The following is a 221,426-nucleotide window of genomic DNA, read 5'->3' as shown; positions in this document are numbered from 1 at the left end:
GCCGCCGCTCTTGATGTCCACGCAGACATGCCCCGGCGAATGCCCCGGCGTCAGGATCAGGCCGATCGTGTCGTCGAGGGTGAAGCTCTCATCGACCAGCATCGCCTGGCCGGCCTTCACGATGGGCTCGCAATTCATCTTCCAAACGCCGCCGGCGCCGCCGGGCTTGTCGATGCCTTCCTTCGCCAGCTTCTCCCAGGCGGCGTATTCGCCCTTGTGGAAGATGTACTTGGCGTTCGGGAAGGTCGGCACCCATTCGCCGTTCACGAGCTTCGTGTTCCAGCCGCAATGGTCGATGTGCAGATGGGTGCAGAAGACGTAGTCCACGTCCTCGACCGTCAGCCCCTCGGCGGCGAGGTTGTCGAGCCAGGGCTGCTTGGGGAAGTCCATCGGGGCCGGATAGCCCTTGTCCTCGCCCGTGCAGGTGTCGATCAGGATGACGTGCTTGGGCGTGCGCACCACGAAGGTCTGGTAGGTGATGACCATCTTGCCGGAGGACTTCTCGAAGACCTCGGGCTCCAGCTGGGCGATGTCGGCGGCCCGGGCGGCGGTGTCGTAGCCGAGGAAGAAATCCTCGGGGCGGCGCCAGGGGCCGTCGCGCTCGATGATGCTGGTGATGGCGACGTCGCCGATCTGCAGACGCTTCATGTGGTTTCCGCTCCCCTTATTCGGGAGCATCCTGGATCGGTCCGCCGCCATCGTCCAGCCGAGCATGGACGGCTTTCGCGAGGCTATCGAATTCGGCGACGGTCAGCTCCTCCGCCCGCCGCTCGCCCGCGATGCCGCATTGCGCCAGCAGCGCCTCGGCCGCGCCCAGCGACTTGAGCGAGCCGCGGAGCATCTTGCGCCGCTGGCCGAAGGCGGCGGCCGTCACGCGCTCCATCGCGCGGAACAGCGCGGGCTCCGGCTGCTCGGCATGGGGTGTCACGATCACCACGGCCGAATGCACCTTCGGCGGCGGCCGGAAGGCGCCGGGAGGCAGGCGGATGCCGATGGAGCAATGCGCCACCCACTGCGCCAGAACGGCGAGGCGGCCGTAATGCTCCGTGCGCGGCGGCGCCACGATCCGCAGCGCCACCTCCTCCTGGAACATGAGCGTCATCCGCTCCCAGGAACCGGCCTCGCGCAGCCAGCCGATGAGCAGCGGCGTGCCGACGTTATAAGGAAGGTTGGCCACGACCTGGCGCGGCGCGGGCAGCGTCGTGCCGTCGAACTTCATCGCATCCTGGCGAAGCACGGTGAGGCGCCCGGGATAGGCCTCGTCCAGCTCGGCCAGGGCGGCGAGCGCGCGCTGGTCGAGCTCGACGGCGGTCAGATGCGCGATCGGCGCGGCCAGCAAGGCGCGGGTGAGCCCGCCGGGGCCGGGGCCTACTTCGAGCACGTGCCGCCCCGCGAGATCGCCCGGCAGGCGGGCGATCCGCGCGCAGACGGTCTCGTCCAGGAGGAAGTGCTGGCCGAGCGCCTTTCGCGCGTCCAGCCCGAAGCGGCTGACGACGTCCTTGAGCGGGGTCAGCTCAGCCACGCGTCTCGATCACGGCGCGGCGACGCAGCTCGCGCTGAAGCTGGCGGGCGAGAACCTCCACGCGGTCACGCAGGATCTGCTGGCGGGCCGCATCGGCGGTGAACTCCTCCTGCTGGGCCTGTTCGCGCGAGCAGACCATCAGCAGCAGGATGCCGTCCGGCGAGATCACCGGCTGGCTGGCGCGGCCGATCGGCAGCGAGGCCAGCATCTGCCGCAGCGGCGGCGGGTTCAGCGCCTCGAGCCGGATCGGGCCGGGATCGGTCGGCCGGTCGCTGCTGCGCGGCTGTGCATCCACCTGCTCGCAACCGCGCAGCGTCTGCGACAGGCGCTGCGCCCGCTCCAGGGTCGCGCGGTGCTGATCGCTCGGCGCCTGCGGGTCGAGCCGGGTCGTGAAGGGCAGGAAGAGCTGGCGGATCGACAGCATGGTGGAGTTCTGGATCCGCCCGCCCTCGCGCTTGCCGCGCAGCGTGATGATCTGGAAGCCGCCCGCCACGCGAATGGCGTTGCTGATGGCGCCAGCGGGCATGCGCTCGGCGATCGCGGCCACCTCGGGATCGAGCTGGGCGGCGGTCACCCAGCCCAGATCGCCGCCCTGCACGGCGGTCTGCGCCTGGCTGAACTGCGTCGCCACGACCTGGAAGGGCGAGCCGCGCCGCAGCTGGCCCACCACCTCGTCCACGAAGCGGTTCACCTCAGCCTCGGTGCCGGGGTCATCGACCGGGATGAAGATCTCGCCGAGCAGGAATTCCGTCTGGCCCTGGCGCGCGCGGTGATTGGCGATGGCGCCCTGGATGTCCTGGTCGTTGATCTCGGCCAGCGGGCCGAGCGCCTGGCGCAGCAGCCGGCCCCAGCCGATCTGGGCCCGGACCTGGTCGAAGAGCACGCGCGGCTGGATGCCGGCCCCGCGCAGCTGGGCGCGCAGCGTGCCGGAGGGCATGTTGTTGCGCCGCTCGATATCGCCGATCGCCTCGGCGATGTCGGAGTCGCTGACGGCGATGCGCCGGCGCTGCACCTCCTGGATGCGCAGCTTCTCGTCGATGGCGAGGCGCAGCACCTGGGGCCGCAACCGGTCCAGCACCTCGGGCGACACCGAGACGCCGGTGTTCATGGCAAAGAGGCGGGCGCGGGAGTTGATCTCGGCCTGTGTCACCACCTCGCCATTGATCACCGCCAGGATGCGGTTGCTGCCCGGTGCGGCGGCAGCGGGCGCGGCGGCGGCAACAGGGGCGCGCTGCGCCGTCGCGGGCAGGGCCGCGAGGCACAGGACCGGGACCATCAGGGCGGCGAGGAGGGAGGTGCGGGGCATGATCCGATGTCTCATAGGGCAGATTCCCCGGGGGGCAACCGGCAGTTTGGTTCAGTTTGCATGTGCAACGCGGCCGCAGCCCCTTCAGATGGCACGGAAGAAGTAGTCGCCGACCGTCTTGAAGCCGATCCGGACCAGGAAGACGGTGTTGCCGACGAAGTCCTGGTGCGTGACCAGATCCTGCGAATAGCGCCGCATCAGGCGCCCCTCGATGATGAAGCACTCGTCCTCATAGCCAAGCAGGCCCTGGACCAGCACCGGGCGCTCCAGGTGCAGGTCGTAGCGCATGGTGGCATTGGCCCGCCAGATCGCGCCGCTCGCCGTGCGATACTCGCCCCCGCCGCCGAAGGAGACCTCGTTGCGTCCCACATCGTTGGTGAAGAGCAAGGGCTGCGGGCGCTGATACATGTAGCCGGCGCTGACATAGGTATTCTGGAGCGGCCCGACCGTGCCGAGCTGGAGGCTGGCGACCGCCTCGCTCGCGCGATGCGCGCCGCTTTCGCTGTCCAGGCGGGCGCGGCCCAGGATCTCGAGCCACGACACCGGCGAGATGGTCGCCCGGCCCACCCAGTCCGAGGCCCGCTCGTCCAGCCCCTGGCCGACCGGCAGGTTGTTGGAGCCCGCGATCCGGTAGGAGCGGCCGACGAGGGCCTCCACCCGGCCGCCATTCACGAAGTTCCAGCTGGAACGGAGCGCGGCGTCCACGCGCGTGCCACCCTCCAGCCGGTCTCGACCCGTGAAGCGGCTGAGGTTGAAGAGATTCGCGTCGGTGAACTCGAAGTCGAGGCTGTCCTCGTTCGGGAAGCGCAGCTGGTGGCCCATGTTCGGCCCGGTGACGAACTGGACTCGCGGCTCGATGAGCTGCGTGCCCCAATCGCCGGCATTGCGCATGAAGGGCATCCGCCAGTCCAGCGCCGCGCGGAAATTGCCATTGGCATGCGCGCCATTGGCCGCCGGCAGATTGGTCGGCGTGATGTCCTGGCCGCCGGCGTAATAGCCCAGGAGGTCGGCCTGGCCGCGCACGGTCCAGATTCCGCCGAAGCCGTCGTTGAACGGGCGCACCCAGCTCGTGCGGCTGGAGATACGCTGGCTGAAGGTGCCGACCTCGCGGGTCAGGCCCAGGAGGCCGATATCCGTGGTGAGCCAGCCGCCGCCGATCCGCTTGCCCGGCGCATATTCGAAGAAGGCATTGGGCGCGACATAGGGGATGCGGGTCGTGTCGTCGGTGCTGCGCAGGCCCTGATAGGCCCGGACATCCATGCGGGCATAGGCCTCGGTGCCCCAGAAGCCCTCGGCATAGACCTGGCTCGTCAGCACGCGGCGATATTCCAGGCGGAAGGTCCGCAGGTAGGAATCGCTGGACGCCCGGTTCAGGTCGAAGCCGACGCGCCAGTTCTCGTCGATATTGAAGCGCCCGCGCGCGAAGATATGCCCCGAGAGCCGCTCCGCGATCTGCTCATTGGCGCCCGCGCCGAGGCGGATGGCGGCGTCATTGTCGAAATAGCCGATCGAGGCCTGGATCTGCAGCTCGCCGCTGTTGAAGCGGCGACGGTACTCGCCGGCGATGTTGGGCAGCACCTTCTGCGCGACGACCGGCGTGATCAGCAGGTCCGACTGGTCGTCGATCGCCCAGAAATAGGGCGTCTGCGCGAAGGCGCCGAGGAAGCGCGTATAGCCGAGCGTGGGGAAGAGGAATCCCGAGGCGCGCGGCGTCTGCGGATCGGGGTGTGAGAAATAAGGCGTGTAGAGCACCGGCACGCCGCCGATGCGGATGGTGGCGTCGCGATAGGAGATGCGCTGCGTGTTGCGGTCCTGCGTGGCCACGCGCGCGCTCATCTGCCACAGCGGCGGGCGCGTCGGATCCTCGGCGCAGAGGTTGCACGAGGAATAGACCACCCGGCTGATGTCGTTGACTGTGCCGTCGGTGCGGCGCAGTCCGTTGCCCGCCATGCGCGCGTTCTGCGCGAGGCGGGCGCGGACCTCGGTCAGGATGCCGTCGCGGAAGCCTTCGCCGAGCTCGGCCTCCTCGGCATAGAAGATCTGGCCGTCGGCCTCGATGATCTGGACGTTGCCCTGCACCACGGCGATGCGGGTGTTGCGGTCATAGGTGAAGCTGTCGGCGCGCAGGAAGCGGCCGTTCTGCCAGGCCTCGACATGGCCGCGGGCGACCACGCGGGCGCGGTCGCGGTCGTATTCGACCTCGTCGGCGGTGAAGGTGACGGGCCCGTCGTCATTGGCTCCCGGCAGGCCTCCGACAGCGCCGGCGGCCGAGGCCGGGGCGCGCGCCGGCGCGGCGCCCCCCCTAGTGGAGCGCCCTGCCCCAGCACCCAGGGCGCCAGCAGGGGCGGCGCCGTCCGTCTCACCCGCCGGAACGGCCGAGGGATCGGTCGGGGATGGCGGCAGGGGCGCGAGGTCGCGCAACGTGCCACCAGACTGGGTGGGGTCGTAGAAGCCCGCGCCGCTTTGCTGCGCCTCCGAGCCCACCGGCGCCACAAGGGCGAGCAGCAGCGCGGCGACGAAGCCCGCATCCCGCCAGGCGCGGTGGTTCGGGCGCAGGCCCAGCGACATCGCCTGGCGGCGGCGGATCTGCCGGCGGGCGAAGCGGGGAAGGCTCGAGCGACGGGCAGGCGGCGGACGCAGCATGAGGTTACCCATCCTCCAGATGGAGCAACAAAGCCAGAGCCAGCAACAACCCTGCCGCCGTGGGAACCCAGGCGGCCAGCCAGACAGGCAGCGTCCCCGCCTCGCCGAACTCGCCGGTGATGCGGTCGAGCACGAAGAGTCCGAAGCCCGCCGCGACACCGGCGGCGATGCTCTGCGCCACGCCTCCGCGCCGGCTGTTGCGCATGGAGAACCCCGCGGCCAGCAGCGCCATGGTCATGGCGAGGCGCGGGCGTGCTCAGCATGGACTGGAACTGCAGCCGGTGCCGCAGCGCCGAGAAGCCCGCATGCTCCAGCACCGCGATGAAGCCCGGCAGCGCCCAGAAGGACAGGGTGTCGGGCGAGGCGAAGCTGTTCTCGATGCGGTCGGGCGTGAGATCGGTCGGCAGGTCGAGGGGTGGCGGCCGGGCGGGGCACGCGGTCGGCCCCGAAAATCACGGCGTCCTGGAGGATCCAGCGGCCGGGCGCGAGGCGCGCATGCGGCGCCTCGATCCGCCCGATGCTGACATCCTTCGCGGACAGCCGCCAGACGGTCACGTCGGTCAGAACGAATTCGGCGGTGCGATCGGTGCCCAGGAGGCGCGCCGGCCGGCCGGACAGGATGGCCACGCCATTGGCCTCGAGCCCGCGATCCGCCTGGCGCAGCCAAAGCCGCCCGCCCGCCAGCGCCGTCACCCCGCCGCCGGCGCGCAGGAAGGAGGCGTCCAGCCGCTCGGCCCGCGCCAGCATGGCCGAGGAGAGGGGCGAGACAGCCAGGATGGCCGTGGCTCCGAAGCACAGGGCCACCAGCAGCGGCCCGGCGAGGAAGCCCCAGGCCGAGATCCCGGCCGCGCGCGCCACGATCAGCTCCGAGGAGCGCGTGAGCCGCCAGAAGGCAAGGATTCCACCCAGCAGGATGGCGAAGGGCAGGATCTGCATGCCCACGAAAGGCATGCGCAGCCCGGCGATGGAGGCCACGAGGCCGAAGGTCGCGTCGGGGCGGGTGGCGGCCCGGCGCAGCAGTTCGATGAAGTCGAACATCGAGACCAGCAAGGTCAGCGCCAGCAGCATGCCCGCCGTCGCCGTGAGGAAGCGCCGGCCGATATAGAAGGAAAGGGTGCGCGCGACGATCATCGGGCATAGCCCCGGATCTGCGTCGGCACGCCGGGCATTCCCGAGATCACCCAGGCCGAGACCAGGCCGGGCAGCAGCGCATGCACCCAGATCAGCGGCAGCAGGGCCGCCGAGCGCGCCGCGACATTGCCGATACCCAGGCCGAGAGCCAGCAGGCCCACCATCATGATGCAACCCACGAAAAGATTGGCGCCGCCGCCAAAGCGGCGGAACTGGCCGGTCAGGGCCACGGCGAGGGCCAGCAGGCTGAAGCTGATCGCGGTGACCGGCCCGCTCAGGCGCTGATGCGCCTCGGCCAGGAAGCGACCGCGGTCACGGATCGAGACGCCTTCCTCCGGATGGAAGAGCTCGGAGAGGCTGCGTTCCTGGGCGTTGCGGAAGCGCTGGCCCTCGGCGCGGCTGGCGCGGGCGAGGTCCAGGCTGTTCTCCTGGAAGGAGAGCACCGAAAGCCGCAGCGCGACCGTGCCGTCGGGTTGCTGCACGCGCTCGACCTGCTGGCGCTGGCCATTGAACAGCGTCACCCGCGGCCCCTGGGGCGTGGAGGTGATGCGGCCGGTCTCGGCGATGATGGTGACGGGCGCGCCGCTCTCACGCGCGTCATGCACCAGGATGCCGCTGAGCGTGCCCTGGGAGTCGCGGTCGCGCGCATAGACGGTGAGGTCGTCGCCGACCGAGCTGAACACGCCCTCCTGCAGCAGCAGGCCCGCCATCTGGTTGCGGATCTCGAACTGCCACTCGCGGAAGGATTCGTGCGAGGCGGGGGGTGATCCAGATGTTGAGGATGAAGCAGATGCAGGTGGCCAGGCCCGCGATGCCCAAAGCAGGCTTGGCAAGCTGCCAGTTGGACAGCCCCGCCGCGCGCATCACCACCAGCTCGCGGTCCGAGGACAGGCGCACATAGTTGAACAGCGTCACCACGAAGGCGGTGATGGGCAGGATCACGCCGAAGAAGCTCGGCAGCAGCAGGCCGGTCAGCTCCAGGAAGACCCAGATCGACAATCCACGATCCAGCACCAGCTCGATGAATCGCAGCGACTGGGTGAGCCAGACCAGCGCAGCCAGCCCCACCGTCACGGCGATCAGCGACAGCCCGAGCTGGCGCATGATGTAGATGTCGATCCGCTTCATGCGGCGTGGAGGACCTTCATGGCAGCACCTTACCGGGATTCATGATGCCCTTGGGGTCCAGCGCGGCCTTGATGGCCCGCATCGCCGAGAGCTCGGCGCCACCGCGCCAGGCTTCCATCATATCGGTCTTCAGGCGCCCCACGCCATGCTCGGCGCTGAAGCTGCCGCCCAGCTCGCGCACGATCTCGTTCACGCAGTCCATGATGTCATGCCCGCGCGCCAGGAACTCGGCCGGGTCCATCCCGACCGGCTGCTCCAGGTTCATGTGGATATTGCCGTCGCCCATATGGCCGAAGGGCACCGGCCGGCTGCCCGGGATCAGCGCCACGAGATCGGCCGAGGCGCGGCGGATCAGCTCGGGCACGGAGGAGACCGGGACGGAGACATCGCTCTTCACGCTGGCCCCGGCACGCTTCTGCGCCTCGGGATGCTCCTCGCGCAGGCGCCAGATGGCGGCGCGCTGGGCCTCGGATTCGGCGAGCGCGGCGTCCAGCACCTCACCCTCTTCCAGGGCCGCCTCCAGGACCTGCTCCATCAGCCCGCGCAGCCCCGCGCCCTCGCGCGAGGCGGAGAGGTCCACCAGGACGAAATGCTCGAAGCCCGGCGCGACGGGCAGGGTCGCGCCCTCGATATTCGCCATCACCAGCCCCATGCCGATGCCGGACATGTATTCGAAGGCCCGCACCGCGCCCTCGTCGGCCGCGCGGAAGCGGCGGAACAAGGCGAGCGCGGCATCCTCGGAGGCCACGGCGCAAAGGGCAGTCGCCGTCTCCTTCGCGGCGGGGAAGAGGCGCAGCACGGCGGCGGTGATGACGCCCAGGGTGCCCTCGGCGCCCACGAAGAGGTGGCGCAGCGCGTAGCCGGTGTTGTCCTTGCGCAGGCGGCGCAGGCCGTGGATCACGCCGCCATCGGGCAGCACGACCTCCAGGCCTAGCATCAGCTCGCGCGCATTGCCGTAGCGGACCGTGGTGTTGCCGCCGGCATTCGTGGAAAGCAGCCCGCCGATCATGGCCGAGCCCTCGGCGCCCAGACTGAGCGGGAAGAGCGCACCGTGTTCGGCCGCGACCTCCTGGGCCTTGGCCAGGATCAGCCCGGCCTGGACCGTCATCGTCATGTCGGCCGTGTCGATGTCGAGCACCCGGTTCATACGGGCGAGACTCAGGATCACCTGGTTGGGCCGGGCCTCGGGGGTGGCGCCGCCGACCATGGAGGTGTTGCCGCCCTGGGGGATCACCGTGATCCCGCGCTCGGAACACAGGCGCAGGCAAGCCGAGACCTCCTCGGTGCTGGCCGGGCGCAGCATGGCCATGGCCTCGCCGCGGTACAGGCCACGCCAGTCGGCCAGGAAGGGTTCGAGGTCGGATTCCTCGGTGAGAATGCCATTGGGGCCAAGGATGGCACGGAAGGCATCGAGCAGGACGGGGGAGCGAATGTCGTCGGGCATGAGGGGGGTTATAGCCGGCCTCGCCCATCACTCCATCCTCCCCTTCCTCCGGCCCCCTCCTCGGCCTCGTGACGATTGGTGACCGGGAGGCGGATTGGGAATTGCCGCCGCCCTGGGGTCTGCTAAATGAGGTCCGTCCCAATTTTCTGGAATGAGCAACCAACATGGCATCCGGACGCATCATTGGAACGGCCGTCGTGGCCGTCGCCTTCGTCGTCGGCGGTTTCGCCCTGATGAACTGGTGGCAGAAGCCGCGCACGCCCGTCGCGGGCCAGACCAATTCCTATTATCAGTCGGCCAACGAGCCGCGGGTGATCAACCGGCTCGAGGGTTGCGAGGGCTTCAACGCCTCGATCGACGAGGCCATCGCGCTTCAGAACCGCATCGGCCATCCGCACAACGCCGACCGCCTGCGCCCGCTCAAGCGCGACTGTTCCGGCGAGCAGCAGGAACATTACCGCGCCGTCACGCGCTGATCCGGGGCACCACCTCCCGCGCAATCCAAAACCGGGTGGTTCACGAAAAACGCCTGGCGTGGTGTATGTAGCCTCCAATTTCTCGCTGGATGTCGTCATGCGCTCGGCAGCATGTCCCGCCCTGGATGACCGGGGCGTGGCTCATTGGGTTCTCGCCGGCGGACGGCGTCGCCCCTCGGCATGCCGGCATGCCTCTGACGATCTTCACCGGAAATCGGGAAATATCATTGCTTTATCAGCCATTTCCGGCGGTCTAACCCCAGAGTCGAAAGCGAAGGCACTTTGACGCTTCTCATTACGGGCGGTTTTGGCTTCATCGGCTCGGCCGTGGTGCGCCGCCTTCTGACGGCGACGGACCACGCGGTCGTGAACATCGACAAGATGACCTATGCGGCCACCCCGGCCTCGCTGGCCCCGCACGCCGCCGATCCGCGCCACATCCACATCCGCGCCGATATCTGCGACCCCGAGGCGATGCGCGCCGCCTTCGCCGCCCACCGCCCCACGGCCGTGATGCACCTCGCCGCCGAAAGCCATGTCGACCGCTCCATCGACGGCCCTGCCGAGTTCATCCGCACCAACGTCGTCGGCACCCAGGTGCTGCTCGAGGCCGCGCGCGAATTCTGGAACACCCTGCACGGCGAGGCGAAATCCGCCTTCCGCTTCCACCACGTCTCCACCGACGAGGTCTTCGGCTCGCTCTACCCCGGCGACGCGCCCTTCACCCCTCAGACGCCCTACGACCCGCGCAGCCCCTATTCCGCCTCCAAGGCCGCCTCCGACCACCTGGTCCGCGCCTGGAACCACACCTATGGATTTCCCTCCTTCGTCTCCAACACGACGAACAACTACGGCCCCTGGCAGTTCCCCGAGAAGCTGATCCCGCTCGTCACCCTCAACGCCCTGGAGGGCAAGCCGCTCCCCGTCTACGGCGAGGGCACCAATGTGCGCGACTGGCTGCATGTCGAGGACCATGCCGAGGCGCTGGTGCTCGCTTTGCTGCGCGGCCAGCCCGGCGAGACCTATTGCATCGGCCCGCGCCAGGAGCGCACCAACCTGGAGGTCGTGCACGGCATCTGCGCCGTGCTCGACCGCCTGCGCCCCGACCCCGCCGGCCCGCGCTCGCGCCTCATCACCTTCGTGCGCGACCGCCCCGGCCACGACTTCCGCTACGCCATGGACCCCTCGGGCGCCGAGGCCGCGCTTGGCTGGAAGCCGCGATACGATTTCGAGACCGGGCTGGAGCACACCATCCGCTGGTATCTCGACCACGAGGCCTGGTGGCGGCCGATCCGCGACCAGGCCTATGCCGGACAACGACTGGGGAACGGCGCATGAAGGGTATCATCCTGGCCGGCGGCTCGGGCACGCGGCTGCACCCGATGACGCTGGCGGCGAGCAAGCAGCTGCTGCCCGTCTACGACAAGCCGATGGTCTATTACCCGCTGGGCACGCTGATGCTGGCGGGCATCCGCGACATCCTGCTGATCTCCACCCCGGCCGACCTGCCCAGCTTCCAGCGCCTGCTGGGCGATGGCAGCGCCTTCGGCGTGACGCTGACCTATGCCGAGCAGCCCTCGCCCGACGGCCTGGCCCAGGCCTTCGTGATCGGCGCGGACTGGATCGGCGGGCAGGCCTGCGCGCTCGCGCTCGGCGACAACATCATCTACGGCGAGGGCCTCTCCGAGCGGCTGCTGAGTGCCGCACGCCGGGCCGAAACCGAGGGCGAGGCAACGGTCTTCGGCTATCGCGTCGCCGATCCCGAGCGCTATGGCGTGGCGGAATTCGACGCGACGGGGCGGGTGATCTCGCTGGAGGAAAAGCCGCTCAAGCCCAAATCCGACTGGGCGGTGATCGGCGTGTATTTCTACGACAAGCGCGTGACGGAACTCGCCCGGCAGGTGGTGCCATCCGCGCGCGGCGAGCTCGAGATCACCGATCTCAACGAGATCTACATGCGCGACGGCACGCTGCGCGCCGAGCAGCTCGGGCGCGGCTGCGCCTGGCTGGACGCCGGCACGCCCGCCAGCCTGCTCCAGGCCGCGACCTTCGTGCAGACCGTGCAGGAGCGGCAGGGCCTGCAGGTCGGCTGCCCCGAGGAGATCGCCTATCGGCGCGGCTTCCTCACCGCCGAGGAACTGCGCGTCCGCGGAAAGGCCCTCGGAAAGACCGCCTATGGCCAGTATCTCATCGAACTCGCCAATGGAGAGTTCGCGTGAAAATCACGCCGCAATCCATCCCGGACATCCTGCTCATCGAGCCCAAGCGCTTCGGCGATGCGCGCGGCTTCTTCTCCGAGGTCTATAAGCGCAGCGCGCTCCGCGCCGAGGGCTTCGACGTGGATTTCGTGCAGGACAACCACAGCCTCTCCAGCGAGGTCGGCGTGCTGCGCGGCCTTCACTTCCAGCGCCCGCCCTCGGCCCAAGGCAAGCTGGTGCGCGTCGTGCGCGGGCGCATTCTCGACGTCGCCGTGGATATCCGCGCCGGCAGCCCAACCTACGGGCAGCATGTCGCCTGTGAGCTCTCGGCGGAGAACTGGCAGCAGCTCTGGGTGCCGCGCGGCTTCGCGCATGGCTTCCTGACGCTCGAGCCGGACACCGAGGTCCTCTACAAGGTCGATGCCGAATACGACGCCCAGGCCGATGGCGGCATCGCCTGGGACGATCCCGCCCTCGCCATCGACTGGCCGCTGCCGGAGGGCGGCCCCGTGCTCTCCGCCAAGGATCGCGCGGCGCCCAGGCTCGCCGACATCGCCCCGCCCTTCCCGGCGGGTTCGGTCTGATGCGGCGCATCCTGGTTACCGGCCAGGGCGGCCAGCTCGCCACCGGCCTGGCCGAGAGCCTGCCGGCCAAGGGCTTCGAGCCCCTGCCCGTCGGCCAGCCGGACTTCGAATTCGACAGGCCCGAGACGGTCGTGGCCGCCTTCGCCGCGCTCAAGCCGGACGCGGTGGTGAATTGCGCCGCCTGGACCGCCGTGGACGCCGCCGAAGAGGACGAGGCCGGGGCTTTCCGCGCCAATGCCCTCGGCCCGGCCCTGATCGCGCGGCTTTGCGCCGAGGCGGCCATCCCGCTCATCCAGATCAGCACGGACTACGTCTATGACGGGCTGAAGGGCGCGCCCTATGTCGAGACCGACGCGCCCAACCCGTTGAGCGCCTATGGCCGCACCAAGCTCGCCGGCGAATGGGCCGCGCTGGCGGCCAATCCCCAGACCACAATCCTGCGCACGGCCTGGGTCTTCTCGCCGGTCGGCAAGAACTTCGTGAAGACCATGCTGGCCGTCGGCGCGACGCGGCCGGAGCTGCGCGTGGTGGCGGATCAATACGGCCACCCGACCGCCGCGCCCGATCTCGCAGATGCCATCGCCGCTGTCTTGGAGCGCCTGCGCGAGACAGGTTGGCAGCCGCAATATCGCGGCGTCTTCCACGCCATGGCGAGCGGCTCGACCAACTGGCACGGCTTTGCCGAGGCCATCTTCGCCGCGGCCCAGCCCTATGGCGGGCCGAAGCCTCTCGTTCACCCGATCGCCACGCACGAATATCCGGTGAAGGCCGTCCGCCCGTTGGATGGACGCACCGAGGGCGCGAAGCTGCGCGACACCTTCGGGGTGCAGCTGCCAAGCTGGCAGCAGGGCCTGGAGCGCGTGATGCAGGCGCTGCACGCCTGAACTGAGCTCTCAGGCGTCGCGGGGCGCCGCCGCGCGATCCAGCCGGTCGCGGATCGCCGGCCCCAGCCCGCCGCCGGGCACCGGCATGACGGCGATGCCGCGCAGGCCCGAGCCATCCAGCGCGCGCAGGCCCTGGAACAGGCGCGCGGCGGCCTCGCGCAGATCCTGTGCCGCCGAGAGCTGAAACACCGCGCCCGCTCCCTCCAGCGGCGCGCCGAAGGCCAGCAGCGCCTCGTCGGGCGCCACTACGGTCGCCTCCAGCCGCACTGGCAGCGCCGGCGCGTAATGGGACAGCATCATCCCCGGGCTGCGCAGCGCGCCCCCGGCCTCGGGCGAGGCCGGGCGTCCCACCGGGCCGATCACGGCCTCGATCGCCTCCTGCGGCACGCCGCCGGGGCGCAGCAGAACCGCCTCGGTCCCGGAGAGGTCCAGCACGGTGGATTCGACGCCGACCTCGCAATCGCCCCCCTCCAGCACGGCGGCGATGCGGCCCGACAGCTCCTCCATCACATGCGCGGAAGTGGTCGGACTCACCCGCCCGGACTGGTTGGCCGAGGGCGCGGCCACGGGGATGCCCGCCAGTCGCAGCAGCTCCCGCGCGGCGGGATGACTGGGAACGCGCACGGCCAAGGTGTCGAGCCCTGCGCCCGTCAGCAGGTCCACCCGACTGTCCGCGCGGCGCGGCAGCACGAGGGTGAGCGGGCCGGGCCAGAAGGCCGAGGCCAGGGCGCGCGCGCGCTCGTCCGGGTGGACCTCTGCCCAGGCCGATTCCGCATCGGGGAAATGGCAGATGAGCGGGTTGAAATGCGGCCGGCCCTTGGCCTCGAAGATGCCCGCCACGGCCTTGCCGTTCCGCGCATCGGCGCCGAGGCCATAGACCGTCTCGGTCGCGAAGGCGACGAGCTCGCCGGCCCGCAGCAGCGCGGCGGCCTCGGCCGCATCCTCGATCAGCCGTGTCATGCGCGCGCGCCCCAGGCGACGAAGCCCCCATTGCGATAGCCGGGCTTGCCATAGGTCAGCGGCGCGCCGTCCGCGTCCACGACACACCCGCCCGCCGCCTCCAGCAGCGCCTGCCCGGCCGCCGTGTCCCATTCCATGATGCCCGAGCTGAGCCGCGGCATGACGTCCGCGCGGCCCTCGGCCATCCAGGCGAATTTCAGCGCCGAGCCCATCCGCGTCGTGGTCGCGATGCGCAGGTCGGAACAAAAGCCCTCGGTGGCCGCGTCGTCGCGGTGGGAGCGGCTGTCGAGCAGATGCAACCCCTCGGCCGGCGGGGTGCGGGCGCGAATGGGCCGGCGGGCGCCGCCACGCTCGACCCAGGCCCCCTGCCCCACGATCCCACCATAGATCTCGCCGTTCGAGGGGACGCCGATCACGCCCAGCACCGGCCGCCGCGCCACGATCAGCGCGATGCAGGTCACGTACTCGTCCCGGCCGGCGGCGAATTCGCGCGTGCCGTCCAGGGGATCGACCAGCCAGAAGGTCTCCTCCGGCTCGGGCATGCCGCTCTCGGAGCAAGCCTCCTCGCCGACGACCAGCCAGTCCGGCACGGCCTTCAGCAGGCCCTCGGTGATGATGCCCTCGGCCAGGCGATCGGCCGCCGTGACGGGACTGGCATCGCCCTTGCGCTCGATGGCGAAGCCGGCGCGGCGCACGGCCTCGATGGCCCCGCACGCATCGCGGGCCAGGCGAGCGGCGAGGTCGAGCAGGGCGGTGTGATCCATTACAAAGGGTCTATCGCCCCCCCATGGGATGACGCAAGGCGAGGGCGACCCTATTGTCGATACCATCCAAGGAAAGCCGGGACCCCCCACATGCTCGACATCGCCTTCGCCAAGCCGGCCCTTCCGAAATCCGGCGCGCTCGTCCTCCTGATCGCCGAGGGCGCGGCCCCCGCCGGCCTCGCCGCCGAGCTCGACACCGAGATGGAAGGCGGGCTGACCCGCGCGCTGGAGGCCGCCGCCTTCAAGGGCAAGAAGGGCCAGTCCGTCACGCTCTGGGCGCCCGTCGTCAGTGTGAGCAAGCTGCTGGTCCTGGGCATGGGCCCCATCGCGGGCGTCGATGCCGAGAAGCTGGGCGGCAGCCTCTATCCGCAGGTCTCGGGCGAGGCGCATTGCACCGTCGCCGCCGACGCGCTGACGGCGAGCCAGGCCGCTGCGGTCGCCATGGGCGCGGCGCTGCGCGCCTATCGCTTCGACCGCTACCGCACGACCGAGAAGGCCGAGGACAAGCCCAAGCTCGAAAAGATCACCGTCCTGGCCGCCGATCACGGCGAGGCCAAGCACGCCTTCGCACCGATGAAGGCCGTGGCCCACGGCGTCTTCCTCGCGCGCGACCTCGTCTCCGAGCCGGCGAACGTGCTCTTCCCCATCGAATTCGCCGATCGCTGCAAGGAGCTGACCAAGCTCGGCCTGGAGGTCGAGGTGCTCGGCCCCAAAGAGATGAAGAAGCTCGGCTTCGGCGCGCTGCTGGGCGTGGCCCAGGGCAGCATCAACGAGGCGCGCATGGTGACGATGCGCTGGAACGGCCTCAGCGGCGGCAAGAAGAAGGCCGAGAAGCCCGTCTGCTTCATCGGCAAGGGCGTGACCTTCGACACGGGCGGCATCTCCATCAAGCCGGCCGGTGGCATGGAGGACATGAAGTGGGACATGGCGGGCGCGGGCACCGTCACGGGCCTGATGGCCGCGCTGGCGGGCCGCAAGGCCAAGTGCGACGTGGTCGGCATCATCGGCCTCGTGGAGAACATGCCCGGCGACAACGCCCAACGCCCCGGCGACGTGGTGACCTCCGCCTCGGGCCAGACCATCGAGGTGATCAACACGGACGCCGAAGGCCGCCTCGTGCTCGCCGACGTGATCCACTACGCCATCGAGAAGTACGACCCCAAGTTCATGGTCGATCTCGCGACCCTGACCGGGGCGATCATCGTGGCGCTCGGCCATGAGCATGCGGGCCTCTTCTCCAATGACGAGGAGCTGGCGCAGCGCATCCTGGCCGCCGGCACCGCGACGGGCGAGCTCGCCTGGCGCATGCCGCTGGGCGAGGCCTACGACAAGCAGATCAAGTCCGACATCGCCGATATGAAGAACGTCGGCGGCGGGCGGGCCGGCGGCTCGATCACGGCCGCGCAGTTCATCCAGCGCTTCGTGCAGGGCCGCCCCTGGGCGCATCTGGACATCGCCGGCACGGCCTGGAGCAGCAAGGACGCGGCGACCATCCCCAAGGGCGCGACGGCCTATGGCGTTCGCATGCTCGATCGCCTGGTGGCGGATCACTACGAGGGCTGAGCCGTTGCTCAAGCTCCGGCGCGAGGCTTCGAAGGGCGCGGTCCTGCTGCGCCCGATCATCGAGGGCGCGCTCCATGCCTCGGGCTTCTCGGGCCAGCGCGGCGAGGTGCTGGAACTCTCGCCGCAGGAACGCTGGATCGGCGCCGACCACGCCGCCACCGCGCCGGAATGGGAGGCCGTGGGCGCGGCCTGCATCGCCGCGGCCGGAGCGTCGCCGCGCGTGGCGCTGGATGCGCGCGGGCTTTCGCCGCATTTCGCGATCGCGCTGGGCATGGGCGCCGTACTGCGGGCCTGGCGCTTCGAGGTCCTGAAGTCGAAGCGTTCGCCGGGGCCGCGACGGCTCGAATTGCTGGTGGACGACCCGCTGGCGCTGGGCGCCGCCTGGGCCCGCGCCGGAGCGCAGCTCGCCGGCGTGCTGCTGGCGCGCGAGCTTGTGGCCGAACCCGCCAACCGCCTCACGCCGCGCGAATTCGCCAGGCGCCTGCGCGGGCTGGAGCGCGAGGGCATCGAGGTCGAGGAGTTCGGCCGTGCCGCGCTGAGGAAGCTCGGCGCGGGAGGAATCCTGGCGGTGGGTAGCGGCAGCGCCGTGCCGCCGCGCATCGTGATCCTGCGCTGGAAGGGCGATTTCCGCGCCCCGCCGGTGGCCTTCGTCGGCAAGGGGCTGTGCTTCGACACGGGCGGCATCTCCATCAAGGGCGCGGCCGGCATGGAGGCGATGCGCGCCGACATGGCCGGCGCCGCCGCCTGCGCCGGGGCGATGCTGGCCCTGGCGCGGCGCAACTCGCCCTGCCCGGCCGTCGCGATCCTCGCCATCGCGGAGAACATGACCAGCGGCTCCGCCTATCGCCCCGGCGATGTGCTGCGGATGATGAGCGGCCGCACGGTCGAGGTGGTGGACACCGATGCGGAGGGTCGCCTCGTCCTGGCCGATGCGCTGCACCTGGCCGCCACGCGCTTCCGCCCCCAGGCCGTGCTGGACCTGGCCACCCTCACCGGCAGCGTCATCACCGCGCTGGGCCATCACCGCGCGGGGCTGTTCCACAACGACGCGGCGCTGGGTGCCGCCACAGCCGCGGCCGGCGAGGCGGTGGGCGAGCGGCTGTGGCACCTGCCCATCGGCGAGCGGCATCGCGAGGAGCTCAACAGCGACATCGCCGATCTCAAGCAATGCGTGCCGGGCGGGACGCGCTTCGTCTCCGACGCCTCCAATGCCGCGGCCTTCCTGCGCGAATTCGTCGGCACCCTGCCCTGGGCGCATCTGGACATCGCGGGGATGGACACGGCCGAGACCGACGATGCCCTCGCCACCAAGGGCACGCCGACGGGCTTCGGCGTGCGCCTGCTGGACGCGCTGGTGGAACGCCATTTCGAGGACCCGCACCGGGTCTGATCGCGCCGTGAATCAAGCATGCAAAGGGAGAAGCCGATGAAGGCCGTCTGGTACGAAAGCAATGGCTCCGCGCGGGACGTCCTCGTCCATGGCGAGATGCCCACCCCCGAGCCCGCGGCGGGCGAAGTTCTGGTGCGCATCCATGCCTCGGGCGTGAACCCCTCGGACTGGAAGACGCGCGCCGGCTCCCGCCCCATGTCCGCGCCGCGCGTCATCCCGCATAGCGACGGCGCGGGCGTGATCGAGAAGGTCGGCGCGGGGGTGGATGCCGCGCGCATCGGCAGCCGCGTATGGATCTGGAACGGCCAGTGGAAGCGGCCCTTCGGCACGGCGGCGGAGTACATCGCGCTGCCCTCCGCCCAGGCCGTCGCGATGCCCGATTCCCTGAGCTTCGAGGCCGCCGCCTGCCTCGGCATCCCGGCGCTGACCGCGCTGCGCGCCATCACGACCGATGGCGGCGTGGCGGGCCAGACGGTGCTGGTGACCGGCGGCGCGGGCGCGGTCGGGCACTACGCGATCCAGTTCGCCAGGAGGCTGGGCGCGAGCCGGATCCTCGCCACGGTCAGCTCCGAGGCCAAGGCCGCGCATGCGCGCGCGGCCGGGGCGGATGCGACCATCGATTATCGCCGCGAGGATGTGGCGGCGCGCGTGAAGGAACTCACGGGCGGGCGCGGCGTGGACCGGGTGGTGGAGGTGGATCTCTCGGGCAATGCCGCGCTGCTTCCGCAGATCCTGGCGACGGATGGAATCTGCGTGGCTTACGGCTCGAACGAGCGCGAGGTCGCGGTGAATTTCGGACCCATGATCCTGGGCGGCCTCGCGATCCGGTTCTTCATCGTCTACGAGCTTTCGGCCGCCCCCCGCGCGGAATGCGAGACGCTACTGGCGCGCTTCTTCGCGGAGGGCGGGTTGCAGCACACCGTCGCCGTGACGATGCCGTTATCGGAATGCGCGGCGGCGCATGACCTCGTGCAGTCGGGCCAGGTCATGGGGAATGTGGTACTCACGATCCCGTGACGGATATCGGCTTCTACCACCTGACGCGCAGCACGCTGGAGCAGGCGCTCCCGCGGCTGCTCGGCCGCGTGCTGGCGATCCCGGCCCGCGCGCAGGTGCTCTGCGCGAGCGAGGAGCGGATGCAGTCGCTGGACGACACGCTCTGGACGACCGCCGAGCCGGACTGGCTGCCGCACGGCACGCGCGATCCCGCCGATCAGCCGATCTTCCTCACCTTGCAGGACGGGCCGCCGGCCAATGGCGCGGCGCATCTCTTTCTGACCGATGGGATGGAGAGCGCGCATCTGGGCGATTACGCGCGCGCTTTCGATCTGTTCGACGGCGGCGACGAGGAGGCCGTGGCGGCCGCGCGCCGGCGCTGGAAGGCCGCCAAGGAGGCGGGCCACACGCTGGCCTATTGGCAGCAGACCGAAAAGGGTTGGGAGAAGAAGGCGTAGCGACCGGGGCCGCCGCCCTCAGCTCTCCATCATGATCCCGGTGAGCGTCGCCATCTCCTGCCAGCGGCGCACTTCCGCAAGCTGGAAGACCGCGAAGTCCACCGCCCCCATCGGCGCGGCGTTCAGCCCGGCCTGCACGGCCCGCGCCGCCACCTCCGGCTGCGACATCGCGTCGAGGAAGGCCAGCGACAGCCGCGTGATCCGCCCGGGCTCCACGCCATGCGGCGCGAAGAGGCCGAACCAGGCGTCCACCGCCATGAAGGGCACGCCGGCCTGCTGCGTCGTCGGCAGGTCGGGGAAATCCGCCAGCCGCTCCGGCGCGCCGATCGAGAGCGCGCGCAGCCGGCCCTCGCGCGCCAGCGTCACCACGCCGGGCCAGGTCGAGACGTAGAAATCCACCACCCCCGCCACCGTGTCCGTCGTGGCCGGCCCGCCGCCGCGATAGGGGATATGCGTCGCATCCATCCCCGAGCGGCGCACGAAGGTCTCGGCCAGCACATGGCTCGCCGATCCCGCCTGCGACGAGGCGTAGGAGACGCGCCGCCCGCCGCGCCCCATCTCGATCAGCTCCGCCATGGTCCGCGCGGGCGAATTGGCCGGCACGACCGTCGCGTGATGCACCGTCGCCAGCCGCGCGATGGGCGCGAAGCTGTCCACCACGTGATAGGGCAGGTTGCGCGTCATCCACTGGTTGGAGGCGTGGGTCTGGTTGTGGCCGAGGATGATCGTATTGCCATCGGCCGCCGCGCGCGCCGCGGCCTCGGTGCCGATGATGCCGCCGGCGCCGCCGCGATTGTCCACGACGATAGGCTGGCGCAGCAGGACGCTCGCCCGCTCGCCCACCACGCGCGCCAGGATGTCGGTGCTGCCGCCGGGCGGCGCGGGCACGATCAGCCGCAGCGGCCCCGTGGATTGCGCGCGGGCGATGGCAGGGACGGACAGCAGTCCGGCGGTGAACAGGCGACGTTTCATGGACGCGGGATCCTCCTGCGCCTTCTATAAGCCCGATGTCCCGCCCGGCGAAGGCTCCGCGCTCAATCAGGGCCGCCGGGGAGGCCGGGCACGACCTCGAAGGCGATGCCGGCGGCGACCAGGGCCCGGGCCTCCTCGCCGCCGCGGACGAAGGGATCGCCGGCCTTGAGGCACACCACGCGCAGCCCCTCGCGCGCCAGCTCGACGAGGAGGGTGGCGGCCCCCTCCTGCGGCACGCGCCGCGCGTCGCGGCGGGCGAGGTCCAGCACCTCGGCACTGACCAGACGGTCATGGACGATCACATCGGCTTCGCCGAGCGCGCGCAGGGCGCGCAGGGTGAGGAGATCGGGCGCGCCTGGACCGGCACCCACCAGCTGGACGAAACCGCGCGGCGCGGCCTCGGCCTGCTCCAGCAGCCTCGCGAAGACGGCCTCGGCTTCGGCCTGACGTCCGCTCAAGGCGAGCGCCGCCGGCTCGCCCGTCAGAGCGCGCTCCATGAAACTGCGGCGGGCCGGCAGGCTCGGCAGGCGGGCGCGGACCGCCTGCTGGAAGCGCAGGCCCAGCGCGGCGACACGGCCGAGGAGCGGCGGCAGCACGGCCTCCACCTTCTGCCGGATCAGCCGCGCCAGCACGGGGGCCGCGCCGCCCGTCGAGATGCCGATGGTGATGTCGTCGCGCGTGACGATGGCGGGGGTGATGAAGCTGCACAGCGTCGGGCGGTCCACCACGTTCACCGGGATGCCGCGGCGCAGGCAGGCCGCGTGCAGGGCCAGGAGATCGCCCTCCGGCGCGCCCGAAGCGACGGCCAGGGCGCAGCCGTCGAGCAGGGCTTCCTCGAAGCGCGAGACCTCGCGCAACTGCGCGCCGGCGGCACGCAAGAGGGTAGCCTTCGCGACCAGCGCGTCGCCCTCTCCGAGGAGAAGCACCGGGCGGCCCGCGAGGTCCAGGAAGGAGGGGAAATGGCGCATCGGCGGCCGGCGCGCTCAGCGGTCCAGCGCGTTAAGGCCCTGGAGGCGGCGGCGAAGCGCATAGAGCTGGTCGAGCAGCGAGAGGACGATGGGCAGCGCCTCCTCGTTCACGGCCATCACCTCGCGCAGCTCGAGGATCAGGCCGATGCGCTCGGCGTCGATTTCCTGGAAGACCAGGGCGCCGTCGCTTCGATCGGCGCGGACATGGCCCTCGCCGATCCAGCGCCGGAGATCCTCCTCGCGAAGGGTGGCGAAGCGCGCATAGAGGATATCGAGGGTGATCATTCCCCGAAGGCCATGCCGGCGCGCGGATCCTCCGGATCTTCCGGAGTCCAGTCGTTGAGGAAGGCCACCAAGGCGGGGTCCGGCTTGCCGATCGTCACGCGCAGCGTGAGGAAAAGGTCGCCGGCCGGGCGCTTGCCGTGCTCGGCCACGCCCTTGCCGCGCAGGCGGATGACGCGCCCGCTGTCGCTGCCGGCGGGCAGGTTCACGCGCAGCTCGCCGAAGGGCGTCGGCACGACCACGGGCCCGCCGAGGGCGGCCTCCTTGAGCGTGACCGGCAGCTCCATGCGCAGGTCGTTGCCGTCGCGCCGGAGGAATGCGTGATCCGCCACGGTCAGCTCGATGAGGGCGTCGCCGGCGGGGCCGCCATTGCGGCCCGGCTCGCCCTGGCCACGCAGGCGCAGCGTCTGGCCGCTCTCCACCCCGGGCGGGATCTTCACGCTCAGCGCCTTGCCATCGGGCAAGGTGAGCTGGCGGGTGGCCCCGCGCACCGTGTCGAGGAAGGCGACGTTCAGGCGGTAGGTTTCGTCCGAGCCTTTGCGCGGGGCGGATTCGGCCCGGCGGCGGGCCTCGAAGATATCGGCGAAGACGTCCCCGAACATGCCCGGATCCATCCCGTCCGGCGGCTGGCCGTAGCGCGCGCCGAAGGGCTGGTCGGCCTGGCGGCGATAGCCGCCGGGGCGCGCGCCGTAGCCGGGCGGCGCCTTCTCCTGGCCCTCGGCGTCGATCTCGCCGCGGTCGAAGCGGGCGCGCCGCTCGGGGTCGGAGAGGAGGTCGTTCGCGGCCGAGGCCGCCTTGAACTTCTCCTCCGCCTCGGGCTTGCCGGGGTTCAGGTCGGGATGATGCTTGCGCGCAAGCTTGCGGTAGGCGGCCTTGATCGCCTCGGGCGAGGCGTCCCGCGGGACGCCGAGGGCCTTGTAGGGATCCTCTGCCATCAGCCGTCCGAGCGCGGGACCCAGGGCAGACGCGCGATGTCGATGCCATCGTCGCGCAGCGCCTCGGCCTCCTCGTCGCTGGCCTCGCCAAAGATGCCGCGCATCTCGGCCTCGCCGTCATGGATGCGGCGGGCCTCCTTGGCGAATTCGGGGCCGACATAGTCGCAGTTGTTCTCGACCTCCTGGCGCATGCGCTGCAGGAGGGCCATGACCTGGGCCGGCATCGGGCCAGCCGCGTGGTGCGGACCATCGGACGGCGCCTTGGCCGGCGCGGCCTTGACCTTGGCCGGCACGGCGGGCTCGGCCACCGCATCGGGACGGCCCTTCACGCCGGGCGCCTTGGCGACCGAGGGCGTCATGAGCGCCTTGGAGACACGGCAGTCCCCGCAGGTCGGGCATTCGACGAGGCCCACCGCAGCCATGCGGTCATAGGCATCGCCATCCTTGAACCAGCTCTCGAACTGGTGGTCGTTGTCGCAACGAAGTGAAAAGCGAATCATTCCCGTGAACCTCGACCGGATGTGCCCTGATGGCAACCGGTCATCTCCGCCTCACATGGGGAGTCCCGGTTCCCCTTGGCAAGATGGGCGCCCTCACGCCGCGAGGAGGGCATCCAGCTTGCCGGCGCGCTCCAGCGCCGCGAGATCGTCCGAGCCGCCGATCGACGCCCCGTCGATGAAGATCTGCGGAACGGTGGTGCTGCCGCCCGAGCGCTCGGTCGCGTCCTTGCGCGCCTGGCTGCCGCGCGGCGCGTCGAACTCCTGGAATGCGACGCCCTTCTTCTCGAGCAGGGCGCGAGCCCGGTCGCAATAGGGGCAGAAGACCTGCGTGTAGATTTCTATCTGTGCCATGCCGGTAATAAGAATGCCGGATGGCCGGAGTTTCAAGCCGCCGGGGTCGATGCCGCGACGCAGCCGCCATGCAGATCGCGCGCGTCGTCCGGTGTGGCGCATTTCCATCACTTCTCGTGGAAAATACTGAAAAGCGCGGACAGATCACGCCATCCCTCTTTCTTCACGGGTCCAGCTGGGCATTAATCGCAACCTGGAGTTGCGAATATTCTATATCATGCAATCGGAGATTGGCCCATGGTGAATATTATTTCGATTTTGAAATCGAATCCCAACTACAAGGTCTATTCCTATCTGAAGGACGTGTACTCGCCGCCGAAACCCACAATACCGGCTACCGGGCCCGTTGAGCCGGGCGACATCATGATCAAGATGAACGATAAAAGCCTGCTCAACATTGGGATCAGTCTGTTCGAATCGGCCACTTTCACCGGCGACCACGCGGCTTTCTCGCATGCAGGTCTCGCCACTTCCGGTGCCCAGATTGCCGAGATGAGCAAGAGAGGCCTTGAAAACCACAATCTGGCCGGCGAAAATTCCGCCTATACCTACGATGTCTTCCGGTGCCAGTTCCGGCAACTCGCACTCGCCGCCGCCGAGGTGAACAATGCCCTCATGAAGGCGGGACATATCAACTACACCGTCATGGGTGCAGGCCTTTCGGTCCTGCCTTCCATTGTAGCGAGCCACAACATAGGCCGCCTACAAAGCGCCATTCCCAAGATCGAGGCCGGAAAATTCGACCTATTCTGCTCCGAGCACGTTGTTTTCTGCTATATTGCGGCCCTGGAGAAAAATAATACCATCACACAGCTGGGCGATCAGGCAAAAAATCTGAAAATGCACGATTTTTTCGACAGAGAGCCCGGACATTACAGCCCGAGCTACCTCTACAGCACGCTGATGGACCACAAGTTCTTCCAATATGTCGGCCGCTCGCGGGGATCGCATTGGGTCTCATCGTGACGCTGCGGGCGGCCTGAGCCCTCAGGAGGGTCGCTCGATCCGGGGATCGGGCACCCGCGCCACGGCCAGGACGGCCACCGCGACCGCGCCGCTCCCGATAAGCACCCGCGCGCAGGCATCCGCCGTCGCGCCGCTGGTCAGCACGTCGTCGACGAGAAGCACGCGCTGGCCGGCCAGCTTCCGCGCGGATCCGGGCGCCAGGCCGAAAGCGCCCACCAGTGCCATCTCGCGCTGGCGCGCCCCCAGTTCGCCCAGCGGCTTCGTCGCGCGCACCCGTCGCAGCAGCATCGGATCGAAACGCTTGCCGGACATCCGCGACAGCTGAGAAGCCAGCAGCGCCGCCTGATTGTGCCGGCGCCGGAACAGCCGCCAGCGGTGCAGCGGGACCGGAATCAACAGATCCGCCGCGCGCAGCAGATCGGCGCCGGCGCGCGCCATGTGGCGGGCCAACGGCCGGGCCAGCTCCGTGCGGTCGTTGTGCTTGAAGGGCAGAATCAGCGCCTTGGCGCCGTCGTCGTAGCGCAGGGCGGCGCGGGCCGCCGAGAAGGCGGGCGGGGCCGCGACGCAGGCCTCGCACCAGAAGCCCTCGGGCTGGCGCGAGCCGGCGCCGTCATGCGGGAAGGGCACGCCACAGACCTCGCACAGGGGGGCGGTCACGAAGGCGAGGCGGGAGAAGCAGGCGGAGCACATGCCGCCCTGCTCGCCGACCAGGGTGTCGCAGGTCAGGCAGGTGGGCGGCAGCAGGACGTCGAGAAGCCCGACGCCCCATCTTTTGAGCAGACTGCGCGACCGATTCAGACCTTCGCGCCAGGCGGCGCTCCGGTCATCGGGCGCGGATGCGCTGCGCGGCCGATTCAGACCTTCGCGCCAGGCGGCGCTTCGGTCATCGGGCGCGGATTCTACCAGGCACCGAAGCGCGAATCGCCGTCGCGCGCCACCTCGTTGACGAGATCGATCTCCCAGGAGAGGTATTCGTGCATCGCTGCCTCGATGCCGGAATTCCGGTCATAGGGGCGGAGATACCAATCCACGCAGGCCTCGTCCGGCGGCGTCTGCCGGTCGGTCGCGAGAGGCAGGCCAGCAGCCTGCCAGGCGGCGACGCCCCCCTCCAGCACGCGCGCGCCCGGCGTCTCGGCGGCGGCGAGATGGGCCACCATCGGGTCCGGCGCCGTCACGACCACGGCGCCCTCGACCTTCGGCAGACGTCCACGCACCGCCCAGACCGAGCCGGGGATATGCCCCGCCCGGAAGTCGATGGAGCGGGCGAGGTCCACCACCGTCACGCCCGTCTCCGCCGCGAGGGCCTGGGGTGTCACGGTCGGAGCAGGCTTCATCTCCGGTGCCTCGGGCTTCCAGCGGCCGGTCGCCAGGGCGCCCTGCAGCGCGCCCTCCACGACATAGACCTCCCAGCCGCCCATCTGGCGCAGCCAGGCGCCCGACATACGGGCGCGGACCGTGTCGTCATCGGCGAGGATCACGCGAGCGCCGCGTACGGCGACCCACTGGTCCGTCGCCTGGACGAGCTGGCCGCCCGGCGCATGGCGGAAACCGGGGATATGCCCGGCCGCATATTCATCGGCCGCCCGCACGTCGAGCGCATAGGTCGTGCGGCTGTCATCGGCGAGCAGGCCCTCGGCGGCGGCACGGCTGATGACCTTCACGCCGTTCTCCGCGGCGAAGGCGGTGGCGCGCCGGAGCGCGAGTCCGGCGCTCTGCGGCGTGCCGGGCGCATAGCTGCGCGTCTGGCCGCGCTCGACGGAGAACCCGGCCAGCTCCCAGCCCATGGTCCCGTTGCGCAGGGCCACGATGCGGTTGGGCACGCCCGCGCGGCGCAGGCTCTCGGCCCCCATGATGCTGCGGGTGCGGCCGGCGCAGTTCACGACGATCGTCGTCTCCGCATCGGGGACGAGATCGCCGATGCGATAGGCCAGCTCGCCGCCGGGTACGTTCACCGCGCCGGGGATGGTCATCTTCACATATTCGTCCATCGGACGGCTATCGAGGATGACCATCGGCTTGCCGGAATCGACCAGCGCCTGAAGCTCCGGCGGATCGAGGCTCTCGGTGCCGTAATGGTGCTCGACCCACTCGCCGAAAGCCTTGGACGGCACATGCACACCAGTGAAGACGACATAGCCCGCCGCCTTCCAGGCCGGCGTGCCGCCCTTCAGCACATGGACGTCGGCATAGCCGATCGAGGTCAGGTATTCGGCCAGCTTCTCCGCATGGCCCTCGCCACCATCCACGCAGACGACGCGCGTGGCCTTGCGCGGCAGGATCGCGCGGGCGCGCAGCTCCTTCTTCGAGAGGGGGCAGGGAATGGCCCAGAAGAGATGGCCATGGCCGAACTCGCCCTCCTCGCGCGCATCGAGGATCGCGAGTTCGCCGCCGCGCGAGATCCAGGCCTTCAGATCGGCCGCCGAAATGAGACGCATCAGGCTTTGGCGCCCGAGGTCGGCTTCATAAAGCTCTTGTTGTAGTAGGAGACCACGCCGGTCTGGTCGTCGAAGGCGCGGCGGGCGTCGAGCTTCTCCAGCGCCAGCCCGTACATGTGCAGATGCCGCGTCGGCTTCGTGCCCATGGTGTGGATGGAGTGGATGTCCTCGGGCATCAGGCAGATGCCGCGGCCCGGCTCGACCATGATCTCCTCGGCCACGCGCATCTCGCAACGCTCCGGATCGGAGCCGTCGTCCATGCGCTGATAGACCTTGTTCAGCTCCTGGCCGTCCACGGCGACGACGACGGCCCAGGTGGTGTGGTCGTGCGGCTTGGTCGCATTGCCGGGGTTCAGCGCGTTCATGTAGAGGGCGAAGCGGTTGTCCTCGTCCTCCTGCAGGATGTAGCGGTTGCTGCCCTTCTCGCCATTCGGCGGTGAGGGGAATTCGGAGCTCGGGAAGAGATGCTCCTGCGCGGCCAGGGTCATCAGCTCGGCGCGGATGCGATCCAAAGCCGGGCGGGTGACGCCCATCGTCGACTCGATCTCGCGAATACGGCCGATCGTCGCGGCCACGGCGGCGGCGCGGGCCGCCTTCACATCCATCGTGTTCATCTGGGGGCTCCTCCTGATTTTCGTGACGATAGTCCCGCTTGCGCCGCCGCGCCACCGGTCGCAGATGAGGGTCGTGGAAAACTCGCCCGACATCTTCGACCGTGCCCTGGTGGCCCTTCGCCGCGAGCGCGCGGCCTCGACCGTGGCCAAGGTCGCCCCCGTCCTGGACGCGGCGGCCGTCTGCCTGCTCGACCGGCTGGACGACACGACGCATCGCTTCTCCCGCGCGCTCGACCTCGGCGGGCGCGGCGCGGTCGCCCCGATGCTGCGCCGGCGCGGCATCCCCTTCGTCGTCTCGATGGACCTCTCCCCGGCCATGGCGCGCCGCGCGGGCGGCCCGGCCGGCGACGATAAATGCCTGGCCGTCGCCGGCGACGAGGAATGGCTGCCCTTCGCGCCCGGCAGCTTCGACCTGATCGTGGCCAGCCTCAGCCTGCACTGGGTGAACGACCTGCCCGGCGCGCTGATCCAGATCCGCCGGGCCCTGGCCCCGGACGGGATGTTCCTCGGCTCCCTGCCCGGCCTCGGCACGCTCCAGGGCCTGCGCGAGGCGCTGAACACCGCCGAGGCCGAGACGCGCGGCGGCGTCTCGCCCCGCATCTCCCCCTTCCCCGAACTGCGCGACCTCGCCGGCCTGCTCCAGCGCGCCGGCTTCGCGATCCCCGTCGCGGACCAGGAAAGGCTGCCGATGATCTATCGCAGCCCCCTGGCCCTCGTCTCGGATCTGCGCGCGGCGGGGGAGAGCAATGCGGTGCGCGCAAGGGATTCCCGCATTCCGCCGCGCGAATTCTTCCCCCTCGCCTTCTCCCGGCTCGACCTGGAAATGGAGCTCCGCCTCCTGGTGATGACCGGTTGGGCGCCGCATGAGAGCCAGCAGAAGCCGGCCCGGCGGGGCAGCGCCAATGCCAGCCTGGCCGAGGCCCTGGGCAGCGTGGAGATCAAGGCCGGCGAGAAACCGGGTTGAACCGGACGGCCCCGGAGCGCATCTTCGCCCCTGTCACATTCTCTAAGCAGGCCGGGCCTTTCCATGGACAATCAGGGCGCTGAATCACGCCGCATCACGCGCCACACCCTTGAGGATTTCGAGGGCGCGCGCCGGGCCGGAGCCCTGGCCGCGGCCTGCCTCGACATGATCACCCCGCATGTCCAGCCGGGCGTGACGACCGGGCAGCTCGACCAGCTCTGCCACGATTTCATGGTGGAGCACGGCGCCGTGCCGGCGACGCTGGGCTATCGCGGCTACACCAAGTCCTCCTGCATCTCGATCAACCACGTCGTCTGCCACGGCATTCCGGGCGAGCGGGTGATCGTCGAGGGCGACGTGCTCAACATCGACGTGACCCCGCTGCTCGACGGCTGGCACGGCGATTCCAGCCGGATGTATGCGGCGGGCCCGGTCAGCACCAAGGCGCGGCTGCTCATGGACGTGACCTATGAGGCGATGATGCGCGGCATCGAGGTCGCCAAGCCGGGCAACACCTTCGGCGACATCGGCCATGCCATCCAGACCTATGCCGAGAAGCACCGCTTCACCATCGTGCGCGACTTCTGCGGCCATGGCGTCGGGCGGAAGTTCCACGAGCCGCCGAACGTGCTGCATTTCGGCCGCCCGGGCGAAGGCGCGAAGCTCGCGCCGGGGATGTTCTTCACGATCGAGCCCATGGTGAATGCCGGGCGGCCCGAGGTGAAGATCCTGGACGACGGCTGGACCGCCGTGACGCGCGACCGCAGCCTCTCGGCCCAGTTCGAGCATATGATCGGCATCACCGAGACGGGGTGCGAGATCTTCACGCTCTCGCCCGGCGGGCTTTCCAAGCCGCCCTACGCCTGAGCCTGCGCGCCTGATGCTTCTCGATTGAAGCGAGGCGGGCGCGGTGCGATCCTCGGGGCCTTCCCGAGGAGACGACGGCATGTCCGCGAAACGGGGCCTCGACGAGGCCGGGGGCCTTTTCCCGATCGAGGCGCCGGGCGCATCCCTCGGCGCCGACGGTCACCGCGCGCGGATGCGCCGCAAGCTGATCGAGGCCGGCCCCGCCGCGCTGCTCGACCACGAACTGATCGAGATGGTGCTCTTCCTCGCTCTGCCGCGCCGCGACACCAAGCCCATCGCGAAGATGCTGCTCATTCGCTTCGGCAGCTTCGCCGGCGCGCTCAGCGCGACCACGGCCGAACTCCGCGCCATCGAGGGCCTTGGCGAGGCCGGGATCGCCGCGCTGCGCACCGTGCAGGCCGCGGCACTCCGGCTGGGCGAGGCGGTGGTGAAGAGCCAGCCCTTGCTCGGCGACAGCGCCAGCCTCGCCGCCTATCTCACCGCCGCTATGGCGCGCGAGCGCACCGAGCACTTCCGCGTCCTGTTCCTCGACGTGAAGCTCCGCCTGATCGCCGATGAGGTGATGGGGCGCGGCACCGTGGACCACACCCCGGCCTATCCGCGCGAGGTGGTGAAACGCGCCCTGGAGCTGCATGCCTCTTCCGTGATCCTGGCGCACAACCATCCCTCCGGCGACCCGGCGCCGAGCCAGGCCGATATCGCGATGACGCGCGACATCAAGGCCGCCGCCGCGGCCCTGGGGATCGCCCTGCACGATCACCTGATCGTGGGCCGTGGCGCGCCCTTCTCGATGCGCGCCAGGGGCCTGCTCTGACCGGGCCTGCGGCGGACATGTCGCGGCGACCGTCGCAAGATTTTCGAGGCTTTCACGACTGGGCCGGACTAACCTCCACCGCGCAGCGAGGAGGCAGAGCGATGTTCGATCATGTCGGGCTGAAGGTGCGCGACACCGCCGCGGCCGTGAAATTCTACGCGGCCATCATGGCCACGCTCGGCCAGAGGCCGATCGCCGAGGACGGCACCGGCTACGGCTTCAAGGACGGGGGGCTCTGGCTGAGCGAGGACAAGGCCGCGCCGGGCGGCGCGCATCTCGCCTTCAAGGCGGCGAACCACGAGACGGTCCGGCGCTTCCACAAGGCCGGGCTGGCCGCTGGCGGGAGGGATAACGGCCCGCCCGGGCCGCGCCCCGATTACGGGCCGAACTACTACGCGGCCTTCCTGTTCGATCCCGACGGCAACAACGTCGAAGCCGTCTGCAAGAAGGCCGGTTGATCCGTCAGCCCGCGGCCACCGCCGGTCGCGCGCCCAGGATATGGGCGATGGCATAGGTCAGGTCGGGCCGGTTGAGCGTGTAGAAGTGGAACTCGTCCACGCCATTGGCCTGCAGGATGCGCACCTGCTCGGCCGCCACCGTCGCCGCCACCAGCCGGCGCGTGTCCACATCCTCGTCCAGCCCCTCGAAGAGCCGGCCCAGCCAGTCCGGCACCGAGGCGCCGCACATGGCCGAGAAGCGCTTCAGGCTGGCGAAGTTCGAGACCGGCATGATGCCGGGCACGATCGGCGCCGTGATCCCCGCCGCGTGGCAGCGGTCCAGGAAGCGCAGGTAGATGTCGGTGTCGAAGAAGTATTGCGTCACCGCCCGGCTCGCCCCGGCGTCGATCTTGCGCTTCAGGAAATCGAGATCGGCATCGGCCGAAAGTGCGGCCGGATGGACCTCCGGATAAGCGCCCACGCTGATGTCGAAGTCGCCGATCCGGCGCAGGCCCCGCACCAGGTCCTCCGCCTGGGCATAGCCGCCCGGATGGGGCTCGTAGGTCGCCGCGCCGGCCGGCGGATCGCCGCGCAGGGCGACGATGTGCCGTACCCCGGCCTCCCAATAGGCCTGGGCCACCTCGTCCACTTCCTCGCGGGTCGCGCCCACGCAGGTCAGATGCGCGGCCGGCGTCAGCGAGGTTTCCTTCGCGAGGCGCGCCACCGTGTCATGCGTGCGCGACCGGGTGGAGCCGCCCGCGCCATAGGTCACGGAGACGAAACGAGGCGCCAGAGGCTCCAGCCGGCGGATGCAGGTCCAGAGATCCGCCTCAAGCTTCTCGTTCTTGGGCGGGAAGAACTCGAAGGACAGCTTGGGGGCCGGAAGGCTCGACGGCGTAGGCAGGGTCCCGACCCGGGGGCCAGTCAGCCAGCGTTCCAGCGTGTTGGAGGGCGAAGCGTTCATGATGCCGACGTTTGACGGCGCGTCGACCATTGCGCAAGTGGCAACGCGCCCCAGCTAACATGCCGAGCGACTTGCTCCGGCTCATGAAAATGTGCATGTAGTTGAAGCGGCATCCCTTCGCACGAGTTTATGGTGCTCGCCCAGAAAGGTCCGATGTTGTCCATGCGGTTTGCTCCAATCCTCGCCTCCGTCATCCTGCTGGCAGGCTTGGCTGGCTGCGCTGCGCGGCCGCCGGCGAGCGACCCGGAGGCCCTGGAGGAATTCCGGGCCAATAACGACCCCGTCGAGCCCTTCAACCGCGCCATGTATTCGGTGAACAACGCCATCGACACGGTGGCGCTGCGGCCCGCGGCCCAGGCCTATCGCTTCGTCCTGCCGCAGCCCGTGCGCGACGGCGTGCGCAACGCGCTGGGCAACCTGCGCGCGCCGACCATCCTGCTGAACGACGTGCTGCAGGGCGAGCCCGACCGGGCGGCCACCACCGCGGCGCGCTTCATGATTAACTCCACGCTTGGCCTCGGCGGCCTAATCGACGTCGCCGCCTGGCAGTTCGGCCTCCCCGGCCATGGCGAGGACTTCGGCCAGACCCTGGCGGTCTGGGGCGTGGGCGAAGGCCCCTATCTGTTCCTGCCCGTGCTCGGCCCGTCCAACCCGCGCGATCTCCTCGGCTACGGCGTCGACGCGGTGGCGAGCCCCTGGTTCTGGTTCGGCCAGGGCGAGGTCGTCGAGGCGCTGCGCTGGGCCTATGCCGGCATCGGCGTCCTCGATGCGCGCGAAGGCGTGCTCGACGCGCTGGACGAGCTGAACCGCTCCTCGCTCGACCCCTATTCGACACTGCGCAGCGCCTATCGTCAGCGCCGCAATGCCGAGATCCGCAATACTGGGACCGTCGCGCCGGAAGCGGCGCGCGGCACCGGCTTCGGCGTCGGAACGGGTGTTCCCGTGCCGCGTCAGCCGAACCCGACAGCGCCCTGAGGCCCATCCCATGACCATGACCCTGAACCCGCCGCGCCCCTCGCGCCGGGCGCTTTTGGCCCTCCTGGCCGCCCTGCCCTTCGTCGCGCCGCTGGCGGCACGCGCGCAGATGGATCCGGGCCGCGCCACCACCTTCATTCACACCACGGGCGATTCGCTGGTCGCCGCGCTCAACAGCACCGGCCTCTCGGCCGCCCAGCGGCGCGAGCGCGTGGCGGGCATCCTGCGCCAGGCGGTGGATATGGAGGGCACGGGCCGCTTCATCCTCGGCCGCTGGTGGCGCGTGGCCTCGCCGGCCGAGCAGCAGGAATACCTGCGCCTCTTCGAGGAGACGCTGACCCGCAACCTCGCCAGCCGCTTCGGCGAGTACCAGGGCGTGCGCTTCTCCATGGGCCGCAGCCAGCAGCGCAGCGAGGACGACGCGATGGTGACCACCATCGTGGAGCGCCCCGGCCAGGCGGGCGTCAATCTGGACTGGCGCGTGGCCGAGGTGGGCGGACAGCCGCGCATCGTGGACCTCGTGGCGGAAGGCACTTCGCTGCGCCTGACGCAGCGCAGCGAATACAGCGCGGTGATCCAGCGCGGCGGGAACCAGGTCTCCGCCCTGCTGACGGCGATGCGCAACCAGTTGCAGCAGATGCAGCAACGCTCCTGAGGAGCCGACCAGGGGCGCGCCCCCTGGCTTACTTCATCCAGGCGATCAGCCGTTCCGGCGCCTCGGCCATCGCCGCTTCCGCCCCGCAATAGCTGAAGCGCAGGAACCGCGCGCCGCGCGTGCGGTCGAAGTCCACGCCCGGCGTGGCCGCGATCCCCGCGCCTTCCAGCATCCGCGCCGAGAACTGCGTGCTGTCATTGGTGAGCTGCGAGACGTCGCACCACAGATAGAAAGCGCCATCCGCCGCCGCGATCCGGTCGAAGCCAGCCTTGGGCAGATTCTCCAGCAGGAGCGCCCGGCTGCGGGCATAGCCGGCCTTCTTGGCCTCCAGCTCCTCGACGCAGTCCATCGCCGCCTCGGCCGCCACCTGGGCCACGTGCGGGGCCGAGATGAACATGTTCTGCGCCAGGCATTCGACCGGCCGCACCAGATCCTCGGGCAGCAGCAGCCAGCCGATGCGCCAGCCGGTCATGCACCAGTATTTGCTGAAGCTGTTGACGACCACCGCGCTCTCGCTGAAGGCCGCCGCCGTGCTCTCGGCGACCGTGCCCCAGGAAAGGCCGTGATAGATCTCGTCCGAGATCAGCCGCACGCCCCTGGCGTGGCACCAGCGCGCGATCTCGGCGAGCTCATTGGGCGTCAGCATGGTGCCGGCGGGATTGCAGGGGCTCGCGACCACCAGCCCGTCCGGCAGCGGGTCGAGCTGCTCCAGCAGGGAGATGGTCGGCTGGAATCGCGTCTCGGGGCCGCATTCCAGCAGCACCGGCTCCATGCCGAGGGCGGTCAGGATATTGGCGTAGGGCGGGTAGAAGGGCGCGGCCATGGCCACCCGGTCGCCCCGGTCGAAGGCGGCGAGGAAGGCCAGGGGAAAGGCGCCCGAGGCGCCCACCGTCACCGCAATCCGCGCGGGCGAGACGGTCACGCCGTAATGGTCGAGATAGTGTTGCGCGATCCGCGCGCGGAGGCTCGGCAGGCCGAAGGCCTCGGTATAGCCGAGCGGATGGCCGGAATGCAGCGCCGCCACGGCCGCCGCGATGGCCCCGGCGGGCGCGCCGGAGGCGGGCTGGCCCACCTCCATGCGCAGGATGCCGGGAGCCGAGGCGGGCTGGTTCGCGGCCTTGGCATTGGCGGCCGCGATCACGTCCATCACGATGAAGGGCGGGGCTTCGGCGCCCCGCCCGACCTTGAGCGTCACCGGTCGGTGGCGCCGAGCGCCACGCCGGCGCCCCGCGGATCGCTGAGCGTCGTGCAGAGCGCCTGGAAGCCGGGCAGGTAGCGTGGGCACATGCCGACCTGGGCGCGGCCGGCGGCAGGCACCGCCTGCATGACGGCCTCGGGCCCGGCATCGCGCAGCATCTGCGCGGCCATGGGGCCGGCGACGGCCATCGGCGCGCCCTCCTGGCCCGAACCGGCGGCGGCCATGCGGAAGGCGCGCAGATTGGGGTTCCAGCCGATCGCGGCCGAGAGCAGCGGCAGCTGGACGCGGCCGAGATTGGGCGCGGCGGCGCCGAGGAAGCCCATTCCCGGCATGATCCGGCCCGTGCCGAAGAGGTTGTTCATGGTGAAGGCGCAGGTCACGGCATTGCCGTTGCGGTCGAAGACCATGAGGCCGGCGCTGGCCGGCAGGGCGCTCAGGCCGCCAGCGGGGAGGTCGGTCGCGGCCAGCAGGGCCGCCGGGTCGCCCCCGCGCGCGCGGGCCGCCGCGGCCACGGCCATGGCACGGGCCTGGGCGGCATCGCCCGCCTGGCCGGCCTGGAGCGACTGGAAGGCCGCGGCGGCGGCAAGGCCGCCATCGGCCGGCGGCGGCAGGAAGGCGATGCGGTCGCCGCTGCGGCCATTCACGATGATCGGGCGCAGAAGCTGCGGCAGGGCCGCACGCAGCTCGGCGACGCTGATGGTCCCCGCACCCACCTGGCCCGAGACCTCCTCGAGCCGGCGCGCCAGCCCGCCCTGATGCAGGTCGCCCACGCCGGAGATTCGCAGCGCGGCCAGGGTGCCGCCCAGCGGCGGGTTCTGGAAGTTTTCGCCCACCGCGACCGGCTGGCCGTTGCGGCCGAAGACGGAGCGCGCCTCGGGATCGGCGAAGAGCGGCCCCTGCACGGCCGTCAGATCGTTGTGCAGCGCCCGCGACATGGGAATGCCAAAGCGCGCGGCCTGCTCGGCCGGACCGATCAGCTCCTCGAAGGGCCGGCCATTGGGCAGGCGCGTGTGGAGCGCGAAGAGGCCGCGGGCGAGGAGCGGCACGGCGGCCGGGCGATCGGCATTGGCCGGGGTGCCGCTGCGCGCGCCGGGCAGGAAGCTGACCGCCTCCACGTCGTTGCGGATGCGGTTGTAGATGAGGCAGGCGCCACCGCCGCCCAGGCCGACGCGCGAGGGCAGCGTCGCGGCCATGACGAAGCCGGCCGCCACGGCGGCATCCGCCGCATTGCCGCCGGCGGAGAGCACGTTGCGCGCGGTGGCTGCGGCCACCGGTTCCTCGGCCGCCACGCCGCCCAGGAAGCCCGAGACATAGCCCGGGGTGCCGGCGGCGATGCTGTTGCCGAGAAGGCCCGAGGTGAGGTTCCCCGCCGTTTCGCAGGCGGTGAGCGAAAGGCCGGCGACGACCAGAGCGAGGGCCCGCCCAGAGATCGGGCGGCGGGGCGTGGCAGTCCTGTCGGGCGTGTTCATGCGGGTGGCGCTCGATTCCCTCGATGGCGGCATTCCGGCCGGTCGAGGGGGATTAGACGCCTTCTTCCCACCGGGCAACCGAGATGGCTTGCGCGCAGGTCCGATGCCCGCGCACGGGAATTGCCTCGCGCGGGCGGAGGGAGGATGTTGGGCCCTTGCGAAAGGGTCGAAAGATGAACCGACGTGGACTGGCGGCGCTCGGCGCCGCCCTGATTCCGGGCACGGCGATGGCCCAGGCGCTCAGCGCCGAACAGCGGACCGAGGTGCTGCAGCTGCTGCGCCAGGCCTTGCGGGAGGATCCCAGCCTCCTGCGCGACGCTATGGCCGGGCTGGAGCAGGCCGAGCAGGCCGAGCGCGCCTCGTCGCTCGCCGCGACCATCCGCGCCCGCGCCGAGCAGCTCTTCCGCGACGCCTCCGATCCGGTGAAGGGCAATCCGCAGGGCAGCGTGACCTTCGTGGAGTTCTTCGATGCCCGCTGCGGCTATTGCAAGCAGTTGCACCCGGTCATGGAGCAGCTGCTGCAGCGCGAGCGGGACGTGCGGGTCGTGATGAAGGACCTGCCGATCCTGGGGCCGAACTCGGTGCTCGCGACGCGGGCGCTGATGGCCGCCCAGCGCCAGAATCTCTACGCGCCGCTCTACGACGCGCTGATGCGCCTGCGCGAGGAGCCGGCCGAGCCCGTGCTGCGCCGCGAGGCGGAACGGGTCCGGATCGACTGGGCGCGGCTGCGGCGGGACATGGACGACCCCACGATCCAGACGCGAATCGCCCGGAACCTGGAGCTGGCGCGCGCGCTGGACATCCAGGGCACGCCGGCGCTGATCATCGGGACGACGCTGGTGCCCGGCGCGGTGGACCTGGCCGAGCTGCGGCGGCTGACGGCGGCGGCGCGCGGTTAGCCGCCCCGCCCCATAAAAACATCCGCCCCCTCAACTGTGCGGATGGTGCGTCGGCGGCCCGGTGCCTGAGGGTACAAATATAGCGCGATAAATCAGGCCAGACGGCCCGAGTTATCGCGGCCCGCGACGGCGGTTGAGCGCGAGCTCGTCCTCGGTGAGCTGGAAGCCCACCATGATCCGGTAATCCTGCGCGCGAAGGTGCTGCCCGACCGGGAAGCTGATCTCCACCGGCTGGGAGCTCACGGCGGCGCGCGTCGTATTGGCGCCGAACTGCGCGGGCAGGACGAAGCTCTGGCGGCTGATGACGTTGTCGTTCGCGTCCAGCACCGCGAGGAACCAGGGGATCTGGACCGCGCGGGAGGGGGCGGCCGGGCCGCGATCCATCTGGAAGCGCATGGAAATCGTGGCGTCCAGGCTCCGGTCGCGGCGGCCGCGGCGGCAATTGGCGTCCACCGCCGTCACCCGGGCGTCCAGCACCACGGTCGACAGGTCGGGCGGCGAGCCGGCGCGGTAGCGCGTGAGATCGGCCAGATCCGACGGCAGGGTCAGCGCCGGGCACGAGACCAACAGGTCGTCGATCCGGGTCGGCTGGCAACCGGATACCACCATCGCCGACAAGACCAGCGGCGCAATAAAGGCCAGACGCATGCTCACCCCTCCAATCCGCGCTCCGTCTGGCACCGATCGGCCCAAAGGGATAGTCTGTGAGGCTACAGCACCTCCCCTTGGGATTCTGCACCACATGGCCGAAAAGCCCACCCTTCACGTGTTTCTCGCCGGGCCGCGCGGTTTCTGCGCCGGCGTGGACCGCGCCATCAAGATCGTCGAGGAAGCGCTCAAGCGCTACGGCGCGCCGGTCTATGTCCGGCACGAGATCGTCCACAACCGCTTCGTCGTCGAGGCGCTGGAACGCCAGGGCGCCGTCTTCGTGGAGGAGCTCACCGAGATCCCCAATGACGGCCAGCCCGTGGTGTTTTCCGCCCATGGCGTGCCGAAATCCATTCCGGCCGAGGCCGAGCGGCGCGAGATGTTCTTCCTCGACGCCACCTGCCCGCTCGTCAGCAAGGTGCATCGCGAGGCCGAGCACCACTTCTCGCGCGAGCGGCATCTGATCCTGATCGGCCATGCCCGCCACCCCGAGGTGATCGGCACCATGGGCCAGCTTCCGCCTGGCGCCGTGACTTTGGTCGAGGACGAGGAGCAGGCCCGCACGGTCGAGCCCCCGGCCGGCCGGCCGCTCGCCTTCATCACCCAGACCACGCTCTCCGTCGACGACACGGCGGAGATCGTGAACATCCTGCAGAGCCGCTTCCCGCACATCTCGGCGCCGGCGAAGGAGGACATCTGCTACGCGACCACCAACCGCCAGGCCGCGGTGAAGGAGATCGCGCCCAAGGTCGATATGATGATCGTGGTCGGCGCGCCGAACTCCTCCAACTCGGTGCGCCTGGTCGAGGTCGCTGGCCGGGCCAGCACCGCCAAGGCGGTGATGGTCCAGCGCGGGCGGGACCTGGATCTCGCGACGGTCGAGGGCGTGCGCCGCATCGGCATCACCGCCGGCGCCTCCGCGCCGGAGGTCCTCGTCGAGGAGGTGCTGGCGCGCCTGCGCGAGCGCTACACGCTCGAGATCGAAGAGATCGTGGTGGCGGAGGAGAAGGTCATCTTCAAGCTCCCCGCCGCCCTGGCCACCCCAGCGTCCGTCTAGTCCCTTGGCCGTTTACACTGAGGTTTCCGACGAGGCGCTGCGCGCGTTCCTCGCGGATTACGACATTGGCGAATTGCTGGCCTTCCGCGGCATCGCCGAGGGGGTCGAGAACTCCAACTACGCCCTGAAGACGACGGCGGGGGACTATGTCCTCACCCTCTATGAGAAGCGCGTGAACCCCGCGGAGCTGCCCTGGTTCCTGGAGCTCATGCAGCATCTGGTGGCCCGCGGGCTCTCGGCTCCCATGCCGGTTCCGGGGCGCGACGGCGCGGCCCTGCGCGAGTTGGCCGGGCGGCCGGCGGCGATCTGCACCTTCCTCGCCGGCGTCTGGCCACGACGGGTGCAGGCCGCGCATTGCGGGCCGCTGGGCGCGGCGCTGGCGGAGCTGCATCTGGCGGGCGCGGACTACACGGCGGTGCGCCCGAACGGGCTCGGCGTCGCGGCCTGGGCGCCGCTGCTCGAGGCCTGCCGCGCCGATGGCGAAGACGTGCAGCCGGGGCTGATCGCGGAGCTGGACGGACTGCTCTCGGGCATCCTGGCCGAATGGCCCGCGCCGGGCGCGCTACCGGTCGGGCAGATCCATGCGGACCTCTTCCCCGACAACGTCTTCTTCCTGGAAGACGGCGGCAAGCCGCATGTCTCCGGGCTGATCGACTTCTACTTCGCCTGCACCGAGGTGCTGGCCTATGACGTCGCCGTCTGCCTGAACGCCTGGTGCTTCGAGCCCGATCGCAGCTTCAACGTCACCAAGGCGCGCGCCTTGCTGCGCGCCTACACCGCGCGGCGGCCGCTCTCGGAGGCCGAGCGCGCGGCGCTGCCGGTGCTTTGCCGCGGCGCGGCGATCCGCTTCCTGCTGACGCGGCTCTACGACTGGGTGAACACGCCGAAGGGCGCGATGGTCACCCGCAAGGATCCGCTGGAATACCTTCACAAGCTGCGCTTCTTCGCGCTGGCCCATAGCCCGGAGGCGATCGGTGCCTGACAGCCGAGACTTCATTGAGATTTACACCGATGGCGGCTGCAAGCCCAACCCCGGACCGGGCGGCTGGGCGGCGATCCTGCGCAGCGGCTCCAGCGAAAAGGAGCTGACCGGCGCCGAGCCCGCCACGACCAACAACCGCATGGAGCTCACCGCCGCCTGCGAGGCGCTGGAGGCCCTGAAGCGCCCCTGCCGCGTGGCGCTGCACACCGACAGCGAATATGTGCGCAACGGGATGGAGCGCTGGATCAAGGGCTGGGTGCGCAACAACTGGCGCAACTCGGCCAAGGAGCCCGTGAAGAACTACGAGCTGTGGCAGCGGCTGCTGGCGGCGGCCAAGCCGCATGAGGTGGAGTGGCTCTGGGTGAAGGGCCATTCGGGCCACCCGATGAACGAGCGGGCGGATGTATTGGCGACGCAGGCGCGCGAATCGCTGCGCGCCTGATTTTGTGTAGCACCAGCCACTGAGCCAAGCCGATGCGATAAGCCTCCTCGGCCGTGATGGGGAAGCCCATGGCGGCTTTCATCGCCTGCCCTTTCCCCACCCACTTCGCCAGCCTCACGGACCCTCCGTGAGCGGGCAGAATCCCCAGGGACACCTGGGGCAGAGGGATCGCGTTGCTCCAGGCCCGGCCTTCTTCGACCAGGCCCGGAGGTCACCCTTAAATCATCAGCACGCCACCGTTGATGTCGAAGGTGGCACCGGTGATGAACCCCGCCTCGTCACCAGCCAGGAAGCTGGTCAGCGCCGCCACCTCCTCAGGTGTGCCGAAGCGGCCCACCGGAATGGTCTTGAGCACCCCAGCCAGCACCTCAGGAGGGGAGCCCGCGCTCATCGGCGTCTCGATGCGCCCGGGCGCGATGGCATTCACCGTCACGCCATCACTCGCGATCTCCTTGCCGAAGGCGCGGGTCATGCCGAGGATCCCGGTCTTGGTCGTAACGTAGTGCGCGCCAGCCACGCCGCCCGGCGAGCGGCCCGCACGCGAGGCGATATTGACGATGCGCCCCCAGCGCCGCGCCCGCATCGGCGGCAGGCACAGCTGGATCAGCCGGAACGGCGCGGTCAGGTTGATCTGAACGACCCGCTCCCACTCATCGAGCGGGATTTCCCCGGCGGGGATGCGACGGCCGTCGCGCTTGGGGGAGATGGCCGCGTTGTTCACCAGCACGGCCACCGACTCGAACCGCGCCCCGAGCCGCTGCGGCAGGGCGGCGCGCTGAGCTTCGTCACCCAGGTCGAGCGGCAGCCCGGTCGCGTCGATCCCTTCCGAACGAAGCGCTTCCGCCGCAGCCGCGACCTCGTCTGCCAGCACATCGATCAGCACGACATGATGGCCGCCCTGGCCCAGGCGGCGGGCGATGGCGAGGCCCATCCCGCGCGCCGCACCCGTCACGATGGCGGTTCGTTTGCTGTCCATGGATCGGTACTTTCCTAGCGGCGGGATCAAATCGTCGGCCAGGAGAAGACCTCGCCATAGGTCTCCAGCGGCGTGAGGCTGGGCCGGAAGGCCTGGACCAATTGCTCCTCCAGACCTTCGAGCGTCCAACCTTCGGAACGGTGCACGCTGCGGATCGGACGCGGCTGGCTGTAGAGGTAAATCTCATTGCCACGCACGCCGATGATCTGCCCCGTGATATCCCGCGCGCCATCGGTCAGCAGGAAAGCCGCCACCGGCGCGATCTGCGCGGCGGTCCCCTGAGTGGAGCGGAACTGACGGAAATCCGTGTTGGCGCCTGTCTTCGCGAATTCCGCCTGACGGAAGGCGTTCACGCGCTCCCATTGGCGGCTGCGGGCCGAGGGCGCCATGCAGTTGGAGCGCACGTTGTAGCGCTTCATGTCGAAGGCGATGAGGCGCGAGAGCCCCGCGATGCCCGCCTTGGCCGATCCGTAATTCGCGACTCCCATCGTGCCGATCAGCCCCGTGGTCGAGGACATGTGCAGATAGGCGCCGCTGTTCTGCGCCTGGAAAACGGGAGCAGCGGCGCGACTGACGTAGAAGGTACCGTTGAGATGCGTCTTGAGCACCAGGTCGAAATCCTCGGGCGGCATCTGCTCGAAGGCCGCGTGGCGCATGACGCCCGCGCTGTTCACCACGGCGTCGACGCGGCCGTAGGCGTCCATCGCGGTGGCGATGATGCGCTGCGCGGTGACCCAGGTGGAGACGTCGTCGCCATTTGCGACCGCTTCGCCACCCGCCGCGCGGATCTCGTTGACGACAGTCTCGGCCGAACTCAGATCGGCGCCCTCGCCGGAGGGCGAGGTGCCCAGGTCATTCACGACGACCTTGCCGCCATGCGCAGCGATGAAGAGCGCGAGCTCCCGCCCGATGCCGCTGCCCCCACCGGTGATGACGACGACCTTGTCTCGGAGAAGCTCCGTATGGCTCATGTGATGATCCTCGAAAGGCTTATTGGGGGAGGCGGTAGACGCGCGCGGCCGTGCCGCTGAACAGCGCGCTCCGTTCGGCCGCGGTGGCGCCCGCGGTCAGGCGCTTGAAGGCGTTCCACATCACCCGGTACGAGAACATGCCCTTGTCCACGGGGAAGTTGCTCTCGAACATGCAGCGCTCGGCGCCGAAAGCCTCGATGCAGGTGTCGACATAGGGACGGATCGCCGAGGCGAGCGTTTGGGAATCCGGAGCCGTGGATTCCTTGTGGAAATCAAAGCCCAGGAGATGCATCCCAAAGCCGCCAAGCTTCACGGTGACATTCGGGCAGGCCGCCAATGCGCGGATCGCGGCGGACCATTCCGCGAAGACGGTGTCCCGCTGGCTGCGGAAGAGACCCATCCCGAGCGGGCCACCGATGTGATCGAGGATGATGGACGTCTGCGGGAAGCTCGCCGCGAGCTGACGTACCTCGTCGAGCTGGGTGTGATAGGCCCAGACGTCGTAGGAGAGGCCGAGCGGCGCGAGGTGCGAGAAGCCGCGCTGAAACACCGGATCGAGCAGGCGCTGCGGCGGGATGCGACCGAAACTGGAGACGATCTCCGGATGCGAGGTGGTCATATTGCGGATGCCGCGCAGGCGCTGCGGGGCGGCCGCCAGATGCGCCTCCAGCACCGGGCGCACGTCATCACCCAGCACGAGGTCCGCCATGCTGACGATGCCGGCCGCGATGCGTGGACCGCCATGTGCCACGGCGGCGTCCGCCACGGCGTTCACGAACTCCGTCTCACCGACGGGGCGCAGCGCGGACGGTCCGTCTGCCCGATACATCGAGCGGCACTGGACGAAGACGGTGTCGGTGATGTTATGGCCGTCCCTCAGGTCATCCCTGAGGTCCTCGGGCGTGTAGCGCTCGTGCGGACGATGCCAGATGTGATGATGCGGATCGATAATAGGCAACTGCGCATCGAGGATAGGTTCGTGCGTGGCGTTGAGCCACTCCTGACGCACCGCAACATGAGGGGCGGGGAACTCTGCAGCCGTGGGATCGGGCGGCATCATCCTTATGATGACTTCCCGCCAGCGTCGGGCCAGTTCTCACACATTCGCATTTCCTTCCCATGGTGTCGCTTGTTGCGGCGATCGGCCTGCCATCGACCAACCGACCGATCGGTTGGTCGGGAGATTTGCAGGTATTTATCGCTCCGGCAAGGCATCGAAACGAAGCGCCGTCGCATCATTTCGCGAAGAGACTGCGTTGCAGAGCAAGACCGGTTGATGTAGCCGATAGGGCAACCGACCGATCGGTCGGTCGAATCATGCCCGAGCTCTAAGGCCCTATCAGGGTGGCCGAGAGCTAAGAGTGTTCGACGAGGAGGAAACGAGATGTTCCAACGCCCCAGCATGCGGCGCTTGTTGATGACCACGGCCGTCCTGGCGTCGGTCTTCGGACCCGGCGCGGGATCCGCGCCCGCTCAGATCTACCCCGACCGCCCCATCCGGCTCGTCGTCCCCTTCCCGCCTGGGGGCTCGACGGATGTCAGCGCCAGGCTCCTTGCGCAGGAACTCGGGCGTCGACTGGGCCAGACCGTCGTGGCCGAGAACCGGCCCGGCGCAGGGACCATGATCGGCAGTGAGGCGGTCATGCGCTCCACGGCGGACGGGCACACGCTCCTGTATGCGTCCTCCTCGATCACCATCACGCCGCACATCAACCGCAGCGTCACCTTCGATCCGCGCCGAGATCTCGTGCCCCTCTCGATGTTCACCGAGGCGCCGCTGATCCTCATCGCCAACCCGCAGGTGCCCTTCCAGGATCTCCAGGGTCTTCTCGCCTATGCGCGGGCCAATCCAGGGCGCCTCAACGTCGCCTATCCGGGAATGGGGACGACCAACCACCTCGCCGCCACCCTGTTCAATCGCAGCGCTGGGCTCGACATCGTGCTCGTGCCCTTCGCGGGCAACGCCGCGGGCCTCACCGCGCTGATGCGCAACGACGTGCAGATCGCCTTCGACTCATTGGCCTCGGCGGGTGGCTTCATCCGGGAAGGAACGGTCCGGGCGCTCGGCGTGACGGGCATGCGCCGTTCACCTTCGCTCCCCGACGTGCCTACCGTGAACGAGAGCGCGGTGCCGGGCTTCGAGACCACCTTCTGGTTTGGCCTCATGACGCCAGTGCGCACTCCCGCTCCGATCGTGGATCGCATCTCCCAGGAGGTGTCCGCGATCGTGCGGGATCCCGCTGTGATCGAACGACTACAGGGAATGGGGTTTGAGGCCAGTGCACCGGGGGCAGAGCATTTTGCTTCGCGCATTAGCGCGGACTTCAACAAGTGGGGCGCCTTGGTGCGGGATGCCCGGATCGGGGTGGACTGACACGCCGCGACATTGCTCCAGCTGCCAAGCATCCCGTGGGGAAATCTGGAGCATCCCATGGCGTGGAACACGCCTGATAGCATAAGGGGGGGCTAAGCCCCCCTCTCTGAAGGGCTCGTATACCAGCGGAGGATACCGGGCGTCTTTTCCGGCCCCGCTCCATGAGCCTCCATAGCGTACTGCTATATCCCCCCTTCATCTTCGCATTGGACGTATAGGGTCCATCCCCCAAAAATCAGGCCGACATGAGTCACGGCCGCCGATCCAGCCCGGTCTGCCGTACTCGAACCTGGTTCGACTATTAGGAAGGCAGTAGCGATGGATCTCCTCATCTCCGATGCAGTGGTGATGACCTGCGACGACGAACGTCGCATCATCGAGAACGGGGCGATCGCCATCAGGGGGAATCGCATCCTGGCCGTCGGTCCGGCCAGCGAGATCGAGCCAAGCTACCCCGATCTGGAGCGCTTTTCCGCCAAGGGCCTGGCCGTGCTTCCCGGCTTCATCAACGCGCACACGCACACCGCGCTGACGGTGCTTCGCGGCACCGTCGAGGACTGGGACGGCAATGCCGTCTACGGCTACATGTCGCCCGTCTCCTACGAGATGACGCCCGAGGAACGGTCCATAATGGTCCAGCTCGGCTGCCTGGAAGCGATCCGCGCCGGCTGCGCGACGCTGGTCGATCCGTTCCGCCATGTCCCGACCTATGTCGACGCCATGGCCGCGACCGGCCTGCGCCTGTGGGTCTCGGAGAACTGCGCCGACATCAACACGCTCAAGATCCGCCAGGGCGACTATTCGGTGGACCGCGAGTTCGGGCAGGTCTTCCTGGATCGCACGATCCAGGGGATCGAGGCTTATCACGGTACGCATAATGACCGCCTGCGCATCCAGATCGCCGCCCACGCGCCGGACAACTGCTCGCCCTGGATGCTCGATCAGCTGATGCAGCTCGCGCGCAAGCACGACCTGACCCGCACCGTGCACCTCGCCCAGAGCACCGAGGAGATCGATGCGGTCAAGGCCGCCTACGGCCTGACCCCGGCAGAATATCTGGACCGCGAAGGCTTCCTCGGCCCCGATCTGGTCGGCGCCCACTGGACCTATTGCACCCCCTCCGACGTCGAGCTCCTCGCCGCGCGTGGAACGCAGATGGTGCATTGCCCCGCGAATTCCTCGCGCCGGGGGCCGCATACGACGCCCATCGGCCTGATCCGCGACGCGGGCATCAACGTCGCGATCGGCACGGACAACATGACCGAGGACATGTTCCACGCGCTGAAGATCGGCCTGATCCTGCACCGGGGCGGCCGTGGCCGCGACAAGGAAGGCGGCGTCAATCCGCAGCCCCAGGCCCTGCTGGACGGCATCACGCGCAATGCGGCGCAGTCGGTCGGCGCCTCGGCCGAGATCGGGTCGATCGAGCCGGGCAAGAAGGCCGACCTCACCATCATCGACCTCAACGTGCCGGCGATGCGCCCGATCATCCGGCTCGTCTCGAACATCGTACATTACGGCCACCCGGGCATCGTCCATTCGGTGATGACGGACGGCAATTTCCTCATGCGCGACCGCAAGGTCCTGTGCCTGGACGAGGCGTTCCTGCTGCAGGAATCGCAGAAGGTCACCGAGCGCGTCTGGAAGCGGATGATGGCCAAGAACGCCGATATTCCGCCGCCGCCCGGCGGCATCACCTGGATGAACGTCTGAGGCGCAGCGCGGATATGTCCTCCTCCAAGATCGGCCTTGCCGCCCTCCTTTCGGCAGGGCTCTGGGCCCTGCCGGCCTCGGCCAATGACGTCACCATCGCGGTCGGCGGGGCCTTCACCTCGCTCGATCCGCACTACCACAACCTCACGCCCAACAGCGCGCTCACCCAGCATCTCTTCGACCGCCTGGTGAACCCCGACGCCAACCTGCGCCCGGAGGCCGCCCTGGCTGTCTCCTGGTCGGCCGTGGCGCCGAATGTCTGGGAGTTCCGCCTGCGGGACGACGCCCGCTTCCATGACGGTACGCCTTTCACCGCGGACGACGTGGCCTTCACCCTCGCCAGGGTCTCGGCGCTGCGAAGCGGGCCTGGTGGCTATGCCATCTACACCCGCCCCGTGCAGGAAGTGGTGGTGGTCAATCCGCAGACGGTCCGCATCGTCACCACCGCGCCCGCGCCGCTGATTCCGGCCTTCATGGCCGCCCTGCCGATGATCGGCCGGCGCCAGGGCGATGGCGCCACGACCTCCGACTACAACAGCGGCCGCGCCGCCATCGGCACTGGTCCCTATCGCCTGGTGTCCTACACGGCGGGAGATCGTGCGGTCTTCCAGCGCAATGACCAGTGGTGGGGCCCCGCGCAGCCCTGGAATCGCGTGACGGTCCGCCTCATCGCCAATGACAGCGCGCGCATCGCGGCGCTGAAGGCCGGCGACGCGGACCTGATCGACCAGGTGCCGACACGGGACACGCGCAGCATCAGCGACGACCGCCGCCTGGTGGTCTTCAGCAAGCCCGGCGTGCGGAACATCTATCTGCATCTCGATCTCCTGCGCGAGGAGACGCCCTTCGTCACCGACCATCGCGGCACCCCCCTGGCCTCGAACCCGCTGCGCGACCCGCGCGTGCGCCAGGCGCTGTCCATGGCCATCAACCGCGCCGGCATCGTCGCGCAGGTGATGGACGGCCAGGCCTCGCCTTCCGGCCAGTTCCTGCCCGACGGCGCCATGGGCAGCGATCCGTCCCTGCGGCCGGAGGCGCATGACCCGGCGGGCGCGCGCCGCCTGCTCGCGGAGGCGGGCTTCCCGGACGGCTTCAGCATCACGCTGCACGGCCCGAACGACCGCTATGTGAACGACGCCCAGATCCTGCAGGCCGTGGCCCAGATGTGGACCCGCATCGGCGTGCGGACGCGGATCGAGGCGCTGCCCTCCAGCACCTACTTCACCCGCTCGGCCCGCAACGAGTTCAGCGTCGGCCTACTCGGCTGGGGCACCGGCACGGGCGAGGCGGACAGCCCGCTCGCCAATCTCGTCGCCACGCGGGATGCAAGTCGCGGCCGTGGGGCCTCCAACCGGTCCGGCTACAGCAATGCCGCCGTGGACGGGCTGCTCGGCCAGGCCCTGGCAACGCTCGATCCCGCCGGGCGCGAGGACCTCTATCGCCAGGCTACCCGGATCGCGATCGGCGACCGCGCGATCCTGCCGCTGCATCATCAGGTCAATCTGTGGGCGTCGCGCGCGGGCCTGGTCTACGAAGGCCGCAACGACGAGCGGACGATGGCCATGTCCCTTCGGCCCGCCGCGCGCTGATGACCCCTGCCATCCTCATCCATGACGCGACCATCGTCACGGCGGATGCGGATGGCAGCGTCCACCACGGCGCGTCGATCGCGATCGAGGGCGACCGGATCGCCGCGATCGGCGCCACGGAGGAACTGAAAAGCCGCTATCCCCACGCCACGATGGTGGACGGGCGAAACAGGGCCGTGATGCCCGGCTTCGCCAATACGCACACCCACCTGCATCTGACCCTGGCGCGCGGCATTTTCGAGGACATGTCTTCGCCCAATGCCCCGCCCTTCGATGCGGTGAACCGGCTTCCGCTGCCTCGCCTCTCCGACGAGGAGCACATGGTGATGTGCCAGCTCGGCGCGCTGGAGGCGATCCGCAGCGGCACGACGGCGCTGCTGGAGGACAATATCGGGATCGCCCGCTATGCCGGGCCACTGGCCGATACCGGCCTGCGCCTGTTGCTGGCCGAGCGAGCCTGGGACAAGGCCGTCGGCAATATCGGCGGGATGGAGCCTTTCGAGGCCTCGGAGGCGCTGGCCGATGCGGGTCTCGAACGCATCTCCCGGCTGCACGAGGAGTGGAACGGCGCGCGTGGCGGCCGGGTCGCCGTCGGCCTCGCGGCCTGGGCGCCGGACATGTGCTCGCCGCGCCTGCTCAACCGCCTCTCGGGACTCAGCGAGAAACTGGACGCGCGCTGCACCATCCACCTCAACCAGCTCTGGGGTGAAGTCGAGGCGGTGCGGCGCGAGCGCAAATGCCTGCCCACCGAATACCTGCATGCCGAGGGCTTCCTCAACGACCGCCTGATCGCGGCGCATTGTCGCTGCATGGTGCCCCGCGAGGAGGAGCTGCTCGGCCGTTCCGGCGCTTCCGTCGCCTTCAATTCCTGCATGGCGGCCCGTCGCGGCCTGAGCCCGCGCATCGCCGCGCTGCAGGAGGCGGGATGCAACATTTCCATCGGCACCGACAACATGGCCGAGGACATGGTGGAGGCGACGCGGACCGCCATGTTCATGGAGCGCGTCCGCCGCAGCGACGGGCGGGAGCCCACGCCGGAGGAAGCGCTCGGCTGGGCCACGCGGAACGGCTATCGCGCGATGGGTGTCGCGGATGGCGGCACGCTCGCACCGGGCATGAAGGCCGACCTGGTCGTCCTGCGCACCGACCGCCCGCATCTCGTGCCGCGCCTGCGCCTCGTCTCCAACTTCGTGCATCAGGGCCAGGCTTCGGATGTGCAGTCGGTGATGGTGGACGGCGCCTGGATCATGCGCGACGGCGAGGTGCTGACCATGGACGAGGCTGCCATTGTCGCCGAGGCGGATCTCGTCGCGCGCCGCGCCTGGGCGCGTCTTTTCGCAGCGCGCCCCGAATTGGAAGTTCCTCCGGGCTTCAGCCCCGCGCCGTAATATTGTGGGCGTCATGCCCGCCTGACCCGATAAGGAGACCAAGGATGGCCATTGCCCGAAGAGACATCGTTCTCGGCGCCTTGATGAGCCCGGCGCTGCTGCCCGCGCGAACCTCCGCGCAGACGAGGCGCGTGATCCGCGCCGTGCCGATCGGCGACCTGCGTATCCTCGATCCGATCTGGACCACGGCCTATATCACGCGCAACCACGGCTACCTTGTTTGGGACACGCTGTTCGGCCTGGACGAGCAGGGCGTGCCGCGCCCCCAGATGGTGGACAGCTACGATGCCAGCCCCGATGGGCTGACCTGGAACTTCACCCTGCGCTCCGGAATGCTCTGGCACGACGGCGGGCCGGTGCGCGCCGCGGACTGCGTCGCCTCCATTCGCCGCTGGGGCGCGCGCGACGGCATGGGCCAGGCGCTGATGTCGGTCACCACCTCGCTCGAGGCCGTGAACGCGCTGAGCTTCCGCCTCGTGCTGAGCCGGCCGGTCGCCTTCGTGCTGGAGGCGCTGGGCAAGATCGACAGCAACGTGCCCTTCATGATGCCGGAGCGCCTGGCGCAGACTTCGCCCAACACGCAGATCCGCGAGATGATCGGCTCCGGCCCCTTCCGCTTCGTCGCCGGCGAATGGGTGCCGGGCGCGAAGATCGTCTATGAGCGCTTCGATCGCTACCTTCCGCGCTCCGAGCCGGCGAGCCGGGCCGCGGGCGGCAAGGTCGTCAAGGTCGACCGGGTGGAGATGGTCTACACGCCCGATCCCGCGACGGCCGCGAGCGGCCTGACCACGGGCGAATTCGACGTCCTCGAATCCCCGGCGCCCGATCTGCTGGGCATGCTGCGCCGCGCGCGCGGCGTGAAGATCGCCGCCAATGATCCGCTCGGCTACGGCCTCTTCGCGGTGCTGAACCATCTGCATCCTCCCTTCGACAAGGTCGAGGCCCGCCGCGCCCTGCTCATGGCGATCCGCCAGTCGGATTTCATGCAGGCGACGGTCGGCGACGAGAGCCCGTGGCGGGAATGCGCGGCGGTGTTCGGCTGCACGCCGGAAGAGGATGCGCGCCGCGCGGAGCTCGGCTGGCCGGCCTACGACCCGGACGCGGCGCGCGCGCTGTTTGCGGGCTCGGGCTATGATGGTCGCCCGGTCCTCCTTATGGATCCGGCGGACAACGCAACGCTGCATCCCAGCGCCCTGCTGCTGGCGGAGGCGCTGCGGCAAGATCGGCGCGAACGTCAATTTGCTGGCGATGGATTGGAGCGCCCCTCGTCGCGCGGCGTTCCTCGCGCGCGCCCGTCGCGCAGGGCGGGTGGAACCTCTATGCCACCAACGCCACCATGACCGGCATCTCGACGCCGCTGACGAACAACTTCGTCCGCCAACTGCGAGCAGGCGAGCTTCGGCTGGCCGTGCAACCCGCAGATCAGCACGCTCTCGGAAGCCTGGGCCTTCGAGACCGATGACGCCCGCCCGAGGCGCGCTGATGACGGAGCTGAATCGCCTGCATATCGAAAGCGTGACGACCATCCCGCTCGGGCAGTACCGCAGCTCGATCGCCTATCGCGAGCAGCTCAGGGGCTTCATTCCCGCCCCCGCCGTCTTCTACTGGAACATCGAGAAGGGCTGAGCGCTACGTGTCAGTGCGTGTCGCGCCCACCACTCCGGGACGCCGTCCCTCCGGCGGCGTCCCTCGCCGCTTCGGCCGGACGCGCTTCCGCGGGAGAGGCGGTCAGCAGCGGCTGCAGTTCTTCCTGCAGCAGCTTGAGGAGTCGTTCGCGCGCCGCGCTGGGCGCGGCCGCGGGATTCCACAGCGCATAGATGGCGTAGTCGGGCGCTGGTTCGAGCGGTCGGACGACGACGTCGGGATGGGAGCCCATGGCCGAGATGGTCATGGGACCGGCCACCCCGATGAGCCCGAAGGTCCGGACCGCCTCGTACCAGAACAGCGGCGAACCGATCGTCAGCTTCACGTTGGGGCGGATGCCATGCTGCTGGAACAGCCCCATCATCATGCTTCCCAGCGGATCGCGATCGGCGCCCATGATGCAGGGATGGTCCGCATAGTCCTCGAGCCTGACGACGTCGCGGGAGGCAAGGGGATGCGAGGCGGGAAGCACCGCCATCATTCGCGAACGGCCGAAGATCCTGGAGGCCAGGTTGGAGGGCGGTTCCGGTCCGGTCGCGATGCCGAGGTCCGCACCGCGGCTCAGCAGCGCGTTCACCTGCCCGGCCTGGCCCTTCGTGTCGAGCTCCAGCTCGAGCTCCGGAAACATCCGGTGCAGCCGCCCCATCACGCGGGGAAGCACGGTCGCGAGCATGTGAACGCAGACGACAGCCATACGCTCGGCGCCGCCACGTCCCAGCCTTCGTGCCACGGCGTTCGCCTGTTCGACGCGGAGGAATATCTGGTCCACGTCATGGATCAGGACCTGCGCTTCGTGCGTGGGCCGGATACGGCCCTCCGCGCGCTTGAACAGCGCATAGCCGATCTGCTCTTCGAGATGCCGCAGCATGCGGCTGGCCGAGGGTTGCGAGACACCCAGGCGGGTCGCTCCACCCGTGATGCTCCCGGACCAGAAGATCTCGCGAAACAGGGCCAGGGCTCGGAGATTCAAGACATTCAGCCTCTGCTGCTGGACGGCGGATTTCCTGTTTACCGGCAACAACAAGGACGTCCACGGCTTCCGGACGCGAAAACAAGAATGAGGTGGCGACCATGACACTCCTGATCCGCAATGCAACGATCGTGACGGGCGACGAGGCCGACACCATCCACTACCGGGCAGCGATCGCGATCTCCGGCAATCGCATTGCGGCCATCGGGCCCGATGCCGAGCTCGCCCAGGCGCTTTCCCCAAGCCGAGACGATCGATGCCACGGGACGCGCGATCTTCCCCGGCTTCGCCAATATCCACACCCATCTGGTGATGACGCTGGCCCGTGGCGTCTTCGAGGATCTCTCGCCGCCGCACGAGCCTCCCTTCTGTGGCGGCCTCTCGCCCCATCCCCTTGCCTTCCCTCTCCCCCGGCCGAGCAGGCGGCGATGTGGTCGGCTCGGCGCGTTGGAGGCCATCCGCTCCGGGACCCACCCGCGCTGATCGAGGACGCGGTGAATATCGAGAACTATGCGGACGACATGGTGGGAACCGGCCTGCGCCTGGTGCTCGCCGAGCGCGCCTGGGACCGCGTCGGCGGCTCGATCGGCGACCCCTCGGAGTTCCGGCGGGACGCCGCACTGGGCGCCGCCGGGGTGAAGCGCATCGAGCGCCTGCAACGAACGCTGGAACGGCGCTGGAGAGGGCCGCGTGCGCGTGGGCGTCTCGGCCTGGGCGCCGGACATGTGCTCGCCCGAGTTGCTGCGCGAGCTTCGGTCGCTGCAGGATCGGCTGGACACCATCGGCACGATCCATCTCAACCAGATCTGGGGCGAGGTCGCTGCCGTACAGGCGCATCACAACATGCTGCCGAGCCAGTTCCTGGGAGAGCATCGGCTTCCTCAATGACCGGTTGGTCGCCGCGCATTGCCGCTGCATGACCTCGGAGGAGGAGGGCATCCTGGGGCGCCATCGCGTCAATGTGGCCTTCAACTCGGCCATCGCGGCCCGCCGCGGCCTCAGCCCTCGCGTCTGCGAGCTCGTCGATGCCGGGTGCAATGTCGGCATGGGGTCCGACAACATGGCCGAGGACATGGTCGAGGTGATGCGCACCGGCCTGTTCATGGAACGCGTCCGCCGCCGCGATGGGCGCAATCCCACGCCCGAGGAGGCGCTGCGCTGGGCGACCCGCAACGGCTACCGCGCCATGGGCGTCCCGCAGGCCGGATGGCTGGCGGAGGGCAATCTGGCGGACCTGATCATGATCCGGGTGGACCGGGCGCATCTCGCCCCGTTCCTGCGGGCCGTCTCGGTCTTCGTCCACCAGGGCCAGGCCAGCGACGTCGAGGACGTCATGGTCGACGGACGCTGGATCATGCGCGAAGGCAAGGTGCTGACCCTCGACGAGGCGAAGGTGATCCGCGAGGCCGAGGAGATCGCGGATCGGGCCTGGTCACGCCTGTTCGCCGAGAACCCGCAATACGAGCGCCCGGCGGGGCTGAGGCCGTTTCCGGCGTCCTCCTAGGACCGCGGAAAGCCCGGGGTTCAATTCCCGCTGACGGTGATCTGCCCGCACCCGATTCCGTCTCAGGCCGCGACGCGCGCCTCGACCATCGCGCGCATGCGGTCGACCGCCGCATGCGGCGCCGTCAGCACCGGGACGCCGACCACCGCGCGCACCGCCTCGGCCGCGCGCGAGGTCGAGAAATGCGCGAGCATGACGGCGTCGTGCTGCCCCAGCTCCGGCGCGCGCGCGGCGACCAGGCGGTTGTGGGATTCCACATCCCCGCCCTTCAGCAGCGCGATCGCATCCGCCACGAGCACCGTGTCCAGGCTCGCCGGCTTGCCGCTGCGCGCGACGAATTCGTCGAACTCATCGGTCATGGTCCCGACGGAGGGGCCGAAGGTCGCCAGCATGCCGATGCGGCTCCCCTGGGCGATGGCGGCCTGGAACATCGCCTCGTTGGGCTTGAGCACCGGGATCGGCAGGGCGGCGATCAGGCGATCGATGGCCGGGCCGAAGGCCGAGCAGGTCACGAGGATGCCGTCCGCGCCCATGTTGTAGCCATAGGTGCCGAAGGCCACGAAGCGCTCGATCATCGCCTCGGTCAGATCGGGGTCGCGCGCGCGGTCGATCGAGAGGCCGTCATCGAGCAGGTTGACGGTTTCCGCCTCGGGCCAGCGCTCGGCGAAAGCCGACTGGATCGGCTGCATGGCGACGGGCGTTGCGTGGAGAAGCACGATGCGCGGCATGGGACACCTTCCTGGATGGACGCTTGGACTCGTCGCCGCCGTTATGCCGTCAAAGCCACGCTCCCGGAAGCGGTCCGGCTTGACCGGAACCGGCGCTTGTGGTCGTCGGAAGGCAAGCAATCCCCTCGGAGGAAACCAGGACCATGACGACATCGGCATCGGGCGTGACGCTGCGGATCCTCTCCGGCCTCGCCGTGCGCGGCGCCTTCGAGGGCGGCATCATGGCGGATTACGAAGCCCGCACCGGCAACGGCATCGACGTCGCCTGGGTGCCCACCACGCTCATCATGACGCAGGTCGCGGCCGGCGAGCAGGCGGATGTGCTGGTCCTCATCCGCGACGCGATGGACAAGCTGGTCGCGCAGGGCCTGGTCAATCCGGCGACGCGGGTGGAGGTGGCGCATTCGCGCCTCGGCGTGGCGGTCCCCCGCGGCGCGGCGCATCCGCCCGTGGGCACGGTCGAGGAATTCCGCGCGGCCCTGCTGGGCGCGCGCTCCGTCGCCTATTCGCGGGCCGGCGCCAGCGGCATCCACTTCGAGGCGGTCATCCAGAAGCTCGGCATCGCCGACGAGGTGCGCGGCCGCGCCACGGTGATCCCCGCGGGCTTCACGGCGGAGAAGCTGGTGACCGGCGAGGCGGATCTGGCCGTGCAGCAGGTGAGCGAGCTGCTGGTCGTGGACGGCATCGAGGTGGTCGGCAAATACCCCGAGGAGCTGCAGCAGGTCTCCTCCTTCTCGGCGGCGATGATGACCTCCTCGACGCAGCGCGCCGCCGCGCAGGCCTTCCTGGACGGGCTGACGGGCGAGGCCGCGAACGCCGCCTATCTGGCGAGCGGCGTCGACCCCGCGGGCTGACCCGGCGGGAAGGCCGTGACGGCCGGGGCGGAACAGGCGCCTGGGGCGCGGTCCTTGCCATTTCGGACATCGGCTCCACCTGCTGGCCTCGGGAAGCGGCTTGGGGGGTGCGGGACATCGCGCTGAGCCCGACGCCTCCCTGGTACGGCTGAACGTCCCGACTTTCCTCACGGAGCCCCAGAATGCCCACCCTCCTCGATCCCATCCGGATCGGCGCCTTCGACATGCCCAACCGCGTCGTCATGGCGCCGCTGACCCGCATGCGCGCCTTCGACCAGCGCATCCCCGGGCCGATGATTCTCGAACACTACGTCCAGCGCGCGAGCGCCGGTCTCATCCTCACCGAGGCGACGTCGGTCAGCCCGCAGGGCGTGGGCTATCCGAACACGCCGGGCCTGTGGTCCGAGCAGCACGTCCAGGGCTGGACCGAGGTGAACGCGGCCGTGCACGCGGCGGGCGGGCGCATCGTCGCGCAGCTCTGGCATGTCGGGCGGATCTCGGACCCGAGCTTCCACGACGGGCAGCCGCCGGTCGCGCCCAGCGCCATCGCGGCCGAGGGCCATGTCAGCGCGCTGCGCCCCAAGCGTCCCTTCCCCGTGCCCCGCGCGCTGGAGACGGCCGAGCTTCCCGGCATCGTCGAGGACGTCCGCAAGGGCGCGGAGAACGCCAGGCGCGCCGGCTTCGACGGCGTGGAGCTGCACGCGGCCAATGGCTATCTCTTCGACCAGTTCCTCCATGACGGATCAAACCAGCGGGGCGACAATTACGGCGGCTCGATCGAGAACCGGGCGCGCTTCCTGCTCGAGGCCATCGACGCCATCCTCACCGTCTGGCCGGCAGATCGCGTGGGCGTGCACCTGAACCTGATGTCCAGCTCCCACTCGATGTCGGACAGCGATCCGCGCGCGCTCTTCGCCTATGTCGCCGAGCAGCTCGATGCGCGGAATCTGGCCTTCATCTTCGGGCGCGAGGCTCTGGATCGTGGGGACGCCGCGCTCGGGCCCATGGTGCGCGCGAAGTTCCGCGGCGCCTATATCGTCAATGAAGGGCTGACGCGACAGACGGCCGAGGCGGCGATCGCGAGCGGCACGGCCGATGCCGCGTCCTTCGGCCGGCTGTTCATCGCCAATCCGGATCTGGTGGAGCGCTTCCGGCAGAATGCGCCGCTGAACACGGTGGTGGCCGAAACGATCTACAGCGCCGATGCGACAGGGTATAATGATTACCCGACCATGTCCCTCGCGAAGATCGCCTGACGCCCGGGCCGCCTCGCGGGCCACCCGCGAGGCGGCCGACCGGCGTCTGTATTAATCCAGCGTCTGGCGGTATCGCAGCATCGCCAGCACCGACACCGCCAGCAGAAACGCCAGCATCGGCCAGATATCCGTCCAGGCGTCCGCGATCCCGATCCCCTTCAGCATCACCCCGCGCACGACGCGCAGAAAATGCGTCAGCGGCAGCGCTTCGCCGATCACCTGCGCCCAACCCGGCATGCCCCGGAAGGGAAACATGAAGCCGGACATCAGGATCGAGGGCAGGAAGAAGAAGAAGCTCATCTGCATCGCCTGGAGCTGGTTCTTCGCGACCGTCGAGAACAGGAATCCCACCGCCAGGTTCGCGATGATGAAGACCAGCAACCCCGCCCCCAGCACCGCCGGATTGCCCATCATCGGCACGTGAAACAAGAGCCGGGCCGCCGTCAGGATCACGCCCACCTGCACCATGCCCACCGCGATGAAGGGCGTCAGCTTGCCCACCATCACCTCGATCGGCCGCACCGGCATGGCGAGCAGGTTCTCCATGGTTCCGCGCTCGCGCTCGCGCGTCATGGCCAGCGCCGTCATGATAATCATCGTCATGGTCAGGATGGTGCCCATCAACCCAGGCACGATGTTGTACTGCGTGAGCCCTTCAGGGTTGTAGCGGCGGTGGACGCGCACCTCCGCTGCCGAGGCCCCAGGCGCGAGGCCGGACAGCGTGCCGGTCAGCAGCGGCGCCAGCGCGTTGTCCACGATGAGTTGAAGCGCACCGACGGAAGGTCCCGTCGCCGCCGGATCCGTGGCATCGGCCATGATCAGCAGCGCGGGTCGTTCCCCTCGGAGAAAGTCGCGATCGAAGGTGGTGGGAATCTCGACGGCGAATTGCACCTGGCCGCGATCGAGCAGCCGGTCCACCTCGGCCACGTCGCGGGCGAGAACGGTGATACGGAAATAGGTGCTGTTCTGCAGTGCGGCGACGATGGCGCGGCTGGCCGGGCCGTTCTCGTAGCCCAGCACGGCGGTCGGCAACTGGCGCGGATCGGCGTTGATCGCGTAACCGAAGAGCATGAGCTGTATGATGGGAATGCCGACCATCATGGCGAAGGTCAGCCGGTCCCGCTTCATCTGGATGAACTCCTTCAGGATCATCGCGCCCATGCGGGCCAGCGAGACGCGCGGCACGCTCATCCCCGCTTCTCCGGCGCGAAATTATCCTGCGACTGGTCCATCAGATGGATGAAGGCATCCTCGAGCGAAGGCTCGCTCCGGCTCCATTCCAGCCCCGCCTCGTCCTTGTAGGCCGCGACGGCGGCGTCGAGTTTTCCGCCGTCCGAGCCGCTGACATGCAACGTCGCGCCGAAGGGCGCCACCATCTCCACACCCTCTTTGCCGGCGAGGTCGTGCGCCAGGGTCGCGATGCGGCGCGGCGGGCCGGAGACGTGCCAGGTGGAGAGGCCCGCGCCCTTCACCACCTCCTCCACCGTGCCGTCGGCCATGAGCTTGCCATAGGCGAGATAGGCGATGCGGTGGCAACGCTCCGCCTCGTCCATGTAGTGGGTGCTGACCAGCACGGTCATGCCGCCGGCCGCGAGCTCGTGGATCTCGTCCCAGAAGGCGCGGCGGGCCTTGGGGTCCACGCCGGCGGTGGGCTCGTCGAGCAGCAGCAGATCGGGCTCGTGCAGGATGCAGGCGGCGAGCGCGAGGCGCTGCTTCCACCCGCCCGAGAGCGAGCCCGCCAGCTGGTTCTTCCGGTCCGCGAGGCCGAGGCGTTCCAGCGCGCCGGTCACCTTCTTCCGCCGATCCGGCAGGCTGTAGAGCCGGGCCACGAAGTCCAGGTTCTCCGCGATGGTCAGGTCTTCATAGAAACTGAATCGCTGCGTCATGTAGCCGACGCGCTGCTTGATGGCCCAGCTCTCGGTGCGGATGTCGTGGCCGAGGCAGGTCCCCTCCCCCTCATCAGGCACCAGCAACCCGCAAAGCATGCGGATGGTCGTGGTCTTGCCGCTGCCATTGGGGCCGAGGAAGCCGTAGATCTGCCCACGCATCACATCGAGCGAGAAGTGGTCCACGACCGTGCGCTTGCCGTAGCGCTTGGTCAGCCCCTTCACCGAGATGACGGGCTGTTCGGCGGCGTCGTTCATGGCGCGATCCGCCCCGGCGCCGTCACGGCGCGATCCGCGCGGTGATGGGCTGGCCGGGAAGCGGGTTGCCCTCTGCCGGCTCCATCAGCGCCTCGATGCGGAAGACGAGCTTGGCTCGCGTCTCCCGGCTGAAGATGACGGGCGGCGTGAACTCCACCTCGCTGGCGACACGGCTGACGCGCGCGATGAGTCCCGGTGGGCAGCCGGTGCAGGTGACGGCGATGCGCTGCCCGGGTCGGAAATCGGCGCGACGCGGGTCGGGCACGAAGAAGACGGCGCGGATATTGGCGGGCGGCAGCAGGCTCACCACCACACCGTTCGCGGGCACCCATTCGCCGGGGCGGCGCACCACGTCGTCCACCAGCCCGGCGGCCGGGCTCGCGACCTGGCGCTGGGCGAGCCGCCATTGCGCCTGCTCCAGCGCATGGCGAGTGGACTCCACCGTCGCCTCGGCCGACTGGATGCGGTCCGGGCGGGCAGCGAGCCGCGCCGTCGCAAGCTGCGCGCGCATCTGCGCCACCTGGGCCAGCGTCTGCTGCTGCGTGGCCTGCGCCTGGTCCAGCTGGGCCTGGGGCGTGGAGCGGGTCCGGACCAGTTCCGCCTGACGCGCCAGCGAGAGGTCGGCGAGGTGGCTGTTCGCCTCGGCCTGGACGATCTGCGCCTCGATGGAGGCGATCTCTTCCGGCCGCGCGCCGAGGCGCATGTCGGCCAGGTCGCTCCGCGCCTTGGCGAGGTCGGCCTCGGCCTGGGCGACGGCGGCGCGCTCCCGCACAGGGTCCAGCGCGAAGAGCGGCGCGCCGGCCGCGATGCGCGCGCCGCGGGCCACGGCGATGGTCTGGATCCACCCGCCCTCGGGCGCGGCAATGCGGAGGTATTCGCCCTCCATATAGCCCTGGTAGCCGGCGTCCGCGTCGTCGTTGCAGGCGGCCAGCGACAGCGCGAGCAGCAGGGCCGCGAGGAGGCGCGTCATCGGGAGGCTCCTTCGGCGCGGAGGGCGCCCAGAAACAGGTCGAGGTGCAAAGCGAGCATGGGACCGGGCGGCTCCGGGGCGTCCTCGATCGGGGCGAAGCTGGTCTGCCAGAGGGCCGAGAGAATGATGGGCGCCACGAAGAGGCGGGCGGTGGCGCGGGTGTCCAACGGACGGAACGCACCGGATTCCATGCCCCGCCGGAGGATGCCCTCGATCAGCGCGAGGCCGCGCCCCACCACCTCGCGCCGGTAGAAGCGGGCCATCTCCGGGAAGTTCCCGGCTTCGGCCAGGACCAGCTTGGGCACGGCGGCCACACGCGGGTCGGCGGTGGCCTTGCCCATAAACTCCAGCAGGTGGCGGAGCTGGAGCTCGGGCGCCGCGCCGGAGGCCGCGAGCATCGCCTCGGCCGCTTCCACGCGGGGGATGATGTCGCGCCGGACCAGCGCCTCGAAAATCGCCTCCTTGGAGGGATAATAGAGGTAGATCGTGCCCTTGGAGACGCCGGCCCGCGCGGCGATGTCCTCCATGCGCGCGGCGGAGAAGCCCTTCGCGACGAAGGTATCCAGCGCGGCTTCGAGAAGCTCGCCGGGGCGGTCGGCCTTGCGACGCGCGCGGGTAGGGGGTGGTGTGGTCTTCATTTACTGACCTAACGGTCAGTCATTTAAGGCGTTGCCAGGCCCGGGACAAGAAATCCATGTCCACTCGGCCGTGGGATCCGATGCCGCCTTCGGTCCTCCGTTCTACCCGCCGAGGTACTGCGCCTCCGTCACCTGCTCCATCCACTCCACAGGCGAGGCGCCGAGCCGCTCCTGGATGGCGATGTGACTCATGGCCGTCGTCGCGGTCGCGCCGTGCCAGTGCTTCTCGCCCGGCGGAAACCAGACCACGTCGCCGGGGCGGATGGCCTCGACCGGGCCGCCCTCGCGCTGGGCCCAGCCGCTGCCGGTGGTGATGATGATCGTCTGGCCGAAGGGGTGGGTGTGCCAGGCCGTGCGCGCGCCCGGCTCGAAGGTGACCAGCGCCCCGCTCGCCCGCGCGGGATCGGGCGCGCTGAAGAGCGGATCGACGCGGACCCGCCCGGTGAACCAGGCCGGATTGCCTTGCGTGGACGGCTCGGCGCCGGCGCGTTTGATGTCCATCTGTCTCGTTCCCGTTGATGCGCGAGGAGCCTTGCCCCCGATGGTTACGCCGCGTCCGGCCGGTCCACGATGAGCGTGGATCCCTCGTGCCCGACGACGACAATCGTCGCCCCGTTCGGAATCGCCCCGCCGCGCGAGCGCGCCGCCCAGCTCCCATCCGCCACCTGCACCCGGCCGACCGGCGCGATATCGCCGAGCGCGATGCCTCGCAGCCCCCGCAGCACCGCATCCGGCCGGGACACGTCGCCGCGCTCCTGGCGGAAGCTGCGATGGAGATACCAGATGCCCAGGCTGCCCGAGCAGCCGATCAGGAACATCAGCACCTGCGCGCCCCAACCGAAGTGCAGGAAGGAGGCCAGCGAGGCCAGGGCGGCGCCCACCCCCATCCAGAGGAAGACGGTGAAGGGCAGCAGCATCTCCAGCCCCATCAGGACCAGCGCGATGACGGCGAGGACCGCCCAGCCCATGCCGTGATTCATCGGGGACCGAAGGGCCCGACCGGCACGGAGGTTGGCGGCGTGGGCGGGGCCGGCGACGCGCCGACGGCCGAGAGCGAGGCCATCACCTGCGCGATGCCGCCCGCCATCGAGGCGGATTCCATCGGGATGATCAGCGTCTTGGTCGAGGGGTTCGAGGCCAAGCCGCGCAGCGCCGCCATGTACTTGTCCGCGATGAAGTAGTTCAGCGCGGCGCCGCCGGTGCCCTCGCCGGCCCTGGCCACGACCTCGACGGCCTTCGCTTCCGCCTCGGCCAGGCGCTCACGGGCGCGGGCATCCATCTCGGCCGCCTCCATGCGGCCACGGGCCTCGAGCACCTGCGCCTCGCGCTTGCCGTCGGCCTCCATGACCACGGCGCGGCGGCGGCGCTCGGCGGTCATCTGCATGTTCATCGCCTCGATGAGATTCGCCGGCGGCTCGACCTTGCGGAGCTCCACGCGCGTCACCTTCACGCCCCAGGGATCGGTCGCAGCATCCAGCACCGCCATGAGCTGGTGCGAGATTTCCTCGCGCTTGCTCAGCGTCTCGTCGAAGGTCATGGAGCCGATGACGCTGCGCAGGTTGGTCATGGCCAGCGCCTCCAGGGCCTTGCCCAGCTGCGCCACCTGGTAGGCCGCCTTCACCACGTCCATGACGCGGTAATAGACGATGCCGTCCACCAGCACGGCGGCGTTGTCCTTGGTGATGACCGCCTGCTCGGGGATGTCGAGCACGGTCTCCTGGATGCTGATGCGATGACCGATGCGGTCGATGACCGGAATGATCAGGTTGAGGCCCGGATCCAGCGTTCGGGTGAAGCGCCCGAAGCGCTCGACGGTCCAGATATGGCCCTGCGGCACCGTGCGCACGCCCTGGAAGATGGCGATGACCGCGATGACGACGATCGCCAGTAGCACGAATTCCATACGGCGCTGCTCCACCCGGTTGATTGACTGTACATATAGTTCCGCCGGGAGCCAGGACGAGAGGCTTTTCGGGGATCGCCGGAAGCGACGGCCAGAACGATCCGTTTCGAGAGCATGGGCCACACCTGCGGCGATCATGCTCTACCCCCGGTCCCGCACCGCGAGCAAAAACGCCCCCGCCCCGAGCGCGGCGACGCCGGCGAGCAGCCAGGGCACGGCGCCGTAGCCGCCGCCCGCCTCCCAGACCAGGGCGAGGGCGAAGGGCGCGGCCGTGCGCGGCAGCACCCCGATCATCGAGAGCGCGCCGGTGACGGCGCCATAGCCCTCGCGTCCCAGGATCTCGGCCGTGCCGGCGGCGCGCACGATGGTCATCAGCCCGTCCGCCACCGCCCAGCAGAAGACGAAGGGCAACAGCCAGACCACATCCGGCGGCGCGAAGCCGAGCCAGATCATCGAGACCACCAGCAGCGGCGCGGCGATGATCCCCACCGCCCGCATCGAGGCGCGCGTCCCGGCGAAGTACAGCCCCGCGCGCGCCGCCACCTGGGTCGGCCCGTGCAGGGCCACCAACAGAAGCACACTCGCCTCCGGCAGGCCGTGCTCGCGCAGCAGCGGCACCAGATGCGTGCCCAGCCCCACCCCGATGAAGGCATGCGCCGCGAAGCAGAGCGCCAGCCCCCAGAAGGCCGGGCGGCGCAGCGCCCGCCGCAGCGCCTCGCCACCGTGGACGACCAGAGCGGGCGGGGGCGCCACCGAGCCGCGGAACTCCATCCACGCGATGGCGGCAGGGATCAGCTGGATCGCGGCCATGACGAGCAGCGCGACGCGCCATCCCTCGCGCTCCACCAGCATCGCGATCAGCGGCACGAAGAAGGTCGCCGTGAGGCCCGTGATGAAGGTGACGCCCGTGATCGCCTTGGCCGGATGCCGCGCCAGCGCGACCACCATGGCCATGGCCGGCGCCCAGAGCGCGGTGGCATGCGCGCAGCCCATCGCGATCCAGAGCAGGTAGAAGACCCAGAGCCGGTCCACCATCGCCCAGCCGACCAGCACCGCCGCGCCCAGAAGCGCGCCCAGGGTCAGCGGCAGGAATCCGCCTTGCCGGTCCACCCAATGCCCAACCGGAATGCCCAGCAGACCCGAGGCCAGCAGGCCGATGGTGAGCGCGCCGTTGAGCTCCCCGCGGCTCCAGCCCAGCTCGGCTTCCATGGGCTGGAGCACCAGCGCGAAGGGAAGAAATAGGGTCCCCCAGCCGATGAACTGGGTCAGGGCGATACCCCAGATCAGGCGGCGGTCGGAGGAAGGGTTCACAATGGCAGAAGGATGCCCCGTTCCGCGTGGAAGCGCGAGAACTCGTCCGGACTTATTCGCACGTCGCGCCGGGTTTCGTCGCTATGGCCCGAGGGATTGTGGAAGCGCAGCCGCCCCTGCTCGTCCTTGCCGAAGACGAGCACGAGATGCCCGCCCTTGTGCGGCGGATCGAGTTCCGGCGTGCGGATGCGCGGATGGACGGAAGCGAGGTAGAGCTCGCCGGGCGCCAGTTCCGGCCGAGGCTCGTCGAGCACGATGCGCGCCGCGATGCCGCGGGCGTTCAGCCATTGCACCGCGCCGGCATAGATCAGCCCGATGATGTCGTCGCCGCCCTGGTCGATATAGCCGCCCAGCGCCTGAACCTCGCGGCGCAGGGCATGAATGCTGTGCGCCTGGCCGCGCGACGCCATGGCCATCCGCAGGCAGGCCATCCCGCAGAGATGGCGCGCCCAGCGGGCGTATTCGGCCAGGTCCGCCGCGCCGCTCTCGGCCCAGAGCGGGTCGGTCGCGGCAAGGCGGCCTTCGAGGAACTCGGGCACCAATTCCGCCGAGGCCCATTGCGCGAAGTAAGGCGGCACGGCCGCCATCACCTCACCCATTCAGATGGCAAGCGCTCAGATGCCCGGGGGCGATCTCCTTCAGCACCGGCACCTCCACGCTGCAGCGCGGCATGGCGTGCGGGCAGCGCGGGTGGAAGTGGCATCCCGGCGGCGGGTTCAGCGGCGAGGGAATCTCGCCCTTCACCGTCGCGAAGGCCCGCTTCCGCGCCTCGATCCGCGGCACCGAGGCCAGCAGCGACACCGTATAGGGGTGGTTCGCCCGCGCGAAGATCTCTTCCGACGGCGCCTGCTCCACGACGCGGCCAAGATACATGATCACGACGCGGTCCGAGAGATGCTCCACCACGCCGAGATCATGGCTGATGAAGAGGTAGGTGAGGTCCAGCTCGGAGCGCAGCTGCATGAACAGGTTCAGGATCTGCGCCTGGATGGAGACGTCCAGCGCCGCCACCGATTCGTCGCAGACCAGGAATTCCGGCTGCACCGCCAGCGCCCGGGCGATGCCGATGCGCTGGCGCTGTCCGCCCGAGAACTGGTGCGGGTAGCGCTTCTTCAGCGTGGGATCGAGGCCGGCGCGGCGAAGCTGCTCGTCCACATAGCTGTCGAACTTGCCGCGCGTGGTCATGCCATGGACCAGCGGCGCCTCGCCCACGATGTCCTGCACCTTCATGCGCGGATTCAGCGAGGCATAGGGATCCTGGAAGATCATCTGCGCGCGCAGCTTGGCTTCCTTGGCCTCGGCGCCGTGCAGCGAGGCGATGTCCCGCCCACGCCACAGCACCTGGCCGTCCGAAGGCGGCATGATGCCCGCGACGACGCGGCCCAGCGTGGACTTGCCGCAGCCGGACTCGCCGACAAGACCGACCACCTCACCCTTGCGGATGGTGAGGTTCACATTGTCGACAGCGTGGACGATTTCCTCGCGGATCGGCGCACCCAGCTTCTGGGCGAGCTTGCCGATGAAATCGAGCCGCTTCTCGAAGCGCTTGCTGATGCCGATCAGCTCGATGATCGGCTTTTCCGGCTTGGCGCCGGCATCGTGCTTGTGTTCCATCGTCGCGCTCATGCCGCCACCGTCTCCATGTGCGGGTGGATGCAGCGCGCGTGACGACCGGGGATCAGTTCCATCAATTCGATGGGCGCGGCGCATTCCGCCGTGGCCCGCTCGCAGCGGCTGCGGAAGGAGCAGCCGGGCGGCAGCTTGAGCAGCGAGGGCGTCATGCCCGGGATCTGCCGCAACGGCTCGCCGCGCTTGTTCCGGCTCGGCACGGAGCCGATGAGGCCGTGCGTGTAGGGATGCAGCGGCGTGTCCAGGACCTCGGAGACCGGCCCATCCTCGACGACCTTGCCGGCATACATGACCGCGATGTCGTCGGCGAGGCCGGCCACCACCGAGAGGTCATGCGTGATCCAGATGAGGCTCGTGCCCGTATTGACCGCGAGCTTCTGCACCTCGGCCAGGATCTGGCCCTGGATGGTGACGTCGAGCGCGGTGGTCGGCTCATCGGCGATGATGAGCTCGGGCCGGTGCAGCAGCGCGATGGCGATGGCCACGCGCTGGCGCATGCCGCCCGAGAACTGGTGCGGATAGGACTTCAGCCGCTCCTCCGGAGAGGGGATGCCCACCATGCCCAGCGCGTCGCGGCAGCGCTGGCGCGCCTCGTCCTTCGAGACCTTGGTGTGCGCCAGGACGGTCTCGATCATCTGCGTGTCGACCCGGAGCACCGGGTTCAGCGTCATCATCGGATCCTGGAAGATCATGGCGATGCGGTTGCCGCGCAGCTGGCGCATCTCCTCCTCGCTGAGCCGCGCGAGGTTCTGACCGTGGAACAGGATCTCCCCGCCCACGACGCGCCCCGGCTCGTCCACAAGGCCGATGATGGAGAAACCCGTCACCGTCTTGCCCGAGCCGGACTCGCCGACCAGGCCCATGACCTTGCCGCGGCCGACGGTGAAGCTCACGCCGTCCACCGCCTTCACGACACCCGCACGGGTGAAGAAATGCGTCTGGAGATTCCGGACTTCGAGGGTCGCTACACTCACTTCTTCAACCTCGGGTTCAAAACGTCACGAAGATGGTCGCCCATCAGGTTGATGCTCACGATCGTCACCAGCAGGGCGATGCCCGGATAGAAGCTGATCCAGTACTTGCCGCTCAGCATGTACTCGTAGCCGTTCGCGATCAGCAGGCCGAGCGAGGGCTCGGTGATCGGCACGCCGAGGCCGAGGAAGGAGAGCGTCGCCTCCAGCGCGATGGCGCGGGCCACCTGGATGGTGCCGACGACGATCAGCGGGGGCAGGCAGTTCGGCAGGAGATGCCGGAACAGGATGCGCCGCGTGGGCAGCGCCAGGCACTGCGCCGCCTCGATGTATTCGCGCCGCCGCTCGACCAGGGCCGAGCCGCGCACGGTGCGCGCGTAATAGGCCCATTCCACGAAGACCAGCGCGATCACCACGTTGCCGACGCCCTTGCCCAGGAAGGCCAGGATCATCAACGCGGCGAGGATGGTCGGGAAGGACAGCTGCAGGTCGACGAGGCGCATGATCAGGCTGTCGGTGCGCCCGCCGCCATAGGCCGCGAGCAGCCCGAGCGAGGCGCCGACGAGGCTCGCGATGAAGGCCGAGCCGACGCCCACCGTCAGCGAGATGCGCAGGCCGTAGATGATGCCCGAGAGCATGTCGCGGCCCTGGTCGTCCGTGCCGAGCCAGTGGGTCATGCCCGAGCCGCCGACGCTGCCCGGCTCCAGCCTGCCGTCCATGATGTCGAGCTGCGCGAGGTCGTAGGGATTCTGCGGCGTGATCCAGGGGGCCAGGATGGCCAGGATCGCGATGATGCCAAAGACGATCAGTCCGCCGGCGGCGATCTTGCTGGCGAAGAATTCGGAGAGGAAGCGCCGGAAGGGCGTCTCCTCCTTCACCACTTTCTCGGCCACGGGGACTTCGTTTGCGGTGATGTCGCTCACGACTTGCCCTCCAGCCGGACGCGCGGATCGAGCGTCGAATAGAGCAGATCCACGGCAAGATTGATGATGATGAACATCATCACGATGATCATCAGATAGGCCACGATCACCGGGCGATCGAGCACGTTGATGCTGTCGATGATGAGCTTGCCCATCCCCGGCCAGGCGAAGACGCTCTCCGTCACGACGGAGAAGGCGATGGTGGAGCCGAGCTCGAGGCCCACCACGGTCACGACCGGAATCAGGATGTTCTTGAAGACGTGCACATAGGTCACGCGTCTTGGCGACAGACCTTTGGCGCGCGCGAATTTCACGTAGTCCATGAGCATCGTCTCCCGCACGCCCGATCGGGTGAGCCGGATCACGAGACTGATCTTGAACAGCGAGAGGTTGATCGCGGGCATCGCAAGATGCGCCAGCCCATCCCGCGTGAGGAAGGACCACCGCAGGCCGAGGAACTCCGCCGTCTCGCCGCGCCCGGTGCTGGGCAGCCAGCCCAGCTGCACCGCGAAGACCATGATGAGCATCAGCCCGACCCAGAAGGTCGGCAGCGAGAAGCCCAGGATGCTCCCCGCCATGATCGCCTTCGAGCCCGTGCTGTCCGGCTTGAGCCCGGCATAGAGGCCGAGCGGCAGACCGATCAGCAGCGCCATCACCGTCGCGCCGATGGCGAGTTCCAGCGTCGCGGGCATCTTCTGCAGGATGAGCTGCAAGGCCGGCTCGTTGAAGACGAAGCTGCGGCCGAGATCGCCCTGCAACGCCCGGAAGAGGAAGGTCAGGTATTGCTGCCACAGCGGCAGGTCGAGGCCGAGCGCCTTGATGGCGCGCTCGCGTTCCATCTGGTCGGCGTCGGGCGAGATGAGGATCTCGACCGGGTCGCCGATGGCATAGACGCCGACGAAGACGATGACGCTCATAGCGAGCATGACGAAGAAGGCCTGCAGCAGGCGCCGCAGGAGATATACGGTCATATTAACGGGCCACGGCAGGAGTGGGGGGAGACGCGGGACGAACGTCCTGCGCCCGGGTGAGCTCGTCGGCGCGCGGCGTCACCACGAAGCCGCGGCGGGTCGCCCAGATGTTGGTCTGGATGTGAAGCGGGATGAGCGCAACGTCGTCCAGCGCCATGCGCTCCAGCTCGATCAGCCGTTGCTGGCGCACCGTCTCGTCGAGGATCTGCGAGGATTCCTCCAGGCCGCGGTCCAGGGCCGGATTGCAATAGCGGCCGCGGTTGGAAGCGCCCAGTCCGGTGTCGCGATTCGGGCAGGCGATCAGGTTGCGCAGCGGGTGGCTGCCGTCGGGGTTCATGCCCCAACCCACCAGGAAGGCGGAGAGCTCGGCCCGGCTGGCGCGGCCGATGAAGGTCGTCCAGGTCTGCGCGTCGACGGAGGTGCGGATGCCCACGCGCGTCCACATCTGGCCCACGGCCTGGATGATGCGCCCGTCGTTCGGATAGCGGTCGTTCGGGCCGTGCAGCGTGATGCGGAAGCCGTTGGGGAAGCCGGCCTCGGCCAGCAGGCGGCGGGCGCCTTCGGCATCGAAGCGGGGAACGGGGAAGCCGGGGATATGGCTGGTCACGCCCTCGGCGAGGAACTGGCCGGTCGGCGTGGCCGCGCCTTCCATCACGCGCTCGACCATGCTCGCGCGGTCGATCGCCATGGAGAGCGCCTGGCGGACCCGGAGATCCTTCAGGGGATTGCGGGCGATCGGGCGACCGTCATTGTCGGTGACGAAGGGGGTCGCGTCCTCGCGCGAATGATCGAGCGAGAGGAAGATCAGCCGCAGGCCGGTCGTCTCATAGAGCGAAAGGCGGGCGTCGCGGCGCACGCGGGCGAGGTCGGCGGTGGGCACCTGGTCGATCACGTCCACGTCGCCGGCCAGAAGGGCGGCGGTGCGGGCGGCGTCGTTGGTGATCATGCGGTAGTTCACGCGCTGATAGGCGGGGCGCTCACCGAAATACTGGTCGTTGCGCTCCAGCTCGATGCGGTCGCCATTGGCGTGGCGCACCACGCGGAAGGGCCCCGTGCCGACCGCCAGCTCGCCGCTGTTGAAGCGCTCGGTCGTGGCGCCCTCATGCGTCTCGCGGTCGAGGATGAAGATGTTGGTCAGGTCCATCGGCAACAGCGGATAGGGCGTGCGCGTATGGAAGCGGATGGTCAGGGGGTCGATGATCTCGACCCTTACGATGGGGCGGACGAAGAGGGTGAAGGAGGCGGGGCTGTTGGGCACATTGGGCACGCGCGCCAGGGTGAAGGCCACGTCTTCGGCGGTGAATTCGCTGCCGTTGTGGAAGCGCACGCCCGCCCGGAGCTTGAATTCCCAGACGGTGGGCTCCACGACCCGCCAGCTCTCGGCCAGGCCAGGGATGTTGCGCGCGCGGTCGTCGGTCTCGACGAGGCGGCTGAAGATCATGCTCGCCGCCGCATTGTTGGGCGAGAGCTGATGATAATGCGGGTCGAGACTTGTAACCGGGGCGCCCACGGCCATTGTCAGGGTCTGGGCGGAGGCCCGACCAGGAGCCTGAACCGCGGCCATACAAAGAAGGCCGGCGGCGATGACGCGTAAACTTTGGCGCATGTCGTGGAAACCCTCAATTTAGGCGCGTTGGAGCGCCGGCTTGTAGCAGCAAGGTAGCAGCACAATCCAGGGCGGCCCAATATCTTCTATAAGTACCCATTCTAAAACAATATATTCCACTTCATCATTCGCCGACGACATGCGGATGGGCCGGTGATGATCGCGCGCGGCGCCTCCGTCGCGCCGCAAAATTGCCTCAGGCCGGTGAAATCCCCACACCTGCCATGCGTTCTGCAATTCGACGCCTTGTCTCATATTCTATGCTAAACGGCGGCCATGCCCATGACTGAAGGTCCCATCGAAGCTCCGGTGATCCCACCGCGGCCCCGAGCTGAACCCCCGAAGAAGCCCTCGAGGAAGGAGCGACCCGCGGCGAAGAAGCGGCCGCCCTTCCGGCTGTTCGGCGGCTTCGTCCGAACCCTGTTCATGATCGCCGTCATCGGCGTGGTGGCGACCGGGGTCGCGGGCTACGGCCTCTACCGCAAGCTCGAATCCGACCTCCCGGACTATCGCTGGCTGGCCGATTACCAGCCCCAGCAGATGAGCCGCATCTATGCCGGCGACAGCCGCCTGATGGCCGAGCTGGCCGCCGAGCGCCGGGTCTTCGTGCCCATCGAGGCGATCCCTCGCCGGCTCCAGCAGGCCTTCATCGCCGCCGAGGACCAGAATTTCGAGAGCCACCAGGGCGTGGACCCCATCGCCCTGCTGCGCGCCGTCGTCACCAATGTGGAGCAATACGGCTCCGGTCGGCGCATGGTCGGCGCCTCCACCATCACCCAGCAGGTCGCGAAGAACATGCTGGTGGGCAGCGACCGCACCATGCTGCGCAAGGCGCGCGAGGCGCTGCTGGCCATCCGGCTCGAGGACGCGCTGCCCAAGCCGCGCATCCTCGAGATCTATCTGAACGAAATCTTCCTGGGCGCGCAGGCCTATGGCGTCGCCGCCGCGGCCCAGGCCTATTTCAACAAGTCCCTGGACGAGCTTTCGGTCGCCGAGATGGCCTTCCTGGCCGCCCTGCCAAAGGCGCCCAACAACTACAACCCGCTGCGCTATCCCGAGGCCGCCCGCATCCGCCGCGACTGGGTGGTCGAGCGCATGCTGGACGACCGCGTCATCACCGCGGCCGAGGCCCTCGCCGCCAAGGCCGAGCCGATCCAGGCCCGCCCGACCCGGCGGCCCGACATGGTCGCCGTCGGCGGGCACTTCAACGAGGAGGTCCGGCGCGAGCTCATCCAGCGCTTCGGCCAGGAGCAGACCCAGGGTGGCGGCCTCGTCGTCCGCACCAGCCTGGACCCCAATCTCCAGGCGGCCACGGAAGGCGCGTTGCGCAACGGGCTGATGGCCTATGACCGCCGCCGCGGCGGCTGGCGCGGCGCGCTCGGCAAGAGCGCCTATGGCCCGACCGACTGGCTCCCCGCTCTGGAGGCCCTGCCCCGCCCGCCCGGCATGCTGAACGAATGGCGCCACGCCGTCGTGCTGGAGGTCCGTGAGCGCGACGCCCGGATCGGCTGGATCGAGCGCGCCAACGCCCGTGCGCCCTCCGAGCCCCGCACCGGCGTCGTCCTCCTGGAGGATCTGGCCTGGGCGCGCCCCGTGCTGCCCTCGCAGCCCGGCCAGCCGACGCGCCTCGGCAATGCGCCGCGCCGCGTCTCGGAGGTCCTCTCCGTCGGCGACGTCGTGATGGTCGAGCCGGAGCCCAACCGGCCCGTGGCCGCCGCCGCCCCGGCCCGCGGCGCCGCGCCCGCCGCCGGTCCGCGGCTGGAGCGCCTGGCGCTGCGCCAGATCCCCGAGGTCGAGGGCGCGGTCGTCGCGCTCGATCCGAACAACGGCCGCGTCCTGGCCACGGCCGGCGGCTGGAGCTACGACCGCAGCCAGTTCAACCGCGCCACCCAGGCCCAGCGGCAGCCGGGCTCGTCCTTCAAGCCCTATGTCTACATCACGGCGCTGGAGGCGGGCATTCCGCCCAACCAGCGCTTCCTGGATGGCCCGATCGAGGTCTCGACGGCGCAGGGCGTCTGGCGGCCGGGCAATTACGGCGGCAGCCTGAGCGGCGGCTACGTCACCATGCGCTCGGCGCTGGAGCGCAGCCTCAACCTCGTCACGGTCCGCATCGCCCAGCAGGTCGGCATCGACCGGGTGGCCGAGACGGCCGCGCGCTTCGGCGTGATCGACAACATGCCGCGCTACCTCTCCATGAGCCTCGGCGCGGGCGAGACCACGGTGCTCCGCCAGGCGGCCGGCTATGCCAGCTTCGTGAATGGCGGCCGCCGCGTGGAGCCGACCTTCATCGACAGCGTGCAGGATCAGCGCGGCCGCGTGATCTGGCGCAGCCAGGCCCGCGAATGCGCCGGCTGCGCCGCCGGACCCGAGGGCCCGCCGCCGGCCATCGCCGAGAACCGCGCGCAGATCGCCGACCCCATCGCCGCCTTCCAGATGGTCAATCTGCTGCAGGGCGCGGTGCAGCGCGGCACCGGCGCGCGGGCCGCCACCGGCCTCAACCGCCCCGTCGCCGGCAAGACGGGCACGACGGACGACTACAAGGACAACTGGTTCGTCGGCTTCACGCCCGATATCGTGATCGCCGTCTGGGTCGGCTATGACGACCCCCGCAGCCTGGGCAATGGCGAGACGGGCGGCTCCAACGCCGCGCCGATCTTCCGCGAGGTGGCCGCCGCCGCGCTGCAGGGAAGCCCGGCCGTGCCCTTCCGCGCGCCGCCCGGCGTCGCCTTGGTCCGCATCACGACGGATAACGGCCAGTCGATCCTCGAGGCTTTCCGCCCCGGCACCGAGAATTCGGCAACCGCCCCCACCGAAGGGGGAACGGGCGCCGCCGCCGCCGCACGAGTGGACAGCGGGCTCGGGGGGCTTTACTGAGCCCGCATGCGCGCAGACGCCCTACAGCTCCAAGAGCAGATCACCGCTTCGGTGTCCCTGCTAAGGAGGCATCTTTGACTGGGATGCTTCCCTCATTCGCCTCGCGGAACTGAACGCGAAGGCCGAAGACCCGACCCTATGGAATGACGCCACCGAGGCCCAGCGCCTCATGCGTGAGCGTGGCCGCCTCGTCGAGCAGGTCGAGGGCGTGCAACGGCTCGAGCAATCCGTGAAGGATGCGCTCGAACTCATCGAGATGGCCGAGGCCGAGAGCGACGCGGATACGGCCGACGCCGCCGTGGCCGACCTCGTCACCTTCGCCACCGAGGCCAAGCGCCGCGAGATCGAGAGCCTGCTTTCGGGCGAGGCCGATCACAACGACGCCTATATCGAGGTGAATGCCGGCGCCGGCGGCACCGAGGCCCAGGACTGGGCCGAGATGCTGATGCGCATGTACATGCGCTGGGCCGAGCGGCGCGGCTACAAGGTCGTGCTCACCGAGCAGTCCGAGGGCGAGGAGGCGGGCATCAAATCCGCCACGCTCCAGGTCACGGGGCCCAGCGCCTTCGGCTGGCTCAAGACCGAGACGGGCGTGCATCGCCTCGTGCGCATCAGCCCCTTCGGCGGCAACGACAAGCGCCAGACCAGCTTCGCCAGCGTCTATGTCTATCCGGTGATCGACGACAAGATCGAGATCGAGATCAACCCGGCCGACCTCAAGACCGACACGTTCCGTGCCTCGGGCGCCGGCGGCCAGCACGTGAACAAGACCGAATCGGGCGTGCGCTTCACGCACTTGCCGACCGGCGTCGTCGCGGCCTCCACGCAGGATCGCTCGCAGCACCGCAACCGCGTCATCGCGATGGATATGCTCAAGGCGCGCCTCTACGAGCTCGAGCTGCGCAAGCGCGAGGCCATCAGCGACGGCATCGAGGCCGGCAAGACCGACATCGGCTGGGGCCACCAGATCCGCAACTACGTGCTGCAGCCCTATCAGCTGGTGAAGGATCTCCGCAGCGGGCTGGAAAAGGGCAATCCGACGGCCGTGCTGGATGGCGACATCGACGACTTCATGGCGGCCGCTCTGGCCGCGCGGGTGGGCAACACGCGGTCGGATGCGAGTGCTTCCGCACGCTAGGGCCGAGCGGCCGCGCACCTCCGCCGCATGAGGTGGCTCAAGGCACCCGCGACCCTGCCCGTCGGCACGCGCGTCTATGCGATCGGCGACGTCCATGGCTGCGCCGACAAGCTCAGGGCGCTGCACGGTCTCATCCGCGCGGATCTGAAGGCCAACCCGACCTCCGGCGCTTCGGTCGTGCATCTGGGCGACTTCATTGATCGCGGGCCTGATTCGGCCGGCGCCATCGAGGCGGTGCTGGCCTTCGACGCCTGCCCCGTCGTGAACCTGCGCGGCAATCACGAGGACACGCTCCTCGCCGCCCTCGACGGCGACAGCCCCAGCGCCACCGACTGGATGTATTACGGCGGCAAGGACGCCCTCGCGAGCTGGGGCTTCGCGGCGGACGCTCCACGCGACAGCTGGGCGGCCGGCATCCCCGCCGCGCATATTTCCTTCCTGCGCGGGCTGCGGCTGCATCATCGCGTCGGGCCCTATCTCTTCGTGCATGCCGGCCTGCGCCCGGGCATCGCCTTCGAGGATCAGAAGCCCGAGGACCTGCTGCGCATCCGCGGCGCCTTCCTCGACAGCGAAGCCGATCACGGCGTGATAGTCGTGCATGGCCACACCCCCGTGCGCGAGCGCGAGGCGGATCTGCGCGAGAACCGCATCAACCTCGACACCGGCGCGGTCTTCGGCGGCCCGCTGACCTGCGGCGTGCTCGAGGAAGGTCGGATCGGTATCCTGACGGCCTGAGGAGGCACTCCCCATGATGGCCGACCTGCCCGTCTCCTATCTGATCCAGGCGCTCGACCTCGTCGGCATCTTCGTCTTCGCCCTCAGCGGCGCGGCGCTGGGCACGCGGCGCGGCATGGACGTCTTCGGCGTGCTGGTCCTGGCCTTCGTGACCGCCACCTCGGGCGGCATCCTGCGCGACCTGCTGCTCGGCGCCGTGCCTCCCGCCTCGATCGCGAGCTGGCATGCCTTGGCCATCTCCATCGCGGCGGGGCTGCTGGTCTTCTTCAGCCAGCAGACGGTCACGCGCCTCGCCTCGGCCGTGCTGTTTTTCGACGCGGTGGGGCTCGGCGTCTTCGCCGTGACGGGAACCTACAAGGCGCTGGCCTTCGGCCTCTCGCCGCCGATGGCGGCCCTGCTCGGCATGATCGGCGGCATCGGCGGCGGCATGGTGCGCGACGTGCTGACCGCGCGCGTGCCGGTCGTGCTGCAGGCCGAGATCTATGCCGTGGCGGCGCTGGCCGCGGCGCTGGTGGTGGTGGCGGGGCATTGGCTGGCACTGCCCCCCGCGATCGTCTCCGTGGTCGCCATCGGGCTATGCCTGGCGCTGCGGATGATCGCGATCTCGCGCAACTGGCGGCTGCCGGTCGCGCCGAAGACCGAGGAATAGCGCGGCGGAACGGTCGCCGCGCCGGGATAGCTGCCTCAGTCCAGCTGGATTCGGAGATCCTGGATGATCGGCGCCCAGCGCGCCCGTTCCTCCTGAATCATCCTGGCCATGTCCTGCTGCCCGCGGAACACGGCGGTCTGGCCCTGGCTGGCGAAGGTGCTCTGGATCTCAGGATCGGCCACCGCCTGGCGGAAGGCGCCTTCCAGCCGGGCGAGCACAGCCGGGGGCGTCCCTGCCGGCGCCACGAAGCCCTGCCAACCGCGGACGATCAGATTCGGGAAGCCCTGCTCGATCGCGGTCGGCACCGTGTTCAGCACCGGATTGCGCTCCTCGCCGAGGACGGCGATCGCGCGCACCAGCCCGGCATCGACCTGCGGCTTGGCCAGGCTGATCGCGTCCACCATCAGCTGGATGCGGCCGCCCAGCATGTCCTGCAGCGCCGGGGCGCTGCCGCGATAGGGGATGTGGGCGATCTGCACGCCGGTCTGGTTGCGGAAGAGCTCGAAGCCGAGATGGGTGATGCCCCCCGCGCCGCCGGAGCCGAAATTCATCGTGCCAGGCTGCCTTCGGGCGAGCTCGACGAATTCGGTCAGGTTGCGCACCGGCAGGCTCGCCGGAACCATCATGAACAGGGCGCTTTGCGTCACCGTCGCGATGGGCACCAGGTCGCGCTGCGGATCATAGGGCAGATTGCGATACATCAGCGGGTTCATCGCGATGACGCTGTTGTTCACATGGCCGAAGGTATAGCCGTCGGGGGCGCTCTTCGCGACGGCGTCCAGGCCGAGATTGCCGTTCGCGCCGCCTCGGTTCTCCACCACGATCGGCTGGCCGAGCAGAGGCTGCATCTTCAAAGCGAGGGGGCGCGCCACGAGATCGGAGCCTCCGCCGGGCGCGAAGCCGACGATGAGGCGAATCGGCCGCGTCGGATAATTCTGGGCATGGACATGCGTCATCGGATTGGCGGCCAGCGTCGTCGCGGCGGCGGCCAGAATGGTGCGGCGTTTCAAACGTTTTCTCCATCTCCCGGCCGCTTACGGGCCGGTATGATGGCAGGCTAGGTCAGGTCGCGCGGGGGTGTACAGGCGGCAGGGGCGAGCGACGCCGTCCATTCCGCCGGCGTTATCAGCCGCGCACCAGGCCGCGCAGCACATGCTTCTGGATCTTGCCCGTGCTGGTCTTGGGCAGTTCGGCGAAGACGATGCGCTTGGGCGCCTTGAAGCCCGCCATGAGCCCGCGGCAATGCGCGATGAGCTCGGCCTCGGTGGCCTCCATGCCCGGCTTGAGCTCGACGAAGGCGCAGGGCACCTCGCCCCATTTGTCATCAGGCTGCGCGACGACGGCGGCGAGCGCCACGGAAGGATGCTTGAACAAGGCATCCTCGACCTCGATGGACGAAATATTCTCACCGCCCGAGATGATGATGTCCTTCGACCGGTCGCGCAGCTGGATGTAGCCGTCCGGATATTTCACCGCGAGATCGCCCGTGTGGAACCATCCTCCGGCGAAGGCGGCATCGGTCGAGGCCTGATCCTTGAAGTAGCCCTTCATGACGCTGTTGCCCTGCATCATCACCTCGCCCATCGCGACACCGTCGGCGGGAACCGATTGCATCGTCTGCGGATCCATCACGTCGAGGCCTTCGAGCGCGACATAGCGCACGCCCTGCCGCGCCATCAGCCGCGCCTGTTCGTTGGCGGGCAGCGCATTCCATTCACGATGCCACTCATTGGTGACGGAGGGGCCGTAGCACTCCGTCAGCCCGTAGACATGCAGCACCTCGAACCCCGCCTGGCGGATCGCGGCCAGCACCGCCTCGGGCGGCGGCGCGCCGGCGACGACGAAGGTGATCGCGCCGGGCAGCGGGCGCTTCTCGGCATCCGCCGTCGCGAGCAGCGTGCCCATCACGATCGGCGCGCCGCACATATGAGTCACGCCATGCTCGGCGATGAGCGACCACATCGCGGCCCCACGCACCGCGCGCAGGCAGACATGCGTGCCCGCCATCGCGGTGATGGTCCAGGGGAAGCACCAGCCGTTGCAATGGAACATCGGCAGCGTCCAGAGATAGACCGGATGCCGCCCCATGCCCGCCGAAAGCACGTTGCCCACCGCGAGCAGCTGCGCGCCGCGATGATGATAGACCACGCCCTTGGGCTTGCCCGTCGTGCCGGAGGTGTAGTTGAGCGCGATGGCGTCCCACTCGTCGCGCGGCATCGGCCAGGCGAAATTCTCGCTGCCCTCGGCGAGCAGGGCTTCGTAATCGAGCCCGCCCAGCGTTTCCACGGATGGGGCCTCGCTGTCGTTCACCTCGATGATCTCGGGTTGGCTTTCGCACTGGGTCAGCGCCACGCGCAGCACCGGCAGGAATTCGCGATCCACGATGAGCACGCGCGCCTCGCCGTGGTCGAGGATATAGGCGATCGTCGCCGCATCGAGCCGCGTGTTGATGCTGTTCAGCACACAGCCGGCCATGGGCACGCCGTAATGGCATTCCAGCATCGCGGGCGTGTTGGGCAGCATCGCCGCCACCGTGTCGCCGCGCCCGAGACCGCGCTGCGTCAGCGCATGCGCGAGCTTCACGCTGCGCGCGCGCAGCTCCGCATAGCTGCGGCGGATCGTGCCATGCACCACGGCCAGGTGATCGGGGAACACGGCGGCGCTGCGCTCCAGGAAGAGCAGCGGCGTCAGCGGCTGATGGTTCGCGGCGACGCGCGGAAGGGCATCGTAATCGGAAGCGGACATCAGCGATCCTGCCATTGCGGGGCGCGCTTGCCGAGGAAAGCGCCGATGCCCTCCGCGGCATCGGCGGCCATCATGTTCTCGACCATCACTTCGCTCGCGGCGTCATAGGCCTCGGCGAGCGGCAGACCGGCCTGGGCGAGGAAGCCGCGCTTGCCCATGCGGATCGTGACCGCCGAGCGCGAGGCGACCTGCGAAGCAAGCTCGAAGGCGCCCGCGCGCGCATCCTCCACGATGCGGTTGACGAGGCCGAGATCCTTCGCCTCCGCCGCGCTCACCATGCGGCCGGTGAGCAACATCTCCATCGCCGCCTTGCGCGGAATGGCGCGCGAGACGGCGACGGCCGGCGTCGAGCAGAAGAGCGCGATGTCCACGCCCGGCGTGCAGAACTTCGAAGCGGACGTGGCCACCGCCATATCGCAGCTCGCGACGAGCTGGCAGCCCGCCGCCGTCGCGATGCCCTCGACTGCCGCGATCACCGGCACCGGATGATTCACCACCTGCTGCATCACGCGGCTGCACAGCGCCATGGTGCGCGCGTAGAAGCCACGCCCGCCATCGGCCTCCTCGCGCGCCGCCGTCAGCTCGCGCAGATCATGCCCCGCCGAGAAGGCCGGGCCGTTCGCGGCCAGCACCACGCAACGCGCATCCTCGGCCGCATGCAGCGCCTCGGCCAGCGCCTCCAGCATTTCGATACTCAGCGCGTTGCGCGCCTTCGGGCGATCGAGCGTGATGAGCGCGACGCCGTCATTGCGCCGTTCCTGGATGATCATTGCTGGCCTCCCGGCTCGAAGAGCGTTTGCGGCAAACGGTAGCGGCGCTGCCACTGGATCCAAACGACCTCAGTGGGGCCCACGGCGTATTCCTCCACCTTCCAGCCGCCCGCAAGGCGCCGCCACAGCACCTGCGTGGCGCCGTTGTCGAACTGCCCGTGTTCCACCCGCGCACGATAGGGCGTCGCGGTCCAATCGATCGTCCCCTCGCCGTCCGGGCGTCGCGGTTGCAGCACCCCATAGGCAAACTCGCCGAAGCGCCGCAGCTCGCGCACGGTGAAGCGGACGGGGCCGTCGGTGGCGCGCATCAGCGTGGGGCGGATCGCCTCGAGCAGGAGGCGACGATCGGGGTCGCCGCGGATGACATCCATCGCGTGCTGCTGCGCTCGCGCCGGCACGGCCAGGAAAAGCAGGGGCAGTATCGCGCGTCGCGCGATCATCTTCCGAGCACCCCGGCGATCTCCTCGAGGATCATCGGGTCGTCGATGGTCGGCGGCACGGTGTAGCGCTCGCCATCGGCGATCTTGCGGATCGTCCCGCGAAGGATTTTTCCCGAGCGCGTCTTCGGCAGCCGCGCAACGACGCGCGCCTCCTTGAAGGCTGCCACCGGCCCGATGCGCTCGCGCACCAGCGCGACCAGTTCGCGCGCCACGTCAGCATCCTCACGCCGCACGCCGGCCTTCAGCACGACAAGGCCGAGCGGCGCCTGGCCCTTCAGCGCATCGGCCATGCCGACCACCGCGCATTCCGCCACATCCGGATGCGCGGCCAGCACCTCCTCCATCGCGCCCGTGGAGAGACGATGGCCGGCGACGTTGATGATGTCGTCGGTGCGGCCCATCACCCAGGCGAAGCCCTCGTCGTCGACCATCCCGGCGTCCGAGGTGTCGTAGTAGCCGGGGAAGGTGGAGAGATAGGCTTCGCGGAAGCGCTGACCGGCGTTCCACAAGGTCGGCGCGCAGCCGGGCGGCAGCGGCAGCTTGAGTACCATCGCGCCCTGCGAGCCGCGCGGCACCTCCTGCCCTTCGGCATTGAGCACGCGCAGGTCATATCCAGGCGCGGGCTTGCCGCCGGAACCGGGGCGCGGTTCGAACAATCCGAAGCCGCGGAAGCCGGCGGTGATGGGCCAGCCCGTCTCGGTCTGCCACCAATGGTCCACCACCGGTACGCCGAGCTTCTCCGCGGACCACAGCGCCGTCGGCGGATCGCAGCGCTCGCCGGCGAGGTAGAGCGCCTCCAGCTTCGAAAGGTCGTATTTCCGCATCAGCGCGCCGTCCGGATCCTCCTTGCGGATGGCGCGGATCGCGGTGGGCGCGGTGAAGAGCACGCGCACGCCATGCTCGGCGCAGACGCGCCAGAAGGTGCCCGCATCGGGCGTGCCGACCGGCTTGCCCTCGAAGAGCACCGAGGTGCAGCCCGCCAGCAGTGGCGCATAGACGATGTAGGAATGCCCCACGACCCAGCCGACATCGGAGGCCGTCCAGAAGATATCGCCGGCTTCCAGCCCGTAGATCATCCGCATGCTGGCATGCAGCACCACCGCATGCCCGCCATGGTCGCGCACGATGCCCTTGGGCTTTCCCGTCGTGCCGCTGGTGTAGAGGATGTAGAGCGGGTCGGTCGCCGCCACGTCCACGCAGGGATGCGGCGTGCCGGCGGCTTCCGCTTCCGCGTAGTCGATGTCGCGGCCCTCGACCATGGTGCAGGGCTGCTGCTCGCGTTGCAGGATCAGGCAGAATTCGGGCTTGTGCGCCGCTATGCCGATGGCCGCATCCAGCAGCGGCTTATAGGCGACGACACGCCCCGGCTCTATCCCGCAGCTCGCGGAGATGATGGCCTTGGGCGTCGCGTCGTCGATGCGCGTCGCGACCTCCGCCGCGGCGAAACCGCCGAAGACCACGGAGTGGATCGCGCCCAGCCGCGCGCAGGCCAGCATGGCGATCGCGGCCTCCGGCACCATGGGCATGTAGAGGAGGACGCGGTCGCCCTTCACGACGCCGCGCGCGGCCAGCGCGCCGGCCAGGCGGCTCACGCGATCGAGCATCTCGGCGTAGCTGAAGTGCCGGATCGTCCCGGTCACGGGGCTGTCGTAGATGATGGCGGTCTGCTGCCCGCGTCCGGCCGCGACGTGGCGATCCAGGGCGTTATGGCAGGTGTTCAGAACGCCATCGGGAAACCAGCGGCCGTAAAGGCCTTGCGATCCATCGAAAGCCTGAGAGGGGGGGTGTGTCCAGTCCAATCCGCGCGCGGCCTCCAGCCAATAGCCTTCGGGATCGGCACGCCATTGCGCGATTGCGGCATCGTAGGCCGTCATGGATCGTTCTCCTCTAAAGGAAAATGACCCCATGGCCGTTGCTTCGCAAGCACGACCGCATCACCATCGGCCGTGATGACAACGCGCTTCGCGGCCCTGCCCGGCAATCTTCGCGGCGCGATCCTCATGTCGCTCAGCGCGCTGCTCTTCGCCACGGAGGCGCTGTTCATCCGTTGGCTGAGCCATCGCGGCGTGCCCACCTCCACGCAGCTCTTCGTGCGCTCGCTGGGTCAGCTCGTCTGGGTGGCGCCGCTGATCCTGACCGCGGGCGCCGCGGTCTTCCGGACCCGGCGCGTGGGGATGCACGTCCTGCGCGGCTTCTGCTCCGCCGCGACCTGGGGGCTCTATTTCCTCTCCTTCGCCTATCTGAACCTGGCCACGGCGACGGTCCTCTCCTTCACCAACGTGATGTTCACGACGATGCTGGCCGCCCCCCTACTGGGCGAGCGCGTGGACCGGGCGCGCTGGGCGGGCACCCTCGCCGGGCTGCTGGGCGTGGCCGTGATGCTGCGGCCGGGCGCCGACATCCCGCTGACCGGCGCGCTGATCGCCCTGGGCGCGGCCTTCTCCTGGTGCGGCATCACGCTGAGCTCGCGCAGCCTCTCGCGCACCGAGCGGACGGAGACGGTGCTTGCCTGGGTGGGGCTGATCACCACCGCCTGTACCCTGCCCTTCGCCATCGCCGGCTGGACGCCGCTGAACCTCGGCGACGTGGCCATCCTGACGGTCTTCGGCCTCTTCACGCCGGGCATCATCTGGCTGGTGACCGAGGCGCTGCGGGCCGGCGAGGCGAGCGCCGTCGCGCCCTTCCAGTATCTGCGCCTCGTCGTGATCGCCGCCGTCGGCTGGATGCTCTGGGGCGAGGTGCCGGACGGCTGGACCTGGCTGGGGGCGGGCGTGATCCTCTCGGGCGCCGTGGTCATCACCGTCAGCGAGGCGCGCAAGCGGTCATGACGCTCGCATTCCAGGCCGCCCCGCTCCTGCTGCTGCTGGCGCTGCTGGCGAGCGGGCGCGTCGGCCCCCTGCCCGCCTGCGGACTTGCCCTGGCAGCCGCGATCCCCGCCGTGCTGATGAGCCTGCCGGCTGATGCCGCGCTGGCGGATTTCCTGCTGCACGAAAGCCTGCGCGCCGCCTTCCTGGCCTTCCAGCCCATCGCGGTGGTCGCGGGCGGGCTGCTCTTCCACGCGGCGGTCGAGCGACCGGCCGGCGACGCCCATCGCGCGCCCAGCCCGGCGCGGATCTTCGCGGCCGTACTGCCGCTCGGCGCCTTCCTCGAGAGCGTGACGGGCTTCGCGGTCGGCGCCGTCTTCGCACTCTCGGCGCTGCGCGGCATGGGAATCCGCGGCGCGGTCGCGATCGCCCTGGCGGTCCAGTCGCAGGTCATGGTGCCCTGGGGCGCGCTGGGGCCGGGCTCGGCGCTGGGGGCCGCGCTGGCCGATGTCCCGGCGCAGGAGTTCGTCGGGCTGGTCGCCTGGCCCAACGCGGCCTGGATCGTCTCGCTGACGCCGCTGCTCTGGTGGCTGCAGGCGCGCGCCGGGGTGCCCGTGCCCGGTCGCGAGAAGGCGATGCAGGCGCTCATGACCGCCGTGATGGCCGCGCTGCTGGTGGCCCTGCACGCCATCCTGCCCTTCGAGACGGTGGGGCTGGTGGCAAGCGGCGTGGTGGCCGTCTGGGCGCTCTGGCGCTCCGACCCGCCACGCGATCTCGGCACGGCACTGCGTGCGAGCTGGCCCTATCTGCTGCTGACGGCATGCCTCCTCGCCGCGCGACTGGTACCGCACCCGCCCGCCTGGCGACCCTTTCCCGAATTGCCGGGCATCCCGGTCACCCATGTCGCGGTGGTGCTCTGGATCGTCGGCTTCGCTCTGCTGATGCTCCGGCCGGATGGCATGGCCCGCGCCGCTGCCGCGCTGCATCGGGCGAGGCGCCCCGCCGCCGCCATGCTGCTCTACGTGCTGCTCGGCCGCTGGCTGGCGGGGAGCGGCGTGGCGCTCGCCCTCGCCCAGGCGCTGATCGGCGGCAAGGGGGTGGCCGCTGCCTATGCCATCGTGCCGATGGGCTTCCTCAGCGGCGTCATCACCGGCAGCAATGTCGGCGGCAATGCCGCGCTCATGCCGATGCAGGCGGCGCTCGGCCAGGCGCTCGGCCTGCCGCCATTGCTGGCGCCGGCGCTGCATAATTTCGCCAGCGCGGCCGGGGCGGGCATGAGCATCGCGGCCACCGCCATGCTCTGCATGCTCCTCGCCGACGGCACGCGGCCCGTGCAAGTCTGGCGGCTTCTTCTGCCTTCCATGGCGCTGGCCCTGCTCTGCGGCACGGGCGCCCTGATTTTCCTGAGGTAACGATGGCCGATTGGCAGACCGCCGAGCGCAAGCTGCTGCGCGACAAGATCCTGCGCCCCCTGATCAAGCGGGTCGGGCCCTGCACCATGGAGCATGTGCCGCGCGAGCCCTACGAGGCGCTGGTCCGCGCCATCTCGCACCAGCAGGTGCATGCGCGCGCGGCCGAGGCGATCCTGGGCCGCTTCATCGCGCTCTATCCGCATGACTCCTTCCCGCCGCCGCGCTTCGTGCTCGATCTGCCGCCCGAGGCGCTGCGCGGCTGCGGCTTTTCCGGCTCCAAGACGGTCGCCATTCGCGACATCGCCGAGAAGACGGTGGGCGGCCTGGTGCCAAGCCTGGAGGATGCGGAAGGCATCGACGACGAGACGCTGATCCGCCGCCTCGTCGCCATCCGCGGCGTCGGTCAATGGACGGTCGAGATGGTGCTGATGTTCACCCTCGGCCGGGCCGACATCCTGCCGGTGGACGACTTCGGCGTGCGCGACGGGTGGAAGCTGCTCACGGGCGCCGAGGCGCAGCTCAAGCCGAAGGAGCTGGCCGCGATCGGCGAGGCCTGGAAGCCCTGGCGCAGCGTGGCGGCCTGGTATCTGTGGCGCGCCTCGGACGAGGGAAAGAAAGTGAAGAAGATCGCCCCCGCTCCCGGCGAGTCCTTATAGGGACTGCCGGGGCGGCCGGCCGGAATCGGCCCTCGCTATTTTCCGTAGCCATAGGACGGCGGCGGGGCATAGCCCGGGGGCGGATAGCCGTAGCCGTAGGCCGGGGGAGGCGGCGCCGGCGTGGTGGCCGCTCCGACGAGCGCACCGCCCGCACCGCCGATCAGCGCGCCCGCCGCGGCGCCACGCCCACCGCCGGCCAGGCCGCCGATGGCCGCGCCGCTCAGCGCGCCGATTCCCGCGCCGCCGAGGGCGCGCTGGCCGGGGTCATAGGGGTTCGTGCAGCCCGCGCCGAGCAGAGCCACGCCCGCAAGCAGAACAACCATCGTCTTATTCATTCTGCCCAAGCTCCATCCACTGGCATGTGAAGCGAGGCTAACACCCCGCAAAACGCCTCACAATTGGTTTCGCGGAGCTCCTCCGCGCGGCCCGGCCGGGCAGGCTGGAAAGACCCGCCCGAGGCGAGGATCAGCCCGCGTTCTGCGGTTGAATTCCCGCCGAGCGCGCTGCCGCGCCCCACTTCTCCATCTCGGCGATGGTGAAGTCGCGGCTTTGCTCCGGCGTCAGGGTCGCGACCTCCGCGCCGAGCGTGCGGTGCCGGTCCAGCACCTCCGGCCGGTTCAGCGCGGCCACGATCTCGCGATGCAGCCGCGTCACCACCGGCACCGGCATATTCGCCGGCCCGATCACCATGCCCCAGGTCGAGGCCTCGAAGCCCGGCAGGAACTCGCCCATGGTGGGCACGTCCGGCAATTGCGGGGCGCGCGCCGCGCCCGTGGTCGCCAGGGCCTTCAGCGTGCCGGCCTGGATATGGGCCAGGGCCGCCGGCACCGTGTCGAACATCACGTCCACCCGGCCGGCCATCAGGTCGGGATGGGCCTGGGTGCTGCCGCGATAGGGCACATAGGTCATCTGGATGCCGGCTTGCTGGGCGAAGAGCAGCGGCGCCAGACGCACCACCCCGGCCGTCCCGGCGAAGGTCAGCTCCCCGGCGGGCTTGGACTTCGCCAGCGCCACGAACTCCGCCGGCGTGCTCGCCGCGAAGCCGCGAGCCGCGCACATCACCAAAGGCGTGCGGGTGGTCAGCGAAAGGAAGGTGAAGTCGCGGATGGTGTCGAAGGGCAACCGGTAGAAGGCCGCGTTGACCGGATGACCGACCGAGACGAGGCCGATCGTGTGCCCATCGGTCGACTTGGCGATGGCATCCGTCCCGATCACGCCATCCGCCCCGGCGCGATTTTCCACCGGCACGGGTTGGCCGAGGGCGGCCGCCATGGGCTCGGCGATCAGCCGCGCGGTGATGTCGGAGACGCCGCCCGGGGTGTAGGGGACGATCATTCGCAAGGGTCGCGTTGGAAAACCCTGCGCTTTCAGAGCATTGGCGCCGAGGATAAGGGAAGGCGCGGCCAGCAGGGCCGCGCGGCGGTGCAGGGTCATGGGACGTTTCTCCAGCCGGGATTGGCCCCCGGTCATGGGTTCATGCTGCGACATGTCGCGCGCAGCGGGAAGGGAAAGCTGAGCGCATGACTTCCACGCTTTCGCTCGGGCCTCTTTCGCCCTATCTCCCGCGCATGACCGAGACTCCTCTGCACCTGATCCGCAACTTTTCCATCGTCGCGCATATCGACCATGGGAAGTCCACGCTCGCCGATCGTCTGATCCAGACGACGGGAACCGTGGCCCTGCGCGACATGAAGGAACAGATGCTCGACAGCATGGACATCGAGCGCGAGCGCGGCATCACCATCAAGGCGCAGACCGTCCGCATCAGCTACAATGCCAAGGACGGCCAGACCTATACGCTGAACCTCATGGACACGCCGGGCCATGTGGACTTCGCCTATGAGGTCAGCCGCTCGCTCGCCGCCTGCGAGGGCTCGCTGCTGGTGGTCGATGCCTCGCAGGGCGTCGAGGCCCAGACGCTCGCCAATGTCTACCAGGCGCTGGATGCGGGCCATGAGATCATTCCCGTGCTCAACAAGGTCGACCTTCCCGCCGCCGAGCCGGACCGGGTGAAGCAGCAGATCGAGGACGTCATCGGCCTCGACACCTCGGACGCCGTGATGATCAGCGCCAAGACCGGCCTGAACATCGAGGGCGTGCTGGAGGCCATCGTCACGCGCCTGCCGCCGCCCAAGGGCGATGCCTCCAAGACCCTGACGGCCCTGCTGGTCGACAGCTGGTACGACGCCTATCTCGGCGTGGTCGTGCTGGTGCGCGTGCGCGACGGCCATCTGCGCAAGGGCCAGCGCATCCGCATGATGTCGAACGGCGCCGTCCATACCGTGGAGCAGGTGGGCTATTTCACGCCCAAGATGGTCGCCTGCGAGAGCCTCGGCCCGGGCGAGATGGGCTTCGTCACCGCCGCCATCAAGACGGTGGCCGACACCAATGTCGGCGACACCATCACCGACGACCGCAACCCCGCGACCGAAGCGCTGCCCGGCTTCAAGCCCAGCATTCCCGTGGTGTGGTGCGGCCTCTACCCCGTCGATGCCGACGACTTCGAGAAGCTGCGCGAGAGCGTGGGCAAGCTGCGGCTGAACGACAGCAGCTTCCACTACGAGATGGAGACCTCGGCGGCGCTCGGCCTGGGCTATCGCTGCGGCTTCCTCGGCCTGCTGCATCTGGAGATCGTGCAGGAGCGCCTCTCGCGCGAGTTTGACCTCGACCTGATCGCGACCGCGCCCTCGGTCGTCTACAAGCTGAAGAAGAACAACGGCGAGGAGCTCGACCTCCACAACCCCGCCGACATGCCCGACCCCACCCTGATCGCCGAGATCCAGGAGCCTTGGATCAAGGCCACTATCATGGTGCCGGACGAATATCTCGGCCCGGTCCTCACGCTCTGCAACGAGCGCCGGGGCCGGCAGGTGGAGCTGACCTATGTCGGCACCCGCGCCATGGCGGTCTATCTGCTGCCGCTGAACGAGGTCGTCTTCGACTTCTACGACCGCCTGAAGTCGATCAGCCGCGGCTATGCCAGCTTCGACTATGCGGTGGAGGGCTATGAGGCCGGCGATCTGGTGAAGATCTCCATCCTCGTGAACGCCGAGCCGGTCGATGCGCTGTCCTTCATGGCCCACCGCAACCAGGCCGACCGCCGCGGCCGGCAGATCTGCGAGAAGCTGAAGGACCTGATTCCCCGCCAGCTCTTCAAGATCCCCATCCAGGCCGCCATCGGCGGCCGGGTGATCGCGCGCGAGACGATTTCCGCGATGTCGAAGGACGTCACCGCCAAGTGCTACGGCGGCGACATCAGCCGCAAGCGCAAGCTTCTGGACAAGCAGAAGGAAGGCAAGAAGCGCATGCGGCAGTTCGGCAAGGTCGAAATTCCGCAAAGCGCCTTCATCGCCGCCCTGAAGATGGACAGCTGACCTTGCCGGCTTGCTGAGCCGGAGCCACTCTTCCGGCCCAGCAACGAAGGCAGGGCGTCCATGAAACAGCGCAATCTCGGAACCAGCGGCCTGCTGGTCTCCACTATCGGCCTCGGCTGCAACAATTTCGGCAGCCGGCTGGACCTCGAAGGCACCCGCGCGGTGATCCACGCGGCCTTCGACCATGGCATCACCCTCTTCGACACGGCCGACATGTACGGCAACCAGGGCGGCTCCGAGACGCTCATGGGCCAGGTGCTGGGCGATCGCCGCAAGGACATCGTGCTGGCCACCAAGTTCGGCCTGCCCATGGATGGCGAGAACGGGCGGCTCCAGGGCGGGTCGCGCCGCTACATCATGTCCGCCGTCGAGGCGAGCCTGAAGCGGCTCAAAACCGACTGGATCGACCTCTACCAATACCACAAGCCCGATCCGCTCACGCCCACCGAGGAGACGCTCCGCGCGCTGGACGACCTCGTGAAGCAGGGCAAGGTTCGCTACATCGGCTGCTCCAACCTGCCGGGCTGGCAGGTGGTCGAGGCGCAATGGACCTCGAAGCATCTCGGCCTGAACAGCTTCGTCTCCTGCCAGGACGAGTATTCGCTGCTGGTCCGCAAGGCGGAGCAGGACGTGGCCCCGGTCGCCGCGCGCTACGGCATGGGACTCCTGCCCTATTTCCCGCTCGCGAGCGGCATGCTCACCGGCAAGTACCGGCGCGGCGCGGCGAATCCGGCCGGCACGCGCATGGCCGGCACGGATCGCTATTCGCGCTATCAGACGGAAGCCAGCTTCGACGTGGTGGAGAAGCTGGAGGCCTATGCCAAGGCGCGCGGGCACACCCTGGTGGAGCTCGCCTTCTCCTGGCTTCTGGCCAAGGCGCCGGTGAGCAGCGTCATCGCGGGCGCGACCAAGCCGGAGCAGATCGCCGAGAACGTGAAGGCGGGGGATTGGGTGCTGACGGCCAGCGAGATCGGCGAGATCGAGGCCATCGCCGGCTGATCAGCGCCGCGCCAGCGTCACCAGGTAGCGGCAGGGCGACGCGGTGTGGTTCTCGTATTCGCGGTCCTGCGGCACGGCGAGATCGAAGGCCAGGCAATCGCCCGGCCGCAGGACGCTCGCTACCCCGCTTTCGCGAATCGTCAGGCCGCCCGCGATCAGCCAGACGCAATGCCCGCGCATGAAGGCGTAGGACGAGGCCGGATAGGCCACGCGCCCACCCGGCGGCATCTCCACATGGATCATCTCGGGATCGGCGCCCGGCGGCGAAAGCTGCCGGCGGATATAGCCCGTCTCCGGATCGGTCCAGACCGCCTGTTCGGAGGCGCGCGCGAGGCGCCCCGCCCCGCCATCCGATTCGGCCCGCGCCAGCAGTGCCGAGACCGTCAGTCCGAAAGCCCCCGAAAGCCGGCCGAGCAGCGTCGCCGTGGGGCTGGCCTCGCCGCGCTCCACCTTGCTGATCATGGCGCGCGACACGCCCGAGGCCGTCGCCAGCTCCGCGATGGACCAGCCACGCGCCTCCCGCTCGCGCCGGATTCGGCCGGCCAGGAGGGATTGCAAAGGATCATCCAGCATGATGGACATGATGCTACTTTAGTGGAAACATCGACGCATGGCCATCGATTCCAGCAAGCCGCCCGGACTGGGCCATAACGGCGGACCGCCGCTCGACCCCGACGCCTCCTGGCGCTCCTTTTGCTGGCGCAAATCCCACAAGAAGGCCTGGAAGACCCCACCGCGGGAAATCGCCCTGCGCCGCCTCGCCCGCGCCGAGGAGCTGGGCATGACCTACAAGGAATACACGCTCGAGATCATGGAGCGCGGCAAGTACCTCTGAAGCAAAAAGAGCCGCCGCGGTCATCCCGCGGCGGCTCTTTCGATTTCGGCGTGTGCCGGAGATCAGATGTAGTGCTCGGCCAGCGGCTCGAAGCCGTTGAACTTCTGGCTGGCATAGGTCGTCACATAGGCGCCGGTCGCCAGCAGTTCCACGCGGTCGCCGGAGGTCAGCGCCATCGGCAGGCGGTAGTTGGACTTCTCGTAGAGCGTGTCCGTGCTGTCGCAGGTCGGGCCGGCGATGGTCACGGGACCCTCGGCCAAGCCGTCATGCGGCGTGCGGAACGCGTACTTGATCGCCTCGCCCTCGGTCTCGGCCAGGCCGCCGAAGCGGCCGATGTCGAGATAGACCCAGCGGACGGGATCGTTCTCGGCCTTGCGGCTCACCAGCACGACCTCGGCCTGGACCACGCCGGCATCGGCGACCAGGAAGCGGCCGGGCTCGATCACGATCTCGGGCAGGGCATTGCCGAAATGCTCGGCCATGGCGCCCATGATCGCCGAGCCGAACTCGTCGATCTGCGGCACTTCGGACTTGTAGCGGACCGGATAGCCGCCGCCGAGATTGACCATGCGCACCTTCACCCCGGCATCCACCAGATCGGTGAACAGCATGGCGACCTTGGCGATGGCCATCTCATAGGCGGCGGTGCGGACCTGCTGGCTGCCGACATGGAAGGACAGGCCGAAGGGATCGAGGCCCATCTGCCCGGCCTTAACCATGAGGTCCTTCGCCATCTCGATCTCGCAGCCGAACTTGCGCGACAGCGGCCACTCGGCGCCGTCATTGCCGACGAGGATGCGGCAATAGACGCGCGAGCCGGGCGCGGAACGGGCCAGCTTCTCCAGCTCCATCTCGCTGTCGAAGGCGAACATGCGCACGCCGCGCGCATAGGCGGCCACGATGTCGCGCTCGCGCTTGATGGTGTTGCCGTAGGAGATGGCCTCTGGCTCGGCGCCGGCATCGAGGCACATCGCCACTTCCTGGAAGCTGGCGGCGTCGAATTGCGAGCCGAGGCCGACCAGGCGCTCCAGCACGGGCGCGGCCGGATTGGCCTTCACCGCGTAATAGATGCGCGCCAGCGGCAGGGCGTGGCGCAGCCGGCGGAAGTTTTCTTCCACGCGGTCCACGTCGAGCACCAGGCACGGCGTCGCCGGCAGAGTGTCAGCCAGGAAGCGAGCGACCTTCGGGGTCATCGCATGCACCTTCCACAAACATAGTGGAACCACCCCATCGGGGCGGCCCCAGATTGACGAAACGGTCGAACGAACCAGCGACCAGAAGAAAACCGGAAGGGTGAGCCCCCGGGGTTGCCAGAACGCTTGACGTCGTTGCGTAAACCTTGCGCCGCGGTGGCGAGCCCAAGTGAGGGACTCAGCTCCGTGGGCCTGGGGCCAGAGGCACGTGCGTACTGCGTCTTGTGTGGCGGCATGTAGGACTGCCGCTTCGGCAAAGCAAGCGGCTTTACGAGGGCAAACGAAGTTTTTTCGTGCCACCCCTGGGGGAGACCGGAAACCCCTCCGAAACTCCCCCTGGGGGTCACGACGAAACGCCCGAATGGCCCCCGGGGTTGCCGGAGTGTTTCCGGCGCACGTCAGGGATGCGCCGGACGCATTGTTACAGCGTGCCGGGGTAGGAACCGCCGTCCAGGAGAATGCTCTGTCCCGAGGTGAAGCCCGCATGCGCCGAGCAGAGGAAGGCGGCGAACGCCCCGAATTCCTCGGCCGTCCCCAGGCGCCCTGCAGGAATCGCCTTCACGGCATTGCGCTCCAGCTCCTCCATGGTCGAGGTGCCGGCCGCGACGACCTGGCGCCAGTTGCCCCGGATGCGGTCCGTGTCGAAGGGGCCGGGCAGGAGGTGGTTGATGGTGACGTTGTTCGACGCCACCCGCCGCGCCAGCGAGGCCAGCGCGCCCGTGAGACCGGCCCGCGCGCCGTTGGACAGCTCCAGCCGCGCGATCGGCGCCTTCACCGAATAGCTGGTGATGTTCAGCACCCGGCCGAACTTCCGTTCGATCATCTTGGGCAGCACGGCCTTGATGAGCGCGATCGGCGTCAGCATGTTGGCCTCGACGGCCTTCCGCCAGTCGTCCAGCTCGAAGCCGGAGAACTCGCCCTGGGGCGGGCCGCCGGCATTGGTGATGAGGATGTCGGGGTCCGGGCAGGCGGCGAGCACATCGGCCCGCCCCGCCTCGGTGGTGATATCGCCCTGGACGGTCTTCACGGAAACGCCCGTCGCGTCGCGAATGGCCTTGGCCGCGGCTTCCAGCGCCTCGCCGCCGCGTGCGGTGATGATGAGTTCCACGCCTTCGCGCGCCAGAGCCTCGGCGCAACCGCGGCCGAGACCCTTGGAGCCGGCGCAGACGATGGCCCTGCGCCCCTTGATGCCGAGATCCATGATCTTGTCCCTCCCTAGTGGTGAAGGGACAATCCTGCCTCGGCGCGGAACCCCCGGCTAGCGGATGAGCCCGGACATCGGGCTCGACGCATCCGCCCGGTAGTCGCGCGGCATGCGCCCGGCCAGGAAGGCCTCGCGCCCCGCGATCACCGCATGCTTCATCGCCACGGCCATCCTCACCGGGTCCTGGGCATGGGCGATGGCCGAATTGAGCAGCACCGCGTCGCAGCCGAGCTCCATGGCGAAGGCCGCCTCGCTGGCCGTGCCGATGCCCGCATCCACCAGCACCGGAACCTTGGCGTTCTGCTTGATGGTGCGGATCATATAGGGGTTCACGACCCCCATGCCCGAGCCGATCGGCGCGCCCAGCGGCATGATGGCCACGCAGCCCATCTCTTCCAGCCGCTTCGCCGCCACCGGGTCGTCCGCGCAATAGACCATGACCTCGAAGCCGTCCGCGAGCAGGGCCGCGGCCGCCTCGAAGGTGCCGGCCATGTCGGGATAGAGGTAGGGGGGCGGGCCCAGCACCTCGAGCTTCACGAGGTTCCAGCCGCCGGCCTCGCGCGCCAGGCGCAGGGTGCGGACCGCCTCCTGCGCCGTGTGGCAGCCGGCCGTGTTGGGCAGATAGGTGAAGTCCTGCGGCGAGACGAAGTCCTGCAGCATGGGCGCCGAGGCGTCGGAGAGATTCACGCGGCGCACGGCGACGGTGACGATCTCGGCCCCGCTGGCGCGGATGCTCTCGCCGGTCTCTTCCAGGCTCTTGTAGCGACCGGTGCCCACGATGAGGCGGGACTTGAAGCGGCGCCCGGCCACCTCCCAGCTGTCGTCGGTGATGGCGGGCGGGCGGATGTCGTCGGGCATGGTTCAGCCCCCTCCGATGAAATGAACGATCTCAATCGCGTCGCCGGCGCTGAGCATCGTCGTTGAATATTGCGAACGCGGCACGATTTCCAGGTTCCGCTCGACGGCGACCTTGCGTTCCGCCAGCCCGATCTCGGCCAGCAGGCCCGTGACGCTGGTGCCGGCGGGCACGGCGCGCATCTCGCCATTGACCGACAGCGCGATCTGAAGATTTGGTGGTGCCAGGGTATCAGGCATCTCTCGCTTCATCCCAAAACAGACTCGATGGGACGGGGAGGCGCGACGCCGATATCCCATCCCTATCGCCGGCATGACCCGGATCAGGTTCAAAGAGTTGACCGCGTCCGCGCGGAATCTCAGCCCTCCGGAAAGGGCTCCCCTTGGTTCGCCCAATGCTGCGTCCTGACGCCCCAGGAAGTCAACATCGGCTATTCGGGCAGATGGCCGCCGCGCCCCTCCGCGACAAGCCCCCGAACGCCCCGCGCTTGCCCGCGCCTCGCGTCGCGTGCTAGCCCCGGCCCCTTCGAGAGGCCCCTCCGGGAATCGACATGAACCTGATCGCCGTGTTCAACGGCCCCAATCTAAACATGCTGGGCACGCGCGAGCCGGAGAAATACGGCACCGCGACGCTCGACGATGTGGAAAACCTCTGCGCCGAAGCGGCGGAAGAGCTGGGGCTCGCCATCGACTTCCGCCAGACGAATGTCGAGGGCGAGCTGGTCTCCTGGATCCAGGAGTGCCGCGGCCGCGCCGCCGGCATCGTGATCAACCCGGCGGGCTACACCACCACCTCGATCGCCATCCTGGACGCGCTTCTCGCCGTCGGGCTGCCGGTGGTCGAGGTCCACATCACAAATATCCATCGGCGCGAGGAGTTCCGGCATAACAGCCTGGTCTCCAAGGCCGCCACCGGCGTCATCGCCGGCCTGGGCGTCGCGGGCTACGCGCTCGCGCTGCAGGCCATGGCGGGACTGATCGGCGGAGATGAGGACGAAGACGCATGACCAGTGGCATCCAGTTCGACGCGGAGGCGATCCGCAAGCTCGCCGAGATCCTGCGCGAGACCGACCTCACCGAGATCGAGATCTCCGAGAAGGACTCCCGCATCCGCGTGGCGCGCATCCTGCCGGCGGTGACGGTCGCCGCGCCGGTGATGGCGGCGGCGCCCGCCGCCGTGGCTGCGCCCGCCCTGGCAGCGGCCCCGGCCGTGGACCCTTCCGCGATCGACCTCAAGAATCCCGGCCTGGTGACCTCGCCGATGGTGGGCGTGGCCTATCTCTCGCCCGAGCCCGGCACGCCGCAGTTCGTGCAGCTCGGCGCGACGGTGACGCAGGGCCAGACGCTGCTGCTCATCGAGGCGATGAAGACCTTCAACCAGATCAAGGCCCCGCGCGCCGGCACGGTGACCCGCATCCTGATCGAGACGGGCACGCCGGTGGAATACGGCGAGCCGCTGGTCCTGGTGGAATAGGCCGGGAACCGGCTCGATGATCAAAAAGGTCCTCATCGCGAATCGGGGCGAGATCGCGCTCCGCGTTCACCGCGCCTGCCAGGAAATGGGCATCCGCACCGTGGCCGTGCACAGCACGGCCGACGCCTCCGCCATGCACGTCCGCCTCGCCGACGAGAGCGTCTGCATCGGCCCGCCGGCGGCGCGCGACAGCTACCTCAACGTCGCCGCCATCCTCTCGGCCGCCACCATCACGGGCGCCGACGCCATCCATCCCGGCTACGGCTTCCTCTCGGAGAACGCCGGCTTCGCGGAGATGGTGGAGGCCCACGGCCTCATCTTCATCGGCCCGACCGCCGCGCATATCCGCATGATGGGCGACAAGATCTCGGCCAAGAACGCCATGCGCGAGCTCGGCGTGCCGCTGGTCCCCGGCTCGAAGGGCGCGCTCGACACGCTCGAGGAGGCCCGCGAGGTCGCCGAGCAGATCATGTACCCCGTGCTCATCAAGGCCGCCGCCGGCGGTGGCGGGCGCGGCATGAAGGTGGCGCATTCCGCGGACGAGCTGGAGGAGGCCTGGCGCGTCGCGCGCACGGAGTCCAAGGCGGCCTTCGGCAACGACGCCGTCTATATGGAGAAGTACCTCGACAAGCCGCGGCATATCGAGCTCCAGGTCCTGGCCGACAACCACGGCAACGTGGTCCATTTCGGCGAGCGCGACTGCTCGCTCCAGCGGCGCCACCAGAAGCTGGTCGAGGAGGCGGGCTCCCCTGCCCTCACCGGCGCCGAGCGCGACGTCCTGGGCGCCCAGGTCACCTCGGGCCTGCGCAAGCTCGGCTACCGCAATGCCGGCACGCTGGAGTTCCTCTACCAGGACGGCCAATTCGCCTTCATCGAGATGAACACCCGCCTGCAGGTCGAGCATCCGGTGACCGAGATGGTCAGCGGGATCGACCTGGTGCGCGAGCAGATCCGCATCGCCTCGGGCGAGCCGCTCGGCTACGGCCAGGAGGACGTGACCTTCTCCGGCCACGCCATCGAATGCCGCATCACCGCCGAGGACGCCGTGACCTTCGCGCCCTCGCCGGGCAAGGTGAACACCTTCCACGCCCCCGGCGGCCTGGGCGTGCGCGTCGATAGCGCGCTCTACTCGGGCTATTCAGTGCCGCCGCATTACGACAGCCTGGTGGCCAAGCTCATCGTCCATGCGCCCGACCGCGACCGGGCCATCGCCCGCATGCGCCGGGCCCTGGAGGAGATGGTGGTCGACGGCATCGAGACCACGCTGCCGCTGCACCGACGGATCATGGCCGACCCGGAATTCCAATCCGGCGAGTACACGATCCACTGGCTGGAGCGCTTCGTCGGCCGGACGGACTGAGACGCCGCGACCAGCCGCCGCTTTTTGCGCGGCGGCGAGTTACATCATGCCGCACCCTATGCCCTCGCTTGAGCCGCGCTACGCGGCCAGGGGCCTTTGGGGTGCGAAGCAACATGAAAATTCTTACGTCAAGAGGCCGTTTCGAAACGGGCGGATCGGTGTCTAAGATGACGTCGTGGAATCCCTGAAGGCAAAGACCTCGCCCTCGCGCCCCGTGCGCCCAGCCGTGACAGGCTGATCCTCGCATGTCGCGCCGCCAGATGGACATCACGCCTGAGTTGATGTTGCGGGCATATCGGATCGGCCTGTTTCCCATGGCCGAGAGCCGCGACGCGAGAACGCTCTACTGGCTCGATCCGGAGCAGCGGGGCGTGATCCCGCTCACCGACTTCCACCTGTCCCGCCGGCTGGCGCGGCGAATGCGGCAATCGCCCTATCGAGTCACGGCGAATCGGGCCTTTGAGCGGGTTATCGACGAATGCGCCGCCCCCCGGCCGAGTTCGCCCGAGAGCTGGATCAATGCGGAGATCCGCGCGCTCTTCCTCGCCTTGCATGAGCAGGGGCACGCGCATTCCATCGAGAGTTGGCAGGGCGAGACGATCGTGGGCGGGCTCTACGGCGTCGCGATCGGCGGCGCCTTCTTCGGCGAGAGCATGTTCAGCCGGGCCGACGACGCCTCCAAGATCGCGCTGGTGAACCTGGTAGCCCGGCTGCGGCTGTGCGGCTTCACCTTGCTCGACGCGCAGTTCCAGACGGCGCATCTGGCGCAGTTCGGCACGCAGGAGGTGCCGCGCGCGATCTACAAGCGGATGCTCTCGCTGGCGGTGGACGTGCCGGCGGAATTCGCGTCCGAGCTGCCGGATGACGTGCTGGCCGCGGAGGTCGCGCAGCTCAGATCGGGGCCGGATTAGCGCTACACCATCCGCAGCAGGGTGCCGTCCTTGCGGATCGCCTGATGGAAGACGACCGCGCCGATATGCGCGCAGAGCAGCACCAGAATGGTCCAGCCCAGCCAGCCATGCAGCATGAGCAGCGTGTTCCCCACGCCTTCATTGGCCTCCATGAATTTGGGGAAGTCGATCAGCCCGAGATAGGCCGTACCGCCCGCCATGGGAAAGCCGAAGGCATTGGTCGTGAAGAAGCCCAGCAGCGGCTGCAGGATCAGCGACAGATAGAGCAGGTGATGCACGCCATTGGCCGCCATCCTGATGGGCGCCGGCAGCGCGGGATCGAGCGGCACCGGGTTCCTCACCCGCCAGAAGAGCCGCAGCGCGGCGACGATGAGAAGGGTGAAGCCGGCATTCTCATGGATGGCGTAGAAGGCGCCCTTGCTCTCCTCCGCCAGGTGCCCGATCACGAAGCCGGTCGGCAAGGCGACGAGCATCAGTCCGGCGGTGATCCAGTGGAACCATTTCGCCGCAGAGCCATAGCCGTTCATGCTGAACCTCCCTTTGGGATGGTTCCGATCCTGTCATGAGAATTTTCGCAGCGCACGCGGATTGGTCGGTCTCGCCCGCAAAACGCTGGGCCTGTTCGGCCGGGGCCAACGGGGCCGGCTGGCATATGCAGGCGCCGCGCCCGGCGCCCGACCTCGCGGAGCTGGCCGCATCGCTGCGGCGCGAGGACGTGCCGGCGGTGCTCGGGCTGGACCTGCCGCTCGGCGTGCCGCGGCATTACGCGGCGCAGCGGCCCGAAGCCGGCTTCGTGGACTTCCTGCGCGGCCTTGCCGGCGATCCGCGCTTCTTCACCGTGAATGCGGTGCTGCAGACGGTCGGTCTGGCGGCGCCCTTCTATCCCATGCGCGGCCTCAAGGGGATGACGCGGGCGAGCCATGCGGCCGCCCTCGGCCTGCCGGATGCCGATGCGCTGCATCGCTGGTGCGACCGCGCGACGGCCACCCGCCCGGCCGGCGCGCCGCCCTTCTGGACGCTGGGGGCGAACCAGTCCGGCAAGGCCGGGCTCTCCGCCTGGCGCGACTGGCTGGCCCCCGCCCTCGCCGCCGATGCGCCGCTCGACCTCTGGCCCTTCGCCGGCCCGCTGCACGGCCTGCTGCGCGCCGGCCGGCTGGCGGTGGCGGAGGTCTATCCGGCCGAGGCGCTACGGCAGCTCGGGCTGAAGCTGCGCGGCAGCAAGCGCGACCGCGCGGCGCGGCTGACGCTGGCCGGACCGCTGCGCGAGGCGATGGCGCGGCTGCGCGTGACGCCCTCGCGCGATTTGCTCGACGCCCTCGCCGATGGCTTCGGCGCCGATGCCTCCGGCGAGGACCGGCTCGACTGCACCCTCGGCCTGCTCGCCACGATCGCCGTGCTGGACGGCCACCGCGCCGATTTCATCCCGAAGGACGCGGCGGTGCGCAGTTGGGAGGGCTGGGTGCTCGGGCAGCACGAACTGCCGGCCTGGCTCGGTCAGCCGGCGGGCGCCTGCGCCACGTAGCCGGCCTTGCGCCCCAGCACGAAGCCGCAGCTTTCGTAGAAGAGCCGCACGCCCGGATCGGGCCGTGCGGTCAGCAGGTAGACGTGATACGCGCCCGCCTCCCAGGCCTTGGCCAGGGCCGCCTCGACCACCGCCCGCGCATGCCCCTGCCGCCGATGCGCCGCATGCGCGACGACGTTCTCCAGCAGCGCATAGGGCCTCCCGCCCCGCATGAGGTTCGGCATCGTCCCCAGCATGCAGCTGGCGACCAGTTCGCCCCCAGCCTTTGCCAAAAAACCGACCTCCGCCACGAAGAGGTGGCAATCCGGCCGCGCGAGGATCTCGCCGAAGATGCGCGAGGCCGTCGCCGGCGACAGTTCCGGCCGCTCCGGATTCAGGTGGAGATAGAGCGCCTGGAGTGCATCGAGGTCAGAAGCGACGGCGGCCCGGACGATGCGCATGGCCTCACGCCCCGTCCGCATAGGCGCCCTTCCGCGCCAGCGCCACCATCAGCTCCAGCATCGGTGCGCGCACGCCCGCCTGCTTTGCCAACTGCAGCGGCACGGTGAAGAGCGCGTCGAATTCCAGCCCGCGCCCCTGCTCCAGGTCCTGCAGGATGGAGGGCTTATGCGCGAGCACCACCGAACGCAGGATCTGCTTCTCCGCATCGCCCTGGATCGGATGGCCCAGCGCCCTGGCGATCTCCATCGCCTCGCGCATCACGGTCATTCCGGCTTCCATGATGACCGGCTCGTCGAAGGTGCCCTTCATGTGCCGGCGCGAGAGCAGGCAGATCGGCCCGTTCACCAGGTTGTTGAGCAGCTTGGTCCAGATCTCCGTGCGGATATCCGGCGAGGCCACGCCGCCCATGCCGCCCGCATCCAGCACCTCCGCAATCGCCTTCACGCGCGGCGAAAGGCTGCCGTCGAGCTCGCCGAAGAGCACCTTGCTCGTGGCACTCGCCACCTTCACCGTTCCGGGACTCGTGACCGTGCAGGCCGACCAGACCACGCCGCCGATGGTGCGCCGCAATCCGATCTTCTCCCGGACGGAACCGGTCGGGTCGAGCACCTCCAGCCCGTCGCCCCACCACCAGGGGATGCCGTTGATGACGAAGACCACCGGCGTATCCGGCCCAAGCAGCGGCGCGATGCTGTCGGCCACGGCGCTCAGCGCGGGCGCCTTCACCGTGATGATCACCGCATCCTGCGGGCCAAGCTTCGCGGGATCCTGCTCGGCATTCACCTTCACGTTGAAGCGGCCGTCCGGCGCATCGACGGTGATGCCGCCGGCGCGGATCCCCGCGAGCTGCGGCCCGCGCGCGATCACGCTCACCTCGGCCATGCCGCCGCGCGCCATGCGGCCTGCGACATGGCTGCCGATCGCCCCCGTGCCGAATACCGTGACCTTCATGCCGCCGCCCCCTTCATGGCGGCGAGCATCGTCGTCGCGGCCTCCACGAAGCGCGCGACGATCCGCGCGCCATGTTCCGCTTTCGCGCCCGAGGGATCGGCCGAAGCCACGCCGCCGGCGGCCACTTCCTCCGCCTCGATCGGCACGCCGAAATCCACGCCCGCCGCGCGGATCGTGCCGAAACCGCTGACCGGCTGGCCAAGGAAGGGCGGCAGCGCGGCGCGCGGCTTCATCGCCGCGGGCGTGCAGAGATCGGGCCGCAGATGCAGCGCGACGGAGGCGATGGGATCGCCGCCATGGCCGAGCGCTTCCATCGATCCGCCGAACTCCTTCTGCCAGCCGCCGGCCGACTTCCACAGATGCAGAACGGGCGCGACAACGCCCTGGCCGTGACGCAGCCTGCGCTGCGCTTCCTCGATGGAGGGGATGTTCCCGCCATGGCCGTTGAGGATGAGGATGCGCTCCACCCCGCCCTCATGCAGCGCGACGAGCATGTCCGTCACGACGGCGGTGAGAGTCGCGGGACTCAGCGCCACGCCGCCGGGCACGCCGCGAAAGAAGTCCGCGCCGCCGAAGGCCAGCGTCGGCAGGACGAGCACGTCGCCGGCCGCTTGCGCGATGCGCAGCGCGATGGCCTCGGCGAGCAGATAGTCGCCCATCGGCAGCGCGGGACCGTGGGTCTCGGTGCTGCCCATCGGCAGGAGAACGGCGTGGCCGGCGGCGATGCGCCGCGCGACCTCGGGTGCGGGGAGCTCGGCGATCCTCACTTGAGCATGTCCAGCGCGATGCGCGACAGCGCCTGAACGCCGAGCGCGATGCAGCGCTCGTCGGGCTGGTAGAAGGCGTTGTGCAGCCGGTCCTCGCGCCCCTCCGCGCCCGAGCCGACGCGCAGATGAAAGGCGGGCGCGCGCGAGGCGAATTCGGAGAAATCCTCCGCGCCCATGGAGGGATCGCTGTTCTCCAACTCCTCCCCGAAATGCGCGGCGACCGAGGCGATGGCCGGATCGAGGATGCGGTCGTCATTATAAAGCGCACCGCAGAGGCGCGTATACTCGATGCTCGCCGTCATGCGCATCGCCGCCGAGGTGTTCTCGACCAGGCGGCGGATCGCCCGCTCGGCCGTCTCGCGCGCCTTGGGATGCAGGCTGCGCACCGTGCCCTTCAGCGTCACGCGCTCGGGGATGATGTTGTGCGTCGTGCCGCCCTGGAACATGCCGACCGTCACCAGGCTGGGGTGGATCGGGTTCTGCTCGCGGCTCACCACGGTCTGCAGCTGCGTGACGATATGCGCGGCGCCGATGATGGGATCGACGGCCGCATCCGGATGCGCCGCATGGCCCGACTTGCCGCGCAGCACGATGTCGAACTTATCGGCGGCCGAGAGCGAAAAGCCGCGCACATAGCCGAAGCTGCCGACGGGCATTTCGGGATGGTTGTGGAAGCCGATGGCCATGTCGATGCCCTCGGCCGCGCCGTCCGCGATCATGGCCTTCGCGCCGCCCAGAATCTCCTCGGCCGGCTGGAAGATCAGCAGGATGCGGCCCCCGAGATTGGGCGCCAGGCCCTTCAGGACTTCGGCCACGCCGAGCAGCGTGGTCGTGTGGATATCGTGGCCGCAGGCGTGCATCTTGCCTTCGTTGCGGCTCGCGAAGGGCAGGCCCGTCTCTTCCTGGATCGGCAGCGCGTCCATGTCGGCGCGGATCGCCAGCGTCGGCCCGGGACGCCCGCCCTCGATCACGCCGAGCACGCCCGTCACGCCCACGCCCGTGCGATGCTCGATGCCCATGCGCGTCAGCTCCGCCGCCACGATACCGGCGGTGCGGACCTCCTCGAAACCGAGCTCGGGATGGGCATGCAGGTCACGGCGGATCTCGATGAGGCGCGGCTCCAGCGTCGTCGCGTGCTCGCGGATTCGCGCTTCTGGGTCGTTGACGATCATTCTTGGATTTCCAGAACGTGGGATGTTGCGTTGCAGCATCCTCGGCGCGGCTTTCAGGGCTGTCCAGTCGAGCCGTTTCGAGGGCTCGCCAAGCTTGCAGCAAGCTGAACGACATGCCATAGCCAGTGCCCAAGAATGTCTACCGAACAGACAAAGTTTGGCCGTGATTGGGAGTTACGATGGACCGACAGTGGCGTCGACGCGCGATCCTGGGAAGCAGCCTCGCGCTGCCGGCCCTTGCACGCGCGCAGACCGCCGCTTGGCCCTCGCAATCCATCCGCCTCGTCGTGCCCTTCGCGCCCGGCGGCACCACCGACCTGATCGCCCGCCTCGTCGCCACGCCGCTGCAGGAGCGTCTCGGCCAGCCGATCATCGTGGAGAACCGGCCCGGTGCCGGGGCCTCGGTCGGCAGCCTCGCCGCCGCACAGGCGGCGCCGGACGGCTACACCCTCGTGCTGTCGAACATCGCGAGCCACGGCATCTCGCCGACGCTCTACGGCAATCTGCGCTACGATGCGGTGCGCGACTTCTCCCATATCGCGCTGCTGACGCAGAACCCCTCGGTCTTCGTCGCCAATCCGCGCTCCGGCATCGCCAACCTCGACGACCTCGCGCGGCTGCACCGTCAGCGCGGCCTCGACATGGCGAGCAGCGGCTCGGGCTCCTCCAACCATCTGCTGATCGTGCGGATGGGCCAGATCCTGGAGCGCGAGATCAACCACATTCCCTTCCGCGGCGCCGGACCGGCCATGACGGCCGTGATCGGCGGCCAGGTGCCGCTGATGAGCGACAGCCTGCCCTCCGCCGCCTCGCATATCCGGCAGGGCAGCGTGAAGGCGATCGCCATGAGCAGCGCCGAGCGTCACCCATCCTTCCCGGATGTGCCCACCTTCCGCGAGCAGGGATACGACATCGTGGCGACCAGCTGGTTCGGCCTGTCCGGCCCCGCCAACCTGCCCCGCCCGATCGTGGACCGCCTCGCCCGCGAGGTCGGCACCATCCTGAGCAGTGATTCAACGCGAGCGCGCTTCGCGGAGATCGGCGGTTCCGCCGGCCATTTGTCGCCGGAGGAATACGCCGCTTTCGTGGCTTCGGAGGTCGCCCGCTGGGAGCCTCTGGTTCGCGAAACTGGCGCAAGACCTGACTGAGACGAAAGATTGAGACGGATTTACGGTTGCCGCTTGGCAGTTTAGTCGAAATGCCGGAAGTTGCCGGCCCGAGGCGGGGAGTGAGGATTTTATGAAGCTGAAATTGAATGGGAAGGACTTCGCATCAGGGATATTCCTGATCGTGATCGCCTTGGCCGGACTTTACCTGAACATGGACCACAGCCTGGGAAGCGCCCGGCGCATGGGTCCCGGCTACATGCCTATGATGGTCTTCTGGCTCCAGGCCGCGCTCGGCGCCGGCGTGGTGCTCATCAGCCTGTTCAGTGGCCCCGATCCGCTCGAGAAGTGGACCGGCATGGACGTTGGAACGCTGGTCGGCGGCATCGTCCTCGGCATCATCGCCTGGCGGATCTCACCCTCCGTCTGGAGCTTCTTCGGCCAGACCTACAATGCGGTCGGCCTCGGCATCATGGTCGGCTTCATCGTCATGGCCTTCTCGGCCGGATGGAAGCTATTGGCCATCATCTGCGCCTCGATCTGCCTCTTCGGGCTCCTGCTGGAGTCCGGCGGCTTCTTCCTGGCGCTCGCGGGCCTCATCATCACGAGCTGCCTCGCCGAGCACACGCATACCAAGAAGGGTATCGTGGGCGTCACCATCTTCCTGCTGATCATGTGCTGGTGGGTGTTCATCTACGAACTCGACATCCGCGTGAATCTGTGGCCGCAGTTCTGAGAGCGGGATAGGAAAAGCGACCATGGAACTTCTCATCTCCAACCTGCTGCATGGCTTCGGGGTTGCGCTTAGCATCCAGAACCTGCTCTTCGCGCTGCTGGGTGCGCTGATCGGCACCGCCATCGGCGTGTTGCCGGGCATCGGACCGGTGGCGACGATCTCGCTGCTGCTGCCGATCACCTTCGGCCTGCCGGCCACGACCGCCATCATCATGCTCGCCGGCATTTTCTACGGCGCGCAGTACGGCGGCTCCACCACGGCCATCCTGCTGAATCTGCCGGGCGAAGTGTCGTCCGTCGTGACGACGCTCGAAGGCTATAAGATGGCCCGCAACGGCCGCGCCGGCGCGGCGCTGGCCACGGCGGCCCTCGGCTCCTTCTTCGCCGGCACGGTCGCCACCGTCCTCGTCGCGGCCTCCGGCCCGATGCTGACGCAGGTGGCGCTGAGCTTCGGCCCGGCCGACTACTTCTCGCTCATGCTCCTCGGCCTGATCATCGCCTGCGTGCTCGCGCAGGGTTCGATCGTGAAGGCCATCGGCATGGTGGTGCTCGGTGTGGCCCTCGGCCTCGTCGGCACGGACGTGCAGACCGGACAGCAGCGCTTCACCTTCGGCATCCCCGAGCTGTCCGACGGCATCGGCTTCGTGCCGATCGCCATGGGCATGTTCGGCATCGCCGAAATCGTGCTGAACCTCGAGCGTCCCGAGTCCCGCTCGGTGATGAGCACCAAGGTCGGCCAGCTCTGGCTCACCAAGGAAGAGTTCCGTCGTGCGACCCCGGCCGTGCTTCGCGGCACGATCGTGGGCAGCTTCCTCGGCATTCTGCCGGGTGGCGGCGCCTCTCTTGCGGCCTTCGGCTCCTATATGATGGAGCGGAAGATGTCGAAGGGCCGGCACCTGTTCGGCACGGGCGCCATCGAGGGCGTGGCCGGTCCGGAAGCCGCGAACAACGCCGCGGCGCAGACCAGCTTCATCCCGCTGCTCACGCTCGGCATTCCGTCCAACGCCGTCATGGCGCTGATGGTCGGCGCGCTGATCATCCAGGGCATCCAGCCCGGCCCGCGCATGGTCGAGGCCCAGCCGGACCTCTTCTGGGGTCTGATCGCCTCGATGTGGATCGGCAACGTCATGCTGCTCGTCATCAACCTGCCGATGATCGGCATGTGGGTGAAGCTGCTGCAGGTTCCCTACCGCTTCCTGTATCCGTCGATCCTCGTCTTCTGCTGCATCGGCGTGTACTCGCTGAACAACAACGTGTTCGACGTCTACATGACGGTCGCCTTCACGGTCTTCGGCTACCTCTGCAACAAGCTGAAGCTCGAGCCCGCGCCCTTGCTGATCGGCTTCGTGCTGGGGCCGATGATGGAAGAGCACCTCCGCCGCGCCATGCTGCTGTCGCGTGGTGACTGGTCGGTCTTCGTCCAGCGTCCGATTTCCGCGACCATGCTCGGCATCGCGGCCATCGCGCTGATCCTGATGGCTCTGCCGAACATCCGGAAGGGCAAGGAAAAGGCGATGGCGGAATAACAACCGCCCCATCGCTGACTTGAAGAGACGCCCCGGGGAGACCTCCCCGGGGCGTTTTTTTATGGCCGGCCGTCGCGGGCAAAAGGTGGCCATGGCTTCGCCGCGGCCTGCGTGGCAAACTCGTTTCGGAGGTGCCCCATGGCCTGGATCGTTCGTATCGCGCTTTTGGCGGGCGGTGCCGCCGCCGCCTGGTTCGTCGCGCCCGATGCCCCCAACTACTCGATCGTTCAAGGAATGATGACGGTGCTCATCATCGCCATCGCCGTCTTCGCCGCAGCTCTCATCCGCCGCCGCTGATCCCTCCCCGGCGGCCTCCAGCCAAAGGTCCAGGTGCCTCATGGAGATCGTCGAGGTCCTCCTCGCACTGATGGCCGCCTGCGTCGTGCTGGCCGTCCTCGCCCGCCTCGCCGGCGTGCCCTATGCGGTGGTGCTGATCCTGGGCGGGATCGCCCTCTGCTTCATTCCCGGCCTTCCGCGCATCACGCTCGATCCGGACATCGCGCTGACCTTCTTCCTGCCTCCGCTTTTGGTCGGCAGCGCCTATCGCACCGACTGGCGCGCCTTCCGGCGGAACCTGCAGCCGATCCTGCTGCTGGCGCTGGGCTGCGTCGCCTTCACCGCCTTCGCGATCGGCGCCCTGGCGCGCCTGCTCATCCCCGATATCCCCTGGGCGGCCGCCATCGCCCTCGGCGCCATCCTCGCCCCGCCCGACGCGGTCGCGGCCTCGGCGGTGCTGCAGCGCCTGAAGCTGCCGCCGCGCCTCGTGACCGTGCTGGAGGGCGAGAGCCTGGTGAACGACGCCTCGGCGCTGGTCATCTACCGCTTCGCCGTCGCCGCCGTGGCGGCCGGCAGCGTCTCGCCGCTGGACGCCGCGGGCAGCTTCCTCCTCGTCGGACTGGGCGGAATCGCGGTGGGTCTGGCCTCCGGCTGGGCGGCGGTCTGGCTCATCCTGCGCCTGAAGGACCCGCTGCTCGAAGTGACTCTGACCTTCCTCGCCGCCTTCGCCAGCTATCTGCTGGCCGAGGCGCTGGGCATCTCGGGCGTGCTGGCGGCGGTGACGGCGGGCATCATGGTCGGCCAGGCGCAGCACCGCTTCACCGCCCGCACGCGCCAGGAGGCGCGCTCGGTCTGGAACTTCGTCGAATTCGTCCTGACCTCGCTGATCTTCATCCTCATCGGGCTGCAGCTGAAGGACATCCTCACCCGGCTGGAGGGGCGTGGCGTCTGGGAGCTGATCGGCCTCGGCGTCCTCGTCTCGCTGGCGCTGATCGCCTCGCGCTTCGTCTGGATTTTTCCGGCCATGTGGCTGCCGCGCCAGCTCCGGAGCGTGGCGCGGCACGACCCCATGCCGCCCGCCTCCATTCCGAACATGATCGTGCTCTCCTGGGCGGGGATGCGGGGCGTGGTCTCGCTGGCGGCGGCCATCGCGCTGCCGGCGGCTTTCCCCGAGCGGGACATCATCGTGTTCCTGGCCTTCTGCGCGATCCTGGCGACGCTGGTGGTGCAGGGCACGACGCTGGAATGGGTCATCAGGCGCGTCGGGCTGAACATGCCGGCCCACGCGAACGGGATCGATATGGCGGAAGCCAAGGCCCGCCATGCCGCGGCGACGGCCGCGCTGGCCGCCGTGCAGGCCCGCGCGGCGGACGTGCTCTACGGACCGATCGCGGCCGATCTCCTGCCGGAGTTTCAGGACCGCGCCAACCACCTCCAGCGCGTGACCAAGGGCGGCGGCGCGGCGGCGGCCGAACGCGCCGCGCGGCGGGCCGTGCGGCTGGAGGCCCTGGCCGCGGCGCGCGAGGCGTTGCGCGCCTGCCAGCAGGACAAGGATCTGCCCGAGGAAATGCTCGCGCGCCTGCGCCAGGAATACGACTATGAGGAGAACCGGCTGCGTCAGGCCATGGGGTGAGGATGCGCATCCGGATGGACCATCCATCGATCACCGGGCTATTTCGTGAATCCGCCGCCAGGACGCCAATGACCCGGCGAGCGGCCGCGCCGCCATCCGGATGCACATTTCCATGACCCTCGCCGACACCCTGCAGCAGGCGCGCCGCGCCCTGATCGACCTGTCCACGCGCAACCGCCTGCTGAGCCTGCCGGCGCAGGGCCGCGCGCGCGGCGTGATCCGCATCGACGACGAGGATGCCGGCTTCGTGTGGGAGCAGCTGGCCGCCGGCAAGGCCTTCGGTTTCGAGGCCGGCACCGCGAGCGAGGCCAAGGGCCGCAAGCGCTCCGAGGGCGTGGCCACGGCCAAGCCCGAGACCACGCGCGAGGACGCCCGGCGCGACACCCAGCTGCGCGTGGCGCAGACGCCCGAGGAGCTGGCGCGCCGCCTGCGCAACCTCATGTCCGACGCCCGTGGCGCGCGCGAGGAAACCGGCGTGCCGAGCCTCTTCCTGGCCGTCGGCAGTCTGGTCTGGCGCGACCCTGCGACACCGGGGACGGAGCGCGTCGCGCCCCTGCTGCTCATCCCCGCGACGCTGGAGCGCGAGGGCGTCAGCAACCGCTTCCGGCTGCGCGGCGATCCCGAGGAGGCGGTCGAGAACCTCTCGCTGCGGGAAAAGCTCGCCACGGATTTCCGCATCACCCTGCCGGAATTCGCGGCCGAGGGCTGGGCGGCGAAGGTCACCGCCGCCATCGCCGGGCATGACGACTGGCACGTGGATCCCGACGGGCTGGCGCTCGGCCTCTTCGCCTTCGCGAAGTTCCTGATGTGGCGCGACCTGGATCCCGCCGCGCATCCCGGCCTGCTGGAGCATCCGATGCTCCGCCGGCTGCTCGACCCCGTGGCCCCACCGCCGGAACAGCCGCCCTTCGCCGACGATGCGGATGTGGATGCGGCCATCCCGGTCGAGCGGCTGGATCACGTCGTCGAAGTGGATGGCAGCCAGGCCCTCGCCGCCGAGGCGGTCCGGCGCGGCCACAGCCTCGTGATCCAGGGCCCGCCCGGCACGGGCAAGAGCCAGACCATCGTGAACATCCTCGCCCAGGCCGTGCTGGACGGGCGCAGCGTGGTCTTCGTGGCCGAGAAATCCGCCGCGCTGGAAGTGGTGAAGCGACGGCTGGAGGCGCTCGGCCTCGGCGCGGCTGTGCTGGAGCTGCATGGCGACAAGCCGACCAAGCGCAGCGTCCTGGATGAGCTGCGCGCGACCCTCGCCTTGCCGCCGCCGCCGCTGCCGCAGCGCGAGGCCGCCGTGCAGCGCCTGGGCGATCTGCGCGGCCGGCTGAACCGCCATGCCGGCGCGATGCGCGACACGGTGGGCGAGACGGGCGTCACCGTGCAGGAGGTGATCGCGCGGCTGGCCGCGCTGCGTGCCTCGGGCGCGGCGCCGCCGCCCTTCCGCATGGACGCCGCCGAATGGGATGCCGAGAGGCTGCGGGGGATGCACGCCGGCGCGCGCGAGCTCGCGGCGCATGCCGCCGGCGCGCGCAGCCCATGGCGCGGGATCTCACCGGCCCTGGATGCCATCGCGGCCAGCCGCTTCCAGGCGGAATTGCCGCGCCAGATCCGCGCCCTCGCCGCCGCGCCCGGCACCATCGCCGAGGCCCAGAACGCCCTCGCCGCCGAAGCCTTGCGCGCCGATGCGCCCCTCCGGCCCGAGGGGATCGAGGCCGCCAAAGCGCGCCTCGCCGACCTCCGCCTGGTCGCGGCCGCGCGGATCGAGCCGCGCTTCCTGCCGGGCGCGCTGGCCGCGCCGGGCCTGGCCGCCGCGCGTGGCACGCTGGCCCAATCCGGCGGGCTCTTCGGCTTCCTCGACGGCGCCCGGCGCGACGCGAAGGCCGCCATCGCCGCCGCCCTGCGCGACCCGCAGGATTCCGGCGCGCTGGAGTCCCTACTCGCCGCCCAGGCCGCGCAGACGCGCCTCGGAGACGGCCCGGACGAGGCGAAGCTCGTCGCCGGGCTCGGCTGGTTCGAGCAGCATGGCGCGGCCTTCGACACGCCCCCCGCGAGCCCGGCGCAGCGCGACGCGCTCGCCGCCTGGACGGCCATCCGCGAGACCACCGGCCTCGAAGCGCCGCCCACCTTCGCCGCTCTGGCCGAACGCCTCGCCGCCATGGCCGCCGAGCCCGAGGCCCTGGCGCCCTGGCAGGGCTGGTCGCGCGCCGTGGCGTCCGAGCCCGCGCTCGCGCCCCTCGCCGAAGCGCTGGAAACCGGCGCCATCGCGCCCGCCGATGCCGAAAGCGCGCTGGACTTCGCCGCCCTCGAGGCCCTGTTCCGCGTGGCGATGCGCGAGCACCCCGAGCTCGCGGCCTTCGACGGCACCGCCGCCGACCGCCTCGTCGCCGATTTCCGCGAGGCCGATGCCGCGCGCGTGCGCCTCGCCCGCAGCGAGGCCGCGGCCAAGCACGCCGAACGCCTCACCGCCCTGCGCCAGGGCGAGGAAGGCCCCGCGCTGGCCTTCCTGCGCGGCGAGTTCGAGCGCAAGCGCGGCAATGCCCCCATCCGCACCATCATGACCCGCGCCGCGCCGCTCATCCGCAAGGCCAAGCCGATCATGATGCTGAGCCCGCTGACGGTGGCGCAGTTCCTGGCCAATCCGCATCACGCCACCATGCCGGGCTTTCCCATCTTCGACCTGATGGTCATGGACGAGGCCAGCCAGATCGAGCCGGTGGACGCGATGGGCGCCATCGCGCGCGCCAACCAGATCGTGGTCGTCGGCGACGACAAGCAGATGCCGCCCTCGCGCTTCTTCCAGCGCATGACCGAGGACGACGAGGAGGAGGCACCCGATGAGGATGCCGTCCTGCAGGCCCGCGACGTCGAGAGCATCCTCGGCCTCGCCAATGCACGCGGCATCCCCGGCGCCATGCTGCGCTGGCACTATCGCAGCCGGCACGAGAGCCTGATCGCCACCTCCAATGCGGAGTTCTATGGCGGCCGCCTGCTGGTGCTGCCCTCGCCGCGGCCGCGCAGCCCCCAGCTCGGCCTCTCGCTGGTCCGGGTGGAGGGCAAATTCGTCGGCAGCGCCAATGCCGCCGAGGCCCAGGCCGTCGCCGAGGCGGTGATGCGCCACGCGCGCGAGACGCCCGACGACACGCTGGGCGTGGCCGCCTTCTCCGTCACCCAGCGCGACGCGATCCTGGACGCGGTCGAGACCCTGCGCCGCGCGAGCCCCGAGACCGAGGCCTTCTTCACCGCCCATCCCGCCGAGCCCTTCTTCGTGAAGAACCTCGAGAACGTGCAGGGCGACGAGCGCGACGCCATGCTGATCAGCGTCGGTTACGGACGCGACGCGAACAACCGCCTCGCCATGCGCTTCGGCCCGCTCTCCGTGGAGGGCGGCGAGCGGCGGCTGAACGTGCTCATCACCCGCGCCAAGCGGCGCTGCATCGTCTTCTCGGGCATCGGCGCCGACGAGATCGACCTGACGCGCGCCGGCGGGCGCGGGGTGGCGGCGCTCAAGGCCTTCCTCGGCTTCGCGGCGGGGAGCGAGGCGCGCGACCTGGATGCCGGCCAGGCCTCGCCCATCGGCGCGCTCATCGGCGGGCTCGTCACCGAATCGGGGCGCGTGGCCGTGCCGCATCTGGGGCTGTCCGGCCTCTTCCTCGACGTCGCCGCGCGCGGGGCGACCGGCTTTGACCTCGGCATCGAGATCGACGGGGCCGACTGGTCGGCCCTGCGATGCGCCCGCGACCGCGACCGCGGCCGGCAGGCCGCGCTGGAGGGGATGGGCTGGAAGCTCGCACGCAGCTGGTCGCTCGACTGGCTGAACCAGCCCGAATCCGCCCAGGCCCGGCTGCGCGGGCCGCTCGGGCTCGCCGCGCCGGCCGCCGCGGCCGTCACCGCCGATCCTGGCCTGGCGGCCCCCTATGCGGAGACCGCGCTGGAGAAGCCGCCGGAGAACCGGGCCGAGCTGGGCCAGCTGGTCGCCACCATCATCGCGACCGAGGCGCCGATCCACCCGGATGCCATCGCCGAGCGGCTGCGCCTGCTCCTGGGCACGGCCGCGCCGGATGCGAAGACCTTCGCGGCCACGCTGCACGAGGCAAAGCTGTTGCACGGCGCGCGCGAGGAGGCCGGCTTCTGGTTTGGCGAAGACGCCGCGCCCCTCGTCCCGCGCGACCGCCGCGCCGCCGCCGCCTTCACCCGCCGCCCGCCGATGATCCATCCGGACGAAGTGGCCGCCGCGGCCAGGCTTCTGCTCGGCCTTCAGCCGCAGGCGACGGAGGAGGAGCTGGCCGGCGGAATCACACGGCTGCTCGGCCTGGATCCGGTCGCCACCCCTGCCATGGCGGCGCGTCTGGCCATGCTCCTGGGCTCGGGACAGGTGAAGCTTGCCGCAGGCCGCTGATCGATTAAGTCAATGATAATGCCCAAAACTATTCATTGGCAAAATGCATGTTGCACCGCCATATAAAGTCCAGGGAGCGCAGGAATGCCCTCCCAGAGATGTTACTTCCGAGGAGAGACACTGCATGCTGACCGTTGGCGATAAGTTCCCCAGCTTCGATCTGAGCGCCGTCAAGGGCGGGCCCGAGGGCCTCGGTGGCCCCGGCAAGTCCTTCATCCAGGTCTCGAGCGAGAGCGACCCCGGCCAGTGGAAGGTCGTGTTCTTCTGGCCGAAGGACTTCACCTTCATCTGCCCGACCGAAATCGCCGCCTTCGGCAAGCTCTCCGGCGAGTTCGCCGACCGCGATACCGTCTGCTACGGCGTGAGCATCGACAGCGAGTTCGTGCACCTCAACTGGCGCATCCACAACGAGGACCTGAAGGATCTGCCGATCCCGATGCTCGCCGACGTGAAGCGTGAGCTGAGCACGGCCCTGGGCATCCTCGACAAGGACGCCGGCGTTCCCCTGCGCGCCACCTTCATCGTCGATCCCGCCGGCATCATCCAGCATGTGGGCATCAACGGCCTGAACGTCGGCCGCAACCCGCAGGAGACGCTGCGCATCCTCGACGCGCTGCAGACCGACGAGCTTTGCGCCTGCAACTGGACGAAGGGCGAAGACGCCCTGAAGCCGCAGGAGCTGTTCGAGAAGGCCGCCTAAGCCAGACGACCCCACGGCCGCGCGGCGTTCCACCACTCTCCTCGCTGCGCGGCACTCGAGGGGGCTCCCCCCGCCCCCTCTAGCCTCCCGTCCCATCGCCAACCGGCGATGGGACGGGACCGGCCCCTTCCGCTTTCCCCACAATTCAAGCCCTTTGGGAGCCCCGCGCCATGTCGCTGGAATCGCTGCGCAACGACCTGCCCGAATACGCCAAGGACCAGAAGCTCAACCTCGGCACCCTGTCGACCGAGCCTTCCCTGACGCAGCAGCAGCGCGCCGGTACCTTCGTGGCCTCCGCCATCGCCAGCCGGAACCCGCGCGTGATGCGCGCGATCGTCGCCGAATTCGGCCCGCAGCTGAGCTCCGAGGCGCTGAATGCCGCCAAGGCCGCGGCCTCGGTGATGGGCATGAACAACATCTACTATCGCTTCGCGCATCTGGTCGGCGGCGACTACATGACCATGCCGGCCAAGCTGCGGATGAACGTCATCGGCAAGCCGGGCGTGGAGAAGGTGGATTTCGAGCTCTGGTCGCTGGCCGTCTCGGCCATCAACGGCTGCGGCATGTGCATGGAAAGCCACGAGAAGATCGTGCTGCACGGCGGGCTGAGCAAGGAGCAGGTCCAGGCCGCGGTGCGCATCGCCTCGGTGGTCCATGCCACGGCCGTGACGATGAACGCCGAAGAGGCGCTCGCGGCCTGATCGCCGCTGCCGGCGCGGGGCGCTCCCGCGCCGGCCCCTGCTTCAGATGACGGCCTTCAGGATCGCCACCATCGCGATCGCCCAACCCATGATGATCGCGGCGGCGATCGCGAACCCGGACAGATGGGCGCGAAGGGCCTCTCGCGGCCTGAGGCGGGCTTCGCAGGTCATGGCTCAGACGCCCGCGGCAAGGTGTCGAGCAAGGGCCGCGCGAGATGCAGGATCTCGTAGACCGTGCCGGCCTCCTCCTGCTCCGTCTCCGACAGCAGGATCCGCGTGAGGCTCCAGGTGCCGACATCCACCCCGATCGATGCCGCCACGGTCCTGGGCCGTCCGGCAGTCGCGCGGTTTCGTTCGATCTCCTCGGCGAACACCGCCGTCAGATCTGCGTCGGGCGGCAGCGCCACGTCCTGCCGGTAGGCGAAGCGGGCCTCGCCGGCCTCGCCCCGGCGCGCGTCCAGGGCGATCCGCGTCTCGATGGCGGCGCGCCCGAAGGTGTCCGTCACCGTCTTGAACCGGCCCGTCACCAGGAAATCCCGGAAAGCCTCGTCGCGCCGCCAGAGGTAGAGGGAGGAGTATTCGTTCGCGAGGGCGCCAAGGCGACCGGCCTCCCGCAGGATGAAGCCCTTGAAGCAGAGCTCGGGCATGTCGTCCCAGAGCGGGCCGCGGCGCTTCGCCCGCGCACGGATATTGGCCATGTCGTAGTCGGCCGGCAGGCGATGGGCGTAGTGCGCGATGAGCATGTCGGATCCCTCGATGGTGTCCGATGAATTTGCGCTCGCTCCGGTGAGGCGAAAACGTTATGAATGCACATATCAATGATTGCATTCGGCGAATGACAGGCGTCATGAAGTCGCTCGATGTCGAAGCGGTCCAGGCCTTCCTCCTGGTCGCCGACCTGAAGAGCTTCACCCGCGCGGCGGAGGCGCTGGGCTCCACCCAGTCGGCCGTGAGCCTGAAGATCAAGCGCCTGGAGGACGGGTTGGACCGTCGCCTGCTCGAGCGCACGCCACGCATGGTCCGCCTCTCCGCCGATGGCGCCGCCTTCCTGGGCGCCGCGCGCGCGCTGGCCTTGGCCCATCAGACGGCCCTCAATGCCTTCGCCGTCGAGCAGCGGCGGCTGGTGGTCGGCCTCAGTCACCACATTGTCGGCGCCGAGCTGCCGGTTCTCCTCAGGCGCATGAACGGCTCCGAGCCGGGGCTGGCGATGGAGGTCCGGATCGCGGCCTCACGGGAGGTTCTGGCCGATTTCGACGCCGGCGCGCTGGATGCCGCCGTCGTGCTGCGTCATGACGGCGAGCGTCGGGACGGCGAGATCATCCACCGGGAATCCTTCGGATGGATGGCCGCGCCGGATTTCGAGCATCATCCCGACCGGCCGCTCAGGCTGGCCATGCAGGCCGAGCCGTGCAGCGTTCGCCGCATGGCCGTCTCCACGCTCGACATCGCGGGGATCGCCTGGTCGGAGGTCTTCACCGGCGGGGGCGTCACGACGATCGGCGCGGCGGTTTCGGCGGGCCTCGCGGTGGCGGCTCTCGGGCGGCGAGTGGCGCCGGCCGGAACCGTGGACATCGGTCCCCGGCTGGGCCTGCCGCCGCTGCCGGCCCGCGACATCGTGCTCTACTCGAATCTCGTCGATCGCCAGGCGCGCAATGCGCTCAGGGCCCTGTCCGCCGCGATCCGCGCGACGGTGAACTGAGGCAGGCCGGGCCTATTCCGCCGGCTGCATCGGCATCCGCCGCGCCAGCGACAGGCTCCGCGCCCCGCCCGCGCAGAGCAGCGACAGCACCAGCAGGATCGCCACCACCGGCAGCACCAGCCAGGTGAAGCCGTAGTCGATCAGCAGCCCCATCGGCACCGGCATCAGCGCCGAGCCCAGCGGCAGGCCCGCGCTGACGAAGCCGAAGACCTTCCCGATCTCGCCCGGCGGGCAGGCGTCCTTGAGCATCACGTCGCGCGGCGTGCGGGACGAGCCCATGCAGATGCCCGCCACCAGCGTGACCACGGGCAGCAGGAATTCCGGATAGGGCATCACGCCCAGCGAGAGCAGCAGGCCGCCCGCCACCAGCGTGAGCATGGTGACGAAGCCCATGAGGTTCCCGCCGCCCTTCTTGTCCGTGTACCAGCCGCCCATCAGCGTGCCGCAGGTGGCACCCACCATGTATCCGGTCAGCGCCAGCGAGGCGACGGCGATCGGCGTGTTCCACAGCTTGCCGAGCACCGTGATCAGGAAGGCCGAGATCCCGGCGCCCGACATGGCCGAGAGCAGGAAGAAGGCGAAGAAGGCCAGGATGGGCTTGCTCAGCAGCAGCTCGCGGCTGCTCACCTTCTGCGCGCCGCGCGCCTTGGGCTGGTCGCTCAGGATGCGCGCCTGGAAGAGGATCGCCCCCACCACCGGCACGCCGAGCAGGCCCAGCAGCAGCAGCGCATGCCGCCAGTCCATCACGAGCAGCAGCAGCGCCACGGTCGGCGGCGCGAGCGCGAAGCCGAGATTGCCGGTGAAGGTGTGCAGCGCGAAGGCGCGGCCCACGAATTCCTTGCGGATGGAGCCGGCGAGGATGGCGTAGTCGGCCGGGTGGATCACCGAATTGCCGATGCCCGAGAGCACCGCCAGCGCCAGGATCATCCGGAAGTCGGTGGCGAAGGACATGGCGCTGATCGAGAGCGCCATGATCAGCGTGCCGCCGACCAGGAAGCGCCGCGCGCCGTATTTGTCCACGAGGAAGCCGACCGGCGTCTGCAGCACGGCCGTGGTGGCGCTCATCAGCGCGACGGCCAGGCCCAGCATGGCGAAGGACACCTGGAACTCGTCGCGCCAGACGAGGAAGAGCGGCGCGAGGCACAGCATGTAGAAGTGCGAGAGGAAGTGGCCCGTGCCGATGAGGGCGCAGATCTGCGCGTCGCGCTTGGGGGTCAGGATGGCTTCGCTCATCCGGCCAAGCTGTCGGTCGCCCTGGCCGGCGTCAATATAACGAGCGTGGCGTTACCGGAACTTCATGGGTGGGCGCAATTCGTCCAGCGGCCAGCGCGGGCGCGGCGCCAGCGACACGGCATCCGCCTGGCCGGCGCGCAGGCGCTCCAGCCCGGCCCAGGCGATCATCACGGCATTGTCGGTGCACAGGCGCAGCGGCGGGGCGAGCAGCGGCAGGCGCGTGGCGGAGGCGAGCGCGGCGCGCACCCCCTGGTTGGCCGCGACCCCGCCGGCCACGACCAGGGCCGTCGCCTCGGGCAGCATCTCCAGCGCATGGCGGGCACGGTCGGCCAGCACGGCGGCGACGCTGGCCTGGAAGGAGGCGGCGATGTCCTCGGGCCGGAACTCGCTTTTGGCCACGGCATGGGCGACGGCGGTCTTGAGGCCGCTGAAGGAGAAATCGCAGCCCGGACGGCCAAACATCGGGCGTGGCAGCTTCACGGCCTTTGGGTCGCCTCCGGCTGCCAGGCGTTCCAGATGCGCGCCGCCCGGCCAGGGCAGGCCGAGCAGCTTGGCCGCCTTGTCGAAGGCCTCGCCCACCGCATCGTCCAGCGTGGTGCCGAGCCGGCGATACTCGCCTAAGCCCAGCACGGCCACGCACTGGCAATGCCCGCCCGAGACCAGCAGCAGCAGATAGGGATAGGCCGGCGCCTCCGCGAAGAGTCCGGGGAGGCGCGCCGTCAGCGCATGCGCCTCCAGGTGATTCACCCCGATGAAGGGCAGCCCCGCGCCGAGCGCCAGGCCCTTGCCGTAAGTGGCGCCCACCACCAGCCCGCCGATCAGCCCCGGCCCGGCCGTCGCGGCGATGCCGCCGAGGTCGCGGAAGCCCAGCCCCGCCTCGTCCATCACGCCCTGGACCAGCCCGCCCAGGCGCTGGAGATGCGCCCGCGCCGCGATCTCCGGCACGACGCCGCCGAAGCGGCGATGCTCGGCCAATTGGGTGAAGACCGCCTCGGCCAGGATTCGCCCCTCGCCGTCGAGCACGGCGGCCGCCGTCTCGTCGCAGCTGGATTCGATCCCCAGGATGGGAGGCATACGGGTTCCGTTCATCACCGCCGCCCTATATGACGCGGCGATGTCTTCCGCCATGCCCGGCTCGGTTTCCGCGCCCCATTCCAAGATGCGGTCCCTGCCGCTGCGCGTCGGAACGCGCGCCTCGCCGCTGGCCCTGTGGCAGACGCGGCATTTCCTCGAGATCATCCTGGGCTTCTGCCCGGTGCTGCGCGGCGTGAACGCCTTCGAGGAGCACGCGATCCGCACCACGGGCGACGCGATCCAGAATCGCCGCCTCTCGGAGATCGGCGGAAAGGGCCTCTTCGCCAAGGAAATCCACGAGGCGCTGCTCGACGGGCGCGTGGATTTCGCCGTCCACAGCCTCAAGGATCTGGAGACGGAGATGCCGCCGGGCATCGTCCTGGCCTGCACCCTCAAGCGCGAGGATGCGCGCGACGCGCTGATCCTGGGCCCCGGCTGCAGCACGCCCGATGCGGGCGATCCCTATGCCTGCCTGCCCGCCGGCGCCGTCATCGGCTCCTCCTCGCTGCGGCGGCAGTCGCAGCTGCTGGCCGCCCGGCCGGACCTCCAGGTCGTGACCCTGCGCGGCAACGTCCAGACGCGGCTCGCCGCCATTCACGCCGGCGAGGTCACCGCCAGCCTCCTCGCCCTCGCCGGCCTCCGGCGCCTGGGGCTGGAGCACGAGGCGGCGCTGGCCCTGGACCCCGAGGCCATGGTGCCCGCCGCCGGGCAGGGCATCGTCGCCATCACCTGCCGCGAGGGCGATGCCGAGCTGCTGGAGCTGCTCTCGGGCATCGAGGATCAGGAGGCCTCCGCCGTCTCCAAGGCCGAGCGCGCGCTGCTCGCCGCGCTCGACGGCTCCTGCCACACGCCGATCGGCGGCCATGCGCGCCTGCTCCCGGACGGGTCGCTGCATCTGACGGGCCTGATCGCCCGGGCCGATGGCAGCTTCCTGCTGAAGCGCACCATCCATGGCGCCGTGGCCGATGCGCGCCGGCTGGGCCGGGCCCTGGGGGAGGAGCTTCGCCTCGACAGCCCCGCGGATATCTTTGCCTAGCGGCGTCCTGATCACCCGGCCGGAACCGGGCGCCGCCGAGACCGCCTTGCGCGTCGCAGCACTCGGCTGGCGGCCGGTCCTCGCCCCCGCGCTGGTGCTGGCGCCCCGGCCGGTCCGGCCCCCTCCGGCCCAGGCCCTGCTGCTCACCAGCCGCGCCGCCGCCCGCGCGCTTTCGCCCTGGCCGATACCGGTCTTCGCCGTCGGCGAGGCGACGGCCGAGGCGGCGCGCGCCCAGGGCTTCACGGATGTCCGCGCCGCCGAGGGCGATGCCGTCGCCCTGGCCGCCCTTTGCGCCGCGCGCCTCGATCCGGCGGCGGGTCCGCTGCTGCTGGCGGTGGGCGCGGGCTATTCGCTCGACCTCGCCGCCGCCCTTCGCCGCCATGGATTCCGGGTCACCCGCCGCATCGCCTATGCCGCTGTGGAAGCGACGGATTTGTCGGTGGACGCCGTCCTCGCCCTTCGCAACCGCGAAGTCGCGCATGCGTTGTTCTTCTCGCCGCGAAGCGCGAGGTGTAGCCTCCGCGCCCTGATCGCTTCCGGCCTGTCGGAAGGCCTGCGCGGGGTCGAGGCGATCGCCATCTCCCCGCGTGTCGCCGCCGTTCTGGACGGGCTGCCCTGGCGCTCCATCCGGACCGCCCGGCGGCCCGACCAGGATCACATCTTGGAGTTGCTTGGCCCGCCATGACGCCTGACACCCAACGCAAGCTCCCCATCGATCCCGCCTGGATCGCCCTGGCCGCCGCCGCCGTGGTGCTCATCGGCGTCTCCGCCTGGCTGACGCAGTCGCGCCCCGCCTCCGAGAGGCCGGCGGAGCACCGCGCCGAGCCCGCCGTGGTCGTGCCGAATCCGCTGGAGGCCCGGATTGCCGAGCTTGCCGCCCGCCTCGCCGCCAGCGAAGCCGCCACCGAGGCCGCCCTGGCCCAGCTGCGCGCCCGCCCGACCGGCGATCCCGCCGCCGTTGCCGCGCTGAACCAGCGGATCGAGCAGGGCCGCGCCGCGGCCAGCCAGGCGCTGGACGGCCGCGTGAAGAGCCTGGAGGACGCGCTCACCCAGCGCCTCGGCGAGGGCCAGGCCGCCCTGGGCCGGCGGATCGAGGCGATGGAGCAGGCCGCCTCGCAGCGCGCCGCCGCCGATCAGGCCGAGGTCCGCCGCCTTGAGGCGCTGGAGCGGTCCGCCGCCGAACGCGCCGCCGGCGAGCTGGCCCTGGGCCGGCGCGTCGAGGCGATCGACCAGACGGCGACGCAGCGCGCGGCGCAGTTCGAGCAGACCCTCAGCCAGCGCCTCGCCGCCGTCGAGCAGAGCACGACCGAGCGCGTGGCCCCGATCCAGGACGCGCTGCGCCGCCTCGGCGCCAACGAGGCGCGCACCGAAAGGCTGACCACCCTCGGCGCGCTCCGCACGCTGCTCGATGGCGGGCAGCCGCTGGGTGCCGCCCTGCCGCGCCTCGGCGGCACGCCGCCCGAGGCCCTCGCCCGCTACGCCACCGCCGCCCCGCCGACCGAGGCCGCGCTGCGGCTCAGCTTCGAGGAGGCGGTGCGCCAGGCCCGCGCGGCCACCCAGTCCCAGGAGACGCTGACTTCCCGGCTGAACTCGCTGCTGACCGTCCGTCGCGGGGACGAGGTGATCTGGGGCGACAGCTCCGAGGTCCAGATCGAGCGCGCCCGCCGCGCTTTGGAGGCCGGCGATATCGACGGCGCCGTCGTCGCCCTGGCCCGCCTGCCCGAGGCGAACCGCGCCGCCCTGCGCGGCTGGACCGCCGAGGCCGAGGCGCTGGTCGCCGCGCGCGCCGCGCTCCGCACCCTCGCGGCCGGCTGACCGCCCATGCGCAGCGTCATCAAGTTCCTGGTCGTCCTCGCGCTTGTCTTCGCCGTGGTGCTCTGGGTCGCCGGCCTCGACGGGCAGATGGAGATCCGGCACGGCGAATGGTGGATCGGCATCTCCCTTCCGGCCGCGATCGTGCTCGCCGTCGCGCTCTTCCTGGTGCTGCACGCCTTGCTGCGCATCGTCGGCTGGCTGCGCGGATGGCCGGAGCGCCGCCGCGTGCGCGCCCGCCTGAACGACCGCGCTTTGGCCGAGATCGGCCTCACGCGCGCTCTGGTGGCCCTGGCCGCCGGACGCCCCGAGGCCGCGCGCATCGAGGTCGCCCGCGCCAAGGGCCTCGCGGGCGCAACACCGCAGCTCCTGCTGCTGGAGGCCGAGGCGGCCCGCTCGCTCGGCGATGACGAGGGCGCGGCCAAGGCCTTCGAGGAGCTCGCCGCCCGCGCCGATTCCCGCTTCCTGGGCCTGCGCGGCCTGCTGCGCCAGGCCGAGGCCCGCGAGGACTGGGACAGCGCGCGGCAGATCGCCGCCGAGGCCCAGGCCGTGGAGCCCAAGGCCGAATGGCTGCGCGCCGAGCGCTCCGAGGTCGCGCTGCGGCGCAAGGACTGGGGCGAGGCGCTGGCGCTGTCCAGTTCCGAGGCGCCGCGCGCCAGCCTCACGCTCGCCGCCGCCGAGCAGGAGCCCGAGCCGGCCAAGGCCGCCGAGCTGGAGCGCCAGGCCTTCATGGCCGATCCCGCTTTCTCGCCCGCCGTTCTGGCCCATGCGCGGCGGCTCACCGAGGCCGGCAGCCCGCGACGCGGACGCGCGGTGCTGCAGCAGGGTTGGGACGCCGCGCCGCATCCCGACATCGCCGCCGCCTTTCTGGCCCCCGAGGAAGACCGCATCCGCCGCGTGAAGATGGCCGACGACCTGACCCGCAATACCACCGCCCATCCCGAGAGCCGGCTGCTGCGCGCCCGTGTCTCGCTCGATGCCGGGCTGACCGGCCGCGCGCGGCAGGAGCTCGTGGCGCTGCGCGACAGCGGCCATGCCGACCGGCGTGGTTACGACCTGCTGGTGGAACTGGAACGCGCCGAGCACAGCCCCGACGCGGCGCGCGAGAAGGAAGCGGCCTGGCTGCGCGAGGCAGCCGAGGCCCCGGCCGAGCCGATCTGGCGCTGCGGCCATTGCGGCACCGAGCATCGCAGCTGGAAGCCGCTCTGCGACGCCTGCAACACGGCGGGCGCGATCAGCTGGAGCGGCGCGGGTCGCTAGAGCATCATCCGACCAGACGGAATCGTCTGGTCGGATAAAGATGCTTGTAAAAACAAATGGCTAGAGCCTGCGCAGTGAGCCCTTGCGAGCGGAGAAGGCTCTAGGGAAAATCCCGATCGGACGGCTTCGCCAGATCGGAAAACCGTTGGTCGTCAGCGCGTCGACCGCTGGCGCGACTGGACGCGCTGATATCCTTCGGGAAGCCCGAACCGGGCCGCGTCCTGCGCGCCATAGGTCACGCGGACCGCGTCCATGCCGCTGGGAATGCCCGCGACCGCGCCCTGGCTGCGCAGCAGCACACCGTCGGAAGTGACGCAGACGCGCCCCTCGCTTCCAAGATCCTGATAGCGCCAGATCGTGCAGCTCAGGCCGGCGATATTCTCCGTGCCTTCCCGCGTGAAGCGCGCTTCGGCCGTCGGGCCGAGCTGCCGGCGCAGCACGCCGGAGGGCATGTCCACGACGCGCTTCGCATCCTCCATGACGATGAAGCCGGTTCCGCCGGCCTGATCGGCCACCGACCATCCTACGCCGGGCGTGTCGATGCGCAACAGGCGGCGGGCGGCCATCCAGGACATGGACACTTCGACCGGAGGCGAGTCGACGCCCGTCGAGCGATAGGTGATGGCGACGTCCCGCTCGGGGAACAGGCTCGGGATGTCCTCGGCCGCAACCGCCCCCGTCAGGACCGTGAGGACCAGGGTGAGGGCAGGAAGGCTTCGCATCGTCGATTTTGTCCCAAGCAGGTGCCTGGCCTCGAATATATGAAAATGCCGTAACTTTGACCAGGGGGTGCGGAGCCCTACTCCAGGCCCACCGGTCGCCCCAGCAGCACCTTCACGGCGCCGGCCGCGTCGAGCCGGCCTTCCAGCATCTCGACCACCGTCGCGCAGATCGGCAGTTCCACCCCCGCCGCCGCGGCGCGGGCCAGCAGGGCCGGAGCGGTCGCCACGCCCTCGGTCACGCTCGCGCGGCCTGCGAGGATCTCCGCCAGGCCCCGCCCCTGGCCGAGCGCCATGCCGAGCGAGGTGTTGCGGCTGGAGGGGCCTGTCGCCGTCAGCAGCAGGTCGCCCATGCCCGACAGCCCGGCCGCCGTCTCGGCCTTGCCACCCAGCCCGACCAACGAGGCGCGACAGCTCCGCGAGCCCGCGCGTGACCAGCGCCGCGCGCGCATTCTCGCCGAGCCCCGCCCCCGTCGCGATGCCGGCCGCGATGGCCAGCACGTTCTTTGCCGCGCCGCCGAGCTGCACGCCGAGCGTGTCCTCGCTGGCGTAGAGCCGCAGCGCGCCGCCCGAGAGCAGCGCCTGGGCGCGCTCGCACAGGGCCATGTCCGTCGCCGCGACGACGCTCGCCGCGGGTAGCCCGACGGCCACCTCCATCGCGAAGTTGGGCCCGGAGAGGACGCCGCCGGTGAGGTCCGGTCGCGCCTGGGCCAGCACCTCCAGCGGCAGGCGCAGGCTGCCCGCCTCCAGCCCCTTGCAGGCCAGCAGGAGCGGCGGAAGCCCGGCCGGCAACAGGGCCAGCACCTGGCGCAAGGGCTGCACCGGCGCGGCGAGGATGGCGAGCTCCGCCCCGGCCAGATCGGCCAGGTCGCCCGTCACGCGCATCGTCGGGGGCAGGATCACGCCGGGAAGACGCGGATTGGCGCGCGTCGCCGCCATGGCCTCGGCGCGCAGCGGGTCGCGCGCCCAGAGCGTCACGCGATGGCCCAGCCGCGCCGCATGGATCGCCAGCGCCGTGCCCCAGGCCCCGGCGCCGATCACGGCAACCTCACTCATCGGCGATACGCGTCAATGTCCATCCTCCACCGGGCTCTCCCGTGGCCAGCAGATCGGCCAGCTCGGCCAGGATGGCGCGGGCGGCCTCCTCGAAGCCATAGGGCGGATTGACCACGACGAGGCCGCAGCCGTTCAGCCGCGCCGCATCGGTCGGGTCGCGCAGATGCAGCTCGGCGGCGAGAACGTCCTTCACGCCGCTCTCGGCCAGCGCGGTGTGGAAGGCGCGCACGGGCGCGCGGCCCTTGATGGGATACCAGGCCGCCTGCACCAGCCTGCGCTGGCGGCGCGAGACCTCCACGATGCCCGCGGCCAGCCGCTCGTATTCGCCAGGCTGCTCGAAGGGCGGATCCATGAGGATGAGGCCGCGATTCTCGGGGAAGGGCGTCAGCGCGCGCAGGGCCTCGAAGGCGTCGCGGCGATGCACGGCGACGCGATCGTCGCGGCGGAACAGCGCGCGCAGCGTCGCGTGGTCCTCCTCATGCAGCTCGACCAAGGCGAGGCGGTCCTGCTCGCGCATGAGCCGCGCGGCGATGGCCGGCGAGCCGGGATAGGAGCCGGCCTCCTCGTTGGCCAGGGCGACGTAATCCGCGAGCGGCCCCTCGGTGACGCCCTGGAGCTTGCGGATGCCCTCGCGCCACTCGCCCGTGCGCTGGGCCTGGTCGGCTTCGAGGTCGTAGCGCCCAATACCGGCATGGGTGTCGAGCACGCGGAAGGCGGCCGGCTTGCGGGCCAGGGCGCGCAGCAGCCAGACGAGCAGCGCGTGCTTCATGCAGTCGGCGAAATTGCCGGCGTGGAAGGCGTGGCGATAGTTCATTTCATGCCTTCAAGCGGCGGAAGGCGGCTCCGCCGCCTTGCCTTCGCGCCGCGCGCCTTGCGCGCGGTCCGTTGGAAAGGTGTCGCAAAAGCGGGCCGACGGCTCAGATCCTGAGCGTCGCGCCATGCTCGGGGCTCCCGGCCAGCAGCTTCGCGATGGCCGCGCCGACCTCCTCCGGCTGGCGGATGGAGAGCGGGTTCTCGCCCGGGAAAGCCGCCCAGCGCAGATTCGTCGCGACCGGGCCGGGATCGACCAGCGTCACGCGCATCGGCGTCTGCTCGACCTCGGCGGCCCAGCAGCGCACGAGATGCGCCTGCGCCGCCTTGGCCGCCGAATACAGCCCGAAATAGGCGGTCGGCTGCTCGGCATAGCGGTCCGTCAGTACGATCGCACGGCCGGCCGGCGCCACGCGCAGGGCGGGATCGCAGGTGCGGATCATCCGCCAGGTCGAGCTCGTATTGACCGCGAGGCTCTCCTCCCAGTCACGCGGCATGATGTGCGCGGCGGGCGTCAGCCGGGAGAGGATTCCGGCCGCATGCACCAGCACGTCCAGCCGCCCGAAGCGCTGCACGATCGACGGGCCCAGCATGTCGAGCTGATCGGCCTCGCGCACCATGTCCAGCGGGATCAGCGTCGCCGTGCCGCCAGCCGCGCGGACGAGGTCGTCAGTCTCTTCGAGGCCGCCCTGGCTGCGCGCCGTCAGCACGAGATGCGCGCCCGTTCCCGCCAGCGCCACCGCCGTGGCCCGGCCGATTCCGCGGCTCGCACCCGTGACGAGCGCGACCTGACCTTCCAGCACGGCTGAGCTCACGCGCTGGCCTTCATCAGGGTGACGCGCTCGGCCTTGTCGAGCGTGTCGGTGAGCGGAATGGCGTAGTCGCCGGTGAAGCAGGCGTCGCAGAAGGCCGGATTGGACGCGTCGCGGCCCGACTTGCCGAGAGCGCGGTACAGCCCGTCGAGCGAGATGAAGGCGAGGCTGTCCACGCCGATCAGCTTCGCCATCTCCTCGAGATCGTGCTGGGCGGCGAGCAGCTGGCTGCGCTCGGGCGTGTCGATGCCATAGAAGCAGCTATGCGTGGTCGGCGGCGAGGAGATCCTCATATGGACCTCGGCAGCGCCGGCCTGGCGGACCATCTCCACGATCTTCTTCGAGGTGGTGCCCCGCACGATCGAATCATCGACCAGGATCACGCGCCGGCCCTCCAGCACGGCGCGGTTGGCGCTGTGCTTGAGCTTCACGCCGAGGTTGCGGATCTGATCCGTCGGCTCGATGAAGGTGCGGCCCACATAATGATTGCGGATGATACCGAGCTCGAAGGGAATGCCGGATTCCACCGCGTAGCCCATGGCCGCCGGCACGCCGCTATCGGGCACGGGCACGACGACATCCGCCTCGACGCCGCTCTCGCGCGCCAGCTCGGCGCCGATGCGCTTGCGCGTGTCATAGACGGGCGTGCCCTCCATCACGGAGTCCGGCCGGGCGAAGTAGATGTATTCGAAGATGCAGAAGCGGTTCGCGGTGTTCGAGAAGGGCTTCACCGAACGGATGCCGCTGTCGTCGATGATGACGATCTCGCCCGGCTCGATGTCGCGCACGAATTCGGCGCTCACGATGTCGAGCGCGCAGGTCTCGCTGGCCAGCACCCAGCCGTCGTTCAGCCGGCCCAGCACCAGCGGGCGGACGCCCAGCGGGTCGCGCGCGCCCATCAGCGCGCCGTTGTGCAGCGCTACCAGCGAATAGGCGCCCTGGACCTGCTTCAGCGCGTCGATCAGCCGGTCCAGCACGGTGGAGTAGAGGCTGATGGCGATGAGGTGGACGAAGACCTCGCTGTCCGTCGAGGACTGGAACAGGCAGCCGCGCCGGACCAGCGCCTTCTTCAGCACGCCCGCATTGGTGAGATTGCCGTTATGGCCGACGGCGAAGCCGCCGAATTCGAAGTCGGCGAAGAGCGGCTGCACGTTGCGCAGCGCCGTCTCGCCGGTCGTGGCGTAGCGGTTGTGGCCGATGGCCGTGCTGCCGGGCAGGCTCGCCATGACCTTGGCGTCGCCGAAGATGTCGCCGACCAGGCCGAGGCCCTTATGGGTGTGGAAGGCGCCCGCATCGTCCAGCGTGACGATGCCCGAGGCCTCCTGGCCGCGATGCTGCAGGGCATGCAGGCCGAGCGCGGTCAGGGCCGCCGCGTCCTTGTGGCGCCAGACGCCGAAGACGCCGCATTCCTCGTGGAACTTGTCGTCATCCGAGAGGGGCAGGGACATGGGGGGCGGCCTCTAGGTTCTGTTACGGGCAGGCGGACGCATCAGATCCTCCTGCGTCGGCTCACGGCGCTCGGGGGGCGCGGCGATGCGGGGGCGATACTCCTCCGGCATCAGGCCTACAACCCATCTGGCGACATCAACGACCAGCGGAAGCGAGCGGGCTTCCCGGACGGCCTCGGGCCAGCGCTCGACGGAAGGCACGAAGAGCCCCGCGAGGACATAGACCAAGGCCGCGATGAAAGCGCCGCGCGCCAAGCCGAATATGGCCCCGAGCGAGCGATCCACACCCCCCAGCGGGCTGCTCTGAACGCGACCCGCCAATGCGTGAATGACAAGCTTGAGAACGACCAGCACGATCAGGAAGACCGCGCCGACCGCCACGCCATCGGCCAGCCAGTCCGGCTCGATGGTGCCGTTGAGCACGGCGACGAGGGGCTCGCGGAAGGCGAAGGCGGCAAAGGCGGCGCCGATCCAGGCCGCGACGCCCAGCACCTCGCGGACGAATCCGCGCATGAAGGACAGGATGGCGGAGGCCACCATCACGATCAGGAGTATGCCATCGGCCCAGGTCATGCGGGCTGCATATAGCGGGACGGCGTGATTCGCGTGAGTCCCCCAGAAAATCAAGGAAAGTTGCGAGGAGTTCGCAGTTATCGAGGGTCAGCCGCGGGCGGTCTTTTCCCGGAAGGCCGCGCCCTCGTGGCGCAGCAGCCAACGCTTGCGGTCCAGCCCGCCGCCATAGCCGGTCAGCGAGCCGTCGCTGCCGATCGCCCGGTGGCACGGCACCACCAGGCTGATGGGATTGGCGCCGTTGGCCGCACCCACCGCACGGACGGCGCGGGGCCGGCCCAGCTTCGCGGCCAGGGCGCCGTAGCTCAGCGTCTCGCCCGCCGGGATGGCGGTCAGCGCCGCCCATAGGGCCTGCTGGAAGGGCGTGCCTTCCGCTCGCCACGCGATGGCGGCCAGGCTCCCGAGCTCGCCCTCGAAATAGGCGGCGAGCGCCCGCCGCATTGCTTGCGGCGCGGCGCCGGGCTCCGGCGCGAAGGGGCGGTAGTTCAGGCGCAGGAGATAGGTCAGCCGGGCCTCGTGATCCGCCCAGTCGAGACCGCGGAGATAGCCCTCACCGTCCGTGATCAGGAGGGCCTCGCCGACCGGGGTGGGCAGCCGGTCCATCAGGAGGCGGAGGGGCAGAAGGCGTACAGGCGGCGTCATGCGCGCGTCTTCTCCCGCGTCAGCGTGCCCGCCGCGAAGGGCGCGACCAGATCCGCCAGATGGCCGATCTCCGTCAGCCGCAGCCCCTCGATCGGCGCGGGCGCCTTGCTGCCCCGCGCCACCCGGCGCGGCAGGACCGCGGCGGAGAAGCCGAGCTTCTGCGCCTCACGCAGGCGCTGCTCGGCCTGGGAGACCTGGCGGATCTCGCCCGAGAGGCCGACCTCGCCGAAATACACCGCGTCGGGATCGGTCGGGCGGTCGGTGATGGCCGAGACCAGCGCGGCCGCCACCGCCATATCCGCCCCCGGCTCGTTGATCCGCAGCCCGCCGGCGATGTTCAGATAGACGTCGGACTGGGCGAAGGTGAGGTTGCAGCGCGCCTCCAGCACGGCCAGCAGCATCGAGAGCCGCCCGCCCTCCCAGCCCACCACCTGGCGGCGCGGGCTGCCGCCGTTGTTGCTGGGCGAGAGCAGCGCCTGGATCTCGACCAGCACGGGCCGCGTGCCCTCCAGCCCGGCGAAGACGGCGCTGCCGGAGATATTGCCGCGCCGCTCGGCCAGGAAGAGGGCGGAGGGGTTGGTGACCTCCATCAGCCCGCCCTCGGTCATCTCGAAGACGCCGATCTCATCGGTGGCGCCGAAGCGGTTCTTGGTGGCGCGCAGGATGCGGAACTGATGGCCGCGATCGCCCTCGAAATAGAGGGTGGCGTCGACCATGTGCTCCAGCACGCGCGGGCCGGCGAGCGTGCCCTCCTTCGTGACATGCCCGACCAGCACCAGCGCGAAGCCGCGCGCCTTGGCGCAGCGGATCAGCTCGAAGGCGCAGGTGCGGACCTGGGCGACGGTGCCGGGCGCGGAATCCAGGGCGTCCAGCCACATGGTCTGGATGGAATCGATGACGACGAGGGTGGCGTCCTTCTCGGCCTCCAGGCTCGCGAGGATGTCGCGCAGCCCCGAGGCGGCCGCCAGCGCCATCGGCGCGTCCTGCAGGCCCAGGCGCCGGGCGCGCAGCCGCACCTGGGCCACCGCCTCCTCGCCCGAGATGTAGAGGACGCGCTTGCCCGCGCTCGCCATGCGCGCCGCCGCCTGCAGCAGGATCGTGGACTTGCCGATGCCGGGATCGCCGCCCACCAGCACGGCCGAGGCGGGCACGAAGCCGCCCCCCAGAACGCGGTCCAGCTCGGCGATGCCGGTGAGATGGCGCGGCGGCGGCTCGGACTCGCCGGCGAGGCCCACGAAGTCGATGCCGCGCCCGAGCGGCGCCTTGCCGGCCGGCCCCGGGCCGCGCGGCGCCGTCGATTCCTCGACCAGGGTATTCCATTCGCCGCAGCCGTCGCACCGCCCCTGCCACTTCGGGTGGTCGGCGCCGCAGGACTGACAGACGAAGCGGGAGCGATCCTTGGCCATGATACGGAACGTAAACAGAACAAACCGCCACGGCAAGGGCCGGCTCCGCGATAGGCGGACCCGATGGGCGGCAGAGGCATTCCGGATTGGGCAGCCCTCTCGCTGCCGGCCAAAATCAGGACGTGGGAAGGCTCAACCGATCCCGTCTTTCCGCGTTGAACTCTTTACAACTTGCCGTCGCGCCACACTCCCCCCTCCCCAGGCGCGACGGCTTCCCCGGCGGGGCGATACTCCCCCCCCCAAGCCCAGGTCCCGCCGGGGACCACGCGCTCCGCGAAGATGCTTCGAAAAACCGGCTCCCGTTGTGATCAGTGTTTCAAAATGGACGTAGATGTGTGTATATGCATCACATGGCCGCCAAACCTCCCCTGACCGCACAGGACGCCGTCGAGGCATGCTCCGAGATCCGGACGCAGTGCCTGGCTTTCGCGGCACGCCGCACGGCCAATCTGATTTCGCGCGTCTATGCCGCGCGGCTGGCCCCGCTGGGCCTCGAACCCTCGCAATTCGGCGTGCTGATCGTGGTCGCGACCGGCAAGGCGGATTCGGCGCGGGAACTGGCGGATAAGCTCGGCATCGAGCGGTCGACCCTCACCCGCAACCTCGCCCGGCTGCTGGAGGCCGGCCTCCTCGTCGGGACGCCCGGCAAGGGGCGGCGCATCAGCTACGCCGTCACGGAGTCCGGCCGGGCGAAGCTGGCCGAGGCGATGCCAGCCTGGCAGGCGGCACAAAGCGCGATGCAGGCCGAATTGAAGCCCGGCGTCGCGGATATCGCGCGCCAGTCGCTCGAAGAATTGCGCAGCGCGGCTCTGGAACTGATCAAGGCGGACTGAAGGCCAGCCGTCGAGACTGTTTACGATTGCGTCCTGCCGCCGGGCCGAACGCCCGGAATCCATTGTTTTACATATCTATTTTTCCCGGCATGTAATTTGCTTATCGTTAAGATTTCCTCAGATGGGAGATCTTCAAGTTGCGCAAATGGCTTTTCGGCGCGGTGGCGGGCGGCTTTCTGTTGATGGGCGGCGCCGCCTCCAGGGCCGACGTTATTTTCCAGGTCACCCAGATCGGCCCGACGATGCAAACGCCCTTCGGCGGCGGCCCGCCCTTTCCCAATCCCATCATCGGCGACGCCTCTTTCGTGGTGCGGGACGACACCTTCGCCGCAGGCATGAATTTCCATCAGGCAAACGGCGCCTTCGGCCAGCCGTTTTCGGAACTGGACGGCCTGATCGGCGTCCATGTCGGGTTGTCCAATCTGCGCGAAGCCATTTCCGCCTCGCTGGACGATTTCACGGCGGAGATTCCCTACAGCTCCTCGGCCTTCTCCCGCATCGAGCTCACGAGCGCCCCAGGCGGGCTGCCCATCGGCACGATCCTTTACAGCAGCGCGCTCTACATGACCGTTCAGTTCACCTTCGACGGCAGCCATACGGTCAGCGGCATGGCGATGGGCGATGGGTCCTGCAATTCCGGCTGCCGCTTCACGGGAGCCCTGACGGTCGCGGTGCCGGAGCCCGCTTCGGTCCTGATCTTCGGCATCGCGCTCATCGGCCTCGCCGCGGGTCTCCGCCGTCGATCGATCTGCCCCGGCGGCTAGAGCCTTCTCCATTCGCAAGGGCTCACTGCGTAGGCTCTAGCCATTTGTTTTTACGAGCATCTTTATCCGGCCAGACGATTCCGTCTGGTCGGACGATGCTCTAGTCGCCGCGCAGCGCCGCCCCCGCCGCCAGCGGCGCCAGCGGCGCGGCGAGGGCCAGCATCGCCGCCTCCAGCAGCAGGAAGGGCCGCGCCTCCAGCCCGGAGGCCGCGGCCTCGATCGCCGCCGCGCCGAAGATCATCACCGGGATGGCGAGCGGCAGCACCAGCAGCGGGAGCAGCACGCCGCCGCGCCGCGCGCCCAGCGTCAGCGCCGCGCCGGCCGCGCCCAGCAGCGACAGGATCGCCGAGCCCAGCGCCAGCGCCGCCATCGCGACGGGGATCGCCGCGACGGGCAGGTTGAGCAGCGCGGCGGCGAGCGGCGTCGCGATCACCAGGGGCAGGCCGGTCGTGATCCAATGCGCCAGCGCCTTCACCGCCGAGATGGCCGCCGGATGCAGGCCGCTCAGCAGCAGCTGGTCGAGCGAGCCGTCCTCCGCCTCGGCGCCGAAGAGCCGGTCGAGCGGCAGCAGCGCGGCGAGCAGGGCCGAGGCCAGCAGCACGCCGGGCGCGAGCCGCGCCAGCAGTTCCGGCGAGGGCCCGACGCCGAAGGGAAAGAGCGCGGCGACCAGCACGAAGAACATCACGGCGGCGAGCGTGTCGGCCGGATGGCGGATGGCCAGCCGCAATTCACGCATCAGCAGGGCGATCAAAGCCGCAGCTCCCGCGCATCGGGCAGCGGCAGCGGCAGGTGCGTCGCCGCGATCACCATGCCGCCCGCGGCGCGATGCCGCGCGAAGAGCGGGCCCAGCGTCTCGACCGAGGCCGCGTCCAGCCCGACCGAGGGCTCGTCCAGCAGCCACAGCGGCGCCCGCCCCAATGCGAGGCGCGCCAGCGCCAGCCGCCGCTTCTGCCCCGAGGACAGAACCCGCGCCGGCAGATCCGCCAGCGCGCCGAGATGAAGCGCTTCCAATGCCTCTCCCACCTCGCCGCCATGCAGCCGCGCATAGAAGGCGAGGTTCTCGGCGGCGCTCAGCGAGGGCTTCAGCGCGTCCTGATGTCCAAGGTAACGCAAGCGCGCGCCATGTGCCGGCAGGTCCGCGAGGGCATCCGCGCCGTCCCAGAGCAGTCGTCCCGCGGCGCGCGGAAGCAGTCCCGCAAGCACTCGAAGAAGCGAGGACTTGCCCGCGCCGTTCGCACCCTTGAGCAGCAGCGCATCGCCCCGGTCTATTGCGAATGAGACGCAATCAAAAGCAGGCCTTTCCGCCCGCCAGCAAGCCAATTCCTGTGCCTCGAACAGGCTCACCTCCATGGACCGTGACCCGCCGTCATGCTTTAAACCCGCAACGACAGAGTAGAGGACGAATTCAAGATGCGCATGGTCGGGCAGGACAGTCTCAAGGTCGGTCGGGAGCTCAAGGTCGACGGCAAGACGTACCACTATTTCTCCCTGCCCGAGGCGGCGAAGCAGATCGGCGATATCTCGCGTCTGCCCTTCTCCCTCAAGGTCCTTCTCGAGAATGTCCTGCGCTTCGAGGACGGCCGCAGCTACACCGTCAACGACGCCAAGGCCATCGCCGAATGGGTCCAGCAGGGCCATAGCGAGAAGGAAGTCCCCTTCAAGCCGTCGCGCATCCTGCTCCAGGACTTCACGGGCGTTCCCGCCGTCGTCGACCTCGCCGCCATGCGCGACGCGCTGCTGAGCCTGGGCGGTGACCCGCGCAAGGTGAACCCGCTCGTCCCCGTCGATCTCGTCATCGACCACTCGGTGATGGTGGACGTCTCCGGCACCGCCTCCTCGCTCCAGAAGAACGTGGACATCGAGTTCGAGCGCAACGGCGAGCGCTACGAGTTCCTCCGCTGGGGCCAGGAAGCCTTCAACAACTTCCGCGTCGTCCCGCCGGGCACGGGCATCTGCCACCAGGTGAACCTGGAATATCTCGGCCAGGTCGTCTGGACCGCCACGGATATCGGCAACACCTACGTCTACCCCGACAGCTGCTACGGCACCGACAGCCACACCACGATGATCAACGGCCTGGGCGTGCTCGGCTGGGGCGTCGGCGGCATCGAGGCCGAGGCCGCGATGCTCGGCCAGCCCATCGCCATGCTCATCCCCGACGTCATCGGCTTCAAGCTCAGCGGCAAGCTGCGCGAGGGCGTGACCGCCACCGACATGGTGCTCACCGTCACGCAGATGCTCCGCAAGAAGGGCGTGGTCGGCAAGTTCGTCGAGTTCTTCGGCCCCGGCCTCGGCGGCATGGCGCTCGCCGATCGCGCGACCATCGCGAACATGGCCCCCGAATACGGCGCGACCTGCGGCTTCTTCCCGGTCGACGAAGTCACGCTCGGCTACCTGAACCTCTCGGGCCGCGACGAGCACCGCATCAACCTCGTGCGCGAGTACTGCAAGGCGCAGGGCATGTGGCGCGACGATTCGATGCCCGACCCGGTTTTCACCGACACGCTCGAGCTCGACCTCTCCACTGTCGAGCCCTCGATGGCCGGCCCGAAGCGCCCGCAGGACCGCGTGGCGCTCGGCTCCGTCGGCACCTCCTTCGCCAAGGACCTGGCCGCCGGCACGATGGGCGTCCCCGGTGACGAGGCGAACAAGCGCGTCGACGTCCAGGGCGAGAAGTACGACCTCGGCCATGGCGACGTGGTGATCGCGGCGATCACCTCCTGCACCAACACGTCCAACCCCTATGTGCTCGTCGCCGCCGGCCTCGTGGCCCGCAAGGCGCGCGCCAAGGGCCTCAAGCCCAAGGCCTGGGTGAAGACCTCGCTGGCGCCCGGCTCGCAGGTCGTCACCGACTACCTGAACGCCTCCGGCCTTACCGAGGACCTGGACGCCCTGGGCTTCCAGACCGTGGGCTATGGCTGCACCACCTGCATCGGCAATTCCGGCCCGCTGCCGGAGCCGATGGTCGAGGCGATCGAGGACAACAAGCTGGTCGTGGCCGGCGTGCTCTCGGGCAACCGCAACTTCGAGGGCCGCGTGCACGCCAATGTGCGCGCCAACTACCTCGCCTCCCCGCCGCTGGTCGTCGCCTATGCGCTGGCCGGCAGCGTGAAGATCGACCTGCAGCATGAGCCGATCGGCACCGGCAGCGACGGCCAGCCCGTCATGCTGGCCGACATCTGGCCCACGCAGGAAGAAGTCAGCCAGACGGTCGAGTCCGTGCTGACGCGCAAGATGTTCATGTCGCGCTACTCGGACGTCTTCAAGGGCCCCGAGCAGTGGCAGGCCATCAAGGTCGACGCCGGCAGCGACACCTATCGCTGGAACGGCGGCTCCACCTACGTCCAGAACCCGCCCTACTTCGAGGGCATGACCATGGACGTGAAGCCGCTGGCCTCCATCAAGGGCGCGCGCGTCCTGGGCGTGCTGGGCGACAGCATCACGACCGACCACATCTCGCCCGCGGGCAATATCCGCAAGGTGAGCCCGGCCGGTGAATACCTGCTCGAGCATCAGGTCCGCCCGACCGACTTCAACAGCTACGGCGCCCGCCGCGGCAACCACCAGGTCATGATGCGCGGCACCTTCGCCAATATCCGCATCAAGAACGAGATGGTCCCCGGCATCGAAGGCGGCGTCAGCAAGCACTACCCCTCGGGCGACGTGGCGCCGATCTACGACGTCGCCATGCGCTACAAGGAAGAGGGCGTGCCGCTGGTCGTCTTCGGCGGCAAGGAATACGGCACCGGCTCCTCGCGCGACTGGGCGGCCAAGGGCACCTTCCTGCTGGGCGTGAAGGCGGTCATCACCGAGAGCTTCGAGCGCATCCACCGCTCGAACCTGGTCGGCATGGGCGTGCTTCCGCTGGTCTTCAAGGAAGGCGAGAGCCGCGCCACCCTGGGGCTGCGGGGCGACGAGACGGTCGAGATCCTCGGCGTCGAGAACCTCAAGCCGCGCATGCTGCTGGATGTCGTCATCACGCGCGCCGATGGCGAAGTGGTGAAGACCCAGGTCCTCTGCCGCGTCGATACGGCCGACGAGGTCGAGTACTACCGCAACGGCGGCATCCTTCAATACGTGCTCCGCGGCATGGCGAAGGCCGCCTGATGGCCGGGCGCTCCGTTGCCGGGCTGTTCGTCGCGCTGCTCCTCGCGGGCTGCGCGGCGGAGCCCGCGCGGAACGCCAACCTGCCGGTGATCGACGTCGCCTTCCAATGGACGGCGGCCGATCGCTGCTCGCCGCGGTCGCCAGCCCTCACGATCCGGGGGCTGCCGCCCGGCACCGCCCGGATCGCCTTCCGGCTGACCGACCTGAACATGCCGACCTTCGCCCAGGGCGCGGATATCTTCGTGCCGCCGGATGGCCGCGTGCCGCCCGGCACCCTGCCCAATTACGTGGGCCCCTGCCCGCCCGCCGGGGAGCGGCATTCCTTCCGCTTCGTCGTCGAGGCCAAGGACGCCGCCGGCCAGATCATCGGCGCCGGACAGGCGACCCAGCTCTTCCCGCCCGAATAGGCCCGTCAGCGGGCCGCCATGCCCGCGCGATAGGGATAGCGCGCGAAGATCGCCGCGATCGCGGCGTCGATCCGCTCCTGGGGATAGGTCCGGTCCCGCGCGGTGACCGCCGCCACCGCCACGCCCTCCCACACCATCGCATCGCGCCGGCGGTCGACGAGGTCCACGTTGATCGTGCCCTCGGTGTACTGGTCCACGAAGGGACCGCCGCCGAAGGCGTAGCCCGGCCAGGCGCCGTAGCCGCGATAGCCGTAATAGCCGATCGGCGGCGCGAAGGCCGGCCCGCCGGTGACCTGGACCCGCTCCTGGAGCCGCCCGTGGAAATTCACCAGCAGGTCCGGGTTCGGCGCGAGCACATATCCGCGCGCCGTCATCTCCCGCTCCACCGCCGCCTTCAGGCGGTCCGTCGTGAGGGTGGTGTAGCCCGAGCGATCCGTGCCCAGGGGGCTCGCCCAGCTGAAGCTTCGGTAGCGGGAGAAATCGGCGTTGCGGTCGTAATCCACGCGGACGTCGGGCGTGGCCGCGCAGGCGGCGAGAACCGCCAGGCCGGCGAAGGGAAAGAGGCGGCGCAGCATCGGCGTTTCCTTCTGATCGGGCCAGACTATGGCGACCGAGGCGCTTCCATCAACGAGAAGCCTTGCCGCCGGGTTGCGCGGCCGTCACCATCGCCGCGCATCGCGGAGTGGCCTCATGTCCCATCTCACCATCGGCAGCCTGATCTTCGACGAGCTCGATCAGGTGGATCTGACAGGACCGCATGAGGTGCTCTCGCGCCTGCCGGATTCCAGCTACGCCATCTACGGGCGTACCATGGCGCCCGCCCGCGACATGAAGGGGCTGCGCATCCTCCCCGACGCCACGCTGGACGAGGCGCCGCAGCTGGACGTGCTGCACATCCCCGGCGGCTTCGGCGTGGACGCGCAGATGGCCGATCCGGTGATCCTCGAATGGATCCGGCGGCAGGCGGAGGGCGCGCAGGTGGTCTTCACCGTCTGCACGGGCGCGCTTCTGCTGGGCGCCACGGGACTGCTGCGCGGCCGGCGCGCCACGACCCATTGGGCCAGCCACCACATCCTCCCCTCCTTCGGCGCCGTGCCCGTGCGGGCGCGGGTCGTCGAGGACGGGAAGTATGTGACGGCGGCGGGCGTGACCTCGGGCTTCGACGGCGCGCTGCACCTCGCGGGCAGGCTGCGCGGCCAGGCGGCAGCCGAGGCGATCCAGCTCTACATGCAGTACGATCCCAAGCCGCCCTTCGACGCCGGAACCCCTGAGACCGCGCCGCCGGAGATCGTGCAGGCCACGCGCACGGCGATGGCCGGCGTGATCGCGCGGCGCGAGGAGATGGTGCGGCGGATCGCCGCCGCCTTCACCTGACCAGCGGCAACAGGCTCAGGACCAGCAATGCCGCCATCGACCAGTTGAAGGCCCGCAGACGCGCGCCGTCGCCGAGGACGCGCCGCGCCTCCCGGCCCAACCAGGCCCAGAACAGAAGGCAAGGCATCGACACCAGCGCGAAGACCAGCGCGATGGTGACGGCCTGCGGCAGGAGGGGCTCGCCGGGCGTGGTGAAGGCCGGCAGGGCGGCCAGGACGATCATCCAGGCCTTCGGGTTCACCCATTGGAAGGCAGCCGCGCCCAGAAAGCCGAGCGGCGGGCTCGGCCGCGCTTCACCGGGCGGCGGGGCGGAGGCGATCTTCCAAGCCAGCCAGAGCAGCCAGGCGCCGCCCAGGATCTGCATGGCCCGGTGCAGCCAGGGATAGCTCGCCAAAGGCAGTCCCAGCCCCAGCGCGATGGCCAGGATCATCGCCGGGAAGCCCAGGCTGACGCCGAGCATATGCGGGATCACCCGGCGAACCCCGACCTGGGCGGCCGAGGCCGCGATCATCAGCACGTTCGGCCCGGGCGTGGCCGAGGTCGCGATGGCGAAGCCCATGAGGGTGAGAAGGTATTCCATGCCGGCGAGTGTCCATGGTGGAGGCGAAATGCATCAACAACCCCGACGCGATGACTGAGCCGCGCCGGACGCAGCCCACGAAAAAGGGGGCCTCGCGGCCCCCTTTCCCCGACACCAGCAGGCTGGCGAAGATCAGTCGCGCGTCGCGGCGCCCAGCTCGGCCACCAGCTCGTCCTCGAGCGTGATGTCCTCCTCGCGGGCGATTTCCTCGCCGCGAGCCTGGCGCTCGGCCTCTTCGGGGCTGCGGGCCACGTTCACGACGACGGGCAGCAGCACCTCGGGGTGCAGCTCGACGCGCACCGTGGTAAGGCCCAGCGTCTTGATCGGCGCGTCCAGCTGAACCTGCGAGCGGTTCACCGTCAGGCCGGCCTCCGTGCAGCCATCGGCGATGTCGCGCGCGGAGACGGAGCCGTAGAGGCCGCCGCTCTCGCCGGCGGAGCGGATGAGGACAACGGAGAGCCCCTCCATGCGCTCGGCCACGCGCTCGGCCTCGGCGCGGCGCTTGAGGTTCTGGGCCTCGAGCTGCACGCGGTCCTGCTCGAACTGCGCGAGGTTGGACTTGGTGGCGCGGATCGCCTTGCCGCCGGGCAGCAGGTAGTTGCGCGCGTAGCCAGGCTTGACCTTAACGAGCTCGCCCATCTGGCCGAGCTTGTCCACGCGCTGCATCAGGATGAGTTCAATCATGATTAGCCTCGGATCTCAGGTTTGGGGCGGCATCGAGGGCCGCCGAAATTGATCGAGAAGGCCCACGCCGATCATCAGCGGAGCCATGACTTGCAGGAACAGGAGCACCAGCACGTAGAAGACGGCCAGAAACGCGGTCCGCCCGCCCCGGCCGCGCAGCCGGCGATGCACGCCGACGACGCCCAGCAGGAAGACCGGCACCAGCAGGATCAGCATCGACGACAGCGCCACGGCGCCGCCGAAGGCCATCCAGGCCAGCAGGGCGATCAACACCAGCGGCAGGTACCAGCCGGGGAGGCGCAGGCCATCGCCGTTCGGCGTCCGGTGCAGCGCCAGGCCCTTGCGGGACAGCAGATGCTGCGCCGCGATGCCGTTGCCGACCATCAGCAGCGCAACCCAGAAGCCGGCCGCGGCCGCCTTCACCTGCGCGATCTGGTCCACCATGCCGTCCGGCAGCGCGACGCCCATCCGGCTCACGCCCTGCTCCACCACCACGCGCATCTCGCCCTCGAGGTCAGGGATGGCGAGCGCGAGAAGCGCGAGCACCACCACCGGCCAGAGGCCGAGCAAGGCGAGCGGCAGGGACAGGTCCATCCGGTCCGGCTGCTGCTGGGCGGTCAGCACGATCAGCGCCGCGGGGACGCCGAAGATCGCGAGATAGACCGCCAGCCCGATCGACGAGGCGCTGAACAGCACCGCCGCCGCCGCGATGGCCGCACCGATGACCGCCGCGCGCGTGCCGAAGCCGAAGCCCGCCGCGAAGATGGGCAGCGGCGAGATCCAGAGCAGCAGGCCGCCGAGCGGCATTCCACGCATGGCCCAGAGGGCGAGCAGCGCCGAACCCATCCCCGCGGCACAGGCCGCGAGGACGCCGGGATGGCCGAAAAGCCCCCCTTGGCCCGATGTCTGGCTCACCCGCCGTGCCTCCTGTTCAGTCGTTGATCACGTAGGGCAGCAGGGCCAGGAAGCGCGCGCGCTTGATGGCGTTCGCCAGCTCGCGCTGCTTCTTGCCGCTGACGGCCGTGATGCGGCTCGGCACGATCTTGCCGCGCTCGCTCAGGAAGCGGGACAGGAGGCGCACGTCCTTGTAGTCGATCTTCGGCGCGTTCGGGCCGGAGAAGGGGCAGGACTTGCGGCGACGATAGAAGGGGCGACGGGCCCCGACGGCGGCGCGGCGATTGGCGATGTTGGGTTCTGCGGTCTCGCTCATCGGATCACATCTCGTCGTTCAGGTTCATGTCCATCTCGTCGCGCGGACGAGCACGGAATTCCTCGCGGTCGTCGCGACCACCGCCGGTGCGGCCCGAGCTGAAGCGGCCAGCGGGCTTGGGCCCACGGAAGCCGCGCTCACGGTCGCGATCGTCGGCGCGCTTGGCCAGGATGGCCGATGGCGCTTCGGGATCGATGGCTTCGACGCGGATGGTCATCTCGCGCAGCACGTCCTCATTGAGGCCAAGCTGACGGACGACTTCCTGCATCGCGGCGGGGGGGGCGTCGATACCGAGGAGCATGTAATGCCCCTTGCGGTTCTTCTTCACCTTGTAGGCGAGGCCGCGCAGGCCCCAGTATTCGCGCTTCTGGACGTGACCGCCCTGCTCGGTGAGGGTCGTCGCGACGGTGTCGGCGATCGTCTCGACCTGCTGCTGAGTCACGTCGTTGCGCGCGATGAACACGCATTCGTAAAGTGGCATGGGAGCTCCCTATGGCTGCTCAACCCGGGCGGCCACCGGACATCGGAGCGCGCAAACGGGCATAGCCGCAGGCGTGCCAACGCCGGCGGCAGGGTCCGGCGCATCAACCACAGGCAGGTCCGGGGGTCAATGCGAATCTGGGAGCCCCAGCCCTGCATCACCTGCTCCGCGTCAGCGGGCCGCGCTGCGTGCCATCGCCAGAACGACCTGCCGGGCGATCACCTCGTCCGGCAGTCCGGTGGATTTCGTCTGGCGCTCCGCGCGCAGAAGCGCCGCGCCCAGCGCCTCCAGCCGGCCGGCCGACCAGCGCTGCAGCGCCCGCTCCATCGCCGCCTTGGCCTTCCAAAAGACCGGCGGCCGCAGCGAGCCGATGGCATCCGCCGGCGAGCTTCCATTCGCCACGGCCAGCGCCGCCAGATGCAGCCGCTGCACATGGCGCAGGGCCGCCCGCAGCACCTGCACCGGGTTCGCGCCCTCGGCGAAGGCCTTGGCGATGGCGCGGTCGGCCACCGACACCTCGCCCAGCGTGGCCGCCAGCAGCGCCTCGTCCAGGCCCAGCATGCTGCCCTCGCCCAGCATCTCCATGGCCTCCTCGGCCGTGATGCGCGCGCCGGGCTCGGCATGCAGCGCCAGGATCTCCAGCGAGCGGCGCATCGCCAGACGGTCCTCGCCGGCACGGTCGGCCAGCCAGTCCAGCGCGGCCGGCTCGGCCTGGGCGCCCAGCTCGCTGAGGATCCGCTGGATCGAGGAGACGAGATCGCGCCCGCGCTCGGCATAGCATTCGATCACCTGGCCGCGCGCATCCGCCGCCACCAACGCCCGAAGCTTCGACTTTCCGGTAAGCCCGGCGCCCTCGATGATCACAAGGCCCGGCCCCCGCCCGGCCAGGGCCGCGCGCACGGGCTCGGCCCAGGCGTCCCGCCCATCCCGCAGCCGGATCGCGACGCGCCCGCCCGTCAGGGGCACGGAGGCCGCCTCGCCCGCCAGCGAACCGCTGTCCTTCGCGGCCTCGCGCCCCGGCTCCACGATGCGGATCCGGTCATCGCCCGCCACGCTGCGGACGAGTTGGCCCGCCCGCTCGTTCACCAGCCCGGCATCGTCGCCGACCAGCAGCACCACGCGGCAATCCTCCGGCGGATCGGCGAGGAAGGCCGTCAGCCGGCGTGGGTCGAGCTTGGCCGCCAAGCCCGCGCTCAGGCCTGCATGCGCCGGCGCAGCGAAACCGCCACGCCCAGCACGATACGGTCACTGAGCTCCGCGATCAGGCGGCGCTCCGCCTCGTCGCGCGAGGAGTCGGAGGCGAAGAACTGCAGGTCGGGGATGTTGAAATCGTCCAGCGTCCGCACCCGGCCACGGTCCACGACCACGGGCGGAACCGCCGCCGTGGAGAGCACCCAGGTTCCGGTCGCGACATAGCGGATCCGCGTCGCCGTGCCGTCGCGGCGGTAGCCCAGGGCCTCGGCCTGCCAGTTGATACTGGCATTCAGGTCGTAGCGGGCCTGGGTTCCCGGGCGCAGCCCTTCCAGCTGGCGCTGCAAGGTGCGGCGCAGGATCTGGCCCGTGCGATCGCCGATGGGCCCGACGCGCACCGAGGCGAGCTGCTCCTGCAGCCCGGGCTCGGCCCCCGGGCTGGCGGCGATATTGCGCTCGCCGTCCGGCCCATAGACCGGCCGGAAACCGCACCCGGCGAGGCCGGCCGAGGCCAGCCCCAGCGAGGACAGAAGAAGACCGCGACGCCTGAGGCCCGAACCGTTCACTTTCGCTCACTCCTCAGGCCCGGGCGCTTGCCGCCCATGGTCATGCTCTAGACGACAAGATTAACCACCCGGCCCTTCACATGGATGCGCTTCTTGATGGGCTTGCCCGCCAAGGCGCGCTGTACATTCTCGTCCGCCTCGGCGGCCGCGAAGACCACCTCGTCCGTCGCGTCGAGCGCGACCTCGATCGTGGCGCGCAGCTTGCCGAGCACCTGCACCGCCAGCGTCGCCGTATCCGCCTGGAGCAGCGCCGGATCGGCCTCCAGCCAGGGAAGCTGGGCGACGAGACCGGCGCCGGGCCGCAGGAGGGACCACAGCTCCTCGGCGAGATGCGGCATCATGGGCGAGGACAGCCGGATCAACGCCTCCAGCGCTTCCTGACGAATGGCCCGCGGCGCGCCGGAGGCCTCGGCGATGGCATTGGCCAGCTCGTGGGTGCGCGCGACGGCGACGTTGAAGGCGAAGCTCTCCAGCGCCTCGGTCACCGCGGCGATGGCGCGATGCATGGACTGGAGCAGCTTGCGCCCCAGCTTCTCGTCGGGCGCGTCCGCCTCGCGGAGGTTCTGCGCCAGGCGCCAGACACGGCCGATAAAGCGGCTCGCCCCCGCAACGCCGGCCTCCGACCACTCCATGTCGCGCTCGGGCGGGTTGTCGCTGAGGATGAACCAGCGCGCGGTGTCGGCGCCGTAGCGCGAGATGATCGCGCCCGGATCGACCGTGTTGTTCTTCGACTTCGACATCTTCTCGCCACGGCCGACATCCACCGCGGCACCCGTCGCCTTCTCGGTGGCGTTGCCGTCCAGGTCGACCGTGATGTCCTCCGGATAGAGCCAGCGGCCATCGGCCGCCCGATAGGAGGCGTGCGTCACCATGCCCTGGGTGAAGAGGCCGGCGAAGGGCTCGGGCGTCGGCACATGGCCGAGCTTGTGCAGCGCGCGCGTGAAGAAGCGCGCATAGAGCAGGTGCAGGATCGCGTGCTCGATGCCGCCGATATACTGGTCCACCGGCAGCCAGGCGCCCGCCGCCTCGTGCGTGATCGGCTCGGCCGCATGGGGCGAGCAGAAGCGCGCGAAATACCAGGAGCTGTCGACGAAGGTGTCGAAGGTGTCGGTCTCGCGCCGCGCCGGCTTGGCGCAGCTCGGGCAGGCGACATGTTTCCACGTCGAGTGGTGGTCCAGCGGATTGCCGGGGCGCGAGAAGTCCACATCCTCGGGCAGGATGACGGGCAGCTGGTCCTGCGGGACGGGCATCGCGCCGCAATCGTCGCAATGGATGACCGGGATGGGACAGCCCCAGTAACGCTGGCGCGAGACGCCCCAGTCGCGCAGGCGCCAGTTGGTGACGCCCTGGCCGCAGCCGAGCTCCTCGATGCGCGCGATGGCCGCGCGCTTGCCCTCGGTGATGCCCAGGCCGTCCAGGAAGCCCGAGTTGAAGAGCGTGCCGTCTTCGGTGAAGGCCTCGTCGGCGATGGCGAAGGTGGCCGGGTCGGCGCCCTGGGGCAGCACCACGGGGGGAACCGGCAGGTCGTATTTGCGCGCGAAGTCGAGGTCGCGCTGGTCGCCGCTCGGGCAGCCGAAGATCGCGCCCGTGCCGTATTCCATCAGCACGAAATTGGCGATCCAGACCGGATAGGTCGCGCCCTCGAGGAAGGGATGCGCCACGCGGAAGCCGGTGTCGAAGCCGCGCTTCTCGGCCTGCTCGATGACCGCCTCGCTGGTGCCCTGGCTGCGGCACTCGGCCACGAAGGCGGCGGCGGCGGGATCGCGCGCGGCAGCGGCGGCGGCGAGCGGATGCTCGGCGGCGACGGCCAGGAAGGACATGCCGAAGAGCGTGTCGGGACGAGTCGTGAAGACCTCGACCTCGGTCGTGCCGTCCACCGGCTCGGCCATGGCGAAGCGCACGCGCGCGCCCTCGCTGCGGCCGATCCAATTGGCCTGCATCAGCCGCACGCGCTCGGGCCAGCGATCCAGTTCGCCCAGCGCATCCAGCAGGTCGGGCGCGAATTTGGTGATGGAGAGGAACCACTGGCTCAGCAGCTTCTTCTCGACCGCCGCGCCGGAGCGCCAGCCCTTGCCGTCGATCACCTGCTCATTGGCCAGGACGGTGTTGTCCACCGGATCCCAGTTGACCCAGCTCTCCTTGCGCTCGACCAGGCCGGCCTTCAGGAAATCGAGGAAGATCTTCTGCTGCTGGCCGTAATATTCGGGATCGCAGGTCGCGAATTCGCGCGCCCATTCCAGCGAGAGGCCCATGCGCTTCAGCTCGGCGCGCATATTGGCGATGTTCTGGTAGGTCCACTTGGCGGGGTGGGTGCCGCGGTCGCGCGCGGCATTCTCGGCGGGCAGGCCGAAGGCGTCCCAGCCCATGGGGTGCATCACCAGATGGCCGCGGGCGCGCTTGTAGCGGGCCACGACGTCACCAAGCGTGTAGTTGCGCACATGCCCCATGTGGATCTTGCCCGAGGGGTAGGGGAACATCTCGAGGACGTAGTACTTCTTCGCATCCGCCGGCGGCACGTCGGGGACGGAGAAGCAGGACGCGGCGTCCCAGGCTTCCTGCCAGCGCGGCTCGGCGGCGGCGAAGTCGTAACGCTCCACCGCAACGTTGGAGGAGGAGTTCTCGGCGATGTTGGGCTGGGGCGTATCTGGCATGACGACCCTGAATAGAGCCGCCCCGCCGTCACCTCAAGGAGGCATCACGCGGCATCAGGCATGCCGCGCGCGGAAAGAGCGTCAGCGACCCGCCGACTGGCTCCGCAATTCGCGGGCGCGGGCGAGGACGCGGTCCTCCATCTCGGAATTCGTGGCGGCCGAAGCGGGCGCGTCGACCCAGGCGCCGCCGCGGCTCACCTGGCGGAAGACCTGCACGCGCACGCCGTCGGAGCGCAGCTGGCGGCCGATCACATAGGCGGTCGCCTTGAAGCGCTCGCCCTCGGCGGAGGCCGGGGAATACCAATCGGTGATGATCACGCCGCCGAAGGGATCGGCGCTGGCGAGCGGCATGAAGGACAGCGTGTCGAGCGTGGCGCGCCAGAGGAAGGCGTTCACCGTCATCCCGCCGCCGCCGGCATTGGCGCCCGTGCCGCCGCCGCCCTGCGCCTCGCGCGAGCGATCGACGCCGAAGACCACGATGCCCGAGCTGGAGGAGCTGGCGCCCGTCTGGCGCAAGGCCAGCTCTCGCGCGTTGTCGGTGCCGTATTCGTCGTTGCGGACCTGGCGGCCGCCCGAGCAGGCCGCGAGGACAACGAGGCTGAAGCCCAGCGCGAGAATCGAACGGGTGGCGTGTGTCATGCAGGCGCTTCTAGGGGAGAGGCTTGCAAAAGAAAAGGGGCGGCAGGTTTCCCTGCCGCCCCGATCCGTCACGAAGAGTGACAGCCTTAGAAGGCGATACGCGTGCCGAGGAGGAACACGTCGCTGAACGCGCGGCTCTGAACGCCGGGGCGGTTCGGGTCGAGATCGCGACCCTGCTCGCGCACCGAGTAGTGAACCCACTCAGCAATCAGATCCATGCCGGGGGCGAGGCGATAGTTGCCACCCACGGACATACCCCAGCGGCGCATACCGGCGCAGCTGTTGGACACGCCAGCCGCCGTCGGACGGCAGCTGCCCTGCGTCAGCGGACCGGTCGTGCTGTCGCTGAACGTGCTGCGCGAGCCACCTTCGAAGAGGCCACTCACGAAGTTGGAGCCGATCGTGAAGGGACCAACGGTGTACTGGCCGCCAATCGTCAGCTGCTCGCCGGGACGGTCACCACGCATGGTGTTGCCCCAGAAGAAGTTGTAGTCGCCGTAGGTGTAGTTCGCGCCCAGCGTGAAGCCGTAAGCGCTCGCCTGCACGCCAGCCTGCCAGATGTTCAGGCCGTTGAACACGCGGGACTGCGTACCGGCCGTCGAGATGTCGCGAGCGGCACCCGAACCGATGTAACCGACCGTCGCGGCCAGGCCGACACCGGCCAGGTTGCCACGCCAGCGGAGGGCGGCCTGGATTTCGTTACGCTTCACAGCCTGCTCGGGACCGGCGGCATAGATGCCGAAGTTCCGCGCGCCGGAGAAGGCATAGGCGCTGTCGCAATAGCCCGAGCCGGCGTTGTTGGGGCAGCCAGTGTCCTCGCCGACGTTCGCGTTCGGCGAGAAGCTCGCGCCGAAGTCGAAGCCGAAGAACTGCGGGGACATGTAGATGATCTTGGAGCTGTCACCGATGCCGCCGGGGGCGGTCGTCGTACGGCCACCGGCCTGACGGGTAACGAAGCTCTCCCACGAACCGTGCACGCCGCCGGTGCCGAAGCCCTGGACCCAGCCGGAGTTCATCAGGCCGCCCATGACGCCGTCTTCGTCACCGAAGCGAACCTGACCGAAGCGGGGATGCGCGATGTAGGCGTACATCTCGTCCACGGCGACCGTGGTCTTGCCGGCGCTGGCGCGGCCCTGAACGAGCTGACGACCTTCGAGGCCGTTGCTGTTCAGCGAGATCTGCGCGCCGTAGGTCAGGCCGTTGGCCAGCTTACCGCTCACGATGACGTCGATGCCGGCGTCGGTCGAGATGTCGTTCTTGCTCAGACGAGCAATGTTGTTCGTGGAGGTCGTGCTGGTGCCGATGCCCGGAATGGACTCCGTGCCGCCACCGACGGTCTGCGGCAGGCCGCTCGAGGTCACCGAGTTGCGGCTGCTCTGCTGCGTGTAGCCGTAATAGGCACGGAAGAAGCCACCGATACGAACGGTCGGAGCTTCCTGGGCGGAGGCCTGGGGCGCCATAACGACGCTGCCCACGACCGCCGAGACGACTGCCGTCGTGCCCAGCAAAATCTTGCGCATGTTAAACTCTCCTCACGGGCCGGCAGAGCCGGCTTTTGTTCCCCTTGACCCTCCCCCCCCATCCCTGGGCGAGGCCATGATCCCCAGGTTTCCTGCGCGCCGGACATGGCCGATGCGCGAAAAAACCTGACGACCACTTGGGTCCGCAACAGACTATGCGTTGGGGCGTTACGGGCCGGCAACCGGCATCATCACCCGAGCGCGACTTCCCTGAGACACTGTGGCCGAAGCGCCACAGAGAGTTACCGAGCGCCTTGCCACGCCCCGATCGCCGCCCAGCCGGCGGCCCAACGCCTGGGCAGGCGCCGCAGCCGCCGCGCATCCATCCCCCCTAGCGCCACGGCGGGCCGGCCGGCCACACGCGCCAGCGCGCCCCAGCGATGGGGCCCCAGGCCGGGCGCTCCCGGATGGCTGGCGGTGGGAAAGGCGGGCGAGACCAGCGCCGCATCCGCCCTCAATCGCCGGGCCCGTGCCACCCCGCCGCGGCCGTGGAGGGCGACGGAGAGCAACCGCCCGCGTCGATTCATCAGGAAAATCAGAAGATTACGGCAATTCGCCCGGTCAGGGACGTGAAGGCCCGCGCCATAGGCGAGCGCGGCCCGGCCGTCCCCCCCGATCAGCAGGACGAGGCCACGGGCCCGGCAAAGGCGCGCCACGCGGCCCATTACCTCCGGAGTCGCGCCGCGCAGCAGCACGGCCGCCCCTCGCGGCAGGCCGGCGAGCAGTGGAGTGGGATCCGGCAACCGCGCGGGATCGCTCAACAGCCACAGAGGGGGAACTCGTCCTTTCCCGACCCTGGCGCCGCGCGGTCCTGGCCTTATTCTATGATGCATGTCCGAAGCCATCGCCCTCAGCCTTGCCCGAATCCACGCGCGAATCGAGGCCGCCGCCAGCCGCGCGGGCCGCGATCCGGCCGGGATCTCCCTCGTCGCGGTATCCAAGACGCATCCTGCGGAGGCCGTAACGGAAGCCCTCGCCGCCGGCCAGACGGTGTTCGGCGAGAACCGAGTCCAGGAGGCGGCCCAGAAATTCCCCCTGTTGCGGGAAAGCCACCCCGCGTTGCGACTCCACATCATCGGCGGGCTGCAGACCAACAAGGCGCGCGACGCCGTGCGCCTCGCCGATGTCATCGAGAGCCTGGACCGCCCCAAGCTCGCTTTGGCCATCGCCGAGGCCATGGTGAAGGAGAATCGGCGCCCGGAGCTGATGATCCAGGTGAATATCGGCGACGAGCCGCAGAAATCCGGCATGGCGCGGGCTGAGGTGGCCGGCTTCCTGCGCGCCTGCCGCGAAGAATGGGACCTGCCCGTCACCGGCCTCATGTGCATCCCGCCGGCCGAGCGCGATCCGCGCCCGCACTTCCGGGCCCTGGCCGCGATGGCGAAGGAGCTCGGCCTGGCCAAGCTCTCCATGGGTATGAGTGGCGACTTCGAAACGGCCATCGAGGAGGGCGCGACCCTCGTGCGGGTCGGCTCGGCGATCTTCGGCGCCCGCCCCTATCCCGTCGGAGCCTGATCCGGCCTCTGCATGGCCTCGGCCAGCGCCGTCGCGGTCCGGGCGGGCGTGGCCAGCTCGGCCCAGCGGCGATAGGCCCCGGCCACATCCTGGGGCGCGGCCGCCATGCGCGCGGGCGGAAGAGGATCGGGCTCGCCGTTGAGCGCGGCCCGCAGCCGCGCCGCCGGCATGGTCATCTCGATGGCCGAGGCCATGCCAGCCAGCACCATGCCGAGCGGCCCACCCAGCAGCCCCGCCCCCAGCACGCGCATCGCGGGGTGGATGTCCTCGCCGGTGATCGCCCGGTAGGCGGTGCCCACACCCGGCAGATGATGCAGCGGGTTCAGGCCCTGCAGCACCTCGTCGAAAGTGATTTCGCCGGGGATGGGTATGGCCTCGTCCGGCCCCAGCGCCGGCCCGCCATCCGGCGGCTCGGGCGCGTCGAGCCGGCCTGACGGGCGGAAGGCGAGGCGGATGGGGTCGGTCAGCATGTCCATGCTCCTGGGGCAGGGCGGCACCCCAAGGCAGCAACCGTCATGCCACCTTGCGGTCCGGGTTAAACCGGACCACATCAGCCCTGATTGAAGGGCACCAAACCATGTTCATCGAGACCGAAAGCACCCCCAACCCCGCCACGCTCAAGTTCCTGCCTGGCCGGGACGTCATGGGCGAGGCCGGAACGGCGGATTTCGTCGCGGGTGACGACGCCGCGCGCGCGCCCATGGCCGATCGCCTGCTCGCGCTCGACGGCGTGGCCCGGGTTTTCCTGGGCGCGGACTTCATCACCGTCACGAAGGCCGAGGCCACCGACTGGCAGGCCCTGCGCCCGCAGGTGCTGGGCGCGGTGATGGAGCACTTCCTCTCCGGCCAGCCGGTCATCGAAGGGGTCGGCGCGGAGGAGATCGAGGATTTCGACGCAGCCGATGCGGAGATCGTCGATCAGATCAAGGAATTGCTGGACCAGCGGGTCCGCCCGGCCGTGGCCGGCGACGGGGGCGATATCGTCTTCCGCGGCTTCCGCGACGGCACGGTCAAGCTGAAGATGCAGGGCGCCTGCAGCGGCTGCCCCTCCTCGCGCGCCACGCTCAAGCACGGCGTCGAGAACATGCTGCGCCACTACATCCCCGAGGTCGTGTCCGTGGAGCAGGTCGAGGGCTGAGGCGCCGCCTCGGCCCATTGGCCTTATGAATGACGCTCATCCCGCGGGGCGGGATGGCCGCGCCGGACGGGCGCGGCCATAGTCAGGCATCAACCTGATCGGAGCCCCCCGATGACCAAGCTCGACGACGCCGCCCTCGACGCCCTCTTCCGCACCGCGCGCACCCAGAACAAGTGGACCGACGCGCCCGTCACGGACGAGGATCTGCACGCCCTCTACGAACTTCTGAAGTTCGGCCCGACCAGCGCCAATGCCTCGCCCGCGCGCTTCGTCTTCGTGCGCTCGCCCGAGGGGAAGGCCAAGCTGAAGCAGGCCCTGTCCGCCGGCAACACCGAGAAGACGATGACCGCGCCCGTCACGGTGATCGTGGCGCATGACCCGAAGTTCTACGACCACCTGCCGCGCCTCTTCCCGCATGCCGATGCCAAGAGCTGGTTCGCCGGCAACTGGTCGCTGGCCGATACGACCGCCTTCCGCAACGGCACGCTGCAGGGCGCCTATCTGATGCTGGCGGCACGCGCGCTCGGCATCGATTCCGGCGCGATGAGCGGCTTCGACAATGCGAAGGTCGATGAGCTGTTCTTCGCCGATTCGGGCTTCAAGACCAACTTCCTGATCAATCTCGGCCATGGCGACCCGGCTGGGGTCATGGAGCGCCTGCCGCGCCTGGAATTCGACGAAGTCGCCAAGATCGTCTGAGCGAGAGCCTGAAACGCAAAACGCCGGCCACTCGCGTGGCCGGCGTTTTCGCTATGCGACAAAAGGCCGCGTCAGCGACGGGCCTCGCCCATCCAGCCTTCTGCGAAGCTGGGCTCCACCGAGGCCGTGCCGCGTGCCCGCAGCCGGGCGGCGACCCCCGCCTCATGCCGCAACTTCGCGACCCTCTGGCGTTCGGCCGCCTTGCGGCGACGATCCTGCCAGACGAAGACGAGCGGGATGCAGGACAGGGCCATCATGAACAGACCCAGCACATGCGGCGCGAGTTCTTCCAGACCGACCAGCATGATACCGAAGCTCCTGTTCCAGACTGTGGTCTTCGCTCAAGCGACAAAGCCACAGTCTCTCCTTCTTCCCTGTATAGAGAAGCTTACCTGAACATGGACTGAGCGCATGGTTCAGGCTTCGTTCAGCCCCATCAGATGAATTCGACGCATGAACCGCCGCCTCCTCCTCCTGTCTTTCCTGCCGCTCCTGCTGGCAAAGCCCGCCGCAGCCGAGCGGCGCGATCATGAGCGCGCCCGCGCCGCCCTCGAGGCCGGGCAGATCCGCCCCCTCTCCGAAATCCTGGCCGAGGTCGAACGCCGGTTTCGGGGCCGCGTGATCGAGGCGGAGCTGGAGCTGAACGATGGGCTGTGGCGCTACGAGATCACGATCCTGCCGCCCAATGGCGAGGTCTTCAAAGTCGAGATCGACGCGGCCACCAGCGCCCTGATCCGCTCCAACCGCGGCACCCCGCCCGCCTAAAACGCAAAAAGCCGGCCGCTCCCGCGGCCGGCTTTTTTTTTGCGGAGGAGCCAGGACGGCCCTAGCGGCTGCCGGCGAGCCGGGCACCGGCGGGACGCTTGATCGGTGCGCGCTTGCCGGTCTTTCGGCCCCGATCCTGCCAGACGAAGACCAGCGGAATGCAGGCCAGGGCAATCATGAACATCCCGAGCACATGCGGCGCGATTTCTTCGAGTTCGATGAGCATGGCGTTACAATCCCCTGAACGGGGTGGAGGCGTGTTGACGCCGCTCACCCATTCGCTATCCCCCTTCTAAGCTCACCTTTCTGAACCTGGGCTGAGTGGCCAATTCAGCCTTGGTTCAGCCCTCCGGGATCAATCACCGCCCGCATGCGCCGTCTTCTGTCGCTCCTGGCCGTCTTCGCCATCCTGGCCGCGCCTGTCGCGGCCCAGGAGCGGCGGGACCATGAGCGCGCCCGCGCCGCGATGGAGGCCGGGCAGATCCGCCCCCTCTCCGAGCTCCTCACCGAGGTCGAGCGGCGCTTCCGCGGCCGCGTCATCGAGGCCGAGCTAGAGCTCGAGGACGGCGTCTGGCAATATGAGATCAAGATCCTGCCCTCCAATGGCCGCCTCTTCACCATCGAGCTGGACGCCGCCACGGGGGCGCTGATCCGCTCGCGCGGTCCGGTGCAGGAGCGCAGCTCGGGCGAGGCCGTGATGCCGCGCCCCTCCGCCGCCAAGCGATAGCCCCGGGGCCATCCTCCGCGAGGCCGATGGACCGAACCGGTCGATCCCGTGCATGATCGTCCAATGCGCCTACTTATCGTCGAGGACACCCCCGAACTCCATCAGCAGCTCCGCACCGGCCTGACCGAGGCGGGCTTCGCCGTGGACGGCGCCGTGGATGGCGAGGAGGCGCTGCATCTCGGCGAGACCGAGCCCTATGACGCCGTCGTGCTCGACCTGGGCCTGCCCCGCGTGGACGGCCTCACCGTGCTGCGCCGCTGGCGCGCGGCCGAGCGCACCATGCCCGTCCTCATCCTGACCGCCCGCGATTCCTGGAGCGAGAAGGTCGAGGGGCTGAACGCCGGCGCCGACGACTATCTCGCCAAGCCCTTCGCCATGGGCGAGCTGGTGGCGCGCCTCAATGCGCTGATCCGCCGCTCCAACGGCGTCGCCAAGCCCGAGCTGGTCTTCGGCGACGTGCGGCTCGACACCGCCACGCGCGGCGTCGCGCGCGGGGGCCAGGCGGTGCGGCTGACGGCGCTGGAATACGGCCTCTTCTCCTATCTCGCGCTGCACGCCGGACGGCCCGTCTCCAAGACCGAGCTCACCGAGCATCTCTACGCCCAGGATTTCGACCGGGATTCCAACACGCTGGAGGTCATCGTCGCGCGGCTGCGGCGCAAGCTCGGTGACGGGCTGATCGAGACAGTGCGCGGCCAGGGCTACCGGTTGATGTCCGCGGGATGAAGCGCATCCGGCCCGCAATGGCCGGCCTCTGGGCCATGAATTCGGTCACGCAGCGGCTGGTGCTGCTGACCACGCTGTGGGTCTCGCTGGGCCTGGGGATGATCGCCTGGTTCGTGGTTCGCACCGACGAGCAGCAGATCCAGTCCACTGCCGATGCCCGCCTCGCCAGCCTGCTGGATGCCGTGGTGGCGGCCACCAGCTTCGACCCCTCCTCCGGCCCCATCCTGACGCGGTCTTTGGCCGATCCGGAGTTCGAGCGCCCGCTCTCGGGCCATTACTGGCAGCTCACGGGGCCAGGCGGCGTGCAGGTAACCTCGCGCTCGCTGTGGGATTCGCGCCTCAACCCACCCTTGCACGAGCCCCCCGAGGGCGTGCGCGCGCGCAACATGGAGGGCCCGCGCGGCGAGGATCTGCGCGTGCTGGAGCGCGACGTGCAGATCGACAGCCGCTTCGGCCGCGTGCCCATCTCGGTTCAGGTCGCTTTCGCGCGCGAGGGCACGGAGGACGAGATCGCCGATCTGCGCAGCAACGTCATCCTGGCCTTCGCGCTGCTGGGAACGGGGCTGGTGGCGGTGGTCGCGCTGCTGGTGGTCTGGGGGCTGCGGCCGCTGCGCCGCACCCAGCAGGAGCTGGCCGAGGTGCGCCAGGGCCGGCGGCTGCATATCGATGTCGTGGCCCCGCGCGAGATCGCGCCGCTGGTCACCGAGATCGAGGCGCTGATCGAGCAGAACCGCGCGACCGTGGAGCGCGCGCGCAACCATGTCGGCAATCTCGCCCATGCGCTGAAGACGCCGATCGCCGTATTGCGCAACGCGCTCGACGTGGGCGACGTGCCCGGCGCCAAGGCGCAGTCGGCGACGCTGGAGCGCCTCGTCCAGCACCATCTGCGTCGCGCGCGCGCCGGGGCGCTGGCCGGCACGGCGGGGGCGGAAAGCGCGCCCCTGGCGGTGGCCGAGGCCCTGGGGACGGCGCTGCGCCGGCTCACCGCCGCGCGGGGCATCCAGATCCGCGTGGTGGGCGATGCCGAGGCCCGCGTGCGCGCCGACAGCCAGGACCTGACCGAGATGCTCGGCAACCTCATGGAGAACGCCTGCAAATACGGCAGCGGACGCGTGGGGGTGCGGGTTTCGATGGTCGATGCCGGGCATGTGGCGATGACCGTGGAGGATGACGGTCCGGGGCTCGGCGAGGGCGAGGACGGCACGGCGCTGCTGCGCGGGGTGCGGCTGGACGAGGCCAAGCCAGGCTCGGGCCTCGGCCTCGCGATCGTGGGCGACCTGGCCTCGCTCTACGACGGCACGCTGACGCTCGATCGCAGCGCCCGGCTGGGCGGGCTGGCGGCCCGGCTGGAGCTGCCGGGGCGCCTGGCCAGCGAGAAGTATCTGGGCCCGGATTGAGTGGGCGATTCCGATCAAGCAGGAATGGTGCGAATGAGCGTGGACATCGGGCGTTTTGGAAGTGGCCGCGCCGTAAGGCGCATGGAGGACCGGGCCCTGCTGGCCGGCGAGGGCCGCTTCACCGGGGATTTCGCGCCTGAGGGCCAGGCGCATCTCGTCTTCCTGCGCTCGCCGCATGCCCATGCCCGTCTTGTGTCGGTCGACACCGCTCCCGCTTTGGCCATCCCCGGCGTGCTGGCGGTCCTGACCGGCGAGATGCTGCGGGCGGCCGGCGCCAGGCCCATGACCGCCTCCCTGCCCTTCAGGCGCCCGGACGGCGCGCCGCTTCAGGCCGAGGCGCAGACCCTCCTGGCCACGGGCGCGGTCCGCTTCGTGGGCGAGCCGATTGCCGCCGTGATCGCCGAGACCCTGGCCGCCGCGCGCGACGCCGCCGACGCCATCGAGGTCGAGTATGACGAGTTGCCCTCGGTCACCGTCATCACCCAGGCGATGGCGGACCCGGCCCTCGTCGTGGCGCAGACCCGCTATGGCGATGCCGCCCTGGCCCAGGCCGGCTTCGACCAGGCGACGCATGTCGTCGCGGTGGAGATCGCCAATCAGCGCCTCGCCCCCGCGCCCCTGGAGCCACGCGTCGTGCTGGCGGAGCAGGATGCGGCCACCGGGCGCCTCACCGTGCGGCTGAGCAGCCAGATGCCCTCCACGGCGCGCGACCAGCTCGTCGAGCTGCTGGGGCTGGAGCCGGGCAGCGTGCGCGTCCTGATCGGCGATGTCGGCGGCGGCTTCGGCATGAAGACGAACCTCTATCCCGAGGACGCCGTGGTCGCCTTCGCCGCGCGGCATGTCGGGCGGCCGGTGAAATGGGCCGCCACCCGCATCGAGGATTTTTTATCCGCGGTGCATGGCCGCGACGTCGAGAGCCAGGCCGAGATGGCGCTGGATGCCGAAGGAAAGGTGCTGGCGCTGCGCGTGCGTGGGCTGGCCAATGTCGGCGCCTATCCGCGCAATTCGGGCATCGCGATCCAGCTGCTGATCGGCCCCTGGGTCTCCACCAGCATCTACGACATCCAGACGATCGACTTCACCTTCACCGCGCTGATGACGAACACGGCCCCCACCGGGGCCTATCGCGGCGCGGGCCGGCCGGAGGCGATCTACATCATCGAGCGGCTGATGGATGTCGCGGCCCGCAAGATGGGCCTCGACCCCGCCGAGCTGCGCCGGCGCAACATGATCGGCCCCGCGCAGATGCCCTACAGAAACGCGATGGGCCAGACCTATGACAGCGGCGCCTTCGCCCGGATGCTGGACCAGGGGCTGGAGCTGGCCGACTGGAACGGCTTCGAGGCGCGCGCCGCGGCCACGGCGGTGAAGGGCCGGCTGCGCGGACGCGGCATCGCCACCTTCCTCGAATGGACCGGCGGCAACGCCCTGGAGGAACGCGTGACCGTCGCCGTGAAGGGCGATGGCGGCATCGAGATCTATGCCACCACCCAGGCCATGGGCCAGGGCATCGCGACCTCCTATGCGCAGCTCGCGGTCAGCGTCTTCGACGTGCCGATCGAGAAGATCACCATCGTGCTCGGCGATTCCGATCGCGGGACGGGCTTCGGCAGCGCCGGCTCGCGCTCGCTCTTCACCGCCGGCTCGGCGGTGAGCGTGGCTTCGGGCAAGGCGCTCGACGAGGGCAAGGAGCTGGCGGCCGAGGCGCTGGAAGTCGCCACCGCCGATCTCGAATACCAGGGCGGCCATTTCCGCGTCGTCGGCACCGACAAGCAGATCGGGATCTTCGAGGTTGCGGCGCGGCAACCCGAGGGGCGCATCTTCATCGACTCCACCACCAAGGTGAACGGCCCCACATGGCCGAATGGCTGCCACGTCTGCGAGGTCGAGATCGACCGCGAGACGGGCGAGATCGAGGTCGCGTCCTACGTCTCGGTCAACGATGCCGGGCGGGTGGTGAATCCGATGATCGTGGAGGGCCAGATCCAGGGCGGCGCGCTGCAGGGGCTCGGCCAGGCGATCTTCGAGCAGGTGGTCTACGATCCCGATTCCGGCCAGCCGCTCAGCGCCAGCTTCCAGGACTACTGCATGCCGCGGGCGGACACACTGAAGGCCGGCTACGTGACCGCGCTGGACCAGTCCGTGCCCTGCCTGACCAATCCGCTCGGCGTGAAGGGCGTGGGCGAGCTGGGCACCATCGGGGCCACGCCGGCGCTGGTGAACGCCGTGGCGGATGCCCTGGCGCGCCAGGGCCGGGCGGCCGGGGCGGATACGCTGCAGATGCCGCTGACGCCCCAGCGGGTGTGGTCGCTGCTGGCGGGGTGATCGACCCCGCCGGCAGCCCCGGCCTCAGCCCTCGAAGTTGCCGCGCGGGCTCGTGATCATCGAGAGGAACTCGCGCCGCGTCGCGTCGTTGTGGCGGAAGGCGCCGAGCATGCGCGAGGTGACCATCGAGACGCCCGTCTTATGGACGCCGCGCGTGGTCATGCACTGGTGCCCGGCCTCGATCACCACGGCCACGCCCTTGGGGTGCAGCACGCTCTCGATGGTGTTCGCGATCTGCGCCGTCAGCTTCTCCTGGATCTGGAGGCGCTTGGAATAGGCGTCGATCACGCGCGCGATCTTCGAGATGCCCACGACCTTCCCGTCCGGCAGATAGGCGACATGCGCCTTGCCGACGATGGGCACCATGTGGTGCTCGCAATAGCTCTCCAGGCGGATGTCGCGCAGCACGACCATCTCGTCATAGCCGTCCGTCTCCTCGAAGGAGCGGGCGAGCAGCTCGACGGGATCGGTGTCGTAGCCGGCGAAGAATTCCTCGTAGGAGCGGACGACGCGGGCGGGGGTGTCGATCAAGCCCTCGCGGTCCGGGTCGTCGCCGGCCCAGAGGAGGAGCGTGCGAACGGCGGCCTCGGCCTCCTCGCGGGTCGGCTTGACCGGGGTCTTCGCCTCTTCCGCCTTCCGATCGGGCGGCGCCTGGATGTTCATGGCGTTCGGACTTTCGTTTTTCGACTCAGAGCAAATGGTTAGGACGGGCCGCCGCGCAAGTTCAGTCGGCGACGCGCAACTCCTCATAGGAGACCATGACGTGCTCCCGGAAGGCGGGGCGCTCCGTCAGAGTCTCGTAGTAGCGCCGGAGCATGGGACGGTCCGGCCGAGGGATCGGGATATCGAAATAGCGGAACAGCACATGGCCGAACTGGATGTCGGCCAGGGTCAGCGCGTCACCGGCGAGGAAGGCGGTGCGCGCGAGTTGCGCCTCGGCGATGCCGAGCAGCGGGTCCAGCTTCGCGACCGCATCCCCGATCGCGGCCGGATCCTGGTCGGCCGGGGCCGTGCGCACGACCCGCCAGAAGATCGGCACGGTGAAGCCCAGGGTCACGTTGATCTTCGCCCATTCGGCCCATTTGTCGACATGGGCGCGGGCCTGACCCTCCTCCGGCCAGAAGGGGGGCTGGCCGTAGTGGCCGGCGAGGTAGCGGAGGATGGCGCCGGTCTCCCAGAGAGGCTCGCTTTCGCCGTCGCGCAGGACGGGTACGGTGCCGTTGGGATTCATGGCGAGGAATTCCGCCGTGTCCGTGCCCCCGTAGCGATGCCCGGCATCGTGCCGCTCGTAGGGCAGGCCGAGCTCGCCCACGCACCACATCAGCGCCTGGACGTTGGACGAGGTCTTCCGGCCCCAAATGGTCAACACCTGGTCGGCACCTCAGTGAACCCCGCCGGCCTGATGCGGGCTGTCCAGCGAGAAGGGCGGCACCTGGGCGTCGAAGGTTTCGCCCGTGCCGGGGATGATCATGTGATAGGTCCCGCGCATGAAGCCCGAGGGCGTGGGCAGCGGCGTGCCGGAGGTGTAGTCGAAGCTCTCGCCCGGCTCGAGCACCGGCTGCTCGCCCACCACCCCCTCGCCATGGACGCGCATGGTGCGGCCCTGGCCGTCGGTGATGAGCCAGGTGCGCTTGAGCAGCTGCACGGCCGCCTCGCCGTCATTCACGATCTCGATCTTATAGGCCCAGACATACTGGCCCTGATCGGGCTCGGACTGGTCCTCCAGATAGAAGGCCCGGACGGTGACGCGAACGCCCCGCGTCGTGGCGGAATAGGGCTTCATGCGCGGCGCATCGCGGCGGTGGCGATGCCGGCGCCGACCATCATGCCGCCGCCCACCCGGTTGAAGCCGCGCCGGATGCCCGGCCGCGTCACAAGGCCCGACATCCGCCCCGCCAGCAGCGCATAGATCAGCGCATTGGCCGTGCTGAGGACGACGAAGCTCGCCACCAGCGTCACGGCCTGCGGCAGGAAGGGCCGCGTGCCGTCGAGGAACTGCGGCACGAAGGCGACGAAGAAGGCAATGCTCTTGGGGTTCAGCGCCGTGACGACCAGCGCGTCGCGAAAGGCGCGCCTCGCCGAGAGCGGCGGCGCCGCGGCCTCGCCCACGGGCGAGCGCCACAGCTTCACGCCGAGCCAGACCAGATAGGCCGCGCCGCCCCATTTCAGGAGGGTGAAGGCCAGGCTCGAGGCCGCCAGCAGCGCACCCAGCCCGGCCAGCGAGAGCGTCATGGCCGTCAGGTCGCCCAGCGCCACGCCGGCGACCAGCGGCAGGGCGCGGCCGCGCCCCGCGCCGAGCGACTGGCCGATCACCAGCAGGATGGTCGGCCCCGGAATGGCAAGCAGCGCCGCCGAGGCGAGGAGAAAGGCCAGCCAGGTTTCCGGGGCCATGACGCTTTACTCCGCCGCGCGCACGGCGGCCGCGCCACCGATGGCGTCCAGCGCGTCGGCGAGATCCTCGATGAGATCCGCCACATCCTCGAGCCCGACCGACAGGCGCACGGTGCCGGCGGTGATGCCGAGGCGGGCGCGCTCCTCCTCGGGCAGGCGCATATGGGTGGTCGTCGCCGGATGCGTCGCGAGCGACCTGGAGTCGCCGAGGTTGTTGGAGATGTCCACGAGGTTCAGCGCGTTCATGAAGCGGAAGGTCTCCTCCTTGCCGCCCTTGATGTCGAAGGTCACCAGCGTGCCGCCGGCCGACATCTGCTTCACCGCCAGGGCATGCTGCGGATGGTCGGCGCGGAAGGGGTAGAGCACCTTCGCGATCTCGGCGCGCTCGGACAGGAAATCGGCCACGGCGGCCGCGTTGCGGCACATCTGGTCGACGCGCAGCTTCAGCGTCTCCAGGCCCTTCATGATCACCCAGGCGTTGAAGGGCGACATGGCGGGGCCGGTGTTGCGGATGAAGGGCATCAGCGTCTCCTCCATCCACTTCTTCGGGCCGAGCACGGCGCCGCCCAGGGTGCGGCCCTGGCCGTCCATGTGCTTGGTCGTGGAATAGACGACGATATCCGCGCCGAGCTCGAGCGGGCGCTGCAGCAGCGGCGTGGCGAAGACATTGTCCACCACCACCAGCGCGCCGGCCGCATGGGCCAGCTTCGCGACGGCGGGAATGTCCACCAGCTCGAGCATGGGGTTGGAGGGGCTCTCCAGCAGGACCATCGCGGCCGGGGTGCTGAGCGCCTTCTTCCACTGACCGAGGTCACCGCCATCCACGAACTCGGCCAGGATGCCGTAGCGCGGCAGCAGGGTGCTCACGATCCAGTGGCAGGAGCCGAAGAGGGCGCGCGAGGCGACCAGGCGGTCGCCCGTCTTGAGGTGCGAGAGCAGTGCGGAATGCACCGCCGCCATGCCGGTGGCCATCAGGCGGCAGAGGTCGGCCCCTTCCAGCAGGGCCAGCTTGTCTTCCAGCATGGTCGTGGTGGGGTTGGCGAAGCGCGAGTACTGGTAGTGCTCGATCTCGTTCTTGAAGGTGGCCTCGGCCTGCTCGGCGCTGTCGTAGACGAAGCCCGAAGTCAGGAACATCGCCTCCGACGTCTCGCCGTGATTGGAGCGATTGAGGCCGCCACGGACGAGCTGGGTAGCGGGGCGAAGCTTTCTGGACATCGATGACACCCTTCGAACACAGGCGTCCGGCACCCTGAACGGGGCGGGGTCCGTCCCTCCGAAGAGGTCCGATCCCAGGCCGTTTAGCGCGATTCTTTTCCGTCCCCCATCCATTTCTGTCAGGGAAGACGACCCGGTTGGGACCTCGCCGCAAGCTGGCCGGACAAATCGCGAGGACACATGATGGGTAATCCCGTCCGCGGGCCGGCGTCAACCATCGCCGGATGGACCCGGCATCCCAACCGCAATCCTAGCTGTTGACGGGCGTATGGTGGAATGCAAGTCATGCAGAAGCATGAGCGCCCTCGATCCCACCGTCGCCGGCCAGTTGGCCGAAGACCTGCCGCCCGACGTGTTCCGCACCATTATCGCGACCTTCGAGGAGGATATGACGCGCCTGTTGCAGGAGCTGCAGGACGCCTATGCGGCCGGCAACCAGGACGGCTACGAGCGCGCGGCCCATAGCCTCGCCGGCGCCTCCGCGGCGGTCGGCGCCCTGGGGCTGGAGCGCGAGGCGCGCATCGCCATGGACCACCGGCAGCCCGAGGCCGCCGTCACCGTCCTGCCGCGCCTGGTGGCCGAGGCAAAGGGCGCCCTCGAGGCCTTGCACGCCCTGATCCATTGAAATGCGGGCGCGCATCCTTCTCGTCGAGGATACGCCCACCCAGGCCGAGATCGCCAAGGCCATGCTCCGCGATAGCGGGCATGAGATCCGCCACGCGGAGACCGCCGGCGCCGCGCTGACCCTCGCCTTGGAGTGGCGGCCGGACGCCATCCTGATCGACCTTCTGTTGCCCGATTTCTCCGGCATCGAGCTCATGCGGCGGCTGCGGGCCGCCCAGGTCGAAGCCGCGATGATCGTGCTGACGGCCCACGGCTCGGTGAAGACGGCGGTCGAGGCCATGCAGGAGGGCGCCTCGGACTTCGTCCTCAAGCCCTATTCCGCCGCCCGCCTGCACGTGACCCTCGACAATGCGCTGGAGAAGCGGGAACTGCGCCAGCAGCTGGACGTCGCGAAATCGCAGCTGGGGCGCGGGCGGTTCCACGGCTTCATCGGGGCCTCGCCGCCGATGCAGGCCATCTACCGGACCGTCGAGAGCGTCGCCCCCTCCCGCGCCACCGTCTTCGTGACCGGCGAGAGCGGCACCGGCAAGGAGCTCGCCGCCGAGGCGCTGCACCAGGCCTCGCCGCGGGCGGGCAAGCCCTTCATCGCGCTCAATTGCGGCGCCATCCCGCGCGACCTGCTGGAGAGCGAGCTCTTCGGCCATGTGAAGGGCGCCTTCACGGGCGCGACCGACAACCGCCTCGGCGCGGCGCGCGCGGCGGACGGCGGCACGCTCTTCCTCGATGAGATCGGCGAGATGCCCGCCGAGATGCAGGTGAAGCTGCTGCGCTTCGTGCAGACCGGCGTGGTGACGCCGCTGGGCGGCACGAAGGCCGAGAAAGTGGATGTGCGCCTCGTCTGCGCCACGCATCGCGACATCCTCGCCGAGGTGCAGGCGGGCCGCTTCCGCGAGGACCTCTATTACCGCATCTACGTCGTGCCGATCGAACTGCCGCCGCTGCGCCTGCGCGGCGAGGACGTGGTGCTGGTGGCGCGCCACCTGCTCGCCCTCTACGCCCGCGAGGAGGGCAAGGCCTTCACCGGCTTCGACGCGCAGGCCGAGGGGGCGATCCGCGCCTATCCCTGGCCGGGCAATGTGCGCCAGCTGCAGAACGTGCTGCGCAATGCGGTGGTGCTGCATGACGGCCCGCAGGTCACCCGCGAGATGCTGCCGGTGCTGCTGCTGCACCAGGCCGTCGCGGAAGCCGCGCCCAACCCGCCCCAGCGCGCGACGATGGAGGCGCTGACCTCGCGCATCGAACCGCTGACGGTCACGGAGAAGCGGATGATCCTCCAGGCGCTGGAGCACACCGGGCAGGATGTGCCGCGCGCGGCGGCGCTGCTGGAGATCAATCCAAGCACGATCTATCGGAAACTGACCGCCTGGAAGCAGACGGGCTAACCGCTTCGACGGCGCCGCGCTCCCGCTTGCGGGGGCCAAAGATGCCCTCCTCGCGAAGGAGCCGGCATGTGCCCCGGCATGACCCGTATCCCTCGACCCCGGCCCGCGACGCGCGGTGACGCAGGCGCGGCCTATCACATAAAGACATGCTTATGCCTCTGGTCACGCTGGGCCGGGCATGCTAGGGCGGCGCGCACCAGGACCTGCATCAAGGATACGCGCGCATGGCTGACTACATCGTCAAGGATCTCTCGCTCGCCGATTGGGGCCGCAAGGAGATCAACATGGCCGAGGACGAGATGCCCGGCCTGATGTCCACGCGCGCGGAATACGGCACGTCGCAGCCGCTCAAGGGCGCGCGCATCGCCGGCTGCCTGCACATGACCATCCAGACCGCCGTGCTGATCGAGACGCTGAAGTCTCTCGGCGCCGATGTCCGCTGGTCGTCGTGCAACATCTTCTCGACGCAGGACCACGCCGCGGCGGCCATCGCCGCCACCGGCACGCCGGTCTTCGCCGTGAAGGGCGAGACCCTGCCGGAATACTGGTCCTACGTGCAGAAGACGCTCGAGTGGGCGGACGGCGGCGAGCCGAACATGCTGCTCGACGACGGCGGCGACATGACCCTGCTCGTCCATTACGGCCTGCGCGCCGAAAAGGGCGACGTGGCCTTCCTGGATGGCGCGACCAACGAGGAAGAGACCGTCTTCTTCGCGCTCATCAAGAAGCTGCTGACGGAGAAGCCGGGCTGGTTCGCCAAGCTCGCCGCCTCCATCAAGGGCGTGTCGGAAGAGACGACGACGGGCGTGCACCGCCTCTACGTGATGGCGAAGGAGGGCAAGCTGCTCTTCCCCGCGATCAACGTGAACGACAGCGTCACCAAGTCGAAGTTCGACAACCTCTACGGCTGCCGCGAGTCGCTGGTGGACGCCATCCGCCGCGGCACGGACGTCATGATGTCCGGCAAGGTCGCGCTGGTCGCGGGCTACGGCGACGTGGGCAAGGGCTCGGCCGCCTCGCTTCGCAACGCCGGCTGCCGCGTGATGGTGACGGAGATCGACCCGATCTGCGCGCTCCAGGCCGCGATGGAAGGCTATGAGGTCGTCACGCTCGACGACATGGCCGGCAAGGCCGACATCTTCGTCACCGCCACCGGCAACGTCGATGTCATCACCGCCGACCACATGCGCGCGATGAAGCACCGCGCCATCGTCTGCAACATCGGCCACTTCGACAGCGAGATTCAGGTCGCGTCGCTGCGCAACCTGAAGTGGGACAACGTGAAGCCCCAGGTGGACGAGATCGAGTTCCCCGACGGCAAGCGCATCATCCTGCTCTCCGAGGGCCGTCTGGTGAACCTGGGCAATGCGACGGGCCACCCGTCCTTCGTGATGTCCGCGTCCTTCACCAACCAGACGCTCGCGCAGATCGACCTCTGGACGAACCCGGGCAAGTACAAGAACGACGTGTTCGTGCTGCCGAAGCACCTCGACGAGAAGGTGGCGATGCTGCACCTCGAGAAGGTCGGCGCGAAGCTCACCAAGCTGCGTCCGGATCAGGCGAGCTACATCGGCGTGCCGACGGAAGGCCCCTTCAAGGCCGAAGCCTACCGCTACTGAGCTTTTTGGGCTGACAAGAAAGGCGCGCATCCCTGGCGGGGTGCGCGCCTTTTGCGTTTCAATGCGCGGATGCAAAACGCCCCTGCCCTCGTCGCGCTCTACGCCCTCGCCCTCCTGCTCGGAGGTATGGTGTTCTTCGCCGCCGTGACGACGCCCGTCGCCTTCCGCCGGCTGGAGAGGGAGCAGGCGCGGCACTACATCCGCGGCGTCTTCCCGATCTATTACCTGTGGGTGTTCGCGACCTCGGCCATCGCCGCTTTGGCCCTGCTGCCACGCGACGGCCAGGCGGCGGCGGTGATGGCGGCCTGCGCTTTGCTCGCGGTCTGGATGCGGCAGGGCGTGATGCTGCGCATCCGCGCGGCCGATGAGGCGGGCGACCAGGCGACGTTCAAGAGGCTGCATCGCCTCTCGGTGATCGTGAACCTCGTTCAGATGGTCATGGCCGCCGGGGTCCTGGCGGCCCTCTGATTCACTTGGTGGTGTAGCCGCCGTTCACGAGGATCGTCTGACCCGTCATCCACCAGCCCTCGGAGACGAGGAAGCGGATATGGGGGACGATGTCCTCGATATCCGTCAGCCCCGTCTTCGAGAACTTCGACAGCGCCGCCGCCGTCCTGTGATAGGCCACGGCCTCCGCGCCCTCGGCCGGGTAGAAGAAGGGCGTGTCCATCGGGCCGGGGCCGATGGCCGTCACCGAAATCCCGCGCTCGCCGAACTCCTTGGAGGCCGCGCGCGTGAAGTGCTCGACCGGTGCCTTGGTGCCGGCATAGGCCGCATAGAACGGGGTGTAGGCGCCGAGCAGCGAGGTGACGAGCGTGCAGATCTTGCCGTTGTCGTTGAGATGCCTCCCGGCCTCCTTAAGGAAGAAGAAGGCGGCCTTGGAATTGACGGCGGTCATCTCGTCGTATTCGGCCTCGGTGATCTCGACGAGGGGCTTCTTCAGCACCTTGCCGACCGTGTTGATGGCGATGTCGGGACGGCCGAAGGCGGCGATGGCCTCGGCGAAGACCTTCTCCACCGCACCCGCCGTGGTCAGGTCGGCCTGCAAGGCGATCGCCTGCGCGCCGGCCGCCTTGATCGCCGCCACTGTCTCCTCGGCTGCCGAACCGCTCGCCGCCGAGTTGTAGTGGATCGCGACCGCCTTCGCGCCATGCCGGGCCAGATCGCGCGCGATCAGCCCGCCCAGGTTCTTCGCCCCGCCCGCGACGAGAACGACTTTTCCCTTGATGCTGTGATCGGTCATGGCGGCGGCTTCCCTGAATTGCATGGCCGCGACGCGCCGCCACTCCGAAGGGAGGATATCGTCCGGCATGTTCAGATAAAGCTGGCCATTCTGCCATCACTTGTCAGAGATTTCGAACAATGGACCGGATCGATCTCTTCCGCGCCTTCGCGCGCGTCGTCGAATACGCCAGCTTCACCAAGGCGGCCGACAGCCTCGGCCTGCCGCGCTCCACCATCTCCGCCGCGATCGGCCTCCTCGAGGCGCGGCTGGGCGTCCGGCTGCTGCACCGCACGACGCGCAAGGTCGCCCCGACGCTCGACGGCGAGGTGTTCTACGAAAGCTGCCTGCGGCTGATCGCCGATGTCGAGGAGGCCGAAGGCCTGTTCCGCCAGGGTGGCGGGCGGCCGGCGGGGCGGCTTCGCATCGACGTGCCCGGCCGCATCGGCCGGCTGATCATCGCGCCGGCCCTGCCGGAGTTCCTGGCCCTCTACCCTCAGATCGACCTCGATCTCGGCGTCAGCGATCGGTCAGCGAAGCTGGCCGAGGACCGCATCGACTGCGTCCTGCGCGTCGGGCCGCTCAGCCCCTCCGCGCTGATCGCCCGCTCCATCGGCGATCTGGCGCTCATCAATGTGGCGAGCCCGGACTATCTCGCCCGGCACGGAACGCCCCGCTCGCCGGCCGATCTCGGCGCGCATCTGGCGGTCAACTATGCCTCGCCCTCCAGCGGACGCGTCGAGGACTGGGAATGGATCGAGGCAGGCGAGGTGCGGAGAGTTCCGCTCAAGGGCAGGGTCACGGTCGACAGCGCGGAGGCCTATATCGCCTGCTGCCTGGCCGGCCTCGGCCTCATCCAGATTCCCGCCTATGACGTGGCGACGCAGCTGGCGGCCGGCGCGCTCGTCGAGATCATGCCCGACCATCGCGCCGCGCCTTTGCCCATGACGCTGCTCTATCCGCACCGCCGGCATCTGTCCCGCCGGCTCCAGGTCTTTACCGACTGGCTGGAAGGCGTCCTGAAGCGCGAGATCCCGGGCTGAGCAGGCTCACGCGACCGGCTGCGCCAGGGGCTTCAGCCGCGCCAGCCACAGCGCCGCCACCAGCCCGACGACCATGCAGCCGGCCACCAGCGCGACGACGCCCGGCCAGCCATAAGCCGTCAGCAGCCAGCCGCCGATCGTGCCGATCACGCTCGAACCGCCATAGCAGGCGAAGAGATAGAGCGCGGAGGCCTGCGCCTTGGCCGTCAGGGCGCGGCGCCCCACCCAGGCGCTGGCGATGGCATGCGCGCCGAAGAACCCCAAGGTGACGATCGCCAGCCCCGCCACCGAACCCGCGACCGAGGGCAGCAGCGAGACGGCGAGGCCCAGCAGGATCACCACCATGTTGATCCAGAAGATTTTCGCCCGCCCGATCCGGTCGGCCAGCGAACCGATGAAGGTCGAGGCGACGATGCCCACCAGATAGACCGTGAAGACCATGCCCACCCAGGCCTGGCTCAGCCCGTAATCCGCCAGCAAGTGGTAGCCGATGTAGTTGTAGACGGTGACGAAGCCGCCCATCAGCATCGCGCCCATCAGGAAGAGCACCCGCAGGCCCGGTTCGCGCAGATGGACGACGAAGCTCTGCGCCAGGCTCGCGAGCTTCAGCGGGCGCGGCCGGAAGTGGCGCGAGGGGCGCAGATTCATCACGAAGACCAGGGCCGTCAGCAGGCCGAAGAGGCCCATGGCCCCCATCGCGACATGCCAGGAGCTGATGTCGCTGAGGATGCCCGTGCCGACGCGCCCAAGCATGCCGCCCATCGCATTCCCGCTGATGTAAAGGCCCACGGCGAGGCCGATCGAGCGCGGATGCACCTCCTCGGCCAGATAGGCCACGGCCGCCGCCGGCAGCCCGGCCAGGACCAGGCCCTGCAGGGTGCGCAGGACGAGGAAGCTCTCCCAGTTCGGCGCGAAGGCGGAGAGCAGGGTCAGCCCGGCCGAGCCGAAAACCGCCCCCACCATCAGCGGCTTGCGCCCGAAGCTCTCGGACAGGGAGCTGGCGACCAGCGTGCCGAAGGCCAAAGCGATGGAGGGCAGCGAGATGGAGAGGCTGGCGGCCGCCGCGCTCACCCCGAATTCGCGCGAGAAGACCGGCATCAGCGGCTGGGGGCAGTAGAGCAGGGTGAAGGTCGCGAGGCCGGCGCAGAACAGCGCGACGCTCATGCGGAAGAATTCGGCGGTGCCGCGCTCGATATGCGGCGTCGCGGCCTTCGGCGGAGCCGGCAGGGTGCGGACGTCGGCGACGGAGCTGCTCATGGCGAGACTGGTCCTTAAATAGGCTGGACGCCGGCTCCCTGGGCAGACTTGGCCATCTGTGCGACCGCATGAGCAAAATTAGGTCATGCGTGCTGACAAAGTCATTCATGTTGCGACGCAAAACAATTAGGCTGGGACGAATGATCGATGGGACTGACCTTGGAACTTCGTCACCTCCGCGCCTTCCTCACCGTCTCGGAGACGCTGCATTTCGCGCGCGCGGCGGAGATCCTGGGCATCTCGCCGCCCTCGCTGACCGAACAGGTCCAGGAGCTGGAGCGCCAGCTGGGCGCGCGGCTCTTCCAGCGCACCAAGCGGTCGGTCTCGCTGAGCGATGCGGGGCGGCTCTTTCTGGAGGAGCTGCGGCCGGCGCTGGACCAGCTGGAGCGCGCCATGCGCGTCGCGCGCCAGGCGGGGCGCGGCGACCGGGGCATCATCGAGATCGGCTTCGCCCCCAGCGCGGCCTTCTCGGGCGTCCTGGCCCAGACGGTGGCCGCCTGGCGGCGGGAGCACCCGCAGGTGGAGCTGCATCTCCATGAGATGGAATCCGGCGCGCAGATCGAGGCTCTGGCCGAGGGCCGCCTCGATATCGGCTTCGTGCGCGCCCCGGTGATCGCCCCGCCGGGCATCGTGACGGCCCGGCTGCACCGCGAGCCGCTGCTGATCGCCCTGCCCCCCGGCCACGCCCTGGCCGAGGAGGAAAGCGTCCCCGCCGCGGCCCTGGCCGGCGAGGCCTTCATCATCCCCGACCAGGGGGCCAGCACCAGCTTCCAGCACCACACTCTGGCCGTGGCCCAGCGCGGCGGCTTCGTCCCGCGCATGACCCATCGCGCGCGGGACCTGATCGCGGTGGCGACGCTGGTGGGCCTGGGCATGGGCGTCGCCGTGGTGCCGGACAGCCTGCGCCGAACGCTGAACCTGCCCGGCGTGAACTACAGGCCCCTACGCGGCGCGCCGATCCTGGCCGATATCGCGGCCGCCTTCCGCCGGGGCGAGTCGGCGCCGGCCACCCGGGCGCTGATCCGCCAGATCCGGCACGTGGAGGTGGAGGAAGGCTGAGGCAGGCCTCGCCTCAGGCGGGCTCGAGGATACCCGACCGGCTCCACACGAAGTCGGGATAGAAGCGCGCCATCATCCGATCCGTGTAGTCGGCGAGGTTGAGCATACCTTCCGCCGCCAGCCGCAACGGCGAGTCGAATTCCGGCGTCAGCAGCGCGGCGAGCTGCGCGAAGGCGATGGCATCCACGCCCGAGGGCCGGTCGCCCATCAGATAGGCCTTGTCCCCCAGGATGGCGGAGAGGCTTTGCAGCGAGCGCGTGCCGAGCCACTCGATCTCGTCCGGCTCGTGGCCCTCGAGGCCGACCGCGCGAAAATCGGCGGCGACCCGGCTCCGCAGCGCTTCGATCATCGCCGCCCGCCGCGCCTGGGGTACGCCTTCAAGGAATCGCGCCGCGCCATGGGCCAGGTTCCTGTCCAGGAAATAGCGCGGCCAGGCGGCCGTCCATCCGAAGTGGTTCTCCACCATGCGCTCGATCGCCCAGGCCTCGGCCCTCTGGCGGGCGTCCAGCGCGGCATCGAGGTCGAAGCCGTATTTCCATTCGAGGTGCAGGCGGATGAAGGTGGAGTCGGCCACCAGCTCGCCGTCGTCGTCGATGAAGGGCAGCTGGCCCTTGGGCGATTGCGCCGGAGAGGCGGGCCGGACCAGGAAATCCAGCCCCGCCATGCGCAGCTGTACGGCCGTCTTCATGCTGTAGGGGCTGGCATCCGGAAGGCCGAAGCCGGGTCCGGCGCCGTAGAGAATGATCATCGCGTCCTCCTGGGTGGAGGCGATGTGATAGGGGAAGGCTGCTGCCACCCTGCTGTCAGCAGCGATGTGCGAGACGATGCCCATGCGTAAAGCCGACCGACTCTTCCAGATCATCCAGATCCTCCGCCGCCGCCAGCGCGCGCCCATGACCGCCGAGGCCATCGCGGCCGAGCTCGAGACCTCCCGGCGGTCCGTCTATCGCGACATCGCGGTGCTGATCGGCCAGCGCGTGCCCATCCGTGGCGAGGCCGGCATCGGCTATGTGCTCGACGGCGGCTTCGACCTGCCGCCGCTCATGCTGACAGCCGACGAGGTGGAGGCGGCGGTGCTGGGCGCCAGCTGGGTGGCGAGCCGGGGCGATCCCGCCTTGGCCACGGCGGCGCGCGACCTGATGGCCAAGATCGCCGCGACGGTCCCCGAGCGGCTGCGCCCGATGGTGCTGGAGCCGGGCCTGCTGGCCACGCCCGCCTGGCGGAACGCGCAGGACCGGATCGACATGGCCGCGCTGCGCCAGGCGATCCGGGGCGGGCGCAAGGTGGATCTGCGCTATGCCGACGAGCAGGGGCGCGTCAGCGAGCGGACGGTCTGGCCCATCGCCATCGGATACCTGGACGCGACGCGACTCGTCGTCGCCTGGTGCGAATTGCGGGAAGGCTTCCGCCACTTCCGCACCGACCGGATCGAGCGGGCGACCTTCCTGGACGAACGCTATCCGGCCCGGCACGCCGCGCTGAAGGCCCAGTGGCGCAAGTCCCTGGAAAAGAGCGCCTGAGCGCTCACACCATCAGCATGCCGCCGTTCACATGGATGGTCGTGCCGGTCACCCAGGCGGCCTCGTCCGAGGCGAGGTAGGTCACGGCCGCCGCGACGTCCTGCGCCGAGCCCATGCGGTTCAACGGGATGCGCGTCATCAGCCCGGCCTTCTGCGCCTCGTTGAGCTTGTCGGTCATCGGCGTCGCCACGAAGCCCGGCGCCACGACGTTGATGGTCACGCCGCGCGGCGCGACCTCCTGGGCCAGGGCCTTGCTCATGCCGATCAGCCCGGCCTTGGCGGCGGCGTAATTCGCCTGGCCGGCATTGCCCGTGATGCCGACGATGGAGGCGATGGAGACGATGCGACCCGCCCGGCGCTTCATCATCCCGCGCAGCGCGGCGCGGGCGAGACGGAAGGGCGCGTTCAGATCGACCTCGAGCACGGCGTTCCAATCCTCGTCGGCCATGCGCAGCGCCAGCATGTCGCGCGTGAAGCCGGCATTGTTCACGAGGATGTCGAGGCGGCCGTGATCGGCCTCGATCTTCTCCACCAGCGCGGCGGGCGCGGCAGGATCATTGAGGTCGGCCGGGATCACGAAGGCGCGCTCGCCGAGCTCCTCGGCGACGGCCTTGAGCTCCGCCTCGCGCCGGCCGGTGAGCACGACCGTGGCGCCCTGCGCGTGCAGCGCCTCGGCGATGCCGATGCCGATGCCGGAGGAGGCGCCGGTGACCAGGGCAATCTTGCCGTCGAGCTTGAACATGTGTGTGGGTTCCTCAGTCAAACCGCTTCGCGAGCCAGTAGCGCGTATGCCCCGGCGGATGGTCCGGCAAGGTGCCGAAGACCGAAAAGCCGCACTTCTCGTAGAAGCCCCGGGCCTGGAAGGAGAAAGTGTCGAGCCGGATGCCGGTGCAGCCCCGCGCCCGCGCTTCTTTCTCCGTCAGTTCCATGATCTGCCGGCCCAGCCCGGTCCCGCGAAGGGATTCCGGCAACCAGAGCAGGTCGATCGCCAGCCAGCCGTAGTAGGAACTGCCAATCGCCCCGCCGATGGTGTTGCGGCCCTCGTCGCGGAGGAGGGCCGCGAAGGGCCTGAGCTCCCAGCCCGGCAGGCCCGTCGCCCGCTCGTTGAAACCGGTCAGGCCTTGCCCCAGGACGTCGAGATCCGCCTGGGTCGGCGCCTCCGTGATGAGAAGGCTGGTCTTCACAGGCTCTTCAGGAAGGCCTCGACGTCGGCCGGCGTGTTGACTGCCAGGGCCGCCGCCTCGGGCGCGTTGCGCTTCATGAGGCCCGTCAGCACCTTGCCCGCGCCGACCTCGACGAAGCGCGTGCAGCCCGACGCCACCATCGCCGCGATGCATTCGCGCCAGCGCACGGTGCCCGTCACCTGCTTCACCAGCAGCTCGCGGATCATGTCCGGATCGCTCACCGGCGCGGCGGTGACATTGGCCACCACGGGCACGGAGGGATGGGCCATCACGGCCCTCTCCAGCGCGTCGCGCATGGCATCGGCCGCCGGGGCCATCATCGCGCAATGGAAGGGGGCGGAGACGGGCAGCAGCATGGCGCGCTTCACGCCGGCGGCCTTCGCCGCCTCGATCGCGCGCTCGACCGCCGCCTTGGCGCCCGAGATCACCACCTGGCCGCCGCCATTGTCGTTCGCGACCTGGACGACCTCGCGGCCCTCCTCGCCCTTCTCAGACGCCGCGCAGATCGCCGCCGCCTGCTCGGCCTCGGCGCCCAGCAGCGCGGCCATGGCGCCCTCGCCGGGCGGCACCGCCTTCTGCATGGAGTCGCCGCGCAGCCGCAGCAGCCGGGCCGCCGTCGCCAGATCGAAGGCGCCGGCCGCCGTCAGCGCGCTGTATTCGCCGAGCGAATGCCCCGCCACCAGCGAGACCTGCCGCGACAGGTCGAACCCGCCCTCCTTGGCCAGCACCCGGCAGAGCGCGACCGAGACGGCCATCAGCGCCGGCTGGGCATTGGAGGTGAGGGTGAGTTCGGTCAGCGAGCCCTCGAACATCAGCCGGGACAGCTTCTGGCCCAGCGCGTCGTCGACCTCCTGGAAGGTCTCGCGGGCAATCGGGAAGGCTTCGGCGAGGTCACGCCCCATCCCATGGGCCTGGCTGCCCTGGCCGGGGAACACAAAAGCGAGAGACATGGCGGTTCCGTGATGGATTCTTGTCTCTCGCCCATCGCCTTGACCGGACAAAGAGTCAACTGCGGGGCTTTCGCCCCGCCATCCCTCAACGGCCCACCATGTCCAGAACGACATGGGAGAACCAGGGCACGAAGGCCACGACCAGGATGCCGATCAGCAGCATCGCCAGATAGGGCAGGATGGCCCTCGACGTGTCCTCCACCGTGCTCTTCATCACCGAGCAGGAGATGTGGAAGCCGATCCCGATGGGCGGCATGAAGATGCCCACGCCCATCGCGAGCAGCAGCACCATCGCGTAATGCACGCCGTCGATGCCGAGCTGCGTCGCGATCGGGTAGAGGATCGGCGCCAGGATGATCAGCGCCGGCAGGCCCTCCAGCAGCGAGCCGACGACGATCAGGATGAGGATGGACCCGATCAGGAAGAGGTACTTGCTGTCCCCGGCGGCATGCAGCGTGGCGACGAGGTATTGCGGCAGGTTGCCCGCCGCCATGATCCAGGCGAAAGAGCCCGCCGCCGCGATAATGAACAGCACCATCCCCGACATGACGGCGCAGGCGATCGTGATCCGCACGAATCCCGCGAATCCGATGGACCGATAGACGAAGGCCGAGATCAGGATGCCGTAGAGCACCGCGACGGTGGACACCTCCGTCGGCGTGGCCACGCCGAACTTGATGCCGATGATCAGGATGGCCGGCATGAGCAGCGGCAGGATCGCCCCGGCCGCCGCGGAGAGCCGCTCGGCGCCCGTGGCGCGCGCGACCGAGGCGACCGGATGGCGCACGGCGTTGATGTAGATCAGCGTCATCAGCAGGAAGGCCAGCACCGCCGCCGGCAGCAGCCCCGCGACGAACATGGAGCCGATGGAGATCGGCACCACCGAGCCCAGCACCAGCATGGCGATGCTCGGCGGAATGGTCTCGGACATGGCGGCGGAGGCGGCGAGCACCGCCGCGCCGTCCTTCATCTTATAGCCCTTGCGCTCTAGCTCCTCGCGCATGACGGAGCCGACCGCCACCACATCGGCGATCTTGGAGCCCGAGACGCCGGAGACGAGGTAGGTCGTGATGACGACCACCTGCAGCAGCCCGCCGCGGAAATGGCCGACCATCGTCATGGCGAAGTTCACCAGCCGCACGCTGATGCCGCCCTTCTCCATGATCATGCCGGCCCAGATGAAGAAGGGCAGCGTGAGCAGGATGAAGTGGCCCGATCCGTCGATGGTGTTCTGCGCCACCGCCACCAGCGGCGCGAGGTCCGTCAGGGTCAGGAAGAGCACCGAGCCGAAGAGCATGGCATAGGCGACCGGCAGGCCGATCAGGATCGCGCCGAAGAACAGCAGCAGCATGACGACCATGGACACGGCCTGGCTCGGCCGCACATCCGGCGTGCCGATCCACATCACGACAGCCGAGAACGCGACGAGGGCCGCAAGGCCCCGGAGCATGGCCGGCCCGGAATGGTGCCGCGCGAGCCGCTCGATCGCGAAGAGCCCGATGCAGACCATGCCGGTGGTGAAGGGAATGACGATGAGGCTGAGGTTCCACTCGGTCATCGGCATGATCGAGTAGGAGTTGATCTCCAGCAGGTCGAGCGAGGCCAGCCCGCAGATGATGGCGAGGGCCAGGACCATGAGGTCGAGCATGGCCTCGGTCGCCCGTCGCATGCCGGGCGACAGCGCGCGCAGCACGAAGGAAACGGCCGTGTGGCTCTGCGCGCGATAGGACAGCGCGCCGCCGAGGAAGGCGACGGTCAGCAGCACCAGCCGCGAGACCTCCTCGCCCCAGAGGAAGGAGTGGTCCACCAGCTGGCGCTGCGTCACCTCCACCAGGATCAGGCAGAGCTCCCCGGTGAGCAGAACCAGGAGCAGCACGCGGCAGGCCATGTCCAGCAGATCCATGGCCGTGGTGTATCCCACGGCCAGGGCGCCGGAGCGGAGCGGTGGGAGGGGCGCGTGATGCGCATCCTCGCCCGAGGGTTTGATCCCCAGGGCGAGCCTGGCCGTCTCGAACATGCTGTCTGTTCCCCGGAGCGCGCGCTCAGGCGACCTGGCTGAGGACGGCGTCCATCAGGGGCGCGCCGACGATGTTGCGGTACTCGTCATAGACGGGCTGCAGCGCCGCGCGATAGGCGGCGCGATCGACCTGCGAGATCTCCAGGCCCTTGGCGGCGAGGCGGCCCTGCGTCTCCTGCGTGGCGGTGGCGAGGGTCTGGCGCCAGTCGGGCGTCATCTCCAGGGCGGCCGCGCGGATGGCGTCCTGGTAGCGGCGGTCGAGGCTGTCGAGCTTGCGCTTGCTCGCCATCATCGCGCAGGCGTTATAGACGTGGTTCGTCAGATTGACGGTGCGCACCACCTCGTCGTGCTTGGTCGCTTCCAGCGAGATCATCGGCGTCTCGACCGCCTCGATCGCGCGCTGCGACAGCGCGAGATAGACCTCCGAGATATCCACCTGAATCGGCGTCGCCTGGAGCGTGCGGAACATGGCCGCGAAGATCGCTCCGGGCTGCACGCGGATCTTGAGGCCGCGCATCAGGTCGGGCGTCGGCATGGGGCGACCGATGGTGGAGACCACGCGCCAGCCGAAATAGCCGTAGGACAGGCCGTAGATGCCCTTGGTGGGGAACTCGGAGAGAAGCTGCTGGCCCACCGGCCCATCCAGCACCCGCTCGGCCGAGGCCGAATCCGGGAAGAGGAAGGGCAGGTCCATCACCATGAACTTGGGGAAGAGGGTGTCGATGAAGCCCGAGGTATGGGCGCAGAGGTCGATGATGCCCGTCTGCATGCCCGTGAGCATGTTCACCTGGGTGCCGAGCTGGCCCGTGGTGAAGACCTGCACCTCCACATCGCCATTGGTCTTGTTCTTCACGTTCTCCGCGAAGCGCCGGCCCACCGCCATGAAGGGATGCTGGGGCGTATCGGGATAGACCATCCGCAGCGTGTGCCGGGGCGCCGCCAGGGCGGAGCGAATGACGGCGGGCGAGGCGAGAAGCCCGGCGCCAGCCGGAATGATCGCGCGACGGGTCAAGCTCATGAGGTGTTCCTCCCGCGGAACCGCTTATTTTTCATGGACGCGGTCATTATACGCGCACCGGAACGATCCGGTGTCGTGGCGGGCGAAGGGATAACAATCGAACAGGATTGTCCAGGCAGCGTAACGACAATTCGACGTTGCGTTGCAGCATCGACGCCGCCGCGGGAAGCGGCGCCGAAGCAATGAGCACCTACGGAAGGGTGCGCTCCGCCTCGCCCAGCGAGCGCTGCATGTAGACCACGTCCACCCACTCGCCGAACTTCAGGCCAACCGCCTTCATCACGCCGACATTGCGGAAGCCCAACGAGGCATGCAGCCCGATGGAGCCCACATTGTCGCTATCGCCGATCACGGCGATCATCTGGCGGAAGCCGCGCTCCGTCGCGCGGTGCAGCAGGGCCTGGACCAGCGCCTTGCCCACGCCCATGCCGCGCACGTCGTCGCGGACATAGATGCTGTCCTCGGCGGTGAAGCGATAGGCGCTGCGGTCGCGGATCTGGGAGAAATAGCCATAGCCGACGATCTCGCCCTCGTTCTCGGCCACGAGCCAGGCGCAGCCGGCATCCTGCACCTTGGCCATGCGGGCCGCGAGCTCGGCCTGGTCCGGCGGCTCCTCCTCGAAGGTGCCGGTGCCGTGCAACACGTGGTGCGCGTAGATCGCGGTGATGGCGGGCAAGTCGCCCGCCTCGGCGTCACGGGTGATCATGAGAGTCCGATGTCCTGGGCCAGCGTCACGGCCAGTTTGAGCAAGGCCCGATCCTGCCCCGCCGCCGCGACCAGCGAAAGCCCGACCGGCGCGCCATCCACCCGCGCGACCGGAATGCTGACCTCGCAAAGCCCGCCAAGGCCGGCGATGGCGGTGACGCCCATGGTCGCCTCGCGCACGGCATTCTGGCCTTCGAGGCTGACGGTCAGCTTCGGCGAGGCGCAGGGGCTGGTGGGATAGGCCATCACCGCCCCGCCCGCGAGCATCGTCGCGATGCGCAGCCGGAAGCCCCGGCGGAAGGCCCGCCCGGCCGCGGCCTTGGCAGGATCCATCGCGCGCGCGGCGGCGAAACGCTCCGCGACGCCGGGTCCGAAGCGCGGCGTGGTGGCGGCCACCCAGCTGCCCAGGGTGGCCCAGGCCTCCTGCGCCTGCATGCAGCGGAAGTGTTCGTAGAGGACCGGCAGGCCCTCGGGCGCGACCTCGATGCGCATCGGCGCGCCGGCGATCTTCTCCAGCGCGTTCATCGCCGGGACCAAGGCGCGCGCCGTGGCGGGCTCGGCGTTGATCCAGGCCTCCTCTGCCTTGAGGATCGGGCCGAACTGCGTGCCCCCGGCTGGCAGCAGCACCACGCCGACCTTCTCCAGGACCTCGGCGGAGCGGGCGAACCAGCCGCAGGTGTCGAAGCTCGGCCCCAGGCCGCAGGCGCCGGCGAGGCTGATCGCGCCCCAGCTCGGCCGGATGCCGAAGACGCCGCAATAGCTCGCCGGAATGCGCACGCTGCCGCCCGTGTCCGAGCCGAGCGCGAAGTCGACCAGCCCGCCGGCCACCGCCGCGGCCGAGCCGCAGGAGGAACCGCCGGGGAACCGGTCGGGGGCGTTGGGATTGAGGGGGGTTTCGTACCAGACGTTCTCGCCGGTCAGCCCATAGGCGAGCTCGACGGTCTTGGTCTTGCCCGCGAGCCGGGCGCCGGCTTCCAGCAGCTCCATCACGACGGGCGCCGTGGCGGCCGCGACGGGATGGGTCCGCGCCCAGTCGGGATTGCCATAGGTGGTCGCCGCGCCCGCGACGTCGAAGAGGTCCTTCACGGCGAAGGCCAGGCCGTCGAGCGCGCCGGTCCCGAGCGGCGCGAGGGCGGCGCGCTCACCGGGCATGAAGGCCTTCACATCGTCAGTCGCCGGCATTCGGACCTCACCAGGGTTCGGAACCTTGCATGCTAGGGCGGTCCCCGTTGCACGCAAGCAACTTCACCACCGGGAGAGGGCGTGCCCCGGAATTTGGGCCGGGCGCACCCACCGTGGGACGCGCCCGGCGATCGGGTGAGCCTCAGCGCGCGCGGAGCAGTTCCGGCACGCGCAGCAGGATCAGCTCGTTGTCGTCGGCACGCGTCAGGTGGCGGCCAGCGCTGAAGGGCAGGTTGTTGTCATTGCCCACGATGATGTGGTCCGCATCCACCATGGCCACGTTCTCGATGGTGAAGAACGGGAAGGTGAAGCGGCCGGCCGGGGCATTCGCCGGCAGGTCGCCGCGCAGGCGGGCGCGGTTGTCGGGATCCTGCATCGCCATCAGGTCGATATAGCCGACCTTCCGGACGAAGCCGTTGGCGTCGATCTGGCTGAAATCCACCAGGGTAATGCGCTTCACGCGGGCCGGCTGGACGAAGCAGGCCGGCGGGCGCTGGCCCTCGCGGCACTCCAGGCCCGGATCGCCCTGGCCGTTGTCGCGCTCGATGACCAGGGCGCGCGTCGCGTCGATGAAGTTGAAGTCGCCGATGGCGGTCGCGCCCTCGGCGAGCTGGAAGCGGATATTGCGGCCGGTCCACTCGGCGCGGGCGACGTTGAACTCCATCACGCGCAGGAAATTGCCCTCGGCACGGTCGGTGCCGGCCGCGAAGAGCGGCTGTTCCAGCATCGCCCAGAGCGTCTGGCCGTCCGGCGTCAGCGCCATGCCCTCATAGCCGCCCGAGCGCCGCGCGCGGAACGCCACGGTGCCGGCCGGCGTCGCGGGGACGCCGAGGGACGGGTGGTCGGGCGAGCGGATCACCTCGTTCTCGAGCCGGGTCTCCACGATGCGCATCACGCGGCCCTCGGCATCCACCTGCATCAGATAGGGGCCGAATTCCTCGCCGATGTAGAAGGTGCCGTCCGCCAGGGGCTGGATGCTCTCGGGGTCGAAGTCGGCGCCCGTCAGGAAGCGCTCGTTGCTACCCTCGGTGGTGATGCGGAAGGGCACCACGCTGTTGGGATCGCTGAGGAAGATGGTGCGCATCACCTCGACGCCGCCGGTCGCGAAGTCGGGGCGGAGGCGGTGGAACATCAGCAGGGAGTCGGGGCTGTTGGCGCGGGCGCCGAAGCCGTTATCGGTCAGCACCCAATAGCTGCCGTCACCGACCGGCTTGATGCCGGAGAAGCCCTGGATGGGCTGGCCCTGGAAGGGAAGGGAGATCCCGGTGTCGCGGCTGCCATAGGCGGGGCCGGTATTGCCCATCACGCTGCCGGGGCGGGCCACACGGTCGGTGGTGGCGCCGGCGAAGCGACCGGAGACGGCGAAGCCGGGCGGCGCGGAGGCGGGCGGCGCGGCGAAGGTGGCGGCCGGCAGGAAGGCATGGCCGACGAGGCGCGCCTCGAAGCGCTGTTCGGCGGCGGCCGGGAGCGCGAGGCCCACGGCGGCGATGGTGGCGAGCAGGAAATGACGCATGGGCAAAGGCCCTCCGAATGGAGAGCGCGGCCTATCAGCCCGATATGACGGCGGGCTGACAGTCCGGTTGCAATCCCGTCAAACCAGTTCGAGCAGGATCGACTTCGTCACCAGGGCGGCGAGGACGCCCGCGCCCACCGCGGCGCCGACCGGCATCCATCGGTGCGACACGGCGAAGGCGCCACCGCCGATGATCAGGGCCCAGGCGAACAGATCGCCGTATTCGATGTAGCTCACGGCAAACCTCCCATTCGTGTAATATTGCCGCAATGCTACATTTATCCGACAAATGACTCCAGTTTAATTTTCACCGCGTAAGGTTTTCAGCGCGCCAGGGAGGCCTTGGGGCGGCCGTTCGAATCCCAGTTGGCATCGTCCAGCCAGGCCTCGATGGCGTCGCGCCGGGCGGGCCATTCGTCCTCCAGGATCGAGAACCAGGCGGTGTCGCGCCGCCGGCCCTTGATGGTCAGCACGGCGCGCAGCGTGCCCTCATAGGCGAAGCCGAGCCGGGCGGCGGCGCTGCGCGAGGGCGCGTTCAGCGCGTTGCACTTCCAGGTGAGGCGCCGGTAGCCCAGGTCGTCCATGGCGTGGCGCATGAGCAGGTACATGGCCTCGGTGGAGGCGCGGCTGCGCTGCATGCGCGGGCTGAACCAGATATTGCCGATCTCGATATGCGCATTGGCCGGGCTGATCTCCATGAGCGAGAGCCAGCCATCGACCGTCCCCGACCGGTGCGGCCGCACGGCCCAGACCGTGGGATCATGCGCCGTCGCGAAATTGCCCACGAAGCTGCGCATCGCCGCCTCGTCCGTGAAGGGGCCGTAGCCCATATAGGCCCAGCTTTCGGGCGCCAGATCGGCCTGGGCCGCCTGCCAGAGATCCGGCGCGTGGCGGATATGGAGCGGCTCCAGATCGACGCTGCGGCCCTTATGCGGGACGCGCGCCGGCAGGGGCCGGGGGGTGGGATCGACCAGGGGCCCGACGGGCGGGTTGGTATGCGGGTCATGCGGTGGCTGAAAATCTCTCATGCGTGCATCTTCTTCTTCTTGCGCTGCAACGTCACCCACCCCAAAACCGCAAAATGGACATCGCCGTCGACCCCATCGTTGCCGCCCCGCCCGGTTTCTTCGCGCCCGAAGTCACCTGGGTCCATCATTGGACCGACAGCCTCTTCAGCTTCAAATGCGGGCGCGATCCGTCCCTGCGCTTCATCTCCGGCCAGTTCGCGATGATCGGGCTGCTGGTCGCCGGCAAGCCGCTGGTGCGGGCCTATTCCATCGTGAGCCCCGCCTGGGAGGATCATCTCGAATTCCTCTCGATCAAGGTGCAGAACGGCCCCCTGACCTCGCGCCTCCAGCACATCCAGGTGGGCGATCGGGTGCTGATCGGCCGCAAGCCCGTGGGCACGCTGATCCCCGACAATCTGCTGCCGGGCCGGAACCTCTGGATGCTGGCCACCGGCACCGGCCTCGCCCCCTTCATGTCGCTGCTGCGCGACCCCGAGATCTACGACCGCTATGACCGCATAATCGTCTCCCACACCGTGCGCGAGGTGAAGGAGCTGGCCTATCGCGACTACATCACCGGCGAGCTGCGCGAGCATGAGCTGCTGGGCGAGATGGTCAGCGAGAAGCTGATCTACGCCCCGGCCGTCACGCGCGAGCCCTTCCCCGTCCAGGGCCGCATCACCACCCGCCTGGAATCCGGCGATGCCGAGCGCCAGGCCGGCGTCGCGCCGCTCGATCCCGCCTTCGACCGCGTGATGATCTGCGGCAGCGAGGCGATGAATGCCGACGTGAAGGCCCTGCTCGAGGCGCGCGGCTTCGTCGAGGGCAACAACCACGCTCCCGGCAGCTATGCGCTCGAAAAAGCCTTCGTCACGAAATAATCCTGATAATTCATCGAGCACGGCGCAACCCAGGCTTCCCCCAATGGTTAGGGTGGGGCCATGGAAATGTCGTTCAAAGACCCGCGCGCTCTCCCCAGCCCGCGGGAGGTCCTCACGCGCGGGGCGCTTCTCCTCGACGTTGACGGAACGCTGATCAACCTCGCGCCGCGGCCGGACGAGGTCGTGGTTCCCGGCTCGCTTCGGATCGATCTCGCGGCGCTGCTCTCCGCGATGGACGGCGCGGTGTCGCTCGTGACGGGCCGCGCGCTGGTGGATGTCGAGGCGCTGTTCGCGCCGCTCCAATTGCCCGTCTGCGCCGAACATGGCGCCGTCATGCGCGTCGTTCCTGGCGGCGTCGCCCGCCGAGCGGCCGCGCCGAGCGCGCCGGAATCCTGGCGCAAGACCGCGCTGGCCTTCGCCGCCCGGCATGAAGGCATGGTCTTCGAGGAGAAGCCGGCCGGCTTCGTGCTGCATTACCGGCTCGCCCCCGATCTCGGCGATCCCGCCTTCCAATTGCTGACCGACCTCCTGCGCGGCGCGCCGGAATTCGAGATCCTCCGCGCCTCCATGGCCTGGGAGGTCCGCCCGCGCGGCATTCACAAGGGCGTGGCCGTGCGCCAGATCATGAACGAGCCGCCCTTCTCCGGCCGCCTGCCCATCTTCATCGGCGACGATGTCACCGACGAGGACGGCATCGCCGCGGCGCGGGAACTGGGCGGTCTCGGCTTCCGCGTTCCCGAGGACTTTCCCGCTCCGGAGGCCGTCCGCAGCTGGCTGACCTCGCTGCTGGCAGGTTGCCCGGCATGACGGCCGCCCGGTTCCCTGGCGCCATGCGCCGCCCCTGCCATCGGGAGGTGAGCTCTTGGCGCGTCTGGTGATCGTCTCGAACCGTGTCGCACCGCTGAGGGAATCCGGCCCCATGGCCGGCGGCCTCACGGTTGCGCTTGAGGAGGCCGTGAAGCGGCGCGAAATGCTGTGGTTCGGCTGGTCCGGCGAAACCTCCGACCGGCAGGAGCCGCGCCTGAGCTCCTCCGGCAACCGCACCCACGCGCTGATCGATCTCACGGCGCAGGAGCATCGGCTGTACTACACGGGCTTCTGCAACGGCATGCTCTGGCCGCTGCTGCATTACCGCTTCGGCCTCGCGCAGTTCCGCCGCGCGGAGGAGGAGGGCTGGCGCCACGTGAACCACCGCTTCGCCGAACAGCTCGTCCCGCTGCTGCGCGAGGACGACACCATCTGGATTCACGACTTCCATTTGTTCCCCCTGGCCGCGGCCCTGCGCGCCTTGGGCGCGAAGCAGAAGATCGGCTTCTTCCTGCATGTCCCCTTCCCGCCGCCCGCCCTCTTCGCCGCCCTGCCGCGCGCCGCGGCGCTGCTGCGGGACCTCCAGGCCATCGATCTGATCGGCGTGCAGACGGACGAGGATGCCGCGCATCTCACCGACGCCTTGCAGCAGCAGGAGGTCAGCACACCGGTCGGCGTCTTCCCGGTCGGCATCAATGCCGAGGCCTTTGCCCGCGCGGCGGAGGCGGCGGCCGGGCGCAAGGACGCGCAGAGCTTCCGGCAAAGCCTTGCCAACCGAAAGCTGATCTTCGGCGTGGACCGGCTGGACTACAGCAAGGGCCTGCCGCAGCGCGTGCTCGGCTTCGCCGATCTGCTCAAGCGCTATCCGCAGCATCGCGGCGGCGTGACCTTCCTGCAGGTGGCGCCGGTCTCGCGCGGCGAAGTGGCGCAGTATCGCCTGCTGCGGCGCGAGATGGATGAGCTCGTGGGCCGCATCAACGGCGAATATGCCGAGGTGGACTGGGTGCCGCTGCGCTGGACCACGCGGCCGATTCCGCGGCGCACCCTCGCCGGCTATCTGCGCATCTCCAACATCGCTCTGGTGACGCCGCTGCGCGATGGGATGAATCTGGTGGCGAAGGAATTCGTCGCCGCCCAGCCGCCGGAGGATCCGGGCGTGCTCATCCTCTCCCAATTCGCCGGCGCGGCGCGCGAGATGAACGGCGCGGTGAAGGTGAACCCGAACGATCCCGACGAGATCGCCGAGGCGCTGGACTTCGCGCTCAGCATGCCCCTGGCCGAGCGGCAGGAGCGCTGGCGAATGGATTTCGACACCCTCGCCCAGGCCGGGGCCAGCGGCTGGTCGCGGCATTTCCTCGCCGGGCTGAACCAGGCGGAGTTCTCGCCCAGCGGCTGAGAGCGCTCACCTTCCCTCGGCGGCAGGGTCGCGGTAGCCTCCGCGCCGTCGAAGGGGACACGCCATGATCGTCGAAGAACGCATCTACACCATGCATCCGGGCCAGATCGGCCATTACGTGAAGGCCTATGCGGCCGAGGGCCTCGCCATCCAGAAACCCATCCTGGGCCGTCTGGTCGGCTACTACACGACCGAGTTCGGGCCGCTGAACCAAGTGATCCACATGTGGGCCTATGAAAGCCTCGCCGAGCGCGCCGAGCGCCGGACGAAGCTTTTCGCCGACCAGGCCTGGCTCGATTATCTGGGCAAGGTGCGCGGCTTCATCGCGACGCAGGAGAGCAAGCTGCTCATCCCGGCGCCGTTCCACAAGGTGAAGTGGCAGGACTGATTCTTTGATGGGCTGCGCGGCCGATCGCCGGTCGCGCAGCCCATGATGCCGGCTCAGGCCGGAACGGCTTGCGCCATGAGCCGCGCCGCCAAGGCCCGCAGATCCTGCGCGGCAGGGCCGGCGGGATGGCGCGTCAGCAGCGGCGTCTGCGCGCGGATGGAAGCCGAAATTCCGGGATCGCGGCGGATCGCGCCCAGCAGCGGCACAGCGGTTCCCAGAAAATTCCGGCAGGCCGAATCCAGCGCCGCATGGACCTTCCGCGCCTGGCCGAGTTGCGCCACCAGATTCACCACGACGCCGGCCCTCCCGAAGGGCGCATCCCGGTGGTGCAGCTTCAGCACGGCATAGGCGTCGGTAAGGCTGGTTGGCTCCTCATTGGCCACCACCACCAGCTCGTCGGCCGCCGCCGCCAGCTGCCGCTGCGCCGCACCCAGCCCGGCGCCGAGGTCCAGCACGATGGCGCGCGCCTGCTCCCGCAACAGGCGGACCAGCAGCGCCCCATTCATCGCCGCGAGCTCGACCGAGCCCGAGCGGCCCGGTAGCACGTCGAAGCCGGCAGGATGGCGGAGCACCGCCTCGCCGATGCCACACCGCCCCGCCAGGACATCGCCGAGATCGAGCCGCGGCTGCAGGCCAAGCTGCACATCCACATTGGCGAGGCCGAGATCGCCATCCACCAGCAGCGGTTTCCGTCCCGCCTCGGCCAAGGCATGGGCCAATCCGATGGCGATGCAGGTCTTGCCCACGCCGCCCTTGCCGGAGGCGATGGCGATCAGCATGCGGAGGTCTCCCTTTGAGGACCAGCGACCAGACGCCCGGCCAGCCAGATGGCGGTCAGCGGTTGCAGCCCCGCCGCGACCTGCGGGCCGATCCCCGCCTCGGTCAGCGCCAGCCCGGCAGCCGCGGCCGAGAGCACGCCGCCCAGCCGCCGCGCCATGTCGAGACGCGTGGGCAGCAAGTGCCGCGCGCCAAGGAGATGGAAGGCCCGCGCCAGCTCGGCCGATTCCTCGGCGTCCAGACCTGCCGGGAGCACCAGCACGGGCGTGGCATCCGCGGCCTGGGCCAGCCGGTGCAGGAGCTCCGCCTGGGCGGCGTCGAAGGGATCGCAGCCGAAGCCATCGATGAAGGCCGGCTGGCCGGGCCGGCGCGCCTGCAGCGCCTTGGCCAGTACCTCCGGCTGTGCGGCCACCGCCAGCGTCAGCCCAAGCAGCCGCGTGAAGGCGGCAAGCTGCTCGACGGCGCCCGCCCGCGCGCCATCGGCCGTGACGATGAGCGGCGACTGCCCTGCCATGGCGGCGCGCGCGGCGAGCTTGGCGCAGCTCAGCGTCTTGCCCGCGCCAGGCGGGCCGACGAGCAGGATCGGGCGCTCCAGCGGCAGCGGCGCGAAGTCCAGCCGGGCGGCCAGCGCCTCGGCGAGGTCCGAGCCCGCGAAGCGCAGCGCCGGTGGCAGGTTGTGCCGCGCGAGCTCGAAGCGCGGGGTCGCGACCGGAGGGATCAGCTCAGGCTCGACGGCTTCCCAGGCGACGGTGAGCTCCACCCCGCCGCCCACGCGCCGCGTGCCCAGCACGACGGCCTCCTCGCCCATGGCCTCGCGCGCCGCCGCGATGGCGAGGGAGGCATTGCGAGCCCGGAAGACGCGAAGCCGCATGCGTCAGATGCTGCCGAGCGTGCGAATCCGCGCCCGCGGATGGATTTCCGATTGCGAGAGCACGGAGGTGCTCGGCCGGAAGCGCTCGACGATGGCGCGCAGATGCGGCCGCAGCGCGCCGGAGCAGAGCAGGATCGCATGCTCGCCCTGTGCCGCCTGGGCGTCGAGCACGTCGCGCAGGCGCTGCATGAAGGCCTGTAGGCGGCCCGGATCCATGATGAGCTGGCGATCCTCGGCGGGACCTGTGAGGCATTCGCCGAAAGCCACTTCCCATTCCGGCGAGAGCGTGACCAGTGGCACATAGCCCTGCGGCCCGCGCGCACCCTCCGAGAGCTGACGGGCCAGGCGCATGCGCACGATGACGAGCATCTGCGGCACCGCGCGCAGGCTGGCCGTCGCTGCTTCCTGCAAGCCTTCCAGGATGGTCGGCAGATCGCGGATGGAGACGCGCTCGGCCAGCAGCGCCTGGAGCAGCCGCTGCAGCACGCCGACGCTCACCTGCGTCGGGATGAGGTCGGAGACGAGCTTCTGCTGTTCCTTGGGCAATTCGTCGAGGAGCTTCTGCGTCTCGCTATAGGACAGCAGCTCGCTCATGTTCTCGCGCACGACCTCGGTGAGATGCGTCGCCAGAACGCCGGCGCAATCCACCACGGTGCAGCCGCGCATGAGCGCCTCGTCACGCAGCTTCTCCTCGATCCAGAGCGCGGGCAGCCCGAAGGCGGGCTCGGTGGTTTTCTCGCCCGGGATATCGGGCGTGCCGCCTTCGGGATTGATCGCGAGATGCAGGGGTGGGCGCAGCACGCCGCGCGCGGCCTCGATTTCCTTCACGCGCAGGATGTAGGTGTCCGGCGGCAGATCCAGATTGTCCTGAATGCGGACGGAGGGCAGCACGAAGCCCATCTCCTGCGCGATGCTCCGGCGTAGGCCGCGGATCTGCTCCGTCAGCCGCGGCGCCTCGCCCGAGGCCAGCGAGAGCAGGCCATAGCCGAGCTCCAGCCGCAGCAGATCCATGCGCAAGGCTTCCGAGACGGCGGGCTCGGTCGGCACGGTGGGCGGTGTGTCGGGCTCCGGCGGCGGAACCATCGCAGCCTTGCGCTGGAACCAGGCCGCCGCGCCGGTGGCTCCGCTCGCGATCAGGAAGGGCAGCAGCGGCATGCCCGGCACCATCCCGAGGAAGAGCGAACTGGCCGCAGCGATCGCGAGCGGTTTCCAGCCCGCGAGCTCCCGCGCCATGAGCTGGTCCGCCTGCTCCTCGCGCGCCGCCTTGGTGACGATGATCGCGGCGGCCACCGAGACGAGGAGCGCGGGGATCTGGCCCACCAACCCGTCGCCCACGGTGAGGATCGAATAGGTCTCGACGGCGTCCATGAAGCCCATGCCGTGACGTCCCACGCCGATCGCGAGGCCGCCCAGCAGGTTGATGAAGGTGGAGATCAACCCGGCGACCGCATCGCCCTTCACGAACTTCGCAGCGCCGTCCATGGCGCCATGAAACCCGCTCTCCTCCTGGAGATCGCGGCGGCGCTCGCGCGCCTGGTGCTCGTCGATCGTGCCGGCATTGAGATCCGCGTCGATGGCCATCTGCTTGCCGGGCATGGCGTCGAGGTGGAAGCGCGCCGCGACCTCGGCCACGCGGCCCGCGCCCTTGGAGACGACGACATGGTTCACCACCAGCAGGATGGCGAAGACGATCATCCCCACCAGGATATCGCCGCCCATCAGGTAGCGACCGAAGGTGGCGATGACCGCGCCCGCCGCCTCCGGCCCCTCATGACCGCTCGCCAGGATGGCGCGCGTGGTGCCGACATCGAGGCCGAGGCGGAACAGCGTGGTGATCAGCAACAGTTGAGGGAAGGATTGGAAGTCGAGCGGCCGGGTCAGCAGCAGCGTCACCATCAGCATCAGCACGGAGGCGGTGATGTTGATGGCCGAGACGGCATCGAGCAGCGGGCCCGGCAGCGGCACGATGAGAATCACCAGAACCAGGACGACGCCCAGGACCAGCGCCCCCTCCGAGGAGACGCGCAGCCCCGTGAGCCAGGGCAGGAGCGCGATGGCTTTCATGCGACCTTCCATGCGTCAGGCATCTGCCCCGGCGCGGGCGGCACGGTCAGGCCCTGGCCGCGATATTCGGCCAGCTTGTTGCGCATGGTGCGGATGGAAATGCCCAGGATCTCCGCCGCGCGCGTGCGATTGCCGAGGCAGCGCCCCAGCGTCTCGAGAATAAGCTCGCGTTCCACCTCCTCCATGCGCCGGCCGACCAGCGCGGCGATGGCGGGCTGCGCCGGAAGGCCAGGGGCGGGTGCGACCGCTTCGCAGATCGGCGCATCGCCCATCGACGCCAATTCGATCGCCTCCAGGTCGATCTCCCGGCCGGAGGCCAGCAGCACCGCGCGATGCATGGCGTTCTCCAGCTCGCGCACATTGCCGGGCCAGGGATGCGCCATCAGCCGCACCGTCGCGAGCGGCGCGATGGGGCGGTCGGGCAGTCCATTCGCCGCCGAGTAGCGCGTCGCGAAATACGCGGCGAGCGGAAGGATGTCGCCGCCACGCTCGCGCAACGGCGGGATGCGGAGCTCCACCACATTAAGGCGGAAGTAGAGATCCTCGCGAAACCGGCCCGCACGCACTTCAGCTGGCAGGTCGCGGTTCGTCGCGGCCAGGATCCGGACATCGATCTTCACCGGCTGGATCCCGCCAAGCCGATCCACCTCGCGCTCCTGAATGGCACGCAGAAGCTTGGCCTGGAGGCGCGGATCCATCTCCCCGATCTCGTCCAGCAGCAGCGTGCCGCGTTCGGCCTGTTCGAATTTTCCCTTGCGGGCCGCGACCGCGCCACTGAAGGCACCCTTCTCATGGCCGAAGAGCTCGCTCTCCAACAGGTTCTCCGGCAGCGCCGCGCAGTTCAACGCGACGAAGGGACCGCGCGCGCGGCGCGAAGCGAGGTGGATATGGCGCGCCAGGACCTCCTTGCCCGTGCCGCTTTCGCCCGTGACGAGCACCGAAGCCTCAGAGCGCGCGAGCTGCTCCGCGCGGGCCAGCAGCGCGCGCATCGCCGGATCGCGGCAAACGGGCGCGCCGTCCTTTGCGGTGACGGCCTCCAGCATGGCGGCGATCAGCTCCGCATCCGGCGGCAGGGGCAGAAATTCGCGGGCGCCGGCACGAATGGCGCGCAGCACGGCCTCGGAATCGGCATCCATCCCGCAGGCGATGACCGGCGTTACAATCCGCTCTTCGGCGAGACGCTCCAGCATCCAGGGCAGGTCGTGGATCACCTCCGCCAGGACGAGGTCAGCCCCCTCCCCCCGCAGATGCCCGAGGCCCGAGACCACGCCATCCGCCTGCGCCAAGGACGCCCCGCGCGCATTCGCGATCCGCGCCGCCTGACCCAGCTCGCCGGCGAGCGAGCCGATGATGAGCAGCCGCGTCATATCCCGCGATCCGCCTTCACGATCTCGGTCATGGTGATGCCGAGGCGGTTGTCTTCCACCATCACCACCTCGCCGCGCGCGACGAGGCGGTTGTTGACGTAGATGTCCACCGCCTCCCCCAGTTTGCGGTCCAGCTCCACCACGGCGCCGCGGCCGAGCTTGAGCAGCTGGCTCACCTGCATCGTCGCGCGGCCGAGCACGGCGCTGACCTGGACGGGGATGTCGTAGACCGCCTCCAGATCACGCTGGATCTGCGGTCGCTCGATGGGCGCTGATGCGCCGGGCGGCGTCGCTTCGAAATCCATCGGATCGCTCATGTGCCGTTCCCCTTGGCGCTATTCGACAAGCTGGTCATCCTTGCCCTCCGAGAGCTGAATTTGTCCTTGAGAGGCAAGGTCCTTCGCGGCGGCGACCACCGCGGCCTGTGCCTCGTCCACATCCTTGAGCCGCACCGGCCCCAGGGCCGCGATGTCCTCGCGCAGCAGCTTGGCCGCGCGCTCGGTCATGTTGCGGAAGAACAGCTCGCGCATCTCCTCCGCCGCGCCCTTCAGCGCGAGCGTCAGCTTCTCCCTCTCGACCGCGCGCAGCAGCACCTGAAGGCCTTGCGGATCCAGGCGGCGCAGATCGTCAAAGGTGAACATGAGCGCGCGGATGCGCTCCGCCGCTTCGAGATTGCGCTCCTCCAGCGCGGCCATGATCCGGCCCTCGGCCTGGCGATCGAGGCCATTGAAGATTTCGGCCATCATCTCATGCGCGTCGCGGCGCGTGGAGCGCGCGAGGTTCGACATGAACTCCATCTTCAGCGTGCGCTCGACGCCCTCGAGCGCTTCCTTCTGCACGTTCTCCATGCGCAGCATGCGCATCACGACCTCCATCGCGAAGCCGTCCGGCAGGATCGAGAGCACGCGCGCGGCGTGGTCGGGCTTCACCTTGGTCAGCACCACGGCGACGGTCTGCGGATATTCGTTCTTCAGGTAGTTCGCGAGAACTGTCTCGTTCACATTGCCGAGCTTGTCCCACATGGTACGTCCCGCGGGACCGCGGATCTCCTCCATGATCTGCGCCACACGGTCGCGCGGCAGTGTCTTGAGCAGCAGGCGCTCGGTGCTCTCGAAGGAACCGACGAGATGGCCGGCCTTGCCGAGATGGCTCGAAAACTCGTCGCAGATATCCTCGACGGTCTGGGCCGTGATCGTGCCGAGCTGCGCCATGGCGGCGGAGAGATCGCGGATCTCGTCCTCATGCATCCGCGAAAAGAGACGCGCGGCATGCTCCTCGCCCAGCGCCAGCATCAGCACCGCCGCCTTCTGGGGTCCGCGAAGGGATCGCGTGATGCTCATCCTTCCTCCTCCGGCAGGAGCCAGCGGCGCACGACCTGCAACGCCTGGTCGGGATTCTCATCGACGAGCTGCGTGATCCGCGCGATGGACGAGGCGCGCATCCGCCCCTGCACATGGGCCAGATGGATCATGCGTTCCTCCTCCGATCCCGGCTCAACGCCGGACGGCAGCATGGCCGGCGCGTCGCCCGGAATCCCGACCGGCGCACCTTGCGCGTCGAGTGGGACGGTCCCGCCTCCAGCCCCCGCCAATGCCGGCATCGGATTCATGGAGATCGCCAGCTTCCGCGCCACCGGCCGCGCCACGAGCAGCAGCACGAGCACGATCAACAATCCGATCACCGCCGTTTCCAGCAGCCGCGCCAGCGTCGCCTGGGAGATGTCGAGGCCCAATGGCCCGGTTTCGCGCAACGCCTCCAAAGGTTCGGCGAAGCGCATGGAGACGACCTCCACGCGATCCCCCCGCTGCTCGTTGAAGCCGACGGCGTTGCGTACCAGCCCCGAGATGCGCGCCAGCTCCTCGGGCGTGCGCTCGCGCAATGTCGGCGGTCCATCGGCCCGGGGTTCGGCGATACCGTCCACCAGCACGGCCACGGTCAGACGGCGCACCACCGGATGCTCGCGCAGCACGTTGCGCGTGGAGCGGCCGATCTCGTAGTTCGTCGTCTCCTCCTGGCGGTTCTCCGTGTTGCCGGTGCCCCCGCCCGGCGTCTCCGAGCCAGGAAGGTTGTTGCCCACGCTGACGGTGGAGGGCTCCTGGCTGCGGTTATTCTCGGTCGTGGACTGGGTGCTGCGCGCCACCTGGTTGTCTGGGTCGAAACGCTCCTCGCGCGTTTCCACGCGATCGAAGTCCATCTCCATCGCCACCTCGGCCCGAACGCGACCGGGGCCGAGCACCCGCTCGAGCATCTCCTCCACGCCGCGCGCCAGTCGCGCCTCCTGCCCGCGTTGCAATTCGTCCTGCGTCTGCGCTCCGGCGGGTCCGGTCAAAGGCTGGCCGCCTCGCGCCAGGAGCTCCCCACGGCTGTCGACGATCGAGACGTTCTGCGGGCGCAAGGCGGGCACGGCCGTGACCACCAGATGCAGCACCGCCTGGATGCCCTCGCGATCCAGCCGCTGCACGCCCTGCATGGTGAGCAGCACGCTCGCCTGGGCCTCGGCACGTTCGCGGGAGAAGGCTTCGCGGCGCGGAAGGACCAGGTGCACGCGCGCCGCGCGCACGCCCTGCAGCGCACGGATGCTCCTTGCGAGCTCGCCCTCCAGCGCTCGGAGGCGGTTCATTTCCTGCTGGAAGGGCGTGGTGGTCAGGCTCTCGCCGCGATCGAAGATCTCATTGCCGATGGAGCCGCCGGCCGGCAGTCCCTCGCGCGCTAGGGATAGGCGCAGCCGCGGCACGTCCTCGGCGGAAACCAGCACCTGCGTGCCATTGCCAGCCAGCCGGTAGGACGCGCGCTGACGATCGAGCGCCGCCACCACCGCGCCGGCATCGCGCGTTTCCAGATCGCCGTAGAGCAAGGCCATGGGCGGCGTTCCCGCCCGCAACACGAGCCAGGCGATCAGCCCCAACACGCCGAGACCCACGCCCGCCAGAGCGCCCAGCTGCAAGCGCCCGAGGCCGCGCAATTGCCCGATCAGGTTCTGCACGGTCCCTCCGGGCATCGTGCATGGCAAGGCGGCATGAATTTCTCCTCGAGCGCATCCTGCGCCCTGGGCAGAACTTGCCGCCGGACCTCTTTCGGTAGGGTTAACGCGCGCAACGATTCAGAACTTCAGTTTCCCTCGACGACCCCACGCAGCTTGTCGAACGCCACCGTCAGCGATCCGAGATTCAACCGCACCTCGCCGTTGCTCCGCTGAACGCCCGTCGCCCGAGCCAGAACGCTGCCGGCCACCGTCACTTCCGCGCCGCCGGCGGTGGCGCCGAGCAGCACGTAGCGGTAGGCCCCGTCCGCCCGCTGCGCGCCCGTGGAGTCGCGCCCGTCCCAGGTCCAGTCGGTGGTGGAACGGCCCAGATTGACCTCCCCCGACCGGATGAGATTGCCCTGCGCGTCCAGCACACCGATGCCCACGCGGCTGGCATCACCGGCCGCGGGCAGGCGCAGCGTCGCCTGGCCGCCCTGCAGGGAGAGCTGGTCGCTCTCGACCTCGACCCTGCGTCCCATCAGCGGCGCCGCGCTGACCAGCTGCGAGCCCTGCTGCACGGAAATGAGGGTCTGGAGATTCGTGTTCACCCTGAGCTGCTGCTCGACGCCCGCGAACTGCACCAGCTGCTGCGTCATCTCGTTCGGATCCATCGCATTGGTGGGGTCCTGGTTCTTCAGCTGCGTCGTCAGCAGGGTGAGGAAGGTGTTGAAATCGGCCCCGAAACCCGTGGTCGGGCTGGTGCTCGCCCGGTTCGCGGCCGTGCCATTGGTACCGCTGATCGTGCCGCTCATCGCAGGCGTTCCTTTCGGTCAGATATGCAGGTCGAGCAGGCTGCGCGAAAGCCGAGGAGGAGGCGCCTCGCGCTTCACGACCGGAAAGCCGGCCGGGCCGCCGGGAGAGCCGCGGGACGCGCCACGTTGATCCCCGCCGCCGCCGGGTCCGAAGCCGTCATCGGCCCCGCCGCCGAGCGAGAACTCGATGCCGCCGGGATCCACCCGCAGCCCTGCCTCGGCGAGCCCCCGGTCGAGTTCCTGCCGGTCGCGCTGGAGCAGGGCCAGCGTCTCCGGCCGCTCCGCCGTCACGCGGACGCTATGGCTGTCGCCGTCGCGCTGCACATGGATGTCGACACGGCCGAGGTCGACGGGCTCCAGCGACAGGCGGAAGCCATTGCTGCCACCCGGCGCGAAGGCCAACGCCACCGCGACGGTCGATACCTGCCGCACGGGCGAGGGCATGGCGGCAGCCGGCGCCGGCCCCACGGCGACGACGAGGCGCTGGGGGGCCTGGAGCGCCGCGGCCTGCAACGGCACGTCGGCCGCGATCGCCGGCGGCGGCGCCTGACGTTCGCCAACACGGGCGTCGTGCGCCTCGGCTTTGGGCAGGATTGTCGAATCTGGCGGGGTCGCGCCGGGCATCGGTTCCGCCGTCGGTGGAAGCGGTGGACCCGGGCGCGCCATGCTGCCGGTTGGACTTGCTGGCGGCGAAGGTCGCTCCGATTCCGGCGCGCCGCCCGTGATCGGGACGGCCAGTCTCGCCGACGGCTGCAGCATGATGGATGCCTCGGGCGACGGGAGCTGCGGCGGAACCGGGCCAATCTGGTCGCGCTCCTCTTCGGCGGACGCGGAGGTCGCGCGCGCCTGCGCCTTGCCCGGGTGTGGCGCTGGGGCGTTGGGCGGCGGCAGGGGCGATGGCACAGGGGCCTCGCTAGCCGCCTCCGCGGGCTCCTTCCCAGTCGTGGGCTCTTCCTCGGTTTCCGGCCCATCGGCCGAAGTCTCGCCGCTCGTCGGGGCGGCCTGTGTCGCGATCGATGCCGGCACCACGATGGCCTCTTGGACGGGAGGCGCTGGAGCCGGGATCGGCGTCACGATCGGGGCGACCGTCGCGGTCGGGAGTTCCGACACCGGTCCCGGCTCCTTAACAGTGGCGAGGCTGCGGATCAGCGCGGCCGCGAAGCCGCCCTCGCCTTCCGCTTCCTCCGGCGCGGCTCCGGCCTTCGTCACGGCCGATGTCGCCAGCGGCGCGGTGATCGGGGTGGCTTCCATGGCAGATCTCTCGCGGCGCCTGGCGTCATGCCCGGCCTGCGCGCTTTCGCAAGGTCCGGGCCAGCCGCTGAAGGGCCGCGCCCGGCAGCGCAGGCCCCTCATCCGGCAATCCGCGCCGGCGCCCGGCAATCCCTGCCGGCCCAACCGCCGCGAATCCCTGGCACGCCGCATGCGTCGCCCGATCCGACCCGGAATGCCCCGGGGCGCGTTCCTGGCGATGAGGCTCTTCCCATGTCCCTGTTCGGTGCGATGACCACGGCGATCTCGGGGCTCAATGCGCAGTCGCGCGCGCTCGGCCACATCTCCGACAATCTCGCGAACAGCCAGAGCTCCGGCTACAAGCGCGTCGATACGAACTTCACCAATCTCGTCACGCAGTCGAGCCAGACCATGCATGCGCCCGGCTCCGTGATGGCGCGGCCGGACTATACGAACTCCTTCCAAGGGACGGTGGAGCAGAGCGACAACCCGCTCAGCCTCGCCATCGGTGGCCAGGGCTTCTTTTCGGTCGCGATGGCGCGCGGCTCCTCGAACGGGCTGCCGAGCTTCGATGACCGGCAATTCTACACGCGCTCCGGCGATTTCCGGATGGATCGCGACGGCTATCTCGTGAACGGGTCCAACTATTACCTGCAGGGATGGCCGGTGAATTCCGACGGCGTCGTGGACCGCACGACTCTGGATCCGGTGCGCGTCAGCCAGCAGGTCTTCAATCCGATCGCGACCTCGAACATCGAGATCTCCGCAAATCTTCCCGCGTTCGATCCGCCGGCCACACCGGGCGATGCGCGGAGCTACAGCACGCAGGCGCAGGTCTATGACCAGCTCGGCAAGCGTCACGCGCTGACGCTGACCTTCGCGCAGACGCCGGGCAGCGCGGGCCCGCCGCCCGTGGCCGGGCCGGCGAACAGCTGGCAGATGAGCATCTCGCCCGATCCCTCGACCGGACCGGTCAGCATCCCGATCACCTTCGGTCCCAACGGGACGATCCTGAGCTTAGACGGCGTGACCGGAACGGCGAACACCCCCGTGCAGCTCGGCTTCACGATGGATTTCGGCCAGGGTCCGCAGACGATGAACCTCGACATGGGGCGCTACGGCATCGCGCAGGGGATGACGCAGCAGGCGGGCAATGACTTCTCGCTGCGCACGCTGCACCAGAACGGCGTTCCGCCCGGCTCCTATTCCGGCCTTTCGATCCGCGAGAACGGCGACATCGCGGTGAATTACGACAACGGCGAATCCCGTGTGATCGCGCGCGTGCCGCTGGTCTCCTTCAGCGATCCCGACAAGCTCCAGCGGCTCGACGGCCAGGCCTTCATGCGGACCATCGAGAGTGGCGAGGCCCAGGTGACGGATGCCGCGACGAATGGCGTGGGCAAGCTCGTCGTCGGCGCATTGGAGGGATCCAACGTCGACATCGGCACCGAGTTCACGAAGCTGATCGTCGCGCAGCGCGCCTATACGGCCAATACGCGCGTCGTCACCACGGCCGACGAGATGCTGCAGGACACGATCAACATGAAGCGGTGACGACATCGCTTCCTTCACGATCCTCGATAGGGTGACCCGGTTATGAGCCTTGACCTCGCCTTCGGCATCGCGCGGAACGGGCTGCTGGCCACCCAGCGGGCGCTGGCCAATGTCGCGCAGAACATCACCAACGCCGAGACGCCGGGCTATACGCGCAAATCGGCCACCGCCGTCTCGGTGACGGCCAATGGCATGCCGCTCGGCGTCAGGCTGGGCGAGGCGCAGCGCTATGTGGATTCGGCCTTGATCGCCGAGCGCAATCTGCGCGCAAGCGAAGCCGCGGGCGCCGCCGTGCGCGAGCGACTGCTCTCCGGCATTGAGGCGGTGCACGGCACGACCGATTCCGGCGACAGTCTCGGCGACACCATCGCCGCCCTGCGCGCCCGCCTCACCAGCCTGCGCGGCGCGCCGGGCGATACGGGCCTTCAGCGCGATGCCGCGCAGTCGGCGGTGACAGTGGCCGCGCGTTTCAACGACATCGCCGGCGCCGTGGGCAATGCGCGGCAGCAGGCCCAGGACGGCGTCCTCGAAGAGGTACGGAAGATCAATGCCAGCCTCCACCAGATCTTCGAGCTCACCACGCTCATCAAGGGCGATACGGTGCGCGGCCTGCCGACCGGCGACCTCGAGGATCAGCGCGACCTGCTGCTCACGAAGCTCTCGGAGAGCCTGCCGGTGCAGGCTCTGCACCAGCCGGATGGCGGACTCGTCCTGGTCACCAAGGGCGGGCTCGGCCTGCCCTTGGACAGCACAGGCGACGCGCTCTCCACGCAGATGGCCTCGGTCGGGCCCGCCTCCTATTACGGCGCGGGCGGCTCCATTCCGGCGATCACCATGGGCGGCGTGGACATCACGCGGCAGCTCACGGGCGGCAAGCTCGGCGAATACATCAACCTGCGCGACACCACCCTGCCGCGCTATCAGGCCGAGCTCGACATCGCCGCCGCGCAGCTCGCCAGCCGCTTCGCCGCGCAGGGGCTGACGCTCTTCACCGGCAGCTCGGGCCAGGTACCGGACGTTGCGCTGGGCTATGCCGATCCCGCTGGCGGGCAGATCGGCTTCGCGAACCAGATCCGCGTCAACACCGCCGTCGTCGCCAACCCCGCCTTGCTGCGCGACGGCACGCAGGACGTGCCCGATACGCCCGGTGGCGCGACGGCCTTCACCACCAATCCGGCCAATGGACCCTCCGGCTTCGCGATCCTGCTCGACCGCATCATCGACCACAGCCTCGGCGAGACCGTGCGCGATGGCACGAACTGGGCCTCCATCCCGTCGAGCGGGCTCGGCCCCGATGGCAGCCTCAGCTCGCCCTTCATCCCGGCCCGCTCGATCGAGGCCTATGCCGGCACGCTGACCGCGGCGCAGACCGCCGATCGCGCCGCGGCCACCTCGGCCAGGACACGCGCGGAAGCGCTCAAGGCCGGCCTCGATGCGCGCTTCCAGCGGGAGTCCGGCGTGGATCCGGATGCCGAGGTGGCGAACCTCATCAAGCTGCAGAACGCCTATGCCGCCAATGCGCGCGTCATGAGCACGGCGCAGCAGATGTGGGAATCGCTCCAGGGCGTCGGACGCTAGCCATGATGCGCTCGCTTTTCCTGTCCCGGGATTCGCATCGTCCCGCTTGGGGAGCTGACCCATGACCATCGACCTTCTGGGAAGCGTCGCGCGGGAGACGGCGGTGCTGCGCACGCGCCTCGCCACGCTGACCCGGCAGAGCGCGGACGGGCTTCGCTCCCCCAATCTCGGCGACCTCGGCCCCGAGGTCTCGCGGCTGGTCGCGCTGCGCGGAGAGGTCGGCCGGCGCGAGGCCTATACCCGCTCCATGGGCCAGGCGCAGGGGCGCACGGGAATCATGCAGGGGGCGCTGGGGCGGCTGACGGAAATCGCGCGGGACTTCCATTCGACGGTGACGCAGCGGATCACCAGCGCCGATCCCAACTCCTTGAAGACGGTGCAGGCCCAGGCGCGCGCCGCGCTGACCGAGATGGCGCATCTGCTGAACACGCAGCATGCGGGCGAGTATCTCTTCGGCGGCACGGATTTCACGCGCCCGCCCATCCCCGATCCGGACAAGCTCGCGACCGGGCAGATGGCGCAGGACGTCGCGGCGGCCATCGGCAATCTGGCCGCCACGGATGCCGCCACGGTCTCAGCCGCGACGAAGGGGGTCGCGCAGAGCACGGCCGCCGGCGTCACGCCCTTCTCCGGCTTCCTCACGGCGGACGAGACGCTGCCCGCGGGCGGCCGCGAGGCCCGGCGCGGCGTTCCCTCCGGCGATGGCGAGATCATCGGCTATGGCATCAAGGCCAATGGCAATGCCGAGGCGATCAGCTCCGGCGAGACGACGGGGAGCTGGGCGCGCGACATGATGCGGAACCTGATGAGCCTCGCGGCCCTCACGCCCGACCAGATGGCCAACGACCCGCTCGAATTCGACAAGCTCGTGACCTCCATCCGCGACGGCTTCGGTTCGGCCGAGGCCGCGCTGGGCGAGGAGGCCGGCGCGCTCGGCCATGTCGAGGCGCGGATGGTCTCGGCGCAGAAGCGGCATGCCCAGCTCTCGAGCGTGCTGGAGAGCCAGCTCTCCGACATCCAGTATGTCGACATGGCTCAGACGCTGTCGCTGCTGCAGGCCACGAAGACGACGCTGGATGCGAGCTATCGGGCGATCGGCGCGCTGAGCGATCTGAACCTCGCAAACTTCCTGCGATGACCCGCCATCTTCAAGCGGCGTTAACCTCCATGCGACAGGATGCAGATGCGGCGGGAAGGACCTCGCCGCCGGAGGCACGGCACGACGCCAGGAGGGCGCTCGCCGGTCGCGGCAGCGGCACGCCGTCCGGTTCGAATTTTCAGGGGAAAAAGATGTCCACGCTCGTGTTGGAATTGCGTCAGGGCGACCTCATGGTGGTCAATGGCGCGCCGATCCGCTTCCGCAACCGGACGCGGATCGAGCTGGCGGCCAAGGCCCGCTTCCTCTTCGGCAAGCAGATCATGGCGCCCGATGGCGCGAACACGCCGGCGCGGCGGATCTATTTCGCGCTGCAGACGGCCTATATCGGCGGCGACGAGGAGCGCGAGCCGGGGCTGGCCTCTGCGCGCCGTCTGATCGCGGAATTCATGGAGGCGACCACCTCGCCCACCGTGCGCGAGATGCTGGCCCGCTCGCTGGAGGCGGCCGAGGGAGACGACTGCTACCTTGCTTTGAAGATCGCGCGGCGCGTGATGCGCCATGAGGAGGAAGTGCTGGGCCTGCCGCCCTTGCCCGTCCCGCGCCGGGAGATTCAGGAACCGGCCAGCCATGGGTGACATCGGCGGCGCTCTTGCGGCGTTGCGCCGCGCGATCCAGCCCAACGAAGAGGCGAAGGCACTCGCGCGCATCGCCTCCGAACCGATGCAGAAGCGCGCGATGGATCAGTTCCGGAAAGCGGTCGAAACGGCGCCGGACATCAAGACGGCGCTGAAGGACCCGCGCGTTCTGCAGGTTGTCACCATGGCGCTGGGCATTCCGGAAGGGGCAAGCCAGCCGGGCCTCGCCTTGCGCGCGCTGCTTTCCGATCCGACGGATCCCAAGAGCCTGGTGAACCGGCTTTCGGACACGCGATGGAAGGCGGCGGCGGAGGCGCTGCAACTCGGCGCCAAGGGCATCGTGGCGCTGCGCGATCCGAAGATCCAGGCGACGCTGAACGAAGGATTGCAGCGCGCCCGCTGGCGGAACGACCTGGAGGAAAAGCAGACGGGCCTGGGCGATGCCGTGATCTTCCGGGAACGCGCGGCGGCGGTGGATGGCAATGTCTATGCCGTGCTGGGCGACCCCATCCTGCGACGGGTCATCACCGGAGCGCTGGGCCTGCCCAAGGAGATCGCGGTGCAGTCGGTGGAGACGCAGGCGCGCGCCGTGGAATCGCGCCTCAAGCTCGACAAGCTCAACAGCCCCAAGGAGGCCCAACGATTGGCCGAGCGTTACCTGATGAAGGTGGCCATGAACGAAACCAGCCCAAGCGCCTCCGGCGCGATGGCGATGCTGGGCTGGCGAGGCTCCTACAGCGTGTGACGGCCTGGGCCACGCGGCGATGCCGGTGCAGACTGGCCGCGAAACAGGAGGGCTCGGCATGAAGGGTTGGCGCGCGCGGATCGGCTTCCTCGTACCGCCGGGAAATCCGACGGTGGAGCCCGAGATGTACGGGCTCTGCCCGCCCGGGGTCTCGATGCACTTCACGCGCCTGCATGCGGAAGGCCCGGCCGGCACCCATGTCGGGCAGGATGAGCGCAACCTCAGCCAGGTCGCGAGCCTGCCGGCCGCGGTGAAGCTGCTGGCCATGGTGTCGCCCCAGGTGATCGTCCTGGCCCATACCGCGACCAGCTACACCCTGGGTCAGGCGCGCGAAGCGGCGCTGGTGGCCGAGATGGAGGCGATGACCGGCGCGCGTTTCATCACCGCCTTCGGCAGCACGCTTGCGGCGCTGGAATTCCTCGGCTGCCGGCGGATCGCCTATGGCACGCCCTATTCCGAAGCCACCACCCTTCAGGGCAAACGGCACCTGGAAGCGCATGGCATCGAGGTGGTGAGCCATGGCGCGCTGGCCCATGTGCGCAACATCTACGAGGAGACGGAGGAGCGCGCCTATGCCATCGCGCGGGCCGTGGACCGGCCGGAGGCGCAGGCGGTGTTCCTCAGCGGCACCGGCATGCCGACGATCGAGGCAATTCAGGCCCTCGAGGATGACCTCGGCAAGCCGGTGATCTCGGCGGCCTCCGCCATGGCGTGGAACGCCCTGCGCCTGGCCGGGGTGAAGCATGCCCGCCCGGGCTATGGACGGCTCTTCTCCGGATGATTTGCCGCTCGGCAAGGACGGGGTTCGTATAGGGAATCCCCGAACGGGATCCGGCCGTTTTCCGCCGGGTTTGTTAACGCCAGATGAATCTCCGCTTAAGTTTGACGCAGTGCACAACTGCGCCGATCCTTCCTCTCCGTGACATTCCCAAGCTCCCTCGTCGTCCAGCTCGTGACGCTTCTCGCCGCCATCACCGGCGGCTTCGTCTTCTCCCTCCTGCATATCCCTCTGGCCTGGATGATCGGCGCCATGTTCGGCACGGCGCTCCTTTCCTGGACGCGCCCCGTGGAGGTGCCGCCCGTGGCCCGGCCGGTCGCACTCCTCGTCATCGGGCTGACCTTCGGACAGACCTTCTCCGGCCCCGTTCTGGCCGCGCTGCTGGGCGAGCTGCCGGTCATCATCCTGGCGGCCTTCCTCTCCATCGCGGCCGGGATCGCGACCGTGCCGATCTTCACCCGCATGGCCGGCCTCGATTCCAACACCGGCTATTTCTCCACCATCCCCGGCGGCATCGTGGTGATGGCGGTGCTGGCCCAACGCGCCGGCGCGCCGATCGCGCCCGTCACCCTCGCCCAGACCATGCGCGTGCTGGTGGTGGTGCTCATCATGCCGCCCTTGCTCACCGCCTTCGCGCCGCGCGGGGACAGCGGCGCCTTCCTCGCGCCGCACCTCGCCATCGAGCCGCTGGGGCTGATCGGCATGATGGCGGTCGGCTATGTGGCCGCGCTCGGCCTGCGGCGGCTGGGCCTGGCCAATCCCTGGATGATCGGCCCCTGCCTGCTCGCCATCGTCGCCTCCGCCTTCGATGTCCTGCCCTCGGGTGTGCCGCAATGGATGGTCAATGCCGCGCAGGTCGGCATGGGCGCGACGCTGGGCCAGCGGATGACGCTGGAATTCCTGCTGAGCTCGCGGCGGTTGATGAAGGCCGCCATCCTCTCCTCGATCGCCCTCTGCGCGGCCTGCACGGCGATGGCCGTCGCCCTCGCCTGGGCCACCGGCCTGCCCACGGGCGCGGTGATGATCGGCATGGCGCCCGGCGGCATGCCGGAAATGGGCGTGACCGCGCGCAGCCTGGGGATCGCCGTGCCGCTGGTGCTGGGCTTCCATCTCGCGCGCACCCTGCTGTGCAACTTCCTGCTGGGGCCGATCTTCAAGCTCCTCGTCCGGCTGCGTCTGTTCACGCCGGCCCCTGCGGCGTAGATTTCTGTCGTCAAGGGAGACCAACCATGCCGGATGACAGCGCCACCGCCGCCAAAGTCGTAACAACCTTGCCACTGGCCGGCCTTCGCGTGCTCGACCTGACCTTGGCCCGCGCGGGGCCCACCTGCGTGCGCCATCTCGCCGATTGGGGCGCCGACATCATCCGCATCGAGCCGCCGGGCAACAATGACGGCTTCGGTGGCGCGCGGGACGATTTCGATTCCGTGAACCTGCACCGCAACAAGCGCGGCCTGGCCATCGACCTCAAGAGCCCCGAGGGCCACGCCGCCTTCCTGCGCCTTGCCGCCACGGCGGATATCCTGGTCGAGAACATGCGGATGCAGGTGAAGCACCGCCTCAAGATTGCTTATGATGACCTGAAGGAGCTCAACCCGCGGCTGATCTACGCCAGCATCTCGGGCTTCGGGCAGACGGGCCCCTATTCCAAGCGTGGCGGCGTGGACCAGATCGCGCAGGGCCTCGGCGGCCTCATGTCCATCACGGGCGAGCAAGGTCGCGGGCCGATGCGCGTGGGCATCCCCATCAACGATCTGACGGCGGGCAACCTGCTCGCCATGGCCGTGATGATGGCGCTCTACGAGCGCGAGAAGACCGGCAAGGGCCGCTACGTTCATACCAGCCTGCTGGAGGCCGAGGTCTTCATGCTCGACTTCCAGGCCACGCGCTTCCTGCAGAAGGGCGAGGTCGCGGGCCAGGCGGGCAACGACCATCCGGTGAACACGCCGATGGGTGTTTTCCCCTCCGCCGACAAGCCGATCAACATCGCCGCCTCCTCGCCCAAGCTCTGGGAGGTCTTCTGCAAGGCGGCCGGCCAGGAGGCCTGGCTCGAGAAGCCCGAATGGAAGACGGCCGCCGGCCGCACCGCCGACCGCCCCGCGCTCAACGCGGCCATCGGCGCGGTCACGAGCCAGAAGCCGAGCGAGTACTGGATCGCGAAGCTGGAGGAGGCCGGCATTCCCTGCGGGCCGATCAACAACATCCAGGAAGTGTTCGAGGATCCGCAGGTCGAGCATCTGGGCATGGTCTGGCAGGTGCCGCATGCCAGGCTGGGCATGGCGGGCGTGGTCCGCACGCCGATCAACATCGAGGGCCACAAGCCCGGCATCCGGCGGCCGGTGCCGGGCCTGGGCGAGCATGCCGACGAGATCCTGGCGGAAGCCGGGTTTACTGCCGACGAAATTTCCGCGCTGCGCGCGTCAAAGGCTTTGGGAGCTTAGAGAATGACTGAGATGGTTTTGGCCGAAGGCAAGATCCTCGCGCGCAGCGCCGAGGGCGTGGGCACGATCGTGTTCAACCAGCCCGAGAAGCGCAACGCGATGAGCATCGCGATGTGGGACGGCATGGCCGAGGCGCTGGACCTCTTCGCGGCCGATCCCGCGATCCGCTGCGTCGTGCTGGAAGGCGCGGGCGGCAAGGCCTTCGTCTCGGGCGCCGATATCAGCCAGTTCGAGAAGAGCCGCTCGGATGCCGAGGCGCAGAAGCACTACAACGAGAAGACCAGCCTCGGCCGCCGCAAGCTGCTGGAATTCCCCAAGCCCGTGATCGCCAAGATCCAGGGCTTCTGCATGGGCGGGGGCTTGGGCATCGCCATGTCCTGCGACATGCGCATCGCGGGTGCGGGCAGCGAGTTCGGCATCCCGGCCGCCAAGCTCGGCATCGCCTATGGCTTCGACATGGTGGGCAATCTGGTCTCCCTCGTCGGCCCGGCCCAGGCGCATTTCATCCTGATGACCGGCGGGCGCATCTCGGGCGAAGAGGCCGAGCGCCTGGGCCTCATCAACAAGCTCTATCCGGCCGAGACGCTGGACGCCGAGGTGGCGAAGATCACCTCCACGATCGCCGTGAACGCCCCGCTCTCGCTGCTGGCCAACAAGCGCACGGTGCGCGCCGTCCTGGCGGATGCCGCGGACCGCGACATGGCGGCGATCGAAAGCGCGCAGAGCGCCTGCTTCGACAGCGCCGACTACCGCGAAGGCCGCCGCGCCTTCATGGAGAAGCGCAAGCCCGCCTTTACCGGCGCGTAATGCTGGTTGGGGTGGTCACGGCCACCCCATCGGGCCTAAAATCGTTATCCGTCGCGGGTTACGCGGCGGATGCGAAACATTTCTCTGGATTCATGCGTCCAGAACGCTAGCCTCCGCACGGACCGGTTCCGCTTCGGATCGGCCGATAAAGGAAAATATGGTTTGGACGGACTAGCGCATACCCCGACCGACCTGCCCGACGAGCATCTGGCGCCCATCTCGCGCATCGTGAGCGAGGTCGCGGCTCAGTTCCCCGGGGCGCGCATCACCCTCGGCGAGATGAGCGAGGCCTTTGGCGACCGCGCCTTCGGCCTGCTGATCCTGCTGCTCTGCCTGCCCTCGCTGCTGCCGGGCATGGCCTCGGTCTTCGGCATTCCCATGATGATCCTGGGCGTGCAGATGGGCATGGGCCGGCGTGAGCCGAAGCTTCCGGGTTTCATCGCGCGCCAGTCCATCAAGCGCGAGGACCTGCTGCGCCTGGCCGGCTCGTCCTCCAAGTGGCTGAAATACATCGAGCGCTTCGTGAAGCCGCGCGACGGCTTCTTCACCGGCCCCGTCGGCGACCGGCTGGTGGGCTGGCTGACCGTCTATTGCGCGGCCATGCTCATCCTCCCCGGCCCAGGCACCAATGGCCCGCCGGCCTTCGGCACCATCATCATGGCGCTGGGCGTGGTGGAGTCCGACAGCCGCGTGGTCGGCATCGGCGTGGGCCTGACGCTCGCCGGCTGCATTTTCGCGACCTGCGTCCTGGGCGCGCTGATCTGGATGGGAATCCACGCCCTGGGCTGGATCTTCTGACGACCGCTTCCGGCAGCCGGAATCACGCCTTCCGCTAGGGTGTGCCACGAGTGGACGCTTTGCTAAGTGCAGGGAGTTCATGGAGTTCCCTATGCCCAGCCGCCGCGCCCTTCTTGCCTCTGCCGTTCTGCCCTTCGCCACGCCCGCCTTCGCCCAGTCCTGGCCGGCCCGGCCCTTCCGCTTCGTTGTTCCCTTCGGCGCGGGTGCCTCCCTCGACGTGCTGGCGCGGCTGATCGCCGCGCGCTTCCCCGAGGTGACGGGCCAGAACGCCGTCACGGAGAACCGGGTGGGCGGCGGCACCATCATCGGCACGGATTCCGTCGCGAAGCTGCCCGGCGATGGCTACACGGTGCTCTTCGTCGCCAATAGCTTCACCATCAACGCCACGCTCATTCCCAACCCGCCCTTCGATGCGCGCCGCGACTTCCGCGGCATCGACTCTCTCATCGTCAGCCCGCATGTCCTCATCGCCTCGCCCGCGCTGAATGCCTCGACCATCCCCGAGCTGATCGCGGCCGCGCGGGCCCGCAACGGGCTGACCTATGCCTCCACCGGCGTGGGCACCTCACTGCATCTGGGTGGCGAGAGCCTGAAGAAGGCGACCGGCATGGACATGACCCACGTGGTCTATCGCGGGACGAGCCAGGCCATCATCGATCTCTACAGCGGCCGCGTGGACGTGATGCTGACCAATGTCGCCGATGCGGCGCCCAGCATCCGCGACGGCCGCGTGAAGGCCATCGCCGTCGCGAATTCGGCGCGCCACGCGCTGTTGCCCGACGTCCCCACCTTCGAGGAGCTGGGCGTGCGGGGCGTGGTGTCCAACTCCTGGTATGGCGTGGTCGCGCGCTCGGATGTGCCCACGCCCATCGCGGACCGGCTGCATGACGCCATCGCCCGGATCATGGCGGAACCCGACACCCTCGCCCGGCTGAACGAGATGGGCCTGTCGCCGATGCGGATGGCCCGCCCGGAGTTCGACGCCTTCCTGGCGGAGGAATTCCAGCGGAACGGCCGGATGATCCGCGAGAACGGGATCACCATCGACTAGCCGCCGGGGAGCCTGACCTTCAGGGCCGAGGGCCGGCTTCGGAAGTCTGGCATCCGAATTGCTAGGTGTCTGGAAATTCACGGAGTTTCCGATGCCAAGTGCTGTATTCCGGCGCCGCCCCCTTCTCGCGGCGTCGCTTCTGCCTCTTTCCGCGCCGGCCTTTGCCCAGTCCTGGCCGTCGCGCCAGCTTCGCTTCGTCGTCCCCTTCACCGCCGGCGGATCGCTCGACATCGTCGCGCGCATGATCGCGGCCCGCCTGCCCGAGCTGATCGGCCAGGGCGCCGTCACCGAGAACCGCGCGGGCGCGGGCACCATCATCGGCACGGATGCGGTCGCGAAGCTGCCGGGCGACGGATATACCGCGCTCTTCGTCGCCAACAGCTTCACCATCAACGCCACGCTCATCCCCAACCCGCCCTTCGACGCGCGGGCGGAATTCCGGGGCATCAGCTTCCTCGCCTACAATCCGCATGTGCTGATCGCCGCGCCGGGGCTGAACGTCTCCACTCTGGCCGAGGTCATCGCCGCGGCACGGGCGAAGGGCGGGCTGACCTATGCCTCCTCGGGCGTGGGCACCTCGCTGCATCTGGGCGGCGAGAGCCTCAAGGCGGCCACGGGCATGTCGCTCACCCATGTGCCCTATCGCGGCTCGGGCCAGGCCATCACCGACGTCTTCAGCAACCAGGTGGACCTGATGCTGGCCAATATGGCCGATGCCATCCCCTCCATCCGCGAGGGCCGGGTGAAGGCGATCGCCGTGGCCAATGACACGCGCCACCCGCTCCTGCCTGAGGTGCCGACCTTCGATGAGATCGGCGTGCGGGGCGTGGTCTCCAACTCCTGGTTCGGCATGATCGTGCGCTCGGACGTGCCCACGCCCATCGCGGACCGGCTGCACGCGGCCGTCGCGCAGATCCTGTCGGAGCCCGAGAGCATCGCGCGGCTGACGCAGGTCGGCCTCTCGACGCGCCCCATGACGCGTCAGGCCTTCGACGCTTTCCTCGCGGAGGAGTTCGAGCGGAACGGGCGGGTGATCCGCGAGAACGGCATCACCGTCGACTGAGTGATTCTGCGGCGTGGCGGAGGGGGACCTCCGCCGCGCTCAGGCCCGCCAGCGCCGGTGCATCCAGAGCCACTGCCCTGGCGTCTCGCGCACCCAGCCCTCGATGATGCGGTTCACCATCGCCGTGGCGGCCTCCACATCGATCTTGCCGGCGGCATCGCGCGGCATTTCCAAGGCCTCGGTGAAGTCCAGCCGGAAGCGGTTGTTCGGCAGGCGGATCGCGCGCATCCCATGCACGGGCGCGCCCTCGAAACGCTTCGCGAGCCGCGCGAGAAAGGGGTTCGCCGCCACCGGATGGCCGAAGAAGGGCACGCGCGGGCCGCGCCCGAAGCGCTGGTCCACCAGCATGCCCAGCGTCAGGCCCTGGTCCAGCGCCTCGGCCATGCGGATCGGCGCCATCATCCCCGCCGCGATCAGCCGCCCCATGATGGGCTCGCGCATCGCCACGATGTCCGCGGCGATATAGGGGTTGTTGGGCGTGCGGTAGAGGATCGCCGCCGGCTGGCCGAGCTTGAAGGCCGCCACCGCCGGCAGCTCCCAATTGCCCATATGCGAGGCGAAGACCAGCGCCGGCTTGCCCGAGAGGCGCAACGCCTCGAAGCGAGCGAGCGTGCCTTCATCCGCCTCGACGCGGCCGCCCTCGACGTCGAACAAACGCCTCCAGATGGGGATATTCGCAGACCGTCCGGCCCAGATTGACCCAGGCGTCATGCGCGATGGCGCGCCGTTCCGCCTCGGTCTTCTCGGGGAAGGCGAGGCGCAGGTTCTCGATCGTGTGCTGGTGGTTGCGCGTCCAGACGCCGACCTTCGGCGCCGCCCAGGCGCCCAGATTGGAGGCGCGGTCCGGCCCCAGAGCGCGCAGCGCCGCGAAGATCAGCCGGACGAGCCGCGAGACCGCCCATTGCCCAAGATTCTGCAGTCGCTTCACAGCTTGATGACGATCTTCCCGAAGACGTTGCGCGCCTCGAGACGCGCCAGGCCTTCCTGGAATCGCTCGGCATCCAGGACCGTGTCGATCACCGGGCGGATGCCCTGGGCGATCTTCGCCAGGCCCTCGCCGATATTGCGGATGGTGGAGCCGAAGCTGCCCTGGATCTTCAGCTGGCGCTGGAAGATCATCATGAGGTTCGTCTCGGCCGACATGCCGCTGGTGCTGCCGCAGGTGACCAGCCGCCCGCCCATCTTCATCGAGAGCAGCGAGCCGGCCCAGGTGGCCGCGCCCACATGCTCGAAGACCACATCCACGCCGCGCTTGCCGGTGACGCGGCGGGCGACGCTCTCGAAGCGGTCGGTGTTGTAGTTCACCACGTGATCGACGCCGAGCGCCTTGGCCTTCATCGCCTTGGCCTCGTCGCCGACGGTGCCGATCACCGTGCAGCCGATCGCCTTGGCCATCCGCACCGCGATGGTGCCGATGCCCGAGCCGGCCGCATGTACCAGCACCGTCTCGCCCGGCTCCAGCCGCGCATTGTCGAAGAGCATGTGCTGCACGGTCGAATAGGTGATGCCCGCGCAGGCCGCGTCCTCCACCGTCACGCCGGACGGCACCGGCACGACCTGGCGGGCCGGCACGTTGATGAGGCCGCGCGCGAAGCCATCGGCATGGAAACCGCGTACGCCCGAGACGTTCTCGCAGAGGTTGTCGCGCCCGGCGCGGCATTCCTTGCACACGCCGCAGGTCATGCCGCCATAGGGCACGACCATCTGGCCCTGGGCGAAGCCGGTGACGCCGGGGCCGATGGCCGCGACATCGCCCACGCCCTCGGCGCCGACGCTGATCGGCAGGGTCCGCTTGGCGAAGGCCATGCCCCGCCAGCCCCAGACGTCGATGTGGTTGAGGGCGACCGCGCGCATGGCGATCTGCACCTCGCCGGGGCCGGGAGGGGGGGGCGGGTCGATGTCCATGAGGCGGAGATCACGGTCGGCCAGAAGCTGAAGGGCGCGCATGGGCGGCGCAGTAGCAGGGATCGGGTTCAAACCCAAGCGGCGGGCCGCGGACGGCTTGCGGCGCGGCCCGCCCTGTGGGTTCATCAGGCCGTAAAAATGCACCCCGGCAGAGGCTTGGCCGAGGGATGCGACGGGGGAGCGGAATGGGGATCTACGACTTTATCGTGGTCGGCGCGGGGTCGGCCGGCGCGGCCGTCGCGAACCGGCTTTCGGCCGATCCCCGCCACAAGGTGCTGCTGCTGGAAGCCGGGCCCGCCAGCCATCCCTGGTCGCGCATTCCCGTCGGCTACGCGAAGATGATCGCCAATCCGGCGGTGAACTGGCTCTACAGCGGCGAGCCCGAGGCCAGTACCAATGGCCGCCGCCTCGCCGTTCCGCGCGGGCGGATGCTGGGAGGGTCCAGCGCCATCAACGGCCTCGCCTTCGTGCGCGGCCAGGCCCAGGACTTCGACAGCTGGGCCCAGATGGGCAATGCCGGCTGGAGCTATGCCGACGTCCTGCCCCACTTCAAGCGCATGGAGCGCTACGAGGGCGCCGGCGACGACACCTTCCGCGGCCGCGAGGGCCCGCTGCGCGTCACCGATCCGCCGCCGCGCGATCCGCTCTTCGCCGCGCTGATCCGCGCCGCCGGCGAGGTCGGGATCCCGTACAATCCCGACTATAACGGCGCGAGCCAGGACGGCATCGCCATGAGCCAGGCGACCATCGCCTCGCGCCGCCGCATGAGCACGGCCCATTGCTACCTGGATCCCATCCGCCAGCGGCCGAACCTGCGCATCGAGACCGAAGCGCTGACGCAATCGCTGATCTTCGAGGGCCACCGCTGCACCGGCGTCCGCTACGCCGTCGCGGGCACGCTGCAGGAGGCGCGCGCCGGGCGCGAGGTGGTGGTCTGCGCGGGATCGATCAACTCGCCGCAATTGCTGGAGCTCTCGGGCCTCGGCCAGCCCGAACGGCTGCAGGCGCTCGGCATCGCGCCGCGCCACGCGCTGCCCGGCGTGGGCGAGAACCTGCGGGACCATTATGCACCGCGCACGCGCTGGGCGGTCGAGGCGAAGGGATGGGCCTTCAACGAGCGCGGACGTGGCCTGGGCCTCGTCGGCCAGGCGCTGCGTTACGCGCTGTTGGGCCAGGGGCTGCTGTCCATGGTCGCCGCGCCGCTGCGCGCCTTCGTGCGCTCGCGCGAGGGGCTGGAGGCGCCGGACCTGCTGCTCGGCTGGGTGCCGATGCTGACCGAGCCGGGCCCCACCGGGCCGCGGGTCTCCAGCCAGTCGGGCATGACCTGCTACGCCCATCCCATGCGGCCGGAGAGCAAGGGCCATATCCACATCACCTCGGCCGATCCGCGCCAGCCGCCGGCGATCCAGTTCAACTTCCTGTCCTCGCCCGCCGACGCCGCGCTCACGCTGAGCGCCGTGCGGATCGCGCGCGCGGTGATGAACGCCCCGGCCCTCGCGCCGCTGCAGCTGCGCGAGCTCGGCCCCGGGACGGCGCGGCAGACGGATGACGAGATCCTGGAGTGGGTGCGCCAGACGGCCGAGACCACCTACCACCCGGTGGGCACCTGCCGGATGGGTCAGGACGGCCTGGCGGTGGTGGATGCGCGGCTGCGGGTGCATGGCATCGCGGGGCTGCGTGTCGCGGATGCGTCGATCATGCCGACGCTGACCTCGGGCAATACCAACGCGCCGTCGATCATGATCGGCGAGAAGGCGGCGGCGATGATCCTGGAGGATCTCGCCGCCTGAGCCTTCCGGCGGGGCCTCAGGCCCCGTCGAGCACTTCCAGCACGCGCGGCGGCGACATGGGCAGGCTGTAGAAGCGCTTGCCCAGCGCATTCGCCACCGCATTGGCGACGGCCGCGAGCGGCGGCACCAACGGCACCTCGCCCACGCCGCGCACGCCTTGCGGATGCTTGGGGTTGGGCACTTCGATCATCACCGCGTCGAGCATCGGCAGGTCGGAGCAGACGGGCATCCGGTAGTCGAGGAAGCTCGCGTTATCGACCTTGCCGTTCTTGTCGTAGAGATATTCCTCGCTGAGCGCCCAGCCGATGCCCTGGGCCGCACCGCCCTGCATCTGGCCCTCGACATAGGCCGGATGCACCGCGCGCCCCACATCCTGGAAGGAGGTGTAGCGCACCACCCGCACGATCCCGAGCTCGGCATCCACCTCCACGTCGCAGACATGGGTGGCGAAACCGCCCTCGGCGCCCGTGGTGTTCTGCTGCACGCCGGCACCGATCGGCCCGCCCGTCTCGCTGGCCTTGGCGGCAAGATCCGCGAGGCTGAGCGCGGGGAACTTGCCCGCGTTCTCGCCGGCGGGCTTGGCCTCGCCGTCTTCCCAGACCACGGCCTCGGGATCGATCTTCCAGAGCTTCGCGGCGCGCTCGCAGAGGGTCTTGATGACCTTCTCCGTCGATTGCGTCACCACCATCGCCGAGGCGAAGAGCACGCGGCTGCCGCCGGTCAGGTTGGAATAGCCGATCGTCGCCGTATCGCCGATCAGCACCGAGACGCGCTTGTAGTCGATACCCAGCAGCTCGGCCGTGATATTGGCGATGGCCGCGCGCGAACCGCCGACATCGGGATGGCCCGTGGTGACGACGACATTGCCGTCCTCGGTGACGTTCACCTGGGCGCTGGATTCACCGCCCGCATTGAACCAGAAGCCGCTGGCCACGCCGCGCCCCTGGAACTTGCCGAGCGGCGCCTGGTAGTGCGGATGCGCCATCGCGGCCTCGATCGTCTCGATGAAGCCGATGACCGGGAAGACCGGGCCATGCGCCGCCTTGGTGCCCTGCCTGGCCGCGTTCTTCAGGCGCAGCGTCAGCGGGTCCATCTTCAGCGCCTCGGCGATCTCGTCCATCACGCATTCGGCCGCATAGGCGCCAATGGGCGCGCCCGGCGCGCGATAGGCCGCGACCTTCGAGCGGTTGGACACCACGTCGAAGCCGACGGAATGCACATTCGCGATGTCATAGGGCGCGAAGGCGCAACCGGCCGCGCCGCGGATCGGCGAGCCCGGAAGACCGCCGGCCTGAAGGTAGAAGGTACCCTGGGCGGCGACGATCTTGCCGTCCTTGGTGGCGCCGATCTTCACCGTGCTCATCGAGCCGGAGGTCGGGCCCGTCGCGCGCATCACTTCGTCGCGCGTCATCACCATCTTCACCGGACGGCCGGTCTTCTTCGCCAGGATCGTGGCGAGGGGCTCCAGGTAGATGATGGTCTTGCCGCCGAAGCCGCCGCCGATCTCGGCGGGGATGGCGCGGATGTCGCTCTGCGGGATGCCCGTCAGCAGCGAGGTCATGGCGCGCACCATGAACTGGCCCTGGCTGGAGCTCCAGATCGTCGCCTTGCCCTCGACGACGCTGACCAGGCAGGAATGCGGCTCGATATAGCCCTGGTGGACCGGGCGCGTCTTGAAGTGGCGCTCGATCACCACGTCGGCGCTGGCGAAGCCGGCCTCGACGTCGCCCAGCTTGTGCTCGAGCTTGCCGGCGATGTTCGACGGCTTGCCCTCGAAGCTCAGGAAGTCGTGCAGGATGGGCGCGTCGGGCTTGATCGCTTCCTCAAGCTCGATGACGTGCGGCAGCACCTCGTAGACGACCTCGATGAGCTTGCAGGCCTCGGCCGCGATCCGCTCCGACATGGCGGCGACGGCGGCGACCGGATGGCCGTGGAACAGCGCCTTCTCGCGCGCCATCACGTTGCGGCTCATCCAGCGCATGTCCTGGATGCCGAGCATCACGGACTTGTCGAGCGGGAATTCCACGATGTCCCTGGCCGTCACCACCGCCTTCACGCCCGGATGGGCCTCGGCCCTGGAGGTGTCGATCGAGACGATCCGCGCATGGGCGTGCGGGCTGCGCAGCACCTTGCCCCAGATCATGCCGGACATGCTGGTATCGGCCGAGTAGGAGGCGCGGCCAGTGACCTTGTCCGCGCCATCCGGGCGGATGGTGCTCTGGCCGATCCACTTGTTGTTGATGACGTTCATCGGGCGGCTTCCCTCATCTCGGCGGCGGTGTCCATGACGGCGCGGACGATCTTGTCGTAGCCGGTGCAGCGGCAGAGGTTGCCGGCGAGCCAGAAGCGCACCTCGGACTCGGTCGGGTCGGGATTGCGCTCCAGCAGCGCGCGCGAGGCCATGAGCACGCCGGGCGTGCAGATGCCGCACTGGAGCGCCGCCATCTCGAGGAACTTCAGCTGGAGCGGGTGCAGCGTCTCGCCCTTGGCCATGCCCTCGATGGTGTCGATCTTCTTGCCCTCGGCCTCGGGGGCCAGCATCAGGCAGGAGCAGACCAGCCGGTCGTCCAGCAGGATGGAGCAGGCGCCGCAATCGCCGGTGCCGCAGCCTTCCTTGGCGCCGGTCAGGCCGAGCGACCCGCGCAGCAGGTCGAGCATGCTGTCATGCGGCTCGCAGAGGAACTCCTCCGGCTCGCCGTTGATGGTGGTGGTGACGTGCATCTTGGCCATGGATCAGATCCCCCCGGCGCGTTCGGCGGCGATGGCGACGGTGCGCCTGAGCAGCACCCCGGCCACCTTGGTGCGGTAGACGATGGTGCCGCGCTTGTCGTTGATCGGCTTGCAGGCGGCGGAACAGGCGGCGGCCGCGGCATCGAGCGCGGCGTCCTCCAGCTTGGATCCGACCAGCGCCTTTGCCGCATCGGCCACCAGCAGCACGGTCGGCGCGACGGCGCCCAGGCCCACGCGGGCGGCGGTGACGACGCCGTTCTCGATGGTCAGGCTGACGCCGACGCCGACGACCGCGATGTCCATCTCGGTGCGTGGGATCATGCGCAGATAGGCGTCGGAGGAGCCCTTGGGGCGCGGCGGCAGGGTGAAGCTCACCAGGAGCTCGCCGGGGGCGAGGTTGGTGCGGCCCGGCCCGGCCGGGAAGGCCTCGACCGGCATCGTCCGCCGGCCGTTGGGGCCCTGGATGGTCAGTATCGCGCCGGCCGCGACCATGGCCGGCACGCTGTCGCCGGCCGGGGAGCCGTTGCACAGGTTGCCGCCCGCCGAAGCCCGGCCCTGCACCTGGGTGGAGCCGATGAGGTTGATCGCCTCCAGCACGCCCGGCCAGACGGTGCCGAAGCGCGGATGCTCGGCAAGCCGCGCTCCGGAGACGGCCGCACCGATGCGGAAGCCGCCATCGGCGGTCTCCTCGATGCTGGTCATCTCGGCGATCTTCTTGATGTCGATGATCGTGCCCGGGTTCAGGACACCAGCGCGCATCTGCACCAGCAGGTCGGTCCCGCCGGCCAGGATGCGCGCGGCGCCGGCAGCGGCGGCATAGGCGCCGATGGCCTCGTCGAGCGAACTGGGAGCGATGTATCGGATCTCTGTCATTCTTGTTTCCGCGTTCGTTTCCGGTCCCGGTGGCTCCCGCTGGATCGGGCTTTTGCCGACCGGGCGCACAGGTACCGAAACGCTACGCTCGCAAGAAGGGACGGAACAGCCCCTAATCGTCACGATCCACCGATATAAATGATGGATAATAACGATGAATTATAACCCAAGTCTTCGCCGTTGCGCGCTTTAGTCGAGAATGATTCTCAACTAAAGCTCGCGGCCGCCAGGGTCGCGAAGGCGCGCGCGCGATGGCTATGCTGCGCCTTCTGCTCCCGCGTCATCTCGCCAAAGGTGAGAATTTCGCCCTCGGGTACGAACATCGGGTCGTAGCCGAAGCCGTTTTCCCCGCGCGGCGGCGCGACCCAATGGCCCTCCACCCGGCCCTCGAAGGCTTCGGTGTGGCCATCCGGCCAGGCCAGGACCAGCACGGCCACGAAGGCGCATCGCCGGTCGGCCGAACCGTCGAGGCCGGCGATCCGCGCCATGGCCGAGGGATAATCCCGCGAACCATCCGGCCGCATCGTCCAATCGGCCGTCCGCACGCCGGGCTGCCCGCCCAGCGCGGCAACCGCGATGCCGCTGTCATCCGCCAGGGCCGGCAGGCCGGTCGCCTTCATCGCCGCCATCGCCTTGATGGTGGCATTGGCGATAAAGGTGTCGCCCGTCTCGGCCGGCTCGGGCAAGCCGAGCTCCCCGGCGGAGACCAGCGCCATCCCATAAGGCGCCAGCAGCCCGCCGAACTCGCGCAGCTTGCCGGCGTTGTGGCTGGCGAGAACGAGCTTGCCGGGCGCCAGCTTCCTCACAGGCCCACTGCTTCCTTCTGCTTCGCCACCAGCGTCATCACGCCGTCGCGCGCCAGGTCGAGCATCGCCAGGAACTGCGCCTCGCTGAAGGGCGCGCCCTCGGCCGTGGCCTGCACCTCGACGAGGTTGCCCGCGCCGGTCAGCACGAAATTCGCATCAGCCTCGGCGCCGCTGTCCTCGGCATAGTCGAGGTCCAGGATCGCCTCGCCCTTGGCGATGCCGCAGGAGATCGCCGCCACGTGATCCGTCAGCGGGATCGCCTTCATGATGTTGTTGTTCACGCAATGCCGGAAGGCCAGGTGCAGCGCGACCCAGGCGCCGGTGATGGCGGCGCAGCGCGTGCCGGCATCGGCGTTGATCACGTCGCAATCGAGGGTGATGGTCATCTCGCCCATCGCCTTGCGGTCCACGACGGCGCGCAGGCTGCGGCCGATGAGGCGCTGGATCTCCTGCGTGCGGCCGGACTGCTTGCCGCGCGCGGCCTCGCGGTCGCCGCGGGTATGGGTGGCGCGGGGGAGCATGCCGTATTCGGCCGTCACCCAGCCCAGGCCCTGGTTGCGCATGAAGGAGGGCACCCGGCCTTCCACGCTGGCGGCGCAGAGGACCTCGGTATTGCCCATGCGGATCAGGCAGGAGCCCTCCGCATGCTTGGAGATGCCGGTCTCGATCGAGACGGTCCGCAGGGCGTCGGCGGCGCGGCCGGATGGGCGCATGGGCTGGTTCCTCGTGATTCTGCCTGCGAAATAACCACAGCGCGGCACGGTGACCAGGGGTGCGCCAATCAGTGGTTGACCCGGAGGCCGCCCATAACCAAGCTTAGTACAGCGATGCACACCCCCTTGAAATCGCCTTTGTTCACGGTCCCCGGGCTCGCATCCAGCGCTCTCGATGCCCGATCCACGGCCGTCCTGAGGGAGCTGGTGGAGGTCTATGTCGCGACGGGCGAGCCCGTCGGCAGCCGCACCCTCTCGCGCCGCCTGCCGCTGAATCTCTCCCCCGCCTCGATCCGCAACGTGATGGCGGATCTCGAGGAAGCGGGCCTCCTTTACGCCCCCCACACCAGCGCCGGCCGCCTGCCGACGCAGCAGGGGCTGCGCCTCTTCGTGGACGGGCTGCTCGAATTCGGCGACCTCGGCGAGGAGGAGCGGAGCGAGATTTCCGCCCGCTGCGCCGCCCATGGCCGCTCCCTGCAGGACACCCTGGCCGAGGCGGGGCAGATGCTCTCCGGCCTGGCGGGCGCCGCCGGGCTGGTCGTCGCCCCCAAGGGCGAGGCGCCGCTGCGCCATATCGAATTCGTGCCCCTCGGCCCGGGCCGGGCGCTCGTGGTGCTGGTCCAGGGCGACGGGCGGGTCGAGAACCGCGTCATCGAGGTGCCGGCCGAGCTGCCGCCCTCCTCGCTGGTCCAGGCCGGGAACTACCTCAACGCCCGCCTCGCCGGCCGCACGCTCGACGAGACGCGCGCCAATGTCACCGAGGAGATCGCGGCCAACCGCACCGCGCTCGACGCCCTCACGCAGCAGGTGATCGAGGCCGGGCTGGCCACCTGGGCCGGCGGGGGCAGCGGCTCGCTGATCCTGCGCGGCCAGTCGCGGCTCCTCCAGAACATGGAGAACCTCTCCGCCGTCTCCGAGATCCAGGCGCTGTTCGAGCGGCTGGAATCCCAGGAAACGACCCTCCAGCTGCTGGAGCTGGCCCAGCGCGGCGAGGGCGTGCAGATCTTCATCGGCGCCGAGAGCGGGCTTTTCTCCTCGGCCGGGCTGTCCGTCGTGGTCGCTCCCTTCCGCAGCGGGGCCGCCGGCAGCAACCAGAGCATCGTGGGCGCCATCGGCGTCATCGGCCCCACGCGGATCAATTATGGCCGGGTGATTCCCGTCGTGGACTACACGGCGCGCGTGATCGGCCGTTTGCTGGGTTGATCCCGCGTCACCACGCCATTACCTGAACAGCCATGAACGACCAGCAGACCCCCAACCCGGCCGATCTCGCGCCGGAAACCCCCGACGCGCCCGCGGCCCCTGCCGCCCCCCCTGGGCCGGAGGAGCGCATCGCCACCCTTGAGGCCGAGCTCGCCGAGATGAAGGACCGCTGGCTGCGCGCCGAGGCGGAGACCCAGAACGTCCGCAACCGCGGCAAGGACGAGGTCGAGAAGGCTCGCAACTACGCCGTGCAGAAGTTCGCCGGCGATGTGGTGGAAGCCTTCGAGAACCTGCATCGCGGCGTGACCATGCTGCCGCCGCCGGCCGAGGACGAGGCCGAGATCATCGGCAAGATGCGCCAGGGCTTCGAGGGCGTGGAGCGCTTCCTGCTCCAGCGGATGGAGGCCAATGGCGTCGTGCGCAAGCCGGCCGATGGCCAGCCCTTCGATCCCGAGCTGCATCAGGCGATGAGCGAGGCGCCCGCCCCCGAAGGCGTGGAGCCGGGGACGGTGCTGCAGGCTTGGTCCAGCGCCTGGACGCTTCATGGGCGGCTGCTGAAGCCGGCCATGGTCGTGGTCGCGGGCAAGCCCGCGGGCTGATCGCGCCGTTGCGCGAGGGCGCCGCCCTCGCGCCCTTCAATGCCGCGGCGAGTGATTGAGGGGGCCAAGGCCCCCTCGCACTACGCCTCCGTCACGATCGCCTGGTAGGCCGCCAGCGCCGCCATATCCAGCAGCTGGTTCACCCCTGCCCCCGTCGGGACGATCTGCGCGGGCTGCTTCATCCCCATCAGGATCGGGCCGATCGTCGTCGCCGAGGTCAGGTGCGGCACCGACTTGGTGAGGATGTGCGCGGCGTGCAGCCCCGGCATCACCAGCACATTGGCCGGACCGGTCAGGCGGCAGAACGGATAGAGCTGCGCCCGCAGGCCGGCATCCAGGGCCACATCCGCCCCCATCTCGCCGTCATACTCGAAGTCCACGCCCTTGGTGTCCAGCAGCTTCACCGCCTCGCGCAGGCTGCCGGGGATGCTGCCCTTGGGGTCGCCGAAGGTGGAGAAGGAGAGGAAGGCCACTCGCGGGGTGAGCCCGAGCCGGCGCGCCGTCGCCGCGCTGCGGATGGCGATCTCGGCCAGGGTCGCCGCGTCCGGACGTTCGTGGATGGCGGTATCGGCCACCAGCACCGTGCCCGAGCGCCGCGCGATCATCATGGTCAGGCCGAAGAGCACGCCGTCATGGTCCAGCGCCATGCTCAGCCCGTCGAGCGTGACGGAATAGCTGCGCGTCTCGCCGGTCAGCAGCGCATCCGCATCCCCCATGGCCAGCATGCAGGCGGCGAAGACGTTGCGGTCCAGGTTCACCAGCCGCTGGCAGTCGCGGAAGAGGAAGCCGTCGCGCTGCTTGCGGGCATAGAGCCATTCGGCATAGCGGCGGTTCTGCGAGGAGAGCCGGGCGTTGTGGATCTCGATCCCGTCCGGCAGCCGCACGCCGAGCGCGGCGACCGTCGCGTTGATCCGCTCCTCCCGGCCGACCAGCACGGGGAAACCATATCCCGCATTGCGGAAGTTGATCGCGGCGCGGATGACGGTTTCGTCCTCGCCCTCGGCGAAAACGACGCGCTTCGGATTCTCCCGCACGCGCTCATGGATGGCCTCCAGCGCATTCACCGCCACATCGAGGCGGCTGGCCAGCTCGCGGCCATAGCGCTGGGTGTCGATCATCGGCTTGCGCGCGACGCCCGATTTCACCGCCGCCTCGGCCACGGCCACCGGCACGCGCGCGATCAGCCGCGGATCGAAGGCGTTGGGGATGATGTATTCCGGCCCGAAGACCAGCTGCTTGCCCGCGCCCGAGCGCGCCACCTCCTCCGGCACCTCCTCGCGCGCCAGCTCCGCGAGAGCATGGGCGGCGGCGATCTTCATCGCGTCGTTGATGGTCGAGGCGCGCACGTCGAGCGCGCCGCGGAAGATGAAGGGGAAGCCCAGGACGTTGTTCACCTGGTTCGGATAGTCCGAGCGGCCGGTGGCGATGATGCAGTCCGGCCGGGCGGCCTTGGCTTCGTCGGGCGTGATCTCGGGGTCGGGATTGGCCATGGCGAAGATGATGGGGCTCGGCGCCATCGCCTGGAGCATCGCCGGCGTCAGCGCGCCCTTCACCGAGAGGCCGAAGAAGCAGTCCGCCCCCTCCAGCGCCTGGCTCAGCGTGCGGCGATCCGTCTCGATCGCATGGGCCGACTTCCACTGGTTCATGCCCTCGGTGCGGCCCCGATAGACCACGCCCTTGGTGTCGCAGAGGATGACGTTCTGCGGGCTCATGCCCATGGCCTTCACCAGCTCGGCGCAGGCGATGGCCGCCGCGCCGGCGCCGTTGATGACGAGCTTAGTCGTCTTAAGGTCACGACCCGTCAGATGCGCCGCATTGATGAGTCCCGCCGCCGCAACGATCGCCGTGCCGTGCTGGTCGTCGTGGAAAACGGGGATGTCCATCAGCTCGCGCAGGCGGCTTTCGATGACGAAGCACTCGGGCGCCTTGATGTCCTCGAGGTTGATTCCGCCGAAGCTCGGCCCAAGGAATCGGACGCAGTTCACGAACTCGTCCACATCCTCGGTGTTAAGGCAGAGATCGATTCCGTCCACGTCGGCGAAGCGCTTGAACAGCGCGACCTTGCCCTCCATCACGGGCTTGGAGGCCAGCGCGCCGAGATTGCCCAAACCCAGCACGGCCGTGCCATTGGAGACGACCGCCACGAAATTTCCCTTGCTCGTGTAGTCATAGGCAAGGGCGGGATCGCGGTGGATATGCAGGCAGGGCTCGGCCACGCCGGGCGAATAGGCCAGGCTGAGATCCCGCGCGGTGACCAGGGGCTTGGTGAGGCGGATCTCCAGCTTGCCGGGGCGGCCTTCCGCATGCATCGCGAGGGCTTCTTCGCCGGTGACGCGCGCCGTCCGCGTATCCGTCAACCCATCCTTGCGCACATCATCCATCTCGACTGTCCTGAATCTACTGTTGCCTGAGCTTCACCTTGTCGCGTGCAAAGGTGCCCCGCAAGGAGGCCCCTTCGCGGGTGCGAGACGCTCGGCTATGCAAGCTTCGTGGAGCAAAGGATGACTGCGGAAGGGGCAACCCCCGCGATGGCACAGTGGTTCGCGGCTAAGGCCGCGGCCGGGTCGGCGCTCGTCTTTTTCCGGATGGGCGACTTCTTCGAGATGTTCCACGACGACGCGGAAGCGGCGAGCGAGGCGCTCGGCCTCGCGCTGACGCATCGCGGCGAGCATCAGGGCCGTCCCATCCGCATGTGCGGCGTGCCCGCCCACAGCCACGAGGCCTATCTGGCCCGGCTGATCCGGCGCGGCTTCCGCGTGGCCATCTGCGAGCAGGTCGAGACGCCGGAGGAGGCCAAGGCCCGCCGCGCGCCAACCATCCGCCGCGAGATCGTGCGCATCGTCACCCCCGGCACCGCGACCGAGGAGGCCCTGCTCGACGCCGCGCGCCCCACCTGGCTGCTGGCGGTGGTGAAGGGCGGCGCGGCCTGGCTCGACGTGACAACGGGGCTCTTCTTCACCCAGGCCACCACCGATCCGGCAGGGCTGATCGCCCGCCTCGACCCCTCGGAGATCCTGGCCGAGGAGGCGCTGCAGATCGAGAACGCCGTTGTCTGCATTTCCCCGCGCGATGCCCCGGCGCGCCTCGCGACCGCGCTGGGCGTGGCCTCGCTGGAGGGCTTCGGCAGCTTCGGCGATGCCGAGATCGCGGCGGCGGCGATGGCCGTCGAATATGTGCGCGCGGTCAATAACGGCGCCCTGCCCCGCCTTTCCCCGCCGGTCGCCGAGGGTGCGAAGGGCGTGCTGCTGCTGGATGCCGCCACGCGCCGCAGCCTCGATATCCTGGAGGGCCCGCGCGGCGCCTCGCTCCTCGCCGCCGTGGATCGCACGCTGACCGGCGCGGGCGCGCGCGAGCTGTCGGCGCGCCTGGCCTCGCCGCTGGACGACCTCGCCGCGATTCGCGCCCGGCACGAGGCGGTGGCGGAGCTTCACGAGGACTCGCATCGGCGCGGCGCGATCCGCAGCGCGCTGAAGGGCGCGCCGGACATGGCCCGCGCTCTGGCCCGCATCAGCCTCGAACGCTTCTTCCCGCGCGACCTGGGCGCGATCCGCGACGGCCTGCAGCGCGCGGCCCGGCTGGCCGCGGCGATGGAGGCGGCCGCGCCCGCGCTGCTCGCCCAGGCCATCGCGCCGCTCTCCGCCCTGCCCGACACGGCCGCCGAGCTGCTGCGCGGGCTGGCCAGCGAACTGCCCGTGCGGCTCGACGACGGTTCGGTCATCGCCGCCGGCTATGACGGCGAGCTCGATGCGCTGCGCCGCCTGCGCGACGATGCGCGCGGCGCGATCGCGGCCATGCAGCTCGATCTCGCCCAGGCCTGGGGCGTGGCCGCGCTGAAGATCCGCCATCACCAGCAGCTCGGCTATCTCGCCGAGGTCCCGGCCGCGGCCGGCGAGAAGCTGCTGCGCGGCGCGCCGCCCAAGGCCGTGGGCGATCTCGCGCCCATTCATCGCCAGAGCATGGCCAACGCCCATCGCTTCACCTGCACCGCCCTGGCCAATCTCGACCGCCGCCTGTCGGAGGCCGGCGACCAGGCGGGCAAGCGCGAGCGCCTCGTCATCGCGCATCTGCGCCAGATCATCCTGGCCGAAGCCGAGGCCATCGCCGCCGCCGCGCGCGAGATGGCGGCCGTCGACGTCCTCGCCGCCTCGGCCGAGCTCGCGACCGAAGGCGCCTGGTGCCGCCCGGAACTCACCGAACGCCCCGACTTCGCCATCGAGGCCGGCCGCCATCCGGTGGTGGAGGCCGCGCTGCGCAAGGCGCGCGGCCCGGGCTTCGTGCCCAATGACTGCGACCTCTCGCCCGGCCATCGCCTCTGCCTGCTGACCGGCCCCAACATGGCCGGCAAGTCCACCTGGCTGCGGCAGAACGCGCTGATGGTGATCCTGGCCCAAGCCGGGCTCTTCCTGCCGGCCGCCGCCGCGCGCATCGGGCTGGTGGACCGGCTGTTCAGCCGCGTCGGCGCCTCCGACGATCTCGCGGGCGGGCGCTCCACCTTCATGGTCGAGATGACGGAGACGGCGGCGATCCTGAACCTCGCCGGCCCGCGCAGCCTCGTCGTGCTGGACGAGGTGGGCCGCGGCACCGCGACCTGGGATGGACTGGCCATCGCCACCGCCGTGCTGGAGGCCCTGCACGACCGCATCCGCTGCCGCACGCTCTTCGCCACGCATTTCCACGAGCTCACGGTCATGGCCAATCGCCTGCCCGAGATGCGCCTCGCGGCCATGCAGGTGCGCGAATGGCGCGGCGAGGTGATCTTCCAGCACAGCGTCGCCGCCGGCGCGGCCGAGAAGAGCTGGGGCGTGCATGTCGCCAAGCTCGCCGGTGTGCCCTCGCCCGTGCTGAAGCGCGCCGCCGCGGTGCTCGCCTCACTGGAGGATCGCTCGCGCGAGGCGGCCGATCCGCTGACCTCCGAGATGCCGCTCTTCGCGCCCGCCTATGCCGCGCCGGAAAATCCGGTGCTCGACGCCCTGGCGAAGCTCGACCCCGACAAGCTCTCGCCCCGTGAGGCGCAGGACGCTCTTTACAACCTCAAGGCACTCGCCGCCGGAACGGAAGCTCTGTAGGCTGGCTGACATGAGGATGGCGACAGCCGATCGGGCTGAGTTGAGCTTGCAGGACTCGCTACTTGCGGGTGGTGTGCCGGTCGCGCGCGATGTCGCGCTCGGGTTGCTGCGCCGCGAGCTCGGCCGCTTCCAGGCCCAGGTTCAAAAGTCCTTCGAGAGCCAGGAGATCTACGGCCTGGACGCCGCCCGCCAGCTCGGCGCGCATATGGACGGCATCCTCCTCGCCATCCAGGACTACTCCGCCGCGATGGTGCCGCCGGCCCATGGCGACCGCCTGGTGGACTTCGCGCTGGTCGCGACGGGCGGCTATGGCCGCGGCGTCCTGGCCCCGCATTCGGACATCGACCTGCTCTTCCTGACGGAGCGCGAGGCCGGGCCGCGCACGCGGCGCATGATCGAGTTCATGCTCTATCTGCTCTGGGATCTGGGGCTGAAGGTCGGCCATGCCACGCGCAGTGCGAAGGACTGCATCTCCGAAGGCCTGAAGGACGCGACCATCCTCACCGCCTTGGTGGATGCGCGCTTCCTCTCCGGCGAGCGGGCGCTCTTCGACGCCTTCCTCATCGACTTCACCAAGCTGCGCACCGAGACCGGGCTGCGGCCCTTCCTCGCGGCCAAGCGCACCGAGCGCGCCGCGCGCCACGCCCGATATGGCGAGAGCCCCTTCCTGGTCGAGCCGCACATCAAGGAAGGCCGCGGCGGGCTGCGCGACCTGCAGATGCTCTACTGGCTCGCGCGCTATGCCTTCGGCATCCGCCGGCTCGACAATCTGGTGGGACCCGACAGCCCCGGCGGCGGGCTGCTGGTCGAGGGCGAGGTCCGCGGCATCAATCGCGCCTGGGACTTCCTCTGGACCCTGCGTTTCCATCTGCACTACGTGACCGGCCGCGCCGAGGAACGCCTGACCTTCGACCTGCAGCCGGTGATCGCCGCGCGGATGGGCTACACCCGCCACGGCACGCAGGACGGCACCGAGCGGCTGATGAAGCACCTCTTCCTCACCTCGCGCGAGGTGGTGCGCCTCTCCCGCGTGCTGGAGCCGGCGATCGAGCGCGCCGCCCTCGGCGCTCCCGCCACGCGCAAGGGCGGCGACGAGGGCATCGCGGCCCTGGGCCTCGCCTTCGCCGACGGCAAGCTGGTCGCGGCCCCGCCCGACCGCGACTTCTCCCGCGAACCGGTGCTGATGCTGCGGATGGTGAAGGCCGCACGCGACCGCAATCTCGAGATTCATCCGCTCGCCATCCGCGCGCTGATCCGCCATGCGCGCCAGGCCGACCGGCTGCGCGGCGACCCCGAGGCCAGCACGCTCTTCCTCGACCTGCTAACCGGCAAGGATGCCGCGAAGTGGCTGCGGCTGCTGAACGAGGCCGGCTTCCTCGGGCGCTTCATCCCCGAATGGGCCCGCATCGTCGGGCTGATGCAGTTCGACACCTACCATGTCTTCACGGTCGACGAGCACACGATCGAGGCCATCGGCGTGCTGCAGCAGATCGACCGCGGCGAGCTGAACGAGGTCGCCCCCGTCGCGACCGAGCTGATGACGCAGCTGCAGTCGCGCCGCGCGCTCTATGTCGCCACGCTGCTGCACGACATCGCCAAGGGCCGCGGCGGCGACCACAGCGAGCTCGGCGCCCGCTTCGCGCAGGAGATCTGCCCGCGCCTGGGCATGAGCGCCGAGGAGACGGAGACCGTCTCCTGGCTGATCCTGCATCACCTCCTCGTCTCGCAGACGGCCTTCAAGCGCGACATCGAGGACCCCAAGACCATCCTCGACATCGCCGACCAGGTGCAGTCGCCCGAGCGGCTTCGCCTGCTGCTGGTGCTGACCGTCGCCGATATGCGCGCCGTCGGCCCGCGCGTCTGGAACGCCTGGAAGGCCACGCTGCTGCGCGAGGTCTATTGGCGCGTCTCCGAAGTCCTCGCCGGCGGCATGACCGTGCCCGAGCGCGACGTGCGCGTGGCCCGCGCCAAGGAAGCGGCGGCCGCCATGCTGCCCGGCTTCACCAAGGCCGATACCGACCTGTTCATGTCGCTCGGCTATCCGGGCTACTGGCTCTCCTTCGATTCCGAGACGCATGCGCGCCACGCCGGCATCATCCGCGAGGCCGAGGCCGATCGCGCGCCGCTCACCGTGCGCACCCGAGTCATGCACGACCGCGCGGTGACCGAGGTCACGGTCTATTGCAGCGACCATCCGGGCCTGTTCAGCCATATCTCCGGCGCCCTGGCCGTGGCGGGCGCCTCCATCGTGGATGCGCGCATCCACACCCTGACCAACGGCATGGCGCTCGACACCTTCTGGGTGCAGGACAGCGCGGGCGGGGCCTTCGAGGCGCCGCATCGCCTGGCGCGCCTCTCCGTGCTGATCGAGCAGGCGCTGTCGGGCCGGCTCCGGCTTTCCGCCGAGATCCGCAAGGTGCGGCGCGAGCCGGCGCGCCTCGCCGCCGTCACGGTGCCGCCGCGCGTCGTGGTCGACAACTTCGCCTCCAACACGCACACGGTCATCGAGGTGAACGGCCGCGACCGACCGGGCCTGCTGCATGACGTGACGGCTGCGATCAGCGAGCAGGGGCTGCAGATCGCCTCGGCGCATATCACCACCTACGGCGTGCGCGCGGTGGACGTCTTCTATGTGAAGGACGTCTTCGGCCTGAAGGTCGAGAACGAGCGCAAGCTGGCCCCCCTGCGTTCGGCCCTGCTGGAGGCGCTGACGCCACCGCCCCTGAATCCCGCGCCGGCCCCGGGCGGCGGCGGGCCGGCGCCCTACCGCGAAGCGGCCGGCCCCGCTTAGGGCGCCATGTTCCGCTCCATCGCCACCGTCGGCGCCTGGACCATGGCGAGCCGCGTCCTCGGCTTCCTGCGGGACATGCTCATCGCCTCGAAGCTCGGCGCGGGGCCGATGGCCGACGCCTTCTTCGTCGCGCTCAAGCTGCCCAACCTGTTCCGCCGCCTCTTCGGCGAGGGCGCCTTCAACGCCGCCTTCGTGCCGGCCTTCGCCCAGACGCTGACCCAGCGCGGGCCGGTCGCCGCCAAGGCGCTGGCCGAGCGGATGGCGATGCTGCTGACGCTCTGGCTCGCCATCCTTACCGGGCTCGGCCTCATCTTCATGCCGCAGCTCATGCAGGTGCTGGCGCCGGGCTTCCGCGACGATCCGGCCAAATTCGCACTGGCCATCGAGCTCACGCGCATCACCTTCCCCTATCTGCTGCTGATCTGCCTGACGGCGCTGGTGAGCGGCGTGCTCAACGGGCTGGGGAAATTCGCGGCGGCGGCAGCCGCACCGATATTCTTCAATCTGCTTTCGATGATCGCGCTCTTCGCCCTCGCCCCCTTCGTGGCCACTCCCGCCCATGCGCTGGCCTGGGGCGTCACCGTCTCGGGCGCGGTGCAGCTGGGGCTGGTGATGTGGGCCTGCGCGCGGGCGGGCATGGCGCTCAACATCTTTCGCGCGCCGAGCCTGCCGCCGGAGGTGCGGATGGTGCTGCGGCGGATGGGGCCGGGGCTGGTGGGCGCGGGCGTGACGCAGCTCAACCTCGCGGTCGACGTCATCATCGCCTCCTTCCTGCCCTCGGGCTCGGTCTCCTACCTCTATTACGCGGACCGCGTGGCGCAGCTGCCGCTCGGCGTCATC

Annotated in this window: 225 protein-coding genes, 1 pseudogene and 1 riboswitch (2 of these 227 only partly in view); of the genes and pseudogenes, 101 read left to right on the top strand and 125 right to left on the bottom strand. The window is 69.5% G+C overall.

Annotated elements, in window-relative coordinates; genetic code table 11:
- From ACO057_RS21115 to ACO057_RS21075, 9 genes are all read right to left on the bottom strand, one after another.
- Positions 1–648, bottom strand: partial view of an MBL fold metallo-hydrolase gene (locus ACO057_RS21115; protein ID WP_421995181.1) — the 5' portion only. It extends 234 nt beyond the left edge of the window; the window shows 648 of its 882 coding nt (coding positions 1–648); it begins with the start codon at positions 646–648; its stop codon lies beyond the left edge, outside the window.
- A 16-nt stretch (positions 649–664) separates the two neighbouring features.
- Positions 665–1,522 carry a 16S rRNA (adenine(1518)-N(6)/adenine(1519)-N(6))-dimethyltransferase RsmA gene (rsmA, locus tag ACO057_RS21110; protein ID WP_421995179.1) on the bottom strand — a complete coding sequence of 286 codons (858 nt, stop codon included), beginning with the start codon at positions 1,520–1,522 and terminating at the stop codon, positions 665–667.
- Positions 1,515–2,828: a peptidylprolyl isomerase gene (locus ACO057_RS21105; RefSeq protein ID WP_421995177.1), complete on the bottom strand. Its 1,314-nt coding sequence runs from the start codon at positions 2,826–2,828 to the stop codon at positions 1,515–1,517. The genes rsmA and ACO057_RS21105 overlap by 8 nt, the downstream gene beginning before the upstream one ends.
- A gap of 84 nt (positions 2,829–2,912) precedes the next feature.
- Positions 2,913–5,471, bottom strand: a complete 2,559-nt coding sequence (locus tag ACO057_RS21100) for an LPS-assembly protein LptD (protein WP_421995175.1) — start codon at positions 5,469–5,471, stop codon at positions 2,913–2,915.
- Between the two features lie 4 nt (positions 5,472–5,475).
- The gene (locus ACO057_RS21095) at positions 5,476–5,709 is read right to left on the bottom strand and encodes an LptF/LptG family permease (protein ID WP_421995173.1); all 234 of its coding nucleotides are present in this window, start codon (positions 5,707–5,709) and stop codon (positions 5,476–5,478) included.
- Positions 5,706–6,602 carry an LptF/LptG family permease gene (locus tag ACO057_RS21090; RefSeq protein WP_421995171.1) on the bottom strand — a complete coding sequence of 299 codons (897 nt, stop codon included), beginning with the start codon at positions 6,600–6,602 and terminating at the stop codon, positions 5,706–5,708. Before ACO057_RS21090 ends, ACO057_RS21095 begins: the two co-directional genes overlap by 4 nt.
- Positions 6,599–7,312, bottom strand: coding sequence for an LptF/LptG family permease (locus ACO057_RS21085; protein ID WP_421995169.1), 714 nt, complete (start codon positions 7,310–7,312; stop codon positions 6,599–6,601). The genes ACO057_RS21090 and ACO057_RS21085 overlap by 4 nt, the downstream gene beginning before the upstream one ends.
- On the bottom strand, positions 7,200–7,730 hold the full coding sequence (locus ACO057_RS21080) for an LptF/LptG family permease (RefSeq protein WP_421995167.1): 531 nt from the start codon (positions 7,728–7,730) through the stop codon (positions 7,200–7,202). The genes ACO057_RS21085 and ACO057_RS21080 overlap by 113 nt, the downstream gene beginning before the upstream one ends.
- Positions 7,731–7,746: 16 nt before the next feature.
- On the bottom strand, positions 7,747–9,174 hold the full coding sequence (locus tag ACO057_RS21075) for an FAD-binding oxidoreductase (RefSeq protein WP_421995165.1): 1,428 nt from the start codon (positions 9,172–9,174) through the stop codon (positions 7,747–7,749).
- 164 nt (positions 9,175–9,338) lie between these two features.
- On the opposite strand from ACO057_RS21075, the gene ACO057_RS21070 reads away from it, so the two are divergent.
- The 5 genes from ACO057_RS21070 to rfbD all read left to right on the top strand — a co-directional run bounded on the left by ACO057_RS21070 (position 9,339) and on the right by rfbD (position 13,316).
- Positions 9,339–9,650: a hypothetical protein gene (locus ACO057_RS21070; RefSeq protein WP_421995163.1), complete on the top strand. Its 312-nt coding sequence runs from the start codon at positions 9,339–9,341 to the stop codon at positions 9,648–9,650.
- 282 nt (positions 9,651–9,932) lie between these two features.
- Entirely contained in the window at positions 9,933–10,988 is a 1,056-nt protein-coding gene (gene rfbB, locus ACO057_RS21065; RefSeq protein WP_421995161.1) for a dTDP-glucose 4,6-dehydratase, read from the top strand.
- Complete coding sequence (gene rfbA, locus ACO057_RS21060; protein ID WP_421995159.1) at positions 10,985–11,869, top strand: glucose-1-phosphate thymidylyltransferase RfbA; 885 nt, start codon at positions 10,985–10,987, stop codon at positions 11,867–11,869. The genes rfbB and rfbA overlap by 4 nt, the downstream gene beginning before the upstream one ends.
- Positions 11,866–12,432: a dTDP-4-dehydrorhamnose 3,5-epimerase gene (gene rfbC / locus ACO057_RS21055; protein WP_421995157.1), complete on the top strand. Its 567-nt coding sequence runs from the start codon at positions 11,866–11,868 to the stop codon at positions 12,430–12,432. Before rfbA ends, rfbC begins: the two co-directional genes overlap by 4 nt.
- A complete protein-coding gene (gene rfbD, locus ACO057_RS21050) occupies positions 12,432–13,316 on the top strand; it encodes a dTDP-4-dehydrorhamnose reductase (protein WP_421995155.1) in 885 nt (294 codons plus the stop codon). Before rfbC ends, rfbD begins: the two co-directional genes overlap by 1 nt.
- A gap of 9 nt (positions 13,317–13,325) precedes the next feature.
- Here the strand turns inward: rfbD and ACO057_RS21045 are convergent, their stop codons facing one another.
- Together ACO057_RS21045 and ACO057_RS21040 are read right to left on the bottom strand one after the other, a co-directional pair.
- Complete coding sequence (locus ACO057_RS21045) at positions 13,326–14,276, bottom strand: L-threonylcarbamoyladenylate synthase (RefSeq protein WP_421995153.1); 951 nt, start codon at positions 14,274–14,276, stop codon at positions 13,326–13,328.
- Positions 14,273–15,040, bottom strand: a complete 768-nt coding sequence (locus ACO057_RS21040) for a 3'(2'),5'-bisphosphate nucleotidase CysQ family protein (protein WP_421995151.1) — start codon at positions 15,038–15,040, stop codon at positions 14,273–14,275. Before ACO057_RS21040 ends, ACO057_RS21045 begins: the two co-directional genes overlap by 4 nt.
- A 90-nt stretch (positions 15,041–15,130) precedes the next feature.
- Between ACO057_RS21040 and ACO057_RS21035 the strand changes: the two genes are divergently transcribed.
- Genes ACO057_RS21035 through ACO057_RS21020 form a run of 4 tightly spaced genes read left to right on the top strand, consistent with a single transcriptional unit; the run spans position 15,131 to position 19,447 of the window.
- Entirely contained in the window at positions 15,131–16,603 is a 1,473-nt protein-coding gene (locus tag ACO057_RS21035; RefSeq protein ID WP_421995149.1) for a leucyl aminopeptidase, read from the top strand.
- Positions 16,604–16,607: 4 nt separating this feature from the next.
- Entirely contained in the window at positions 16,608–17,993 is a 1,386-nt protein-coding gene (locus tag ACO057_RS21030) for a leucyl aminopeptidase family protein (RefSeq protein WP_421995147.1), read from the top strand.
- 36 nt (positions 17,994–18,029) lie between these two features.
- Positions 18,030–19,010 (top strand): NADPH:quinone reductase, encoded by a 981-nt coding sequence (locus tag ACO057_RS21025; RefSeq protein WP_421995145.1) that lies wholly within the window; start codon positions 18,030–18,032, stop codon positions 19,008–19,010.
- The gene (locus tag ACO057_RS21020) at positions 19,007–19,447 is read left to right on the top strand and encodes a DNA polymerase III subunit chi (protein WP_421995143.1); all 441 of its coding nucleotides are present in this window, start codon (positions 19,007–19,009) and stop codon (positions 19,445–19,447) included. Before ACO057_RS21025 ends, ACO057_RS21020 begins: the two co-directional genes overlap by 4 nt.
- Positions 19,448–19,465: 18 nt before the next feature.
- On the opposite strand, the gene ACO057_RS21015 is transcribed toward ACO057_RS21020, so the two are convergent.
- The 6 genes from ACO057_RS21015 to grxC form a co-directional block, all read right to left on the bottom strand.
- A complete protein-coding gene (locus ACO057_RS21015) occupies positions 19,466–20,419 on the bottom strand; it encodes a Bug family tripartite tricarboxylate transporter substrate binding protein (RefSeq protein ID WP_421995141.1) in 954 nt (317 codons plus the stop codon).
- Between the two features lie 62 nt (positions 20,420–20,481).
- Entirely contained in the window at positions 20,482–21,387 is a 906-nt protein-coding gene (locus tag ACO057_RS21010; protein ID WP_421995139.1) for an SAM-dependent methyltransferase, read from the bottom strand.
- A 15-nt stretch (positions 21,388–21,402) separates the two neighbouring features.
- Positions 21,403–21,672: a hypothetical protein gene (locus tag ACO057_RS21005; RefSeq protein ID WP_421995137.1), complete on the bottom strand. Its 270-nt coding sequence runs from the start codon at positions 21,670–21,672 to the stop codon at positions 21,403–21,405.
- Positions 21,669–22,607: a DnaJ C-terminal domain-containing protein gene (locus tag ACO057_RS21000; RefSeq protein ID WP_421995560.1), complete on the bottom strand. Its 939-nt coding sequence runs from the start codon at positions 22,605–22,607 to the stop codon at positions 21,669–21,671. The genes ACO057_RS21005 and ACO057_RS21000 overlap by 4 nt, the downstream gene beginning before the upstream one ends.
- Positions 22,604–23,104: a DUF1178 family protein gene (locus ACO057_RS20995; RefSeq protein WP_421995135.1), complete on the bottom strand. Its 501-nt coding sequence runs from the start codon at positions 23,102–23,104 to the stop codon at positions 22,604–22,606. Before ACO057_RS20995 ends, ACO057_RS21000 begins: the two co-directional genes overlap by 4 nt.
- 93 nt (positions 23,105–23,197) lie before the next feature.
- Positions 23,198–23,455 carry a glutaredoxin 3 gene (grxC, locus tag ACO057_RS20990; protein WP_421995558.1) on the bottom strand — a complete coding sequence of 86 codons (258 nt, stop codon included), beginning with the start codon at positions 23,453–23,455 and terminating at the stop codon, positions 23,198–23,200.
- Positions 23,456–23,692: 237 nt separating this feature from the next.
- On the opposite strand from grxC, the gene ACO057_RS20985 reads away from it, so the two are divergent.
- Positions 23,693–24,421: a hypothetical protein gene (locus tag ACO057_RS20985; RefSeq protein ID WP_421995133.1), complete on the top strand. Its 729-nt coding sequence runs from the start codon at positions 23,693–23,695 to the stop codon at positions 24,419–24,421.
- Positions 24,422–24,442: 21 nt separating this feature from the next.
- Here ACO057_RS20985 and ACO057_RS20980 read toward each other — a convergent pair whose 3' ends face one another.
- From ACO057_RS20980 to ACO057_RS20970, 3 genes are all read right to left on the bottom strand, one after another.
- The gene (locus tag ACO057_RS20980; RefSeq protein WP_421995556.1) at positions 24,443–25,165 is read right to left on the bottom strand and encodes a ComF family protein; all 723 of its coding nucleotides are present in this window, start codon (positions 25,163–25,165) and stop codon (positions 24,443–24,445) included.
- A 155-nt stretch (positions 25,166–25,320) separates the two neighbouring features.
- Entirely contained in the window at positions 25,321–26,856 is a 1,536-nt protein-coding gene (locus ACO057_RS20975; protein ID WP_421995131.1) for a rhodanese-like domain-containing protein, read from the bottom strand.
- Positions 26,856–27,470: a cysteine dioxygenase gene (locus ACO057_RS20970; RefSeq protein ID WP_421995129.1), complete on the bottom strand. Its 615-nt coding sequence runs from the start codon at positions 27,468–27,470 to the stop codon at positions 26,856–26,858. Before ACO057_RS20970 ends, ACO057_RS20975 begins: the two co-directional genes overlap by 1 nt.
- A gap of 64 nt (positions 27,471–27,534) precedes the next feature.
- Here ACO057_RS20970 and ACO057_RS20965 point away from each other — a divergent pair, with 64 nt between their 5' ends.
- From ACO057_RS20965 to ACO057_RS20950, 4 genes are all read left to right on the top strand, one after another.
- A complete protein-coding gene (locus ACO057_RS20965; RefSeq protein ID WP_421995127.1) occupies positions 27,535–28,434 on the top strand; it encodes a methyltransferase domain-containing protein in 900 nt (299 codons plus the stop codon).
- 63 nt (positions 28,435–28,497) lie between these two features.
- Positions 28,498–29,301, top strand: coding sequence for a type I methionyl aminopeptidase (gene map / locus ACO057_RS20960; RefSeq protein ID WP_421995125.1), 804 nt, complete (start codon positions 28,498–28,500; stop codon positions 29,299–29,301).
- Positions 29,302–29,380: 79 nt separating this feature from the next.
- On the top strand, positions 29,381–30,115 hold the full coding sequence (radC, locus tag ACO057_RS20955; RefSeq protein WP_421995123.1) for a RadC family protein: 735 nt from the start codon (positions 29,381–29,383) through the stop codon (positions 30,113–30,115).
- Positions 30,116–30,216: 101 nt separating this feature from the next.
- Positions 30,217–30,573, top strand: a complete 357-nt coding sequence (locus ACO057_RS20950) for a VOC family protein (protein ID WP_421995121.1) — start codon at positions 30,217–30,219, stop codon at positions 30,571–30,573.
- Positions 30,574–30,577: 4 nt separating this feature from the next.
- Here the strand turns inward: ACO057_RS20950 and metF are convergent, their stop codons facing one another.
- The gene (gene metF / locus ACO057_RS20945; protein WP_421995119.1) at positions 30,578–31,516 is read right to left on the bottom strand and encodes a methylenetetrahydrofolate reductase [NAD(P)H]; all 939 of its coding nucleotides are present in this window, start codon (positions 31,514–31,516) and stop codon (positions 30,578–30,580) included.
- 162 nt (positions 31,517–31,678) lie between these two features.
- Between metF and ACO057_RS20940 the strand changes: the two genes are divergently transcribed.
- Complete coding sequence (locus ACO057_RS20940) at positions 31,679–32,491, top strand: MlaA family lipoprotein (RefSeq protein ID WP_421995117.1); 813 nt, start codon at positions 31,679–31,681, stop codon at positions 32,489–32,491.
- Positions 32,492–32,501: 10 nt separating this feature from the next.
- Positions 32,502–33,146, top strand: a complete 645-nt coding sequence (locus tag ACO057_RS20935; protein WP_421995115.1) for an MlaC/ttg2D family ABC transporter substrate-binding protein — start codon at positions 32,502–32,504, stop codon at positions 33,144–33,146.
- A gap of 28 nt (positions 33,147–33,174) precedes the next feature.
- Here ACO057_RS20935 and ACO057_RS20930 read toward each other — a convergent pair whose 3' ends face one another.
- Both ACO057_RS20930 and ACO057_RS20925 read right to left on the bottom strand, forming a co-directional pair.
- Positions 33,175–34,341 carry a pyridoxal phosphate-dependent aminotransferase gene (locus ACO057_RS20930; protein WP_421995113.1) on the bottom strand — a complete coding sequence of 389 codons (1,167 nt, stop codon included), beginning with the start codon at positions 34,339–34,341 and terminating at the stop codon, positions 33,175–33,177.
- Complete coding sequence (locus tag ACO057_RS20925) at positions 34,338–35,813, bottom strand: gamma-glutamyltransferase (RefSeq protein WP_421995111.1); 1,476 nt, start codon at positions 35,811–35,813, stop codon at positions 34,338–34,340. The genes ACO057_RS20930 and ACO057_RS20925 overlap by 4 nt, the downstream gene beginning before the upstream one ends.
- Before the next feature lie 173 nt (positions 35,814–35,986).
- Here ACO057_RS20925 and ACO057_RS20920 point away from each other — a divergent pair, with 173 nt between their 5' ends.
- Complete coding sequence (locus tag ACO057_RS20920; protein ID WP_421995109.1) at positions 35,987–36,712, top strand: DsbA family protein; 726 nt, start codon at positions 35,987–35,989, stop codon at positions 36,710–36,712.
- Positions 36,713–36,823: 111 nt separating this feature from the next.
- Here ACO057_RS20920 and ACO057_RS20915 read toward each other — a convergent pair whose 3' ends face one another.
- On the bottom strand, positions 36,824–37,360 hold the full coding sequence (locus ACO057_RS20915; RefSeq protein ID WP_421995107.1) for a hypothetical protein: 537 nt from the start codon (positions 37,358–37,360) through the stop codon (positions 36,824–36,826).
- Between the two features lie 94 nt (positions 37,361–37,454).
- Between ACO057_RS20915 and ispH the strand changes: the two genes are divergently transcribed.
- Genes ispH through rnhA form a run of 3 tightly spaced genes read left to right on the top strand, consistent with a single transcriptional unit; the run spans position 37,455 to position 39,841 of the window.
- Complete coding sequence (gene ispH / locus ACO057_RS20910; protein WP_421995105.1) at positions 37,455–38,417, top strand: 4-hydroxy-3-methylbut-2-enyl diphosphate reductase; 963 nt, start codon at positions 37,455–37,457, stop codon at positions 38,415–38,417.
- A gap of 4 nt (positions 38,418–38,421) precedes the next feature.
- On the top strand, positions 38,422–39,399 hold the full coding sequence (locus ACO057_RS20905; RefSeq protein ID WP_421995103.1) for a homoserine kinase: 978 nt from the start codon (positions 38,422–38,424) through the stop codon (positions 39,397–39,399).
- Positions 39,392–39,841 (top strand): ribonuclease HI, encoded by a 450-nt coding sequence (rnhA, locus tag ACO057_RS20900; protein WP_421995101.1) that lies wholly within the window; start codon positions 39,392–39,394, stop codon positions 39,839–39,841. Before ACO057_RS20905 ends, rnhA begins: the two co-directional genes overlap by 8 nt.
- Positions 39,842–40,058: 217 nt before the next feature.
- On the opposite strand, the gene ACO057_RS20895 is transcribed toward rnhA, so the two are convergent.
- Genes ACO057_RS20895 through ACO057_RS20885 form a run of 3 tightly spaced genes read right to left on the bottom strand, consistent with a single transcriptional unit; the run spans position 40,059 to position 42,797 of the window.
- Entirely contained in the window at positions 40,059–40,817 is a 759-nt protein-coding gene (locus ACO057_RS20895; protein WP_421995099.1) for an SDR family oxidoreductase, read from the bottom strand.
- A 26-nt stretch (positions 40,818–40,843) separates the two neighbouring features.
- A complete protein-coding gene (locus ACO057_RS20890; protein ID WP_421995097.1) occupies positions 40,844–41,788 on the bottom strand; it encodes an SDR family NAD(P)-dependent oxidoreductase in 945 nt (314 codons plus the stop codon).
- Between the two features lie 19 nt (positions 41,789–41,807).
- Entirely contained in the window at positions 41,808–42,797 is a 990-nt protein-coding gene (locus ACO057_RS20885; protein ID WP_421995095.1) for an amidohydrolase family protein, read from the bottom strand.
- Positions 42,798–43,172: 375 nt separating this feature from the next.
- Between ACO057_RS20885 and ACO057_RS20880 the strand changes: the two genes are divergently transcribed.
- The 6 genes from ACO057_RS20880 (at position 43,173) to ACO057_RS20855 (ending at position 50,478) form a co-directional block, all read left to right on the top strand.
- A complete protein-coding gene (locus ACO057_RS20880) occupies positions 43,173–44,162 on the top strand; it encodes a Bug family tripartite tricarboxylate transporter substrate binding protein (protein WP_421995094.1) in 990 nt (329 codons plus the stop codon).
- 318 nt (positions 44,163–44,480) lie between these two features.
- Positions 44,481–45,875: an amidohydrolase family protein gene (locus ACO057_RS20875; RefSeq protein ID WP_421995092.1), complete on the top strand. Its 1,395-nt coding sequence runs from the start codon at positions 44,481–44,483 to the stop codon at positions 45,873–45,875.
- Between the two features lie 14 nt (positions 45,876–45,889).
- A complete protein-coding gene (locus ACO057_RS20870; protein WP_421995090.1) occupies positions 45,890–47,464 on the top strand; it encodes an ABC transporter substrate-binding protein in 1,575 nt (524 codons plus the stop codon).
- Positions 47,464–48,852 carry an amidohydrolase family protein gene (locus tag ACO057_RS20865; RefSeq protein ID WP_421995088.1) on the top strand — a complete coding sequence of 463 codons (1,389 nt, stop codon included), beginning with the start codon at positions 47,464–47,466 and terminating at the stop codon, positions 48,850–48,852. The genes ACO057_RS20870 and ACO057_RS20865 overlap by 1 nt, the downstream gene beginning before the upstream one ends.
- A gap of 44 nt (positions 48,853–48,896) precedes the next feature.
- Positions 48,897–50,192 (top strand): ABC transporter substrate-binding protein, encoded by a 1,296-nt coding sequence (locus ACO057_RS20860; RefSeq protein ID WP_421995086.1) that lies wholly within the window; start codon positions 48,897–48,899, stop codon positions 50,190–50,192.
- A gap of 142 nt (positions 50,193–50,334) precedes the next feature.
- Positions 50,335–50,478: a hypothetical protein gene (locus ACO057_RS20855; RefSeq protein ID WP_421995084.1), complete on the top strand. Its 144-nt coding sequence runs from the start codon at positions 50,335–50,337 to the stop codon at positions 50,476–50,478.
- Between the two features lie 10 nt (positions 50,479–50,488).
- Here the strand turns inward: ACO057_RS20855 and ACO057_RS20850 are convergent, their stop codons facing one another.
- The gene (locus tag ACO057_RS20850) at positions 50,489–51,466 is read right to left on the bottom strand and encodes a LysR substrate-binding domain-containing protein (RefSeq protein ID WP_421995082.1); all 978 of its coding nucleotides are present in this window, start codon (positions 51,464–51,466) and stop codon (positions 50,489–50,491) included.
- Between the two features lie 213 nt (positions 51,467–51,679).
- Between ACO057_RS20850 and ACO057_RS20845 the strand changes: the two genes are divergently transcribed.
- From ACO057_RS20845 to ACO057_RS20835, 3 genes are all read left to right on the top strand, one after another.
- Positions 51,680–51,949 carry an amidohydrolase family protein gene (locus tag ACO057_RS20845; RefSeq protein WP_421995080.1) on the top strand — a complete coding sequence of 90 codons (270 nt, stop codon included), beginning with the start codon at positions 51,680–51,682 and terminating at the stop codon, positions 51,947–51,949.
- Positions 51,950–52,156: 207 nt separating this feature from the next.
- Entirely contained in the window at positions 52,157–52,354 is a 198-nt protein-coding gene (locus ACO057_RS20840; RefSeq protein ID WP_421995078.1) for a hypothetical protein, read from the top strand.
- A 28-nt stretch (positions 52,355–52,382) separates the two neighbouring features.
- Positions 52,383–52,970, top strand: coding sequence for an amidohydrolase family protein (locus tag ACO057_RS20835; protein WP_421995076.1), 588 nt, complete (start codon positions 52,383–52,385; stop codon positions 52,968–52,970).
- Between the two features lie 62 nt (positions 52,971–53,032).
- Here ACO057_RS20835 and ACO057_RS20830 read toward each other — a convergent pair whose 3' ends face one another.
- Positions 53,033–53,698: an aspartate/glutamate racemase family protein gene (locus tag ACO057_RS20830; protein WP_421995074.1), complete on the bottom strand. Its 666-nt coding sequence runs from the start codon at positions 53,696–53,698 to the stop codon at positions 53,033–53,035.
- Positions 53,699–53,841: 143 nt separating this feature from the next.
- Between ACO057_RS20830 and ACO057_RS20825 the strand changes: the two genes are divergently transcribed.
- Both ACO057_RS20825 and ACO057_RS20820 read left to right on the top strand, forming a co-directional pair.
- Positions 53,842–54,552, top strand: a complete 711-nt coding sequence (locus ACO057_RS20825; RefSeq protein ID WP_421995072.1) for a substrate-binding domain-containing protein — start codon at positions 53,842–53,844, stop codon at positions 54,550–54,552.
- A gap of 182 nt (positions 54,553–54,734) precedes the next feature.
- Positions 54,735–55,808 (top strand): alkene reductase, encoded by a 1,074-nt coding sequence (locus ACO057_RS20820; RefSeq protein ID WP_421995070.1) that lies wholly within the window; start codon positions 54,735–54,737, stop codon positions 55,806–55,808.
- Between the two features lie 51 nt (positions 55,809–55,859).
- Here ACO057_RS20820 and ACO057_RS20815 read toward each other — a convergent pair whose 3' ends face one another.
- The 14 genes from ACO057_RS20815 to ACO057_RS20750 all read right to left on the bottom strand — a co-directional run bounded on the left by ACO057_RS20815 (position 55,860) and on the right by ACO057_RS20750 (position 68,784).
- The gene (locus ACO057_RS20815; RefSeq protein ID WP_421995068.1) at positions 55,860–56,999 is read right to left on the bottom strand and encodes an ABC transporter permease; all 1,140 of its coding nucleotides are present in this window, start codon (positions 56,997–56,999) and stop codon (positions 55,860–55,862) included.
- The gene (locus ACO057_RS20810) at positions 56,996–57,952 is read right to left on the bottom strand and encodes an ABC transporter ATP-binding protein (protein ID WP_421995066.1); all 957 of its coding nucleotides are present in this window, start codon (positions 57,950–57,952) and stop codon (positions 56,996–56,998) included. Before ACO057_RS20810 ends, ACO057_RS20815 begins: the two co-directional genes overlap by 4 nt.
- Before the next feature lie 22 nt (positions 57,953–57,974).
- Positions 57,975–58,922, bottom strand: a complete 948-nt coding sequence (locus ACO057_RS20805) for an HlyD family secretion protein (RefSeq protein WP_421995064.1) — start codon at positions 58,920–58,922, stop codon at positions 57,975–57,977.
- Positions 58,919–59,560, bottom strand: coding sequence for a TetR/AcrR family transcriptional regulator (locus ACO057_RS20800; RefSeq protein WP_421995062.1), 642 nt, complete (start codon positions 59,558–59,560; stop codon positions 58,919–58,921). The genes ACO057_RS20805 and ACO057_RS20800 overlap by 4 nt, the downstream gene beginning before the upstream one ends.
- A gap of 102 nt (positions 59,561–59,662) precedes the next feature.
- The gene (locus tag ACO057_RS20795; protein ID WP_421995060.1) at positions 59,663–60,061 is read right to left on the bottom strand and encodes a (R)-mandelonitrile lyase; all 399 of its coding nucleotides are present in this window, start codon (positions 60,059–60,061) and stop codon (positions 59,663–59,665) included.
- A gap of 44 nt (positions 60,062–60,105) precedes the next feature.
- The gene (locus ACO057_RS20790) at positions 60,106–60,528 is read right to left on the bottom strand and encodes an NfeD family protein (protein WP_421995058.1); all 423 of its coding nucleotides are present in this window, start codon (positions 60,526–60,528) and stop codon (positions 60,106–60,108) included.
- Positions 60,529–60,536: 8 nt separating this feature from the next.
- Positions 60,537–61,463, bottom strand: a complete 927-nt coding sequence (locus ACO057_RS20785) for an SPFH domain-containing protein (protein WP_421995056.1) — start codon at positions 61,461–61,463, stop codon at positions 60,537–60,539.
- Between the two features lie 141 nt (positions 61,464–61,604).
- Entirely contained in the window at positions 61,605–62,774 is a 1,170-nt protein-coding gene (locus tag ACO057_RS20780; protein ID WP_421995054.1) for an MFS transporter, read from the bottom strand.
- Positions 62,771–63,373 carry a hypothetical protein gene (locus ACO057_RS20775; protein WP_421995052.1) on the bottom strand — a complete coding sequence of 201 codons (603 nt, stop codon included), beginning with the start codon at positions 63,371–63,373 and terminating at the stop codon, positions 62,771–62,773. Before ACO057_RS20775 ends, ACO057_RS20780 begins: the two co-directional genes overlap by 4 nt.
- Positions 63,366–64,400, bottom strand: coding sequence for an ABC transporter ATP-binding protein (locus tag ACO057_RS20770; protein ID WP_421995050.1), 1,035 nt, complete (start codon positions 64,398–64,400; stop codon positions 63,366–63,368). The genes ACO057_RS20775 and ACO057_RS20770 overlap by 8 nt, the downstream gene beginning before the upstream one ends.
- A complete protein-coding gene (locus ACO057_RS20765; RefSeq protein ID WP_421995048.1) occupies positions 64,397–65,377 on the bottom strand; it encodes an ABC transporter ATP-binding protein in 981 nt (326 codons plus the stop codon). The genes ACO057_RS20770 and ACO057_RS20765 overlap by 4 nt, the downstream gene beginning before the upstream one ends.
- The gene (locus ACO057_RS20760; protein WP_421995046.1) at positions 65,374–66,297 is read right to left on the bottom strand and encodes an ABC transporter permease; all 924 of its coding nucleotides are present in this window, start codon (positions 66,295–66,297) and stop codon (positions 65,374–65,376) included. Before ACO057_RS20760 ends, ACO057_RS20765 begins: the two co-directional genes overlap by 4 nt.
- The gene (locus ACO057_RS20755; RefSeq protein ID WP_421995044.1) at positions 66,294–67,268 is read right to left on the bottom strand and encodes an ABC transporter permease; all 975 of its coding nucleotides are present in this window, start codon (positions 67,266–67,268) and stop codon (positions 66,294–66,296) included. Before ACO057_RS20755 ends, ACO057_RS20760 begins: the two co-directional genes overlap by 4 nt.
- A 1-nt stretch (position 67,269) precedes the next feature.
- Entirely contained in the window at positions 67,270–68,784 is a 1,515-nt protein-coding gene (locus tag ACO057_RS20750) for an ABC transporter substrate-binding protein (protein WP_421995042.1), read from the bottom strand.
- 516 nt (positions 68,785–69,300) lie between these two features.
- On the opposite strand from ACO057_RS20750, the gene ACO057_RS20745 reads away from it, so the two are divergent.
- From ACO057_RS20745 to ACO057_RS20730, 4 genes are all read left to right on the top strand, one after another.
- Positions 69,301–71,748: a penicillin-binding protein 1A gene (locus tag ACO057_RS20745; protein ID WP_421995040.1), complete on the top strand. Its 2,448-nt coding sequence runs from the start codon at positions 69,301–69,303 to the stop codon at positions 71,746–71,748.
- Positions 71,749–71,754: 6 nt separating this feature from the next.
- Positions 71,755–72,886, top strand: a protein-coding gene (gene prfB, locus ACO057_RS20740) for a peptide chain release factor 2 (RefSeq protein ID WP_421995038.1) whose coding sequence is annotated in 2 segments (ribosomal slippage) — positions 71,755–71,823 and positions 71,825–72,886 — 1,131 coding nt in all. Because the reading frame shifts where the segments join, the coding sequence is not laid out codon by codon here.
- A 27-nt stretch (positions 72,887–72,913) separates the two neighbouring features.
- Positions 72,914–73,621: a metallophosphoesterase family protein gene (locus ACO057_RS20735; protein ID WP_421995036.1), complete on the top strand. Its 708-nt coding sequence runs from the start codon at positions 72,914–72,916 to the stop codon at positions 73,619–73,621.
- Positions 73,622–73,634: 13 nt separating this feature from the next.
- Positions 73,635–74,270, top strand: coding sequence for a trimeric intracellular cation channel family protein (locus ACO057_RS20730; RefSeq protein WP_421995034.1), 636 nt, complete (start codon positions 73,635–73,637; stop codon positions 74,268–74,270).
- Positions 74,271–74,305: 35 nt separating this feature from the next.
- Here the strand turns inward: ACO057_RS20730 and ACO057_RS20725 are convergent, their stop codons facing one another.
- The 5 genes from ACO057_RS20725 to ACO057_RS20705 all read right to left on the bottom strand — a co-directional run bounded on the left by ACO057_RS20725 (position 74,306) and on the right by ACO057_RS20705 (position 80,099).
- On the bottom strand, positions 74,306–75,280 hold the full coding sequence (locus ACO057_RS20725; protein WP_421995032.1) for a Bug family tripartite tricarboxylate transporter substrate binding protein: 975 nt from the start codon (positions 75,278–75,280) through the stop codon (positions 74,306–74,308).
- 115 nt (positions 75,281–75,395) lie between these two features.
- On the bottom strand, positions 75,396–77,015 hold the full coding sequence (locus tag ACO057_RS20720) for an acyl-CoA synthetase (protein WP_421995030.1): 1,620 nt from the start codon (positions 77,013–77,015) through the stop codon (positions 75,396–75,398).
- Positions 77,015–77,785 (bottom strand): enoyl-CoA hydratase, encoded by a 771-nt coding sequence (locus tag ACO057_RS20715; RefSeq protein WP_421995028.1) that lies wholly within the window; start codon positions 77,783–77,785, stop codon positions 77,015–77,017. Before ACO057_RS20715 ends, ACO057_RS20720 begins: the two co-directional genes overlap by 1 nt.
- Complete coding sequence (locus ACO057_RS20710) at positions 77,782–78,225, bottom strand: hypothetical protein (protein WP_421995026.1); 444 nt, start codon at positions 78,223–78,225, stop codon at positions 77,782–77,784. The genes ACO057_RS20715 and ACO057_RS20710 overlap by 4 nt, the downstream gene beginning before the upstream one ends.
- The gene (locus tag ACO057_RS20705) at positions 78,222–80,099 is read right to left on the bottom strand and encodes a propionyl-CoA synthetase (RefSeq protein WP_421995024.1); all 1,878 of its coding nucleotides are present in this window, start codon (positions 80,097–80,099) and stop codon (positions 78,222–78,224) included. The genes ACO057_RS20710 and ACO057_RS20705 overlap by 4 nt, the downstream gene beginning before the upstream one ends.
- Before the next feature lie 75 nt (positions 80,100–80,174).
- Between ACO057_RS20705 and ACO057_RS20700 the strand changes: the two genes are divergently transcribed.
- From ACO057_RS20700 to ACO057_RS20690, 3 genes are read left to right on the top strand one after another with little or no spacing between them, the layout of a single operon-like run.
- Positions 80,175–81,053 carry a DMT family transporter gene (locus ACO057_RS20700; protein ID WP_421995022.1) on the top strand — a complete coding sequence of 293 codons (879 nt, stop codon included), beginning with the start codon at positions 80,175–80,177 and terminating at the stop codon, positions 81,051–81,053.
- Complete coding sequence (locus ACO057_RS20695) at positions 81,050–82,441, top strand: hypothetical protein (protein WP_421995020.1); 1,392 nt, start codon at positions 81,050–81,052, stop codon at positions 82,439–82,441. The genes ACO057_RS20700 and ACO057_RS20695 overlap by 4 nt, the downstream gene beginning before the upstream one ends.
- A 2-nt stretch (positions 82,442–82,443) precedes the next feature.
- Positions 82,444–83,097: a DNA-3-methyladenine glycosylase family protein gene (locus tag ACO057_RS20690; protein ID WP_421995018.1), complete on the top strand. Its 654-nt coding sequence runs from the start codon at positions 82,444–82,446 to the stop codon at positions 83,095–83,097.
- 35 nt (positions 83,098–83,132) lie between these two features.
- Here the strand turns inward: ACO057_RS20690 and ACO057_RS20685 are convergent, their stop codons facing one another.
- Entirely contained in the window at positions 83,133–83,420 is a 288-nt protein-coding gene (locus ACO057_RS20685) for a cell envelope biogenesis protein OmpA (protein WP_421995016.1), read from the bottom strand.
- Positions 83,421–83,562: 142 nt separating this feature from the next.
- A complete protein-coding gene (locus ACO057_RS20680) occupies positions 83,563–84,432 on the bottom strand; it encodes a tripartite tricarboxylate transporter substrate-binding protein (protein WP_421995014.1) in 870 nt (289 codons plus the stop codon).
- A gap of 233 nt (positions 84,433–84,665) precedes the next feature.
- Here ACO057_RS20680 and lepA point away from each other — a divergent pair, with 233 nt between their 5' ends.
- The gene (gene lepA, locus ACO057_RS20675) at positions 84,666–86,471 is read left to right on the top strand and encodes a translation elongation factor 4 (protein ID WP_421995012.1); all 1,806 of its coding nucleotides are present in this window, start codon (positions 84,666–84,668) and stop codon (positions 86,469–86,471) included.
- A gap of 60 nt (positions 86,472–86,531) precedes the next feature.
- Entirely contained in the window at positions 86,532–87,470 is a 939-nt protein-coding gene (locus ACO057_RS20670; protein ID WP_421995010.1) for an aldo/keto reductase, read from the top strand.
- On the opposite strand, the gene ACO057_RS20665 is transcribed toward ACO057_RS20670, so the two are convergent.
- Positions 87,471–88,052 carry a helix-turn-helix domain-containing protein gene (locus tag ACO057_RS20665; RefSeq protein WP_421995008.1) on the bottom strand — a complete coding sequence of 194 codons (582 nt, stop codon included), beginning with the start codon at positions 88,050–88,052 and terminating at the stop codon, positions 87,471–87,473.
- A gap of 28 nt (positions 88,053–88,080) precedes the next feature.
- Here ACO057_RS20665 and ACO057_RS20660 point away from each other — a divergent pair, with 28 nt between their 5' ends.
- The gene (locus ACO057_RS20660) at positions 88,081–88,305 is read left to right on the top strand and encodes a hypothetical protein (RefSeq protein ID WP_421995006.1); all 225 of its coding nucleotides are present in this window, start codon (positions 88,081–88,083) and stop codon (positions 88,303–88,305) included.
- A 62-nt stretch (positions 88,306–88,367) separates the two neighbouring features.
- Here the strand turns inward: ACO057_RS20660 and ACO057_RS20655 are convergent, their stop codons facing one another.
- From ACO057_RS20655 to thiS, 4 genes are all read right to left on the bottom strand, one after another.
- On the bottom strand, positions 88,368–89,498 hold the full coding sequence (locus ACO057_RS20655; RefSeq protein WP_421995004.1) for a type III PLP-dependent enzyme: 1,131 nt from the start codon (positions 89,496–89,498) through the stop codon (positions 88,368–88,370).
- Between the two features lie 421 nt (positions 89,499–89,919).
- Complete coding sequence (locus ACO057_RS20650; RefSeq protein WP_421995002.1) at positions 89,920–90,699, bottom strand: SDR family oxidoreductase; 780 nt, start codon at positions 90,697–90,699, stop codon at positions 89,920–89,922.
- A gap of 57 nt (positions 90,700–90,756) precedes the next feature.
- Complete coding sequence (locus ACO057_RS20645) at positions 90,757–91,560, bottom strand: thiazole synthase (protein WP_421995000.1); 804 nt, start codon at positions 91,558–91,560, stop codon at positions 90,757–90,759.
- A 3-nt stretch (positions 91,561–91,563) separates the two neighbouring features.
- Positions 91,564–91,797 carry a sulfur carrier protein ThiS gene (thiS, locus tag ACO057_RS20640; protein WP_421994998.1) on the bottom strand — a complete coding sequence of 78 codons (234 nt, stop codon included), beginning with the start codon at positions 91,795–91,797 and terminating at the stop codon, positions 91,564–91,566.
- A gap of 42 nt (positions 91,798–91,839) precedes the next feature.
- A riboswitch (TPP riboswitch) is annotated at positions 91,840–91,951 on the bottom strand.
- Positions 91,952–92,108: 157 nt separating this feature from the next.
- Here thiS and aroQ point away from each other — a divergent pair.
- The 4 genes from aroQ (at position 92,109) to aat (ending at position 95,302) form a co-directional block, all read left to right on the top strand.
- Positions 92,109–92,564 carry a type II 3-dehydroquinate dehydratase gene (gene aroQ, locus ACO057_RS20635; protein WP_421994996.1) on the top strand — a complete coding sequence of 152 codons (456 nt, stop codon included), beginning with the start codon at positions 92,109–92,111 and terminating at the stop codon, positions 92,562–92,564.
- The gene (gene accB / locus ACO057_RS20630) at positions 92,561–93,031 is read left to right on the top strand and encodes an acetyl-CoA carboxylase biotin carboxyl carrier protein (protein WP_421994994.1); all 471 of its coding nucleotides are present in this window, start codon (positions 92,561–92,563) and stop codon (positions 93,029–93,031) included. The genes aroQ and accB overlap by 4 nt, the downstream gene beginning before the upstream one ends.
- A gap of 16 nt (positions 93,032–93,047) precedes the next feature.
- On the top strand, positions 93,048–94,391 hold the full coding sequence (accC, locus tag ACO057_RS20625) for an acetyl-CoA carboxylase biotin carboxylase subunit (protein ID WP_421994992.1): 1,344 nt from the start codon (positions 93,048–93,050) through the stop codon (positions 94,389–94,391).
- A 245-nt stretch (positions 94,392–94,636) separates the two neighbouring features.
- A complete protein-coding gene (gene aat, locus ACO057_RS20620) occupies positions 94,637–95,302 on the top strand; it encodes a leucyl/phenylalanyl-tRNA--protein transferase (RefSeq protein ID WP_421994990.1) in 666 nt (221 codons plus the stop codon).
- Positions 95,303–95,304: 2 nt separating this feature from the next.
- Here aat and ACO057_RS20615 read toward each other — a convergent pair whose 3' ends face one another.
- Positions 95,305–95,829, bottom strand: a complete 525-nt coding sequence (locus ACO057_RS20615; RefSeq protein WP_421994988.1) for a cytochrome b — start codon at positions 95,827–95,829, stop codon at positions 95,305–95,307.
- 125 nt (positions 95,830–95,954) lie between these two features.
- On the opposite strand from ACO057_RS20615, the gene ACO057_RS20610 reads away from it, so the two are divergent.
- On the top strand, positions 95,955–96,824 hold the full coding sequence (locus ACO057_RS20610; RefSeq protein ID WP_421994986.1) for a hypothetical protein: 870 nt from the start codon (positions 95,955–95,957) through the stop codon (positions 96,822–96,824).
- Here ACO057_RS20610 and ACO057_RS20605 read toward each other — a convergent pair.
- Genes ACO057_RS20605 through ACO057_RS20590 form a run of 4 tightly spaced genes read right to left on the bottom strand, consistent with a single transcriptional unit; the run spans position 96,797 to position 100,155 of the window.
- Positions 96,797–97,264, bottom strand: coding sequence for a GNAT family N-acetyltransferase (locus ACO057_RS20605; RefSeq protein ID WP_421994984.1), 468 nt, complete (start codon positions 97,262–97,264; stop codon positions 96,797–96,799). The two genes, ACO057_RS20610 and ACO057_RS20605, sit on opposite strands and share 28 nt — an antisense overlap.
- 4 nt (positions 97,265–97,268) lie before the next feature.
- A complete protein-coding gene (locus tag ACO057_RS20600) occupies positions 97,269–98,216 on the bottom strand; it encodes a ketopantoate reductase family protein (RefSeq protein ID WP_421994982.1) in 948 nt (315 codons plus the stop codon).
- Positions 98,213–98,983: a creatininase family protein gene (locus tag ACO057_RS20595; protein WP_421994980.1), complete on the bottom strand. Its 771-nt coding sequence runs from the start codon at positions 98,981–98,983 to the stop codon at positions 98,213–98,215. The genes ACO057_RS20600 and ACO057_RS20595 overlap by 4 nt, the downstream gene beginning before the upstream one ends.
- The gene (locus tag ACO057_RS20590) at positions 98,980–100,155 is read right to left on the bottom strand and encodes a M20 metallopeptidase family protein (RefSeq protein ID WP_421994978.1); all 1,176 of its coding nucleotides are present in this window, start codon (positions 100,153–100,155) and stop codon (positions 98,980–98,982) included. Before ACO057_RS20590 ends, ACO057_RS20595 begins: the two co-directional genes overlap by 4 nt.
- A gap of 179 nt (positions 100,156–100,334) precedes the next feature.
- On the opposite strand from ACO057_RS20590, the gene ACO057_RS20585 reads away from it, so the two are divergent.
- The 8 genes from ACO057_RS20585 (at position 100,335) to ACO057_RS20550 (ending at position 111,222) form a co-directional block, all read left to right on the top strand.
- Positions 100,335–101,303: a Bug family tripartite tricarboxylate transporter substrate binding protein gene (locus ACO057_RS20585; protein ID WP_421994976.1), complete on the top strand. Its 969-nt coding sequence runs from the start codon at positions 100,335–100,337 to the stop codon at positions 101,301–101,303.
- Positions 101,304–101,454: 151 nt separating this feature from the next.
- The gene (locus tag ACO057_RS20580; RefSeq protein ID WP_421994974.1) at positions 101,455–101,997 is read left to right on the top strand and encodes a hypothetical protein; all 543 of its coding nucleotides are present in this window, start codon (positions 101,455–101,457) and stop codon (positions 101,995–101,997) included.
- Between the two features lie 22 nt (positions 101,998–102,019).
- Positions 102,020–103,522, top strand: a complete 1,503-nt coding sequence (locus ACO057_RS20575; RefSeq protein WP_421994972.1) for a tripartite tricarboxylate transporter permease — start codon at positions 102,020–102,022, stop codon at positions 103,520–103,522.
- Between the two features lie 138 nt (positions 103,523–103,660).
- Positions 103,661–103,819: a hypothetical protein gene (locus ACO057_RS20570; RefSeq protein ID WP_421994970.1), complete on the top strand. Its 159-nt coding sequence runs from the start codon at positions 103,661–103,663 to the stop codon at positions 103,817–103,819.
- 40 nt (positions 103,820–103,859) lie between these two features.
- On the top strand, positions 103,860–105,431 hold the full coding sequence (locus tag ACO057_RS20565; protein WP_421994968.1) for a Na+/H+ antiporter: 1,572 nt from the start codon (positions 103,860–103,862) through the stop codon (positions 105,429–105,431).
- 112 nt (positions 105,432–105,543) lie between these two features.
- Positions 105,544–109,821 carry a DUF4011 domain-containing protein gene (locus ACO057_RS20560; protein ID WP_421994966.1) on the top strand — a complete coding sequence of 1,426 codons (4,278 nt, stop codon included), beginning with the start codon at positions 105,544–105,546 and terminating at the stop codon, positions 109,819–109,821.
- 124 nt (positions 109,822–109,945) lie between these two features.
- Complete coding sequence (locus ACO057_RS20555) at positions 109,946–110,521, top strand: peroxiredoxin (RefSeq protein WP_421994964.1); 576 nt, start codon at positions 109,946–109,948, stop codon at positions 110,519–110,521.
- A gap of 170 nt (positions 110,522–110,691) precedes the next feature.
- Positions 110,692–111,222, top strand: a complete 531-nt coding sequence (locus ACO057_RS20550) for a carboxymuconolactone decarboxylase family protein (RefSeq protein WP_421994962.1) — start codon at positions 110,692–110,694, stop codon at positions 111,220–111,222.
- Positions 111,223–111,264: 42 nt separating this feature from the next.
- On the opposite strand, the gene ACO057_RS20545 is transcribed toward ACO057_RS20550, so the two are convergent.
- Entirely contained in the window at positions 111,265–111,393 is a 129-nt protein-coding gene (locus tag ACO057_RS20545; protein ID WP_421994960.1) for a hypothetical protein, read from the bottom strand.
- A complete protein-coding gene (locus tag ACO057_RS20540; protein ID WP_421994958.1) occupies positions 111,390–111,965 on the bottom strand; it encodes a DUF4865 family protein in 576 nt (191 codons plus the stop codon). Before ACO057_RS20540 ends, ACO057_RS20545 begins: the two co-directional genes overlap by 4 nt.
- Positions 111,966–112,069: 104 nt before the next feature.
- Here ACO057_RS20540 and ACO057_RS20535 point away from each other — a divergent pair, with 104 nt between their 5' ends.
- Entirely contained in the window at positions 112,070–112,921 is an 852-nt protein-coding gene (locus tag ACO057_RS20535) for a LysR family transcriptional regulator (RefSeq protein WP_421994956.1), read from the top strand.
- Between the two features lie 12 nt (positions 112,922–112,933).
- Here ACO057_RS20535 and ACO057_RS20530 read toward each other — a convergent pair whose 3' ends face one another.
- Both ACO057_RS20530 and tsaD read right to left on the bottom strand, forming a co-directional pair.
- Positions 112,934–114,154: an MFS transporter gene (locus ACO057_RS20530; RefSeq protein ID WP_421994954.1), complete on the bottom strand. Its 1,221-nt coding sequence runs from the start codon at positions 114,152–114,154 to the stop codon at positions 112,934–112,936.
- A gap of 51 nt (positions 114,155–114,205) precedes the next feature.
- A complete protein-coding gene (gene tsaD / locus ACO057_RS20525; RefSeq protein WP_421994952.1) occupies positions 114,206–115,243 on the bottom strand; it encodes a tRNA (adenosine(37)-N6)-threonylcarbamoyltransferase complex transferase subunit TsaD in 1,038 nt (345 codons plus the stop codon).
- Between tsaD and hemC the strand changes: the two genes are divergently transcribed.
- The 4 genes from hemC to ACO057_RS20505 are packed head-to-tail and all read left to right on the top strand — an operon-like array spanning position 115,218 to position 119,336.
- The gene (gene hemC, locus ACO057_RS20520; protein WP_421994950.1) at positions 115,218–116,264 is read left to right on the top strand and encodes a hydroxymethylbilane synthase; all 1,047 of its coding nucleotides are present in this window, start codon (positions 115,218–115,220) and stop codon (positions 116,262–116,264) included. The genes tsaD and hemC overlap by 26 nt on opposite strands.
- Positions 116,257–116,949, top strand: coding sequence for a uroporphyrinogen-III synthase (locus ACO057_RS20515; RefSeq protein ID WP_421994948.1), 693 nt, complete (start codon positions 116,257–116,259; stop codon positions 116,947–116,949). Before hemC ends, ACO057_RS20515 begins: the two co-directional genes overlap by 8 nt.
- Positions 116,946–118,079, top strand: coding sequence for a hypothetical protein (locus ACO057_RS20510; RefSeq protein ID WP_421994946.1), 1,134 nt, complete (start codon positions 116,946–116,948; stop codon positions 118,077–118,079). Before ACO057_RS20515 ends, ACO057_RS20510 begins: the two co-directional genes overlap by 4 nt.
- A 6-nt stretch (positions 118,080–118,085) precedes the next feature.
- On the top strand, positions 118,086–119,336 hold the full coding sequence (locus ACO057_RS20505; protein ID WP_421994944.1) for a heme biosynthesis HemY N-terminal domain-containing protein: 1,251 nt from the start codon (positions 118,086–118,088) through the stop codon (positions 119,334–119,336).
- A gap of 152 nt (positions 119,337–119,488) precedes the next feature.
- Here ACO057_RS20505 and ACO057_RS20500 read toward each other — a convergent pair whose 3' ends face one another.
- From ACO057_RS20500 to radA, 8 genes and pseudogenes are all read right to left on the bottom strand, one after another.
- Complete coding sequence (locus ACO057_RS20500; RefSeq protein ID WP_421994942.1) at positions 119,489–120,058, bottom strand: hypothetical protein; 570 nt, start codon at positions 120,056–120,058, stop codon at positions 119,489–119,491.
- Between the two features lie 77 nt (positions 120,059–120,135).
- Positions 120,136–121,111, bottom strand: a pseudogene (locus tag ACO057_RS20495) (NAD(P)H-dependent glycerol-3-phosphate dehydrogenase).
- Entirely contained in the window at positions 121,104–121,925 is an 822-nt protein-coding gene (locus tag ACO057_RS20490; RefSeq protein ID WP_421994940.1) for a 23S rRNA (adenine(2030)-N(6))-methyltransferase RlmJ, read from the bottom strand. The pseudogene ACO057_RS20495 and the gene ACO057_RS20490 overlap by 8 nt, the downstream one beginning before the upstream one ends.
- A gap of 103 nt (positions 121,926–122,028) precedes the next feature.
- The gene (locus ACO057_RS20485) at positions 122,029–122,736 is read right to left on the bottom strand and encodes an SDR family NAD(P)-dependent oxidoreductase (protein WP_421994938.1); all 708 of its coding nucleotides are present in this window, start codon (positions 122,734–122,736) and stop codon (positions 122,029–122,031) included.
- The gene (purF, locus tag ACO057_RS20480; protein ID WP_421994936.1) at positions 122,733–124,181 is read right to left on the bottom strand and encodes an amidophosphoribosyltransferase; all 1,449 of its coding nucleotides are present in this window, start codon (positions 124,179–124,181) and stop codon (positions 122,733–122,735) included. Before purF ends, ACO057_RS20485 begins: the two co-directional genes overlap by 4 nt.
- 12 nt (positions 124,182–124,193) lie before the next feature.
- Positions 124,194–124,754 (bottom strand): CvpA family protein, encoded by a 561-nt coding sequence (locus tag ACO057_RS20475; protein ID WP_421994934.1) that lies wholly within the window; start codon positions 124,752–124,754, stop codon positions 124,194–124,196.
- A gap of 87 nt (positions 124,755–124,841) precedes the next feature.
- Entirely contained in the window at positions 124,842–125,393 is a 552-nt protein-coding gene (locus ACO057_RS20470; RefSeq protein WP_421994932.1) for a methylated-DNA--[protein]-cysteine S-methyltransferase, read from the bottom strand.
- Positions 125,390–126,799 (bottom strand): DNA repair protein RadA, encoded by a 1,410-nt coding sequence (gene radA, locus ACO057_RS20465; protein ID WP_421994930.1) that lies wholly within the window; start codon positions 126,797–126,799, stop codon positions 125,390–125,392. Before radA ends, ACO057_RS20470 begins: the two co-directional genes overlap by 4 nt.
- Before the next feature lie 350 nt (positions 126,800–127,149).
- Between radA and ACO057_RS20460 the strand changes: the two genes are divergently transcribed.
- Complete coding sequence (locus tag ACO057_RS20460; RefSeq protein ID WP_421994928.1) at positions 127,150–127,632, top strand: MarR family winged helix-turn-helix transcriptional regulator; 483 nt, start codon at positions 127,150–127,152, stop codon at positions 127,630–127,632.
- A gap of 137 nt (positions 127,633–127,769) precedes the next feature.
- Positions 127,770–128,396, top strand: a complete 627-nt coding sequence (locus tag ACO057_RS20455; RefSeq protein ID WP_421994926.1) for a PEP-CTERM sorting domain-containing protein — start codon at positions 127,770–127,772, stop codon at positions 128,394–128,396.
- A gap of 100 nt (positions 128,397–128,496) precedes the next feature.
- Here the strand turns inward: ACO057_RS20455 and ccmB are convergent, their stop codons facing one another.
- On the bottom strand, positions 128,497–129,132 hold the full coding sequence (gene ccmB, locus ACO057_RS20450; protein ID WP_421995554.1) for a heme exporter protein CcmB: 636 nt from the start codon (positions 129,130–129,132) through the stop codon (positions 128,497–128,499).
- A gap of 11 nt (positions 129,133–129,143) precedes the next feature.
- Entirely contained in the window at positions 129,144–129,746 is a 603-nt protein-coding gene (gene ccmA, locus ACO057_RS20445) for a heme ABC exporter ATP-binding protein CcmA (RefSeq protein ID WP_421995552.1), read from the bottom strand.
- 60 nt (positions 129,747–129,806) lie between these two features.
- Here ccmA and acnA point away from each other — a divergent pair, with 60 nt between their 5' ends.
- Both acnA and ACO057_RS20435 read left to right on the top strand, forming a co-directional pair.
- Positions 129,807–132,503 (top strand): aconitate hydratase AcnA, encoded by a 2,697-nt coding sequence (gene acnA / locus ACO057_RS20440; protein WP_421994924.1) that lies wholly within the window; start codon positions 129,807–129,809, stop codon positions 132,501–132,503.
- Complete coding sequence (locus tag ACO057_RS20435) at positions 132,503–132,910, top strand: hypothetical protein (RefSeq protein ID WP_421994922.1); 408 nt, start codon at positions 132,503–132,505, stop codon at positions 132,908–132,910. Before acnA ends, ACO057_RS20435 begins: the two co-directional genes overlap by 1 nt.
- Before the next feature lie 5 nt (positions 132,911–132,915).
- On the opposite strand, the gene ACO057_RS20430 is transcribed toward ACO057_RS20435, so the two are convergent.
- On the bottom strand, positions 132,916–133,485 hold the full coding sequence (locus tag ACO057_RS20430) for a DUF4136 domain-containing protein (protein ID WP_421994920.1): 570 nt from the start codon (positions 133,483–133,485) through the stop codon (positions 132,916–132,918).
- A 115-nt stretch (positions 133,486–133,600) separates the two neighbouring features.
- Between ACO057_RS20430 and ACO057_RS20425 the strand changes: the two genes are divergently transcribed.
- Positions 133,601–134,284, top strand: a complete 684-nt coding sequence (locus ACO057_RS20425) for a DJ-1/PfpI family protein (RefSeq protein ID WP_421994918.1) — start codon at positions 133,601–133,603, stop codon at positions 134,282–134,284.
- On the opposite strand, the gene ACO057_RS20420 is transcribed toward ACO057_RS20425, so the two are convergent.
- From ACO057_RS20420 to ACO057_RS20370, 11 genes are all read right to left on the bottom strand, one after another.
- Entirely contained in the window at positions 134,277–134,864 is a 588-nt protein-coding gene (locus tag ACO057_RS20420) for a LysE family translocator (protein WP_421994916.1), read from the bottom strand. The genes ACO057_RS20425 and ACO057_RS20420 overlap by 8 nt on opposite strands.
- 132 nt (positions 134,865–134,996) lie before the next feature.
- Positions 134,997–135,548, bottom strand: coding sequence for a 50S ribosomal protein L9 (gene rplI, locus ACO057_RS20415; protein WP_421994914.1), 552 nt, complete (start codon positions 135,546–135,548; stop codon positions 134,997–134,999).
- Between the two features lie 15 nt (positions 135,549–135,563).
- A complete protein-coding gene (locus tag ACO057_RS20410) occupies positions 135,564–136,463 on the bottom strand; it encodes a hypothetical protein (protein WP_421994912.1) in 900 nt (299 codons plus the stop codon).
- Between the two features lie 16 nt (positions 136,464–136,479).
- Positions 136,480–136,758, bottom strand: coding sequence for a 30S ribosomal protein S18 (gene rpsR, locus ACO057_RS20405; protein ID WP_131548281.1), 279 nt, complete (start codon positions 136,756–136,758; stop codon positions 136,480–136,482).
- A gap of 4 nt (positions 136,759–136,762) precedes the next feature.
- On the bottom strand, positions 136,763–137,239 hold the full coding sequence (gene rpsF / locus ACO057_RS20400; protein ID WP_421994909.1) for a 30S ribosomal protein S6: 477 nt from the start codon (positions 137,237–137,239) through the stop codon (positions 136,763–136,765).
- Between the two features lie 171 nt (positions 137,240–137,410).
- Positions 137,411–138,424, bottom strand: coding sequence for a DNA polymerase III subunit delta (gene holA / locus ACO057_RS20395; RefSeq protein WP_421994907.1), 1,014 nt, complete (start codon positions 138,422–138,424; stop codon positions 137,411–137,413).
- Between the two features lie 8 nt (positions 138,425–138,432).
- Positions 138,433–138,996, bottom strand: a complete 564-nt coding sequence (lptE, locus tag ACO057_RS20390) for an LPS assembly lipoprotein LptE (RefSeq protein ID WP_421994905.1) — start codon at positions 138,994–138,996, stop codon at positions 138,433–138,435.
- A gap of 47 nt (positions 138,997–139,043) precedes the next feature.
- Entirely contained in the window at positions 139,044–141,647 is a 2,604-nt protein-coding gene (leuS, locus tag ACO057_RS20385) for a leucine--tRNA ligase (protein ID WP_421994903.1), read from the bottom strand.
- Positions 141,648–141,728: 81 nt separating this feature from the next.
- Positions 141,729–142,286 carry a DUF3576 domain-containing protein gene (locus ACO057_RS20380; protein ID WP_421994901.1) on the bottom strand — a complete coding sequence of 186 codons (558 nt, stop codon included), beginning with the start codon at positions 142,284–142,286 and terminating at the stop codon, positions 141,729–141,731.
- An 86-nt stretch (positions 142,287–142,372) separates the two neighbouring features.
- A complete protein-coding gene (locus tag ACO057_RS20375; protein ID WP_421994899.1) occupies positions 142,373–143,806 on the bottom strand; it encodes a porin in 1,434 nt (477 codons plus the stop codon).
- A 242-nt stretch (positions 143,807–144,048) separates the two neighbouring features.
- Positions 144,049–144,471, bottom strand: coding sequence for a thiamine phosphate synthase (locus ACO057_RS20370; protein WP_421995550.1), 423 nt, complete (start codon positions 144,469–144,471; stop codon positions 144,049–144,051).
- Between the two features lie 166 nt (positions 144,472–144,637).
- On the opposite strand from ACO057_RS20370, the gene ACO057_RS20365 reads away from it, so the two are divergent.
- On the top strand, positions 144,638–145,321 hold the full coding sequence (locus tag ACO057_RS20365; protein WP_421994897.1) for a YggS family pyridoxal phosphate-dependent enzyme: 684 nt from the start codon (positions 144,638–144,640) through the stop codon (positions 145,319–145,321).
- On the opposite strand, the gene ACO057_RS20360 is transcribed toward ACO057_RS20365, so the two are convergent.
- The gene (locus tag ACO057_RS20360; RefSeq protein WP_421994895.1) at positions 145,303–145,791 is read right to left on the bottom strand and encodes a hypothetical protein; all 489 of its coding nucleotides are present in this window, start codon (positions 145,789–145,791) and stop codon (positions 145,303–145,305) included. The genes ACO057_RS20365 and ACO057_RS20360 overlap by 19 nt on opposite strands.
- A gap of 107 nt (positions 145,792–145,898) precedes the next feature.
- Between ACO057_RS20360 and ACO057_RS20355 the strand changes: the two genes are divergently transcribed.
- The gene (locus ACO057_RS20355; protein WP_421994893.1) at positions 145,899–146,459 is read left to right on the top strand and encodes a NifU family protein; all 561 of its coding nucleotides are present in this window, start codon (positions 145,899–145,901) and stop codon (positions 146,457–146,459) included.
- A 111-nt stretch (positions 146,460–146,570) separates the two neighbouring features.
- Complete coding sequence (locus ACO057_RS20350; protein WP_421994891.1) at positions 146,571–147,158, top strand: malonic semialdehyde reductase; 588 nt, start codon at positions 146,571–146,573, stop codon at positions 147,156–147,158.
- 71 nt (positions 147,159–147,229) lie between these two features.
- Here the strand turns inward: ACO057_RS20350 and ACO057_RS20345 are convergent, their stop codons facing one another.
- Positions 147,230–147,463 carry a hypothetical protein gene (locus ACO057_RS20345; RefSeq protein WP_421994889.1) on the bottom strand — a complete coding sequence of 78 codons (234 nt, stop codon included), beginning with the start codon at positions 147,461–147,463 and terminating at the stop codon, positions 147,230–147,232.
- 148 nt (positions 147,464–147,611) lie between these two features.
- Between ACO057_RS20345 and ACO057_RS20340 the strand changes: the two genes are divergently transcribed.
- A complete protein-coding gene (locus ACO057_RS20340; protein WP_421994887.1) occupies positions 147,612–147,923 on the top strand; it encodes a PepSY domain-containing protein in 312 nt (103 codons plus the stop codon).
- A gap of 61 nt (positions 147,924–147,984) precedes the next feature.
- Here ACO057_RS20340 and ACO057_RS20335 read toward each other — a convergent pair whose 3' ends face one another.
- Positions 147,985–148,149 carry a hypothetical protein gene (locus ACO057_RS20335; RefSeq protein ID WP_421994885.1) on the bottom strand — a complete coding sequence of 55 codons (165 nt, stop codon included), beginning with the start codon at positions 148,147–148,149 and terminating at the stop codon, positions 147,985–147,987.
- Positions 148,150–148,293: 144 nt separating this feature from the next.
- On the opposite strand from ACO057_RS20335, the gene ACO057_RS20330 reads away from it, so the two are divergent.
- The 4 genes from ACO057_RS20330 to ACO057_RS20315 all read left to right on the top strand — a co-directional run bounded on the left by ACO057_RS20330 (position 148,294) and on the right by ACO057_RS20315 (position 153,098).
- Entirely contained in the window at positions 148,294–148,650 is a 357-nt protein-coding gene (locus tag ACO057_RS20330; protein ID WP_421994883.1) for a PepSY domain-containing protein, read from the top strand.
- A 63-nt stretch (positions 148,651–148,713) separates the two neighbouring features.
- The gene (locus tag ACO057_RS20325) at positions 148,714–149,376 is read left to right on the top strand and encodes a response regulator (protein ID WP_421994881.1); all 663 of its coding nucleotides are present in this window, start codon (positions 148,714–148,716) and stop codon (positions 149,374–149,376) included.
- Positions 149,373–150,773, top strand: coding sequence for a sensor histidine kinase (locus ACO057_RS20320; RefSeq protein ID WP_421994879.1), 1,401 nt, complete (start codon positions 149,373–149,375; stop codon positions 150,771–150,773). The genes ACO057_RS20325 and ACO057_RS20320 overlap by 4 nt, the downstream gene beginning before the upstream one ends.
- A gap of 33 nt (positions 150,774–150,806) precedes the next feature.
- Entirely contained in the window at positions 150,807–153,098 is a 2,292-nt protein-coding gene (locus tag ACO057_RS20315; protein WP_421994877.1) for a xanthine dehydrogenase family protein molybdopterin-binding subunit, read from the top strand.
- A gap of 24 nt (positions 153,099–153,122) precedes the next feature.
- Here ACO057_RS20315 and folE read toward each other — a convergent pair whose 3' ends face one another.
- The 5 genes from folE to metZ all read right to left on the bottom strand — a co-directional run bounded on the left by folE (position 153,123) and on the right by metZ (position 156,704).
- On the bottom strand, positions 153,123–153,761 hold the full coding sequence (gene folE / locus ACO057_RS20310) for a GTP cyclohydrolase I FolE (RefSeq protein WP_421994875.1): 639 nt from the start codon (positions 153,759–153,761) through the stop codon (positions 153,123–153,125).
- Between the two features lie 61 nt (positions 153,762–153,822).
- Positions 153,823–154,467: a glutathione S-transferase family protein gene (locus ACO057_RS20305; RefSeq protein WP_421994873.1), complete on the bottom strand. Its 645-nt coding sequence runs from the start codon at positions 154,465–154,467 to the stop codon at positions 153,823–153,825.
- A gap of 12 nt (positions 154,468–154,479) precedes the next feature.
- Positions 154,480–154,881: a Co2+/Mg2+ efflux protein ApaG gene (apaG, locus tag ACO057_RS20300; RefSeq protein ID WP_421994871.1), complete on the bottom strand. Its 402-nt coding sequence runs from the start codon at positions 154,879–154,881 to the stop codon at positions 154,480–154,482.
- On the bottom strand, positions 154,878–155,489 hold the full coding sequence (locus ACO057_RS20295) for a LysE family translocator (RefSeq protein WP_421994869.1): 612 nt from the start codon (positions 155,487–155,489) through the stop codon (positions 154,878–154,880). The genes apaG and ACO057_RS20295 overlap by 4 nt, the downstream gene beginning before the upstream one ends.
- Before the next feature lie 6 nt (positions 155,490–155,495).
- A complete protein-coding gene (gene metZ / locus ACO057_RS20290) occupies positions 155,496–156,704 on the bottom strand; it encodes an O-succinylhomoserine sulfhydrylase (RefSeq protein ID WP_421994867.1) in 1,209 nt (402 codons plus the stop codon).
- Between the two features lie 295 nt (positions 156,705–156,999).
- Here metZ and ACO057_RS20285 point away from each other — a divergent pair, with 295 nt between their 5' ends.
- The 4 genes from ACO057_RS20285 to ACO057_RS20270 all read left to right on the top strand — a co-directional run bounded on the left by ACO057_RS20285 (position 157,000) and on the right by ACO057_RS20270 (position 160,797).
- Positions 157,000–157,329: an Hpt domain-containing protein gene (locus ACO057_RS20285; RefSeq protein ID WP_421994865.1), complete on the top strand. Its 330-nt coding sequence runs from the start codon at positions 157,000–157,002 to the stop codon at positions 157,327–157,329.
- A 1-nt stretch (position 157,330) separates the two neighbouring features.
- Complete coding sequence (locus tag ACO057_RS20280) at positions 157,331–158,710, top strand: sigma-54-dependent transcriptional regulator (RefSeq protein WP_421994863.1); 1,380 nt, start codon at positions 157,331–157,333, stop codon at positions 158,708–158,710.
- 224 nt (positions 158,711–158,934) lie between these two features.
- The gene (ahcY, locus tag ACO057_RS20275) at positions 158,935–160,329 is read left to right on the top strand and encodes an adenosylhomocysteinase (protein ID WP_421994861.1); all 1,395 of its coding nucleotides are present in this window, start codon (positions 158,935–158,937) and stop codon (positions 160,327–160,329) included.
- A gap of 69 nt (positions 160,330–160,398) precedes the next feature.
- Complete coding sequence (locus tag ACO057_RS20270; protein WP_421994859.1) at positions 160,399–160,797, top strand: DUF4149 domain-containing protein; 399 nt, start codon at positions 160,399–160,401, stop codon at positions 160,795–160,797.
- A gap of 1 nt (position 160,798) precedes the next feature.
- Here the strand turns inward: ACO057_RS20270 and ACO057_RS20265 are convergent, their stop codons facing one another.
- On the bottom strand, positions 160,799–161,572 hold the full coding sequence (locus ACO057_RS20265; RefSeq protein WP_421994857.1) for an SDR family oxidoreductase: 774 nt from the start codon (positions 161,570–161,572) through the stop codon (positions 160,799–160,801).
- 119 nt (positions 161,573–161,691) lie between these two features.
- On the opposite strand from ACO057_RS20265, the gene ACO057_RS20260 reads away from it, so the two are divergent.
- A complete protein-coding gene (locus ACO057_RS20260; protein WP_421994855.1) occupies positions 161,692–162,594 on the top strand; it encodes a LysR substrate-binding domain-containing protein in 903 nt (300 codons plus the stop codon).
- Between the two features lie 6 nt (positions 162,595–162,600).
- Here the strand turns inward: ACO057_RS20260 and ACO057_RS20255 are convergent, their stop codons facing one another.
- On the bottom strand, positions 162,601–163,851 hold the full coding sequence (locus tag ACO057_RS20255; protein WP_421994853.1) for an MFS transporter: 1,251 nt from the start codon (positions 163,849–163,851) through the stop codon (positions 162,601–162,603).
- Positions 163,852–164,010: 159 nt separating this feature from the next.
- Here ACO057_RS20255 and ACO057_RS20250 point away from each other — a divergent pair, with 159 nt between their 5' ends.
- Positions 164,011–164,910 (top strand): LysR substrate-binding domain-containing protein, encoded by a 900-nt coding sequence (locus ACO057_RS20250; RefSeq protein ID WP_421994851.1) that lies wholly within the window; start codon positions 164,011–164,013, stop codon positions 164,908–164,910.
- Between the two features lie 13 nt (positions 164,911–164,923).
- Here the strand turns inward: ACO057_RS20250 and ACO057_RS20245 are convergent, their stop codons facing one another.
- Complete coding sequence (locus tag ACO057_RS20245) at positions 164,924–165,742, bottom strand: glutathione S-transferase family protein (protein ID WP_421994849.1); 819 nt, start codon at positions 165,740–165,742, stop codon at positions 164,924–164,926.
- Between ACO057_RS20245 and ACO057_RS20240 the strand changes: the two genes are divergently transcribed.
- Entirely contained in the window at positions 165,741–166,430 is a 690-nt protein-coding gene (locus ACO057_RS20240; RefSeq protein WP_421994847.1) for a helix-turn-helix transcriptional regulator, read from the top strand. The genes ACO057_RS20245 and ACO057_RS20240 overlap by 2 nt on opposite strands.
- A 4-nt stretch (positions 166,431–166,434) precedes the next feature.
- Here the strand turns inward: ACO057_RS20240 and fabG are convergent, their stop codons facing one another.
- The 10 genes from fabG to ACO057_RS20190 form a co-directional block, all read right to left on the bottom strand.
- The gene (gene fabG, locus ACO057_RS20235; RefSeq protein WP_421994845.1) at positions 166,435–167,172 is read right to left on the bottom strand and encodes a 3-oxoacyl-[acyl-carrier-protein] reductase; all 738 of its coding nucleotides are present in this window, start codon (positions 167,170–167,172) and stop codon (positions 166,435–166,437) included.
- Positions 167,173–167,185: 13 nt separating this feature from the next.
- Positions 167,186–167,614, bottom strand: coding sequence for a GNAT family N-acetyltransferase (locus ACO057_RS20230; protein ID WP_421994843.1), 429 nt, complete (start codon positions 167,612–167,614; stop codon positions 167,186–167,188).
- Positions 167,611–168,564 (bottom strand): ACP S-malonyltransferase, encoded by a 954-nt coding sequence (gene fabD, locus ACO057_RS20225; RefSeq protein WP_421994841.1) that lies wholly within the window; start codon positions 168,562–168,564, stop codon positions 167,611–167,613. Before fabD ends, ACO057_RS20230 begins: the two co-directional genes overlap by 4 nt.
- Positions 168,565–168,649: 85 nt before the next feature.
- The gene (locus tag ACO057_RS20220) at positions 168,650–170,581 is read right to left on the bottom strand and encodes a TRAP transporter large permease subunit (protein ID WP_421994839.1); all 1,932 of its coding nucleotides are present in this window, start codon (positions 170,579–170,581) and stop codon (positions 168,650–168,652) included.
- Between the two features lie 25 nt (positions 170,582–170,606).
- A complete protein-coding gene (locus tag ACO057_RS20215) occupies positions 170,607–171,599 on the bottom strand; it encodes a TRAP transporter substrate-binding protein (RefSeq protein ID WP_421994837.1) in 993 nt (330 codons plus the stop codon).
- 190 nt (positions 171,600–171,789) lie between these two features.
- Positions 171,790–172,305 carry a GNAT family N-acetyltransferase gene (locus tag ACO057_RS20210; protein WP_421994835.1) on the bottom strand — a complete coding sequence of 172 codons (516 nt, stop codon included), beginning with the start codon at positions 172,303–172,305 and terminating at the stop codon, positions 171,790–171,792.
- Positions 172,302–173,486, bottom strand: coding sequence for an amidase (locus ACO057_RS20205; protein WP_421994833.1), 1,185 nt, complete (start codon positions 173,484–173,486; stop codon positions 172,302–172,304). Before ACO057_RS20205 ends, ACO057_RS20210 begins: the two co-directional genes overlap by 4 nt.
- Positions 173,487–173,628: 142 nt before the next feature.
- Positions 173,629–174,999 (bottom strand): esterase-like activity of phytase family protein, encoded by a 1,371-nt coding sequence (locus ACO057_RS20200; RefSeq protein WP_421994831.1) that lies wholly within the window; start codon positions 174,997–174,999, stop codon positions 173,629–173,631.
- Between the two features lie 78 nt (positions 175,000–175,077).
- A complete protein-coding gene (locus ACO057_RS20195) occupies positions 175,078–175,236 on the bottom strand; it encodes a hypothetical protein (RefSeq protein ID WP_421994829.1) in 159 nt (52 codons plus the stop codon).
- 86 nt (positions 175,237–175,322) lie between these two features.
- A complete protein-coding gene (locus ACO057_RS20190) occupies positions 175,323–176,027 on the bottom strand; it encodes a GNAT family N-acetyltransferase (RefSeq protein ID WP_421994827.1) in 705 nt (234 codons plus the stop codon).
- Between the two features lie 53 nt (positions 176,028–176,080).
- Here ACO057_RS20190 and ACO057_RS20185 point away from each other — a divergent pair, with 53 nt between their 5' ends.
- From ACO057_RS20185 to ACO057_RS20170, 4 genes are all read left to right on the top strand, one after another.
- On the top strand, positions 176,081–176,887 hold the full coding sequence (locus ACO057_RS20185) for a ferredoxin--NADP reductase (protein ID WP_421994825.1): 807 nt from the start codon (positions 176,081–176,083) through the stop codon (positions 176,885–176,887).
- A gap of 66 nt (positions 176,888–176,953) precedes the next feature.
- Positions 176,954–177,694, top strand: a complete 741-nt coding sequence (gene otsB, locus ACO057_RS20180) for a trehalose-phosphatase (RefSeq protein ID WP_421994823.1) — start codon at positions 176,954–176,956, stop codon at positions 177,692–177,694.
- Positions 177,695–177,749: 55 nt separating this feature from the next.
- Complete coding sequence (locus tag ACO057_RS20175; RefSeq protein ID WP_421994821.1) at positions 177,750–179,090, top strand: alpha,alpha-trehalose-phosphate synthase (UDP-forming); 1,341 nt, start codon at positions 177,750–177,752, stop codon at positions 179,088–179,090.
- A 64-nt stretch (positions 179,091–179,154) separates the two neighbouring features.
- The gene (locus ACO057_RS20170; RefSeq protein WP_421994819.1) at positions 179,155–179,478 is read left to right on the top strand and encodes an NIPSNAP family protein; all 324 of its coding nucleotides are present in this window, start codon (positions 179,155–179,157) and stop codon (positions 179,476–179,478) included.
- Positions 179,479–179,531: 53 nt separating this feature from the next.
- Here the strand turns inward: ACO057_RS20170 and ACO057_RS20165 are convergent, their stop codons facing one another.
- The 9 genes from ACO057_RS20165 to ACO057_RS20125 form a co-directional block, all read right to left on the bottom strand.
- Positions 179,532–180,257 (bottom strand): P-loop NTPase, encoded by a 726-nt coding sequence (locus ACO057_RS20165; protein ID WP_421994817.1) that lies wholly within the window; start codon positions 180,255–180,257, stop codon positions 179,532–179,534.
- A complete protein-coding gene (locus tag ACO057_RS20160; RefSeq protein WP_421994815.1) occupies positions 180,251–181,126 on the bottom strand; it encodes a GTP-binding protein in 876 nt (291 codons plus the stop codon). Before ACO057_RS20160 ends, ACO057_RS20165 begins: the two co-directional genes overlap by 7 nt.
- Positions 181,127–181,129: 3 nt before the next feature.
- Positions 181,130–183,190: a flagellar biosynthesis protein FlhA gene (gene flhA, locus ACO057_RS20155; RefSeq protein WP_421994813.1), complete on the bottom strand. Its 2,061-nt coding sequence runs from the start codon at positions 183,188–183,190 to the stop codon at positions 181,130–181,132.
- Positions 183,187–184,557, bottom strand: coding sequence for a sigma-54 dependent transcriptional regulator (locus ACO057_RS20150; protein ID WP_421994811.1), 1,371 nt, complete (start codon positions 184,555–184,557; stop codon positions 183,187–183,189). The genes flhA and ACO057_RS20150 overlap by 4 nt, the downstream gene beginning before the upstream one ends.
- Positions 184,554–184,862: a flagellar motor switch protein FliN gene (gene fliN / locus ACO057_RS20145; protein ID WP_421995548.1), complete on the bottom strand. Its 309-nt coding sequence runs from the start codon at positions 184,860–184,862 to the stop codon at positions 184,554–184,556. The genes ACO057_RS20150 and fliN overlap by 4 nt, the downstream gene beginning before the upstream one ends.
- A gap of 30 nt (positions 184,863–184,892) precedes the next feature.
- On the bottom strand, positions 184,893–185,897 hold the full coding sequence (gene fliG / locus ACO057_RS20140) for a flagellar motor switch protein FliG (protein WP_421994809.1): 1,005 nt from the start codon (positions 185,895–185,897) through the stop codon (positions 184,893–184,895).
- Positions 185,894–187,540: a flagellar basal-body MS-ring/collar protein FliF gene (gene fliF / locus ACO057_RS20135; RefSeq protein WP_421994807.1), complete on the bottom strand. Its 1,647-nt coding sequence runs from the start codon at positions 187,538–187,540 to the stop codon at positions 185,894–185,896. Before fliF ends, fliG begins: the two co-directional genes overlap by 4 nt.
- Before the next feature lie 125 nt (positions 187,541–187,665).
- Positions 187,666–188,331, bottom strand: coding sequence for a flagellar hook capping FlgD N-terminal domain-containing protein (locus tag ACO057_RS20130; RefSeq protein ID WP_421994805.1), 666 nt, complete (start codon positions 188,329–188,331; stop codon positions 187,666–187,668).
- An 18-nt stretch (positions 188,332–188,349) separates the two neighbouring features.
- Entirely contained in the window at positions 188,350–189,582 is a 1,233-nt protein-coding gene (locus ACO057_RS20125) for a flagellar hook-length control protein FliK (RefSeq protein WP_421994803.1), read from the bottom strand.
- A 231-nt stretch (positions 189,583–189,813) separates the two neighbouring features.
- Here ACO057_RS20125 and flgE point away from each other — a divergent pair, with 231 nt between their 5' ends.
- From flgE to ACO057_RS20065, 12 genes are all read left to right on the top strand, one after another.
- A complete protein-coding gene (gene flgE, locus ACO057_RS20120) occupies positions 189,814–191,115 on the top strand; it encodes a flagellar hook protein FlgE (RefSeq protein WP_421994801.1) in 1,302 nt (433 codons plus the stop codon).
- A gap of 42 nt (positions 191,116–191,157) precedes the next feature.
- The gene (locus tag ACO057_RS20115; RefSeq protein ID WP_421994799.1) at positions 191,158–192,693 is read left to right on the top strand and encodes a flagellar hook-associated protein FlgK; all 1,536 of its coding nucleotides are present in this window, start codon (positions 191,158–191,160) and stop codon (positions 192,691–192,693) included.
- Between the two features lie 61 nt (positions 192,694–192,754).
- Complete coding sequence (locus ACO057_RS20110; RefSeq protein WP_421994797.1) at positions 192,755–193,831, top strand: flagellin; 1,077 nt, start codon at positions 192,755–192,757, stop codon at positions 193,829–193,831.
- Between the two features lie 152 nt (positions 193,832–193,983).
- Entirely contained in the window at positions 193,984–194,427 is a 444-nt protein-coding gene (locus tag ACO057_RS20105; RefSeq protein ID WP_421994795.1) for a flagellar biosynthesis repressor FlbT, read from the top strand.
- On the top strand, positions 194,420–195,172 hold the full coding sequence (locus ACO057_RS20100; RefSeq protein ID WP_421994793.1) for a DUF1217 domain-containing protein: 753 nt from the start codon (positions 194,420–194,422) through the stop codon (positions 195,170–195,172). Before ACO057_RS20105 ends, ACO057_RS20100 begins: the two co-directional genes overlap by 8 nt.
- A 58-nt stretch (positions 195,173–195,230) precedes the next feature.
- Positions 195,231–195,953, top strand: a complete 723-nt coding sequence (locus ACO057_RS20095; RefSeq protein WP_421994791.1) for a maleate cis-trans isomerase family protein — start codon at positions 195,231–195,233, stop codon at positions 195,951–195,953.
- Positions 195,954–196,091: 138 nt separating this feature from the next.
- Positions 196,092–197,153 carry an AbrB family transcriptional regulator gene (locus tag ACO057_RS20090; RefSeq protein WP_421994789.1) on the top strand — a complete coding sequence of 354 codons (1,062 nt, stop codon included), beginning with the start codon at positions 196,092–196,094 and terminating at the stop codon, positions 197,151–197,153.
- Between the two features lie 26 nt (positions 197,154–197,179).
- Positions 197,180–198,391, top strand: coding sequence for a CaiB/BaiF CoA transferase family protein (locus ACO057_RS20085; protein ID WP_421994787.1), 1,212 nt, complete (start codon positions 197,180–197,182; stop codon positions 198,389–198,391).
- A gap of 3 nt (positions 198,392–198,394) precedes the next feature.
- Entirely contained in the window at positions 198,395–199,198 is an 804-nt protein-coding gene (locus ACO057_RS20080) for an enoyl-CoA hydratase (protein WP_421994785.1), read from the top strand.
- A gap of 162 nt (positions 199,199–199,360) precedes the next feature.
- Positions 199,361–199,996, top strand: coding sequence for an exopolysaccharide biosynthesis protein (locus ACO057_RS20075; RefSeq protein ID WP_421994783.1), 636 nt, complete (start codon positions 199,361–199,363; stop codon positions 199,994–199,996).
- Positions 199,997–200,087: 91 nt separating this feature from the next.
- The gene (locus ACO057_RS20070) at positions 200,088–201,047 is read left to right on the top strand and encodes a Bug family tripartite tricarboxylate transporter substrate binding protein (protein ID WP_421994781.1); all 960 of its coding nucleotides are present in this window, start codon (positions 200,088–200,090) and stop codon (positions 201,045–201,047) included.
- A gap of 91 nt (positions 201,048–201,138) precedes the next feature.
- Positions 201,139–202,110 (top strand): tripartite tricarboxylate transporter substrate binding protein, encoded by a 972-nt coding sequence (locus ACO057_RS20065; RefSeq protein ID WP_421994779.1) that lies wholly within the window; start codon positions 201,139–201,141, stop codon positions 202,108–202,110.
- Between the two features lie 39 nt (positions 202,111–202,149).
- Here ACO057_RS20065 and ACO057_RS20060 read toward each other — a convergent pair whose 3' ends face one another.
- From ACO057_RS20060 to ACO057_RS20050, 3 genes are read right to left on the bottom strand one after another with little or no spacing between them, the layout of a single operon-like run.
- Positions 202,150–202,764, bottom strand: a complete 615-nt coding sequence (locus ACO057_RS20060) for a hypothetical protein (RefSeq protein WP_421994777.1) — start codon at positions 202,762–202,764, stop codon at positions 202,150–202,152.
- A complete protein-coding gene (locus tag ACO057_RS20055; RefSeq protein ID WP_421994775.1) occupies positions 202,727–203,038 on the bottom strand; it encodes a hypothetical protein in 312 nt (103 codons plus the stop codon). The genes ACO057_RS20060 and ACO057_RS20055 overlap by 38 nt, the downstream gene beginning before the upstream one ends.
- Positions 203,035–204,057 (bottom strand): zinc-binding dehydrogenase, encoded by a 1,023-nt coding sequence (locus ACO057_RS20050; RefSeq protein ID WP_421994773.1) that lies wholly within the window; start codon positions 204,055–204,057, stop codon positions 203,035–203,037. Before ACO057_RS20050 ends, ACO057_RS20055 begins: the two co-directional genes overlap by 4 nt.
- Positions 204,058–204,200: 143 nt before the next feature.
- Between ACO057_RS20050 and ACO057_RS20045 the strand changes: the two genes are divergently transcribed.
- The gene (locus ACO057_RS20045; RefSeq protein WP_421994771.1) at positions 204,201–205,805 is read left to right on the top strand and encodes a GMC family oxidoreductase; all 1,605 of its coding nucleotides are present in this window, start codon (positions 204,201–204,203) and stop codon (positions 205,803–205,805) included.
- A gap of 16 nt (positions 205,806–205,821) precedes the next feature.
- On the opposite strand, the gene ACO057_RS20040 is transcribed toward ACO057_RS20045, so the two are convergent.
- From ACO057_RS20040 to rph, 5 genes are all read right to left on the bottom strand, one after another.
- Entirely contained in the window at positions 205,822–208,056 is a 2,235-nt protein-coding gene (locus tag ACO057_RS20040) for a xanthine dehydrogenase family protein molybdopterin-binding subunit (RefSeq protein WP_421994769.1), read from the bottom strand.
- On the bottom strand, positions 208,053–208,535 hold the full coding sequence (locus tag ACO057_RS20035) for a (2Fe-2S)-binding protein (RefSeq protein WP_421994767.1): 483 nt from the start codon (positions 208,533–208,535) through the stop codon (positions 208,053–208,055). Before ACO057_RS20035 ends, ACO057_RS20040 begins: the two co-directional genes overlap by 4 nt.
- Positions 208,536–208,538: 3 nt before the next feature.
- Positions 208,539–209,408, bottom strand: a complete 870-nt coding sequence (locus ACO057_RS20030) for an FAD binding domain-containing protein (RefSeq protein WP_421994765.1) — start codon at positions 209,406–209,408, stop codon at positions 208,539–208,541.
- Between the two features lie 206 nt (positions 209,409–209,614).
- The gene (locus tag ACO057_RS20025) at positions 209,615–210,214 is read right to left on the bottom strand and encodes a non-canonical purine NTP pyrophosphatase (RefSeq protein WP_421994763.1); all 600 of its coding nucleotides are present in this window, start codon (positions 210,212–210,214) and stop codon (positions 209,615–209,617) included.
- Entirely contained in the window at positions 210,211–210,927 is a 717-nt protein-coding gene (gene rph / locus ACO057_RS20020) for a ribonuclease PH (RefSeq protein ID WP_421994761.1), read from the bottom strand. The genes ACO057_RS20025 and rph overlap by 4 nt, the downstream gene beginning before the upstream one ends.
- Positions 210,928–211,041: 114 nt before the next feature.
- Between rph and hrcA the strand changes: the two genes are divergently transcribed.
- Together hrcA and ACO057_RS20010 are read left to right on the top strand one after the other, a co-directional pair.
- Positions 211,042–212,130: a heat-inducible transcriptional repressor HrcA gene (hrcA, locus tag ACO057_RS20015; protein WP_421994759.1), complete on the top strand. Its 1,089-nt coding sequence runs from the start codon at positions 211,042–211,044 to the stop codon at positions 212,128–212,130.
- 32 nt (positions 212,131–212,162) lie between these two features.
- Positions 212,163–212,729 (top strand): nucleotide exchange factor GrpE, encoded by a 567-nt coding sequence (locus tag ACO057_RS20010; RefSeq protein ID WP_421994757.1) that lies wholly within the window; start codon positions 212,163–212,165, stop codon positions 212,727–212,729.
- 80 nt (positions 212,730–212,809) lie between these two features.
- On the opposite strand, the gene ACO057_RS20005 is transcribed toward ACO057_RS20010, so the two are convergent.
- The gene (locus ACO057_RS20005) at positions 212,810–215,110 is read right to left on the bottom strand and encodes an NADP-dependent malic enzyme (protein ID WP_421994755.1); all 2,301 of its coding nucleotides are present in this window, start codon (positions 215,108–215,110) and stop codon (positions 212,810–212,812) included.
- Positions 215,111–215,257: 147 nt separating this feature from the next.
- Between ACO057_RS20005 and mutS the strand changes: the two genes are divergently transcribed.
- The 3 genes in view from mutS to murJ are tightly spaced (at most 16 nt apart) and all read left to right on the top strand, a layout consistent with a single transcriptional unit that may run on beyond the window.
- On the top strand, positions 215,258–217,795 hold the full coding sequence (gene mutS, locus ACO057_RS20000) for a DNA mismatch repair protein MutS (RefSeq protein ID WP_421994753.1): 2,538 nt from the start codon (positions 215,258–215,260) through the stop codon (positions 217,793–217,795).
- Between the two features lie 16 nt (positions 217,796–217,811).
- The gene (locus tag ACO057_RS19995) at positions 217,812–220,586 is read left to right on the top strand and encodes a [protein-PII] uridylyltransferase (RefSeq protein ID WP_421995546.1); all 2,775 of its coding nucleotides are present in this window, start codon (positions 217,812–217,814) and stop codon (positions 220,584–220,586) included.
- 6 nt (positions 220,587–220,592) lie between these two features.
- Positions 220,593–221,426, top strand: the 5' portion of a protein-coding gene (murJ, locus tag ACO057_RS19990; protein ID WP_421994751.1) for a murein biosynthesis integral membrane protein MurJ. Its footprint extends 696 nt past the window's final position; 834 of the gene's 1,530 nt are visible here — the first part of the coding sequence; it begins with the start codon at positions 220,593–220,595; its stop codon lies off the right edge, out of view.

The organism is Roseococcus sp. (assembly GCF_965227005.1).
Classification (GTDB): domain Bacteria; phylum Pseudomonadota; class Alphaproteobacteria; order Acetobacterales; family Acetobacteraceae; genus Roseococcus.
The sequence above is the reverse complement of the archived record's forward strand: the minus strand, read 5'-3'. Positions and strand labels throughout refer to the sequence as shown.

Coding starts and splice junctions, on each gene's coding strand:
- ACO057_RS21105 (WP_421995177.1), bottom strand. CDS start 2,828: ATGCCCCGCACCTCCCTCCTCGCCGCCCTGATGGTCCCGGTCCTGTGC.
- ACO057_RS21100 (WP_421995175.1), bottom strand. CDS start 5,471: ATGCTGCGTCCGCCGCCTGCCCGTCGCTCGAGCCTTCCCCGCTTCGCC.
- ACO057_RS21095 (WP_421995173.1), bottom strand. CDS start 5,709: ATGACCATGGCGCTGCTGGCCGCGGGGTTCTCCATGCGCAACAGCCGG.
- ACO057_RS21090 (WP_421995171.1), bottom strand. CDS start 6,602: ATGATCGTCGCGCGCACCCTTTCCTTCTATATCGGCCGGCGCTTCCTC.
- ACO057_RS21085 (WP_421995169.1), bottom strand. CDS start 7,312: ATGGCGGGCCTGCTGCTGCAGGAGGGCGTGTTCAGCTCGGTCGGCGAC.
- ACO057_RS21080 (WP_421995167.1), bottom strand. CDS start 7,730: ATGAAGCGGATCGACATCTACATCATGCGCCAGCTCGGGCTGTCGCTG.
- ACO057_RS21075 (WP_421995165.1), bottom strand. CDS start 9,174: ATGCCCGACGACATTCGCTCCCCCGTCCTGCTCGATGCCTTCCGTGCC.
- ACO057_RS21070 (WP_421995163.1), top strand. CDS start 9,339: ATGGCATCCGGACGCATCATTGGAACGGCCGTCGTGGCCGTCGCCTTC.
- rfbA (WP_421995159.1), top strand. CDS start 10,985: ATGAAGGGTATCATCCTGGCCGGCGGCTCGGGCACGCGGCTGCACCCG.
- rfbD (WP_421995155.1), top strand. CDS start 12,432: ATGCGGCGCATCCTGGTTACCGGCCAGGGCGGCCAGCTCGCCACCGGC.
- ACO057_RS21045 (WP_421995153.1), bottom strand. CDS start 14,276: ATGACACGGCTGATCGAGGATGCGGCCGAGGCCGCCGCGCTGCTGCGG.
- ACO057_RS21040 (WP_421995151.1), bottom strand. CDS start 15,040: ATGGATCACACCGCCCTGCTCGACCTCGCCGCTCGCCTGGCCCGCGAT.
- ACO057_RS21035 (WP_421995149.1), top strand. CDS start 15,131: ATGCTCGACATCGCCTTCGCCAAGCCGGCCCTTCCGAAATCCGGCGCG.
- ACO057_RS21025 (WP_421995145.1), top strand. CDS start 18,030: ATGAAGGCCGTCTGGTACGAAAGCAATGGCTCCGCGCGGGACGTCCTC.
- ACO057_RS21015 (WP_421995141.1), bottom strand. CDS start 20,419: ATGAAACGTCGCCTGTTCACCGCCGGACTGCTGTCCGTCCCTGCCATC.
- ACO057_RS21010 (WP_421995139.1), bottom strand. CDS start 21,387: ATGCGCCATTTCCCCTCCTTCCTGGACCTCGCGGGCCGCCCGGTGCTT.
- ACO057_RS21005 (WP_421995137.1), bottom strand. CDS start 21,672: ATGATCACCCTCGATATCCTCTATGCGCGCTTCGCCACCCTTCGCGAG.
- ACO057_RS20995 (WP_421995135.1), bottom strand. CDS start 23,104: ATGATTCGCTTTTCACTTCGTTGCGACAACGACCACCAGTTCGAGAGC.
- grxC (WP_421995558.1), bottom strand. CDS start 23,455: ATGGCACAGATAGAAATCTACACGCAGGTCTTCTGCCCCTATTGCGAC.
- ACO057_RS20985 (WP_421995133.1), top strand. CDS start 23,693: ATGGTGAATATTATTTCGATTTTGAAATCGAATCCCAACTACAAGGTC.
- ACO057_RS20975 (WP_421995131.1), bottom strand. CDS start 26,856: ATGCGTCTCATTTCGGCGGCCGATCTGAAGGCCTGGATCTCGCGCGGC.
- ACO057_RS20970 (WP_421995129.1), bottom strand. CDS start 27,470: ATGAACACGATGGATGTGAAGGCGGCCCGCGCCGCCGCCGTGGCCGCG.
- ACO057_RS20965 (WP_421995127.1), top strand. CDS start 27,535: ATGAGGGTCGTGGAAAACTCGCCCGACATCTTCGACCGTGCCCTGGTG.
- map (WP_421995125.1), top strand. CDS start 28,498: ATGGACAATCAGGGCGCTGAATCACGCCGCATCACGCGCCACACCCTT.
- radC (WP_421995123.1), top strand. CDS start 29,381: ATGTCCGCGAAACGGGGCCTCGACGAGGCCGGGGGCCTTTTCCCGATC.
- ACO057_RS20950 (WP_421995121.1), top strand. CDS start 30,217: ATGTTCGATCATGTCGGGCTGAAGGTGCGCGACACCGCCGCGGCCGTG.
- metF (WP_421995119.1), bottom strand. CDS start 31,516: ATGAACGCTTCGCCCTCCAACACGCTGGAACGCTGGCTGACTGGCCCC.
- ACO057_RS20940 (WP_421995117.1), top strand. CDS start 31,679: ATGCGGTTTGCTCCAATCCTCGCCTCCGTCATCCTGCTGGCAGGCTTG.
- ACO057_RS20935 (WP_421995115.1), top strand. CDS start 32,502: ATGACCATGACCCTGAACCCGCCGCGCCCCTCGCGCCGGGCGCTTTTG.
- ACO057_RS20925 (WP_421995111.1), bottom strand. CDS start 35,813: ATGAACACGCCCGACAGGACTGCCACGCCCCGCCGCCCGATCTCTGGG.
- ACO057_RS20920 (WP_421995109.1), top strand. CDS start 35,987: ATGAACCGACGTGGACTGGCGGCGCTCGGCGCCGCCCTGATTCCGGGC.
- ACO057_RS20915 (WP_421995107.1), bottom strand. CDS start 37,360: ATGCGTCTGGCCTTTATTGCGCCGCTGGTCTTGTCGGCGATGGTGGTA.
- ispH (WP_421995105.1), top strand. CDS start 37,455: ATGGCCGAAAAGCCCACCCTTCACGTGTTTCTCGCCGGGCCGCGCGGT.
- ACO057_RS20895 (WP_421995099.1), bottom strand. CDS start 40,817: ATGGACAGCAAACGAACCGCCATCGTGACGGGTGCGGCGCGCGGGATG.
- ACO057_RS20890 (WP_421995097.1), bottom strand. CDS start 41,788: ATGAGCCATACGGAGCTTCTCCGAGACAAGGTCGTCGTCATCACCGGT.
- ACO057_RS20880 (WP_421995094.1), top strand. CDS start 43,173: ATGTTCCAACGCCCCAGCATGCGGCGCTTGTTGATGACCACGGCCGTC.
- ACO057_RS20875 (WP_421995092.1), top strand. CDS start 44,481: ATGGATCTCCTCATCTCCGATGCAGTGGTGATGACCTGCGACGACGAA.
- ACO057_RS20870 (WP_421995090.1), top strand. CDS start 45,890: ATGTCCTCCTCCAAGATCGGCCTTGCCGCCCTCCTTTCGGCAGGGCTC.
- ACO057_RS20865 (WP_421995088.1), top strand. CDS start 47,464: ATGACCCCTGCCATCCTCATCCATGACGCGACCATCGTCACGGCGGAT.
- ACO057_RS20860 (WP_421995086.1), top strand. CDS start 48,897: ATGGCCATTGCCCGAAGAGACATCGTTCTCGGCGCCTTGATGAGCCCG.
- ACO057_RS20855 (WP_421995084.1), top strand. CDS start 50,335: ATGACGGAGCTGAATCGCCTGCATATCGAAAGCGTGACGACCATCCCG.
- ACO057_RS20845 (WP_421995080.1), top strand. CDS start 51,680: ATGCCGAGCTCGCCCAGGCGCTTTCCCCAAGCCGAGACGATCGATGCC.
- ACO057_RS20835 (WP_421995076.1), top strand. CDS start 52,383: ATGACCTCGGAGGAGGAGGGCATCCTGGGGCGCCATCGCGTCAATGTG.
- ACO057_RS20830 (WP_421995074.1), bottom strand. CDS start 53,698: ATGCCGCGCATCGTGCTTCTCCACGCAACGCCCGTCGCCATGCAGCCG.
- ACO057_RS20825 (WP_421995072.1), top strand. CDS start 53,842: ATGACGACATCGGCATCGGGCGTGACGCTGCGGATCCTCTCCGGCCTC.
- ACO057_RS20820 (WP_421995070.1), top strand. CDS start 54,735: ATGCCCACCCTCCTCGATCCCATCCGGATCGGCGCCTTCGACATGCCC.
- ACO057_RS20815 (WP_421995068.1), bottom strand. CDS start 56,999: ATGAGCGTGCCGCGCGTCTCGCTGGCCCGCATGGGCGCGATGATCCTG.
- ACO057_RS20810 (WP_421995066.1), bottom strand. CDS start 57,952: ATGAACGACGCCGCCGAACAGCCCGTCATCTCGGTGAAGGGGCTGACC.
- ACO057_RS20805 (WP_421995064.1), bottom strand. CDS start 58,922: ATGACGCGCCTCCTCGCGGCCCTGCTGCTCGCGCTGTCGCTGGCCGCC.
- ACO057_RS20800 (WP_421995062.1), bottom strand. CDS start 59,560: ATGAAGACCACACCACCCCCTACCCGCGCGCGTCGCAAGGCCGACCGC.
- ACO057_RS20795 (WP_421995060.1), bottom strand. CDS start 60,061: ATGGACATCAAACGCGCCGGCGCCGAGCCGTCCACGCAAGGCAATCCG.
- ACO057_RS20790 (WP_421995058.1), bottom strand. CDS start 60,528: ATGGGCTGGGCGGTCCTCGCCGTCATCGCGCTGGTCCTGATGGGGCTG.
- ACO057_RS20785 (WP_421995056.1), bottom strand. CDS start 61,463: ATGGAATTCGTGCTACTGGCGATCGTCGTCATCGCGGTCATCGCCATC.
- ACO057_RS20775 (WP_421995052.1), bottom strand. CDS start 63,373: ATGGGTGAGGTGATGGCGGCCGTGCCGCCTTACTTCGCGCAATGGGCC.
- ACO057_RS20770 (WP_421995050.1), bottom strand. CDS start 64,400: ATGAGCGCGACGATGGAACACAAGCACGATGCCGGCGCCAAGCCGGAA.
- ACO057_RS20755 (WP_421995044.1), bottom strand. CDS start 67,268: ATGACCGTATATCTCCTGCGGCGCCTGCTGCAGGCCTTCTTCGTCATG.
- ACO057_RS20750 (WP_421995042.1), bottom strand. CDS start 68,784: ATGGCCGTGGGCGCCCCGGTTACAAGTCTCGACCCGCATTATCATCAG.
- ACO057_RS20745 (WP_421995040.1), top strand. CDS start 69,301: ATGATCGCCGTCATCGGCGTGGTGGCGACCGGGGTCGCGGGCTACGGC.
- ACO057_RS20735 (WP_421995036.1), top strand. CDS start 72,914: ATGAGGTGGCTCAAGGCACCCGCGACCCTGCCCGTCGGCACGCGCGTC.
- ACO057_RS20730 (WP_421995034.1), top strand. CDS start 73,635: ATGATGGCCGACCTGCCCGTCTCCTATCTGATCCAGGCGCTCGACCTC.
- ACO057_RS20720 (WP_421995030.1), bottom strand. CDS start 77,015: ATGTCCGCTTCCGATTACGATGCCCTTCCGCGCGTCGCCGCGAACCAT.
- ACO057_RS20715 (WP_421995028.1), bottom strand. CDS start 77,785: ATGATCATCCAGGAACGGCGCAATGACGGCGTCGCGCTCATCACGCTC.
- ACO057_RS20710 (WP_421995026.1), bottom strand. CDS start 78,225: ATGATCGCGCGACGCGCGATACTGCCCCTGCTTTTCCTGGCCGTGCCG.
- ACO057_RS20705 (WP_421995024.1), bottom strand. CDS start 80,099: ATGACGGCCTACGATGCCGCAATCGCGCAATGGCGTGCCGATCCCGAA.
- ACO057_RS20700 (WP_421995022.1), top strand. CDS start 80,175: ATGACAACGCGCTTCGCGGCCCTGCCCGGCAATCTTCGCGGCGCGATC.
- ACO057_RS20695 (WP_421995020.1), top strand. CDS start 81,050: ATGACGCTCGCATTCCAGGCCGCCCCGCTCCTGCTGCTGCTGGCGCTG.
- ACO057_RS20690 (WP_421995018.1), top strand. CDS start 82,444: ATGGCCGATTGGCAGACCGCCGAGCGCAAGCTGCTGCGCGACAAGATC.
- ACO057_RS20685 (WP_421995016.1), bottom strand. CDS start 83,420: ATGGTTGTTCTGCTTGCGGGCGTGGCTCTGCTCGGCGCGGGCTGCACG.
- ACO057_RS20680 (WP_421995014.1), bottom strand. CDS start 84,432: ATGATCGTCCCCTACACCCCGGGCGGCGTCTCCGACATCACCGCGCGG.
- lepA (WP_421995012.1), top strand. CDS start 84,666: ATGACCGAGACTCCTCTGCACCTGATCCGCAACTTTTCCATCGTCGCG.
- ACO057_RS20670 (WP_421995010.1), top strand. CDS start 86,532: ATGAAACAGCGCAATCTCGGAACCAGCGGCCTGCTGGTCTCCACTATC.
- ACO057_RS20665 (WP_421995008.1), bottom strand. CDS start 88,052: ATGTCCATCATGCTGGATGATCCTTTGCAATCCCTCCTGGCCGGCCGA.
- ACO057_RS20660 (WP_421995006.1), top strand. CDS start 88,081: ATGGCCATCGATTCCAGCAAGCCGCCCGGACTGGGCCATAACGGCGGA.
- ACO057_RS20655 (WP_421995004.1), bottom strand. CDS start 89,498: ATGACCCCGAAGGTCGCTCGCTTCCTGGCTGACACTCTGCCGGCGACG.
- ACO057_RS20650 (WP_421995002.1), bottom strand. CDS start 90,699: ATGGATCTCGGCATCAAGGGGCGCAGGGCCATCGTCTGCGCCGGCTCC.
- ACO057_RS20645 (WP_421995000.1), bottom strand. CDS start 91,560: ATGCCCGACGACATCCGCCCGCCCGCCATCACCGACGACAGCTGGGAG.
- thiS (WP_421994998.1), bottom strand. CDS start 91,797: ATGCCTGATACCCTGGCACCACCAAATCTTCAGATCGCGCTGTCGGTC.
- aroQ (WP_421994996.1), top strand. CDS start 92,109: ATGAACCTGATCGCCGTGTTCAACGGCCCCAATCTAAACATGCTGGGC.
- accB (WP_421994994.1), top strand. CDS start 92,561: ATGACCAGTGGCATCCAGTTCGACGCGGAGGCGATCCGCAAGCTCGCC.
- accC (WP_421994992.1), top strand. CDS start 93,048: ATGATCAAAAAGGTCCTCATCGCGAATCGGGGCGAGATCGCGCTCCGC.
- aat (WP_421994990.1), top strand. CDS start 94,637: ATGTCGCGCCGCCAGATGGACATCACGCCTGAGTTGATGTTGCGGGCA.
- ACO057_RS20615 (WP_421994988.1), bottom strand. CDS start 95,829: ATGAACGGCTATGGCTCTGCGGCGAAATGGTTCCACTGGATCACCGCC.
- ACO057_RS20610 (WP_421994986.1), top strand. CDS start 95,955: ATGCAGGCGCCGCGCCCGGCGCCCGACCTCGCGGAGCTGGCCGCATCG.
- ACO057_RS20605 (WP_421994984.1), bottom strand. CDS start 97,264: ATGCGCATCGTCCGGGCCGCCGTCGCTTCTGACCTCGATGCACTCCAG.
- ACO057_RS20600 (WP_421994982.1), bottom strand. CDS start 98,216: ATGAAGGTCACGGTATTCGGCACGGGGGCGATCGGCAGCCATGTCGCA.
- ACO057_RS20590 (WP_421994978.1), bottom strand. CDS start 100,155: ATGATCGTCAACGACCCAGAAGCGCGAATCCGCGAGCACGCGACGACG.
- ACO057_RS20585 (WP_421994976.1), top strand. CDS start 100,335: ATGGACCGACAGTGGCGTCGACGCGCGATCCTGGGAAGCAGCCTCGCG.
- ACO057_RS20575 (WP_421994972.1), top strand. CDS start 102,020: ATGGAACTTCTCATCTCCAACCTGCTGCATGGCTTCGGGGTTGCGCTT.
- ACO057_RS20570 (WP_421994970.1), top strand. CDS start 103,661: ATGGCCTGGATCGTTCGTATCGCGCTTTTGGCGGGCGGTGCCGCCGCC.
- ACO057_RS20565 (WP_421994968.1), top strand. CDS start 103,860: ATGGAGATCGTCGAGGTCCTCCTCGCACTGATGGCCGCCTGCGTCGTG.
- ACO057_RS20560 (WP_421994966.1), top strand. CDS start 105,544: ATGACCCTCGCCGACACCCTGCAGCAGGCGCGCCGCGCCCTGATCGAC.
- ACO057_RS20555 (WP_421994964.1), top strand. CDS start 109,946: ATGCTGACCGTTGGCGATAAGTTCCCCAGCTTCGATCTGAGCGCCGTC.
- ACO057_RS20550 (WP_421994962.1), top strand. CDS start 110,692: ATGTCGCTGGAATCGCTGCGCAACGACCTGCCCGAATACGCCAAGGAC.
- ACO057_RS20545 (WP_421994960.1), bottom strand. CDS start 111,393: ATGACCTGCGAAGCCCGCCTCAGGCCGCGAGAGGCCCTTCGCGCCCAT.
- ACO057_RS20540 (WP_421994958.1), bottom strand. CDS start 111,965: ATGCTCATCGCGCACTACGCCCATCGCCTGCCGGCCGACTACGACATG.
- ACO057_RS20535 (WP_421994956.1), top strand. CDS start 112,070: ATGAAGTCGCTCGATGTCGAAGCGGTCCAGGCCTTCCTCCTGGTCGCC.
- ACO057_RS20530 (WP_421994954.1), bottom strand. CDS start 114,154: ATGAGCGAAGCCATCCTGACCCCCAAGCGCGACGCGCAGATCTGCGCC.
- hemC (WP_421994950.1), top strand. CDS start 115,218: ATGGGAGGCATACGGGTTCCGTTCATCACCGCCGCCCTATATGACGCG.
- tsaD (WP_421994952.1), bottom strand. CDS start 115,243: ATGAACGGAACCCGTATGCCTCCCATCCTGGGGATCGAATCCAGCTGC.
- ACO057_RS20510 (WP_421994946.1), top strand. CDS start 116,946: ATGACGCCTGACACCCAACGCAAGCTCCCCATCGATCCCGCCTGGATC.
- ACO057_RS20505 (WP_421994944.1), top strand. CDS start 118,086: ATGCGCAGCGTCATCAAGTTCCTGGTCGTCCTCGCGCTTGTCTTCGCC.
- ACO057_RS20500 (WP_421994942.1), bottom strand. CDS start 120,058: ATGCGAAGCCTTCCTGCCCTCACCCTGGTCCTCACGGTCCTGACGGGG.
- ACO057_RS20490 (WP_421994940.1), bottom strand. CDS start 121,925: ATGAACTATCGCCACGCCTTCCACGCCGGCAATTTCGCCGACTGCATG.
- purF (WP_421994936.1), bottom strand. CDS start 124,181: ATGTCCCTGCCCCTCTCGGATGACGACAAGTTCCACGAGGAATGCGGC.
- ACO057_RS20475 (WP_421994934.1), bottom strand. CDS start 124,754: ATGACCTGGGCCGATGGCATACTCCTGATCGTGATGGTGGCCTCCGCC.
- ACO057_RS20470 (WP_421994932.1), bottom strand. CDS start 125,393: ATGACGCCGCCTGTACGCCTTCTGCCCCTCCGCCTCCTGATGGACCGG.
- radA (WP_421994930.1), bottom strand. CDS start 126,799: ATGGCCAAGGATCGCTCCCGCTTCGTCTGTCAGTCCTGCGGCGCCGAC.
- ACO057_RS20460 (WP_421994928.1), top strand. CDS start 127,150: ATGGCCGCCAAACCTCCCCTGACCGCACAGGACGCCGTCGAGGCATGC.
- ccmB (WP_421995554.1), bottom strand. CDS start 129,132: ATGCGTGAATTGCGGCTGGCCATCCGCCATCCGGCCGACACGCTCGCC.
- ccmA (WP_421995552.1), bottom strand. CDS start 129,746: ATGGAGGTGAGCCTGTTCGAGGCACAGGAATTGGCTTGCTGGCGGGCG.
- acnA (WP_421994924.1), top strand. CDS start 129,807: ATGCGCATGGTCGGGCAGGACAGTCTCAAGGTCGGTCGGGAGCTCAAG.
- ACO057_RS20435 (WP_421994922.1), top strand. CDS start 132,503: ATGGCCGGGCGCTCCGTTGCCGGGCTGTTCGTCGCGCTGCTCCTCGCG.
- ACO057_RS20430 (WP_421994920.1), bottom strand. CDS start 133,485: ATGCTGCGCCGCCTCTTTCCCTTCGCCGGCCTGGCGGTTCTCGCCGCC.
- ACO057_RS20425 (WP_421994918.1), top strand. CDS start 133,601: ATGTCCCATCTCACCATCGGCAGCCTGATCTTCGACGAGCTCGATCAG.
- ACO057_RS20420 (WP_421994916.1), bottom strand. CDS start 134,864: ATGGAATACCTTCTCACCCTCATGGGCTTCGCCATCGCGACCTCGGCC.
- rplI (WP_421994914.1), bottom strand. CDS start 135,548: ATGATTGAACTCATCCTGATGCAGCGCGTGGACAAGCTCGGCCAGATG.
- rpsR (WP_131548281.1), bottom strand. CDS start 136,758: ATGAGCGAGACCGCAGAACCCAACATCGCCAATCGCCGCGCCGCCGTC.
- rpsF (WP_421994909.1), bottom strand. CDS start 137,239: ATGCCACTTTACGAATGCGTGTTCATCGCGCGCAACGACGTGACTCAG.
- leuS (WP_421994903.1), bottom strand. CDS start 141,647: ATGCCAGATACGCCCCAGCCCAACATCGCCGAGAACTCCTCCTCCAAC.
- ACO057_RS20380 (WP_421994901.1), bottom strand. CDS start 142,286: ATGACACACGCCACCCGTTCGATTCTCGCGCTGGGCTTCAGCCTCGTT.
- ACO057_RS20375 (WP_421994899.1), bottom strand. CDS start 143,806: ATGCGCAAGATTTTGCTGGGCACGACGGCAGTCGTCTCGGCGGTCGTG.
- ACO057_RS20370 (WP_421995550.1), bottom strand. CDS start 144,471: ATGGGCCGCGTGGCGCGCCTTTGCCGGGCCCGTGGCCTCGTCCTGCTG.
- ACO057_RS20365 (WP_421994897.1), top strand. CDS start 144,638: ATGTCCGAAGCCATCGCCCTCAGCCTTGCCCGAATCCACGCGCGAATC.
- ACO057_RS20360 (WP_421994895.1), bottom strand. CDS start 145,791: ATGCTGACCGACCCCATCCGCCTCGCCTTCCGCCCGTCAGGCCGGCTC.
- ACO057_RS20355 (WP_421994893.1), top strand. CDS start 145,899: ATGTTCATCGAGACCGAAAGCACCCCCAACCCCGCCACGCTCAAGTTC.
- ACO057_RS20350 (WP_421994891.1), top strand. CDS start 146,571: ATGACCAAGCTCGACGACGCCGCCCTCGACGCCCTCTTCCGCACCGCG.
- ACO057_RS20345 (WP_421994889.1), bottom strand. CDS start 147,463: ATGCTGGTCGGTCTGGAAGAACTCGCGCCGCATGTGCTGGGTCTGTTC.
- ACO057_RS20340 (WP_421994887.1), top strand. CDS start 147,612: ATGAACCGCCGCCTCCTCCTCCTGTCTTTCCTGCCGCTCCTGCTGGCA.
- ACO057_RS20335 (WP_421994885.1), bottom strand. CDS start 148,149: ATGCTCATCGAACTCGAAGAAATCGCGCCGCATGTGCTCGGGATGTTC.
- ACO057_RS20330 (WP_421994883.1), top strand. CDS start 148,294: ATGCGCCGTCTTCTGTCGCTCCTGGCCGTCTTCGCCATCCTGGCCGCG.
- ACO057_RS20325 (WP_421994881.1), top strand. CDS start 148,714: ATGCGCCTACTTATCGTCGAGGACACCCCCGAACTCCATCAGCAGCTC.
- ACO057_RS20320 (WP_421994879.1), top strand. CDS start 149,373: ATGAAGCGCATCCGGCCCGCAATGGCCGGCCTCTGGGCCATGAATTCG.
- ACO057_RS20315 (WP_421994877.1), top strand. CDS start 150,807: ATGAGCGTGGACATCGGGCGTTTTGGAAGTGGCCGCGCCGTAAGGCGC.
- folE (WP_421994875.1), bottom strand. CDS start 153,761: ATGAACATCCAGGCGCCGCCCGATCGGAAGGCGGAAGAGGCGAAGACC.
- apaG (WP_421994871.1), bottom strand. CDS start 154,881: ATGAAGCCCTATTCCGCCACGACGCGGGGCGTTCGCGTCACCGTCCGG.
- ACO057_RS20295 (WP_421994869.1), bottom strand. CDS start 155,489: ATGGCCCCGGAAACCTGGCTGGCCTTTCTCCTCGCCTCGGCGGCGCTG.
- metZ (WP_421994867.1), bottom strand. CDS start 156,704: ATGTCCAGAAAGCTTCGCCCCGCTACCCAGCTCGTCCGTGGCGGCCTC.
- ACO057_RS20285 (WP_421994865.1), top strand. CDS start 157,000: ATGAGCGCCCTCGATCCCACCGTCGCCGGCCAGTTGGCCGAAGACCTG.
- ACO057_RS20280 (WP_421994863.1), top strand. CDS start 157,331: ATGCGGGCGCGCATCCTTCTCGTCGAGGATACGCCCACCCAGGCCGAG.
- ahcY (WP_421994861.1), top strand. CDS start 158,935: ATGGCTGACTACATCGTCAAGGATCTCTCGCTCGCCGATTGGGGCCGC.
- ACO057_RS20270 (WP_421994859.1), top strand. CDS start 160,399: ATGCAAAACGCCCCTGCCCTCGTCGCGCTCTACGCCCTCGCCCTCCTG.
- ACO057_RS20265 (WP_421994857.1), bottom strand. CDS start 161,572: ATGACCGATCACAGCATCAAGGGAAAAGTCGTTCTCGTCGCGGGCGGG.
- ACO057_RS20260 (WP_421994855.1), top strand. CDS start 161,692: ATGGACCGGATCGATCTCTTCCGCGCCTTCGCGCGCGTCGTCGAATAC.
- ACO057_RS20255 (WP_421994853.1), bottom strand. CDS start 163,851: ATGAGCAGCTCCGTCGCCGACGTCCGCACCCTGCCGGCTCCGCCGAAG.
- ACO057_RS20240 (WP_421994847.1), top strand. CDS start 165,741: ATGCGTAAAGCCGACCGACTCTTCCAGATCATCCAGATCCTCCGCCGC.
- ACO057_RS20245 (WP_421994849.1), bottom strand. CDS start 165,742: ATGGGCATCGTCTCGCACATCGCTGCTGACAGCAGGGTGGCAGCAGCC.
- fabG (WP_421994845.1), bottom strand. CDS start 167,172: ATGTTCAAGCTCGACGGCAAGATTGCCCTGGTCACCGGCGCCTCCTCC.
- fabD (WP_421994841.1), bottom strand. CDS start 168,564: ATGTCTCTCGCTTTTGTGTTCCCCGGCCAGGGCAGCCAGGCCCATGGG.
- ACO057_RS20220 (WP_421994839.1), bottom strand. CDS start 170,581: ATGTTCGAGACGGCCAGGCTCGCCCTGGGGATCAAACCCTCGGGCGAG.
- ACO057_RS20215 (WP_421994837.1), bottom strand. CDS start 171,599: ATGAGCTTGACCCGTCGCGCGATCATTCCGGCTGGCGCCGGGCTTCTC.
- ACO057_RS20210 (WP_421994835.1), bottom strand. CDS start 172,305: ATGATCACCCGTGACGCCGAGGCGGGCGACTTGCCCGCCATCACCGCG.
- ACO057_RS20205 (WP_421994833.1), bottom strand. CDS start 173,486: ATGCCGGCGACTGACGATGTGAAGGCCTTCATGCCCGGTGAGCGCGCC.
- ACO057_RS20200 (WP_421994831.1), bottom strand. CDS start 174,999: ATGCGTCATTTCCTGCTCGCCACCATCGCCGCCGTGGGCCTCGCGCTC.
- ACO057_RS20190 (WP_421994827.1), bottom strand. CDS start 176,027: ATGAGAGATTTTCAGCCACCGCATGACCCGCATACCAACCCGCCCGTC.
- ACO057_RS20185 (WP_421994825.1), top strand. CDS start 176,081: ATGGACATCGCCGTCGACCCCATCGTTGCCGCCCCGCCCGGTTTCTTC.
- otsB (WP_421994823.1), top strand. CDS start 176,954: ATGTCGTTCAAAGACCCGCGCGCTCTCCCCAGCCCGCGGGAGGTCCTC.
- ACO057_RS20170 (WP_421994819.1), top strand. CDS start 179,155: ATGATCGTCGAAGAACGCATCTACACCATGCATCCGGGCCAGATCGGC.
- ACO057_RS20165 (WP_421994817.1), bottom strand. CDS start 180,257: ATGCTGATCGCCATCGCCTCCGGCAAGGGCGGCGTGGGCAAGACCTGC.
- ACO057_RS20160 (WP_421994815.1), bottom strand. CDS start 181,126: ATGCGGCTTCGCGTCTTCCGGGCTCGCAATGCCTCCCTCGCCATCGCG.
- flhA (WP_421994813.1), bottom strand. CDS start 183,190: ATGAAAGCCATCGCGCTCCTGCCCTGGCTCACGGGGCTGCGCGTCTCC.
- ACO057_RS20150 (WP_421994811.1), bottom strand. CDS start 184,557: ATGACGCGGCTGCTCATCATCGGCTCGCTCGCCGGCGAGCTGGGTCAG.
- fliN (WP_421995548.1), bottom strand. CDS start 184,862: ATGGATTTCGAAGCGACGCCGCCCGGCGCATCAGCGCCCATCGAGCGA.
- fliG (WP_421994809.1), bottom strand. CDS start 185,897: ATGAGCATCACGCGATCCCTTCGCGGACCCCAGAAGGCGGCGGTGCTG.
- ACO057_RS20130 (WP_421994805.1), bottom strand. CDS start 188,331: ATGAGCGGCACGATCAGCGGTACCAATGGCACGGCCGCGAACCGGGCG.
- ACO057_RS20125 (WP_421994803.1), bottom strand. CDS start 189,582: ATGGAAGCCACCCCGATCACCGCGCCGCTGGCGACATCGGCCGTGACG.
- flgE (WP_421994801.1), top strand. CDS start 189,814: ATGTCCCTGTTCGGTGCGATGACCACGGCGATCTCGGGGCTCAATGCG.
- ACO057_RS20115 (WP_421994799.1), top strand. CDS start 191,158: ATGAGCCTTGACCTCGCCTTCGGCATCGCGCGGAACGGGCTGCTGGCC.
- ACO057_RS20110 (WP_421994797.1), top strand. CDS start 192,755: ATGACCATCGACCTTCTGGGAAGCGTCGCGCGGGAGACGGCGGTGCTG.
- ACO057_RS20105 (WP_421994795.1), top strand. CDS start 193,984: ATGTCCACGCTCGTGTTGGAATTGCGTCAGGGCGACCTCATGGTGGTC.
- ACO057_RS20100 (WP_421994793.1), top strand. CDS start 194,420: ATGGGTGACATCGGCGGCGCTCTTGCGGCGTTGCGCCGCGCGATCCAG.
- ACO057_RS20095 (WP_421994791.1), top strand. CDS start 195,231: ATGAAGGGTTGGCGCGCGCGGATCGGCTTCCTCGTACCGCCGGGAAAT.
- ACO057_RS20085 (WP_421994787.1), top strand. CDS start 197,180: ATGCCGGATGACAGCGCCACCGCCGCCAAAGTCGTAACAACCTTGCCA.
- ACO057_RS20080 (WP_421994785.1), top strand. CDS start 198,395: ATGACTGAGATGGTTTTGGCCGAAGGCAAGATCCTCGCGCGCAGCGCC.
- ACO057_RS20070 (WP_421994781.1), top strand. CDS start 200,088: ATGCCCAGCCGCCGCGCCCTTCTTGCCTCTGCCGTTCTGCCCTTCGCC.
- ACO057_RS20065 (WP_421994779.1), top strand. CDS start 201,139: ATGCCAAGTGCTGTATTCCGGCGCCGCCCCCTTCTCGCGGCGTCGCTT.
- ACO057_RS20050 (WP_421994773.1), bottom strand. CDS start 204,057: ATGCGCGCCCTTCAGCTTCTGGCCGACCGTGATCTCCGCCTCATGGAC.
- ACO057_RS20045 (WP_421994771.1), top strand. CDS start 204,201: ATGGGGATCTACGACTTTATCGTGGTCGGCGCGGGGTCGGCCGGCGCG.
- ACO057_RS20040 (WP_421994769.1), bottom strand. CDS start 208,056: ATGAACGTCATCAACAACAAGTGGATCGGCCAGAGCACCATCCGCCCG.
- ACO057_RS20035 (WP_421994767.1), bottom strand. CDS start 208,535: ATGGCCAAGATGCACGTCACCACCACCATCAACGGCGAGCCGGAGGAG.
- ACO057_RS20030 (WP_421994765.1), bottom strand. CDS start 209,408: ATGACAGAGATCCGATACATCGCTCCCAGTTCGCTCGACGAGGCCATC.
- rph (WP_421994761.1), bottom strand. CDS start 210,927: ATGCGCCCATCCGGCCGCGCCGCCGACGCCCTGCGGACCGTCTCGATC.
- hrcA (WP_421994759.1), top strand. CDS start 211,042: ATGCACACCCCCTTGAAATCGCCTTTGTTCACGGTCCCCGGGCTCGCA.
- ACO057_RS20010 (WP_421994757.1), top strand. CDS start 212,163: ATGAACGACCAGCAGACCCCCAACCCGGCCGATCTCGCGCCGGAAACC.
- ACO057_RS20005 (WP_421994755.1), bottom strand. CDS start 215,110: ATGGATGATGTGCGCAAGGATGGGTTGACGGATACGCGGACGGCGCGC.
- mutS (WP_421994753.1), top strand. CDS start 215,258: ATGGCACAGTGGTTCGCGGCTAAGGCCGCGGCCGGGTCGGCGCTCGTC.
- ACO057_RS19995 (WP_421995546.1), top strand. CDS start 217,812: ATGGCGACAGCCGATCGGGCTGAGTTGAGCTTGCAGGACTCGCTACTT.